The 230686-nt window shown below is 39.1% G+C and carries 237 protein-coding genes, 3 tRNA genes, 2 pseudogenes and 1 riboswitch (1 of these 243 only partly in view); of the genes and pseudogenes, 54 read left to right on the top strand and 188 right to left on the bottom strand.

All coding sequences use genetic code 11. The annotated features are described in order from the left end of the window. The 10 genes from CPRO_RS04490 to CPRO_RS04445 form a co-directional block, all read right to left on the bottom strand. Window positions 1-354 carry the 5' portion of a nicotinate-nicotinamide nucleotide adenylyltransferase gene (locus tag CPRO_RS04490; RefSeq protein WP_066048305.1) on the bottom strand. It extends 4497 nt beyond the left edge of the window, so 354 of the gene's 4851 nt are visible here — the first part of the coding sequence; it begins with the start codon at window positions 352-354; its stop codon lies beyond the left edge, outside the window. Between the two features lie 420 nt (window positions 355-774). Further along, window positions 775-2193 carry a S1C family serine protease gene (locus CPRO_RS04485; protein WP_066048302.1) on the bottom strand — a complete coding sequence of 473 codons (1419 nt, stop codon included), beginning with the start codon at window positions 2191-2193 and terminating at the stop codon, window positions 775-777. A gap of 176 nt (window positions 2194-2369) precedes the next feature. Beyond that, a complete protein-coding gene (gene trpS / locus CPRO_RS04480; RefSeq protein WP_066048299.1) occupies window positions 2370-3374 on the bottom strand; it encodes a tryptophan--tRNA ligase in 1005 nt (334 codons plus the stop codon). Between the two features lie 86 nt (window positions 3375-3460). Next, a complete protein-coding gene (locus CPRO_RS04475) occupies window positions 3461-3685 on the bottom strand; it encodes a PspC domain-containing protein (RefSeq protein ID WP_066048297.1) in 225 nt (74 codons plus the stop codon). Continuing rightward, window positions 3682-4386, bottom strand: coding sequence for a RadC family protein (gene radC / locus CPRO_RS04470; protein WP_066048294.1), 705 nt, complete (start codon window positions 4384-4386; stop codon window positions 3682-3684). The genes CPRO_RS04475 and radC overlap by 4 nt, the downstream gene beginning before the upstream one ends. Before the next feature lie 3 nt (window positions 4387-4389). Next, window positions 4390-4866 (bottom strand): ribonuclease FAU-1 family protein, encoded by a 477-nt coding sequence (locus CPRO_RS04465; protein ID WP_066048290.1) that lies wholly within the window; start codon window positions 4864-4866, stop codon window positions 4390-4392. Between the two features lie 29 nt (window positions 4867-4895). Continuing rightward, on the bottom strand, window positions 4896-5186 hold the full coding sequence (locus CPRO_RS04460) for a putative quinol monooxygenase (protein ID WP_066048288.1): 291 nt from the start codon (window positions 5184-5186) through the stop codon (window positions 4896-4898). 199 nt (window positions 5187-5385) lie between these two features. After that, window positions 5386-5781 (bottom strand): (deoxy)nucleoside triphosphate pyrophosphohydrolase, encoded by a 396-nt coding sequence (locus CPRO_RS04455; RefSeq protein ID WP_066048285.1) that lies wholly within the window; start codon window positions 5779-5781, stop codon window positions 5386-5388. Between the two features lie 11 nt (window positions 5782-5792). Further along, the gene (locus tag CPRO_RS04450; protein ID WP_066048281.1) at window positions 5793-6098 is read right to left on the bottom strand and encodes a hypothetical protein; all 306 of its coding nucleotides are present in this window, start codon (window positions 6096-6098) and stop codon (window positions 5793-5795) included. 384 nt (window positions 6099-6482) lie between these two features. After that, window positions 6483-7718: a DNA polymerase Y family protein gene (locus CPRO_RS04445; protein WP_066048278.1), complete on the bottom strand. Its 1236-nt coding sequence runs from the start codon at window positions 7716-7718 to the stop codon at window positions 6483-6485. A gap of 320 nt (window positions 7719-8038) precedes the next feature. On the opposite strand from CPRO_RS04445, the gene CPRO_RS04440 reads away from it, so the two are divergent. From CPRO_RS04440 to CPRO_RS04420, 5 genes are all read left to right on the top strand, one after another. Continuing rightward, a complete protein-coding gene (locus tag CPRO_RS04440; protein WP_236782384.1) occupies window positions 8039-8860 on the top strand; it encodes a metallophosphoesterase in 822 nt (273 codons plus the stop codon). A gap of 147 nt (window positions 8861-9007) precedes the next feature. After that, window positions 9008-9529 (top strand): peptidylprolyl isomerase, encoded by a 522-nt coding sequence (locus CPRO_RS04435; RefSeq protein WP_066048275.1) that lies wholly within the window; start codon window positions 9008-9010, stop codon window positions 9527-9529. 73 nt (window positions 9530-9602) lie between these two features. Continuing rightward, a tRNA-Leu gene (locus tag CPRO_RS04430) sits at window positions 9603-9686 on the top strand. 213 nt (window positions 9687-9899) lie between these two features. Next, a complete protein-coding gene (locus CPRO_RS15705; RefSeq protein WP_066048272.1) occupies window positions 9900-10337 on the top strand; it encodes a hypothetical protein in 438 nt (145 codons plus the stop codon). Then, complete coding sequence (locus tag CPRO_RS04420; RefSeq protein ID WP_236782415.1) at window positions 10307-11443, top strand: RNA-directed DNA polymerase; 1137 nt, start codon at window positions 10307-10309, stop codon at window positions 11441-11443. The genes CPRO_RS15705 and CPRO_RS04420 overlap by 31 nt, the downstream gene beginning before the upstream one ends. Before the next feature lie 166 nt (window positions 11444-11609). Here the strand turns inward: CPRO_RS04420 and CPRO_RS04415 are convergent, their stop codons facing one another. Next, window positions 11610-12458, bottom strand: a complete 849-nt coding sequence (locus tag CPRO_RS04415) for a helix-turn-helix domain-containing protein (protein WP_066048262.1) — start codon at window positions 12456-12458, stop codon at window positions 11610-11612. 221 nt (window positions 12459-12679) lie between these two features. Between CPRO_RS04415 and CPRO_RS04410 the strand changes: the two genes are divergently transcribed. The 6 genes from CPRO_RS04410 (at window position 12680) to CPRO_RS04390 (ending at window position 16282) form a co-directional block, all read left to right on the top strand. Beyond that, entirely contained in the window at window positions 12680-13015 is a 336-nt protein-coding gene (locus CPRO_RS04410; protein WP_066048260.1) for a hypothetical protein, read from the top strand. Then, window positions 13015-13764 carry a hypothetical protein gene (locus CPRO_RS04405; RefSeq protein ID WP_066048256.1) on the top strand — a complete coding sequence of 250 codons (750 nt, stop codon included), beginning with the start codon at window positions 13015-13017 and terminating at the stop codon, window positions 13762-13764. The genes CPRO_RS04410 and CPRO_RS04405 overlap by 1 nt, the downstream gene beginning before the upstream one ends. A gap of 3 nt (window positions 13765-13767) precedes the next feature. Then, window positions 13768-14481, top strand: a complete 714-nt coding sequence (locus tag CPRO_RS04400; RefSeq protein WP_066048253.1) for an FtsK/SpoIIIE domain-containing protein — start codon at window positions 13768-13770, stop codon at window positions 14479-14481. 338 nt (window positions 14482-14819) lie between these two features. Then, window positions 14820-15698, top strand: coding sequence for a P-loop NTPase family protein (locus CPRO_RS04395; RefSeq protein ID WP_066048250.1), 879 nt, complete (start codon window positions 14820-14822; stop codon window positions 15696-15698). Between the two features lie 14 nt (window positions 15699-15712). Beyond that, entirely contained in the window at window positions 15713-15862 is a 150-nt protein-coding gene (locus CPRO_RS15545; RefSeq protein ID WP_200777655.1) for a hypothetical protein, read from the top strand. Between the two features lie 21 nt (window positions 15863-15883). Then, window positions 15884-16282 (top strand): hypothetical protein, encoded by a 399-nt coding sequence (locus CPRO_RS04390; protein WP_066048246.1) that lies wholly within the window; start codon window positions 15884-15886, stop codon window positions 16280-16282. A gap of 86 nt (window positions 16283-16368) precedes the next feature. Here CPRO_RS04390 and CPRO_RS04385 read toward each other — a convergent pair whose 3' ends face one another. Further along, window positions 16369-17499, bottom strand: a complete 1131-nt coding sequence (locus CPRO_RS04385) for a hypothetical protein (protein WP_066048244.1) — start codon at window positions 17497-17499, stop codon at window positions 16369-16371. A gap of 244 nt (window positions 17500-17743) precedes the next feature. On the opposite strand from CPRO_RS04385, the gene CPRO_RS04380 reads away from it, so the two are divergent. Together CPRO_RS04380 and CPRO_RS04375 are read left to right on the top strand one after the other, a co-directional pair. Continuing rightward, complete coding sequence (locus CPRO_RS04380; RefSeq protein ID WP_066048241.1) at window positions 17744-18112, top strand: helix-turn-helix domain-containing protein; 369 nt, start codon at window positions 17744-17746, stop codon at window positions 18110-18112. Further along, window positions 18109-19584: a recombinase family protein gene (locus tag CPRO_RS04375; protein ID WP_066048237.1), complete on the top strand. Its 1476-nt coding sequence runs from the start codon at window positions 18109-18111 to the stop codon at window positions 19582-19584. Before CPRO_RS04380 ends, CPRO_RS04375 begins: the two co-directional genes overlap by 4 nt. A gap of 1145 nt (window positions 19585-20729) precedes the next feature. Here CPRO_RS04375 and CPRO_RS04370 read toward each other — a convergent pair. The 5 genes from CPRO_RS04370 to polA form a co-directional block, all read right to left on the bottom strand. Then, window positions 20730-21683: a galactose-1-phosphate uridylyltransferase gene (locus CPRO_RS04370; RefSeq protein ID WP_066048232.1), complete on the bottom strand. Its 954-nt coding sequence runs from the start codon at window positions 21681-21683 to the stop codon at window positions 20730-20732. Between the two features lie 10 nt (window positions 21684-21693). Beyond that, complete coding sequence (locus CPRO_RS04365; protein ID WP_066048229.1) at window positions 21694-23295, bottom strand: ABC transporter substrate-binding protein; 1602 nt, start codon at window positions 23293-23295, stop codon at window positions 21694-21696. Window positions 23296-23311: 16 nt separating this feature from the next. Continuing rightward, window positions 23312-23866 carry a lytic transglycosylase domain-containing protein gene (locus tag CPRO_RS04360; protein ID WP_066048227.1) on the bottom strand — a complete coding sequence of 185 codons (555 nt, stop codon included), beginning with the start codon at window positions 23864-23866 and terminating at the stop codon, window positions 23312-23314. Between the two features lie 253 nt (window positions 23867-24119). Continuing rightward, a complete protein-coding gene (gene coaE / locus CPRO_RS04355) occupies window positions 24120-24713 on the bottom strand; it encodes a dephospho-CoA kinase (RefSeq protein WP_066048222.1) in 594 nt (197 codons plus the stop codon). Window positions 24714-24730: 17 nt separating this feature from the next. Then, on the bottom strand, window positions 24731-27385 hold the full coding sequence (polA, locus tag CPRO_RS04350; RefSeq protein WP_066048219.1) for a DNA polymerase I: 2655 nt from the start codon (window positions 27383-27385) through the stop codon (window positions 24731-24733). Between the two features lie 310 nt (window positions 27386-27695). Between polA and CPRO_RS04345 the strand changes: the two genes are divergently transcribed. The 4 genes from CPRO_RS04345 to CPRO_RS04330 all read left to right on the top strand — a co-directional run bounded on the left by CPRO_RS04345 (window position 27696) and on the right by CPRO_RS04330 (window position 33807). Further along, complete coding sequence (locus CPRO_RS04345) at window positions 27696-28703, top strand: ABC transporter substrate-binding protein (RefSeq protein ID WP_066048217.1); 1008 nt, start codon at window positions 27696-27698, stop codon at window positions 28701-28703. 598 nt (window positions 28704-29301) lie between these two features. Continuing rightward, on the top strand, window positions 29302-30690 hold the full coding sequence (locus CPRO_RS04340) for a beta/alpha barrel domain-containing protein (RefSeq protein ID WP_066048214.1): 1389 nt from the start codon (window positions 29302-29304) through the stop codon (window positions 30688-30690). 15 nt (window positions 30691-30705) lie between these two features. Further along, on the top strand, window positions 30706-32634 hold the full coding sequence (locus CPRO_RS04335) for an aconitate hydratase (protein WP_066048211.1): 1929 nt from the start codon (window positions 30706-30708) through the stop codon (window positions 32632-32634). A 174-nt stretch (window positions 32635-32808) separates the two neighbouring features. Continuing rightward, entirely contained in the window at window positions 32809-33807 is a 999-nt protein-coding gene (locus CPRO_RS04330) for an isocitrate/isopropylmalate dehydrogenase family protein (protein ID WP_066048208.1), read from the top strand. A gap of 414 nt (window positions 33808-34221) precedes the next feature. On the opposite strand, the gene CPRO_RS04325 is transcribed toward CPRO_RS04330, so the two are convergent. Genes CPRO_RS04325 through CPRO_RS04275 form a run of 11 tightly spaced genes read right to left on the bottom strand, consistent with a single transcriptional unit; the run spans window position 34222 to window position 43034 of the window. Beyond that, window positions 34222-35598 (bottom strand): nickel-dependent hydrogenase large subunit, encoded by a 1377-nt coding sequence (locus tag CPRO_RS04325; RefSeq protein WP_066048202.1) that lies wholly within the window; start codon window positions 35596-35598, stop codon window positions 34222-34224. Between the two features lie 2 nt (window positions 35599-35600). Continuing rightward, entirely contained in the window at window positions 35601-36497 is an 897-nt protein-coding gene (locus CPRO_RS04320; protein WP_066053701.1) for a hydrogenase small subunit, read from the bottom strand. Window positions 36498-36548: 51 nt separating this feature from the next. Then, window positions 36549-36986 carry a cytochrome b5-like heme/steroid binding domain-containing protein gene (locus tag CPRO_RS14830; protein WP_236782383.1) on the bottom strand — a complete coding sequence of 146 codons (438 nt, stop codon included), beginning with the start codon at window positions 36984-36986 and terminating at the stop codon, window positions 36549-36551. 37 nt (window positions 36987-37023) lie between these two features. Next, complete coding sequence (hypE, locus tag CPRO_RS04310; RefSeq protein WP_066048201.1) at window positions 37024-38025, bottom strand: hydrogenase expression/formation protein HypE; 1002 nt, start codon at window positions 38023-38025, stop codon at window positions 37024-37026. Further along, entirely contained in the window at window positions 38022-39065 is a 1044-nt protein-coding gene (gene hypD, locus CPRO_RS04305) for a hydrogenase formation protein HypD (protein WP_082754220.1), read from the bottom strand. The genes hypE and hypD overlap by 4 nt, the downstream gene beginning before the upstream one ends. Then, window positions 39040-39276, bottom strand: a complete 237-nt coding sequence (locus tag CPRO_RS04300) for a HypC/HybG/HupF family hydrogenase formation chaperone (protein WP_066048198.1) — start codon at window positions 39274-39276, stop codon at window positions 39040-39042. Before CPRO_RS04300 ends, hypD begins: the two co-directional genes overlap by 26 nt. After that, window positions 39239-41539, bottom strand: a complete 2301-nt coding sequence (hypF, locus tag CPRO_RS04295) for a carbamoyltransferase HypF (protein ID WP_066048197.1) — start codon at window positions 41537-41539, stop codon at window positions 39239-39241. The genes CPRO_RS04300 and hypF overlap by 38 nt, the downstream gene beginning before the upstream one ends. Beyond that, window positions 41536-41793, bottom strand: coding sequence for a hypothetical protein (locus CPRO_RS04290; protein WP_066048194.1), 258 nt, complete (start codon window positions 41791-41793; stop codon window positions 41536-41538). Before CPRO_RS04290 ends, hypF begins: the two co-directional genes overlap by 4 nt. Next, window positions 41786-42247: a hydrogenase maturation protease gene (locus tag CPRO_RS04285; RefSeq protein WP_066053695.1), complete on the bottom strand. Its 462-nt coding sequence runs from the start codon at window positions 42245-42247 to the stop codon at window positions 41786-41788. The genes CPRO_RS04290 and CPRO_RS04285 overlap by 8 nt, the downstream gene beginning before the upstream one ends. A 43-nt stretch (window positions 42248-42290) precedes the next feature. After that, entirely contained in the window at window positions 42291-42596 is a 306-nt protein-coding gene (locus CPRO_RS04280) for a hypothetical protein (RefSeq protein WP_066048191.1), read from the bottom strand. Window positions 42597-42608: 12 nt separating this feature from the next. After that, a complete protein-coding gene (locus CPRO_RS04275; protein WP_066048188.1) occupies window positions 42609-43034 on the bottom strand; it encodes a hypothetical protein in 426 nt (141 codons plus the stop codon). Window positions 43035-43672: 638 nt separating this feature from the next. Here CPRO_RS04275 and CPRO_RS04270 point away from each other — a divergent pair. The 3 genes from CPRO_RS04270 to CPRO_RS04260 are packed head-to-tail and all read left to right on the top strand — an operon-like array spanning window position 43673 to window position 45503. Then, on the top strand, window positions 43673-44077 hold the full coding sequence (locus tag CPRO_RS04270; protein ID WP_066048186.1) for a BlaI/MecI/CopY family transcriptional regulator: 405 nt from the start codon (window positions 43673-43675) through the stop codon (window positions 44075-44077). Next, window positions 44074-45222 carry a M56 family metallopeptidase gene (locus CPRO_RS04265; protein ID WP_066048183.1) on the top strand — a complete coding sequence of 383 codons (1149 nt, stop codon included), beginning with the start codon at window positions 44074-44076 and terminating at the stop codon, window positions 45220-45222. Before CPRO_RS04270 ends, CPRO_RS04265 begins: the two co-directional genes overlap by 4 nt. Window positions 45223-45239: 17 nt before the next feature. Next, window positions 45240-45503, top strand: a complete 264-nt coding sequence (locus CPRO_RS04260) for a hypothetical protein (RefSeq protein WP_066048180.1) — start codon at window positions 45240-45242, stop codon at window positions 45501-45503. Between the two features lie 305 nt (window positions 45504-45808). On the opposite strand, the gene mmuM is transcribed toward CPRO_RS04260, so the two are convergent. The 25 genes from mmuM to CPRO_RS04140 form a co-directional block, all read right to left on the bottom strand. Continuing rightward, complete coding sequence (gene mmuM, locus CPRO_RS04255) at window positions 45809-46747, bottom strand: homocysteine S-methyltransferase (RefSeq protein WP_066048177.1); 939 nt, start codon at window positions 46745-46747, stop codon at window positions 45809-45811. A gap of 877 nt (window positions 46748-47624) precedes the next feature. Next, window positions 47625-48032, bottom strand: a complete 408-nt coding sequence (locus tag CPRO_RS04250) for a BlaI/MecI/CopY family transcriptional regulator (RefSeq protein WP_066048174.1) — start codon at window positions 48030-48032, stop codon at window positions 47625-47627. Window positions 48033-48531: 499 nt separating this feature from the next. After that, window positions 48532-48855 (bottom strand): hypothetical protein, encoded by a 324-nt coding sequence (locus CPRO_RS04245; protein WP_066048170.1) that lies wholly within the window; start codon window positions 48853-48855, stop codon window positions 48532-48534. Beyond that, on the bottom strand, window positions 48848-49159 hold the full coding sequence (locus CPRO_RS04240; RefSeq protein WP_236782382.1) for a serine/threonine protein kinase: 312 nt from the start codon (window positions 49157-49159) through the stop codon (window positions 48848-48850). The genes CPRO_RS04245 and CPRO_RS04240 overlap by 8 nt, the downstream gene beginning before the upstream one ends. A 67-nt stretch (window positions 49160-49226) precedes the next feature. After that, window positions 49227-49382 (bottom strand): XkdX family protein, encoded by a 156-nt coding sequence (locus tag CPRO_RS14825; protein ID WP_236782381.1) that lies wholly within the window; start codon window positions 49380-49382, stop codon window positions 49227-49229. Beyond that, the gene (locus CPRO_RS04235; RefSeq protein ID WP_066048168.1) at window positions 49382-49723 is read right to left on the bottom strand and encodes a hypothetical protein; all 342 of its coding nucleotides are present in this window, start codon (window positions 49721-49723) and stop codon (window positions 49382-49384) included. The genes CPRO_RS14825 and CPRO_RS04235 overlap by 1 nt, the downstream gene beginning before the upstream one ends. 13 nt (window positions 49724-49736) lie before the next feature. Beyond that, window positions 49737-50456 carry a hypothetical protein gene (locus CPRO_RS04230; RefSeq protein WP_066048166.1) on the bottom strand — a complete coding sequence of 240 codons (720 nt, stop codon included), beginning with the start codon at window positions 50454-50456 and terminating at the stop codon, window positions 49737-49739. Between the two features lie 3 nt (window positions 50457-50459). Further along, complete coding sequence (locus CPRO_RS04225; RefSeq protein ID WP_066048163.1) at window positions 50460-50651, bottom strand: hypothetical protein; 192 nt, start codon at window positions 50649-50651, stop codon at window positions 50460-50462. After that, complete coding sequence (locus CPRO_RS04220) at window positions 50644-51189, bottom strand: putative phage tail protein (RefSeq protein WP_066048161.1); 546 nt, start codon at window positions 51187-51189, stop codon at window positions 50644-50646. The genes CPRO_RS04225 and CPRO_RS04220 overlap by 8 nt, the downstream gene beginning before the upstream one ends. Further along, window positions 51182-52243, bottom strand: coding sequence for a baseplate J/gp47 family protein (locus CPRO_RS04215; protein WP_066048158.1), 1062 nt, complete (start codon window positions 52241-52243; stop codon window positions 51182-51184). The genes CPRO_RS04220 and CPRO_RS04215 overlap by 8 nt, the downstream gene beginning before the upstream one ends. Next, window positions 52236-52637 carry a DUF2634 domain-containing protein gene (locus CPRO_RS04210; protein ID WP_066048156.1) on the bottom strand — a complete coding sequence of 134 codons (402 nt, stop codon included), beginning with the start codon at window positions 52635-52637 and terminating at the stop codon, window positions 52236-52238. Before CPRO_RS04210 ends, CPRO_RS04215 begins: the two co-directional genes overlap by 8 nt. Then, a complete protein-coding gene (locus tag CPRO_RS04205) occupies window positions 52634-53044 on the bottom strand; it encodes a DUF2577 domain-containing protein (protein WP_072743416.1) in 411 nt (136 codons plus the stop codon). The genes CPRO_RS04210 and CPRO_RS04205 overlap by 4 nt, the downstream gene beginning before the upstream one ends. Further along, a complete protein-coding gene (locus tag CPRO_RS04200; protein ID WP_096348657.1) occupies window positions 53037-53990 on the bottom strand; it encodes an XkdQ/YqbQ family protein in 954 nt (317 codons plus the stop codon). The genes CPRO_RS04205 and CPRO_RS04200 overlap by 8 nt, the downstream gene beginning before the upstream one ends. Then, window positions 53983-54642 carry a LysM peptidoglycan-binding domain-containing protein gene (locus CPRO_RS04195; RefSeq protein WP_330383867.1) on the bottom strand — a complete coding sequence of 220 codons (660 nt, stop codon included), beginning with the start codon at window positions 54640-54642 and terminating at the stop codon, window positions 53983-53985. Before CPRO_RS04195 ends, CPRO_RS04200 begins: the two co-directional genes overlap by 8 nt. Beyond that, on the bottom strand, window positions 54635-56323 hold the full coding sequence (locus tag CPRO_RS04190) for a hypothetical protein (protein WP_066048148.1): 1689 nt from the start codon (window positions 56321-56323) through the stop codon (window positions 54635-54637). The genes CPRO_RS04195 and CPRO_RS04190 overlap by 8 nt, the downstream gene beginning before the upstream one ends. Before the next feature lie 275 nt (window positions 56324-56598). Further along, window positions 56599-57018, bottom strand: a complete 420-nt coding sequence (locus CPRO_RS04185; RefSeq protein ID WP_066048146.1) for a phage tail assembly chaperone — start codon at window positions 57016-57018, stop codon at window positions 56599-56601. Between the two features lie 20 nt (window positions 57019-57038). Beyond that, window positions 57039-57509, bottom strand: a complete 471-nt coding sequence (locus tag CPRO_RS04180; protein WP_066048144.1) for a phage tail tube protein — start codon at window positions 57507-57509, stop codon at window positions 57039-57041. A 16-nt stretch (window positions 57510-57525) separates the two neighbouring features. Continuing rightward, entirely contained in the window at window positions 57526-58824 is a 1299-nt protein-coding gene (locus tag CPRO_RS04175; RefSeq protein ID WP_066048142.1) for a phage tail sheath family protein, read from the bottom strand. Then, window positions 58825-59013 carry a hypothetical protein gene (locus tag CPRO_RS04170; RefSeq protein WP_066048141.1) on the bottom strand — a complete coding sequence of 63 codons (189 nt, stop codon included), beginning with the start codon at window positions 59011-59013 and terminating at the stop codon, window positions 58825-58827. Continuing rightward, window positions 58985-59410: a phage tail terminator family protein gene (locus CPRO_RS04165; protein ID WP_066048140.1), complete on the bottom strand. Its 426-nt coding sequence runs from the start codon at window positions 59408-59410 to the stop codon at window positions 58985-58987. Before CPRO_RS04165 ends, CPRO_RS04170 begins: the two co-directional genes overlap by 29 nt. Next, window positions 59407-59820, bottom strand: coding sequence for an HK97 gp10 family phage protein (locus tag CPRO_RS04160; RefSeq protein ID WP_066048139.1), 414 nt, complete (start codon window positions 59818-59820; stop codon window positions 59407-59409). Before CPRO_RS04160 ends, CPRO_RS04165 begins: the two co-directional genes overlap by 4 nt. A 381-nt stretch (window positions 59821-60201) precedes the next feature. Beyond that, window positions 60202-60855 carry a hypothetical protein gene (locus CPRO_RS04155; RefSeq protein ID WP_066048136.1) on the bottom strand — a complete coding sequence of 218 codons (654 nt, stop codon included), beginning with the start codon at window positions 60853-60855 and terminating at the stop codon, window positions 60202-60204. Between the two features lie 45 nt (window positions 60856-60900). Then, window positions 60901-61467: a hypothetical protein gene (locus CPRO_RS04150; RefSeq protein WP_066048134.1), complete on the bottom strand. Its 567-nt coding sequence runs from the start codon at window positions 61465-61467 to the stop codon at window positions 60901-60903. 2 nt (window positions 61468-61469) lie between these two features. Then, window positions 61470-62174: a hypothetical protein gene (locus tag CPRO_RS04145; RefSeq protein WP_066048133.1), complete on the bottom strand. Its 705-nt coding sequence runs from the start codon at window positions 62172-62174 to the stop codon at window positions 61470-61472. A gap of 14 nt (window positions 62175-62188) precedes the next feature. After that, window positions 62189-63493, bottom strand: coding sequence for an SPFH domain-containing protein (locus CPRO_RS04140; protein WP_066048131.1), 1305 nt, complete (start codon window positions 63491-63493; stop codon window positions 62189-62191). A gap of 875 nt (window positions 63494-64368) precedes the next feature. Between CPRO_RS04140 and CPRO_RS04135 the strand changes: the two genes are divergently transcribed. The 7 genes from CPRO_RS04135 (at window position 64369) to CPRO_RS04115 (ending at window position 73289) form a co-directional block, all read left to right on the top strand. After that, window positions 64369-64716: a 6TM ABC transporter family protein gene (locus CPRO_RS04135; protein WP_066048129.1), complete on the top strand. Its 348-nt coding sequence runs from the start codon at window positions 64369-64371 to the stop codon at window positions 64714-64716. 20 nt (window positions 64717-64736) lie between these two features. Then, window positions 64737-65087: an ATP-binding cassette domain-containing protein gene (locus tag CPRO_RS16185; RefSeq protein WP_143148966.1), complete on the top strand. Its 351-nt coding sequence runs from the start codon at window positions 64737-64739 to the stop codon at window positions 65085-65087. A 296-nt stretch (window positions 65088-65383) separates the two neighbouring features. Then, window positions 65384-65701: a nitrous oxide-stimulated promoter family protein gene (locus CPRO_RS16120; RefSeq protein WP_072743420.1), complete on the top strand. Its 318-nt coding sequence runs from the start codon at window positions 65384-65386 to the stop codon at window positions 65699-65701. After that, window positions 65698-66102: a YbaN family protein gene (locus tag CPRO_RS16115; RefSeq protein ID WP_066048128.1), complete on the top strand. Its 405-nt coding sequence runs from the start codon at window positions 65698-65700 to the stop codon at window positions 66100-66102. The genes CPRO_RS16120 and CPRO_RS16115 overlap by 4 nt, the downstream gene beginning before the upstream one ends. A gap of 650 nt (window positions 66103-66752) precedes the next feature. Next, window positions 66753-68300: an S-layer homology domain-containing protein gene (locus CPRO_RS04125; protein ID WP_066048127.1), complete on the top strand. Its 1548-nt coding sequence runs from the start codon at window positions 66753-66755 to the stop codon at window positions 68298-68300. 479 nt (window positions 68301-68779) lie between these two features. Beyond that, window positions 68780-72202, top strand: a complete 3423-nt coding sequence (locus tag CPRO_RS04120; RefSeq protein WP_066048125.1) for a response regulator — start codon at window positions 68780-68782, stop codon at window positions 72200-72202. Beyond that, complete coding sequence (locus CPRO_RS04115; RefSeq protein ID WP_066048123.1) at window positions 72192-73289, top strand: response regulator; 1098 nt, start codon at window positions 72192-72194, stop codon at window positions 73287-73289. The genes CPRO_RS04120 and CPRO_RS04115 overlap by 11 nt, the downstream gene beginning before the upstream one ends. 250 nt (window positions 73290-73539) lie before the next feature. On the opposite strand, the gene CPRO_RS04110 is transcribed toward CPRO_RS04115, so the two are convergent. The 14 genes from CPRO_RS04110 to CPRO_RS04045 all read right to left on the bottom strand — a co-directional run bounded on the left by CPRO_RS04110 (window position 73540) and on the right by CPRO_RS04045 (window position 91653). After that, window positions 73540-75114 (bottom strand): acyl CoA:acetate/3-ketoacid CoA transferase, encoded by a 1575-nt coding sequence (locus CPRO_RS04110; protein ID WP_066048121.1) that lies wholly within the window; start codon window positions 75112-75114, stop codon window positions 73540-73542. A gap of 109 nt (window positions 75115-75223) precedes the next feature. After that, on the bottom strand, window positions 75224-76348 hold the full coding sequence (gene lcdB, locus CPRO_RS04105; protein ID WP_066048114.1) for a lactoyl-CoA dehydratase subunit beta: 1125 nt from the start codon (window positions 76346-76348) through the stop codon (window positions 75224-75226). A 16-nt stretch (window positions 76349-76364) separates the two neighbouring features. Next, the gene (gene lcdA, locus CPRO_RS04100; protein WP_066048111.1) at window positions 76365-77633 is read right to left on the bottom strand and encodes a 2-hydroxyacyl-CoA dehydratase subunit D; all 1269 of its coding nucleotides are present in this window, start codon (window positions 77631-77633) and stop codon (window positions 76365-76367) included. A 15-nt stretch (window positions 77634-77648) separates the two neighbouring features. Next, on the bottom strand, window positions 77649-78428 hold the full coding sequence (locus CPRO_RS04095) for an acyl-CoA dehydratase activase (protein WP_066048110.1): 780 nt from the start codon (window positions 78426-78428) through the stop codon (window positions 77649-77651). Window positions 78429-79228: 800 nt separating this feature from the next. After that, entirely contained in the window at window positions 79229-80635 is a 1407-nt protein-coding gene (locus CPRO_RS04090) for a peptidoglycan D,D-transpeptidase FtsI family protein (protein ID WP_072743422.1), read from the bottom strand. After that, complete coding sequence (locus tag CPRO_RS04085; RefSeq protein ID WP_066048107.1) at window positions 80628-82007, bottom strand: FtsW/RodA/SpoVE family cell cycle protein; 1380 nt, start codon at window positions 82005-82007, stop codon at window positions 80628-80630. The genes CPRO_RS04090 and CPRO_RS04085 overlap by 8 nt, the downstream gene beginning before the upstream one ends. 4 nt (window positions 82008-82011) lie before the next feature. Further along, window positions 82012-84441 carry a U32 family peptidase gene (locus CPRO_RS04080; protein WP_159430657.1) on the bottom strand — a complete coding sequence of 810 codons (2430 nt, stop codon included), beginning with the start codon at window positions 84439-84441 and terminating at the stop codon, window positions 82012-82014. A 251-nt stretch (window positions 84442-84692) separates the two neighbouring features. Beyond that, entirely contained in the window at window positions 84693-85292 is a 600-nt protein-coding gene (locus CPRO_RS04075; RefSeq protein ID WP_066048103.1) for a cell division protein ZapA, read from the bottom strand. A 403-nt stretch (window positions 85293-85695) separates the two neighbouring features. After that, window positions 85696-86250, bottom strand: a complete 555-nt coding sequence (locus tag CPRO_RS04070) for a 2-oxoacid:acceptor oxidoreductase family protein (protein WP_066048102.1) — start codon at window positions 86248-86250, stop codon at window positions 85696-85698. 1 nt (window position 86251) lies between these two features. Continuing rightward, window positions 86252-87004, bottom strand: a complete 753-nt coding sequence (locus tag CPRO_RS04065) for a thiamine pyrophosphate-dependent enzyme (RefSeq protein ID WP_066048100.1) — start codon at window positions 87002-87004, stop codon at window positions 86252-86254. Then, window positions 87004-88062, bottom strand: a complete 1059-nt coding sequence (locus tag CPRO_RS04060; RefSeq protein WP_066048098.1) for a 3-methyl-2-oxobutanoate dehydrogenase subunit VorB — start codon at window positions 88060-88062, stop codon at window positions 87004-87006. The genes CPRO_RS04065 and CPRO_RS04060 overlap by 1 nt, the downstream gene beginning before the upstream one ends. Window positions 88063-88081: 19 nt before the next feature. After that, entirely contained in the window at window positions 88082-88297 is a 216-nt protein-coding gene (locus CPRO_RS04055; protein ID WP_066048094.1) for a 4Fe-4S dicluster domain-containing protein, read from the bottom strand. Between the two features lie 28 nt (window positions 88298-88325). Then, on the bottom strand, window positions 88326-89060 hold the full coding sequence (locus tag CPRO_RS04050) for a nucleotide-binding protein (protein ID WP_236782380.1): 735 nt from the start codon (window positions 89058-89060) through the stop codon (window positions 88326-88328). 484 nt (window positions 89061-89544) lie between these two features. Further along, complete coding sequence (locus tag CPRO_RS04045) at window positions 89545-91653, bottom strand: glutamine synthetase III family protein (protein WP_066048093.1); 2109 nt, start codon at window positions 91651-91653, stop codon at window positions 89545-89547. Window positions 91654-91952: 299 nt separating this feature from the next. Here CPRO_RS04045 and CPRO_RS04040 point away from each other — a divergent pair, with 299 nt between their 5' ends. Next, window positions 91953-92213 carry a hypothetical protein gene (locus tag CPRO_RS04040; protein WP_066048091.1) on the top strand — a complete coding sequence of 87 codons (261 nt, stop codon included), beginning with the start codon at window positions 91953-91955 and terminating at the stop codon, window positions 92211-92213. 196 nt (window positions 92214-92409) lie between these two features. Here CPRO_RS04040 and nadC read toward each other — a convergent pair whose 3' ends face one another. From nadC to murA, 18 genes are all read right to left on the bottom strand, one after another. Beyond that, window positions 92410-93267, bottom strand: a complete 858-nt coding sequence (nadC, locus tag CPRO_RS04035; RefSeq protein ID WP_066048090.1) for a carboxylating nicotinate-nucleotide diphosphorylase — start codon at window positions 93265-93267, stop codon at window positions 92410-92412. Continuing rightward, window positions 93239-94549 carry an L-aspartate oxidase gene (locus CPRO_RS04030; protein ID WP_066053679.1) on the bottom strand — a complete coding sequence of 437 codons (1311 nt, stop codon included), beginning with the start codon at window positions 94547-94549 and terminating at the stop codon, window positions 93239-93241. The genes nadC and CPRO_RS04030 overlap by 29 nt, the downstream gene beginning before the upstream one ends. A gap of 57 nt (window positions 94550-94606) precedes the next feature. Beyond that, window positions 94607-95512: a quinolinate synthase NadA gene (nadA, locus tag CPRO_RS04025; protein WP_066053676.1), complete on the bottom strand. Its 906-nt coding sequence runs from the start codon at window positions 95510-95512 to the stop codon at window positions 94607-94609. A gap of 596 nt (window positions 95513-96108) precedes the next feature. Beyond that, a complete protein-coding gene (locus CPRO_RS04020) occupies window positions 96109-96624 on the bottom strand; it encodes an ECF transporter S component (protein WP_066048089.1) in 516 nt (171 codons plus the stop codon). 24 nt (window positions 96625-96648) lie between these two features. Further along, complete coding sequence (locus tag CPRO_RS04015; protein WP_066048087.1) at window positions 96649-98130, bottom strand: 4Fe-4S dicluster domain-containing protein; 1482 nt, start codon at window positions 98128-98130, stop codon at window positions 96649-96651. 533 nt (window positions 98131-98663) lie between these two features. Beyond that, entirely contained in the window at window positions 98664-100319 is a 1656-nt protein-coding gene (locus tag CPRO_RS04010) for an ATP-binding protein (RefSeq protein WP_066048085.1), read from the bottom strand. Further along, window positions 100316-100990, bottom strand: a complete 675-nt coding sequence (locus CPRO_RS04005; RefSeq protein WP_066048083.1) for a response regulator transcription factor — start codon at window positions 100988-100990, stop codon at window positions 100316-100318. Before CPRO_RS04005 ends, CPRO_RS04010 begins: the two co-directional genes overlap by 4 nt. A 14-nt stretch (window positions 100991-101004) precedes the next feature. After that, complete coding sequence (locus CPRO_RS04000) at window positions 101005-101664, bottom strand: HD domain-containing protein (protein WP_066048081.1); 660 nt, start codon at window positions 101662-101664, stop codon at window positions 101005-101007. Further along, window positions 101661-102329 carry a phosphate signaling complex protein PhoU gene (gene phoU, locus CPRO_RS03995; RefSeq protein ID WP_066048080.1) on the bottom strand — a complete coding sequence of 223 codons (669 nt, stop codon included), beginning with the start codon at window positions 102327-102329 and terminating at the stop codon, window positions 101661-101663. Before phoU ends, CPRO_RS04000 begins: the two co-directional genes overlap by 4 nt. Before the next feature lie 2 nt (window positions 102330-102331). Further along, window positions 102332-103081 carry a phosphate ABC transporter ATP-binding protein PstB gene (gene pstB / locus CPRO_RS03990; RefSeq protein ID WP_066048077.1) on the bottom strand — a complete coding sequence of 250 codons (750 nt, stop codon included), beginning with the start codon at window positions 103079-103081 and terminating at the stop codon, window positions 102332-102334. Then, complete coding sequence (pstA, locus tag CPRO_RS03985) at window positions 103078-103947, bottom strand: phosphate ABC transporter permease PstA (protein WP_066048076.1); 870 nt, start codon at window positions 103945-103947, stop codon at window positions 103078-103080. The genes pstB and pstA overlap by 4 nt, the downstream gene beginning before the upstream one ends. Further along, entirely contained in the window at window positions 103947-104786 is an 840-nt protein-coding gene (pstC, locus tag CPRO_RS03980) for a phosphate ABC transporter permease subunit PstC (protein WP_066048075.1), read from the bottom strand. The genes pstA and pstC overlap by 1 nt, the downstream gene beginning before the upstream one ends. A 355-nt stretch (window positions 104787-105141) precedes the next feature. Further along, window positions 105142-106047: a substrate-binding domain-containing protein gene (locus tag CPRO_RS03975; protein WP_066048073.1), complete on the bottom strand. Its 906-nt coding sequence runs from the start codon at window positions 106045-106047 to the stop codon at window positions 105142-105144. A 757-nt stretch (window positions 106048-106804) separates the two neighbouring features. Further along, complete coding sequence (gene ftsZ / locus CPRO_RS03970; RefSeq protein WP_066048071.1) at window positions 106805-107923, bottom strand: cell division protein FtsZ; 1119 nt, start codon at window positions 107921-107923, stop codon at window positions 106805-106807. Window positions 107924-108040: 117 nt separating this feature from the next. After that, window positions 108041-108412 (bottom strand): small basic family protein, encoded by a 372-nt coding sequence (locus CPRO_RS03965; RefSeq protein WP_082754216.1) that lies wholly within the window; start codon window positions 108410-108412, stop codon window positions 108041-108043. Continuing rightward, on the bottom strand, window positions 108409-109125 hold the full coding sequence (locus CPRO_RS03960; RefSeq protein WP_066048068.1) for a DUF881 domain-containing protein: 717 nt from the start codon (window positions 109123-109125) through the stop codon (window positions 108409-108411). Before CPRO_RS03960 ends, CPRO_RS03965 begins: the two co-directional genes overlap by 4 nt. A 24-nt stretch (window positions 109126-109149) precedes the next feature. Beyond that, window positions 109150-109938 carry a cell division protein FtsQ/DivIB gene (locus CPRO_RS03955; protein ID WP_066048066.1) on the bottom strand — a complete coding sequence of 263 codons (789 nt, stop codon included), beginning with the start codon at window positions 109936-109938 and terminating at the stop codon, window positions 109150-109152. Window positions 109939-109943: 5 nt separating this feature from the next. Further along, complete coding sequence (gene murA / locus CPRO_RS03950) at window positions 109944-111197, bottom strand: UDP-N-acetylglucosamine 1-carboxyvinyltransferase (RefSeq protein ID WP_066048064.1); 1254 nt, start codon at window positions 111195-111197, stop codon at window positions 109944-109946. Window positions 111198-111332: 135 nt separating this feature from the next. On the opposite strand from murA, the gene CPRO_RS03945 reads away from it, so the two are divergent. After that, window positions 111333-112262: a P1 family peptidase gene (locus tag CPRO_RS03945; RefSeq protein ID WP_066048062.1), complete on the top strand. Its 930-nt coding sequence runs from the start codon at window positions 111333-111335 to the stop codon at window positions 112260-112262. Window positions 112263-112330: 68 nt separating this feature from the next. Here CPRO_RS03945 and CPRO_RS03940 read toward each other — a convergent pair whose 3' ends face one another. The 5 genes from CPRO_RS03940 to CPRO_RS03920 form a co-directional block, all read right to left on the bottom strand. Then, on the bottom strand, window positions 112331-112696 hold the full coding sequence (locus CPRO_RS03940; protein ID WP_330383865.1) for a NifB/NifX family molybdenum-iron cluster-binding protein: 366 nt from the start codon (window positions 112694-112696) through the stop codon (window positions 112331-112333). 78 nt (window positions 112697-112774) lie between these two features. Beyond that, a complete protein-coding gene (locus CPRO_RS03935; protein ID WP_066048058.1) occupies window positions 112775-113635 on the bottom strand; it encodes a nucleotide-binding protein in 861 nt (286 codons plus the stop codon). Next, window positions 113632-114459: a 4Fe-4S binding protein gene (locus CPRO_RS03930; RefSeq protein ID WP_330383864.1), complete on the bottom strand. Its 828-nt coding sequence runs from the start codon at window positions 114457-114459 to the stop codon at window positions 113632-113634. Before CPRO_RS03930 ends, CPRO_RS03935 begins: the two co-directional genes overlap by 4 nt. 8 nt (window positions 114460-114467) lie before the next feature. Continuing rightward, entirely contained in the window at window positions 114468-114797 is a 330-nt protein-coding gene (locus CPRO_RS03925) for a NifB/NifX family molybdenum-iron cluster-binding protein (protein ID WP_330383863.1), read from the bottom strand. A gap of 719 nt (window positions 114798-115516) precedes the next feature. Continuing rightward, a tRNA-Thr gene (locus tag CPRO_RS03920) sits at window positions 115517-115589 on the bottom strand. Window positions 115590-116053: 464 nt separating this feature from the next. Between CPRO_RS03920 and CPRO_RS03915 the strand changes: the two genes are divergently transcribed. Continuing rightward, window positions 116054-116923, top strand: a complete 870-nt coding sequence (locus CPRO_RS03915; protein ID WP_066048052.1) for a DMT family transporter — start codon at window positions 116054-116056, stop codon at window positions 116921-116923. A gap of 86 nt (window positions 116924-117009) precedes the next feature. On the opposite strand, the gene CPRO_RS03910 is transcribed toward CPRO_RS03915, so the two are convergent. The 3 genes from CPRO_RS03910 to CPRO_RS03900 all read right to left on the bottom strand — a co-directional run bounded on the left by CPRO_RS03910 (window position 117010) and on the right by CPRO_RS03900 (window position 119994). Next, window positions 117010-118308, bottom strand: coding sequence for a 5'-nucleotidase C-terminal domain-containing protein (locus tag CPRO_RS03910; RefSeq protein ID WP_066048049.1), 1299 nt, complete (start codon window positions 118306-118308; stop codon window positions 117010-117012). After that, entirely contained in the window at window positions 118236-118940 is a 705-nt protein-coding gene (locus CPRO_RS03905) for a metallophosphoesterase (RefSeq protein ID WP_066048047.1), read from the bottom strand. Before CPRO_RS03905 ends, CPRO_RS03910 begins: the two co-directional genes overlap by 73 nt. Before the next feature lie 574 nt (window positions 118941-119514). After that, window positions 119515-119994: a hypothetical protein gene (locus CPRO_RS03900; protein ID WP_066048045.1), complete on the bottom strand. Its 480-nt coding sequence runs from the start codon at window positions 119992-119994 to the stop codon at window positions 119515-119517. A gap of 185 nt (window positions 119995-120179) precedes the next feature. Here CPRO_RS03900 and CPRO_RS03895 point away from each other — a divergent pair, with 185 nt between their 5' ends. Then, window positions 120180-120713, top strand: coding sequence for a hypothetical protein (locus CPRO_RS03895; protein WP_066048043.1), 534 nt, complete (start codon window positions 120180-120182; stop codon window positions 120711-120713). Between the two features lie 189 nt (window positions 120714-120902). On the opposite strand, the gene CPRO_RS03890 is transcribed toward CPRO_RS03895, so the two are convergent. From CPRO_RS03890 to CPRO_RS15195, 31 genes are all read right to left on the bottom strand, one after another. Continuing rightward, window positions 120903-121523, bottom strand: a complete 621-nt coding sequence (locus tag CPRO_RS03890; protein ID WP_066048041.1) for an NlpC/P60 family protein — start codon at window positions 121521-121523, stop codon at window positions 120903-120905. Then, entirely contained in the window at window positions 121520-121873 is a 354-nt protein-coding gene (locus CPRO_RS03885; RefSeq protein ID WP_066048040.1) for a hypothetical protein, read from the bottom strand. The genes CPRO_RS03890 and CPRO_RS03885 overlap by 4 nt, the downstream gene beginning before the upstream one ends. Then, window positions 121857-122147 carry a hypothetical protein gene (locus tag CPRO_RS03880; protein ID WP_066048038.1) on the bottom strand — a complete coding sequence of 97 codons (291 nt, stop codon included), beginning with the start codon at window positions 122145-122147 and terminating at the stop codon, window positions 121857-121859. Before CPRO_RS03880 ends, CPRO_RS03885 begins: the two co-directional genes overlap by 17 nt. Continuing rightward, window positions 122144-122443, bottom strand: a complete 300-nt coding sequence (locus tag CPRO_RS03875; protein WP_066048035.1) for a hypothetical protein — start codon at window positions 122441-122443, stop codon at window positions 122144-122146. Before CPRO_RS03875 ends, CPRO_RS03880 begins: the two co-directional genes overlap by 4 nt. Window positions 122444-122488: 45 nt before the next feature. After that, the gene (locus CPRO_RS15205; RefSeq protein WP_157881629.1) at window positions 122489-122647 is read right to left on the bottom strand and encodes a CD1375 family protein; all 159 of its coding nucleotides are present in this window, start codon (window positions 122645-122647) and stop codon (window positions 122489-122491) included. Continuing rightward, complete coding sequence (locus tag CPRO_RS03870; protein ID WP_066048034.1) at window positions 122640-122981, bottom strand: hypothetical protein; 342 nt, start codon at window positions 122979-122981, stop codon at window positions 122640-122642. Before CPRO_RS03870 ends, CPRO_RS15205 begins: the two co-directional genes overlap by 8 nt. 17 nt (window positions 122982-122998) lie before the next feature. Next, entirely contained in the window at window positions 122999-124039 is a 1041-nt protein-coding gene (locus CPRO_RS15540; RefSeq protein ID WP_066048032.1) for a glycine-rich domain-containing protein, read from the bottom strand. After that, window positions 124039-124383 (bottom strand): hypothetical protein, encoded by a 345-nt coding sequence (locus CPRO_RS03860; protein ID WP_066048030.1) that lies wholly within the window; start codon window positions 124381-124383, stop codon window positions 124039-124041. Before CPRO_RS03860 ends, CPRO_RS15540 begins: the two co-directional genes overlap by 1 nt. Further along, complete coding sequence (locus tag CPRO_RS03855) at window positions 124380-124841, bottom strand: hypothetical protein (protein ID WP_066048029.1); 462 nt, start codon at window positions 124839-124841, stop codon at window positions 124380-124382. Before CPRO_RS03855 ends, CPRO_RS03860 begins: the two co-directional genes overlap by 4 nt. A gap of 92 nt (window positions 124842-124933) precedes the next feature. After that, a complete protein-coding gene (locus CPRO_RS03850; RefSeq protein ID WP_066048028.1) occupies window positions 124934-125479 on the bottom strand; it encodes a hypothetical protein in 546 nt (181 codons plus the stop codon). A gap of 24 nt (window positions 125480-125503) precedes the next feature. Beyond that, the gene (locus CPRO_RS14810) at window positions 125504-127177 is read right to left on the bottom strand and encodes a hypothetical protein (protein WP_082754215.1); all 1674 of its coding nucleotides are present in this window, start codon (window positions 127175-127177) and stop codon (window positions 125504-125506) included. A gap of 4 nt (window positions 127178-127181) precedes the next feature. Further along, window positions 127182-127562 carry a hypothetical protein gene (locus CPRO_RS03840; RefSeq protein ID WP_066048026.1) on the bottom strand — a complete coding sequence of 127 codons (381 nt, stop codon included), beginning with the start codon at window positions 127560-127562 and terminating at the stop codon, window positions 127182-127184. Continuing rightward, complete coding sequence (locus CPRO_RS03835; RefSeq protein WP_066048024.1) at window positions 127563-129785, bottom strand: hypothetical protein; 2223 nt, start codon at window positions 129783-129785, stop codon at window positions 127563-127565. A 62-nt stretch (window positions 129786-129847) separates the two neighbouring features. Then, window positions 129848-130240 carry a hypothetical protein gene (locus CPRO_RS03830; protein WP_066048022.1) on the bottom strand — a complete coding sequence of 131 codons (393 nt, stop codon included), beginning with the start codon at window positions 130238-130240 and terminating at the stop codon, window positions 129848-129850. 57 nt (window positions 130241-130297) lie between these two features. After that, entirely contained in the window at window positions 130298-130864 is a 567-nt protein-coding gene (locus tag CPRO_RS03825) for a Gp15 family bacteriophage protein (protein WP_066048020.1), read from the bottom strand. After that, on the bottom strand, window positions 130864-131271 hold the full coding sequence (locus tag CPRO_RS03820) for a DUF6673 family protein (RefSeq protein WP_066048018.1): 408 nt from the start codon (window positions 131269-131271) through the stop codon (window positions 130864-130866). Before CPRO_RS03820 ends, CPRO_RS03825 begins: the two co-directional genes overlap by 1 nt. A 75-nt stretch (window positions 131272-131346) precedes the next feature. Beyond that, window positions 131347-131829 carry a phage tail tube protein gene (locus CPRO_RS03815; protein WP_066048015.1) on the bottom strand — a complete coding sequence of 161 codons (483 nt, stop codon included), beginning with the start codon at window positions 131827-131829 and terminating at the stop codon, window positions 131347-131349. Between the two features lie 7 nt (window positions 131830-131836). After that, window positions 131837-132244: a hypothetical protein gene (locus tag CPRO_RS03810; RefSeq protein WP_066048013.1), complete on the bottom strand. Its 408-nt coding sequence runs from the start codon at window positions 132242-132244 to the stop codon at window positions 131837-131839. Continuing rightward, window positions 132244-132672 carry a minor capsid protein gene (locus CPRO_RS03805; protein WP_066048011.1) on the bottom strand — a complete coding sequence of 143 codons (429 nt, stop codon included), beginning with the start codon at window positions 132670-132672 and terminating at the stop codon, window positions 132244-132246. Before CPRO_RS03805 ends, CPRO_RS03810 begins: the two co-directional genes overlap by 1 nt. Before the next feature lie 2 nt (window positions 132673-132674). Beyond that, entirely contained in the window at window positions 132675-132998 is a 324-nt protein-coding gene (locus CPRO_RS03800) for a DUF6751 family protein (RefSeq protein ID WP_066048010.1), read from the bottom strand. A gap of 4 nt (window positions 132999-133002) precedes the next feature. Then, on the bottom strand, window positions 133003-133347 hold the full coding sequence (locus CPRO_RS03795) for a head-tail connector protein (RefSeq protein ID WP_066048008.1): 345 nt from the start codon (window positions 133345-133347) through the stop codon (window positions 133003-133005). A 13-nt stretch (window positions 133348-133360) separates the two neighbouring features. Then, the gene (locus CPRO_RS03790; protein WP_066048006.1) at window positions 133361-134545 is read right to left on the bottom strand and encodes a phage major capsid protein; all 1185 of its coding nucleotides are present in this window, start codon (window positions 134543-134545) and stop codon (window positions 133361-133363) included. A gap of 8 nt (window positions 134546-134553) precedes the next feature. Beyond that, entirely contained in the window at window positions 134554-135069 is a 516-nt protein-coding gene (locus CPRO_RS03785) for a phage scaffolding protein (protein ID WP_066048002.1), read from the bottom strand. A gap of 236 nt (window positions 135070-135305) precedes the next feature. After that, window positions 135306-135584, bottom strand: coding sequence for a hypothetical protein (locus tag CPRO_RS03780; RefSeq protein WP_066048000.1), 279 nt, complete (start codon window positions 135582-135584; stop codon window positions 135306-135308). A 2-nt stretch (window positions 135585-135586) separates the two neighbouring features. After that, window positions 135587-137125, bottom strand: a complete 1539-nt coding sequence (locus CPRO_RS03775) for a phage minor capsid protein (protein WP_066047998.1) — start codon at window positions 137123-137125, stop codon at window positions 135587-135589. After that, entirely contained in the window at window positions 137125-138492 is a 1368-nt protein-coding gene (locus CPRO_RS03770; RefSeq protein ID WP_082754214.1) for a phage portal protein, read from the bottom strand. The genes CPRO_RS03775 and CPRO_RS03770 overlap by 1 nt, the downstream gene beginning before the upstream one ends. A 12-nt stretch (window positions 138493-138504) precedes the next feature. Beyond that, window positions 138505-139719 (bottom strand): PBSX family phage terminase large subunit, encoded by a 1215-nt coding sequence (locus CPRO_RS03765; protein WP_066047997.1) that lies wholly within the window; start codon window positions 139717-139719, stop codon window positions 138505-138507. Next, window positions 139706-140278, bottom strand: coding sequence for a terminase small subunit (locus tag CPRO_RS03760; RefSeq protein WP_236782379.1), 573 nt, complete (start codon window positions 140276-140278; stop codon window positions 139706-139708). The genes CPRO_RS03765 and CPRO_RS03760 overlap by 14 nt, the downstream gene beginning before the upstream one ends. A 56-nt stretch (window positions 140279-140334) precedes the next feature. Then, complete coding sequence (locus CPRO_RS03755) at window positions 140335-141078, bottom strand: copper amine oxidase N-terminal domain-containing protein (protein WP_066047994.1); 744 nt, start codon at window positions 141076-141078, stop codon at window positions 140335-140337. Between the two features lie 474 nt (window positions 141079-141552). Continuing rightward, a complete protein-coding gene (locus CPRO_RS03750; protein WP_066047993.1) occupies window positions 141553-142014 on the bottom strand; it encodes a hypothetical protein in 462 nt (153 codons plus the stop codon). Continuing rightward, complete coding sequence (locus CPRO_RS15195) at window positions 142007-142204, bottom strand: hypothetical protein (protein ID WP_143148964.1); 198 nt, start codon at window positions 142202-142204, stop codon at window positions 142007-142009. The genes CPRO_RS03750 and CPRO_RS15195 overlap by 8 nt, the downstream gene beginning before the upstream one ends. Window positions 142205-142416: 212 nt before the next feature. Here CPRO_RS15195 and CPRO_RS03745 point away from each other — a divergent pair, with 212 nt between their 5' ends. Then, window positions 142417-142629: a cold-shock protein gene (locus CPRO_RS03745; protein WP_066047990.1), complete on the top strand. Its 213-nt coding sequence runs from the start codon at window positions 142417-142419 to the stop codon at window positions 142627-142629. Between the two features lie 72 nt (window positions 142630-142701). Here the strand turns inward: CPRO_RS03745 and CPRO_RS03740 are convergent, their stop codons facing one another. The 14 genes from CPRO_RS03740 to CPRO_RS15535 all read right to left on the bottom strand — a co-directional run bounded on the left by CPRO_RS03740 (window position 142702) and on the right by CPRO_RS15535 (window position 154398). Then, window positions 142702-143187 carry a sigma-70 family RNA polymerase sigma factor gene (locus CPRO_RS03740; RefSeq protein ID WP_066047988.1) on the bottom strand — a complete coding sequence of 162 codons (486 nt, stop codon included), beginning with the start codon at window positions 143185-143187 and terminating at the stop codon, window positions 142702-142704. Between the two features lie 60 nt (window positions 143188-143247). Continuing rightward, window positions 143248-143562 carry a hypothetical protein gene (locus tag CPRO_RS03735; RefSeq protein ID WP_066047986.1) on the bottom strand — a complete coding sequence of 105 codons (315 nt, stop codon included), beginning with the start codon at window positions 143560-143562 and terminating at the stop codon, window positions 143248-143250. Window positions 143563-143575: 13 nt separating this feature from the next. Continuing rightward, window positions 143576-143956, bottom strand: a complete 381-nt coding sequence (locus CPRO_RS03730; RefSeq protein WP_082754212.1) for a hypothetical protein — start codon at window positions 143954-143956, stop codon at window positions 143576-143578. Continuing rightward, window positions 143953-145332 (bottom strand): DEAD/DEAH box helicase, encoded by a 1380-nt coding sequence (locus CPRO_RS03725; protein WP_066047983.1) that lies wholly within the window; start codon window positions 145330-145332, stop codon window positions 143953-143955. The genes CPRO_RS03730 and CPRO_RS03725 overlap by 4 nt, the downstream gene beginning before the upstream one ends. Continuing rightward, a complete protein-coding gene (locus tag CPRO_RS03720; protein WP_066047982.1) occupies window positions 145313-145612 on the bottom strand; it encodes a VRR-NUC domain-containing protein in 300 nt (99 codons plus the stop codon). The genes CPRO_RS03725 and CPRO_RS03720 overlap by 20 nt, the downstream gene beginning before the upstream one ends. Window positions 145613-145850: 238 nt before the next feature. Further along, complete coding sequence (locus CPRO_RS03715) at window positions 145851-148271, bottom strand: virulence-associated E family protein (RefSeq protein ID WP_066047980.1); 2421 nt, start codon at window positions 148269-148271, stop codon at window positions 145851-145853. Window positions 148272-148282: 11 nt separating this feature from the next. Further along, a complete protein-coding gene (locus tag CPRO_RS03710; RefSeq protein ID WP_066047978.1) occupies window positions 148283-150283 on the bottom strand; it encodes a DNA polymerase in 2001 nt (666 codons plus the stop codon). 6 nt (window positions 150284-150289) lie between these two features. Beyond that, window positions 150290-150991: a DUF2815 family protein gene (locus tag CPRO_RS03705; RefSeq protein WP_066047976.1), complete on the bottom strand. Its 702-nt coding sequence runs from the start codon at window positions 150989-150991 to the stop codon at window positions 150290-150292. Between the two features lie 23 nt (window positions 150992-151014). After that, window positions 151015-152169: a DUF2800 domain-containing protein gene (locus tag CPRO_RS03700; protein WP_066047975.1), complete on the bottom strand. Its 1155-nt coding sequence runs from the start codon at window positions 152167-152169 to the stop codon at window positions 151015-151017. Continuing rightward, a complete protein-coding gene (locus CPRO_RS03695) occupies window positions 152166-152642 on the bottom strand; it encodes a hypothetical protein (protein WP_072743435.1) in 477 nt (158 codons plus the stop codon). The genes CPRO_RS03700 and CPRO_RS03695 overlap by 4 nt, the downstream gene beginning before the upstream one ends. A 181-nt stretch (window positions 152643-152823) precedes the next feature. After that, window positions 152824-153039 (bottom strand): YdbC family protein, encoded by a 216-nt coding sequence (locus CPRO_RS03690; protein WP_066047973.1) that lies wholly within the window; start codon window positions 153037-153039, stop codon window positions 152824-152826. Between the two features lie 27 nt (window positions 153040-153066). After that, a complete protein-coding gene (locus tag CPRO_RS03685; RefSeq protein ID WP_157881627.1) occupies window positions 153067-153330 on the bottom strand; it encodes a hypothetical protein in 264 nt (87 codons plus the stop codon). 46 nt (window positions 153331-153376) lie between these two features. Continuing rightward, complete coding sequence (locus CPRO_RS03680) at window positions 153377-153613, bottom strand: helix-turn-helix domain-containing protein (protein WP_066047969.1); 237 nt, start codon at window positions 153611-153613, stop codon at window positions 153377-153379. Between the two features lie 11 nt (window positions 153614-153624). Continuing rightward, window positions 153625-154398, bottom strand: a complete 774-nt coding sequence (locus tag CPRO_RS15535; protein ID WP_066047967.1) for an antA/AntB antirepressor family protein — start codon at window positions 154396-154398, stop codon at window positions 153625-153627. Between the two features lie 97 nt (window positions 154399-154495). Between CPRO_RS15535 and CPRO_RS15185 the strand changes: the two genes are divergently transcribed. Then, window positions 154496-154642, top strand: a complete 147-nt coding sequence (locus CPRO_RS15185) for a hypothetical protein (RefSeq protein WP_157881626.1) — start codon at window positions 154496-154498, stop codon at window positions 154640-154642. 332 nt (window positions 154643-154974) lie between these two features. Here the strand turns inward: CPRO_RS15185 and CPRO_RS03670 are convergent, their stop codons facing one another. Both CPRO_RS03670 and CPRO_RS03665 read right to left on the bottom strand, forming a co-directional pair. Beyond that, a complete protein-coding gene (locus CPRO_RS03670) occupies window positions 154975-155268 on the bottom strand; it encodes a hypothetical protein (RefSeq protein WP_066047965.1) in 294 nt (97 codons plus the stop codon). A gap of 24 nt (window positions 155269-155292) precedes the next feature. Then, on the bottom strand, window positions 155293-155514 hold the full coding sequence (locus tag CPRO_RS03665; RefSeq protein WP_066047963.1) for a helix-turn-helix domain-containing protein: 222 nt from the start codon (window positions 155512-155514) through the stop codon (window positions 155293-155295). A gap of 179 nt (window positions 155515-155693) precedes the next feature. Here CPRO_RS03665 and CPRO_RS03660 point away from each other — a divergent pair, with 179 nt between their 5' ends. From CPRO_RS03660 to CPRO_RS03650, 3 genes are all read left to right on the top strand, one after another. Continuing rightward, the gene (locus tag CPRO_RS03660; protein ID WP_066047961.1) at window positions 155694-156134 is read left to right on the top strand and encodes a helix-turn-helix domain-containing protein; all 441 of its coding nucleotides are present in this window, start codon (window positions 155694-155696) and stop codon (window positions 156132-156134) included. 24 nt (window positions 156135-156158) lie between these two features. Further along, a complete protein-coding gene (locus tag CPRO_RS03655) occupies window positions 156159-156617 on the top strand; it encodes an ImmA/IrrE family metallo-endopeptidase (RefSeq protein ID WP_066047958.1) in 459 nt (152 codons plus the stop codon). A gap of 134 nt (window positions 156618-156751) precedes the next feature. Then, window positions 156752-157954 carry a tyrosine-type recombinase/integrase gene (locus tag CPRO_RS03650; RefSeq protein WP_066047956.1) on the top strand — a complete coding sequence of 401 codons (1203 nt, stop codon included), beginning with the start codon at window positions 156752-156754 and terminating at the stop codon, window positions 157952-157954. 149 nt (window positions 157955-158103) lie between these two features. Here CPRO_RS03650 and CPRO_RS03645 read toward each other — a convergent pair. Further along, window positions 158104-158177, bottom strand: a tRNA-Pro gene (locus CPRO_RS03645). Window positions 158178-158502: 325 nt separating this feature from the next. Beyond that, window positions 158503-160314 (bottom strand): aspartate--tRNA ligase, encoded by a 1812-nt coding sequence (aspS, locus tag CPRO_RS03640; RefSeq protein ID WP_066047954.1) that lies wholly within the window; start codon window positions 160312-160314, stop codon window positions 158503-158505. 284 nt (window positions 160315-160598) lie between these two features. Between aspS and CPRO_RS03635 the strand changes: the two genes are divergently transcribed. Then, window positions 160599-161201 (top strand): cytidylate kinase-like family protein, encoded by a 603-nt coding sequence (locus CPRO_RS03635; RefSeq protein WP_066047953.1) that lies wholly within the window; start codon window positions 160599-160601, stop codon window positions 161199-161201. A gap of 381 nt (window positions 161202-161582) precedes the next feature. On the opposite strand, the gene ilvC is transcribed toward CPRO_RS03635, so the two are convergent. Genes ilvC through ilvB form a run of 3 tightly spaced genes read right to left on the bottom strand, consistent with a single transcriptional unit; the run spans window position 161583 to window position 164786 of the window. Beyond that, the gene (gene ilvC, locus CPRO_RS03630; protein WP_066047951.1) at window positions 161583-162569 is read right to left on the bottom strand and encodes a ketol-acid reductoisomerase; all 987 of its coding nucleotides are present in this window, start codon (window positions 162567-162569) and stop codon (window positions 161583-161585) included. 32 nt (window positions 162570-162601) lie between these two features. Further along, window positions 162602-163117 carry an acetolactate synthase small subunit gene (ilvN, locus tag CPRO_RS03625; RefSeq protein WP_066047949.1) on the bottom strand — a complete coding sequence of 172 codons (516 nt, stop codon included), beginning with the start codon at window positions 163115-163117 and terminating at the stop codon, window positions 162602-162604. 10 nt (window positions 163118-163127) lie between these two features. Then, a complete protein-coding gene (gene ilvB / locus CPRO_RS03620) occupies window positions 163128-164786 on the bottom strand; it encodes a biosynthetic-type acetolactate synthase large subunit (RefSeq protein WP_066047947.1) in 1659 nt (552 codons plus the stop codon). 721 nt (window positions 164787-165507) lie between these two features. Here ilvB and CPRO_RS03615 point away from each other — a divergent pair. Next, window positions 165508-167811 carry a SpoIID/LytB domain-containing protein gene (locus tag CPRO_RS03615; RefSeq protein WP_066047945.1) on the top strand — a complete coding sequence of 768 codons (2304 nt, stop codon included), beginning with the start codon at window positions 165508-165510 and terminating at the stop codon, window positions 167809-167811. 491 nt (window positions 167812-168302) lie between these two features. Here CPRO_RS03615 and CPRO_RS03610 read toward each other — a convergent pair whose 3' ends face one another. Continuing rightward, window positions 168303-170720 carry a M56 family metallopeptidase gene (locus CPRO_RS03610; protein ID WP_066047943.1) on the bottom strand — a complete coding sequence of 806 codons (2418 nt, stop codon included), beginning with the start codon at window positions 170718-170720 and terminating at the stop codon, window positions 168303-168305. Further along, window positions 170720-171115 carry a BlaI/MecI/CopY family transcriptional regulator gene (locus CPRO_RS03605; RefSeq protein ID WP_066047941.1) on the bottom strand — a complete coding sequence of 132 codons (396 nt, stop codon included), beginning with the start codon at window positions 171113-171115 and terminating at the stop codon, window positions 170720-170722. The genes CPRO_RS03610 and CPRO_RS03605 overlap by 1 nt, the downstream gene beginning before the upstream one ends. Window positions 171116-171253: 138 nt before the next feature. Between CPRO_RS03605 and asnA the strand changes: the two genes are divergently transcribed. Together asnA and CPRO_RS03595 are read left to right on the top strand one after the other, a co-directional pair. Beyond that, window positions 171254-172261: an aspartate--ammonia ligase gene (gene asnA / locus CPRO_RS03600; RefSeq protein WP_066047939.1), complete on the top strand. Its 1008-nt coding sequence runs from the start codon at window positions 171254-171256 to the stop codon at window positions 172259-172261. A gap of 295 nt (window positions 172262-172556) precedes the next feature. Next, window positions 172557-173321 carry an alpha/beta hydrolase gene (locus CPRO_RS03595; RefSeq protein ID WP_066047937.1) on the top strand — a complete coding sequence of 255 codons (765 nt, stop codon included), beginning with the start codon at window positions 172557-172559 and terminating at the stop codon, window positions 173319-173321. 77 nt (window positions 173322-173398) lie between these two features. Here the strand turns inward: CPRO_RS03595 and CPRO_RS03590 are convergent, their stop codons facing one another. From CPRO_RS03590 to CPRO_RS03520, 15 genes are all read right to left on the bottom strand, one after another. After that, on the bottom strand, window positions 173399-173875 hold the full coding sequence (locus tag CPRO_RS03590) for a tetratricopeptide repeat protein (RefSeq protein WP_066047935.1): 477 nt from the start codon (window positions 173873-173875) through the stop codon (window positions 173399-173401). 296 nt (window positions 173876-174171) lie between these two features. Then, on the bottom strand, window positions 174172-175371 hold the full coding sequence (locus tag CPRO_RS03585) for a pyridoxal phosphate-dependent aminotransferase (protein WP_066047933.1): 1200 nt from the start codon (window positions 175369-175371) through the stop codon (window positions 174172-174174). Between the two features lie 518 nt (window positions 175372-175889). Further along, window positions 175890-176570 carry a V-type ATP synthase subunit D gene (locus CPRO_RS03580; RefSeq protein WP_066047931.1) on the bottom strand — a complete coding sequence of 227 codons (681 nt, stop codon included), beginning with the start codon at window positions 176568-176570 and terminating at the stop codon, window positions 175890-175892. 6 nt (window positions 176571-176576) lie between these two features. Beyond that, the gene (locus CPRO_RS03575) at window positions 176577-177953 is read right to left on the bottom strand and encodes a V-type ATP synthase subunit B (protein WP_066047927.1); all 1377 of its coding nucleotides are present in this window, start codon (window positions 177951-177953) and stop codon (window positions 176577-176579) included. Next, a complete protein-coding gene (locus CPRO_RS03570) occupies window positions 177950-179725 on the bottom strand; it encodes a V-type ATP synthase subunit A (protein ID WP_066047925.1) in 1776 nt (591 codons plus the stop codon). The genes CPRO_RS03575 and CPRO_RS03570 overlap by 4 nt, the downstream gene beginning before the upstream one ends. A gap of 24 nt (window positions 179726-179749) precedes the next feature. Then, a complete protein-coding gene (locus CPRO_RS03565) occupies window positions 179750-180067 on the bottom strand; it encodes a V-type ATP synthase subunit F (RefSeq protein ID WP_066047923.1) in 318 nt (105 codons plus the stop codon). After that, on the bottom strand, window positions 180060-181037 hold the full coding sequence (locus CPRO_RS03560; RefSeq protein ID WP_066047921.1) for a V-type ATP synthase subunit C: 978 nt from the start codon (window positions 181035-181037) through the stop codon (window positions 180060-180062). The genes CPRO_RS03565 and CPRO_RS03560 overlap by 8 nt, the downstream gene beginning before the upstream one ends. Window positions 181038-181052: 15 nt before the next feature. Continuing rightward, entirely contained in the window at window positions 181053-181613 is a 561-nt protein-coding gene (locus tag CPRO_RS03555) for a V-type ATP synthase subunit E (RefSeq protein ID WP_066047917.1), read from the bottom strand. A 30-nt stretch (window positions 181614-181643) separates the two neighbouring features. Beyond that, window positions 181644-182129: a V-type ATP synthase subunit K gene (locus tag CPRO_RS03550; protein ID WP_066047916.1), complete on the bottom strand. Its 486-nt coding sequence runs from the start codon at window positions 182127-182129 to the stop codon at window positions 181644-181646. Further along, window positions 182122-184116, bottom strand: coding sequence for a V-type ATP synthase subunit I (locus CPRO_RS03545; protein WP_066047915.1), 1995 nt, complete (start codon window positions 184114-184116; stop codon window positions 182122-182124). The genes CPRO_RS03550 and CPRO_RS03545 overlap by 8 nt, the downstream gene beginning before the upstream one ends. Then, a complete protein-coding gene (locus CPRO_RS03540; RefSeq protein WP_066047912.1) occupies window positions 184103-184429 on the bottom strand; it encodes a hypothetical protein in 327 nt (108 codons plus the stop codon). The genes CPRO_RS03545 and CPRO_RS03540 overlap by 14 nt, the downstream gene beginning before the upstream one ends. A gap of 657 nt (window positions 184430-185086) precedes the next feature. Beyond that, window positions 185087-185530: an NUDIX hydrolase gene (locus CPRO_RS03535; protein WP_066047911.1), complete on the bottom strand. Its 444-nt coding sequence runs from the start codon at window positions 185528-185530 to the stop codon at window positions 185087-185089. Between the two features lie 37 nt (window positions 185531-185567). Beyond that, complete coding sequence (gene hslO / locus CPRO_RS03530; RefSeq protein ID WP_066047909.1) at window positions 185568-186446, bottom strand: Hsp33 family molecular chaperone HslO; 879 nt, start codon at window positions 186444-186446, stop codon at window positions 185568-185570. Beyond that, the gene (locus tag CPRO_RS03525) at window positions 186439-187206 is read right to left on the bottom strand and encodes a class I SAM-dependent DNA methyltransferase (RefSeq protein ID WP_066047907.1); all 768 of its coding nucleotides are present in this window, start codon (window positions 187204-187206) and stop codon (window positions 186439-186441) included. The genes hslO and CPRO_RS03525 overlap by 8 nt, the downstream gene beginning before the upstream one ends. A 48-nt stretch (window positions 187207-187254) precedes the next feature. Beyond that, window positions 187255-187476 (bottom strand): alpha/beta-type small acid-soluble spore protein, encoded by a 222-nt coding sequence (locus tag CPRO_RS03520; RefSeq protein WP_066053663.1) that lies wholly within the window; start codon window positions 187474-187476, stop codon window positions 187255-187257. Window positions 187477-187623: 147 nt separating this feature from the next. Further along, a riboswitch (Lysine riboswitch) is annotated at window positions 187624-187801 on the top strand. A gap of 367 nt (window positions 187802-188168) precedes the next feature. On the opposite strand from CPRO_RS03520, the gene CPRO_RS03510 reads away from it, so the two are divergent. From CPRO_RS03510 to dapB, 3 genes are all read left to right on the top strand, one after another. Then, complete coding sequence (locus CPRO_RS03510) at window positions 188169-189167, top strand: aspartate-semialdehyde dehydrogenase (protein WP_066047903.1); 999 nt, start codon at window positions 188169-188171, stop codon at window positions 189165-189167. A gap of 37 nt (window positions 189168-189204) precedes the next feature. Further along, window positions 189205-190089, top strand: coding sequence for a 4-hydroxy-tetrahydrodipicolinate synthase (gene dapA, locus CPRO_RS03505; RefSeq protein WP_066047901.1), 885 nt, complete (start codon window positions 189205-189207; stop codon window positions 190087-190089). 212 nt (window positions 190090-190301) lie between these two features. Continuing rightward, complete coding sequence (gene dapB, locus CPRO_RS03500) at window positions 190302-191054, top strand: 4-hydroxy-tetrahydrodipicolinate reductase (RefSeq protein ID WP_066047899.1); 753 nt, start codon at window positions 190302-190304, stop codon at window positions 191052-191054. Between the two features lie 1192 nt (window positions 191055-192246). On the opposite strand, the gene CPRO_RS03495 is transcribed toward dapB, so the two are convergent. From CPRO_RS03495 to CPRO_RS03465, 7 genes and pseudogenes are all read right to left on the bottom strand, one after another. After that, the gene (locus CPRO_RS03495) at window positions 192247-192732 is read right to left on the bottom strand and encodes a cob(I)yrinic acid a,c-diamide adenosyltransferase (RefSeq protein ID WP_066047897.1); all 486 of its coding nucleotides are present in this window, start codon (window positions 192730-192732) and stop codon (window positions 192247-192249) included. A 17-nt stretch (window positions 192733-192749) separates the two neighbouring features. Next, on the bottom strand, window positions 192750-193415 hold the full coding sequence (locus CPRO_RS03490) for a single-stranded DNA-binding protein (RefSeq protein WP_066047895.1): 666 nt from the start codon (window positions 193413-193415) through the stop codon (window positions 192750-192752). A 151-nt stretch (window positions 193416-193566) separates the two neighbouring features. After that, the gene (locus CPRO_RS03485) at window positions 193567-193872 is read right to left on the bottom strand and encodes a hypothetical protein (RefSeq protein ID WP_066047893.1); all 306 of its coding nucleotides are present in this window, start codon (window positions 193870-193872) and stop codon (window positions 193567-193569) included. A gap of 161 nt (window positions 193873-194033) precedes the next feature. After that, a pseudogene (gene uvrA, locus CPRO_RS03480) lies at window positions 194034-196867 on the bottom strand (excinuclease ABC subunit UvrA). A 30-nt stretch (window positions 196868-196897) separates the two neighbouring features. Further along, entirely contained in the window at window positions 196898-198871 is a 1974-nt protein-coding gene (uvrB, locus tag CPRO_RS03475) for an excinuclease ABC subunit UvrB (RefSeq protein ID WP_066047891.1), read from the bottom strand. A 493-nt stretch (window positions 198872-199364) separates the two neighbouring features. Further along, complete coding sequence (locus tag CPRO_RS03470; protein ID WP_066047889.1) at window positions 199365-200558, bottom strand: cation:proton antiporter; 1194 nt, start codon at window positions 200556-200558, stop codon at window positions 199365-199367. Window positions 200559-201050: 492 nt separating this feature from the next. Then, window positions 201051-201754 (bottom strand): annotated as a pseudogene (locus tag CPRO_RS03465) (ATP-binding protein). Between the two features lie 113 nt (window positions 201755-201867). On the opposite strand from CPRO_RS03465, the gene CPRO_RS03460 reads away from it, so the two are divergent. Continuing rightward, the gene (locus CPRO_RS03460) at window positions 201868-202539 is read left to right on the top strand and encodes a Crp/Fnr family transcriptional regulator (RefSeq protein ID WP_066047888.1); all 672 of its coding nucleotides are present in this window, start codon (window positions 201868-201870) and stop codon (window positions 202537-202539) included. Window positions 202540-202686: 147 nt separating this feature from the next. Further along, window positions 202687-202911: an alpha/beta-type small acid-soluble spore protein gene (locus CPRO_RS03455; protein WP_066047886.1), complete on the top strand. Its 225-nt coding sequence runs from the start codon at window positions 202687-202689 to the stop codon at window positions 202909-202911. 373 nt (window positions 202912-203284) lie between these two features. On the opposite strand, the gene CPRO_RS03450 is transcribed toward CPRO_RS03455, so the two are convergent. After that, window positions 203285-203866, bottom strand: coding sequence for a LysE family transporter (locus CPRO_RS03450; protein WP_066047884.1), 582 nt, complete (start codon window positions 203864-203866; stop codon window positions 203285-203287). 289 nt (window positions 203867-204155) lie between these two features. Between CPRO_RS03450 and CPRO_RS03445 the strand changes: the two genes are divergently transcribed. Continuing rightward, entirely contained in the window at window positions 204156-205313 is a 1158-nt protein-coding gene (locus CPRO_RS03445; protein ID WP_066047882.1) for a GGDEF domain-containing protein, read from the top strand. A gap of 116 nt (window positions 205314-205429) precedes the next feature. Here CPRO_RS03445 and CPRO_RS03440 read toward each other — a convergent pair whose 3' ends face one another. The 7 genes from CPRO_RS03440 to ruvA all read right to left on the bottom strand — a co-directional run bounded on the left by CPRO_RS03440 (window position 205430) and on the right by ruvA (window position 210480). After that, window positions 205430-206593: a D-alanyl-D-alanine carboxypeptidase family protein gene (locus tag CPRO_RS03440; RefSeq protein ID WP_066047880.1), complete on the bottom strand. Its 1164-nt coding sequence runs from the start codon at window positions 206591-206593 to the stop codon at window positions 205430-205432. Window positions 206594-206656: 63 nt separating this feature from the next. Next, window positions 206657-207355 carry a DNA/RNA nuclease SfsA gene (gene sfsA / locus CPRO_RS03435; RefSeq protein ID WP_066053661.1) on the bottom strand — a complete coding sequence of 233 codons (699 nt, stop codon included), beginning with the start codon at window positions 207353-207355 and terminating at the stop codon, window positions 206657-206659. A gap of 188 nt (window positions 207356-207543) precedes the next feature. Beyond that, a complete protein-coding gene (gene rbr / locus CPRO_RS03430; RefSeq protein ID WP_066047878.1) occupies window positions 207544-208077 on the bottom strand; it encodes a rubrerythrin in 534 nt (177 codons plus the stop codon). A gap of 136 nt (window positions 208078-208213) precedes the next feature. Further along, on the bottom strand, window positions 208214-208432 hold the full coding sequence (locus CPRO_RS03425) for a hypothetical protein (protein ID WP_066047876.1): 219 nt from the start codon (window positions 208430-208432) through the stop codon (window positions 208214-208216). A 102-nt stretch (window positions 208433-208534) separates the two neighbouring features. Further along, window positions 208535-208798 (bottom strand): hypothetical protein, encoded by a 264-nt coding sequence (locus CPRO_RS03420; protein WP_066047875.1) that lies wholly within the window; start codon window positions 208796-208798, stop codon window positions 208535-208537. A gap of 58 nt (window positions 208799-208856) precedes the next feature. Beyond that, window positions 208857-209861 (bottom strand): Holliday junction branch migration DNA helicase RuvB, encoded by a 1005-nt coding sequence (gene ruvB / locus CPRO_RS03415; protein WP_066047873.1) that lies wholly within the window; start codon window positions 209859-209861, stop codon window positions 208857-208859. A 19-nt stretch (window positions 209862-209880) separates the two neighbouring features. Next, entirely contained in the window at window positions 209881-210480 is a 600-nt protein-coding gene (gene ruvA, locus CPRO_RS03410) for a Holliday junction branch migration protein RuvA (protein WP_066047871.1), read from the bottom strand. A gap of 145 nt (window positions 210481-210625) precedes the next feature. On the opposite strand from ruvA, the gene CPRO_RS03405 reads away from it, so the two are divergent. Then, window positions 210626-211120 carry a peptide deformylase gene (locus CPRO_RS03405; protein WP_066047869.1) on the top strand — a complete coding sequence of 165 codons (495 nt, stop codon included), beginning with the start codon at window positions 210626-210628 and terminating at the stop codon, window positions 211118-211120. 372 nt (window positions 211121-211492) lie between these two features. Here the strand turns inward: CPRO_RS03405 and CPRO_RS03400 are convergent, their stop codons facing one another. From CPRO_RS03400 to CPRO_RS03370, 7 genes are all read right to left on the bottom strand, one after another. Beyond that, window positions 211493-211948: a deoxycytidylate deaminase gene (locus CPRO_RS03400; protein WP_330383859.1), complete on the bottom strand. Its 456-nt coding sequence runs from the start codon at window positions 211946-211948 to the stop codon at window positions 211493-211495. A gap of 155 nt (window positions 211949-212103) precedes the next feature. After that, entirely contained in the window at window positions 212104-213411 is a 1308-nt protein-coding gene (locus CPRO_RS03395; protein ID WP_066047867.1) for an acetyl-CoA hydrolase/transferase family protein, read from the bottom strand. Window positions 213412-213837: 426 nt separating this feature from the next. Next, on the bottom strand, window positions 213838-214254 hold the full coding sequence (locus CPRO_RS03390; protein ID WP_066047865.1) for an ATP-binding protein: 417 nt from the start codon (window positions 214252-214254) through the stop codon (window positions 213838-213840). Between the two features lie 222 nt (window positions 214255-214476). Beyond that, window positions 214477-215424 (bottom strand): ROK family glucokinase, encoded by a 948-nt coding sequence (locus tag CPRO_RS03385; RefSeq protein ID WP_066047864.1) that lies wholly within the window; start codon window positions 215422-215424, stop codon window positions 214477-214479. A 1-nt stretch (window position 215425) separates the two neighbouring features. Continuing rightward, window positions 215426-215950 carry a GNAT family N-acetyltransferase gene (locus CPRO_RS03380; protein WP_157881624.1) on the bottom strand — a complete coding sequence of 175 codons (525 nt, stop codon included), beginning with the start codon at window positions 215948-215950 and terminating at the stop codon, window positions 215426-215428. 28 nt (window positions 215951-215978) lie between these two features. Next, on the bottom strand, window positions 215979-217898 hold the full coding sequence (gene feoB / locus CPRO_RS03375) for a ferrous iron transport protein B (protein WP_066047862.1): 1920 nt from the start codon (window positions 217896-217898) through the stop codon (window positions 215979-215981). A 1-nt stretch (window position 217899) separates the two neighbouring features. After that, entirely contained in the window at window positions 217900-218136 is a 237-nt protein-coding gene (locus CPRO_RS03370) for a FeoA family protein (protein WP_066047860.1), read from the bottom strand. Window positions 218137-218273: 137 nt separating this feature from the next. Between CPRO_RS03370 and CPRO_RS03365 the strand changes: the two genes are divergently transcribed. Continuing rightward, window positions 218274-219533, top strand: coding sequence for a stalk domain-containing protein (locus CPRO_RS03365; RefSeq protein WP_066047858.1), 1260 nt, complete (start codon window positions 218274-218276; stop codon window positions 219531-219533). A 225-nt stretch (window positions 219534-219758) separates the two neighbouring features. Here the strand turns inward: CPRO_RS03365 and ybaK are convergent, their stop codons facing one another. Genes ybaK through CPRO_RS03345 form a run of 4 tightly spaced genes read right to left on the bottom strand, consistent with a single transcriptional unit; the run spans window position 219759 to window position 222747 of the window. Next, window positions 219759-220238 (bottom strand): Cys-tRNA(Pro) deacylase, encoded by a 480-nt coding sequence (gene ybaK, locus CPRO_RS03360; RefSeq protein ID WP_066047856.1) that lies wholly within the window; start codon window positions 220236-220238, stop codon window positions 219759-219761. A 5-nt stretch (window positions 220239-220243) separates the two neighbouring features. After that, window positions 220244-221083, bottom strand: coding sequence for a DNA-3-methyladenine glycosylase family protein (locus tag CPRO_RS03355; protein WP_066047854.1), 840 nt, complete (start codon window positions 221081-221083; stop codon window positions 220244-220246). A gap of 22 nt (window positions 221084-221105) precedes the next feature. After that, complete coding sequence (locus CPRO_RS03350; protein ID WP_066047852.1) at window positions 221106-222341, bottom strand: hypothetical protein; 1236 nt, start codon at window positions 222339-222341, stop codon at window positions 221106-221108. After that, window positions 222331-222747, bottom strand: a complete 417-nt coding sequence (locus tag CPRO_RS03345) for a DUF6762 family protein (protein WP_066047850.1) — start codon at window positions 222745-222747, stop codon at window positions 222331-222333. Before CPRO_RS03345 ends, CPRO_RS03350 begins: the two co-directional genes overlap by 11 nt. A gap of 499 nt (window positions 222748-223246) precedes the next feature. Here CPRO_RS03345 and nth point away from each other — a divergent pair, with 499 nt between their 5' ends. The 6 genes from nth to CPRO_RS03310 all read left to right on the top strand — a co-directional run bounded on the left by nth (window position 223247) and on the right by CPRO_RS03310 (window position 230468). Further along, complete coding sequence (gene nth, locus CPRO_RS03340) at window positions 223247-223897, top strand: endonuclease III (RefSeq protein ID WP_066047847.1); 651 nt, start codon at window positions 223247-223249, stop codon at window positions 223895-223897. Window positions 223898-223945: 48 nt separating this feature from the next. Beyond that, complete coding sequence (locus CPRO_RS03335) at window positions 223946-224791, top strand: DUF6612 family protein (RefSeq protein WP_066047845.1); 846 nt, start codon at window positions 223946-223948, stop codon at window positions 224789-224791. 574 nt (window positions 224792-225365) lie between these two features. Next, entirely contained in the window at window positions 225366-225800 is a 435-nt protein-coding gene (locus tag CPRO_RS03330; protein ID WP_066047843.1) for a hotdog fold domain-containing protein, read from the top strand. 115 nt (window positions 225801-225915) lie between these two features. Continuing rightward, the gene (locus tag CPRO_RS03325) at window positions 225916-227109 is read left to right on the top strand and encodes a CaiB/BaiF CoA transferase family protein (protein ID WP_066047836.1); all 1194 of its coding nucleotides are present in this window, start codon (window positions 225916-225918) and stop codon (window positions 227107-227109) included. A gap of 115 nt (window positions 227110-227224) precedes the next feature. After that, window positions 227225-228082: a MerR family transcriptional regulator gene (locus CPRO_RS03320; protein WP_066053655.1), complete on the top strand. Its 858-nt coding sequence runs from the start codon at window positions 227225-227227 to the stop codon at window positions 228080-228082. A gap of 946 nt (window positions 228083-229028) precedes the next feature. Further along, window positions 229029-230468 (top strand): APC family permease, encoded by a 1440-nt coding sequence (locus tag CPRO_RS03310; protein WP_066047830.1) that lies wholly within the window; start codon window positions 229029-229031, stop codon window positions 230466-230468. Window positions 230469-230686: the final 218 nt, after the last annotated feature.

Raw genomic sequence — 230686 nt, 5'->3', positions numbered from 1 at the left:
AAAGCGCAATACCTCTAAATAGAACATCACGCTCTGTCGTTCATTGGTGTTTAGAATGATATCGTTGCGATGTGGGTAAATGCCTTTAATTAAATAACGAAATATATACGTCAGCCAGCCATCTTCCGGCACCTGTTTCGCCAAAGAAGATAGAATTTTCTCGCAGTAAAAAAGAACCCTCTGGCAGGATATTTCTTTGCTGTCAATGATATCATCCACTGCCTCCAGCCAATACTCTTTTTCTAGAAATGCTATGACTGTTTTCTTTTTTAAATTAATCCTTCTCAAAAAATCTTTATTCGTAAGGACAGCAAAAAGCCCCCGATAAATGGCAATCCCTCGTTTTTTCTTCATGCATAGCCTCCCTTTTCCCTCTTTTTTCAATTTTAACACCACCTTTTCCCTGTTTCAATAGGGTTTGATGCTTTGTTGGAGTTTACATACACATTTTACATAATTTTCTCCATAAGTAAAAATAACATCCCCGTTTTAGGAAATGTCTATTGATAAACCTGTTCTCAAGTAAAGGAAAAAGATATCCCTTTTGTAGTTCTCGAATTATTTAAAAAATCATAATTGTTTAGCATACAGCCAAATAATTGATGATTTTCGAAAATTTTTGAAGGAGAAACTCACTAAAAAGGGGCTTAATTTTATTCTTTAGTTTAGTAGAAAAATTAACAAAAAAGCCGTAGGACTTAAAATCCTACGGCAAATTTCAAAAATATCGTTATTATCAGGGGTCTTGCTACACCCTTTCATTCTTAATTCTTTTTAACTATTTTTATCGGCAATGGTCATTTTAAGATCGTGTCCGGTCTTACCGTCTCTTACAACATGAACATCTACCGTATCCCCAACCTTTGTTTCACCTACAATTTTTACAAGGGAATCCATATCCATAACTGTGTTTCCATTAAAGCTGGTAATAATATCACCTACCATAATGCCGGCCTTTTCAGCAGGGCCACCCTCTGCAACTTCCATAATCAAAGCACCTACAGGCAGTTTATATAAATCTGCATTTTCAGAAGTAATGCTGGTACCTTTGATACCGATATAAGGTCTAGGCTGTGTTCCGTTCTCCAGCAAGTCTTCCACAATGGGTTTAATCACGTTACTTGGAATTGCATAGCCCATTCCTTCTGCCATAGAAGAATTGTATTTTGCAGTATTAATACCCACTACTTCACCTGCGCTATTTACCAAGGGGCCGCCGCTGTTTCCGCCGTTAATTGCGGCACTTGTCTGTAAAACATTCAGTTGATTACCTTCTACATTAATGGTTTGTTCTGTCATACTAACCATACCATCCGTTGCGGAAAGACCCATCCCCATTGCATTACCAATGGCAATTACGCTATCCCCAACCTCTAAGTGGTCAGAATCGCCAAAGCTTGCAACACTTACATTCTTTACACCTGCACTCTTTAATGCTTCCCATGATACCGTAATAACTGCTAGGTCGGATTCACTTTTCGTCCCCACAACCTTTGCTGGAACGCTGGCATCGCCTTCAAATGTAACAAAAATAGAGTTTGCGCCGTTAACTACATGATTATTTGTTGCAATCGCTACCTTATCATCATCGGAGTAAAAAATCACACCACTACCCATTCCATTCGCTTCATAAGGCACGCTAAAGGAGCCAAAATACTCAGCAGCACCTGAAACCTTCGTGGAAATGCTGACAACTGAGGGTTTTACACCTTTGATAATATCCACTGCCGACAGCCCCGTAGTAGAAGAAACTTTTTGTGCGATAATCGGTGTGTTGCTAACAACAGGTTCATCGGCAAAATAATATTTTACCGCACCATAACCAGCCCCCATACTTGCACCACCAGCCACACTTACAATCAAGCACGCAGCAATAAACTTCGCCCAATTTCTTCTTTTTCTCGGGGTTTTCTTCACCTGCTCCTCATAACGGTATTCCCGAAGGGAAGGGCCTTCACCATTTGGAGCTTTACCGCAGGAACATCCGTCGGTCTCCATGTCCTCTTCTTCAACCTGTTGTTCCTCAGTAAGTTCATCTTCAACCGCAGATCCCTCTATTATCTCCTTTTGGGTTGTCGTTTCAGATTCTTCTGTGATTTCCGGTTCCTTAGACATTTCCTGTTCATTCATTTTAGTATCTTCTGTTTCATTATTTTTTTTATTATTTAGAATCATATCTTCAGGGTCAAACATATCATATTCCTCCGTTCATTTATTTTATGATATGAGTATAGCGCATCCTTTTGAACAAAATATGAACATGAATTAAATAATCGGTTAATATTACCGAGTTTGGAAGCTCATTTTCTCAGTTAACAAACTATTTTTTACTAGAAACAAGTCTTGCAATGGCTGTTTCCTTAAAACGATTAACGGATTTTTGTTGGAAAGCCAACCTTTTTCTGTACTTTAGACAAAGTCTTCTCGGCAATCCTTCCTGCTTTTTCCGCACCGTTTTTAATCACGCTATCCAAATAATCCTTATTTGCTTCCAATTCTTTTACACGCTGTTGAATTGGCTCCAATTTGGCTACAACCGCTTCGCCCACAGCCACTTTAAAGTTACCATAGCCGGTATTGGCAAACTCTCTTTCTGCCTCTTCAGGGGAAACCCCTGTTACAGCGCAGTAAATTCCCAAAAGGTTGGAAATGCCCGGCTTATCTTCTCCAAAGCGCACTTGATTGTCAGAGTCTGTCATTGCACGTTTAAATTTATTCAAAATAACTGACGGCTCATCCATCAATGCAATAGTATTGTTTTTATTTTCATCAGACTTAGACATTTTCTTGGTAGGTTCTTGCAGTGCCATAATTCTTGCCCCAACCTTACCGATATACGCCTCGGGAATTTTAAAAGTATCACTATAAACACCGTTAAAACGTGCCGCAATGTCTCTGGTGATTTCCAGATGCTGACGCTGATCCTCACCAACAGGCACCAAATCCGTCTGATATAACAAAATATCTGCCGCCATCAAAACAGGATAAGTATATAATCCAGCATTGATATTGTCTGAATGCTTCGCAGACTTATCCTTAAACTGGGTCATTCTGTTCAGTTCTCCCATATAAGTATAGCAATTCAAAATCCAACCCAATTCAGCATGCTGAGGCACATGAGACTGATAATAAATAATATTTTTTTCAGGATCTAGACCAACGGCAAGGTATTGTGTTAATAAATCCCTTGCCTGCTTACGAAGCTTTGCAGGATCCTGACGCACAGTAATTGCATGCATGTCTACAATACAGTACAAACAATCATAGTCATCCTGAAGCTTTGTCCAGTTATTCAGTGCGCCCAAATAATTACCCAAAGTAATTAAACCCGAGGGCTGCATTCCACTGAAAATCCTTTTTTTATCCTCTGCCATGTTTCGTTCTCCTCTCACATATCACAATGAAAAAGATGGCCTGCGGAAGCTTCCCAGTGCCACCCTTTATCCCATTTCTTTCGCATTTATTGCTTTTCTTTGTACTCGCCGTCAATATACCCTGTATCAACCGGAACAACACATACACAAATCACATACGCCAAAACACCCAAAAAAACACCTGTAAATAAGCTTACCAAAATCCAAAGCAAACGAATTAACGTAGGGTCAACATCAAAATACTCACCAATGCCGCCACACACACCTGAAATTTTTACATTTGTACTAGAACGATATAATCTTTTTGTCATAATTGTTCCTCCATTACTTCTTTATTTAATAATTTATTCTCCAAAAAACTAAATGTCATACCATCTGCAATAATAATATGGTCAATTAACTGAACTTCTATTGCAAACAAGAGCTTCGCCAGCTTTGCAGTTGTCTCAATATCATCAAAGGTTGGCTTACAATTGCCTCCAGGATGATTGTGGGTGAAAATTACCGCTGAAGCCTGCAATTTTAATGCTGCCTCCATGACAACTCTGGGGTGTATCGCCGCTGAGTTTACTGTACCCTCGGCAATCTGCACTGTATTAATCACCCGCCGCTTATTGTCCAAGCATACTGCATAAAAAAATTCTCGGTTTTTATATGCCATCAAAGATTTGCAATATTCAATGGCAAGACCCAAGGAATTCAGCGTAGGTCTATCACGCCATCGGGCTTGTATGCACCGCTTGCTGATTTCTTTTTGCAAAGAAATCAATATCGCCGTGTTTATTCCCACACCGCAAAGACGAGAAATATCCATAGACTCAGCTTCCATTAGGGTTGGCAAGGAACCAAATTCCTTTACCATTTTATGAGCTAGGGGATTGGTATCTCCCCTGGGTACAGCATAATAAAGGAGCATTTCCAAAAGCTCATGGTCATGAAAACCTTCACCACCCTCTTGTAAAAACCGCTGTCTCATTCGTTCCCGATGCCCACTGTGGATACCCGCTGCCATAAGCTACTCCTCAATTTCCAATAACCGACTCAACTTGGTAAAGCCATTGGTGTATATAATTTGTAAAAGGGAATCCAGCCGTCTTAAGGCATCCTTGACAATTTTTTCAGAAATAATACCACTTTCCAAACAATCTGCAAGCTCTGCCAAATCAACCACCTTTACAAACCCATTTTCATAAATAATTACATCCGCCAATAAATCGCTAAAAATATAGGAATTTTGTTCCTTTTTATATTCAGTATCGATAATATCACAATAGTAATAAACCAACTCATTTTTTTCATTTAAGAATTTACTAACTTTAAAGCCTTGCTTTATATAATAGCAGGATATGCCGTGGTCAAAGTCCTCCTTTGGCCGAAAAACAAACCACTTTGTAATAATGACATCCTCATCACGATGAAGAATGATATCATCTTTTAGAAAAATTGTTTCATTTGGAATAAACCGTTTTCGATAGAGCTTTATTTCATTCAAGTTCTCACCTATCCCTTATATAAAAAAGCTCACTCAAATGATACAATTTCGCAGCGGCTCAAATGGGAATCTTTCCGCAAAGGCTGCAATTGAGGTACATAGGCTTTAAAATAATCAGAACCGGTGTGGGCATCTACCGCAGCTTGGTCAACATATTTTTCCACGAAATAAAATACTTCTGCTTCATTGGTATCCCGAACCAAATCGTAAAAAATACATCCGGGTTCCTTTCTTGTTTCCTCCACCATTTTTTTCGCAAGCTGTAAAAAAGCAGCCTGATTTTTCTCTGCCACAACGCTTTTTGCAATTAAAACAATCATGTTCTCAGTCCTTTGTATTTATAATAATTTCATTATAAGAAATTATACCATAAAATACAAGAACAGAGCTTAAAATGCGGCAAATTATTTAATAATATTTCTTTAATTTTTCATACAAGAAACATTGTTTAAATGTAGCAATATAAATGATGATGAAGTCTATCGGATTAAGTATCCAAAATATTGGGCTGCGTCTTCCTCAGCTTCCCTGCAATCCAAATTCCATCAAACGGGATAATATTTCTTTATCCGCAGGGCAAAAGGTGTATTCAGGAATCTCTTCTACTGTAATCCACCGAAAATCCTTGTGCTCCAGTAATTGAGGCTCACCTTGAATAATTTCACCTTGAAACAAAATCAAATTTATGGTGATATCTGGATATATATGGGTTAATTCCATATATTTTTTTCCTACCTTTATTTCTATGCCCAATTCCTCACGACACTCCCGTATAAGTGCTTCTGCCTGACTCTCTCCGGCTTCCAGTTTGCCCCCCACAAATTCCCAAAGAAGTCCCCTTTTTTTATGAGGGGGACGTTGACAAATCAAAAACCGGTTTTCTCTGCACAGCAGTGCCGCCACAACCTCTGTCATTCTGCCACCTCTTAACCAAAATAATCACATTCACAAAGCAATGCGAAACACTGATTCACCTCATCATCTTCAAACAGCGATCCATATTCACCCTTCACAATCAAAGCTTCCATTGATAGATCTAACCACTTACTTTTCTTGAGGATTTCAAAATTATCCGAACAACCATTTCTGCTTAAAGCTCTGCGAGCTACGGAAACACCTCCATACTGCTGAATTTCCTTTATAAGCTTTGCAGAATTATAACCTTCCAATCCCTTTGCCTGCTCTGCCTTTTTCATCCATTCCTCAGAAAAAATTTTTTCTATATCCGTCATAATTGTTCCTCCTTATTTCATCTTCTACATGTTTCCCATGTATTTGACTTGTTATAGATGCCAATCCTATTGAAAAACTTCGTCTTAATATTTAAACAAAAAAACCGCCAAAAATAATAATCAATCTAAATACTTTTCTTTATCTTTTTATATGCTCTAATGTTATCTTCATAATTCACCCGAATATCCCTTCATATCAGCCTTTTTGGGAAGAAAATTCAGAACACCCAAAGAAACAGAGGAAAGGCCACTTCCTTTCTTATTCGGAACAGACTAAATTCTAACTTACCCGTTGTGCACGCACCATTTGACACTACACGATGCTTCATGAGATATGAAGAAATTTATAATGAAGTAATTTAACATCCCTTTTAAGTGCCAAGATCATTTCTTTAGATGATTTATCTTTAAGCTTCCCCCACCGTAGGCAGGCTCAATGCCGCCAATAAAAGTAGATCTAACCACCGTTTCTCGTCCGTACTTCCCACGAAGAATATCCATGGCGGCATCCGCCTGCTTCTCCTTGCTCCAGTCCTCATCCAAAATGGAAAGCTGAATGCACTCGTCACTGCATAAATGTGCTGCACGAATCCCTAGATGGCGGATGGGTTCCTTCTTCCATGCTTCATCAAAAACCTTTTTAGCTGTTTCATAAACCGCATTGGTACAATCAATGGCATTCAACAGCTTTGTTTGATGGGAGTACACTTGAAAATCAGTGGTTTTAATTACCACGCCAATTTCTCTTGCACAAAACCTACCCTCTCGCAATCGCATAGAAACCGTTTCCGACAAGGAAAGAAGTATTTTGTAAGCCTCTTCCCGCTCCTCCACATCATAAGGGATGGTGGTGCTGTTCCCAACACTTTTCACCTCCTGCACTGTTTCCACATGAGCAACCGAAGTATCATCTATCCCATTGGCATAAGCATTCAGCATTCTGCCATAGCTTTTGAACTCCTTTTCCAAAAGAGCAGCAGGATACTTTGCCAATTCCCCAATGGTTCGGATGCCCATCTTCCTCAGTCGTGGACCAATTCTTCTGCCCACCATAAACATTTCTTCCACAGGCAAAGGCCATAGCTTTTTTTCCAACTCTTCAGGAAAGAGCGTGATGATTTTATCCGGCTTCTCCAATTCTCCAGCCATTTTTGCCAAAAGCTTGTTTACACTAATGCCAATATTTACAGTAAAACCCAATTCTTTTTTAATATGCTCTTTTATTTTTTCAGCCCCCTCCAAGGGTGTACCAAAAAGGTATTCCATTCCCGTATAGTCAAGAAAACCTTCATCAATACTAAAGGGTTCTACACGGTCGGAGTATTGAGAAAGGATGCGAAACATTTCTTCCGAATTTCTGGTATACAAAGAAAAGTCAGGAGGAACACAAATTAATTCCGGGCATTTTTGCAAAGCAAAGCCCTTTGGTTCCCCTGTGGAAATGCCATATTTTTTGGCAGGGGTGCTTTTTGCAAGTATTATGCCTCTGCGGCTTTCACTATCTCCCGCAACAGCTGAGGGAACGGTACGCAAATCTAACATACTGCCCTCTTTTAACATTTTTACCGCACTCCAACTTAAAAACGCACTATTGACGTCAATATGAAAAATTGTTCTCATGCCACCCCTCCTTTTTGCAAATTATACAAATTATCAAAATTTTTATACTCCAGCTCTAAAACTATAATATTATAACCGCTTCACACCAACGGAAAGATAATGTAGAAATGCACAGTCAAATTTTATCGTTTAATTCCATTTACTCAGTATACCACGAATAAAACAAGTCATCAATTGGGATAAGTCTACTTAGACACCTAAGGTAAGTAAAGTTAGAATGAACTTTCTGTCAATTATATACTTCCTAGAGACGCGCTCTTGTTTTCCAACGAAAACCTCTTTATAATGAAAAGAAATGAATAAAAATGGCGGTGAACTATTTGAAATTTTTTAAGAACAAAGCAATTTGCTCCTTGGTCTGTCTCGCAGGCTTTTTATATTGGCAAAATAATGGGCTTACACTGACAGAAACCACATATTCGAAAGAGGTCCCCAAGGGGTTTGATGGCTATAAAATTTTACAGGTTTCTGATTTGCAAAATAAGAGTTTTGGTCAAAACCAAGAAAAAATACTTGAAAAAATTAGAAATGCAGCACCAGATATTATCGTTATCACCGGTGATTTAATTGACCGTAATCGCACCAATCTGGACACAGCTATGACTTTCGTTGAGGGTGCAGTGAATATTGCCCCCGTTTATTATGTCAGTGGCAATCATGAACACCAATCAGGCTATTTTGAGGAGCTTTCTGAGCAATTAACAGAATCAGGTGTTACTGTTTTGGAAAACGGAAAAACCATTCTACAAAAAAACGGAGACACCATTGCCCTCATTGGCCTTGCGGACAAACGGGTGAACCCTTATTACCAAGCCGTACTTTCCACCCTAATAAAAGGGTCCCATGAAGATGTTTTTCAAATTCTTCTTTCTCATCGTCCCGAACTATTTGAGACCTATGTGGAGAGTGGGATAAATTTAGCTTTTACAGGCCATGCCCATGGGGGACAAATTAGACTGCCCTTTCTTGGCGGCATTTTTGCTCCGAATCAAGGCTTTTTCCCCACCTATACTTCTGGCGTTTATGAGAAAAAGGATACTGCAATGATTGTCAGCCGCGGTTTAGGCAACAGCACCTTTCCTTTCCGCATTTTTAACCGCCCTGAGCTGGTGATGGTCACTTTAAGATTTGAAAATATTTAAGGAATATTTGCGTCCGCATAGGCATTATGCTATAATGAGCCAAGCTATCCCCTTACCAAACCTTGGCATTCTTTTGCTTTTTTCTGTATGCCTCGGTTTGCAATGGGCAAATTAAAATAAAATGCTGATCATGAAAGGAAGATACTCATGGCAAAAAATCCTGTTATAACGTTTGAAATGCAAAACGGCAATGTAATCAAAGCAGAGCTGTATCCTGAAATCGCTCCCAATACGGTAAATAATTTTATTTCCTTGGTGAATAAAGGCTATTATAACGGCCTGATTTTCCATCGCGTCATTAATGGCTTTATGATTCAGGGCGGATGCCCCGATGGCACAGGTATGGGCGGACCCGGATATCAGATTCGTGGTGAATTTTCCATGAATGGCGTGAAAAATGACTTGAAGCACGATAAAGGTGTGCTTTCCATGGCTCGCGCAATGAATCCCAACAGTGCAGGCTCTCAGTTCTTTATCATGCATGAAAAATCCCCCCATTTGGATGGACAGTATGCCGCTTTCGGCAAAGTAATAGATGGACAGAATGTGGTGGATACCATTGCAACCGCTCCTACCAGCCGTGGTGACCGCCCCGTTGAGGATCAGGTTATGGTAAAAGTAAGCGTTGATACCTTTGGTGAAACATATCCAGAACCGGAAAAAATGTAAATTTTACAAAAAAATTAAAAAACTGCTTGCATTATATATTTTTTTATGATAATATAAGCAAGCAGTTTTACTTGCGGATGTGGCGGAACTGGCAGACGCACCAGACTCAAAATCTGGCGGTAGTGATATCGTGTGGGTTCGAGTCCCACCATCCGCACTTAACGCACATAACCCGAACATTCACTTTATAGGTGAGTCGTTCGGGTTTTTGCTTTTATTAGAATAAATTGAGAAATGGATATCTATTTTAATTGTTCTTCCTAATATTTTACAGTGAGGGGTATACCTACATAGCATTTCTTGATATAATAAATTAAAACTTTGCTTATTTTTGACGATAAATTGTATATGTTGGTGGGGAGGTTAATATATGAAATTGGATGCTATTTCAATAAAATGGGCAATTAATCATATAAAGCACAAGAGAGATACTGATTTGTTTCCTGTTCTAAAAGAATATAATATTTTATTTGAAGATGAAGAAGCACTAGTAAGAGAGTTATGTAATCTTGATATTGGAGCTTATAAATGGCAACCATATAGACGATTTATAATTCCTAAGGATGAATATTCATATAGAGTCGCAATGCAACTTGATCCAATAGATAATATATTGTTTGTTGCAATTACATATCAATTTGGCGATAAAATAGAAAAGAAACGTATACCTATTGAAAAAAAATGGTTTTTAACTATAGATTTTCTCCGAATGAAAACGGCGATTTATATGATAAGGCAGAAGCATGGTATAATTTTTGGAGTACATCCAAAGAAAATATTGCATGGTACTCACATGCAGTTTATATAGATATAGCAGATTTTTACAATAGAATTTATCACCATACTTTGGAGAATCAACTTATTGCGTGTGGATTTGAGAATCAAGTAATAAAAGCGATTAAGAATTTGCTTCAAAATACTACTCAAACAACATCTCAGGGCATTCCCACTGGACCACATGCATCACATATATATGCAGAAATGTGTTTAATACCTCTGGATGAGGGATTAATTTGTAAAGGGTATGAATTTTGCAGATATGCTGATGATATAATAATATTTACCGATTCAGAAGTCCAAGCAAGAATTGTAATCTATGAAATGGCAAAAATATTAGACAGCTTAAAGTTGAATATGCAACGGAATAAAACTAGAATTTTTAATCAAGAAGAGTTTGAAGCTTATTGCGATGATATGTTAGTCGATAACCCAATTAGCGAATTAGAAAAAGAAATGAATACCGTATTATCAAACCATTTAGACAGATTATATGGAGATACAGATTACGTAAATCTTGATGATATTAATAAGGAATTCTTTTCCGAGGAAACGTTGCAAAAAATATTATTAGAATATTTAGATGGTGATTTGGATTATCAGAGAATTAGATGGTTTTATAAGAGATTAAGCAAAGTGGGTGTTGATACTGCACTTGGTGTAACAGTCAAAGAGTTTGATAGATTAATACCAGCAATTAATGATATAGCGTTATATTTTGCTTCAATAGCCGATAGTAGCGGTGCAGGGCTTAGAGAAGTTGGTAGACAGTTATTAGGATTACTAAAAAATGAAATCATAAAATCAAATGACTTTTTTCAGATAACAATATTAAATTTATTTTCATATACAAACAAGTTTAATCACATTTCTAACCTAATAAATTTGTTTGGTAGCTCTAATGACTATGTAAAAAGAGAAATTATTTTGGCAGCGTATACTTCAGATGCAGTAGCATGGATTAGAGAAATCAAACAAGAATATCTTAATCTTGGCATTTGGACACAAAGGGCGTTATTGATTGCATCTTCATTGCTGCCAGTGGACGAGAGAAAATATTTTATACAAAATGTAACCTCAAATCAACAAGAAAATTTAACAATAAAGTTAATATCAAAAATCATATTGAAAAAATAGTATATAAACCGAACACTCAATTTATAGTCGAGTTGTTCGGCTTTTGCTTTATTGAAACGAAATAAAAAAAGGGATGACCGTATTGGCTATCCCTTTTTGAGACCATAGCCTTTTGTGTGCAATTTTTTAGCTTTAAAAATGATAATATAATATTAGGCTATAAATATTAAGTAGATGCCAATTCGTTAACCAGTTTTATTATTGTTTCCTGCTGTTCAGAGGAAGAATTTATCAACCGCCCCAGTAGCATAAAAGCAATTAATACATCCCAACCTTCTTCATCCACATTATAAATATTATGTTCGAGCTGTGATAAAAACAATTCACAATTTAATTCTGAAGTCTTATTTATTTTTTGGATTAGTTTTCTAATTTGGTTTTTACGGAAATCATTTCTATTTTCATCCTCAAGACCATCATTAAACCGTGTATATTTCTCATTACCAATTCTCTTTATTTTTGAATATAAAGAAATCCTATCAATTAAATTTAGTTGCATTTCAATATTTGTCTTCATTCCGTATAATTCGTTTTTTACTTTTATCTTGTTTTCTTCACTAAGCCGTTGAAATGTGCAAAAAAAATCCCATGAAACTCTTTCGATATCAAGGTAAGCATCGAAATTTTCATTAAGCACAAAAAGAGAACGTGGCTCAAGTCGCCTTAAATCAGTAAATATTTTACATTTAACTTTATATATAGAATGAATGAAATCGTCTTTGTATTCTAGTTGTCCTTCTGGTATCTTCAAAATTTGCTCAATCTGTTGTATAAAAACTGGTGGTATCGAACGCTCACCAATTCTCCATTTTTGCACTGATGACGGGCTTGTTCCAAGTATATTCGCTAGCTCCTCTATGGTTACCTTTTTTGGAATCCTTTCATTTTGCTGTTTAGGAATATCAAAAAGCATTTCATCTCCTATTAAATCATAAATGGGAATTTGATTATCTTTAATTTCCATGTAAGCACATAAAAGCTCTGCTTGTAAGGGATTTAGACGATTTTTTTTCATGTCGATGATTCCTCCATAAATCTTATTTAATATGTTTAAAAACCTCCCCATTTCCAGCTTTGCATTTTTGGGAAGTTACTCGTAGGACATTTTTGTTGTATTGTTTTATTAGAACAGAGATGCATCTTAGTTCTTAAGCGAATCGGAAGGTACAACCGAATCGCATCATTAAATACTATTATAACAATTTTTAATTTTAGATGAAAGGAGTTTGAATTATTATGATTAAAATCAATCAATTTGTCTTAAATTTACAGCAAATTGCCAATGGTGATACTCTGCTTTTAACGGATATTGTTCCTGTGAAAGAATTTGTTGACGGTAAATACACGGATAAAGTTATTGGATTTCGCTATACTTGTGTATGCCCTCAAAATAAATTTGAGCAAATTTCTATCAGGATTGAGGGGGTTAAACCTGTGATTACTCCCGAAGAACTTTCTGTAAAGGGCACAATAAAAGTAAAGCCAAAGAACTTTGAAGGACGGTTTTTTCGGGATCGTAGCGGAGAGTATCGCCTATCTGCAAAAGCAGAGTCTCTAGAGGTGATAAATTAATGAAACAAATTTATGAAAGACTGCGCCAATATTGGGATTATGGAGAATGGGGATATTTTATTCTTCTTCTTTTCATCACCCTTTCTACCGCAATATTCTTTATCGGAATATTATGCTGGGCACTTGAAGCAATATTTAATTTTTTGGTGTTCAAATTTGATTTCCTGATAACTGTAGGTGCGTGTGTAGGTGTTGTTGTTTACCTATGGAACAGTAGTAAAGAAGAAAAGCGAATAAAGCTTCAAGCAATAGAAGAACAGCATGCTGAGCAGTCAGCCGAAATGGATAAAGCAGTTGCTGAAAACAATTATTCTATTATTCGCCAATGCTTATTTACAGTGCTATCTGAACAGGCGGATAATATTGGTCTTGTAAAGCCATCCACATTTTCAGAAATGAACTCACCCAGTCGTATTATCTCTTGTAATGGCTTTTATCTCTGTCAATTTGTAGTTATGAAAAAAGGAACTGCTATTGATCTAAAGTTAATAAAAGAGTGTCTTCAAATGAGAATCGTTCAGAAATTAAATGCAGGGGAGTTCCCAGAACTATCAGTACGTTCGCATATCTATAATGGACGAGCCTATCCAATACTGTATATTCATACCCTAGAAGATACAGGGGGATATATCCAAATAAATACCGCCTTAGTGAATAATAAGTATTGCCAGAGCCTTGAAGCTAGTAGGTATGCTCAACAACAAAATGCACTACCTGCAACTACAATTAGTAGGGATGTTGATTTTTAAAGTATGGTAAATAAAATTTTACTTCGGCATGACTATTTAAAACTTGGCATCAGTCAGTATATTGATTGGCTACCTGAAAAAGCACCGCATATCATTGTATGCGGTGCTACGGGAAGCGGTAAAACATACTTCACTAAACTTTTATTGGGTAAAATTGCTTTATTTGAATCAACGGCACAGATTTATATATGCGACTTCAAGGGTGATAGAGATTTTGAGTTTCTAAATGGTTGTAACCACTTTTACAGATTTATAAAATGCCAAGACGGCTTACAAGATTTTTATAATCGTTTTCAGCAACGGCAAAACGGTGAAGATAAAAGTCAAAATATGATAGTATTGTTTTTTGATGAATGGGCGGCATATTGCAACAGCCTTGATAAAAAGGTCATAGAGATTGAAAAGCAAAAGTTATCAAATCTTCTTATGCTTGGACGATCCTTTAAAGTACATATCATTATCGCCCAACAAAGGGCAGATGCTCAATACTTTGGCACTGCAAGAGATAACTTCAGCCTGTCTATAGGGCTAGGCAATCTAAGCGAAGAAAGCAAAAATATGTTATTTCATGAGTTTAAAAACCAAATGAACCCTGACCGAACACAAGGAACAGGATATATGCTTACAAATGGTGCAGAAATCACCTCTGTGGTTGTCCCAGCTATAACGGACATGAATAAGTTGCACCATGTTATTAAACAGGGCATAGAACGTTAAAAATGCCCCTGTATAGCCTTTGTGTGTCTGCGAAGCAAAGGACACGCAAAGGTCTGTGCAGGGTGCGCCACGCCATGCGTGGCGATGGTTGTTGCCTAGCTTAGTATTACCTAGGCAACCTCTGTCGCAAATACCATCGCAACTAGATAAATACTAGCTTTAGAAGCCTGCGACACCAAAAGTCGCAAGTCGCAAAGTATGAAAGGGGTGATTCCAATTCCTAAGGATACGCAATCCAGAAAATGGCAAATCACTATAAATAATCCTCTTGAAAAGGGAATCACACACGAAAAAATAAGGGAAGAATTGCAAAAATAAAGCCCATAATTTACTATTGCATGAGTGACGAAGTTGGAGGGAAAGAAAGAACACATCACACCCATATCTTTATAGCTTGCTCTTCTGCTATACGTTTTTCAACGATTAAAAACAGATTCCCTCAAGGTCATGCGGAAATCGCAAGAAGTACATCGGCAACTAATAGAGACTATGTGTTTAAAGAAGGCAAGTGGGAAAATGATCAAAAAGCAGGTACAAAAATACCTGATACCCAAGAGGAATGGGGAGAACTTCCTGCTGAACGTCAAGGTATGCGGAATGATTTGGCTGACTTATATGACATGATAAAGGATGGTATGACAAATTTTGAGATTATAGAAGAAGTTCCCGAACACCTGTTGAATTTAGATAAAATTGAAAAAACCAGACAGACCATTAGAGAAGAGCAATTTAATACCACTTTTCGAATACTAGAGGTTATATACATATGGGGTGCAACGAATACAGGCAAGACACGAAGTGTTATGGAACAATTTGGATATGAGAATGTTTTTAGAGTAACTAACTATCAGCATGGGGGCTTTGATGGTTATAAAGGTCAGGATGTGATAATATTTGAAGAATTTCGTTCCAGTCTTAAAATTCAAGATATGCTTTGTTATCTTGATGGCTATCCACTTGAATTACCTTGTCGCTATGTAAATAAGGTTGCTTGTTTCACAAAAGTTTTTATTATAACAAATATAAACCTCACAGAACAATATAGAGCAAATTTTTGCCAAGATAAAGAAACATGGGACGCTTTTATTAGACGAATAAACAAAGTACGAGTTTATAAAAAAATAAATACCTATGATGAATACACAACAGAAGAATATTTAAAATGTAGTTGGTTTTATGATGAAGACTTGTGTAATGATAACCCTTTTGAAGATTAGAAAGAGGAAATAAAATGGTTAACGAGGAGCCTAAAAAAGAAAATATAATTCCTAAAAATGAAATAGAAGTGTTAGCTCGTTGCCTTTTTCCTTATATTCTTGAATATTTCGAAAGTGCAGAAGGACAACGAGAGTTTACACAATGGAGACAGACAAATACTTAATACATATAAGGAGGACTAAAAATGTATGTTGATAACTGTGATTTTTTTACAGATGGAGAAAAATACTATATCGGATTTAACGGAGTTAGAGCAATAGATATAGAAGAGCAGACGCTTGTAGTTATGCCCCCAAATTATACTTTATTATTAGGGCAAGCTAAAGTTAAAGAAATATGTAAAGCGTTGGTTAGAAATAGAAGGTTACCCCAATTAAAAAATATTAAAAAAGGAGATTACGTTGAATTTAACGCTTTCGGAAGGTTTGAGGGTTTTGTTGTGTATCATCTTGATGAGCATTTTGATACGACTGGGGATGATTGGAATACTTCGTTCTCATTCATTCCCCATTGCAAAGGCTATACTTTACTAGCCCATATACCTGGGAAAGAGGTGTTGGATCATTTGTTAAAGCATATATAAACAAGGGCGGATAGCTGTTAAGCTATCCGCAATCTCTGTAGAAGAATCCCCTGTTTCAGAATGAAACAGGGGATTCTTCTACAGATTTATGCGTTTGGACTACCTGCTGGAAATGGTACAACATGGAATGTTACATCGCCAATATATTGACCTTTTTCAGCTCTTTGACTATAAGGAACATCACCATCAACTACGTAACATTGCAAAGTTACATCACCATAGTTATTACCAATAATATTATAATTTTGAAAAGTAACTTTATAATAATCTAATACTTCAGTAACTTTAATCTTATCTTCACCAAATCCAAACCAAAAATCTGTACTATTTAACGATCCATAAATATCAGTATAAGGTTGTTCTTTACTCTCAAAATACAAAGCTTTATTTTCTGCAACAGTATCTGGTAAGTATCCAGCTACTGCATATGCATCTACTGCTTCACCTTTAAACAACCAAACTTCTTTATTTAACTGGATAGGTTTTACACTAATATTTCTCTCAGAATATTTAATTTTCTTACCGTTATATTCTTGATAATAAGATAATGTATAATCACCATATTCTTTAATATTAATAAAGTTTCTTAATTCTCCTTTTGAATTATTTTTAGTTTCACAAGTAATACCAGGCTTATTAGATACACATGTGTATTTAGCTCCTTGAAGTAAACTACTTGCTCTTAAAGTCTCTTCATATAACCCAATAGTATAACAAGTATCTATTGAATAAGTTTTATGAATTTTTCCTATTTTTACATGATCTTCATCATATTCCGTCTTTACTTTATAAATTTCATCGTTTATAAATAAAGAGGATTCAGCTTTATTTACTTTAACAGCTGATCTTCCAATTTCAATAAACTTACCATTACTTTTTTCATATAATCTTATTTTAGTAGTTCCAGCAGAAACACCAATTAATTTAATACTAGGTTCTTCATACTCACTTGTACCTAATTTACAAGTAACAATAGAATTATTATCCGAACCTACTGAGTAAGTATACCCATCTTTGAAGATATAAGGAGATAACATTATCTCTTGATCAATCCATTGATTACCCGCATTCTTCTTATCTCCAATATTAATTGTTATTAATCCATCACTATTAGAAATACCCCAAATTTTATTTTCATAAGCAAAAACTTCGGAAATATTAAAAGCATTTACACATAAGCATAAAGATAATCCTAAAGCAATCTTTTTTATTTTCATAGTTATTACCTCCCCTAAGTAAATCCCCTTCTTATACAAACAATCTCCCTGCTTTAATTCTTAAAACAAGCATAAAAATATTAATTTTAGTTATTTAACGCCTTTTTAATTATACATTAATTTTTCAACTTTTAAAGAGTTTTATGGGATAATTTTCCGAATATACAAAATAAAGGTGATTACACTAAATTTGTGTTGACAAATCAACACGAAAATTGTATATTTTTGTAAAGGAGTGGGAAAAATGAATGAAATATCCTTGAAACTAAAATTTTTAAGAGAAAGTATCGGTATTTCTCAATCAAAAATTGCTGAGTTAATTGGTACGACGCAAGCTAGTATTAATCGTTATGAAAATGCGCAGTCCTCGCCACCACTTAAGACATTGCTTTGGTATGCAGATTTTTTTGATGTATCAATGGACTATATTTTTGGACGAACCGAACAACCGCAGGGAAAGCTTTATACCAACAATCCAAATGTTATTGAAGCAGTAACTGAAAATAATAAAGAGTTGAAGCAGTTTGTTGATATGTGCTTTGATGCATCATCACCAATTAGCAAAAAGCTAAAAAATATGCTTGTTGAAATGTTACAGGAGGGCAAACAATGAAAGCAATCATTTATGCACGTTATTCCTCTGATAACCAACGTGAAGAAAGCATAGAAGGACAGTTAAGAGAGTGCAAAGCTTATGCTGAAAAAAACGAAATTACTCTTTTAGGTACATATATTGACAGGGCTTTATCTGCAAAAACGGATAACCGCCCCGAATTTCAGCGCATGATAAAAGACAGCTCTAAAAATCTATTTGATATGGTGCTTGTTTGGAAGCTTGACCGCTTTGCACGAAACCGCTATGATAGCGCCCATTATAAGTCAATCTTGCGTAAAAATGGAGTTAAGGTAGTATCAGCTACCGAAGCCATTGCTGATGATAGCACAGGTATTTTGCTAGAAAGCCTTTTAGAGGGATATGCTGAATTTTACAGCGCTGAACTTTCTGAAAAAGTTATTAGAGGTCTTACAGAAAATGCTTTAAAATGTAAATATAATGGCGGTGGTTTACCCATTGGTTACACGATAGATAACGAACAATATTTTCAAATTGACCCTTTAACAGCACCTCTTGTACTGGAAACATATAAACGCTATGCCGATGGTGAAACGATAAAACAGCTTGTGGATTATCTAAATAGCAAGGGTATACAAACCTACCGACATAAACCCCTGTGTATTGACTCAGTTAAAAGATTATTGCGGAATCGTCGATATATTGGAGAATATAAGTATCGTGATACAATCATTCCAAATGGAGTTCCTGCAATTATTCCAAATGATCTATTTGAACGTGTAGGAGAACGATTGACAAGGAATAAGACAGCCCCTGCTCGTGCAAAGGCAAAAGACGAAAAATATTTACTTACAACGAAATTATTTTGTGGAAAATGTGGTAAATTTATGGTTGGAGAAAGTGGAACAAGCAAAACAGGACATACCCATAGATATTACCGCTGTGTTAATACCAAAAAGAAAAAAATATGTGATAAGAAACCTGTTAGAAAAGATTGGATTGAGGAAATAGTTATTCAATATACGAAGAAAATTCTTTTTAATGATAAGTTGTTAAATGATATTGCTGATAGTATCCTTACATTACAAAAAAAAGAAAATTTTACCCTTCCGATGCTTAAAAAACAACTTTCTGAAACAAATAAAGGAATTGAGAATATTCTTAATGCAATTCAACAGGGAATCTTAACAAGTTCTACAAAAAATAGATTAGAGGAATTAGAAGAAGCAAAAAATCAGCTTGAAATTAATATTATTCAAGAAGAAATGGAAAAGCCCGCATTAACAAAAGATCAAATTATATTTTGGTTACATCGTTTTAGAAATAGTGATATAAGTAATCCTGATCATAGACAACGATTAGTTGATAGTTTTATAAATTCTGTCTATTTGTATGATGATAGAATTATTTTAACATTTAACTATAAAGAAGGTAGTAAAACGATTTCGCTAAATGATATAGAAAGTTCGGATTTTAGTGCTTCTGGTGCACTGATAAAAAGCCATGTATGAGATTAATCTCACACATGGCTTTTTTGTTTTATCATAAATACTACAACGCAGAATAGACATTGATAAATGAAACGCCAAATCTTTTGTTCGTTATGTTCTTTCCAATTAAAATTATTTTTTAGTAAACCCTCCTCTTAAACAGTTACATTATATGCCCTCCAAAAATCATGCCTCTAAATTCGTAAATCCGAGTCTCCCCCGTAGGTATAAGTTCGGATTCTTTTTAGTTATCAATCTTTTTATGAATAAGACTACGCTAGTTCCATTGTTTAGCCATTGAAGATACCTTTATTACCTCTTTAGTATCTCTCAGGCCGTTGAGCAGTTGACCACTGTGGAATCGTTTCTTCTGTTTTAGGGCTGCATGAAGACAGAACAAGTAGTAAACAAAGATTTCCCAAAAAGATAATTTTTTTAAACATAGACATCTTCCTTTCTATTTTTTTGGTTATAGATCAGCTAGCCCTATAGAGAGTCCGCTGTTTAAATGAAAGAAATATAGATTGCATCAAATACTGAAATCTACGTAACCTTTGGAGGACAATCAATCTGCAAGGGGAAGAAACCAATCAACAAGGGGGAAAATTCGAATGAAACGGTCAAAAAACATAGAGCAAAGGGCAGGAATTTTTATTGGTTACTATTCATAGAAAAAATGTTCTGTACCTTTATACAAAAATCCGTTTCCTATAGACATTGGAAAATATAAGCTTCTGGTTCAATCAAAAGAAGACTATAACTCCATTGATGTATATCAATTGGATAAGTCAATTGTAGTAAATGCAAAGTCAGAATCAGCCTTTTTTGATGTGCTCAGTTTGTAGTGGAAGGCAAAAAGCCAGTTATCTGCCGAGGATATAACAATCACATGGACTACTTTAACCGGAAGCACTGAAAAAACGGAAGGGCACGACCGAATCATTGCCGAAATAAAAATTGAAGATAATGGTACAGTCATTCTTGATAAAAAAATTAATTTTATGAAAAAGGCTATCGGTGGCGTGACAGATATACCGATAGATCGTACGGAGTAAAACACAGCACATCTTTTTCTTTTGAATGATTTATTCAAAATACCAGCATAAAAAAGACCACTTACAAGGCATACCCTTGCATGTGATCTCTTTTTACCAATTTAGTATAAATCATATTTTCTTACGATAATATTCCGCCGCCTGCTCCGGTAAAATAGAATTGATATAGCTACCGGTTGCATACTCAAAACCGGCAAACCCACCTATTCTTGGCAAAATTTCCATATGCCAGTGAAAGTCCCCTCCCACTTCACCGTCAATCATACAAATATTATACCCTACATCTTTACGCAGTGATGAAACCTTAGGCAATATCTCTTTTATTATAACAGATAAAGCTTCCAATTCTCCTGCTGTAACATGGGCAAAGCTTGCAATATGCCTTTTCGGGCAAATCCAAAGCTCATAAGGAAAGCGGGATGCATAAGGTGTGATTACGGCGAAGTCTTGATTCTCCACCACAACACGATTTTGTTGTTCCTTTTCAAAAGCAAGCATTTTACAGAAAAGACAATCTCCATTTTGCATATACCCCTGCATGATGACCTCTCTTTGGGGCAAAACCGGCATCCCTACAATCTGCCAATGAGAATGACGTATACTCATTCCTGCTGAAGGGCCACAGTTTTTAAATATCTGAATATATTTCACTTTTTTCGATACAATCATTTCGTTATACCGCCGTTGTAAAACAACGAAAACCTTACTCAGATGTTCTAAAGAAAATTGGTCAATGGTTTCCTCATGATTTGGGGTGTCCACCAGAACCTCGTGAAGCCCTTGACAGGGAAGCTGTTGATAAAAAGAATTCTCACAAATAGCTTTCTCTTCCTCACACACAGCAGGAAACATGTTGGGAAAAACCCGAATGGTCCAGAGATCATCTGTACCATCCTGATAGAAAGGGGCTGTGGTTTTATCTTCATTTCCACCACAAAAGGGACAATCCTCATTACTATTATTTTTTACTTCGATTTTATGCAAAAATTCATAGGGGCGGTTTTTCCGATTCTCTGCATAATGGGTCCACTCACCTGTAAACGGATTTTTTCTTAATTCCGACATTGTCCTCCCCCTATTCTTTCTTGCTCTCAAAAGTCCACTGATTCACTGAATGGAAAATATTATCCTCCGTAGGTATAATCACACCCCCAACACGGTTAGATACAAACATGGCCTTACTGCGAAAAGCAATACTAATATATGGAAGTTCCTCTGCGATACGTTTTTGAAGGCTGCTATAGGCCAACAACGTTGCCCCTTCTCCTACCGCCTGATTGGCAGCCAACAGCAAATTGTCCATCTGCTCGTCGTGATAACCAATATAATTTAAGCTTCCATTACTGCCGAAAAAGTCATATAAATCTGTAACAGGGGACATCTGCCAACCTCCGACGATTAGGTCATAATCCCCACCTGTAAATTTCTCCTGATATTGGGCAAAGGGCAAAATTTCCAAGGTTACATCAAAGCCCAAAAGGGTAAGCTCATCTCTAAGTTTTGTTGCGGTCTGCCTTCTTGCACTGTTTTCCTGATTTGTCAATATTGAAACATGAAGGGACTCCGGTTCATTTTCTTTTTCCAGCCTGCCATCCCCGTTTTTGTCAGTCCACCCTGCATTCTTCAGCAACGTTGTCGCCATATTTGTATCATAATCAAAGGGCGCAACGTTTTCTTCATACAGCCAAGAACTTGGACTTACAGGAGTGTAGGCAATTTTTGCGTACTGCAGATAAACATTTTCACAAATTGATTTTTTGGGCAATGCGTATGCTACCACCTGTCGCATATTTCGATCTTGAAATAAAGAACGATGAAAATTAAAGCCAATAAAGTCATATTGATTTGAGGTAAATTGGTGTACCCCCGTCACACCCTCATCGGCATAACGCCCCGTTTCAATGGCATCAGTCACCAGAATATCCGTCATTCCCTGATCAAAAGCATATACATCCGTTTCAGCGCCACCAGTCGTGCGAACAGAGATGGTCTCTATTTTCGGCTTGCCCTCAATATAGGTGGGGTTTGCTGTCAATATCATTTCTGATGCAATAGAATAAGACTTCATAGAATAAGGCCCACTACCCATAGGAGACATATTTGCACCGCTTTTCGGGTCTGTTTGACCTTGATAATAAGCCGCAGAAACTACCGGAAAATTTAAGGCTGCCACACTTTTACTAAATGGTTCTCGAAAATGAATATCAATGGAGTACTGACCTGTTTTAGAATAGCTTGAAACGTAGTCCAATACCTTTTTATAAACTGAATCGTCAGCAGAACCCCGAATGGTTTCAATAGAAAATGCCACATCATCCGCCGTCAAAGAAGAGCCATTTTGCCACGTAATATCGTTACGTAACTCCAAGGAAAGTGTTGAGCCATCTTTAGAATAACTCCAACTTTTTGCAATTGAAGGAGAAGGTTTTCCAGCCTCGTCAAAGGCAATCAAAGGCTGATAAATAAGTTTCAGTACAGTATCTACTGTGGCCTCCCTGTTTCGCAGAGGATTCAACGTCTCCGGAACCCGCATGGATAGCGTTAAAACACGGCTCTCCCCTTGGGTTTTTGCCACATTTCCGGAAACATTAAAATTATTTTTTTCTCCACTTCCATTTGTACATCCTGAAAAAAGCAGGATACAAGCAAAAATCAGAGGAATTAATTTCTTTTTCATATGTGCCTCCCAGAAGCTATAAACGATAACAAATTTTATAAAGCTTTTGCATAAACTCAACTTTTTTTACGTAACTATTTGTTTCTGCAAAAGGGATTTCTTTTAAGTGATAGCCATCATCACTATATTTTTCATCAGCAAGCCATTGGCTAACTTTCCCATGCCCAGCATTATAAGCTGCCAAAACAGTTGGCTCCACCTCATCAAATTTATCCTCCAGCCATTGCAGATACCAAGTTCCCACTGCTATGCTGGTTTCAGGGTCTTTTAAATCAATGGTTTCCACATCCAAATAATCTATACGGCTGGCAGCCCACCAACCTGTTTCCGTGGTAACCTGCATCAAGCCCTTTGCCCCCGCTCTGGAATGGGCATCGGGGTCAAAACGGCTTTCACAAAAAATAACTGCGAAAATTAAGGACTCCTCTACATCATACATTTTTGCATACTTTTCAACCTGCTCACGATATTTTAAGGGCAGCACTTGGGGTAGCACAACATAATATCCAAAAACGCCCACACCCAAGAGCAAGAAAACCCAAATGAGTAATTTCTTGATTAAACGAAACATCTCTTCACCTACGAATCATAAGAATTATAATTACTTTCCTTTTAATATTACTATGCTAGCATTCTTCTAATATAAGCTTATGACAAAAGCTTTCTCATTTTAAAGGACTTTACGTTTAGTTTGTAGCATTAGTCTCATAGCATTTCCACTGAAAAAACCTCGAAATTAAACCTATACAGTCTTTGATTAAACTTCCCTTTAATCCTTCAAAGCATTTTATCATTTACCAATTTCTTTATTTTTCAGATTGCTATTATGCATATTTTTTCATCAAGCTTTCTACCTGCTTTTGCACATTTTCCAAGGTATCGCTGTTATCAATCACTTCATGGGCATAGCTTTTATATTCTTCCCATGATTTTTGATTTGCGATACGAGCTTTTGCCGTTTCATATGTAATTCCATCCCTCTGCATGACGCGGCGAGCACGAACTTCCTCATGGGCATAAACAACCCAAATGGCATCACAAATTTCATTTAGCCCAGCTTCAATGAGCAATGGTGCGTCTATGATAATCAGCTTTGACTGATTCTTTTCTTTCGTCTCTTGAATTTGCTCCGCAATCTCCTGGACGATATATTTATGGGTGCAAATATTCAAAAATTCCAGCTTTTCTTTATCCCGAAACACAATTTCCCCAAGCTTACGCCGAAAAATTTCGCCATCTTCCTGTAAAATTTGCTCTCCAAAATAGGCAACCAACTCATCATAAGCAGGTTTCCCCTTTTTTATAATTTGATGGGCAATCAGGTCAGCATCAATAATGGCGGCACCTGCCTCCCGAAGGCATTGGCTTACCACACTTTTTCCACTGCCTGTTCCTCCTGTTAAACCAATCACTTTCATGTCAAATCCCTCATTTTTTATTTCGCCTCAAACCACGAGTGTCCTTCATGAACATCCACATCCAACGGAACGGAAAGTTCTGCCGCCTGTTCCATTTTTTCTTTCAAAATTTTAGCCACTGCTTCCTTTTCCTCTTTAAAAGTCTCAATCAACAACTCATCGTGAACCTGCAAAATTAAGCGAGAACGATAGCCCCCTTCTTTTAATGCGTGATGGACTTGAACCATGGCAATTTTAATAATATCCGCCGCACTTCCCTGAATGGGCATATTCATAGCAACACGCTCACCAAAGGAACGTTGAATAAAATTATTACTCTGCAATTCAGGCATTGCCCTTCTTCTATTCCAAAGGGTGGCAACATAGCCCTCCTTGGTTGCATTTTCAATAGTTTCGTTTAAATATTTTTTGATGTTAGGATATTTTGCAAAATATGCAGCAATATATTGCTCTGCTTCTTTTCTTGTAATTCCCAAATCTTGACTAAGACTAAAGGACCCAATGCCATAAACAATACCAAAATTAACTGCCTTTGCATTGCTTCTTTGCAAAGCCGTTACCTCATCAAAGGGTACGTGGAACACCTGAGATGCCGTCAATCTATGAATATCTTGATCATTGCGAAATGCATTGATTAAGGTTTCATCTCCTGCAATATGGGCAAGAACACGCAACTCAATTTGGGAATAATCTGCATCCAAAAAACAGTATTCTTCACTTTCGGGAATAAATACCTTTCGAAGTTCTCTGCCCAATTCCAAACGAACGGGGATATTCTGCAAATTTGGTTCAGTAGAGCTGATGCGCCCCGTGGCAGTAATCGTCTGATTAAAGGTAGAATAGATTTTCTCAGTTTTTTCATCCATTACAGCCAAAAGCCCATCGGCATAGGTGCTTTTTAGCTTTGCCAATTGACGATAATACAATATTTTTTCTACCATAGGGTGTTCAAATCTTAATTTTTCTAAAACATCGGCGGCAGTGGAATAGCCTGTTTTTGTTTTTTTACCGCCTTTTAAGCCTAATTTCTCAAAAAGAATTACACCCAGCTGTTTTGGTGAGTTCAAGTTAAATTCCTCTCCCGAAAGAGCAAAAATTTCTTTTGTAATCCCTTCAATACTGATTTCCAAATTCTTTTGATACTCCAATAAGGCATTTTTATCCACCTTAATGCCATACTCCTCCATATCTGCAAGAACATAAATTAAAGGCATTTCTATCTCATAAAACAGTTGGTTCTGTCCATTTTTCTCTAACTGCTCAGTCATAATCTTTTTTGTTTCAAAGAAAACCTTTGCTTGGGATACAGCAAAACCCTTTCTCTCTTCCTCGGAAAGGGTAGAAAAAGCCTTTTTGCTTTTCCCCTTACCCATAACTTCCTCTCCGGAAGGCAAAATTAGATTCAAAAAAGTCTTTGCCAAATCATCATAGGCATAAGATGTTCCCGTAGGATTTAAAATATAAGCGGCAATTGCCGTATCAAAGGAAATCTCAGTGGTTTTTCCAAGCTTCTCTCGAAGCATTTTAATATCGTTTTTAATATCGTGGCCAATTTTCACATAATTGTTGTCGCCGAAAAATGTCTCTGCTACTTGAAATAGCTGTTCTACCGATAAATTCTCCCCAACTTCAAGCCAACATCCACCTATTTCCTCTTGATACAAGGCCAGTCCTTGACATTTCCCTTCATCCATCAGAAAATGATAGGCAGTTTCCCTTTTCTCTAAATTTTCAAGAAATATCTTTGCTGTTTCAAAAGAATAAATACCCAGAAAATCTTCGGTTTGTGCTGTTTGAACCTCTTCTTTTTCAAAGCGGTCATACATGCTTTTTAATTCTAAACGTTTCACTAAATCATAAGCCTTTGGATTAAACATATCTCCGATTTTTGTTTGCATTTTTTCGAAGGAAATAGGCATGTCCCGAATAATGGTGGCCAAAAATTTGCTGATTCTCGCCTGCTCTTGAAACTCTGTCAGATTTTCCGAGGCCTTTTTCGGTTTTATCTCCAAGCTATGGGCAATGGCATTTTCCAATTCGTGATAGTCTTGTATAATTTTTACGGCAGTTTTTTCTCCAATCCCCGGTACACCTGGAATATTATCGGAAGCATCTCCCATCAAAGCTTTTACATCTATAAATTCCAAAGGTGTTACACCATATTTTTCTATAACATCCTTTGCATAATAATCCTCTGTTTCCGTGCGTCCGCCCTTTGTTTTTGGAATACGCACCATCACAGTTTCACTAGCAAGCTGCAATAAATCTCTGTCTCCGGAAACAACAATAGGGATAACGCCTGCTTCCTCAGCTTTTGCAGAAAGGGTTCCCAAAATATCATCCGCCTCAAAGCCTTCCATCTCATAGATTTGGACATTCATTGCTTGGAGCATTTCTTTTAAAAGAGGCATTTGCTCTCTTAGTTCGTCGGGCATGCCCTTTCTTGTACCCTTATAACCATCAAACTCTATATGACGAAAGGTTGGTGCATGCAAATCAAAGGCAACCGCCAAATAATCTGGCTTTTCCTCATCCATCAGCTTAAATAGAATATTTAAAAAGCCGTAAACCCCGTTTGTATGCTGACCTTCTCTGTTTGTTAAAAGGGGCACACCATAAAACGCACGATTTACAATGCTGTTTCCATCTATCAACATTATTTTTTCAGTCATAACTGACCTCCTATATTCATCAAACATATTTCATGTAACGGCTGGGCTTTACTGCCCGCCGCACTAGGTGTAGTTTCATTCCAAACAAAACCGCTCCAACAATATACTTCCGAAGCCAGAAGCTTCCATTTGCAAAAAACCTGAGTAAAAATCCATTTCAGAAATAATTACGTATTTTACCATGCTAATTATTATACACCAATTTAATATAAAAACCTATTACAAAAACTGAAATTTTTCCTAAGGACAATTTGAATTTTCCGCCTTTTGTGCATATAGTAGCAATGAAAACATCTGCAGGAGGTTACTCATGAAAAAATTCATATCTCTTTTATTAACAGGCGGGATGACTTTGTCCTTGCTGTCAGGCTGTTCTCCCAAACCTGAGGCACAGGCAGAACTGACCCCTGTCAGACTCAACGAGGTTGTGCATTCTGTTTTTTATGCACCCCAGTATGTTGCTCAAGAATTGGGCTTCTTTGAAGAAGAAGGATTGGATGTCACTGTTGCCATTGGAAATGGCGCAGATAAGTCCATGACAGCACTGCTCTCTGATTCCGCAGATATTGCCCTTTTGGGTACAGAAGCAGGCATCTACGTTTATAACGAGGGCAAAGAAAATTATCCGAAGGCTTTTCTCCAGCTCACCCAAAGAGCAGGGAATTTTCTTGTTTCCCGTACAGATGAGCCTGACTTTAAATGGGACGATTTAAAAGGAAAATCCGTAATTGGTGGTAGACTTGGCGGCATGCCGGAAATGGTTTTGGAGTATGTTTTAAAGGAAAACGGCTTAAAATTAAATGAGGACGTTGAAATTATTAATAACATTGATTTCTCCTCCACAGCAGGGGCTTTTACAGGAAACGTAGGCGATTATACTGTAGAATTCGAGCCTGTAGCAACCACGTTGGAAAGCAGTGGCAGCGGCCATATTGTTGCATCTTTGGGTGCAGCCAGCGGATATGTGCCTTACACCGTTTATATGGCAAGGGATGAATTTATGAATAGCCACCCTGAAACCATTGAAGCTTTCACAAGGGCAATCTATAAAGGACAAATTTGGGTAAAGGAACACACCGCCGAAGAAATTGCCAAAGTAGTTTCCCCTCAATTCCCTGATTCAGATGTGGCAACCCTGACCACTATCATTGAACGTTACAAAGCACAAGATACTTGGAAAGAAGACCCTGTTTTCTCAGAAGAAGGCTTCACTCTCATTCAAGACATTATGGAGCAAGGTGGCCAACTTGCACAAAGAGTACCCTTCACCGATTTAGTTCGCACTGATTTTGCGCAAGATGCAATGAAAAAATCTTAATAAAAACCTTGTTTTTGCATAACACACTTGCTTTGAAAAAGCCCCCCAAATTTTATAAAACCCGCATTTCATGCGGGTTTTATTGGTTTAAGAAGTATATATATTTGTTTGAGCCAAAACGCTCAAAACTTTGTCTTATTGAAGAATGAATTTAATTATATAAAGTAAAGCAAATGTTCGTATGACGAAATTACAAGCATACGAGCTTTTGCTTTTACATCTATTCAAACTTTTCGCAAGGTTGACATTTGCATTATTTTCATCAATGATTATGTTCAGGCAAATTTCATTTTTATGTTTACTATATATGTTTAAAAAAACAGAAATCATGCCCTCTCGCCCTCAAAATCGTTTTATTACTTATTAATTTTTTTCATAATTTTGATATAAAAGAGCCTAAACATTCTTCCTTTCTATTGTTTTTATTCACTACACTTTTCTGATTCATTGAATTTTAGGCATATTTTCATAAATAATCCCTTTTTATATATTTATATTATGAATTATTTTCTATTGACGAAAAAACAATTTATTGATATATTTTATAAATAGAAAAGTATAGCTTACTATCATAAAAACTATACACAGGGGGGATTGCATGATTTCTTTTAATAATAAAAACAATTTATTGGAACTTAGACAGTATAAATACAGTTTACAAAACGTAGAAGAACCAAATCTTTATCGTGATAACTTTAATTATGATGAAATTCCAAAGTGCACCTTCAATCATCGTTTGGTACCTATGAATCCACCTGATGAAATTTGGATGACAGACACTACTTTCCGTGATGGTCAGCAGGCAAGAACACCTTATACCGTAGAGCAAATTACCACCCTTTACGAGATGCTCAGCCGCTTAGGTGGGCCAAAAGGGAAAGTACGCCAATGTGAATTCTTCGTTTACAGCGAAACCGACCGCAAAGCAATTCGTGCTTGTCAGGAAATGGGGTTAAAATTCCCCGAAATTACAGGCTGGATTCGTGCCACCAAAGAAGACTTTAAGTTGGTAAAGGATATGAATCTTCAGGAATGCGGAATTCTGGTAAGCTGCTCTGATTATCATATTTTTCATAAGCTACATAAAACAAGAGAACAAGCCCTACATGATTACTTGGAAATTGTCAAGGCAGCTTTAGACTACGGCATTCGTCCACGATGTCATTTTGAGGACGTTACACGGGCAGACTACTATGGTTTTGTAGTTCCTTTTGCCACTGAATTGAAAAAGCTCATGGATCAGTATCAGATTCCCGTAAAAATCCGATTCTGTGATACAATGGGCTATGGGGTTCCCTTCCCTGGTGCAACCCTTCCCCGAAGTGTTGCAGGTATTATTTACGGTATCAACCACTTTGCTCAGTTCCCTAGTGAGTTAATTGAATGGCATGGTCATAACGACTTCTATAAAGCCGTTGTAAATGCCACAACCGCTTGGCTTTATGGTGCAAGCTCCATCAATTGCTCCCTTTTGGGCATCGGCGAAAGAACAGGGAATACACCTTTAGAGGCCATGGTAATTGAATATGCCCAAATACGTGGAACACTAGATGGCATGGATCCTACAGTAATTACAGAGATTGCTGAATATTATGAATCACATTTGGACTATTCCATTCCTGATAGAACGCCCTTCGTGGGCAGAGATTTTAACGTAACCCGTGCAGGCATTCATGCTGATGGTGTAGCAAAGGACGAAGAAATCTATAACATTTTTAACACATCAAAGATTTTAAATCGCCCTATTGGCGTTGAAATTAATAAAAACTCCGGTTCCGCAGGTATTGCATATTGGCTGAATCAATACCTTGGCTTAAAGAATGATGAAATGATTCATAAAAACTCTCCTGAAGCAACAATTTTATTAAACTGGGTAGATGGCCTTTATGCAGATGGCCGTGTTACCTTTATCAGTAAAGAAGAATTGGTTGAGGCGATGAAAACCCTTACACCTCATCTATTCGCATTAAAAAAGAAAAAGAAATAAGGAGGAACCAACTATATGAACCTAACCGAAAAGCTCATCAGCTCCCATCTGATAAGCGGAAACATGATTTCAGGAAAAGAAATTGCCATTAAAATCGACCAAACTTTAACACAAGACTCCACCGGAACCATGGCATATCTGCAATTTGAAGCCATGGGGATTCCCAGAGTAAAAACAGAACGCTCTGTTGCCTACATTGACCACAACACTTTGCAAACGGGCTTCGAAAATGCCGATGACCACAAGTATATTCAAACCGTAGCAAACAAACATGGTATTTATTTTTCAAAACCAGGCAACGGCATTTGCCATCAGGTGCATTTGGAACGTTTTGGCAAACCCGGTAAAACCCTTTTGGGCTCCGATAGCCATACACCCACAGGCGGCGGCATCGGTATGCTTGCCATTGGTGCAGGCGGCCTAGATGTTGCGGTAGCCATGGGTGGTGGTGCTTATTATTTAGCAATGCCTAAGGTTTGTCGTGTGAATTTAGTTGGTTCCTTACAGCCTTGGGTAACTGCGAAGGATGTAATTTTGGAAGTGCTTCGCCTGCTTTCTGTAAAGGGCGGCATAGGCAAGGTTATGGAATACAGTGGCGAAGGCGTAAAAAGCCTGAGTGTTCCCCAGAGAGCAACCATTACAAACATGGGCGCAGAATTGGGTGCAACCACTTCCGTTTTCCCCAGTGATGAAGTAACAAAAGCTTTCTTAAAAGCACAGGGACGCGAAGAAGATTGGATAGAACTTTCAGCTGACGCTGATGCTACATATGATGAGGAAATCACCGTTGATTTGGACAAAATTGTTCCTTTGGTGGCTTGTCCTCACAGCCCTGATAATATCAAAAGAGTAAAAGAAATTGAAGGTTTGTCGGTAGATCAGGTTGCCATTGGCAGTTGTACCAATTCCTCTTATACAGATATGATGACCGTTGCCGCTTTGTTGAAAGGTAAAACCGTTGACCCTAACGTAAGCTTGGTTATCGCTCCTGGTTCTAAGCAGGTTATGAATATGCTGGCGGCAAATGGCGGCCTCGCAGATATCATTTCTGCCGGCGCCCGTATTTTGGAATGCGGCTGCGGTCCTTGCATCGGTATGGGACAGGCTCCTGCAACCAATGCCGTTTCCTTAAGAACCATCAACCGTAATTTTGAAGGAAGAAGCGGTACAAAATCAGCACAGGTTTATATCGTAAGCCCGGAAACAGCCGTTGCAAGTGCCCTTTCTGGAAAGCTGACCGATCCCAACTCTTTGGGTGAAGCTCCTTTGATTTCCATGCCTGAGCATTTCTTGGTAAACGATAATTTAATTATCCCACCCTCCCCTGAAGGAGAGATGGTCAACGTGGTAAGAGGGCCAAATATTCAACCCTTCCCCAAAAACACAAAGGTTCCCAAGGATATTCGTGGCGGCGCTTTGATTAAGGTAGATGATAATATTACCACTGATCATATCATGCCTTCCAATGCAAAACTGCTCCCTTACCGCTCCAATGTGCCCTTTTTGGCAGATTACTGCTTAACACCCTGTGACCCCAAATTCCCCGCTCGTGCGAAGGCGGCTGGTGGTGGTTTCATCGTAGCAGGTCAAAACTATGGTCAAGGAAGCAGCCGTGAGCATGCCGCACTGGCTCCACTACAATTGGGTGTAAAAGCCGTTCTTGCCAAATCCTTTGCTAGAATTCATATGGCAAACCTGATTAACAACGGCATATTGCCCTTGGTTTTCGCCAACGAGTGGGACTATGATACCATTCAATTGGGAGACGAATTCATCATTAAATATGCGGCAGACCAGATCAAAAGCGCAGTAGACGGTCAGGATGTTATTGTGACTCATGTGCGCAAAGGCGAAGAAATTGCAACCCGTTTGAATATTTCTGCAAGACAAAGAGATATTCTCTTGGCTGGCGGTCTTTTAAACTATACAAAGGAATCAAACTGAGAGAAGAAATTTTTTTAGGTTTTCGAAATAATCTGAATTTTAGTTATTATCATCAGCTAGAATTAGCCAAAAGAAGCAGTACAAAGTCGTAAATTCCTTTAAGACTTTTTCAAGCGGCAAATGCTGTTTAAAAGGCAGTTTCTAAACCCTTATTATTGCAGGAGGAAAGAAAAAATGGCACATCATGTTACTTTAATTCCAGGCGACGGCAGCGGCCCCGAGGTAATTGCTGCGGCAAAAAAAGTTGTGGAAGCAACAGGCGTTGATATTCAGTGGGAAGAAGCCCATGCCGGCGCGGCTATGATTGAAAAATATGGAACGCCCCTTCCCGATGAAACCATTGCGTCCATTCGTAAAACGGGAGTTGCTTTAAAGGGACCTGTTGCAACCCCCGTGGGCACAGGATTCCGCAGTGTAAACGTTGCAATGAGGAAAACCTTTGATTTATACGCAAATGTTCGCCCCGCAAAAACCTATCCCGGTGTTATTACAAAGTTTGAAAACATTGATTTGGTTATCGTGCGGGAAAATACCGAGGATCTTTATGCAGGAATTGAGCGTATGGTGGATGAGGATACCGCAGAAAGCATCAAGCTTTTTACCAGAAAGGGCTGTGAACGTATCATCCGTTATGCCTTCGAGTATGCCGTTAGAGAGGGCAGAAAAAAAGTAACCGCTGTTCACAAAGCCAATATCATGAAATGTACAGATGGTATGTTCCTTGATATTGCCAGAGAAATTGCCAAAGAATACCCTCAGATTCAGTTTAACGACAGTATTGTGGATGCCATGTGCATGCGCTTGGTAATGCACCCTGAAGATTATGATGTGTTGGTTTGCCCCAACCTTTATGGGGACATTGTGTCAGACCTTTGTGCCGGTTTGGTTGGCGGGCTGGGTCTAACCCCTAGCGCAAACATTGGTGTAGATGGTGCAATTTTTGAACCAATTCACGGTTCTGCACCTGACATTGCAGGCCAGCACAAAATCAACCCTACCGCAGCAATTCTTTCTGCATCTCTTATGCTTGCTCATTTGGGCGAGGGCAAAGCGGCGGCAAGCATTGAAAAAGCTGTGGAAAAGGTTATTGACGAGGGCAAGGTTCTCACTGTTGACATGGGGGGAACCGCTTCTACGGAAGAATTTGCAGAAGCAGTGATTTCTGCATTGTAAATATGCAGATCCATTCATAACGAGTTGCCGCATATTAAAAAAAGACTGGATAAAAGCGTATTGCGCTTTACCAGTCTTTTTTATTGGATTATTGCAAAACTGCAAAACGAATGACAAAAGCACTTCTTAATATAAAGAGAACTATTATTAAATGAATGAAGGAAACATTTTTTCTCCACTTAAGCTAATGCAAGTTTTTGTGTTTTAATACCGATATAAACTGTCATTAAGTGAGTTTCTATAAGCACCAACGCAACTTCAATACTAAAAAAGATGTTTTATATCGGCGATTTACCTTATAACGTATACAAATCTCCCATAAACCGTTTTCAAATAACCATTTCTGTAAAACCAAAGTCTGTTCCTTCTCTTTGACAAACCTTCCCCAGTTTCTTTTCCACAGTATGTATAAAATTATACAACCCGAATGATATTCCCAGGCTTTCCTTCCGAAAAAACATGGGTTGCACAGGAGACGCAAGGATCGAAGGAACGTATAATTCTCCCGATTTCAACGGGCGCATCCACCGAACTGACATGGGATCCTATGATAGCCATCTCCCCTGTGCCCTTTATATCTCCCGTTTGCGTAGATAAATTCCATGCGGACGGCGTTATAATCTGATAAAATGCTATTTTTTTATTCTCTATTACAAGCCAATGACCAAGGGCACCTCTGGTTGTATCAAGCAACCCCCTACCCATGGCATTATCCGGAACCCGATACTCCTCCTGCATCGGAACCCCGGGAATTAAATTACCAATCAATTCTTTCATAATCTGAGTAATTTTTTTGGCTTCCAGTACTCTGGCGATGGTTCTATCCATTGCCGATATACCATTTCTGTATTCTCCGCTTAGCCATTGCCTTGCCAAAGGCCCGACTTCAAAGGGCAATTCATTGTATCTTGTTGCTTTAATCCATGAATACGCCTTTTCTTTCTGAAAATCAGGTTGGTCATATTCGTTGTACCAAGAGAAATCATTTGCCTGAGATATCTCATCCGGACGAAAGGGTGTTATAATATTATTTGAATACACAAGAGGGTCTACATATAACGTCCCCAAATCCCTATAATGATCAAAACATCCATAACTCAATAAATTGCCGTACCCTTTACCCATATAATAATACTCTGAATAGTATTCCCCAATTTTATATACATCGGGAATCATTCTATCGCTAATAAATTGCTCAATGCCATCAAGAATGGATGTGAGAGCAAGAATTTTACTAATGGTGACTTGAGAAGTAATACCCCCAATAAAAACGCCATGGTTATGGGGCGCTTTACCTCCCAGTATCGCCAGCATTTGATGGGCATTACGGCTAAATTCAAGAGAAGTAAAATAGTCCTCTACCATACGGTCATTGATTTCTTTTGGAAGACGGTAATCATTGTGATCTGTCTTGAACAATGGGTAATTTTCAGGTAGTTTTACAAAATCAGGAAGAGTATATTGATAGAAATGTCTTAAGTGATTTTGAAGGAACTCGCAGGCATGAACGATATCCCGAAGATACCTCCCCTGCTCAGAGGGCACAAAATTCATAGAACTCTCCAAAGCTAGGGTAGCCGCAACGGAATGAGCTGTGGAGCAGATGCCGCAAATTCGTTGGGTGAAGTAAACAGCATCAAATGGATCTCTGCCTATTAACATTTTTTCAAAACCACGAAACATCAGCCCTTTAGTTTTTGCGTCTACCACCACACTATTTTCAACCTCTGCCTCTATTTCCATAAAACCGCTAATGCGTGTTACGGGGTTTATCGTTATTCTCTCCGCCAAGCTTACTCCCTCCTCGTTGATTTAAAAGTAATAAACGGTTCCATAGCATCGGGGAAACCGAATTGAGCACAACCAATGCAAGGAGAATCATCTTCAACGGGCCAATTCACATGTCCATTCCACTGCCTAATTGGGCAATCAATTTGTGTAACAGGGCCACGACAGCCCATTCTAAACATACAAGTTTTTTCCCCAAGCTTACTTGCAAATATTCCTTGGTCAAAATAAGACCTTCTGGGGCATCTGTCATGAATGGTAGTGCTGTAAAACATCAATGGCCGATTTCTGCTGTCCAAAGGCGGTTCTCCATACAGCATAATATAAGCAAGAGTTCCCATAAACCAATCAGGATGGCATGGACAGCCAGTCAGCTGGATAACCTTCCTTTGTAAAACTTCGTGCACCCCTACGCAGCCACTAGGATTAGGCCTTGCGGCTGACACTCCACCATGGGAGGCACATGCCCCCACAGCAATCACGTACGCTGCATTTTCCCCCAGTTGTCTTACTGCATCCAATCCTGTTATCAATTGTCCATCGTGCCTCCCTATCACGTTATAAATACCTTCGTCTTTTAGGGAGACTGCTCCTTCCACGGCAAGAATATAATCGGAACCAATCGCACCAAACAACTCATCCATTGCCTCACTTCCCTCTGCGGCAAGCAAACTATTGCTATAAACCAAATTTGCCATTTGTGTAAGGAGATACTGAAAATCTGGATTTTGGCCATTCAGCAATGAAATAATATTGCCGGCACACCCATTCAATTCAAGCCATACAAGGTTCGATTTTTTTAAATTATTATTTGAAATCTCATTATTCGCCCTTGCAACCAGCTTCGCTGTGGATTGCAGCTTACTTTCCTGATAAGGGCACTGAAAATTTTCTGTTCCCAATTTATCACCAACTTTACATTTAGGATAAAAAACCAACGATAGGCAGTGATGCTAAAAAATAGGATCTCCGTGGCAGGAATAAAATTCTTGTGTCAAATCCTTTCCCGCCCTAAGACCAAAATGTATTCCTGATGCCCAACCAGCACGACTTGATACATCATATACAAACCCATTGACTGCAACATAGGCAGGATGTCCATCTCTTCCATCATTCAGCGCCAATTCTTCCAACGTGAATTGTCTTGTATTATTCGGTTCGCTTCCCTCCTGTAGATTCACTGGTGAGCCTGGAATAACACTCTCTTCTGCAATTAGTTCGTTTGATGCTTTATATTTTTGTAATTTTCCATTCAAAATCATGGCTTCTCTGTTTAATCGTTCTAAAACCTGATGGACATTCTGATTTTTATTTATATCAAGTTCATCTATATCTGCATTTATTTGCCCCATGCTTTTACGAATAGACGCAATCAACAACTCCAAATCCATGAAAACACCCCTCACATATACCCATTCATACGGCTAATCAGCAAATTCGTGGTACTGTCTGACTCTCTAAACTTGGAAGCACCCGTTTTCCACCAATCTTTGTCTGCATATAAACAAGCTTTTGCCTATCTGCTGTAAAGCAACCAATCATCTGTGCTTCTCTACAGCCGCAAAACTCCTCTAACAGTTGCAAAATCTTGCTACCGTTACCCTTTTTCACTACAAGAAGCATTCTACCTTCACATGCAAGATACAAAGGATCAATACCCAAAATTTCATTGACAGCCTTAACCTGAGGACTAATTGGAATGTTATTCTCTAGAAGCTCCACATTAAAGCCGGCATATTCCGCTATTTCGTTCAAAACTGTGGCAACCCCTCCCCTTGTGGGGTCTTTCATCTGTTTTATGTAGGGCAGCATTATTTCTAAGTCGGAGACAAGGTGACTCAAGGCACAACAGTCGCTCTTAATATTGGTTTCAATGGCAAGATCGTAACGATCAAGCAATATGGCAGTGCCATGTTCTGCAATGGTTCCTGTTATGATAATCTCATCCCCCGGTTCAATTTCACAAGGAGAATACTGCTCAGACACAACACCAATCCCTGAAGTATTGATAAATATGCCATCAGCGCTTCCTTTTTCAACAACCTTGGTATCACCTGTGACAATCTTCACCCCATTCCTTTTACATACCTCACCCATTGAGCGGGCAATTTGACACAAGGCTTCTATATCAAAGCCCTCTTCAATAATGAAACCCGCACTAACGTAAAGGGGTTTTGCCCCCGCTGTTGCAAGGTCATTTAATGTGCCGCAGATTGCCAGCTTACCAATGTCCCCACCACGAAAGAATACAGGTTGAACCACAAAGCTATCAGTAGTATAGGCAAGCTTTGAAGCTTTTGTGGTAAAAACAAAAGAATCACTTAGACAAACCTCGCCTTCTTCTCCATAGCTTTTTAAAAATATCTCTCGTATCAGTTCATTTGTTTTTGTACCACCATCACCATGGTTTAGTTTGATTTTGTTTGTCAAAAGATTACCCTCCCGTATTTATAATGGGCTGAGCAAGCCCCCTCTGAAGAAATCATACAAGGCCCTAAGGGATTTTCAGGCGTACAGCTCAACCCAAACTGAATACATTCATAGGGAGCCTTTCGACCAAGTATAATTTCTCTGCATTGGCAGACAGAAGGTTTTAAAGTCATTTCCTCCGAAATAGAAAACCTACTTCTTGCATCCAAACTTTGGTATTTTTGTTTTAGTACCAATGCAGAATCCGAAACCTTTCCAATACCGCGCCAATATCCATCCTCTGTTTGATAAACCTCATTTATATATTCCTTTGCCAACGGATTGCCTTGGTTACGAACGCAACGAGGATATAAGTTTAAGAAGGAAATGGGACATCTTCCATCAATTTGGTCTAAAAGGCTGTAGACTCCCATTTTCATATCCTCCGCCTCAAAACCACAAACCACAGCAGGAAGATTATATTCCTCTGTTACAAATCGAAAGGCCTCCCCTCCTAAAACTGAGGCAACATGACCAGGGCAAATGAGCCCATCTATCTTAGACTCTTCATCCATCAGAATGAAACGGAGAATCGGTTCCATTCGTTTTAGTGCAGTTAGAAAAAGCAGATTTTCAGGCCCATACTCAAATACATTTTTAATCGTCGCCCCAATAATCGGCGCCGTTGTTTCAAACCCCACCGCCAAAAAAACGACAGTCTTCTTGGGATATTTCCGTGCCAATGTGACTGCATCCTCAGGAGAATACACAGTAAAAACACTATCTTTCCTTTTTATTTCAGATAGACTGAAATTGGTTCCTCTGACCTTCAACATATCACCAAAGGTGGCCAAAATCACATCTTCATGAGCAAGCAATGCTATGGCTCCATCAATATAGCCTTCATGGGTAACACATACCGGACAGCCGGGGCCAGACAAGAGCTTCACATGATTCGGTAAAAGATATCGAATGCCAGATTTTGCGATAGCCTGTGTATGGGTACCACAAACTTCCATAATCCGTACTGTTTTTTTAATTTCCTGTTCCATTTTCATCATCGTTTATCATCTCATTTAATATGGTATTTAAAAATGTATACTCCTCTTGATCAATCTTTTCAATGGCAAAACCAGCATGTAATAACACAAAATCTCCCGCCATAGGACTTTCGATAAGCTGAACATTAATTTTCTGACCCACACCCATGGTTTCAACGTAGGCATACTTTCCATCAACTGAAATAATTTTCGTTGGAACTGCCAGACACATAAGCCCTCTCCTCCAAAATGGAAGCCGCCACAGCTGCCTGACCAAAAGACAAGCCCCCATCATTTCGTGGTACTTTTTGATTGTAATAAACATGAAAACCCAATATCCTCAGTCCAGAAACAACATTTTTTAAGAGGAATGTATTTTCAAAAACGCCTCCCCCTAAAAAAACATTGTCTACTAGATACTTTTCTCTTATTCTGCAAGCACATTCTATGGTTGCTTTAGAAATTGTATTGTGAAATTTTGCAGATATGACAGAAATAGGTTGATGATTTCCGAAATCCTCCAATACACCCTCCAAAATGCTTTGGTAGCCCAATATGAAAACCCCAGCTCTCTCAGTTATGGTAAAGGAGTATGTTTCTGTTATGCTGTCATCCACTAAGCTTTCCAGTTCAATGGCCGCCTGCGCCTCATAGGAAATATGGCTGCATCCCAATAATAGGGCGGCAACACAATCAAATAATCTGCCCATACTAGAGGATTGATAGCAATTCACCTTTTTCTGCAATGCTTTTTCCACAACCTGTAGCTGCACCTTATCTAAGTTAGGAAAAAAAGACTCTATGCTTTCATGTATTGTATCAAGATAGGATAAGGCACATTTCCAAGGTTCTTCTATGGCAGAATCTCCGCCCTGCAATGTAATATACTCCAAATGTCCCACCCTTTTATATTGAGACCTATTGCCTATGAAGAATTCTCCGCCCCATATGGCTCCGTCTGCCCCCATACCGGTGCCATCAAATATAATGCCGATTCCTTTTTCATAAAAATTGTGCTCCGCCATACATGCCGCCATATGGGCATGATGATGCTGTACAGCGATGGTTGTGATTTTCTGTTTCTTTGCGTATTGTGTTGAAAAATAATTTGGATGTAAATCATGGGCAATGGCTTGGGGTGATGCATTTAAAAGTCTGGATAGTCTATCTATCACAGAAGTATATTCCTTGCAAGCATCCAGAAAATGAAGTTCTCCCAGATATTGGCTGATATGCGCAAGCTGATTATGCACAAAGCAAAGGGAAGCTTTTTGATTCCCCCCAACAGCTAAAATTTCATTGAGGGTATTTAACGGCAATGCCAAGGGCGCATACCCTCTGCCACAACGGCTTAATAACGCTTCCTCTTCCATCACTTTTACTACAGAGTCATCGATAGGTGTCATAATTTCACGATTATGTATGAGAAAATAGTCAGCTACATCCTTCAAATGCTCCAATGCATCTTCATCCTTATAACATATGGGCATTCCACTGATATTCCCGCTGGTCATTATCAAATACTTTAAGCTCTCATCAAACAAAAGAAAATGCAGAGGGGTATAGGGAAGCATCACACCGTACTGGCGAAGCTTTGGCGAAATATTATCTGGGAGAAAGGTGCTATCATTTCTCTTAAGTAATACGATGGGGCGCCTATTATTGGAAATCGTTTCTTTCTCCTTCGGATTTAAAGAACAAATTTCCATAACATCCGCTATACTGCACGCCATCATTGCGAACGGCTTATGAGGGCGCCTTTTTCTCATGCGCAAGGTTGCAATGGCAGTTTCATTCTCTGCATTACAAACAAGGTGATACCCGCCAATTCCTTTGATGGCTAAGATTTTTCCTTCTTTTAAAAGCTGTTTCCCCTTTTCAATGGGGTTTTCACATTCAACTTGTTCACCATTTCCAAGGAATAAAATATACTTTGGGCCACAAACAGGGCAAGCATTAGGTTGGGCATGAAATCTCCTATTCTCAGGATTTTTATATTCCTTATTACATTCCTCACACATAGTAAATGACCTCATGGTTGTATTTCCTCGGTCATAAGGTAGTTCTTCTATAATAGAATATCTGGGGCCGCAATTTGTGCAATTTGTAAACGCATAGCCAAATCGCCTATCCTTTTGATTCAGAATGTCTTCCCGACAATCATCACAAATAGCTAAATCAGGCAAAAGACAGCCTTGTATCTTTTCGTCCTCTGCACTATGTAAAATTCTAAAATCCTGAAAATGGAGCTTTGGGTGAGAAGAAATATCTATATGATGAATCACTGCATTGGGTGGGGGATTGTTGGTCAATTCATATAAAAAGCCATCCATTGCCCTTTGCTCCCCCGAAAGCACAATTACCACAGAGGCTCCTTTATTTTTTACAAAACCGGTAAGATGAAAGGCATTGGCTGTTTTATAAAGAAACGGGCGCATACCCACCCCTTGCACAATTCCATGAACTTGAATCATAAGGCTTTGGGGTTCAATCATTCCTTTTTCTCACCATCAATCTGTTCAATGGTTGCAGTCAACGGTTCAATTTCCTTTTTATCCACGACGATATTTGTCCATTCCCCGATAAGCTTGCTTTTTCTATCGGCAAAATGATCACGGATACTTTTTTCGCAAATATGGCTATGAGTATGTACCGTAATAACCAGCTTGGTGATTTTTTCGATTGCGTTTTCTTTGCATAAGCCCCCAATGGATTCATACAAATTTTGATTTAAAAAAGTATCATGCATAATTGATTTCCTCCAATATAATTTTTATAATGTTCTTTTCCACTTCTAAACAGATTTCTTGAAATCTCTCTTGTAAAATAGGACTAAGTCCTTCCCCAAAGCCCACCTCCCCAATTTCAACCCCAATCAAATAACCTTTCCATTTACAATGATAAAGACGCATCATATCAATCATGCTCATATCATGTTGCATGGGCGATCCTGAAGATTTCCCTATGGCTTCCTCAAGGCTAAGCACATGAATGGTTCCCGGCTCCCCTCCCTCGTAAAATGCATCCAGAATGAACACATAATCCTCCTGATGGATGGAATAAAAAGCACTTTGACAATCCGTTTCCCCAATAACAACATCAATTTTTCGCTTTTTCAGGCGCTCCTCCAAATGCTCTGCAACCTCAATGGCAATTCCATCATCCTTCATAAATCGATTCCCAATAGCAACTAATTTTATCATAACCCCAACCCCATTTTCAGACTGTATCTCTTTAACCGAAGCACTATCTTCCATTACGAAGCCATAAATTCTTACGGGGGGCTTCCTTCAAATTTTTTACGACTGCAATCAATATCCATACAAAAAAACCACAAACGACTACGGTGATGCCCAATAAGGTTGCATCCATGGAGATTTCTAAAAACGCTCCCCCCTCCGTGAGATAGGCAACTACATGGTCTACAAACCACATCAGTGTTGCCCCCCAGTATATCAAGCAAAGGATACTTAATTGAAATTTGTCCTCGGATATGCTGCGCCAAACAATTGTGGTTAAAATCGCAGCCAGCGCCGTAATGATAAAATACATAGAATCCCTCCCTTAATTTCTCTCACATTCTTTAGGTGCAGTTTGTTTTATCTTGTTTTCCCCAACATAAACCATAACCCCCCAAACCAACGTTACAAATACCGCCATTGAAGTTCCAATGGTAGCCATTTCGTGAAGCATGATTGGTATTTCACTTGGATTGCTCATGGCTGTTAAAAATGGCGGCCACAGAACAACCTCACCATGCCAAATATGTTCGATAGCCAATAAAAAAACACCACCCCATAATAGCTGATTCAACCAGCTCAACTTTTTCTCCCAGTCAAGTTTTGTTTGATTGAAATCCTTGGATTCTGCATTTAAAGATGCAACATCTTCTGCTCCTACAGAAGCAGTGTTCTCTTTCTTCTTTTTCACAACTTTTTTGACGATTGATACCACGATGGCCTCCGCCATTGGTACAACAAAACATCCCATAATAGACCTCCTTTTGTATAAGCCTTTATTCATTTGAGTATTGGTAAGCTTATCCTAAATACATCCTATGCTTGTTTTGGTTTTTTATTACCCATGATGATAGAAATGCATTTAATAAGCTACCTTATGGATTCTTCTATGATATTGATTCCATGTAAGGATTACCGCATATAAATGCATATATAAAAAACAAGTAATCTAATTCATTATCATTTTATGGACATCACAGCTTTGGAGTATTGTTAATCGTTATTCATTATAAATTGCTGGTTATTTGAAGGGGTTAGAACTGTTCTTACATAATGTGCATACACGAAGAAATGCTTAACTTTTTATTAAGATAAATTGATATGCTGAAAACAGGGATTTTTGTATTAAAGAAATTCATTTAAAAAACTATCAAAAAGGTTTTCTCAGACAAGAAAAATACTTGCCTATAATAAAAAAACAAGTAGAAATAAGCCTTTGAGATAAATTAGCTCAGCCAGAATTATATTCTATTTTTCTATTATATTAATATAAAATTATTTATAATATGACTATATTCTTAAATAAATAAAAATATAATTGACGTATTGACTGTTTTATTGTAAGGAGATATAATTGTATAAAGTCACACTTCGAAGAGGTAATAAATTATGAATAAATCCATCGCACTAACAAAAAATGAGCAAGAGATTATGGATCTTTTATGGAAAGAAAACAAACCCTTATCTCGTTCTGATATCATTAATTTGTCAACAGAACGTTCATGGAAAGCCAGCTCTATTCATATTTTGCTAAATCAGCTTTTGGAAAAAGGAGCAATTTGTGTTAATGGGTTTGTAAAAACCGGTAAAAATTACGGAAGAACCTTTTCCCCTGCTTTTACCGAAGAGGAATATCACGTTATGCAATTTCAGAGCAGCGGCTGTTATCAACAATCAAAAGCAGCTTCTCTGGTTGATTTTGTTTCTGCATTTATTCAAGATGAGGAGATTGATCGCAACACCATTGACCGCTTAGAGGCCTTGTTGGATGAAAAAAGAAAGGGATTGAAATGAGTTTGTCCGTATTTTCATTTCTTATGGCCGTTCTTTGGTGTAATATTTTTATCATTTTTCTAACTATCATGAGAAAACAAACCGGGTTTATTGCCCACTTTAGCGTTGCACCGTTGCTTCTGTTTTTAGGAGTCTGCTTATTTCGCTTGTGCTTTGTTTTTGAGCTTCCCAATGCCATTGTAATTCCTTCCAGTTATATGTTTCCTGCAATTATTGATGGTTTAACAATGGGTATCTTCTCAATCATGGGCTATGAGCTTTCAATGCTTGATATACTTATATTCCTTTGGGTAGCAGGTGCTGTATTCTTTGTTGTAAAATACATGATAGAAGCAAAACGATTGAAAAATATTCTCCGCATGAAAACAGCCCTAAAAAATCAATGTGCGATTAAGATTATGAATGAAATTCTATCTCATTCTAAGAAAAAAACAAAAGTTGAATTGGTTGAACTGGCCGGAATTCCATCGCCAATGGTTTCCGGATATTTTCATCCTACCATTTATTTGCCTGCAATCCCTTTTACTGAGGACGAATTGCGCTGTATTCTCTTGCATGAACTAACACACTTTTTAAATAAAGATGCGTGGATAAAATTATTTATGCATTTTATTTGCGCCATCTTTTGGTGGAATCCCATGGTACATATTTTAAAAGGGAATTTAGTTCATATTCTGGAGTTACGCTGTGATGCAAAGTTGATTTCCCAACTAAATGAGGAAGAAAAACTTAAATATTTGGAATCAATCACTATGGTTTTAAGATATCAGCTTTCCAGCAGACAAGCCCTCCAGCCTACTATGAATGCAGCTACCACATCTGTTTTAGTGAATGCAGGACAAATGAGTAATGTGGAGCAACGCTTTCACCTGATTCTCGAAAAGGACTACGCAAAGAAATATCAACCTATGGTGTACGGAGTTTATGTTGTAATCACCATGCTGTTTCTCGTTTCAAATCTGTTTGTGATTCAACCAGTATATTCCTGTGAAGATCCAAATGTGTACTCCATTTCTCCTAAATCAGCTTATTTGTTGGATAACCATGATGGTACTTATACCCTGATATCAGGAGAGATATCACAATTAATCATTAGTCAAGAACAACAAAACAATGAGCCATTTTCATCATTACCCATTAAATAATAATTAGGAGGGATACTATGCTTAAAAAAATGCTACTTGTATCTTGTTTTAGTTTCACTCTGCTTGCAGGCAATTTAGCTGCACCTTCTTACGTTACATATGGCGCTGATACATCGGTTATTGCATCAGGTGACATGGATGAAATCATAATCCGACCAATGGCTGAACAAACAGAATGGATGTATCGTACTATTGAGCCTAATATGCTTCAAAGGAGATTATGGTCTCTTACATATGGAAAATGGCTTACGGATTGGGAATGGGTAATTGGACCCAATTAAGTAAATAGGTACGATTAATGAAAATATTTTAAACTAGATACCAAACTATATTCCAGTAGAAATTTTCTTTCCATAGGTTGATATCGTTTCGAAAGTTCCATGTAGACTATATAGACTTAAGATATATAAGTTCTCTATCTGGGTTTCAAACTGTAATATCCATATGTTGAACCAGTGAATAAAAAATTCAAAAAAGGCATCTAAGAATCACCACTACTTGATTCTTAAATGCCTTTTTATGAACAATGTTATACCCTTCATAGATAAATAAATCTATTTAAATCTTGAAATTTACATTTATCCTCTTATAATTCTCTTCCCCAAAGTGCAATCTGACGAATATCATCAGGCGTTGTTCTGCAACAACCACCAATCAGTTTAGCACCCTTTTCGAACCACTGCTTGGCAATATCACCGTAACACATTCCTGTTGAACTGCCATGCCAAGTTTTTGTTACTGCATCATATTGCTCTCCCGAATTTGGATAAACAATGATGGGCTTATTTGAACCCTTACGGATTTCTAAAATAAGTGACTCCACAAATTCAGGTGCCGTGCAGTTTATACCAATAGCCGCCACTTGGGGATATCCATCCAGCCAACGGGCACAGTCCTCTATCCGCTCTCCACTATTAATGCAAGTGCCGTCCTTGGCACTAAAGCTTATCCATGCCGATATATCAGGATGTTCTTTTAAAACATTCACAATTGCCTGCGCCTCAATCAAGCAAGGAATCGTTTCACAGGCCAATATATCCGGCTTCGCTTCAATCAATGTTGCCATTCTTTCTCGGTGAAAATCTTCCAATCCCTCTCTGGTCAGTCCATAATTTCCTCGATACTCAGAACCATCAGCAACAAAAGCACCGTATGGGCCCACAGAAGCCGCAACTAACGGTTTAGGTCGATTTGTCCTATTTACAGGGTCAGCCCAAAAGCTATCCCTCACTTTCGTTGCAATGCTCACGGAAAGTTGAATGAGCTCCTTTGCCTCCTGCTTCGTCAGCCCTCTCCTCATAAAGCCTGCGAACGTCGCTTGATAACTGGCAGTGATAGCACAATCAGCTCCCGCTTTAAAGTAATCCTCATGTACAGATCCAATCATATCAGGATTTTCCATGAGAACCTTGGCCGACCAAAGGGGATCATTCAGGTCACAGCCCCGCCGTTCCAGTTCAGTGGAAAAGGCTCCATCTAATATCATCAATGGATATTCAGCCAAAATTCGTTCAATAGGGTTCATAAAGGGCCTCCTTGTTAATTGAAATTCTTTAAAATTTGCTTATGTAACTACTGGTTCTTCAATAATTTCAAATCTATGCTGATTAATATAAAAATAACGGAGTCACATCTTCTTTCGGCAGTTGGCTTGTCCAAAAAATCTCATTCTATAGAACCAACAAACAGCCCCGATAAGAGTAATTATTCATGTTCATTTTCTTAGCCGTGAATAACTTTCAAAACGAAAAAACTCTTTCAAAAAGATGAAAGAGCAAAATACAATCGAGTAATGAAAGACCTTCTCATCTCCCTGTGTAAATCACTGCTGATTTTAGCACTTTAATTTCTGTTAATTGCGGACTTCTTTGTAACAATCCCTCCGCCACTCTCGATAAGCATTTCGTAGTAATTTCATAAAGTTTACCATACAAAACTAAATAACGTCAATCGTTTGAAAGTGGCATGCATATTCTTCTTATTTAAACGTTTTGAAAAAAATTGTATCTGGGCATTCTTTCTGAATCCAAAAAATTTTAAAAAAAGACATTATTAATTTTGAAAAGAACCATGAAAGAATAGTTTCACTACAAAAAAATATAGGTTTTCCTATTATCTATCTGGGTTATTTGATTTCAGAGTTGTATTATGTAAAAGTTAATTAAAAATTGGTAAATGTAACAATTTAGATTCTCTGATTTAAATCCATCCAATTGAGAAACTGCGGACAGAATGAAGAATAGATAGGATACTGAAAGTAAATGTGGTTTTATAAAAACACAAACAAAACCCTTTTTAAAGACATATAACTTTGCAACACTTATGTGTATAAACAAAGTATCAGACTTTTTATGAGCAAATTTTAACATGATATTTGCAAAAAATTAAAAACGATGAAAAATTTATTTTAATTCTTTTCTTTTTTTATTTAATAACTCTTCTAAACTGTCAATGATATCACTATCAATTTCCTCGCTTTGAATAAATGCAGAAACAAAATCAACTAAGGATGCACCCTTTGATTGTTGATAACAGCGACTACTTTGAAATTGCATTACAAAATATTCTTCTTCGGAAAACGAAGGCGAAAAAGTTCTACCATAATTTTTCCCTGTTTTAATAAATCCATATACCTGAATGGCACCTTTTTCCAAAAGTTGATTTAATAGAATGTGAATTGAACTGGCTTTCCACGAACGGTCTGTTGAAAGATTTATAATGTCGGAACGAGATAAAGGCCTATTCTCTTTCCATAAAAGATTCATTATTTCCTGTTCATTCTTCGTCAGGACTTGTGATTTTCCTTGCATATTCTTTCCCCTTTCTCCCTAGTCTAAGAATTTAAACATTCCTAATATTTTAATATATTACCTATAATAAGTCAACGATAATCCAAAACATTTATTTATTAATAATTATTTTTAGATAAATTATGATTAAGTTATATTTTATATTACATTTAATAGTTTTATTTTGCAAAATAAAACATAATTTTCCATTTATTAGATTTATAGATGATTTGAGTCATATACAAATATTTTTTTAATATTTTCCTCTGTATTCTTTATACTCAGTTAAATATAAGACATTCATATATTTAATCTATGATTCAAAGAGACTTCATCTTGCATGTTCGCTATATGGAATTTTTCTTTCTACAGGAAAGCAATAACAAATCCCAACCTTAAGTAGGGTTAAAAACTGCTCGGAACTCAGGTAGTGATTACCAAAAATATGCAAATATCACGGCGGAACATGGCTCCACATTTTCTTATCAGCAATTTTAACAGCAACCATTGTGCTGGCACTTTATTTTCCTAAAAAATCCCCTACGATTTGTTGGTTTTCTCTTTGTTCATTTTCTCTTTTCTCTCTGTTTTCTAGCCTCTTCTGCGCAAGTTTATCCTGCCTGTCCGCCCAACGGTTAAATATTGTCATCACACCACAAATGCCCAATTCTGTGCCGAAAACCGTAAGTGCATTCCCAACAATCGTAGAAACATCAACCCCCAAATATGCCAAAACCATACCCGCAATTACCACCCCAACGCAAAAAAACAATGATGATACCACAATGGTTGTCATGGTATCATCATTAATCCGAAAACGTCTCCGTTTCTTTCGTTCAAACAATTTTCTCCACCGCCTTCCGATGTAGAAAGTTCTTTAAATCATGCTTCACAGTCGTGGTGTAACATAAAGCCTCTGTCATATCCCCGTTGCAATGGGCATCAGGAATCCGTTGTACTGCCTTTGCTGTAGCTTCCCCCAAAGCAATGGAGGCATTTACTGCCGTCAAAAGCTTGTACTCCATCTCCTCCCGCTCTTGCTCCCGCCTTTGAGCGGCTTTCTCGCGCTTGGATAAACTCTGTTGTAAAAACCAAATCCCCATGGCAGTTACTAACGCTTGTATCATACCAATTGCTATTACGTCCACACACTTCCCCCCTTTCAGTAAGAAAAGCCCAGATTTAGTCTGGGCTTTTGGTTACTTTATGTATTTGCTATTCCGGCAAATCCTCCCCGGTGATTTGTTCGTATTCTTTAGCGGTAATCTTGCCAAATGCAACATATTTTTGAAGCTGGTCTTTTCTTACAAAGTTCTTTTCATATCTCGTTTTTAAAATACCAAACATTAGACTTTTTGTCTCTGTACTCATTAAGTATTCCCCCCTAGCATTGCTAATTCTATATTCGCAATTTGTTGTGCTAATAATTCTTGTCTTTGCTGAATTTCTAAATTACGCAATTCTACGTCCGTGAATGCCTGCATGATTTGTTGTGTATCCATTTGTTGTGTATCCATTTGTTCTAGTTCAGATGGGGAAGCTGCATTTGGCTCAAGTTGGGCCAACTTCTCCCATATACCATTATTGTATTGCATCCCTAAAACTTCGGCATCTTCATTAATTAATATCATATTCTCTGCATCCACTTTTCCTGAAAGTTGGGAAATACCAACACATATTTTTTCTTGGTTTAACTGTGCATATTGAAACATTTATAAACCCTCCTTAATAAAACTCGATGACTTGCCATGAAAAGTATCCGTTGCCATTAACATTCAAACTTGTTGATGTTATACTAATAAGATACGTTCCGGTAACTTCAGAAACAAAAGAAACACGATATCCTGGACTTGCCATTTCAGTTGAAGAACTACTATAAATGCCGTTCAGTAAAACTATACATTTAGCAGGATTTACGTTAGCAATAGAAACGTTTGCTGAATATGATACTCCTCGTTGAATGCTTTTTATAAATATACCGTTCATCAAACTATTTAGCTTGCTATTAACGGTACTAATTGATGAATATATAGAAGACAAGTATGTACTCACCTGAGAAATAAGATAATTTAGCTTTCCCATTACAGATCCCGATGTAGTATTACCTTGACTATCATTCGTATTACCTATACCTAAAACGTATTTATAGACATCAGTTAAATTGTTACTTCCATGAGTAACCAGATAATTCAACTTCCCCATTACCGTTCCCGTGGTTGCAGTTCCTTCGCTATCATTCGAATTACCAATCTTACCCGTGAGTGTATTAACCCACGAGTAAATCGAAGCTAAATAACTACTCACCTGTGAAACCAAATAATTGATTTTTCCAAAAACACTTCCGGCGGTACTGCTCCCCCCTGTATCAGCGGTACTTCCTATTTTCCCTTTCACCTCATCTAGCGTTTCCTTATCCGCCAAATAAAACTTATCACCACTTGCCATAACTTACACCTCCTCTAAAAACAAACCATCTGTATCCATTCCCCATTTGTACTTCTCTCCCGAAGGGGAGATTATATATTTCGCTCCTGCCAAAGCTGTGTCAATTTTATCCATGTTTTTATTCTGCACTTCAACATTATAAAAATCACTCTGGGCAGGCTTTTCCAGATTGTAATTTGCCGTAAAATCAGCCATTTCCAAATACCTCCTCTCTTAAACCATCATGGGTGTATGCCCTCATCGCCCCATGAGTCAACTGCCATAGTTCTTGATGTTGGTTATACAGCAATTCCAAGGTCAACAGCATATTCACGGGCACAATCCGCTCCATCATTTCCTCAACGGCTTCCACATTCTTTTTGTTTGTCAGTTCCAGCTTTGCTTTTAGGCTGAAAGCACCATAATTGGTTTCCAGCCGATACCCCTTTTCCCCACAAAGAATAGAAAGCTGACTATGTAGCGTCCGTAATGTATAGGGCAAATTCTCGTTATACCTTGCCAATAAGCGAAATTTTCGCTCCTCTAGGGTGTCCGTGGCTTTGGGGGTGATTTTTAGCATCCGCTCTCGCCTTGCCACCCCCGTCTTGGTCGCCGTATCAATAAATTGATTATCTAAAGCCTGCTTCAGCTCATCCCATAAAAAAAGAAGCTCCGGATTCTCTGCTTCTGCCAGCTTTTGAAACTCCTTCACTTCTTTCAACAGGTCGGGAAAATAACTCTGAATTTCAGCCATAGAAATCACCCCTTATGGGAATGCAATTTTCATCCAGCATCAAATTTTTTGCCTCCCCGTTAATGGTTGTATTCCCAATATCTAAAATGCCATCCATGTCTAACAATCTGGATTCAATCTGAGAAATTCGTACAACAAGATTACCACTATCTGCCCAGCCTTTGCTTAATTCCATAAAATATCGGTCTAAAATCTCCTCAATATATGGTTCACACTCACCAAAGCTCCACCCACTTTCATAAGTTATGGTGCTTGCAATAGCAATAGGAGTTTCCGTCACCCCTTCGATGGTCACCACATGGTCAATTGGGGCGATGCCTAAGCCGTCCCCTGCATTTTGGGTAGGGTCAACGGTAGTCTGCACATCCTCAATCAAACTCTTACTAGGCTTCTGATACTGAGAATTTAGCACCACACATTTCACAGTTCCCCCGCCATTCCATGCACGGTACACCTTACATCCCCCTACTCCGGATATGGCATTGATTTTCTCCATATAATCTGCCCGATTTCCTCCAAATGCCTGCCTATCAAAGCTATTTAAATATCGCTTTCTCAGGCTTTGTGTGCTTTCTGCATCCTCCCCTGGGGTCAATACCTCCACCAATTCCGCCTTGGTCAACCCTTGGATATACTGTATGGGAATCATCGTACCCAAGTTATGATTTGCATCACTTCCAACCGTTTCGCAGATAACTTTATAAGTAAAATCCTGAGAAGAAATTACCTCAGTCACTTGATAGTTAAAATCTTCTAGATTAAACCGACTGCCTATAGGAACCGAGCAATTAAAAACTGCCTTTCCAATGGCTTTTGTGGCTTCATAGGGTGTTATCCCTCTTTCCTTTGCTCTAAGAATTAAATAATCTCTGCTTGCCGTATCTGCAAAAGTTTCGTTCAGAACAATATCAAGATCAATATACATCTGACAAAGCTCCGCCGCTGCAGGGGCAAGGGCATCATAAATAATACTCCCTTCCCGCTTATCTATATCAGAGGAAACCCGACTCAGCATACGATCTAGTACCGTCTCAAATGTCATTTCTTCATACATTTAAGTTCACCTCACTTTCAAAAACCCCCACTGTAGACTCCACTGTAAAAGTCACATGTAGGGTATTCCTTGTTTTCTCAAAAGAAAAATCCCCAACCTTTTTAATGCGGTCATCCTGTAACAAAGCCTCTTCAATTCTTCTTTTCACCTCAGGATAGATAGTGGTCATTTGTTTTCCAAACAGCCCGTTAAGCTCTGAGCCATAGTTCCATGAATAAATTACCCAAGCATACCGTTCCGTAAGCAGTGCTTTATACACAGCCTGCTTCACTGCCTCCACCCCGTCACAGAATCCATAGATTCGATTTTTTTCTCTGTCCAAACGATAGGTTTTTGAGGGTAATGACAGCCTTACAAAGGTATTTGCCAATTCTTCGTTTACTTTGGGTGTCATAATGTGCCACCTCCTACTATATCAAGTACAATAAATTTTTGTCCCCCATGAGCCCGTAACAAAATAACATAATCCCCAACCTTTAACTTATTGTGGATGGTAAAGTTTTTTGATCCCACATAGGCATGGTTATGGGTATTGGGTTGGGTTGTTCTAGTGGTGCTGTCATCCTGATAGGTGTGGCTGTGAGTATGGGTTTCCGTAGTATGATTCACTGTCATATTGACCGAATAATCTACCACCGCTTTTGTTAAAATCAAAAAGGACTCCGTTAAAGTAATCTTGGAGTCCAATTTAATCTTAAGAGGTGCCGCAGAAACCACCTCTCCAATGATAATATCCATAGGCTTAGAGGAATCCATCTGATCCTTTGCCGCCTTTTTAATCAATTGTGCCAACTCAGACAAGAATATCTCCCCCTCTCAATGTAAGATCCATCAGATGCATATCTTCTCGAAAGGTATGGGTCACCTTTTCGCAGACAAAGTAATGATTCACATTAATATCCCCCAACTTTAAAGCCACCCGTAGGCTGCATCCTGCACGGACATTGGGTGAGCCAAAGGCATTTTTGATGCTGAGTGTTCGTGTTTTACGGTTGTAAAGATCCAAAAGGGCATTTGCCTTCTCCTTTACTCCCACTTCTGTTTTTGATTTTTCGTAATACTGCAAAACACCCCATTTTTTAATATTTTCCTCGTCCTGAACCATGACTCCATCTTGAAGCCCCTTTTTTTTCTTGCTATCAAAAGCAATCTTTATTTGGTTATAGGTTTCCCCATCAATACTGCTGACATAGTCAAAATTCTCAGCTGTTTTCTCATCCAGTAAAATATCCAGCTTCATATCCTCAATATTTTTTAGAGCTAACTTGCCAAAATCGTCATACAAAACATAGAGCTTTTTCGTATTCATTAATGTGGTATCCAGCACTTCTTGAATCATATCGAATAAGGTTTTATTATCTAGCACACCTTTTTCAATGATATATTGCGTATCTGCAATTTCGCCCCTTTCCAGTGAAAAATACTTGGCTACTCTGTGTATAAATTCCGTTGCGGTCAACTTCTCAAAGATAAAGCTGTCCTTATTTTTCAGATACCTCAGCTGGTCATAAGCAGTAACGCTAATTATTTCGCCTTTGCTTCTTTTTTTCTGAAAAACATAGCCCAAAAAAACAGGAGTTTTGTCAACACAAAGCTTTACTAAATTCCCTTCATGAAAATTTAGCTCCCCATTCTTTACCACATCAAAAGTTAAGCTTCCCGGTACACCCGCTCGCTCTGTTGACCATTTGATGTCCCCTGCCACAATAGGGGTATATTCCTTATCTACATTTACTATATTAAGCATTACCAATCTGAATCACCTGCCCCGGATATATGAGATTGGGATTAGAAATGCCATTTAGCTTTGCGATTTCCTTAAAATTTGCACCATCCCCCAATTGCGCCTTGCAAATTTTCCACAGGCTATCCCCTTTTTTTACAGTATATACATTACTTGTCTTCTTGTCACTCTTACGCTCTGTTACTTCTTTTACTACAACACCATCCTCTGTCGTCTGCACAGGCTCAACGTGGGTGATTTTATGCTCGTTATATTGCTTTAGTGTTACATTAGCAATAAAATCTAGACCGTTTCCCGTATCCTCTGTAATGGTATAGTCCTCCAATGTTACTGTCTCACTAGTTTCAAATTCTGTTTTCCCATTGGGTAGTTGTCGTTGGATATCAAATTGAAACCACTTTTTTTCTATTTTCATCAATTTTAGTGCGTCAATATACACCTGTGCAGTTTGAAAGCCGTCAGGATAATAAGCAAAGGGATACTTCACATGGGGAATCAAAAACTCAAAGCTGAATTCCTTTAGTCCCGGCGTTCTAATAAAATTGATTTCACTTCCATCAATCAATTCCATTGTCTTGTTGTTGTTTTTTATTTTCATGGTTATTTTACTTGGGGCCACAGGTAAAGCAACCTGTCCAATACTAACCTTATACAATGGCATGCACCTCCTCTGCCTGGGTAAAGATTGCCTCACGGAGCACATCTGTGAATTTATTCATCACGCCGTCAATATCCATATCAGAATTGATTGTTGCTTCATTTTTAAAATCCACACTGACCTGAGCCGTGGTAAAACGATTGATGGCATCTCGTTCTGAAATATCTCGAAGATACCTTATATCCTCTTGTGAAATTTCCATGTTATCTGTCATAGCCCCTGTATTTGCGGCAGTATTAGCTGTGTTTTGCAAAAGCTGATCCATGCCGCCATCCCCTGCCGAACTGCCGCTGAAAATTCCGCCATATGTGTTTTGTAATTGTTCTCCTTTGTAATACCCACTATTGAATGCATTACTATAATCCTTATAGTCAAGGGTCTGCATTACATCTTCAAAACCAGCTTTGTCTTTCACATCTTGAGATTTTTTCTCTAGCTCACTTAAAAGACCGTCTAAGTTACTGGTAATATCTATTTCCAATCCAGGGATTTTATTTAATAGAGCTTCAATTCCTTCTGCAATTTTACGAATAAAACCAATTACATTAATAGCTAAATCGTAAAATAACGTTTTTATTGCCGCAATTGGATCTTGAAAAACATTAAATAAAAAGTTTACAAAAATTGCGACAATATTCCAGATAAATGCAAAAATATTAAATATACCTGCCCCCAGAACCGCAAAAGCACCAGCAATAATTCCAACAGCCGAAATACTCGTTTCTTTTGTTTTGTTTATCCATGCTACCACAGCAAATATTATAGCTATCAAAGCAATAATACTTGCAATAATCCATGTAATGGGGCAAGTTAAGATTGCCGAGTTAAGCCCAGCTTGCGCTGCCGTCTGCTCCTCCACAGAAGTTGTCCACAGCTTATTAAATGCAGCACCGATTACTGTGGCGGCAGCTTGTAAAACTTGAATCACCTTACCTGCATCCATAGCAAGATTATATAAATTCATTGCTGCTGCCGCTCCCGTCACAACAGGTGCAAAGCTGCCCCAGCTATTAGCCAAAAGGTCGGTAACCTTTATAGCCTCCACTTGTTCCCCTGTCACACCAGACCAGACAGAACCTAGAACTTGAGAAAGCCCGCTGAATTTTGTATCTATTTCATCCGCCGCGGCAAACATTGAATTTTTCATCTCATCAGTAGAAGTATAGCCTTGCGGTATCACACTGCTTAATGTATCAACAGCCGCGTTAACTTTATCGTTCTTTGTCTGCTTTGCCTTTTCCTCAGGAAATTCTTCTCCTGTACCAAGACTTAAATTCCCTCCACTGCCCACCACCCCAGATGAAATATTGGAGCTTCCAAGTGCTTTCTGTCCCATTTCGGAAAGATCAGCCCCACTGTTGCTATCTACTATGCCGCTTGCCTTTTCCTGATTTGAAAAGATACCTTCTGATATTTCCGCACCCGTACTTATTGTTTTGTTGAATTTTTTCTGTTGTTCCCCCGCCGCTTTGATAGAATCTTGTATTTGTTGAAATGATGACTTTGTCATATTCAATTCTTCTCTGCCTTCTCTCAAAGAATTGGTATCAATGCAATTGGATGATGCCCGTTCCAGGGCTTCAAAACCAAGAACTGCTCTATTTAAAGCATTGGCAATGTCTAATAGCCCTGGTGTAGCCCCGTCAAATAATTGAATCGAGGTTTTAATCGTTCCCATTTTCTCACCTTCTTTCCAAACAATAGAAAAGCATTCAACAAATGCCGAATGCTTTTCTATTTAACTTATCTTATTTCCCAATAAATTTTTTATCTAATCTAACTACCTTTTCTTCATTTTTTTGGATTCTCTTTTTTCTTTCTCCGCCTTTAACTGAATAGAAGCAATCAGAAAAGCCTTTTCTTCTCTTGGAAGTTTTAAAAATTGTGAGGGCAATAGGTGCAGCTGATGCAGGCAGTAATATGCATAGTTGCTCTCTCCATCGCCCCCATCAATTAGTTTTTTGCCTCTTCCACCAATTCATCCATGGAGGAATCATATCCATTTAACTCTTGAACCTTGGAAACATATTGGGTATACTCCCCTGCATGAAGCATAGTTTTCAACAAATTGTCCGCCCCCATCACACCATACCCATTTTGCAGCTCTACGTCATTCAAGTTGGGATATACAGTGCAGGAAACCGCCAATAAACCCAAATATTTGTTTAAATCCGTTTCTTGGCTAAACTGGCCTTTTCTTCCAGGAATGGGCATCCTTTTGGTGCAGGCCTTGCGGATTGCCTCATCCTCATCTGCAGTAATAGTTCTCAACTCCCATTCCACGGGCTTTCCGTCCTCATCAATAAAACGCTTGCTAGCTACAACCTTGCAGGTTTCTTCCTTTACAGGATTCAAAAATGCTGATAAACTCATATATTATTCCTCCTCTTTTTTTACATTCCGCTTAGCATCTGAAATGTTTCGGGCATTTCAAAGCTTTCATATGTAAACTCCATTTCCTCATCTAAATATTCGCCATCGGCGTCGAACTTGGCAATCACCATACTGTCTATGTTGCAATCACGAAGAATGATTGTCTGTCGGCCCACGTTAGAGGTAGGGTCTTCATTGGTAATCTGCATATCAAAGTAAACATCCTCACCCGTATCTTGATAACGCTTCATCAATTCACGAAAAATAGATGTGTTATAGTGAAAGGTGGCACTACCAGTACCATTTGCCCCCACTGCCTTATGACCTTTGTTCATTCTACCTAAAATAGGAACTTCCGCCTTTGTTTTCTCCATTTTTGCCTCTACGGAAATGGCACTCATAAAGTTGTAACGGTTCCCTTCAATGGTAATGAAGCACTCTGCTTTTTTCGCAGAAATAGCATCTTTGCTCAGCATTGTAATATTACTCATCTCTCTGCCCCCTCTCTTATTCAACAACAACGGTCATATACAGCTTTGTCATGGCGCAAACTGGTGTCACAGGATTCACCACAACTACGGATTTTTTATCATTGCCTTTTTTTACAATCAATTCATCAGAAACAAAGTTTTCAATTGCCTGAATTTGTTCCATCTGCTTATTGTAGGAAACCAAGTCGTTCCAAAAAGCGATTCTGCCCGATTCATTGTTCTGTACTTTCCCCATATATCGTGTGTTAAAAAGCACAGCAATATCGTTGCCGATCTGGTCAATGACTCTGATAACCTGATTACTTGCAAAATCTTCATTTTTGTCTGTGTTAACGGAAACAAAGCTGTTAATATCGTCTAATACCCTTACCTCGTCACCGATTTTATGGAATACAAATTCACCCGCATCCAATGCCGCTGCATATTGACTCTGTTTATAGGCTGTATCTACCAAAAACTCGCCGTCATATTCCTTATTGGCAATAGATTTGTTTACGGCACAACCTGCGGTCGCACCTGTCAGCCAATAAACAAGACTTGTTTCTTCACCATCTGTCACCTTGTTTTTTAAATTGATGATTCCTTCGTAATCTGCCGCCTTGTTAAACATAACGGTCTGAAATTTGATGCCCATTTCATCTCTTAAACGCTTGGTAAAGGCAACAAAAAGGCCCTTGATGCTCTCTTCCTTTGAAAGACAACCCAATGTATTAAAGCTGTAGGCTTCCGCCTTATCCAAAAACGCCTGATAAGATGCACCTGTTGTTTGACCGTTTGTACCGCCTGCCAAAGGAGTTGCCGCTGTTTCTTGTAAAACCCCATCCTTTTTAAACACAACGAAGTTATTATCCTTTAATTCTGCTGCCTCAGCTACAGTCTGAATATCTACTTTTGTGTTTTCCATTAACGTAACAACATCAAATTTTGTGGGCTCGTCCACATTGGCAGAAATCATAATTTTAATATCATTCCCGCGAATACCGCTATAACGTGCTGTTGCAAAGGGGTTTACCGCCTTATTGCCGCTGTTTAAGCGATAAGCGTATAATGTTTTTGCATTGCAAAATAAATCACGCAGACCCTTAAGCTTTTCATGGCTGTAATCGTAGCCGAGGATTTTTAGGGAATCTTTTTGGAAATCTCCGTTTTCAATGGTGAACATTTCACCATCTACACCCCAGTCCAATTCTAACGCCATTGCTGCATATCCTCTGTCTGATAGTGTCGCAGAAGCTCTTGCTGCCGAAATAAAGTTAATATATGCCCCTGGAAGGGTCTTGTTTTGTACCAAATATGTACCGCCGCCTAATCCCATTTATCTCACCTTTCCTTTTTGAAATTCATCAATCGTGTTGTCAATTTCCATAGAAGTAAATACCTTGTCGTCTGCCAATATTGCAAAAAGCAAATCACCATTAGCTCCATATTTCTGACTTTGCAAAATTGCCTCCTTGGAAAAATATCGTTCCTCTTTTTTATTTTCCTGATTCCCTTGCTTTGCCATACACAGTCACCTCTTCCATTAAATCCACTGCATCCTGCTCTCGCATCATAGGTAGGTTATAATCCATCACAAAATGCAGCACACCGCTGTCAACCCTGTAATTGCCGTTGCGCCCCTGCACCAAATCCTCCCCAAGAGAGATTACATCTAAAAGCTCCCTCAGCTTTTCTGCCACTTCCCAGCATTCGTTATTGCCCCTGCCTGAGAAATACTGTACCTCAAAGGAAGTGTTAAGCATAAATCTCTCTCCAAGCTTTGCATTTCGGCTTTGACTTATACAACGTATAAAGAAACAGGGCGAATCATACTCCGTTGTCTCAGTATAAATTTTGTAGGTAGTTTCAGGGAATTCCTTTCGTATTGCATGTTCAATCCCTGTCATCAATTTAGATATCATGGGAAACCCCTCCTTAAAACTTCCATCAGCTTTTCTTCTATTACCTTGTCAGCATCTTGGCGTAGCTCCTCTTCCGAAAGATGCAGCATAAAACGTCCGGGTATTAAAGTCCTCCCATCCTTCGCCAAATATCCCCATTCAACGGAGTTGGCATAAATGCAGCTATTGTATACCTCAATGCTGTAAGAGCCACCTTCGTAACGCACGTCGCCAATGCTCCAACCTGCTCTTATCCCAGGGGAATCCTTAGGATCCGTGGGGGTACGCTTCAACGCCTTAAGCACCAGTCTGGTGGCCATCTCTCTTTCCATTTTCTCTTGGAACTTGGGAAATTCCTCTCCATGGAACTTGTTTACTTCATCTCGCAGTTTGGTTAACTGTTTAAAGTCTACCTTAGCCCATCTTGCCATTTCGTCCACCTAACCTTTGAAACATTTCTTCCCTCCACCTTCTGTTCTTCATTTCCTTGATAAATCCCCTCCTTTATACAATTTTTGGAACAAGTATCTGTGCGGAGCTGTCCACAGATACAAGATATCAATAAACAATGCCCTCTTTTGCTTTATATTTTTACAATAAGACATCAACGGTATTCCATTGCCTCTATGAGCTTGTTTACAAATATCTATGGTAGAATAATATCATTAAAGTATGTCCCCTTAGTTACCCTTTTTACTAATATTTGTAAAGTATATTGAACATATTAAGTAAAAAAATAGACCATTTGCATATTTCGCAAACAGTCTAATGTAATGAGGTTGCTTTTCCTTTTATTATAACTTAACTTTGAACTACATACATTGATAAGCAAGAGGTGAACCACAGTATTCACACTCATTGTCATTTCCCGTGATACTATTCATACCACCACAATTGGGACATTTCACTGTCCTCGATGTGAATTTTTTAGGTTCTTCTTTCAACTCTATTTTGTTTTTATAATCATAAACCCTTTTTTTGATATATGGTGATACAACACAATTTGTTGACTCATCAATATAGCTGTCAGGCAAAGCGCCACATTGGATTAAGTCTACAATATCCCTATAGGTATTCTCATAGGTAAACCCTAGGGATGCTGCAATGTCCCCTATTGACCCATCACTGCTATTCATTATGCATGTGATATATCTAGAAACTAATAATCCTCTTTGTTTGTACTTTCTGCCGTGACGAACCAGCGCAAAGCCACCTCCACAGCAAAAAGCCACCCCACTGAGTAGTGGTGCCACATCGCTGTTTGTAGCACTGTCAGATAGGTAGATGATCAAGTAAAAAATACCGAACACAAATAAAATCCAACCAACAATCATTGTACCATTACCGTTAGATGTATAGTGAAACGGATCTTTATGTAGCTTAACTAACATAACAATAATCCCCGCTGGAAAAAAAAGAAATAAAAGTACTATAATCATTGCCCATGGGGCTCCTTTATTTTGCATTACTGTGCCTCACTTTCATTGTTGCTTCATTATTTATTAAAGTATTTACCCCTGAAGCAAAGAGCCACAGTATTCGCACTCTGCCGATTGTCCTTTGGAAATCGCATTTACACCGCCGCAACCTTTACAATGTACCGTTACCATTCCTTGAGAGACTCCCGTGAAGGAACTCACATTTCCTGCAGTGGATGCCACACCCATTGTCTCTCCTTGGTTAGATAAAACAATACAATTTTTCCTTTTGTCTATATATGCATATGCAAAATATTTTTTTTCTATCATCTTATTCAAATTCTTTGAAACCAAATCTTCTGAAGTCCCCATGGCATTTGCTAAGTTTAAAATAGACCCGGTGGGATCACCTGATAGAGCGGATACATATTTCTTAAAATCAGTGTTTAATTTATGTCTTTTTCTGCTAAAATATATTAACAAAATACATAATCCGTCCACGACAAGGCAAAAAACAAGAAAACCATCAGAAGCTAGTTCTGCATCTGCCAGCGACACCACGGTGCACAACCCAAACACTAATAGAAATATAATTCCAACAATGAATTGTATCTTTTCAATAACTATACTCATAACGATTGCCGACTTCGAATTTTCCATATCTAAATGATTCCTTCCTTAATGGCTTTAGATTGTATCTTTCTTTTTTCAATCAATTTTGCTAATTTCGTGCATCTTTCCTGAATTAATTTTGTTGACCTAAATATGGTTTCTTTTTCAAACTCTAACTCTAATTCAGAAATGATATGATCTATCTCCTCATCCACAGGAACCATAGCAGATATATCAGTAAACCGTAAGGCTTCAGAAATTGTTTTCAAGTCAAAGCCATAACCCTCTTCTTCACCAGCAGTTACTGCAAGGGTATTGATTCTACTGATATATGAATTTATCTGTATAATATCATGCATTGTATTCTGGTTGGTAACACGGATGGCTTTACTGGCTGAATAAAGCGCAATCAACAAAGTTGAAATGATTCCTGCTAATATCAGTTGAATGCTGACAAAATATTTCCATTCACTTTTAAATCTTATTAAAAAAAGAACTGACAATACCCCACAAATAAAGGAATAAATTGTGAGTAGTGGGATAAAGGAAGCCTGCAGCACCAGCTGCTCTGTCTGTGTTCTGATTTTTTGTTGAAAAATTAAACCTCCGAAAAATACAATTTGTGCCCAAATAATAAACACTGCTGCAAGAGGCGTAAGACCGCTCCAGTCATAGATACACAGTAACAAAACAATTACAGAAATAACGACGGTGATGATACCCGAAATCAGCAAAGCTTTACTGTATCTGTTCATACATTTTCCCTCCTCTATAGCTTCTCGCCACATTCAGGGCAGAATTTTGGAGTACCTTCAATGGCCACATCGCACTTCGGACATTTCTTCAAAAGTACCTGCCCACACTCAGGACAAAATTTCGCCTTGGGAGAGATAGATGAACCACATTCCGGACAAGCAATAGGTATTTCATATCCACATTCTGAGCACACTTTGGCACCATCAGTCAAATCTATTCCGCAGTTGGGACAAGGGTTTATTTTTCTGCCACACTCAGTGCAAAATTTGATGCTGTCTGAAAGAGGATATCCACAATCAGAACAACATAATTGGGGCTGTTCTTGCTTTTGGCTTCCCGCTGCGTTCGTATCAAAACCACAAACACCGCAAAATCGTTGTTGTGCTGGCATCTTTCCATGACACGCAGGGCATTCTTTTTCACTGGCATGATTTGTAATTTGAATTTCCTCGACCATTCCCCCAAATCCTGTACCTACGGTTTTTCCCATGCTCAGTCCCATTCCTAAGCCCATTCCCGCCCCCATAAGAGGAGCAGCTGTGGAATGCTGGTTTTTGGCTGCACCTTCTAGTGTGTTAAAAGAACGCTCCTGCTGATAGCTGTAGCCTATAATGTTCATTTCTGCTCTCTTTGATAGCGCATCTTTCAGCTTTCTCACTGCAGAATCCTCTTCTGGAACACTAATTTCATTGACATAGAAATTCACCAGCTGAATGCCGAATTCTTCCATGGTTGGCTGTATGTTTTCTTTCATAAATTCTGAAAGCTCATCAATATATGCATTGATTTCCAGTATGCTAATCTTATTATGTATCAGGTAAGTGGAAATTGCGTCCTTTACTTTTGCCACATAAATCCCTCTGAAATATTTTGTTACTGACATTTTATCGAATACCTGCATAGTACCAACCAATTTAACCAAGAATTTTTTCGAATCCACGATTTGAATGCCAAAAGTACCATTAGAGCGAACAGGTGCAAAAATTCCATATTTGGGGTCTTGAATTTGAATTGGTGTAGGCGTACCCCACTTGATATCTAAATTGAATGCTTTATTGATATACCAAACCTCGGCAGTAAAAGGAGAACGTCCCCCGAAAGGCAGATTAATGATGTTATTCAACAAAGGGATATTGGCTGTATCTAAAGTATGTCTTCCACTCACAAAAATGTCCAAAACCTTCCCGCTTTTAACAAAAATAGCCTCTTGCGATTCATTAACAATCAACTGCGTCCATGTTCCTAACTCTTCACTGGGATATTTCCACGCAAAAACGTCTGGTCCACCATTATATTTTATAACCTCTACAATTGCCATTTATTTTTCTCACCTTTCCAATATTTAAAATTTACCGACTGTTTTATAAAAAATCCCAAGTTTGTTTAATGTAATTATACTACGTTGCATATTTTATTTTTTAAATACACCTCATTTAACCGCTTTCACATGCTATTTTCAATACTATTAAAACAACTGTCTTGTTGTTATTCCTGTGTTCAATTGAACATTCTAATAAATAATTATACAATTTTTGTCAATATTTTTCAACTCTTCTTTATGCATTCATACAAATAATAGCAAAATTACTTAATCTAACATCAAAATCTGTATCTCTCTTTTTTAAATATATTGTGTAATCTAAAACTGACCCAGATTCTGCTTTAGGCATTTTAATAGTTTATTTTTTGTGGTGAAAATACTTATTCTGAAATAACAAAAAAGATTTCCATAAATCATTACGAGAATTTTTAAATTATCCGTTTGTAGAATTAGAACGTGTTCTGGATTTTAATCCAATATATCATATGTAAGAATAAAAATAATTCATTTTAAATCTGATTATACCAATTGTTTCTTTTGTCAACACTTCATAAACAAAATCTTCCTTTTTAAATTGACATCAAACTTTGAATATGCTATAGTTTTGCCATAAACCTCGCCCGTTTAAATTTAAAGAAGTGCGCACAAACAAGCGTATCTACTTTTTATTTAGTAGGGCTTTTTTATGTTTCACAAACGTCTTTTGGAACTTGCGCCCAATATAAAAATATATATTGTTGCAACGGTTGTTTTATAATGGTTAAGTCTGCTTTCAATATTTTTATCATGCTATCCTTATGCATTATGATAGATTCAACCTATCTTCATAAACTTTGGATATGGCTTTGGCGCAAAAAATAGGGGTTATACTGATGCTTTTTGGCATCCTTCATTTTTTTCAACTTGTTTTCATCAAAAACTGCTTTTGGATCTTCAAAAAAATCGAAAAACTTTTGAGAGAAAAGATATATACAAAACTTACACATATCGGCACTAGCTATAAGGATAAAATATCTATAGCAGAAGTTGTGCAAATTATTACCCTAGGGGTAAATCAACTTGAAATTTATTTCTTCCAATATTTACCTCAACTTTTTAATATTCTTATTGCTCTAATTGTACCCGTGGTTATTTTAAGTAATCTCTCCTATAATCTGGTCCATACCCAAGCAAGTGGAGGGCGTGTTTTTTCCCTACTGGAGGAACCCATGAAGTTGTAGAAAAAACGGATGGAAAAGATATTGATTTTTATGGCGCTCAATGCGAAAGTCTGACCTTTGGCTACAGCGAAGATAAAATATTAGAAAACCTCTCCATTGATATACCAAATGGACATATTATTAGAATATATGGAAAAAGTGGCTGTGGAAAATCCACCTTACTAGATTTGCTCCCTTGCAAAACCAATTCAACCGTGGAAGAAATGATTAAGGCGGCAAAAAGGCCTCCCTTCATAACTTTGTGGAAACACTTCCAAAAGGCTATGATACTTTCAACGGAGAACTTGGTGACAAACTTGCCGTTGAGGAATTACAATGAATTGGTGTGGCAAGAACATTTCTCTAGGTGCACCTTTTATGCTTTTGGATGAACCTACAAGTAATCTTGATAGTTTAAATGAGGGAATCAATCCCTTTTTGAAGCCGAAATTGTCACAATTCTTTTGGTTTCTCATAGAAAATTGACTTTAGGTATTGCTTTAAAAATTATTCAGCAAAAAGGGGGCGACTTAGCTAGGCATTGCAGATTACTAAATTAAAATCTTTTGAAATTTTATTGAAAGAAATATTAGATTTTGTGGAGGCTTGGGTATAGACAACACAAAATGAAATGGAATTTCCGTTTTTTTATAATCAAAAAAAGCAAATCTGCATTCCCTAGGGTTTTATGAATGATCTAAAAATTAAAAAAGAAAAAGATATGGTTCTCTTTATGATTACATTGTTTTGTTATAAAAAGCATAAAACATCAACAAGCTTATGCGAAAATTGTAATGGTCTTCTATCCTATGCCTATGAAAGAATTGAACACTGTCCTTTCATGAAAACTAAAACCTTTTGCAGTAATTGCAAAACACATTGCTACAACACTTCCATGCGGGAGAAAATAAAGGAAGTAATGGCTTTTTCCGGCCCGAGGATGCTTCTCTATCATCCTCTAACCGCCCTAAGCCATTTGATTCATTCTAAAATTTTAAGGAGATGATCAAACTGAAATACATATATATAGGGTTGGGGTTTTTATTTTTCTTCATTGGCACGGTTGGTATAGTTATTCCCCTTCTGCCCACAACTCCTTTTTTGCTTTTGGCCTCTTTTTGCTTTGCCAAAGGCTCAGAACGTTTCAACAATTGGTTTAAATCAACAAAGATTTATAAAAATAACTTGGAAAGCTTTGAAAAAAACCGCTCTATGACATTAAAATCAAAGCTTTGTATCTTGATTCCTGTGTCCTGTATGCTTTTATTCGCTTTTTTTATGATGAACAACACCTATGGTAGGGGTTTTATCGTACTTTTAATTCTATTTAAATATTACTATTTTATTTTCAAGATTAAAACTATTCCCACAGGGGCTATGGAACAAAAGAGCCCTTCTCTTGATTAAAATAACGAATCTCTTCTTACATAAAATTTTTTCGTCATTTCATTAACATTGCATTTCTCTTGAAAATAAGGATGGGTAAAAACTCCCCATCCTTATTTGTTTTAGAACCCTCTTATTCGCTATTGAGATTCCAGTACTACCGGCAATTCCAGAAAATTTTGAAACAGACTTTCAATAGGCACTAGGTTAGACTTACCATTCTTACATAGGAAAAAGTTACCATTTATTTTTTTTGCGTTTTTTGGATAATATGGTATAATATTCATAGATTTTGACGATTTTTTTGTTATAAAGTGATTTAGAGGCATATATAACCTTGCAAAATGAAACAAGAAAGGGCTAAATTGGGAAAGAACCAGTACCTACAAGGGTTCATTTATTCTACCATAGGGGAAATGATATGTACGCTATTACTACAAGACCCTATATAACAATATAATCAAATATCATACAGAAATATTCGCATTTTCATCATAATTATACCGTTTTTTTGTATTTGAGGAATATTTTTCTAGAGTTCAGATAAGAATATGACCAATCCTTCTTTGCAAAAAAATTTGCTTTGTAGGGCCTATTGAAAGAATAAAGTACTTCTTTCAATTTATATAGCTCATAAAAGATTTGAAATTAAAAACAGAAAGGATGATAGCATGAAGCGGTTTGTCGCAGTAATCATGATGTTGCTTATGGCAATGAGTGGCACCATGCCCGTCTTTGGGGCAATCGTGACAAATGCTGATCCATGGGCAAAAGCCTCCATGGAGTTTGCATATAATCAAGGATTGATTACAGAAGAGAACCTTCTGGATGCCAAAAGAGAAATTACAAGACTTGAGTTTTGTAAAATCGTAGTGCTTCTCTATGAAAAAAGCAAAGGAGAAAAATTGGTTCCGAAAAGCGAAAGTCCCTTTACAGATTGTAATAATCCATCAGTTATTGCAGCCTATGAAGCAGGAATCATCAGCGGAACAGAACCGACAAAGTTTAAGCCCAATGATAACTTAACACGTGAGCAGCTAGCTATACTGCTCAATCGAATTTTAAAAGTATGGGGTATCACATTAACCTCAGGAACAGAAAAATACGCTTTTTCTGATATTTCCATATTAGAGAAGCCTTCGATTGAAGTCATTGGCAAAATCAAGAATGCAGGCATCTTAGTGGGAGACGATGACGGAAAATTTTATCCTATGAGAGGCTTAACCTTTCAGGAAGCAGTCATCGGTTTGGTAAAGATATGCCATTATGCAGAACAGAAAGCAGAGCCAACGGATGGCAAAAATGAAACAACTGATGAAAATAAACAGCCTTCAAAAGAAGTTGTAGAGAAGACACCGGAAAAAACAAATCCTTCCTCAGAAGTTGATCAAAAGAACCTAAATATTTATGAAACAGTCTATATTAATGACAAAGCTGTTTTTCTGGGCGAAACCACCAACCAACTGAAAGAAAGTTGGGGGGAACCCAATAGAATTGATACAACCGTTTATGCTTTAAAAAGATATGTTTATATAAACGACTATGAGAGTTATTTTTTCGTAACACTAAAGGAAGATAAGGTTGTAGAAATTTTTGTCCCCACAAAATATTTTTCTTATCTGGGCACCAATGGCGAGGGTACTTCTGCAAACATAAAACAACTGAATTATATCAGTCTGGTTGAGCATAGCGGCATCGTTGAAACAGACACAACCTATGCCAGCATTCCTTTGGATTATGAGGGTTCCATTCGAGGTATTTTGTTGCAAGAAAGAGCATTTACTTTAGGCAACAATGAGAAAAGTGGCTTAACAATTTCAGAGAGAGAAACTCTAGAAACCCAGCTGCTAGATTTAATTCAGGTAAAACGTAAAGAGCAAGGGTTGCCACTTTTGACAAAAGCTCCAAAGCTTTCAAGTGTTGCATTGGTGCATAGTAAGGATATGGTAGATAATAATTATCTTGGCTATACAGGAACCGATGGCAGCACTCCATTTACAAGAATTCTGAATGAAAAAGTCTCCTTTACCAGTGCATCAGAGGTCATTGCCAAACAAAGAGGCGATATTACCAATGTTTATCGCCAATGGATTAGAACAGCGGCACAATTTCAGAGTTTGCTTGACCCTACTATGGATTCTGTAGGTGTTGGTGTTAGTCAAAAAGGGAAAGACCTTTATGTTACTGTGGATTTTTGCGGTGGATATAAAGACAAATAAAAAAATCTAGATGTTACTAAGTAGGCAGGGCATTTTCCCTTGCCTACTTTTTTATATGTAAATAGGTATGTTGCTTCGAAAGATGCTTAAGCATATAATTTGAAACGATCAAAGCAATAAATCGTTCATATGCTGTAAAAAGCCCAATGTGTTCCTTGGCTATCAGTTTTTTATTTGATTTGATATGACACTTTATTTTAACTAATAAATTAATTTATTTTTATCAAAATGATTTGCATAATAAATAGACAAGAACAATAGGTATTTGGTAAAATTAATCTACAAGACCAAATCATACCAAATGACTATATATTTGTTTTGCCTAGTGCCCACATGGCAAAGCTCAAAACTTCCACAAACCTATGAGAAACCCTCAATTGATGACTTTTGAGGTGCTGTCGTTTCAAAATAATACATAAAATTTAGAAGTTAAATAGGTTTTACAAAAGTCTAGTGCGATAGAAGGGAGTCAGAACACTATGAATGAAAGTGACATTACAAAAGAAAGAAAAGAGAAAAAATTCTCTAAAAAAATTGTAACAGGTATTTATCTATCCTTTTATTTTATTTCTTTTTTATTGATGGCCTATGTTTTATTTCAGAAGACTATCACCATAGGAAAAACTCAGATAAACACAGTAATATTCAACGGAGTGCTTGTTCAAATACAATTTTTAGCGATGGTTGGATTCGTAACATGTGAAGCTACCAGAAAAAGATTTCTCATTGCTTATTTGGGAAATATATTTCTTATTATCTTGACTGCTTTTTCCGTCTTCGTGAGGCATCAAGAGGATGGAATATTAGGCTTTTCAGTTGCCTTAAGCATTCATTTCATTCTTTGGATGATGGAGAAACATACAAAAAGAATGAAACAACTAAACATCTCCGAACTAAAACTTCATTTAAAAAAAGAAGAGAATGAACAGCTTCGTTTATATTCCAGTGTGATTGAACAATCTCCCCTATCTATTGTAATAACTGATGATCATGGAAATATAAAGTACGTAAACCCTTATTTTACAGAAGTAACAGGATATACGTTGGATGAAGTGATTGGTAAGCATACTCGTATTTTGAAATCAAATAAAAATCAGCCGGAAACATACAAATCACTGTGGAAAAATATTACCCAAGGTGAAAAATGGATCGGAGAATTCACAAATATAGATAAAAATGGAAATGAGTTTTATGAGCGTGCAGTAATTTCTCCCATTGTTGGAGAGAATGGAGAAACGGCCTACTATGTGAGTATCAAAGAAAATATCACTGAAGCACTGCTTTTAAAAAATACCCTTGATGATCAAAGCAAGTTCATCAGCCAGTTGATTGATGTAATTCCAAGCTCCATTTTTTATGTGGACAAAGAAGACATCTTCCTTGGGGCAAATTCAGAATTTACACGGGTATATCAAACAGATACCAATCCACATCAAGGAACAAATTTCAAGGATACTCCCTGGATGGATACGTTTAAATACCAGAGGTTTACTGAGATGCGTCAAGAGTCCGTAGAAACCGGAAAACCTGCTATTCGGCAAATTGTTTCAACGATAAATGGAAAAGAAACTGCGCTGTTATATTGTGTTAATGCCTATTATACTTCTACCGGTGATATTGGTGGCTACATCGGCATTTTGACTGATATCTCAGAGCTGAAAGAGAAGGAAATTGAATTACAGAACGCATTCATTCAGGCTAATGCCGCTACGGAAGCAAAATCTATGTTTCTAGCAAACATGAGCCATGAAATAAGAACACCTATGAATGCGGTAATTGGGATGTCCTATTTGGCATTGCAAACCCAGTTAACAGATAAACAAAGAGACTATCTTTCCAAGATAAACAACGCGGCAACTTCCCTACTTCGCATCGTCAATGATATTCTGGATTTTTCTAAGATAGAGGCTGGAAAGTTAAAAATGGAAAAGCTGGAATTTAATTTGGATGAAGTGCTCACAAAATCCATTGAACTTTTGATACCCAAGGCTAGAGAGAAAAATTTAGAAGTTATTTATCACCTTCCTTGTGATATACCTGTACAAATTATTGGCGACCCCTTACGCCTTGGGCAAATAATTACGAATCTCTTGAGCAACGCTGTTAAGTTCACTCATACCGGAGAAATCCGTATTGATGTGATTAGAGAAGAACAAAAAGAACAAAAACTTTGTTTGAAGTTTCGTGTATCAGATAGCGGCATAGGAATATCCAAAGAAAATCAGGAAAAATTATTTGAGGCATTTACTCAATCTGATAACACCATTACTAGACAATATGGCGGAACTGGGCTTGGTCTTACAATTAGTAAAACTTTGGCAGAAATGATGAATGGAAGGCTGTGGCTAGAAAGTGAAGAAAATGTAGGAAGCACATTTTCTTTTACAGCATGGTTCGATATTGGGGAAACACTATCCTCTAAAAAATGTATTACTCTTCATGATATCAAAAAAATTAAAACATTAGTTGTTGATGATAATCCCATGGCAGGCGAAATTATGAAAGAGTACATGGAGAATATGGGTGCTACAGTGGAATTAGCTGCATCTGGGGGTCAGGCATTAGAATTGATACAAAAGAATAGTTTTGAATCACCCTATCAACTGCTCTTGATTGATTGGAATATGCCGGACTTGGATGGAATGGAGACGGTAAAACATATAAATGCATTATCTGAAATCAAAATTAAGCCTTTGGTAATATTGGTTACAGCTTATGATTTGGAGGAAATGAAAAAAAACGCACAAGATTTGGGCATAGCTGCTTTTTTAACAAAGCCGATATCACAATCAAGTTTATATGATGCAATTGTAAACATTTTTGCCAAAGACCTCTCCATATCCCAAAAAGAAGATCCCCAATACGAAATAGCCTCATCTTTTCATGGAATCAATATTCTTCTGGTGGAAGACAACGAGGTGAATCAGCAAATTGCCTGCGAACTCTTGCAAAGTCAAGGATGCAAAGTGGCAATTTCAAATAACGGATTGCAAGCAGTGCAATGTTTTAAAAGTAGAATAGAAACGTATGACTTAATTTTCATGGATATTCAAATGCCTGAAATGGATGGCTTTGAAGCCACAAAACAGATTCGTGAAATAGATACCGAAATACCTATCATTGCAATGACTGCCAGAAATATGCAAGAAGAAAAGGAAAAGTGCTATCAAGCTGGAATGAATGACCATATTGCCAAACCCATTGATCCAGAGCTGCTGATGGAAATGGTTTCAAAATGGGCAAAGAATAAGTCATATTTCAAGGACTATCCAAAAACGTATTCTGATAAATCAGCAGAAAACATGGAAAGATCCTTTCCTTCTATTTATGGGATAGATGCTCAAATGGGAATACACCGTCTGTCAGGCAATAAAGAGCTTTATGAAAAACTTCTTTATAAATTTGCTACGGAACAGAAAGACATCATAGAAAAAATTAAAAATAATTCAGAAGATTATGGACTGTTGCAAAACCAAGCTCATATTTTAAAAGGAGTTGCTGGTAATATTGGCGCCACAAAGGTATTTCAGCTTGCTAATGAGCTTGAAAGAATGGCAGAATTAAATTCTCCTCTTAATGAATTGAAAGTAGCAGCAGAAGCAGTGGTTCAAGAATTTGACAAAGTTTCGGCGGAAATCGTATCGGCGGCTATAAATAAAGAACAATCCATATCTGCCGAAAGGGTAAATAACGAGGATGCCGATAAGATGATTGTTAAGCTAACAGGAATGCTGAAAATGGGAGATGTAGAAGGCATAGCCTATTTTAACAAAATTAGTCCTACCCTAAAAAATATATTAGGAGAAGGTTTATTTCAAGCAATAGATTCTAATATCGCAAGATATGAATTTGATGAAGCTGAGGTTGTACTTCGGAAATGGAGGGAGACAAATGAATACTAGGGATGGTGATGCAAAATATACCGTTATGGTTGTTGATGACGTACCGGATAATATCACTTTATTCTCGGAATTATTAAAGGATCAATATCATGTGCGAATTGCTTTAAATGGAGATCGAGCGTTAAAGCTGATTAAAGAAGAGCCCCCAGATATAATATTATTGGACGTCATGATGCCAGTTATGGATGGCTATGAAACGTGTCGTAGGTTAAAAGAGACTGAATCTTTGAAAGACATACCCGTCATTTTTCTTACCGCAAAAAGCGAACCTAAAGATGAGAATATAGGCTTGAATCTTGGTGCTGTTGATTACATAACAAAGCCAGTTAATCCTCAAATTTTTTTATCTAGAATCAGAGCTCATTTATCGGCTAAACTGGCGAATGATATTCTAAAAAATAGGAATCAATACCTTGAAGATGAAGTCAAACGTAGAACCAAAGAAGTAACGGCTTTACAGGAAATAACCATCATGGCCATGTCCAGCCTTGCGGAAATTCGGGATAATGAAACAGGGAATCATCTGCAAAGGACAAAATTGTATGCCAGAGAATTATGCCTCTTTCTGGCTAAAGAATCAAAATATGCACAAAGTTTGGATGAAAAAACAATCGAAAAACTTGTGAATGCCGTGCCCCTTCATGATATTGGAAAGGTTGGCATTCCGGATGCCATTTTATTAAAACCTGGCAAATTAACCTTCGAAGAATTCGAAATTATGAAAACCCATACTATATTAGGGAAAGAGGCAATTGAAAAGGCAGAAAAATTGGTGGAATGCTCTGATGATTTTCTTCAAATTCCAAAAGAAATAGCATATAGCCATCACGAAAAATGGGATGGCAGCGGATATCCTAATGGTCTTACAGGTGAAAATATCCCTCTGTCAGCCAGAATTGTGGCCTTAGTAGATGTGTACGATGCCTTAACCAGCAAAAGAGTTTATAAACCGGCTTTTTCCCATGATGAAGCCATCAAAATCATATGTCGAGACTCAGGAAAACATTTTGACGAAGAGCTTGTGAAAGCATTTTTAATTCTTGCCGATGATTTTAAGGTAATCAGTGAAAAATACAAGGATGATTAACTACCAGCTTAAGCTGGTAATTTCTCATCCCCTTTAGGCTGTTTCTTGCAACATCAAAAGTTTTTGAATCCATATTCGACATCCATACGATTTCAATTTCTAAAATCCATGGTTCTATTTGTCAAAAAGCCAAAGCTAACATTACCACCTGCAGAACAGGTAGTTTTTCTTTAAACTAAAGTGAAAAAAATCCCCCTGTCTTTTCTAGAAAACAGGGGGTAATATTATATATATATTTTTCAAACAGAAATCAGGACTTCATTTCCTTCAGACCCATTAAGCCTTCTGCAAACAAAGCAGCGTCCATCAATTTGATTTGGCCGTTTGCATCTCTGTCAATAATAGGTGCAAAATCCATAACGTCAAGAATCTGTGTCTGCAAATCAATACCAGGTGCAATTTCAGATAAGTGCAAACCATCTTCCTTCAAAAGGAATACGCATCTTTCTGTAATATAAGTTACTTGTTGCTTATTAGCAAGTGCAACGTCACCATTGAATGTAATCTGCTCAACAGCTTTCAAGAATTTTTTCTGCTTGCCTTCTTGAACAATAATAACCTTGCCATCTTCAATTTTAACCTTTAAGCCACCTGCTGTGAAAGTACCACAGAAGAATACCTTAGGTGTATTCTGTGTAATGTTGATGAAACCACCACAACCAGCGATACGAGGGCCAAATCTTGAAACGTTGATATTGCCTTTTTCATCGCATTCAGCTAAGCCTAAATAGCAAAGGTCTAAGCCGCCGCCATCATAGTAATCGAATTGATAACCTTGATCGATCAATGCATCCGCATTATAAGAAGCACCAAAGCGAACGCCACCAGCAGGAACACCACCAATAGCACCACTTTCAGCAGTTAAAGTCATAAAATCAACGATACCTTCTTCATCAGCAACACTTGCTACATATTCAGGCGCACCAACACCTAAATTTACAGCAACATCTTTTTCTAATTCAATGGCACCACGACGACCAATAACTTTCTTTGCACTCAAAGGAAGTGGTTCTCCAACAACTTCAGGTCTTCTATGCTCGCCTGATAATGCAGGATCATATTCACAATCTAAAGATTGCTGATGATCTTCTGGGTCAGCAACAACAACATAGTCAACATAAATTCCTGGAACTTTTACATGACGAGGGTCAAGAGTACCAGCTTTTACTACTCTTTCAACCTGAACTACAACGATACCGCCACTGTTTTTAACAGCCTGGCATACTGAAGTTCCTTCCAGAGGAGCAACTTCTTTCTCAAATGTGATATTTCCGCTTTCATCAGCGTAAGTACCACGAATAAGAGCTACATGAATAGGAAAAGCAGGGTAGAATAAATATTCCTGACCCTTAATCTCTACCAATTCAACAATATCTTCTTTGGTAATATCATTTACTTTACCGCCGCCATTTCTGGGGTCAATGAAAGTACCGATACCTACCTTTGTAAATACGCCTGGCTTATGAGAAGCTATATCACGGAACAAATGACACAATGCACCCTGAGATACATTATATGCTTCCATTTTATTTTCCATAGCCATTTTACCCAAAGCAGGAACTGTAGCCCAGTGACCAGCGATGTAACGTTTTAAAAGGCCTTCATGAGCAAAGTGCTCAGCACCTCTTCCGTCTCTGTTACCTTGAGAACCACAATAAACATATGTAATGTTTTTGGGTTCGCCTGTTTCTAAGAATCTTTTTTCTACAGCTCTATCAAGAGCCTCAGGGATTGCATTTCCAACGAAACCACTTGTTGTAACTGTATCACCGTCTTTAATAAGCTTTGCAGCCTCATCTGCGGTAATAATGGGAACCTTTCTCATTGTCGAAAATCCTCCTAAATCTTATCGATTTTTGCTTATTTGCTTATTACAATACACTGGAGCAGTCACCCACCCCAGTGTACAGTTTTTCAGCAAACGATTGTTCAAATTACAGCATTTCTACGAAAGACTGCAGTCTTGTCTTGATCTGTTCGAAGGAAGAAACTTCCTGATCAACTTCGATCATCAGACTCTTAACGCCTTTTTCTTCAAATTCTCTGTACATTACAGGGTAATCCCATTCTTCAGGATCACAGAATTTCATCATCGCAACAACGATAGCATCTGCACCTGTCTGAATTGTCTTGTTGATCAGCATTCTGCCGCGGCCTTTCTTTGTATCAGTTGCAAGAGAGCAACCGTACATTTGCTGCCAAGCTTTTGCCATTCTATAAAGAGGGCCACCTTCGCCATCCAGAACGTCAACACGAATCTGTCTGGATTCCTGAGCCAAATCGTCATCAACGATAGCAATTTTGAATTCATTGAAGATATCAAGCAATTCGTTGGGCTCAAGTAAGATACCTGTAACAACAACTTTCTTGCCATCCCAAGGCTGAACAGGTGTAGCCTTAATTTCAGCAATGAGCTCTTTTACAAGTGCTGTGTGTTTTTCTTTTAACATGAACTGTCTTGCTTTGAAAACAGCATGACGGCTAACTGCATCAATTACCTGAGGGTAATCAGCTGCAACCTTTACAAATTCACGCATAACTGCTCTGTTTTCATTGTAAATTGCAATGGAATTCTCCAAAGCAGCGTTTGAAATTTTTACACCCAAAACTGATTCAAGCTGAGCCTTTACCAATTCATACTCTGTTACTAAGAACTGATTTGCAGCTTCCAAGCCTCTGTTCTGAGGATGTGTAAATACAATTACAGGGGATGTGCCTTTCCATTTCTGGCTTAAGCACTTTAATGTATCACAAGGTACAGAGAAAATTACAGCAGAAAGGTCATCATAAGCGCCTTCACACTGCAGTTCCATAACCTGCTGCATAACTGAACAAGCAAATGCAGGAAGATATGTACGAGCCTTGGAAATTGTTTTACCTTGTGCACCCCAGATACCCATAGGCAAATAACCAGCTGCGTGTACCATTTCTTCAGGGGAGTAAATAGGCATAATACCTACTGCACCCTTACCTGTTTCCGCCTTATAATCATCCATTGCCTTTTTAGGATTTGCGGCAACGTCTTTTAATTGGGATAAAATAGCTTCTACTCTACTCATCGTTTTCTCCTCCTTCTTATTCTGCTGCAGCCATGTTGGCTTCCATCATTTCAACCAGTGCCTGAACACGTGTATCAAACTGTGCGGGAGAGAATACGCGAGGATCTGTCTGGTCACCATCGATGCTTACATAAGGCAAACCATTCTTTTCTTTGATAATTTCAGCTGTTTCAACGTTCAGGAAGCTCATCAACTTACAGCTTCTGTTCAAGTGATAAACTGTACCGTCAACCTGGCCTTTTTCCATGATGCCCAACAAAACTTCAACTTTGTTCTGTAAGCATGTGTTAATATAAATTCTTGTATAAGCTTCTGCCATAGAGTGCATAGATTCATCGTTTGCATCATAGTGCAAATCCCAAAGTGCAGGGTAAGCTGTACCTGTCATGATAGAATTGAGGTTCTTCATGGACTTGAATGTGTGACCCAAGTGAGGCCATACAGCAATACCTTCCCATTGGAAACGAGTCTTTTCAGCGCCCTTGAATGCATAGATACCAGCCTTCAAGTTTTCTTCTAATTCATCAGCAAATGCTTTGAATGTAATTTCAGCATAATCCAAAGAACGGCAAGCAACGATCAATGCCATGTAATTAAACAAGTCGAAGCCATTCAAAGGTGATGGTTTATATTTAGCCATTTCTGCAATTCTGTTCCAGTGGTATACAGAACGCTGTGTCTGATCTTTAACTTCTTTAAACTTCTTCCAGTCAAAAGGTCTACCACAGATTACTTCCAGCTGAGAAATTGCATTTCTAAACTGATCTGCAATGTAAGCTTTTGCATATTCAGGAATAGGCATTGTGTGGTTGAAAGGAACGTCGATAACGATGCAAGGAATGTCTAATTCTGCCGCAAGGTTTTCATACCATTTCAACAATGTATTACAAATGTTATTACATGTGATTACCAAGTCAGGCAGAGGAACGTCTGCTGCAGGAGAGTTGACCAAAACCTCAGGTTTTACACCTGTAATTGCAGCTTCCTTCAGGCATTCCATGTAACCCATGTTTACTCTGCCGTAAGAACAGCAGTCAACATTGTAGCCTTTTCTATCAGCAACTTCCAACATGTCCATTGCGCCTTTTCTTGCGCCAATACCTGCTGCGTGGGTCTCAGGATAAATCATTGCGATACCCATTGTCACGCAGAATTCAGGGGGAGCTACGGAAGCAGACCAACAAACAAGTTCGCCTCTTGCTTTTGCTTCTCTTGCATCTTGATCAGCCTTTCCCTGAAAGTAGGCTAACAACTGTTTTGCTTTCATGCCTTGTGTTAAACTCATTCTAATCCCTCTTTCTTATTTTTTTTGTGCCGCTTCATATGCGTACAATGCCGCACCCAGCGCGCCTGTCGTTTGTGGATTTGGTGCCACAATTACGTCTGTTTTCAATACACCAGCCACCGCTCTAACTACGCCTGCGTTTTTTGCAACACCGCCTGTCATTACGACGTCTTTTTCCAAGCCGCCTCTGTAAGCCAAGCCGCAAGCTCTGCTGGCAACTGAAAGGTGAACACCTTTAATGATGTTATTTCTACTTACGCCATTGGATAACTGAGAGATAACCTCAGATTCTGCAAATACTGTACAAGTGCTGCTGATCGGTGCAGTATCTGTAGCTTGTTCATCCAATTCGGCCATTTCATCCAGGGTAGTTTCCAATACTCTTGCCATTACTTCCAGGAAACGCCCTGTACCTGCCGCACATTTATCATTCATAAAAAACTGCTTGATACCACCCTTGTCATCTAGACGGATTGCCTTCGCATCCTGCCCGCCAATGTCAATGATGGTGCGTGCAGTGGGTACCAAAAAATAAATTCCTTTGGCATGACAGCTGATTTCACTGATTTGCTTATCTGCATCAGAAAAATTAAATCTGCCATAGCCGGTTGCGACTGTATAAGAGATATCCTCTTTTTTCAGTCCGCTTACCTCAAAGGCCTTATCAAGTGCCCTCTGAGGACCGGAAGATCCTGTTCCTACCTGAACAACCTCCGCAGCCACAATGTCTTTTCCGTCCTTCAAAATTACAGCCTTTGAAGAAGCGGAACCCACATCAATACCTAATGTGTACATTCTCTTTTGTCCTCCTCCATATTTATCTCATACGAATAAAACAACTCGCTATTTTCGATTTTTTCGGCTATCAAAAAGCCACAATATGGTTCATAAAAAACTTTATCCTACAATGACAACAGAAAAAACCTATATCCAATATTATTACAGAATATAAGCTAATTTATTTATGCTGCAACCAAAAAATCTTGTTGCATGAACCCTCCTGTTATCGTCTTGATTATAACACTATTCATTTTTTATTGCAACCTAAATTGTTAAAAAATTATTATTATTTGAAAAATTTTGGACATTTTCAATTCAAAAAAATTTTTCACAATTGAAGCTCTTTTATTTTTACAAAATGTTGAGGTAAAAAACGTTATTTTTTGTCAATAAAAACTTTTTTTTAACCAAAATCATTTCTTTTTTAGCTATTTTGACTTTGTTAATAAAAAATTTACCGTTATAAAATAGCTTATTGACTCTCTATATCAGAATTAAAAATGAAGTATAAACACTTGCTACTTTTCGTTGCAGTGTTCTTTCTATCCGTTTTTTTGTTAAAAATTATGCAAAAATGCCTTTCACACTTTGCATAATTTGTGTTCATATTTAACGGTTTTAATCAAAAATATACATAAACTGAGCGGTCTTTCTTTAGGAAAAACCGCTTTGTCTGAGAAACGGTTCAAATAAGTAATTTTTGTTTCTTTTTCAATACAAAATTTTATTTCATCTTCTATTTGTGTAGGAAAAGTCACCATACTAACTTGCTTTTTCGCTGCTAATTATGGTATAAATCCCAACAAACTGAAAATTTATTCATTCTCTAGTTGATTCAGAGCCTCTTTTATCACTTTCCCGGCAATCGGTGTTGCACTGCCGTATGCTTTAGAATTTTCGATTACTACCGCCACTGCTACCTTTGGATCTTCCGCCGGTGCAAAGCCAACAAACCATGAATGGTCATTTCCCGTGGCATTTTCAGCTGTACCGGTTTTTCCTGCCACTGTGATCCCTTTCACAGATGCAGCAGTACCCGTACCTTTTTCCACAACAGAGACCATCATATCTCGAAGAGCGGTGGCTTCCTCTGTTGTACAAATTTCTGCCAACTTTTTCGGAACCGTTTGCTTTCCCACCTTACCATTGCTGTATTGAATATGGTCTATTATATAAGGTTGCATCATAATGCCTTCGTTTGCAATAGCTGATGCCAGCATTGCCATGTACAATGGCGTTACAGCTGTTTTACCCTGACCAATTGCTGTTTCAACCAGTTCACTTTCCGAAGTATTTGCATCCAACCCAATTTTATTTTGGCTATAAGCCAAGTCAAATAAAGAAGGCGTTTCCATACCCACCCGCTCCATTACACCTTTTAGCTTAGATGCCCCGATTTCTGTGGCCAATTGTGCAAAATAGCAGTTGCAGGAAACTGTCAAGGCCTGTTTCAAATCTACAGTTCCGTGTGCCTTATTATTATAACAATGAATCACCTTATTTTCAAATTCAGCTTCTCCGGTGCATTCATAGGTTCTTGTTTTCCAGTCCTTTTTATTTTCCATTACGGCCAGAGAACTCACTAGTTTGAAAGTGGATCCGGGGGGATATAGGCCTTGAGTTGCTCGGTTCACCAAGGGACTATTCTCATTATCCTTTAAGTTGTCCCAATTGGCAGCAACGGTATTGGGATCAAAATCGGGATATGCCTGTAATGCCAATATTCGCCCTGTTGATGGTTCCATCACCACCACTGCCCCCCTGGCATTCCCCAAAAGATTACCTGCAGTTGTCTGAATATCCATGTCAACCGTTACTACAACACTGTTACCCACCAATTCTTTTCCTGTGGAAACAGATAGTACTCTTTGAAAAAATTCGTTATGCAATGTCATCATCTGAAAATTTTCAGCAGCCTCAACCCCTGTTTTCCCAACACTGCTATAACCTGTAATGTGGGCCGCCATACGGGATCGGAGATATTTTCTCTCATATGTGCCATCACTTTGCAATACGCTGGTAGCCAGAACCTCTCCATTCCTATCAATGATATCTCCACGACGAATGGTGTTATCCACATAACGCAAACGGGCATTATAGGAATTGGCGGAAATCCCATCACGATCCATTAAAACCAGTTTACCCATGTACCCCAGTAAAAGAAAAAAACAAAGAACCAGAAGCCAAAAAATTCGTCTAATACTTCTTTTCATATTATTCATAATCTTCCCCTCCCTCAACTTCAAAAATCGGAGGAGCTTCCTCGTCAACGCCATGTTGTTCACAATAAACACAAACCCACTGCAAAAGCCCTATCATCATAAGGCTAACCAAAACAGAGGTGCCACCATAGCTAACAAAAGGAAGAGTAACCCCTGTTAAAGGGATGAGCTTAATCACACCGCCAATGATAATAAAAGCTTGGAAACAAAGCATTGTTGTAACTCCAATGGCCAAAATACTATAATATCTTCGTTTGGAATCCAAAGCAATACGCACACCCCTGTATAGCAGCATGATAAAGATGCAAATAACCCCTGCGCCAAACAGTGCACCAAATTCCTCGCAAATTGCAGCAAAAATAAAATCACTTTCCACTACAGGTATACTTTTCGGCATTCCCTTAGTCAATCCGCTGCCTAAAAGCCCCCATGTAGTAATTGCAAATAAGGAGTTTACAATTTGATATCCACCACGGTCAATATCCGCCCAAGGGTTTTGCCAAGCGGCAACACGCACCCGAACATGGGAGAAAATTTTGAAGGCCAACGTAGCGGCAAAGGATGCCGCCCCCATACCCAACAAAAATAAAAACTCATTTGCGGTGGCAATATAGAGCATAACCATATAAGTCATAAAGAAGATTAACGCACTTCCTAAGTCCTTTTGCAAAACCAAAAGCATAACCACCCCTGCACTTAGCACACCAGTAATAATGAATTCTTTCCATTCAATCCTTTTACGAAATACACTTGCAAGGTAAAAAATAAATAAAAACTTTACCAATTCGGAAGGCTGAAAGGTGATTCCGCTAATACTCAGCCAGTTTGTGGAACCATGACGTTCTACACCAAAAATTTTTGTGCACAATAATAAACCGAAACAAAAAATAATATATGCCCATTCAAAAACTTCAAAGCGTGGTATCAAACGGAAAAAGAATGGGAGCATTAACATACCCGCCAGTCCTATAACCATCCACATCAATTGCTTATAGGCTAAGCTTGGATCGATTCTTTGAAGCATAATTAAGCTTAAGTCCATCAAAAAAAGCGTACCTGTCCAAATCAAAGGACACCCTTCATAATAAAATCGGTCTAAAAAATGTATTGATGCCAGCAGAAAAACACATCCTGCCGCCCCAAACACAACAGTTTTCCAATCATATATACCTGAATCCCGATTAAAAGCCAAGATCAAAAAAGCTGTAATGTGCATTAAAATAATAAGGCGTCGTTGGATAGAAACCGCATGATAAGGGCTGCCCAAAAAGCCGCCCTGTTCATACGCAATATAAACAATGCCCTGCCATAAAAAGAATCCAATATAAAAGATAAATAGATATCTGCTCAACATGATCAACAGATCAAACATATCCTCACTCCACTCCGCGGAAGAAATGTCCTTTCGTATTCCCTTTTTCTCTCATTTCTTCCAATAGGCTTCTTGTTTCTGAGCTAATTTTATTAGGGTCTTGGGTCATTTCAGCATATGCCTTGGTTATTCTTGCTGCACGGCCGATCCCCTCCTTTGTAAATTCCAAGCGCACACTTCCTGTTACACTTTCTAAAATTTCGTCATAAAATTTCAGCGTAAATAACGGCTTACTGTTTAATACCGTACAAACGCAACGCTCACAATCTGTCATTAAAGGAAACTTTAGACCCTTTCTATCCTTCAAGAAATACAACTCCGTATTATTCTTTTCAGAACAATAAAAATGCCCTTCTTTCTCGCCTGTAAAGTTGCCGATGGGACATTGTTGCGTTTTCATAAGAGGAAGATACCCATAAACCACCATTTCACAGTCCTTATCTCCCATGGCATTGATCTCCTTTAGATTCGCTTCCACAGATAGACATACACTGTCGGCGCCCTGCTGTTTCCAAAAAGCAACGCCTTCTTCATTCATTACATTTAACGTATAATCCACCGTGATTTTCTTCCCACTGTCCTTTACTAAACCAAACTGACCCGCAGAACGCACCAAAAATCCATCAATCTCCGTTTTTTTCAAGCATTCCACCATGGCATCCTCAATATCCTTGCGCCATTGTCTACTGATTTTGGGCAATGCGGCATATAGACTAACATCAAAACTATTGCAAAGCTTTAATGCTTGAGGTAACATTCTCTCCATTTCCGCAGAAGCTTCAAAATAAATCACCTTAAGCCCCTTTGTACCCACAATGGCCTCTAACTGTGAAAACTCCGTAACCAAAGCATGGAGTTTTTTCTGAAGAATATAAGAGCTTTTTTCTTTTTCCTCTTTTATGCCCTTTTGGATCTCTTGTCTTTTTGACTTTTTCAAAATAGCTTCTTCCAAAGCCTCAACAGCCATTCTTCTCAATTGATTCAATGCACCAACACTCACATAGATGTCGTCATCCCCATCAATCTCCAATGCCTCAAGCACAAAAGAGGTTGCCCCCATTTTTTCTATTTGCTGCTTTAGCTTTTCCAAAGAAGTAGGCTGATTTGCAGCTGATTCCACCATATCTCCTGTTACATAAATATTACTGCCACTCATGTCCCATAACTGTAACGCCAATGGCTGGCCTTTCTTAACTTTCAGCAGTCCCCAAATGGATTTTTTACGACTGTCCCTCTCCCAAGTTTTGCGCAATGCGTCATTTAATGCCTTTCCGTACGTACGATAAACCACATCGTTTTTTTGAATATCCCCTTCTATAGCCAAAGAAATGACCTCGCCGGCTTTAGAGGCTTTAGATATATTGGTGCCTACATGAGGTTCCTTCGCTGTCCAAATCTCAATACCATCCCCTGGTACCAAGGCTTCTCTGGTACGAATGGTTACACGGTTATGCTTAGGAATGTAGCTATCCACAATACCAACTTTTAATCCCCAAGTTTTGGGTCTTTCAATGCTCATCATATCCTTACCGCCGGCAGAGGTATAATAACCCTCAGTGAAACCTCCACGGTTAAATAGCTGAGTCAAAGCCTTTATATCCTCAGATGAAACCTGATAATGGTCAGGGTCATCAAAATACAAATCGATATATTTACGGTAAATTCCAGTAACTCCCGCCACATATTCGGGATTTTTCATGCGCCCCTCAATTTTCAAAGAAGCAATGCCAGCCTCTATCAGTTGGGGCAAAATCGTCACTGTCTGAATATCCTTTGGAGAAAGCAGGTAGCCCTCTTGCAATTTGTCCGCACCTTTGTAAAGAGTATAGGGCAAACGACAGGTTTGAGCACACCGTCCACGGTTGCCGCTCCTTCCTCCCAAAATACTGCTCATGAGGCACTGCCCGGAATAACAAACACACAACGCTCCATGAATAAAGGTTTCAATTTCTGCCTCTGCTTGTTGTGTAATTTCACTGATTTCTTCTAAGGAAAGCTCACGGCTTAACACAATTTTAGAAAATCCCAAGCTCTCCAAATATCTAACATCCTCCAATGAGTTTGCTGTCATTTGTGTACTGGCATGCAATGGTAAATCTGGATAGTTTTCACGAATTAATTTTGCCGCCCCACTATCTTGGATAATAAGAGCATCAACGCCCATCTTGAATAGTTTCCCAACAAAACCAAGCAATTCTTTTAATTCTTCATCCTTATATAATGTATTTATCGTCACATATACCTTTACCCCTCTTAAGTGACAGTAATCACATGCCTCTTCCAATTCCTCCAATGAGAAATTCCCCGCAAACTGTCTGGCACTAAAGAGCTTTCCTCCTAAATAAACGGCATCACAACCATTGTTTACTGCCGCCTTCAAACTCTCCATAGAGCCTGCTGGAGCCAATAATTCAGGCTTATTCCTTGCAGACATTTTCATTCTCCTCTCTAAAAAAGCAGTCCATTTTGTTTACTTACTCTTAAAGTTTCTATAAAATGAACGCTTTTGCCTTCAATATCTAGTTTATTATTACCAAAAAAGCAAATCACCTTTCGTTTTATAATAACGAAAGGTCTGACGCTCTTATTCTTTATTATTCTAAAATAATTTAATGATTTGTCTGAACAATCTATCTCAATAGTTTTTCGCTTAACCTTTTTCTAGAATACTTTACAAAGTATAACCTATTTTCTACGACGTTTCCCTCTTTTTGCTTTTTGGGTCATAATCCGCTCTGCCTGTCCCCCCTTTAATCCCATAGGATAAAAATGGGGTTTTTCCTCCGTTTGTAAATGAGGTTCAACTTTCGGTTCTTCGCTGGTTTCAGGTTTTTCCTCCTTGCTTTCTTCAAGCGCCTCTTCCTTCTTATCATCAAGCTTTTCTTCAAAATCTATTTCAAATACTTTTCCAAACTCTTCAAGCGATGGATTGTCAATTACCTGAATCTCTTTCTCCGCCTGATTAAAATTCTCTTTTAATTCAGCAATCTCCAGCCTCGCTTCATCCAACTGAAAAACCAGCTCCTCAAGCCTGGTGCTCAAACCTAAATTACGACCCTCAAGCTCGGCCACTTTTTCTTTTTCTTTAAAATAATCATCTGCAACGTTTAAAGCCGCCAAAACATAAGCAAGGCTGGTATCCATCTTCACAGCCGCAGCATTTTTACGAATTTCCACTATTTTATCATCTATGTATGAGGCAACTGCCTGCATATGCATTTCCGTCTCTTCCCCCACAAGCGTAAAGGACTTTCCATCTACAATAATTTTAATTCTGTTCTTCAAAAAACTGCACTCCTCTCCCTCGCCCTTTACAAAATATGCAAAACTTGCACAAGTTTTTAAAATACCCTACAAAGACTTGTTCCAAGCGTACTCGTTATTATCTCGAAATAAAAATGCAATGCAATCTTGCATTTTTATAGAATGCCGTTTATAACTATACATTTTTAATAAATATCTCAAGTAAAAAATATGCTCAATAAACTCTATACTATAGGCATTTCAGAAGGTACCTCTCACAGCTCTTTATTGCTGCTTCTTACTCTTCAGATTTACTTTTATGAAACATTTATTTTTATAATTATATCATATCTGCCATCAGTACGGAATGCTTTTTTACAATAAAAAAACCTTTTGGCAGGGTTTCCCCTGCCAAAAGGCCGTCAATATTTAGGATCAAATAGTGTTATTTGTAATTTTTCGCAAATTCGAAGCCAATTTCAAATGCCTTCTTGTTATCAGGGATAAATTTTGCCTTCGCGCCCCCGAAAACATGAGCAAATGCATCATCAATGCTTTCCACTTTTACAGAACCGGTTGCCTGAATAACAGCGCCCAAAAGAATAATGTTTGCCAATTTTGCACTGCCAAATTCCTGTGTAGCCATGGAGTTTGCAGGAACATTCATCACTTGGATATTGCTTCTGTCTTCCTTCAAAACAGCCAAATCAGCATTTGCAATCAGAACGCCGCCATCACCAAGGATGTCAACAAATTTATCTAAAGAAGGCTGATTCATTGCAATCACGCAATTTGCATCACTGGTGATTACTGGAGAGCCAATTGGTTCATCAGATACAATAACATGGCAGTTCGCTGTACCACCACGCATTTCAGGACCATAGGAGGGGCACCATGAAACCTCATGACCCTCTAACATGCCTGCGTAAGCCAAGATTTTACCCATGGAAAGTGTACCCTGACCGCCGAAACCTGCACAACAAATTCTCTGTGTATTCATATTATTTGCCCTCCTCTGCAGTGATGTCCTTGTAAACGCCAAGAGGATAGTAAGGGATCATTTTTTCTCTTACAAATTCCATAGATTTTACAGGTGTAAGACCCCAGTTTGTAGGACAAGTAGAAACAACCTCTACAAATGTAAAGCCAAGACCTTGTTTCTGAATTTCAAAAGCTTTTCTAATTGCCTTTTTTGCCTGAGTAACCTGAGCAGGTGTGGAGATACTTACTCTTTCGATGTAAGCAGGACCATCTAAAGTTGCAAGCATTTCGGAAACACGGATGGGGTTACCGTTGATTTTAGGATCACGGCCAGCCTTTGCAGTTGTTGCCTTCATGCCTGGCAATGTAGTAGGCGCCATCTGACCGCCTGTCATACCATAAATACCATTGTTGATGAAAACGGTGGTGATTTTTTCCCCTCTTGCAGCTGCATGAACGATTTCTGCAGTACCGATGGAAGCCAAGTCACCGTCACCCTGATATGTCATAACCAATTTATCGGGATGTACTCTTTTGATACCAGTTGCAGTTGCGGGAGCACGACCATGTGCACACTGAATTGCATCAAAATTGAAATATTTGTTTGCAAATACAGCACAACCAACAGGAACTGCTGCAATTGCGTTTTTGTCTTCGCCCATTTCTTCTAAAACTTCTGCTACAAGTCTGTGAACGATACCATGTGCACAACCAGGACAATAATGCAATTTTACATCAGTTAAAGCTTTGGGTTTTTGAAATATAACTGCCATTATTTGTCACCTCCCATAACTTTCTTACCAAACTCAACAATTTCATCTACTGCAGGAACGATACCACCTGTTCTGCCATAGAACTCAATTTTATTTTTGTCGTTACAAGCATAAGCAACATCCTGAACCATCTGTCCCATGCTCATTTCCACGTCAAGATATTTTTTAATGTTCTTGTCCCATTTATCAAAAGCATTTACAGGGAAAGGCCATAATGTTTTTGGTCTAATCATACCAACCTTGAAGCCTTCTTCTCTTAAATAGCTGATTGCAGTTCTTACGATTCTGGAGGATGTACCATAGGATACAAATGCGTATTCTGCATCATCCATCATGTATTCTTCCCAAGCCTGCTCATTAGCTTCAATCTTCGCATATTTCTCAAAATGTCTCTTGTTCCAAGCTTCACAATCAGCAGCTTCGATAACCAAGTTTTCTACCATATGCTTCTCGCCATCGCCCTTGCCAGTCAATGCCCAGTCTTTAGGAGGCAATTCTTTTTTGCAAACATAATTAAATTCAACGGGCTCCATCATCTGACCAATCAAGCCGTCAGCCAAAATGATAACTGGTGTACCGTAGTAATCAGCCAAATCAAAAGCTTCCATAACCATATCAACAGCTTCCTGTACGGATGCAGGTGCCAAAACGATATCATGATAGTCACCGTTGGAACCGCCTTTTACAGTCATGTTATAGTCAGCCTGACCGGGTTGAATTGTACCCAAACCAGGGCCGCCACGCATCATATTAATAATAACTGCAGGTAAACCAGCATTAGAAATATAGCCAATGCCTTCCTGCTTCAAAGCAATACCGGGGGAAGAAGAACTCGTTAAAACACGAGCGCCTGCACCTGCAGCACCATAAACCATGTTGATTGCCGCAACTTCAGACTCAGCCTGAACAAACACGCCACCAACCTTGGGTAATTCGCTGGATAAGTATTCTGGAACTTCACTCTGAGGAGTTATCGGATAGCCAAAAAAGTATCTGCAACCCGCCTCAATCGCTGCCTTACCAACTGCTTCATTGCCTTTCATTAAAACCTTTGCCATTGAAATTTCCTCCTCTCTGTTAGTCAAGTTTTTCTACTGTAATTGCACAGTCTGGACACATTTTTGCACAGCTTGTGCAAGCGATACAATCGTCATTTACTGATTCCGCAGGGTTATAGCCTGCAGCATTAATTTTGGTTTCGGAAAGCTTCAGCACATGCTTTGGACAAACAGAAACACAAAGTTCACAGCCCTTACAGAGCGTTTCGTTAATGATTACTCTACCTTTTGCCATTCAAATACACCTCCATAAATATTTAAATTTACATCCAGGTTTTTCTCATATAAAACTTCATAGGGAACAACTCACCGGAAAGCCCTTGGGGTATCTCTTCCGTCATTAATTCCTCAACATAAGAAACATACCTTACAGGAATTCCTGTTTGCTTTGTTACCTCTCTCAAAACCCTATCCCCGTCCAAAAGACACTGTGGAGTGGTCTCTCGAATCAGGTTTGTATTGTTAATGAAACCTGTCACCTTCAAACCCGATGAAAACTCAAGCTTCTCCATTTGCTCGATAATCCCCTCTGGTGTGGACGTATCAGGACGATACGCATTGACAACCATAAAAAAATCTACTTCCGCATGGTCCAAAATAGGTTTTAAACGACCAAGCACCTTTGTCCCCACATCGTTTCCCCCCAAGTCAACAATGTAATCAAAGCTGTGATCCCTCGCAGGCATTGTCATAGCCGCAGAAACTGCAGGTACATCCAGCCCGTCCCCCTCAATTGAAGAGGATATCACCAAAATACCTGCCTTTTCTAATTCCTTCTTTTTTTCCCTAGAGCGAAAATAAACATTTACGATATCTAAATCGGCAATGGCAACCTTTCGGTTATTTCCTGCGAGTTTCATAGCATAGTTCACTGCGAACTCAGTCTTGCCACTACCGTAGTGACCGGTAATAATACGAATTCTTTTATCATCAATTATCCTTTTATTTTCATTGATTCTTTGTATTCTTTCTTTTTCAATGAGCATCGTGTTGAGCATTGGATTCACCTCATTTTTTAAACAAACTCCATTAAATGTACTAAAAAATGTGCAATTTGTATATAATAGTCATTTTAATGTTTATATGTACCAAAAAAAATAAATTTAACTTCTTATTTTTAATGATAAATAAATAATAACTTGTTTCAATCCACTATTCTGTGTATACATTATAGCGCATTCATTTATGGTTTGCAAGAAAATAAAGTGTATTTTCCACAGGTATCTAAAAAAAACATTTTTTAATATTTATTTATTTTTCAAAAAAAATACATGTCTGCAAAACTTTTAGCAATTTTTTATATTTATTATTGATTTATATGCATATTTTTTATAATTATTTTTATTTGTCAAACAACGAAATTCATTTCGTCATGCATTGAGTTATGCTTTAGTTTTCGCAAAAAAACCCCCATTATTCTCAAAATTTATGAGAAAAAAATGGGGGTTTTTCTAAAAATCCTACTGTTGTCCTACAAGATTATCATACGTTATATAGCAACTCACCATAGGTAGGGAAAGGCCACGCTTTTTCATCTACCAAAAACTCTAGTCTATCCGCTGGCTTACGCAATTCTTCCATTACCTTAAATACTTGATCACGATAGAAAATCGCTTGCAATTTGCTATTATTCTTAAGCTTAGCCGCCTCTTGGGTAACTTCAGACAGATGTTTCAATGCCTCTTGGAAAGCTTTCATATTATCATTGATTTCCATCAGCAGTTCTTCCTCTACAGACGCATCAAAACCTGCTGCTTTCATGGCAGCCAGAGAGGTTGCAACTTCGCCTGCATATTTTACGATGGCAGGGCGAATTTGCTTAGAAGCAATATCAATCATCGCTCTTGCCTCTATGTTGATTTGTTTAATATAAGTTTCATACAAAATTTCAGAGCGGGAATGCAATTCCACACGGTTCAATACCTTATGACGTTCAAATAGCGCGATGGCTTTTTCATCTACCAAATAAGGAATGGAATCCACCATATTTGTAATATTGCTAAGTCCTCTGCTCTCTGCCTCTTGCAACCACTCTTCAGCATAGCCATTTCCATCAAAAATAATGCGCTTATGGTCTGCATAGGTTTTTCTGATTAATTCATGTACCGCCGTATTGAAATCCTCCGCCTTCTCCAATTCATCGGCAAACTCCGCCAAAACATCGGCAACAATGGTATTCAATACAAAATTAGGACCTGAAATAGAACCGGAGGATGGAGGCATACGGAACTCAAACTTATTTCCAGTAAACGCAAACGGAGAAGTTCTGTTTCGGTCAGTTGCATCTCTCTTCAAATACGGAAGGGTATTTACACCAACACGCATTTTTCCACCCTGAATGCTGCTGGTCGCTCCACCATGCTCAATCTGATCAAAAATATCTAAAAGCTGATCTCCCAGAAAAATAGAAATAATAGCCGGAGGGGCTTCCTGCTTACCCAAGCGATGGTCATTGCCGGGGTTAGCTGCTGCCAATCGCAACAGCTCAGAATATTTATCCACACCCTTGATAATTGCAGTTAAAAACACTAAAAATTGAGCATTTTCATGAGGTGTTTTACCGGGATCCAAAAGATTCTGCCCGTCATCCGTTCCCAAAGACCAGTTATTATGCTTGCCACTGCCATTCACACCTGCAAAGGGCTTTTCGTGAAGTAAACAAGTCAGATTATGATGTCCCGCAATACGCTTCATTGCCTCCATTACCAATTGGTTATGGTCAGCGGCACGGTTGCAATCATCATAAATAGGTGCAAGTTCGTGCTGTGCAGGAGCTACTTCATTATGCTGTGTTTTTGCAGTCACACCAAGTTTCCAAAGCTCTATGTTTAGCTCTCGCATAAAGCACGCAACTCTTTCTTTAATACTGCCAAAATAATGGTCATCCAATTCCTGACCCTTTGGTGGCGCCGCGCCAAAAAGAGTTCTTCCTGTAAAAATCAAATCTTTTCTCTGCTGATACAACGTGCGGTCAATCAAGAAGTACTCCTGTTCTGCTCCTGAATATACATTAATTCTCTTTGCAGTTGTGTTCCCAAACAAATGCAAAATACGAATAGCCTGTTTGGAAACAGCCTCAACAGAACGGAGCAACGGAGTTTTTTTATCCAATGCTTCCCCTGTATAGGAGCAAAAAGCTGTTGGAATATATAGAGTAATTCCTGCCGCATCCTCTCTTAAAAATGCAGGTGATGTACAGTCCCACGCCGTATAGCCTCTTGCCTCAAAGGTTGCACGCAAACCGCCGGAAGGAAAGGATGATGCATCAGATTCCCCTTTGATTAACTCCTTGCCTGAAAACTCCATAATTGCCTTTCCATTTATGGGCGCTGTCAAAAAGGAATCATGCTTTTCTGCGGTAATTCCTGTCATAGGTTGAAACCAATGGGTATAATGGGTTGCCCCTCTTTCCACAGCCCAGTCCTTCATGGCATTTGCAATAATATCTGCGATAGAGGAATTCAACATTTCTCCTCTTTCAATGGTGTTCTTTAATTCCTTGTAGACTTGCTTTGGCAAATGTTCGCGCATCATTGCGTCATTGAATACATTCATTCCAAAGATTTCGGGTATAGAAATTTTTTCGTACATACACTTGTCCTTTCTGGGTAACTTTTCTTCTTCTCCGTTATACCATACGCTTTATTATACAGACACAAGAAAGGTTTTGCAACGATTTTGCGCCTTGCACTTTGGAGAATTCCCGCCCCCATTTGCAATTTTTTTTGTATATCATATTAGTATTTTTTATGCAAATCCATTCCTATTTATACAATTTTCTCTTATTGTAACCAAAAAACATTTATTCGCATATTGGTATAAATTTACCATTGATAAAGAACGTAAGTTCTGTTATAGTCATATTAAGTTCTATCAAGGAGGTTCTCTGCATGAAGCTTTTGAATAAAAATATTGATATGATTTCCTGGACAGCAAAAGACGGAACCGTTACTCCCGTGCGATTTCGCATGGAGGATAACGGCGAAACCACCACAGTAAAGGTGGATCGTATCCTACAAACAGAAAAAAATAGATTTGGCGGCAGTCAAACCCTCTGTTTTCTCTGTAGTAGCATCATAAATGGCATAGAAAAAATATATGAACTAACCTGTAATTGCGATAACCAAAAATGGTTATTACGAAAAATATAAGTAGAGCCTGCTCAGAAAGTCATACAAATATTTTTTCCTCCACCAATATGGTCTTTCAGTTATGAAAATAGCTTTCAATAACTATAGTGATATAAATAAACCTAAAAACAAAAACCTTATTACAAGGCAAATTTTTGCAATGCAATAAGGTCTTTTTAATACCCTAACCCCAATTCATGAAGATTTTTTATTCTCATCAATCTAAGTTTTTCAAATTTTTAAGAGAAAAATCTAAAATAGGTGCAGAGTGGGTGAGCGCACCACAAGAAATATAATCCACCCCAATTTCACAAAGCTCTTTCAGTCGCTCCTTGGTCACATTTCCCGAACATTCGGTTTTTGCTTTGCCACCAATGCGCTCAACAGATTTTCTCAATGTGTCGTTATCCATATTATCCAGCATAATAATATCTGCGCCAGCTCCTAGCGCTTCTTTCACCATTTCAAAGCTTTCTGCCTCAACCTCAATTTTGCGCACAAATGGTGCATATTCCTTGGTCAGCCTGACTGCCTCAGCAATGCCTCCTGCTGCTGCAATGTGGTTATCTTTAATCAAAATCCCATCTGATAAGTTGTATCTGTGATTGCTTCCGCCCCCAACTTTTACCGCATATTTCTCAAAAATACGCATATTAGGCGTTGTCTTTCTCGTATCCAATAATTTTGTTTTATAAGTCTTCATAACCTCAACACATTCCCTTGTATAGGTTGCAATACCACTCATTCTCTGCAAAAAATTCAAAGCAGTTCGCTCACAGGTTAATAATGTTCTGACACTGCCATAAACAGTTCCTACTAAGGTTCCGTTTTCTACCAAATCCCCATCCTTAAACTCCGTTTCAAAGCGCGCTGAAGGGTCAAGAAGTTCAAAAACCAAACGAAAAACCTCAAGCCCGGCAATAACGCCCGCCTGTTTACATATCAGTTGGGCACAGCCTTGTGTTTTTGGGTCTACAATTGCATTTGTTGTGATATCTTCACTGGTGATATCCTCTTTCAACGCAGCCTTAATATAATATTCTACATTAACCTTCATGCTTACACAGTCCAGCATATTCAACACTTCCTTTGCTTATTTCATTCCAAACCAATAAGTGATATTCCTTTTCCAAGGCTTCTGTATTTTTATATTGCGTATAGTCGATTATTTCTGCTCCATTCTCTAATGCCCCACTTTTAAGACCTTCGCCAATCATAAAAGCCGCTCTTTTTGAGAAAACCAATGCCTCCAAAAGAGAATTGCTAGCCAAGCGGTTAGCACCGTGAACACCGTTACAGCTTGTCTCCCCAACTGCGAATAAATTCTTCATTGAGGTCTTGCCATCCTCATTAATTTGAACGCCACCCATAAAATAATGCTGCGCAGGAGTAACCGGAAGAAGATCCGTCTCTAAATGATACCCTTCTTCCAAACACTTTTCATAAATATTAGGAAATCTTTCTCTGATCTTTTCCCCAGTCATATGTTGCATAGATAGATAAACGTAATCCGTTCCATCCTTTTTCATTTGTTCATAAATTGCCGCACTTACAACATCTCTAGGCAATAATTCATCCACAAAACGTTGTCCATCCTTGTTCAAAAGTATGGCACCCTCGCCTCTAACAGCCTCAGAAATCAAAAAGCTTCTGCCTTCTCCTTTGGAAAATAGGGTTGTGGGATGAATTTGCACATAATTCATATCAATTAATTTCACATTGTGTTTTACCGCAATGGCGATAGCATCTCCCGTAATATGGTTCATATTGGTAGAGTGCTCAAATAAACCGCCAATCCCCCCTGTTGCCCAAACTACCGCTCGGGCGGATATGGTAGAAATGGTATTTGCTTGGTCCTTTAAAACCACACCTGTACATGTATGATTCTTCTCCAAAATATCAATCATCGTTACAAAAGGAACGATTGTAATGTTGCTTTTGTGTCTCACCTGCTCCAGTAGTTTCTCAGTAATTTCCTTACCGGTAACATCCTTATGGTGCAAAATTCTATTGACGGAGTGAGCCCCCTCTCTTGTATAAGAAAAATCACTGCCATCTTGGTCAAAATTTACGCCCAGCCTGACCAAATCTTCTATGACACTGCGAGATGAGCGAATGAGAATCTCAACTGAATCTTTGTTGTTTTTATATCTTCCGGCCTTTAACGTATCTTCAAAATATGCATCATAATCATCATTATCCCTTAGGACAGAAATGCCTCCTTGGGCTAAAAACGAATCGCTATCCTCCGGCTGCTTCTTTGTAATCACTATAATTTTATAATGATCCGGAATATTCAAAGCACAATACAATCCTGCTGCACCGCTTCCAACAATAACAACATCAGCTTCCTTTATCACAACGATACCTTCTTTCAAAATACCCCTTGCCAACAGTCACATGGTGCGTTTTTATCATTGAGCCAATTCATGCATTTTTGTTAAAGGAACTTTTGCTTTTTGCCTTAAATCTTCATCTAATAATATTTCATTTTCCATGGAATTCAAAATCCCATAAACCTTAGAAAGTGTATTCAGCTTCATACCAAAGCACTGCTGATTTTCATTCACAAGATAAAAAGTCTTATTGGGATTTTTGTTGCCAAGCTGATGTAAAATCCCATCCTCCGTAGCTATAATAAAACTTTCATCACTGCTTTTTGTAGCATAATCAATAATCTCAGATGTGCTTCCTATAAAATCCGCTAAGTTTAGTACCTCAATTCTGCATTCTGGGTGAGCTAAAACTTTAACCTTTGGGTGCTCTTCTTTCGCCCTTATCACATCTTCCATATGTATATCTTGATGAACAGGACAGTAACCTTGATGAAAAATAAAATTTTTCTCTTTGATCTTTGTAGATAAGTATGTCCCCAGATTATTATCCGGAATAAACAAAATGTTTTTCTCTGGTAAACTCGATACAATTTTAAATGCATTGGATGAAGTTACGCATACATCCGAGAGAGCTTTAATCGCAGCACTGGAATTAATATAACAAACAACAGCAATATCATCATGCTTTGCTTTTATACTCTGTATTGTTTCTTCATCAATCATATGCGCCATAGGACAATCCGCTGACTCATCCACCATTACAACACGCTTTTCCGGATTTAAAATTTTTGCGCTTTCTCCCATAAATTTGACACCGCAGAATAATATGGTTTTTTGTGAAACCTCAGTTGCAACCTTGCTTAAATAGTAAGAATCGCCCACATAATCTGCAATATCCTGTACGTCTCCGCTTACGTAATAATGCGCCAAAATCGTCACATCATTCTTTTCCTTCAGCTTTTTAATTTCTTCGTTCAACTTCATCTTTTTCACCTCAAGTAAGATTAAAAACTCTGATTTTTGATGACGTGCATTTAAACCGCTGCAAAAAAAGCATAAATATAATTCCAAATTTATATGAATGCATTTTTTCGAATACATATTGACTATCATTATATATCTTTTTTTAGGTTTGTCAATAAATGTCCCACCTAAATTTCATTGTATCGTCAGTCATTGTATGGCATTCTTACCAAATAAATCCTCAAGAAGGCCTATGAATTCAAACTTATGATAAGCGTATTCACAATGTATATATGTTGCATCTTAATTCATTGAATACTGTAAACAAAGAATATCCTATGGAATAAAAATTATTTGTATCTCTATTCGAAAGGACATGCTCAAAAATTTAATTCTCTTATATTTGTTTTTGGAATTCCTTGCTGTACCACATCCATTAATCTTCACGTTCGCAAGCTTGATGGGAATTATGTGTAAATATGCCTTGCTGAAATCAAAAAAGAGGGTACAACTTTATGTACCCTCCGCTATCAATAATATTATATATATGTTAAACGCCATGCTTTTTTAAAGAGGTGCGTATTTCACATACACACCTCTTTAAATATTAAATGATTCTATTCTGTCACATATAAATGCTTTACTCTGGTATGGATCACAAAGGCAATGGCACATCCAATAGCCGCTGTTATAAACTGAGTCATTGAGAACGTTGTCTTCACAACTCCCACCATCTTCTCAGGTATAGCCCCACCAAAGAAGGGAAGCACTGCATACCAAACCAAAAGCCACAATACAGCAGCCTTTAAAATAGCGCCAAGGGCAAGCCAAGCAGGAAGCTTCTCTTTTCTTCCTCTTCCAGCCAGTAAAACCAAAGTTAAATTACCAATCATAACTACAAATATCATGAGGGGAACCAATTGCATAATGGGTGTAAAACCCATGAAATAAGCAATTATGGGACTCATTACCGCAATAAAAATGCCGCTTGAAGTTCCAACTGCCAAAGTTGCCATAACCAATATTGTATTCACCGCAGAGCCAGTCAGATAAACAGAAATTCCTTTCATACTTTGGAAAACAATGCACATTGCCAATAATACTGCGGTTAGAACCAATTGTTTTGTTTTCATTTTACCTCCCTGTGAGTGTCCCTCTTATTTCTCTTTCAAATGAAATTCTCTTTCCATATTAACTACACTCAAATCATAACCGTTCATACCCTCGAAAGGACTTTCTGTGGTTGCTTCCTTGCCATAGCGATTCAAAAGCTCAATACCCTTTTGATCGTGGGTTAAGGATGCAGAACCCCCGGTACAGCCATTCTTACACGCCATACCCTCCAATAGATTGGCATTCAGCTTACCGAAGGAAGCCAGCTTCATATTTTTAATACATTCATCAATACCGTTACAATGAATTGGTTTGATTTCTTTTTCAATCCCTTCCATCGCTGCAACCTTTACAACGCTTTCGGCAACGCCTCCCGTTCTCCCGAAAATACGTCCAAAGTATGATGGTTCACCGGCATTTCTTTCTTCGAACTCTTTCAAATCAAAGCCTTTTGCATCAAAGGTTGCCATTAACTCTTCAAAGGTAATAACATAATCAACAGCACCCACCAAGTCCTCTTGTTTAATTTCAACCTTTTTCGCAATACAAGGACCAATAAACACAACCTTCGCTTTATTATCCTTTTCCCGGATTGCTCTAGCAAGGGCAATCATAGGAGATACTGTTGTGGAAACGTGATCCATAAATTGCGGATAATTTCTACGAACATAATCCACAAAGGCAGGGCAGCAAGAGGTTGTTTTCCATCCCTTTTCATCAATGGTTTCTTCAAACTCCTTGGCTTCTGCAACAGCTACCATGTCACCGCCGATTGCTGCTTCGATGACATCGTAAAAACCTAATTCCTTTATGGCTGCAAAAACCTGGCCCAGCTTCACCGCAGGAAACTGACTGGCAATGGCAGGTGCCACAATTGCATACACATGATAGTTTGTATTGTTCCAAGAGTGTTGAATTAAATCCAAAACATTTAAAACAAAGGGTTTATCCACAATTGCTCCAAAGGGACACTGATACACACAGGCACCGCAGGAAATACATTTCTCGTGGTCAATAAACGCTTTTTTCTCTTCATTGATTTGCACTGCCCCCACTGCACAGGAACGAATGCAAGGCCTTTTAACCTCACTGATGGCATTAAAGGGGCAAGCCTGCTTACAGCGTCCACATTCAATGCAAAGAGCTTGATTAATATAAGAACGATGATTTACGATGGTGATGGCATTCCTTGGACAGACCTCTTGACATTTATGCCCCAAACAGCCTCGACATGCTTCTGTTACAACAAAGCGGTCAATAGGACATTCGTCACAAGCTGAGCTCAATACGTTAATAACCCGATTATCCTTAGAAGGCTCCAAAACCAATCGCACACGTTCTTCTATAATATGTCTTTCTTTATAAATGCAACAGCGAAACATTGCCTTGGGACCGGGAATTATGGCCTCTGCAATTTCTCTGTATGAATTGATTGATTTATCCAGCGTACCATGAAAAAAGCGTTGCGCTACTTCTTTGTTTACTAAGTATTTGATATATTGAACATTGCTTTCAAAACCCTTCATTATTTACTCCCCTTTTCATAATTTCAATTAGCAAAATACTCTTCTTTTTATATTCGCAAAAATCATTTTCAAAAAATATGACAAACGACTTAAGGGTTTTCATCCCTTTGTTTAACAAAAAAGCAACGTTTTTTCATATCTATTTCACCCCGACAAAAAAGCAACGAAGTATTTTGAATACAGTATACCACGTTACTTTTTTTTAAAAAATGAAAATAGCGTATATTTTGTCTTTTTTACTAAACCCCTACTTATGGGGTAATTCTAACACATATTTATTTCGCATGCAAGCTAATTGTCACTCAAATACTCGATAATAATGAACAAAATTTTAGTCTGTTTTTAATGCTTTCTGCTATTTCATGAAAACGCATCTTCAATAAAACTACTTTTCAACAAAAAAGTCAAGTGTTATTTTACTTTTTTATTGAGTAACTACTTTTTGCATTGCAATAAAAACAAAAATGAAAAATAAGAGCACCCTAAAAGTTAATATTAACTTAAGGATACTCCCCTTTTTCAAAGAAAATGCTTCATTTGGGTAAAACAAGTGTAATTGTCGTGCCCTTTTTTAGCTCACTTTTTAGATTGATTTTTCCATTATGCAAAATTGCACCATGTTTCACAATAGAAAGTCCTAATCCTGTTCCTTCAGTTTCCTTGGAACGGCTTTCATTCACCCGATAGAAACGCTCAAACACTCGAGATTGATTAACCGTAGCAATCCCCATACCCGTATCGGCAACAGTAATCGCAACTTCTTTCTCATTATCTTCCAGAGAAATAGAAACCTTTCCATTTTCATAGTTATATTGAATTGCATTATCGCAAAGATTATAAATCATTTCCTGCAATACCTGTTTCACTCCGTTAAAAATGACAGGTACAGTGGATACAGAGAATATTACGCCTTTATTCTCAGCAACTGGCTCCAATCGCTTTACAACCTGTTGTATTAAATCCGCTAAATCCACAGTCTCCTTTTCCATTCCATTTTGTTTCTCGTCCAATTTAGAAAGCTTTATAATGTCTTGAACTAACTGAATCAACCTTTGGGCCTCATCGTAAATTTTTTCCGCAAATCTAGGCACATCTTCCCCTTGTACCATCCCGTTTTTCATAATTTCTGCAAAACCAGATATTGAGGTCAGCGGTGTTTTTAACTCATGAGAAACATTTGCTGTAAATTCTCTGCGAATTTTTTCCCCCTCTTCCCGCTCAGTCACATCAAAAAAAAGTAAAATTGCTCCTGCAAGGTCATCTTCCTGTACCACTGGATTGGCAAACAGTTGACAGCACCTGCCGCCTATCTGGATTTTCTCTTCCCAGTGATTGCCTGATAGTGCTGATTCAACAGAACGACGAAAACCTTCACTGCGGTTTAGCTGAAACACACTTATATGTCCTCTGGGCGCATTTATCCCCATAAGGTGGAGTGCACCCATATTATAGGATAATACATCTCCTTGGGCATCCAAAACCAAAAGTCCTTCCTGCATATTTGAGGTTATTGTATCAAACTCCTGTTTTTGGCACTTTAACTCCCGCATCTGCCGATGAATTTGCTTATTTTGTACAGCAATTCGCCTCAGTAGCGGCGTCAATTCATCATAAACAACTGCCAGCTCAGGCTGCTCCAAATCAACATCATTGATTGGTTTCGTAATTTTTTTTGCAGTTTGGAAAGCCAATAATACAGAAAGTACAATTGCAGCAACTAAAATGAGAAGTAATGGCTGTGTCATGGTGAAAAATAAGGCAAGAGGTGTAGTTGTTAAAGTAGAGATGCGAATAACGGTTCCATCCTGCAAACGCAGAGCAAAATATACCGTTTTCTCAGAAAGGGTTCTTGAATATCGTTGACTGAATCCCTCTCCATTTGTAAGTGCAGAGGATACTTCGTAGCGTTCCTTATGATTTTCCATATCGTTTGGGTTTGCCTTAGAGTCAAACAGAACAACGCCATTCCCATCAATCCATGTGATTCGATCAGTAGGATTTTGCATCTGCTCAAGATATGCCAATCCACCCTTTTGAACTCCTGCACCAATGTATACTGCCTGATTGCGCAAATCTTCCTGCTGCTGTACTGAAAAATAAGAATACATCATGCCCAATACCAGCACAACAACAGACAACATCATAACCATAGCTACTCCAAATATAGCTCGAAAAATGCGTTTTGTCACAGACTGCCTCCAATCTTATATCCAACGCCCCGCACCGTTTCAATATTTTGTCCCCAATCGCCTAATTTTTGGCGAAGGGTCCGTATATGCACATCAATCGTTCGGTTTTCTCCATCAAATCCATATCCCCAAATACTGTTCAACAATTGATCTCGTGTCAGTACCTTCCCTTTGTTTTCTATCAGCAAGCTCAGAAGCTCAAATTCCTTAAGTGTTAAGATTACCTCTTTTCCATCTACCGTTACTTCGTGGCGGGCTTGGCTGACAGATAACCCTCCCAGGGTATGCTCTGAAGATTCCTCTTCCCCCTCTGCACGACGTAAAAGAGCTTTCACTCGGGCAAGAAGCTCCATCATGCCAAAAGGCTTGGCAACGTAATCATCTGCACCGTTGTCAAGTCCAATTACCTTATCAAATTCGCTTCCTTTTGCTGTCAACAATATAATTGGTACTTTTTTTGTCTTTGAAGAAGCCCGGAGCTTTTTCAAAATACTGATTCCATCTTCCTCTGGCAACATCAAATCCAGTAAGATGAGAGAGGGTATTTCCTTTTCTATTGCAGCCCAAAAAGCGGAGGGTTTCTCAAAGCCTTCCGCAACAAAGCCCGCACTGTGTAAAGTATAAGCCACAAGTTCTCGTATACTGTTGTCATCCTCAACCAAATAAATCAAAGCGCAACACCCTTTCAGACCAAAGACTGCTCATTTATCATCAACTTAAAGTTCAAGCCTAACATTTCCGCTGCCTTTCGGCATAAAATCATACGCCCTAAAAAGATTTCAAAGTAATCCATAACAGAGCCATAATGGGTATCTACCGTCAGCTTCAGTTTAATAATTGAGTGTTCCTCATTGATTTTCAAAACTGCTTTTCTAACCGAATAATTTACTCTGTCATGAATATCAAAGGAGGTTTTATCCTCATTTCTTACACGACTTCTGCGTACATCGGATTTATCCGCCAGAATCAGCGCTGCTGCAATGGCATTCACGGGAATTCCCGTGCCTTCGTCATGATTTCCGATGGCAGTGACCACAGTGGCAATATCCTCCGGCTCCATATCTAAATTATCCAGAATTCGAAAAGCCATAACCGCTCCACTTTGGGAGTGATCCACCCTATTTACCAAATTTCCGATATCGTGCAAATATCCCGCAATTTGCCCTAACTCAACTTCATGGGGCGTATAGCCCAAAGTTTCCAAAATGTACTTTACCGACTCAGCGACCTTGGTTACATGAGCAAATGAATGCTCCGTATAACCCAATGCCGCCAAAGATTCATCAGCCTTTCTGATATATGTGCGAATTCCTTCATCTTTTCTAATTTCTTCGTATGTTATCATTTATTCCCTTCTTCCATTCCCATTTTTACATGACATCCGGTTATGGAGTATTCAACCCATTCAGCAATATTTGTTGCATGGTCACCAATACGTTCCAGATATTTTGCAATCATAATTAAATCAATGCATAATTCACCATTGGCCTTATCCTTGCCAATTAAGTCAATCAATTCTTGTTTTACTTCAACAAATAGATTATCTAAAACATCATCATATTCCATAACGCTTTTGGCAAGCTTTAAATCCTTGTTTACAAAGGAATCAACACTTTCCGTTACCATTTTTATAGCTGCTGCCGCCATATCCCGAATGTGCAATTTGCTTTTCGTGTCATTATTTTTTAAGAAAGCAGTAATTTCTGCAATATCCGCCGCCTGATCACCAATACGCTCCATATCAGAAATCATTTTCAGTGCGGAAGAAATCAATCGCAAATCCCTTGCAACAGGCTGCTGCTGAAGCAAAAGACGCATACATAAAGCTTCAATGTCTCTTTCTTTACGGTCAATATCGCTTTCCTTCTCCGTTGCCACCTTGGCAGCAGCTTCGTCATTTTCCAAAAAAGCTTTCATTGATGCGTTAATTGCCTCTTCGCATAATGCACCCATTTTTATCATCTCTACATCAAGTTGTTCTAACTGTGAATCAAAACGACTTCTAACCATAATCAGCCAAACCTCCCTGTAATATAATCCTCTGTGCGTTTATCCTTTGGCATGGAGAACAGCTCCTCCGTCTTGCCAAATTCCACAACTTCGCCCAAAAGGAAAAACGCCGTATTGTCAGAAATTCGTGCCGCCTGCTGCATGTTATGCGTTACCATAACAATAGTGTACTCCTTTTTCAACTCTAAGGCAAGGTCTTCAATACGAGATGTAGAGATGGGATCCAAGGCACTTGTAGGTTCATCCATAAGCAATACCTCAGGTTGTACTGCTAAAGCTCGGGCAATACAAAGTCTTTGCTGCTGACCGCCGCTCATGCCCAATGCATTCTTTTTTAATCGATCCTTTACTTCATCCCAGATAGCTGCATCCCGCAGAGCCTTCTCAACAATCTCGTCCAGCTTTACTTTGGAACGCACACCATGGGTTCGTGGACCAAAGGCAACATTATCATAAATACTCATAGGGAATGGATTGGGCTTTTGAAATACCATACCTACCCGCTTACGCAGAAGGTTAATATCCATTCCTTTATAGATATCTTCTCCATCCAGCAAAACCTGTCCTGTTATCCTGCATCCTTCAATCAAATCGTTCATGCGGTTTAGGGATTTCAATAATGTAGACTTTCCACAACCGGAAGGTCCGATGAAAGCTGTGATCTCATTTTCAGGCACTTCTAAATAAATATCTTTTAATGCTTTAAAATTGCCGTAATATAATTCCAAATCGGAAATGGATATTTTACTCATTCCTTCACTCCTACTCTCTTAGCAATAAACGCAGAAAGCGCATTAATACCAATTACCAATATCAATAAAATGACTGCCGTTGCATAGGCCTGATCCATGTAAAGCCCTTCATTTAACAGCGCATACATATGTACCGCCAAGGTTCTGCCTGATTCCATAACACTGCCGGGTACAACTGGAGCCGTGCCCGCGGGGTACAATAACGCAGCCGTTTCACCAACGATTCGGCCAATCGCCAGAATTACGCCGGATAAGATCCCGGGAACAGCAGAAGGCAGAACAATACGAAATACCGTACGCAACTTTCCGGCTCCAAGTCCAAAGCTTCCTTCTCGAAAAGCGTCAGAAACAGAAAGCAGGGCTTCTTCTGTGGTACGCATAATCAAAGGTAAAATCATAATTGCTAAGGTCAGCGCACCACCTAAGATACTATAACCCCAGCCCAAATGAATATTAAACAAAAGATAACCAAATAAGCCGTATACGATGGAGGGAATACCTGCCAATGTTTCTGTTGTCAACCGAACCACAGGGATAAACCGATTTCCTCTTTTTGCATACTCAGCCAAATAGATTGCGGAAAAAATACCGATAGGTACGGCGAACAGCAGAGAAAGCAATGTAATGGTAATTGTGTTAATAATCGCAGGCATCATGGAAACATTTTCGGTGCTGTATTTCCAAGCAAACAGCTCCGAAGTGATGTTGGGGACACCCTTTATCACGATATAAACAACCAGAGAAACCAACACACCCACGGTAACAAGTGCCGCCAAAATAACCAACAGTAGTAGCAATACGGAAAATGGGTCTTTCCTGTACCCTTTTAATTTCTCTCTCCATGTAATTTTATTGATTGCATCCATCAAAAGTCCCTCCTCTTTAAGAGGGAGAAACTAAGATTAATCAACAGAATAAACACAAACAGAACAACCGCTGTTCCTAAAAGCGCCTCTCTGTGCAAATCTGCCGCATAGCCCATCTCCATTACAATATTTGCCGTCAAGGTTCTCACACCGCTAAACAATCCCTTGGGCACAATCGCCTGATTGCCTGCAACCATAATAACCGCCATCGTTTCCCCAATGGCACGGCCAATTCCTAAAACAACCCCTGCAAGAATACCCTGCTTTGCCGCAGGTAAAACAGTAAAAAATACACTTCTCTCATGGGAAATTCCCAGTGCCAGCGCACCTTCATAATAATACTTAGGCACAGCCCGAATTGCCGCCTCTGAAACACCGATTACGGTAGGCAAAATCATGATTCCCAAAAGAATAGAAGCTGTCAAAACACCTTTACCGCTTCCTCCAAACAACTCTTGCATCATAGGCACAATTACCACCAAACCAAAAAACCCATATACAATAGAGGGGATGCCCGCCAAAAGTTCAATCGCTGGCTTAATCATTTTATAAAGACCTTTGGGACAAAAATGTGCTAAAAAAGCGGCACAAAGAATTCCCATCGGCACACCAATGATAATTGCTCCCGCCGTTACATAGATACTGCCTAAAATCATTGGGAAAATGCCGAAAATATTATTGGTAGGTTTCCATTTCATTCCCGTGAGAAATTGAACCACGCCGATTTCATGAATTGCGGGTACGCCATTTGCAAACAAGAAAATACAGATTAATGCCACTGCAAATATGGAGATACTGGCAGCAGCCAAGAAAACCCATTGCATTGCTTTTTCTTTCATATAAGTCCTCCTCGACCTCAAAAGGAATAGAACCTTTTTTGTATCACATCGAATCCTTAATAACAGAGTAACTGCTTTTAACAATTTTTTAACATGATTCTCTATTTAAGCAAAATGACGGTTCCCTCTTCGAGGTCCGTCTTATAAAAAACAATAATCTAAAAGCTTTTTAAGATATAGAGCAATTTGGAAATGAATTGATTTCCATATATTTGCAATGCTTTAAGGGAAAAAGAGTAAGGTTTTTATATGTTTCCGTTTACTTCCATTCTCTAAAAGCTTTTAGATTTTGTAATCCGTTTGCTTTTTATTTACTATTTAAGCTTGGAGCACATCTTTTATTAAGCCCTCCTACTTATTTAGCGATACTCCAATCAGTTGCATTTCCTGTGTAAATATCCTTCACATCTGCTGAAGATAAGCTGTTTACAGCATTCTCTTTATTTACAATCACGGCAATACCATCCATTGCTATCACTGTAGGTGTAAGTCCTGCGGATAATTCACTTTCTTTTAATTCTCTGGAAGCCATACCGATGTCACAAATACCTTCAATTGCAGATGTCATACCCGTTGTAGAGTCACTCTGCTGAACTTCAACGGTAATTTTAGGGTTTACTGAAGCATAAGCCTCTTTCAGCTTCTCCATTACAGGAGTTACAGAAGAAGAACCAGCAACTGTTACTTTGCCCTCTACACCTGCTGCTGCATATGCGCCAGTGTTGCCTTGACTGATGTACCCACTCTTCTCCACAACTGCCTGACCTTCTTCACTCATGATAAAAGCCATAAAATCCTGAGCTGCGGGAGAAATTTCATCTTTTGTAGCAATATTAAATGGTCTGGAAATTTTATATGTTCCGTTTTTGATATCTTCTACCGTTGCTTTCGCACCGTCAATTTCCAATGCCTTTACTGAATCATTCAAAGATCCTAATGAAATGTACCCAATAGCATCTTTGTTGCCTGCAATTGTCTGCATCATAACAGCAGTACTATTTGTGATTTCAGCTGTTTCAACTGTGTGGTCAACCTTCTTGCCATCTGCGTCTTTTTCTTCAATACCAAATAATTCGATAAACGCGCCTCTAGTACCGGAACCATCCTCTCTTGAAACAACGGTAATTGCAGCTGTATTTGCCGCCGCTTCAGCATTTGCATCCCCACTGCCTTCTGCAGCTTTGTCTGTGGAACCGCCACATCCTGCAAGGGCACCAGTTAACATCAACATTATCAAACCTAAGCCTATTTTCTTTTTCATTATTTACCTCTCCTTTTTGTATTCATCAATTAGATACAAGCAAAGTATACATAGATATTGTTAAATGAAAAATCATTCGTATGTTAAATCTATGTAAAATCGTAATTGCGGCGTATATTTTACGAATTTTTGAGCAAGAAATACTGTTTTACAGATATTCATTTTATTTCCATTTGCATAGTGAATACCCTTTTTATCACTTGAGATGAATATCTTCTATATCCATTTCATTTAGGAAAAACCTATATCTAGTTTTGACAGTTTTAAAAATTTTAGTATTTTTTTAAATTTTATTAGAAACTACCAAATGAGTCACACCTTATAAGAAAAATTATAAAAAATGGTTTAAATACAACAAAATTTATAAATGAGATAGATTAACCTCAATTTAAATTGTTCATTTCTGCCTCTCATGGTTCTCATAAATAGTAAGAATTTTAGTATTTCTAATTGATGGAACTTTGTAGAAGGTCGTCTATTTGAAAGTGTAAGAAGAGAAAAATTTAGATTCACAAGAAAAATACATCCTTTACAATGTTAATAGTTTTGACAAATTGTTCATTGGATTTAAACACAAACTGAAAATGCATTTGTTGAACTCAATTTTACATAATAGCATAAAGCAGTTCGAAAACTTATAGGAACGGTAATTTAACACAAAGTCAATCTAACATATTGTTCAAATAAAAGTGTCCTTCAAAAATTTAAGGCAACAAAAAGGCAGGTGGAATCATCCATCTGCCTAAATTTGTATGTATCAAAATTTCTTTCTTGTAAGGAAATCAGGAATCTTAATTTCAGATTCAAAATCATCCAAATCAGAAAATCTTCTAGGACGTACTTCTTCGTCTGCTTTTTCATCTTTTGCCTGCTCTTCTGCTGCAACAATCTCAGGCTTTTTCACTTCAACAATAGTAGGCATTTCACCATCAAGCCCTGTTGCAATTACAGTAACAACAACCTCATTATTGAGATCTTCGTTAATGGTTGTACCAAAGATGATTTCTGCATCAGGATCAATAGCCTCTCTGATTAAATCAGCCGCTTCCTCTGTTTCCATCAAACCAAGGTTCATATCACCGCTGAAATTAATCAATACGCTCTTAGCTCCCTCAATGGTAGTTTCCAAAAGAGGGCTCTGAATTGCCATTTTCGCTGCAATTTCAGCTTTATTTTCGCCACTGGCACGACCGATACCCATATGGGCAATACCTTTATTTGCCATTACTGTACGTACATCGGCAAAGTCCAAGTTAATTACGCCGGGCTTGGAAATCAAATCAGCAATACCCTGAACACCTTGGCGTAAAATTTCGTCCGCCTTTTTGAAAGCTTCGGTGAGTGTCGTCTTTTTATCAATAATGCTCAATAATCTTTGGTTTGGAATAATAACCAAAGTATCAACGTTCTTCTTTAATTCCATAATACCTTTTTCGGCATTACTCATTCTTTTCTTTCCCTCAAAGTTAAAGGGCTTTGTCACAACACCTACCGTTAAGATGCCTAGTTCTTTGGAAATTGCGGCAATTCTGGGAGCCGCACCTGTACCGGTGCCACCACCCATTCCGGCAGTAATAAATACCATGTCAGAACCATGCAAAGCCTGTGCAATTTCGTCTTGGGTTTCATCAACGGATTTTTCCCCAATTTCAGGATTACCCCCTGCCCCAAGACCCTTTGTCAGCTTTTCACCAATCTGAATTTTTGTGCTGGATCTAGCCTTGGAAAGGGCTTGTCCATCTGTATTTATTGAAATAAAATCAACGCCGTCCAGGCCGTCTTCAATCATTCTGTCAACAGCGTTGTTGCCGCCGCCACCAACGCCGATTACTTTTATCTGCGCCATACTGCTCAATGGGATATCAAATTCGAGCAAAAAAATCCCCTCCTAATAATCAAGAAATACATAATATTATATAATTATACACGAAAAAAATCATACTTTCCATAGTAAAAGAAAACAATTCAGAAAAATTTTGGTTTTTTTATTGCATTATTCTCCTTTTTCCGTTACTACTATAATCTGTTTTTCAGGTTTATTCAATAAAAATCTGCGAATCTGACTAAAATTGTTAAAAATGCGAGAACCGTAAACAACCACCGCAGCAATTGAAAGGTTGATATTCAGTTGATTCCCAAGCCAAACCAAGCCAACAGCAAGAATTCCATTACAGAAAAACCCACTGGAAAAAATTTTCAAATCAAATTGCTTTTGTGAAATGGCATAAATACCACCTAAAACCGAATCAAGGCATGCTAAAATTGCAATTGCCACATAGCTGGCATAACCATAAGGAATTACCACACCGCTAGTTATTCCAATAATAACGCCCAAAACCAAACCAATAACAGGCACACTCATCATCCCGCTACCTCCTGTTCCGAAGCAGTTGCTTTCCAAAGAATTGTTTGTGTATAGGGTGGAACAATGATATTTGCTTCCTTGTGTATATTAATTTCAATTCCCCATGGTGCCAAATTGTCCACTACACCCCCAGGAAATTTCAAAGCAGATTGCAAAATATCTCCGTCGCCCACAGCCTTAATTTCAAAAGGCGCCGCTACTCTTTCCCCATTTACCATTACAATAGATCCGGCACAGCTTACACTGCTTTTTCCCACAATACGCTGTCCATTAATGGAAATTGCTTCAGCGCCGCCTACGTTTAATTCATTGATTACAGAAAGGATGTCCTCCGCATGTACCAAATAGGCATTGCTGTCGCCACCTTTTTTTGTGCTGCTATCATTCATGGTTACCAAAATTCCCGCACCATGAACCTCAGTCAGCCCCGCAAATAAACGAAGCTTTTCTAATTCATTTTGTAAATTATCAATGGTGGCACCATAGTCCAAACCGCTTTCATAATCAGCAATGATTTGTTCCTTTTCCTTTAAATGCCCTTGGAGGGCTTCATTTTCCTCCTGTACCTTTTTTAAGGTAGCAGTCAATTCCGTCAAACGCTGATTTTCCGTTAAACCATTTTGCTTTTTCACCGTATTGTACTGAATGCCAATAATCGTTCCCAACAACACACAAATTAACGTAAGTCCATATAAATAATGGTTTTTTCCCATAGCTTGTCCCCTTTTTCCTAACGATTATGTGAGATATTGAAAAATAATAGGTTTATTCAAATCCCTTAAATCCAAGGTCCCTCTATCCTCCTTAGGAATTGTTTTCATAATTTCACCCATGATTCGAACCTTTTGATCCGCATCCTTCATGTCCCCCAAATGAATCAAAACTTTATTAACATTAGCATATACATCCTTGGGGTCAGTCACATCAATTTCAACCACAATATCCAAAAGATTATATTTTTTCATCAATTGAGACATCTGTAAAACTACCTGCAATGAGTCTTTATTTTCCACTGGCAACACTTCTCCCAAAAGAAAGCTGTCAAATTTAAGTCCTGTTACGATTGGCAAAGCCTCATGATACGTATTCTGTGTTTCTAAAACGCGGCCTTCTTCATCTATGTAAAGGTATGCACCCATATAAGATACATAACCTCTTGCCTTTCGCTCCTTCACCTGAATCACCATGGTGTTGGGCAATTGGGCTTTTAATTTCACTTCTGCAATGTAAGGATCCTGTTTTAAGATTTTTTCAGCTTTTCCCTTTCCGAATAAAATCAAATTGTCTCCATGGGTAAGGGAAATCATCTCTGCCAGCTCAGTTGTTGTAAAATGCTCTGCACCCTCCGCTCGAATTTCCTTCACTGCAAAAAGAGGAGAAAATAAAATCCCCGCAATTACAATGATAAGCATTAAAAAACCGATGACAAATTTTAAGTTTATTTTTCGCCCTGGGGGTCTTTCATAATAATCAAGTTCCTCTAATATTTCTACGTTGTCAATGCGTTTCTTTTTTTTCAATGCCATTTTTTTCACTCCATCAGCCGTACATTGCCGCCCAACAAAGATAAGGCGTCCTCAATTTTTTCGTACCCTCGTTCTACATATTCAGATCCGTATACAGTGCTTTTCCCTTCTGCCGCCAAAGCTGCAATCAAAAGCGCCGCACCACCTCGTAAATCCCGGCCAAAAACCTCAGCACCGTGAAGCCCGCCGCAACCCTTAATTTGTGCAACTCTGTCCTCAATTACAATATCGGCACCCATTCGACACAGTTCGTCAGCATGACGGAAACGAGCCTCAAATACTGTTTCACTAATCATACAAGTTCCCTTTGCTAATGTCAATAGACTCATCATGAGGGGTTGCATATCAGTAGGAAAACCCGGAAATGGACCAGTAACCAACGAAAACCCGGATTTCAGTTCCTTGGGCGGTTTCATCCAAATACGTTCTGCCTCTATATTAAATTGACATCCTGTTTTTACCAATGCCTCAAGGGTAGTTTCAATATCATTTTTTTCAATACCTGTCAGGTAAAGCTCTCCACCCGTCATGGCAGAGGCACATAAGAAAGTTCCTGCCTCAATTCGATCAAAAGGTATAGAGAAATATGCTCCGTGGAGCTTTTTCACTCCCTCTATCATAATAGACGGTGTGCCTTCTCCATAAATTTCAGCCCCACAGGCACGTAAAAAACGAACCAGAGCTACAATTTCCGGCTCTCTCGCCGCATTATGAATAACCGTAACCCCTTCTGCCTTTACCGCTAGAAGCAAAATATTCTCCGTCGCACCCACACTGGGATAGTTCAAATAAATATGATACCCTAAAATATGAGGTGCTTCACAATAAAAAAGTCCGTCCTCCTCTATAATTTCTACACCCATTTTTTCAAAAGCCTTCAAATGAATATCAATAGGGCGCTCTCCAATGGCACAACCACCGGGATGCCCTAGAATGGCTTTTCGCTCCCTTCCCAAAAGAGCACCTAAAAAAAGGATGGAGGAACGCATTTTTTGCACCGTTTCCTCCCGAATCTTTACATCTTGGATTTGTCTTGTGTCAATGACCGCTGTTCTGCCGGTGAGCTCAACCCTGCACCCCAGCTCCCTTAAAATATCCAGCGTTAGATAAAAGTCTCGAATCAGCGGGCAATTTTCCAGCACCACTTCATCCTCCGCAAGAAGCGTTGCCGCCAAAATGGGTAATGCCGCATTTTTACTCCCTCTTACCGCAAACTCTCCGCTTATGGGTTTTCCGCCCTCAATCAAGTAGTACCCCATGCTGTTCCCTCCAAAAAGCATCTTACCCACATTGTATAGGGGGACATTTTTTTTGGTGCATATCCAATTTGCATATGTTTACAAAAAAAACAAAACCTAGTAATATGTAAGAAAAAAACCACGGAGGACAAACCGATGAATCATAATCTTTTAGATATTAAGGGTATCAAAGTAGGCCATGCCGAAAATACCCATGGCAAAACGGGAGTAACCGTTATTATTGCCGAAAACGGAGCCGTTTGCGGTGTCGACGTAAGGGGTGCAGCCCCGGGCACACGAGAAACAGACCTTTTAAATCCCATTAATTCCATGGAAAAAGTAAATGCCGTTGTTCTTTCCGGCGGCTCTGCCTTTGGGTTGGAAGCCTCCTGCGGTGTCATGCAGTATTTGGAAGAAAAAGGAATAGGCTTTGATGTTGGGGTAACGAAAGTCCCCATTATTCCTGCCGCCGTCCTTTATGACTTGGAAAATGGCGATGTCTTTTGCCGTCCTAATCAGGAGATGGGCAGGAAAGCCTGTGAAAACGCCACAGACAAAATTCTACTTGAGGGAGATGTGGGAGCAGGCTGTGGTGCAACGGTAGGTAAACTCAGGGGCACCTTAGGCTGGTGCAACAGTGGCATCGGCTCATGGGCAGAAACGACAGAAAACGGCATAACCGTTGGATCCCTGATTGCCGTAAATGCCTTTGGAGATATATTGGAAAAGGGAACAATCATTGCAGGAACAAAAGATGAAGATGGGAACTTTCTGGATACTGCAAAGGGGATTATCCGGTATGCCTCTACCCTTTCCTTCAGTGGAAAAAACACCACAATCGGTGTCATTGCAACCAATGTCAAGCTCACAAAAGCCCAAGCAGCGAAGGTGGCGGGAATGGCTCACGATGGATTGGCAAGGTGTATTTCTCCTGTTCACACCACCATGGATGGAGATACTCTGTTCTGCCTTTCAACGGGAGAAATCGAACTACCTACAGCCCCCGTGGATTTGGTGGGAATTATGGCGGCAAAGGTTACGGAAGAAGCTGTACTTCGTGGTGTAAAGGCGGCAAAACCTTTCTAAGAATAATTTCTCATAAAAAAGCAGGGTATCTTTTTTAAGGTTACCCTGCAATGTATTTTAACGACTAATTAATGATTTCCACATTCGTGGGCATGTTTGTGTTCATGACAAATGGACCCTGTTGATTTTAATTCACCCTTCAAATAGCTTTCAACCGCATTTTTGGCGCTGCCCTCTGCGCCCAAAATCACTTCAATTTTTCTTTCATTGAAAATTTCAATGGCTCCGCCACCCATTCCGCCTGAAATCATTACTTCAATACCCATATCGCCTAAAAAATTAGGTAAGAATCCTGGTTTATGTCCGGGATTTGCAACTGCTTTTTCTCCAACTATTTGGCCATGCTCTGTTTCAAATATAGAAAAACCTTCACAATGCCCAAAATGTTGTGCAACCAATTCTCCCATACATGCTACTGCAATTTTCATATTCATTCTCCTTTTCTAATACAAAATTATCGTGCAACATTGTTTGTGTACTTTTAATACTAATGGGAAATTTTCCATTTAAATCTATATAAAATATACCTTGATATTTTCGTAAACTTGATATAGTGCATCCCTTGCTGGGCAGTTAATTTTGGATATACTATGCCCTTCATTGACTGCGACAGAAACCTTTTCATCATAGGGAATGCATCCTACAAATGGAATTCCCTCCCTCTGGCACAATCTCTTGATTTCCTCCGTGTTTTCAATGCAAGTATCATATTTATTGACACAAACAGCCATCCTCACCTGAAAAATTTCAGCTGTTCTTAAAATACGCTTCATATCACTGATACCGGATAGCGAAGGCTCCGCAACAATCAAAACCATATCCACACCACTGATTGAGGCTATTACAGGACACACTATTCCAGGGGAACCATCAATGATGGCGAGTTCCTCATTATCATGGCCTTGCTCCAGCTGCTTTTTCACCGCTGTAACTAACTTACCCGAGTTACCTCGTCCCATTTTAAGCTTGGCAGTGGAAAATAACCGTTCCTCCCAATAAAGTGCCAGCTCCCCGGCAATGTCTTCCTCCATGGTTACCGCTCCTACGGGACAGGTATACATGCATACGCCACAACCCTCACAAGCGTAAGGATTCACAGAATATCTTCCGTCTGCCCTAATAATACCTTGAAATCTACAGTTTTGATTACAAACACCACAGTCTACACACTTTTTATCATCAATGATTGCTTTTTCTGAACCATAATAATGCGTCTTTTGGGGACTCCCCTTCATTCCTGCAATCAGATGTAAATTGGGAGCGTCCACATCACAATCGGCAAAAGCATCAGCCTTAGAAAAATCAATGAACGCAGCGGTTGTTGTGGTCTTTCCTGTCCCACCCTTGCCGCTTAAAATCAGGAGTTTCTTCATTCCCTCACCTCCATTCGGATTTTATCTAGGAGCGTGGAAAATATCATCCTGGTTTCATCATCTTTCTCACTAGCCACTTCACCATTTGCCCCAATTTGAGCTAACTTTTCCTGATAAGGTATACAGCAAAGGATAGTAATGTTGTTTTCTTTACAAAAATTAATCAATGGATAATAGGTGTAATCCCCTTTATTTATCACTACACCGCAAGGCTTCTGTAAAAGTGACACAAGCTCGTACACCATTTTGAAATTGTGAAATCCAAAGATGGTGGCCTCTACCACCAAAAGACAGTAATCCGCTGTTTGCACACTTTCCATAACTGAGCAAGCGCTCCCTGGAGGACAATCAATGATCATTATACTTTTTTCAGTAATTTTTGTATCCAAAGCATTTTGAATAACAGGTATACCACTTGCTTCACCGATATTTAAAATGCCTGTAATTACCTGTACCTCTTTATTTCTACCTCTCTCCACAATACCAATGGGACGTTTTAACTCATAAATTGCCCCAGTGGGACAGAGAAGAGAACAAGCACCACAGGAATGACAAACCTCAGGAAAAACAAGTGGGCTATTTTTGATAAATCCCATAGCATTAAATCTGCATGAATCTACACACTTACGACAGCCGATGCATTTTTCCTCTAGAACCTGTGGCAATTTTGTATAAACTTCCTCCGTAACACTTTCCTCAGGCTTTAAAAACAGTCTTCCATTTGGTTCTTCCACATCACAATCTATACAGATTGCATTTTTTGCTGTAACGGCAAGGTTTACCGAAACGAAGGTTTTTCCGGTTCCTCCCTTTCCACTTAACACCGCGATTCTCATATTTTTCCGTGAAACCCTCCATGGAAATGAGTCAAAGGTGCAAGTTCTCCTTTCTGAAAAGCTTCGATATTTTCCTTTGCGGATACCTTCGTTGTTTTATATACCTTGATTCCTGCCCCTTGAAAAACCTCCGCGGAATTTTCACCACAGCGAACCGTAAGTAAAGTCTCTGCCATTGCATCAACAATAGCCTGAGCCGCTTTTATGCCTGCGCCACCTTGTGACGCCGCCCCTGGGTTCTCAAAAAAGTTAGAAACGTCACTCTGCGTATCATAAACTAAAAAATAAGGTGCTCTGCCAAATGAAACACATACCTCAGATTCCATACGCATTTAATTTATGGGTATCGCAATTCTCTTAGCTAAAAACTCCCTCCTCGTAATTCAATTGAAAATAATAAAACTATTCATAAACGGCACATTCATTTAATTTGATTTTTGATACCCAAAATCATTTCCGTCATATGCCATTAATTTATTGTACGGCAATTTATGTCATATGTCAATAATTTGCTCCATTAGAAAACCAATTCTTTTCTCACATTGAAAGAAGGGCTCTTTATTTATCTTAAATTTTCACGGTGTTCTAAATCCAAAACCACATGCCTTTGATTCTTTTAAACATCTTTTCACCAAAAACAAACGTAGTTTCTTCCTAATATAAAAATAATCCTGATACAAGGAATCTCTTTCTTGCATCAGGATTATTTGTTAAGTATTGCAGATTTTTTCACATCTGATTCAGGCATACCTTGCTTTTCCAATCTTGCAATCCTAATCTCTTCTCACTCACAGTTAGCTTCCTCAGAATCCTCCTATTGATTTTTTCATTAAAACATCTCTTTTTTCGGGTGCAAATACTATAATATAAACTATTTATGTAAATGAACCTATATTAAAACCACTTTTGTATTTTGCAGTTAATGATAACGAAACCAGTTTCTTTTTTCGCCTCATTTCCGTAGGCTTTTATAAACCATACATCCAATGCATTTTTCTTTTTTACAATAAAAAAGACCCTGAGTGTATATTATCAGGGTTCCATAAGCTACTGAGGGGACTCGAACCCCTGACCTGCTGATTACGAATCAGCTGCTCTACCAACTGAGCCACAGTAGCATATTAATTTTATTTTATAATAATTTGATTTTGAAAATAACATAAAAGGTTGAAAAACGCATCTTTACCATTGTATCATATGAGAATGAAAAATGCAACAATTCATCACTCCTCTTTGCATATTTCAATAAAGCCCTCTGTATAATCTGAGAAGACATTATAGGTGAAATCCGTATAGTTCTACAAATATTTTCACCCTTTAAATAACCATAAAATAATCTTAATACAGCAGTTTACAACAAAACCCTATAACTACTTAAGCACCTAAAACTATATCATCTTTTACAAAATAATGTTATAATTCTATTTGCAAATTAGGAACGCTTGTTGCAACAAATTCCACGATTTTCACAGTAGATAAAATGTTCCATTCTTTAAGGCATTACACCAATAAATTCTGGCGGATGTCTTCTTATAAAAGATTTGGCCATTGCGTTAAGAAGATTTTTTTAGGAGGAATCACTATGACAAACAAACAAAAAGTATGGGGGCTTGGATTTTTGAGTGTGTTTTTATGGGCATCAGCCTTCCCCCTTACAAAGGTTGTTCAAGAGCAATTCACCTCATACCCTTTAGGCTTTCTACGATGCAGTATTGCAGCAATTTTATTACTGATTATTGGCAAATGCTCTCACATACATATGCCAAAAAAAGAGGATATCCCGTGGTTTTTCCTTTCCGGCGCTATGGGTTTTACGCTTTACATGATTGCCTTTAATACAGGTATTCAATCATTAACTTCAGCCACATCCAGTATTGTCATTGCCATTACCCCCATTCTTACGGCAATATTAGCTGCAAAGCTTTATGATGAAAAGATACGCCCCGTAGGTTGGTTGTCAATCATAATGGCATTTATCGGTGTTTTGATTCTACTCCTTTGGGAGGGCGTTTTCTCAATAAATATTGGATTAGTTTGGACAATTTGTGCTGCTATTGTTTTTTGCGGGTATAACATACTAAGCAGAAGACTTTCACAAAAAGGGTACTCTTCTTTGGAAATCGTTACATATAGTATGCTCTGCGGCGCAATTTTGCTGGGCTTTTGGTCTGTTGAAAGCTTCCGGCAAATGACGAATGCCAGCGCCAAACACATTTTTTCTCTAATTTATTTAGGTGCTTTACCCAGCGCAGGTGCATACTTTTTTTGGGGCAAAGCAATGTCCTTAGCGGAACGTACCAGCGAAGTAACCAATTTTATGTTCATCACCCCCCTCCTTTCCACAATTATGGGATTTATTATTTTAAAAGAAGTACCAAATATGGGCACTTTCATCGGTGGTGCAGTAATCATTGTCAGTATTGTTGTATTTAATCTGAAAGGAAAGGGATAAAAAATAAATTAGATCTATCTTACTTAACTAATAAAAGGCGGTAATTCCAAAATGGATTACCGCCTTTCATATCTTTGTCAACACAATTACTTTTTAATAACCAATTCCTGACCAATATAAATTTTAGCTGGGTCTTTAATTTGTTCTCTATTGTACTCGTAAATAGTTCTCCATTGATTACCATCCCCCATAAGGTTCTTAGCAATTTTCCACAGGCTATCCCCTTTGGCAACTTTATACACATCTGAAAAAATTTGGGTAGGTGCCTTTTCAGGTGCTGCTTCTGGAGCATTTGCAACTGGAGCCTTTGTTTCCGGCTCTGCTACAGGTTTCTCAACAACTTCCTTCTCGGGTTTCACTTCGGGCATAGCAGATGGTTTAGAAACCATTGTAATTCTACCCTGAGGCTTAGCATATTCCTTACCAATGACACCCTTCATAGAATTCACATACTGAATCAAAGCATCTGCGTCAACAATACCGGTATTCTGCTTGAATGACCCTTGTGTCAAAGCATAGTAGGTGTCACCGCCTTCTGCCTGAAAGCTATTTACTACCACGGTATAGTTGGCCTTAGGATCGAATGCCTTGCCTCCTACACTGGTTATTGTAACACGACTGCCCGGAGCAGCAGGTGCGTAATATGTAGAATTCGGATATTGCGATCCGTTTTTATATTCCACAGCTGTGTTTATGGTGTATTCCGCCCCCGCAATCTGAGGGAAGCCACCTAAGGCTGTAGGCGTACAGAACGTAGAAGCCTCCAGAATTTCAAGAAGCTGTGCTCCTGTAACTGTTACTAGCTCAACTGTATTACCATAAGGGAATACGGTATACAAAGTGTTCAGAGAGATGTCCCCCGCAGGAATGCTGGCACGAATGCCACCACCATTAGAGATTGCCACATCCACATTTATGCCTAATTTTTGTTCTTCAGCATATTTTCTGCCTGCATACAAGAATGCATCCGATGCAAAATCCCCTAAGTTGGTTTCCTCTGTACGAACGCCTGGCTCTCGCTCCCCATTCAAACTAACCTCTGATTTTGCAAAGAGACCTGCATAATATGTATCAACCTCAGTCTTATCCGCTGCAACCATATTTACTAAAGACTCATCATATTTGCCAATGCTTGTCTTGTAATCAGCGGCACTCATCAGCTTTGCAACAGCTTCCTTTGAAGACTCATTGATGACAATTGTTCCCACGTTTTCCAAATAAGAACCTGTGCTCACAATTAATGTATCATTCACCTTTTGACCACCATCCATTACTGTATGGCTATGTCCATCAATGATTAAATCAATACCCTTTACTGCATTTGCAACATCAATTGAGCGTCTGCCAATACTTTCATCATCAACTCCCAAATGTACCAGTGCCACAATATAATTACATCCTTTTTCTTTAATGCATCTACTTGTGCTTGGGCAGCGGCAGTCATCTCTTTTCCATCCAAAAAGGTTACATCCTTCACACTGCTAGGGCTTGATTTTGTTTGTGTCTCCGCCGTATCTAAGCCGAACACACCAATCTTCATACCTCCCTTTTCCAACACAATATTATCCCCGAAATAGGGCTCATTCGTGCCCTTTTTCAAAATATTAGCATCCAGAACAGGCACTTTACCAGCCTTTAATACAGCAACTATGTCCAAAAGAGAGTCAAATCCAAAATCAAATTCATGATTGCCTAGAGAAACGCCGTCATATCCTGCTGAAACAAGGTATTCAGCCGCCTTTAGTCCCTTGGAATGATTTACCAGGGTAGTTCCCTGTGAAAAATCTCCTGCATCCAAGAGAATAACATCTGCACCTTGGGCAGTATAATAATCCTTAAGACCCTTCACACCAGCAATACCAATGCTTTTTTCCCCCGTCTGGTAATATCCATGCATGTCATTAGTATGGATAATTACCAACTTTCCATCCATTGTACCCGCAAGCACTGGAACAGTTAACCCCACCATCATGGATAAGGACAGCAGTAAAGATAAAACCTTTTTCCCATGTTTCATAGTACTCCTCCTTTTTATTTGGTAATATATTACTCTCTAATCATATCACTTTTTGAAATAAAAAGGAACATAGTTGACATTTTTTTCATACAAACAATACACAAATTTGACACAATCTTTTTTTACCTTGATCATTAACACAGAAACTTTCTGATTATTCAATCGATATAACTATTAACACCAAACTAATGGATGGATGATTTTGATTTAGATTTCTCTTGCACTATACGAAAAATAACAAAAACGACACTATATAATACGTGGTTTTCGAGCAATAAAAAAGAAAGTGCCAAAACCCTTTAAAATCAAGGTTTTCAGCACCTTCTTATACCCATCGATGCGACAGGATTTGAACCTGCGACCTCGGCGTCCCGAACGCCAAATCAGCACCCCCGCAAACCCTTGATTTTACTGGATTTGTGAGAGAACTGACTTGCATCTGACTTGCATCTGATTTGCATAAATTTCAAAACCGTTTTTGTGGTCTCGTGATACGATTAGAAATGTGGTTTAGATACCCACAAAAAGAGTCAGGCCTAAGCCTGACTCTTAAATATATGTTTATTTAAATCTTTTAAGGAAAATCGCTTTTCTTCTTTTCGCTTGCGTATTCTTTTACATAATCGGCAAAGCTACCAACCCATGATTTGCTTGGGGTTTCGCTGATTTTTGTAAAATTCCAAGTGAAATCATCCAATATTAATTTAAAGGATAAATTTTCACAAATAACAGTCTGTTCTTCCAAAACCGTATCAGACAGATACACCTTTTTACATTGAAGCAAATAAACATTGTCTTCCTTATTCTCGAAAGTACCCTCCAAAAAAATATCGTTTTGATAATCTTGCAGATAGAATACTTTTCCTGGACCTGCTGTTAATGAGCAGAGAGTGTTTTCATCACAGGTGTAAGTACCTATTAATTGATTAGAGAGTTTTGGTTGGGAAAGTGTACTGATAAAATTGACACCATAACGTTCATAAGAGTAAATAAAAGCAATAAGCAGCAAAACACAGCAAAAAAAACTTACGACTATGTGTATATTTTTCTTCATAAAATTACCTCCATAAATATGATAACATAATAAAATAAAAAATAATATGTATATATTATATAAAATAATATAAGAAAATATAACATTTTATATAATTATATTTGACATTAATAAAAAAATAGTATATATTGGAAATTACATTACTAATACTAAATTTAACTGTATCATAAGGAGGAGATTGAATCATGAAAAAGTTAGCTATTACTGGTTTGTGCTTTATTTTAACGACAAGTATTTCAGCGCCGGTTTTTGCGAATACCGGTGAGACACAAGCAGTCGTATCAAATGTAATTGAAAATGCATCGGATAATTCTACGAAACGCGCTCAAGATTGGGAGTATAAACGAGAAAGTGGAAGCTCACTTATAAAGGCAGATCAATATATAGGTGTGGCTCCAGGACAAGGGGCAGACTGGACAGTTTTCTACGATGAGCCTGCTGGTTTTAATTGGACCCCCAGTGGAAGTCCTGTGACAGTTACTGTATCTGCTCCAATGGGCGTGTTTAGTATTTCTGCTAATTTAGGCAGTTGCGGCAGCTCTGGTAAGTTCTATGGTGCAAAAAAGAATAAACCATGTAGACTTGAGGTATATAAGGATATTGAGATTAAAGAATATCAAGTCTATAGAAGACCTATTGGTACAACTAAGTGGGTTTTCTATAAAACTGAATATCAAACATCAATAAGCACTGACCGTACAAGGGTTGTCTACCGTTAATTTTCAGTATTTGGATAAGTGTGTTACATAAAGTCCTTAGGAAAATTACATTATGAACATAGTGTCATACTCTTATCACCTACAGTGGTATTAAGTATGACACTAGCATTATGAACGAAAACAATAAAAGTGAAAAAATTTTTACGAAATTCAATTGCTTTCTCTGTTTGCTACCAATGTGTCTGTAAATTATTTCATCTCAAGCATTGGCACACTGCCCTTACTCCCAACCTTTAACCCCAACAACTCCGCAATATCTCTAGTCTTAATATATGTAACCCCATCCTCCCGAATCATATCCACTTCACACTCTTTACCATTTACAATAATCTTTTCTCTAGTTACCACTTCATCATCCCTTTCTGCATAATTAATATAATCCATCAACAGCCAATGGGTAAATTTGTTCTTACTTAGCGGTACCTCTCGTACCCCATACGCCGAACCATCTGCAGCTATGTAATATGGCACACCATTTTTCATACCGGTATAAATACCCACATGCCCTTTCATCCAGACCAAAGCACCCACAGGAGCCTGTTTAATTGTGCTAATAGCCTCCTTTTTGATTGCACTATCAAATAGTTGGGCAGAGCCAAGCACAACCCCAGTAGCCCAAGAAATCAGCCCGGAGCAGTCCACACAAACCTTGCCTACCTTCTTTTCATCAGAATCCCATACACACTTTTTTCCGTATTGCCCCTGCAGATAATTGAAGTTGGCCTGTGTCAATACAGCGCCCTTCATACCGTATACATATGCCGTTCCTAACTTAGAACGTGCAAAAGCTACTAATTCATGTCCTGTCATGCCACATCCCCCTTTACCACTTCTCGAATTGCCTTGTTCTGTGTCAACATGATACGCATTTCTTCTAGTGCTGCATCTACCCAGCCAGAAAAAACGGTAAATGAAATCATCTTGGCAACCGCTGGAAAACGTGTAATGAATAAATCATAAACATATCTAAGCTTTAACTGACCTGTACCATTGCCAAGGGCTTTCTCAGCTTCGATGCAGGCGTACAACAGCCACTCATTGATTGTTTCTATCTGCTTCGCTGAGGGAAGTCCGTAGAAACGATAAATGGCTATAGCAACCACCAATGCTACCGCCAGTATTGCAACTACAATAAACCAATTTTCAACCAGCCACATCATTATAATTCTCCTCTCTGGATACAACGGAATCATAAACAACCCCGCCTGCTGTATTCTCTCTCATACTTTTCATGGTATAGCCTGTCTTGCTCACGCCCCATGCCGCCCATGGAAGCGATACCATTGCTGTAAGCCAAGGGAAAGCTGAATCAGACCCCCTAAAAACGCTGTAATAAGCAAGCCCGATTACGCCAACTGTATTCACCCACAGCAGAGCCATTTCCATGACCATGATACGCTTTGAAAACTCACCGTTTACATTTCTTCGTCTCACGGCAACCGCCCCCCTGAAAGGAGATACCCGACCACCGCACCCACTACAACAGTAATCGCTCGTTCCACAATACTTTCCCACCGTTTCGCTGGTTTTTCCGCCAGAGTTTTCACATCCGCTTTAATCTCTCCCACGTCCTCTTTTATGTACTCCTGCTCTTTCTGCATCACAGAAAAAGAATTGGTGAGCTGTTCCAAATTGTCCTGGCGTTTCTCCATGGAATCTAACCGGTGCTTATTGCTCTTACTCCGCTGGTCAACCTCAATCAGCTTTTCTGAAATTTCATCTTGATTCATAATCCACCCCCTCATCACCCAATAAAAAAAGACCTCTCGGTCCTATCATTTCTCTAATGGAAAGCCATTTGTATCATAGCCTCTTACATTTAACAAAGCCTCAACCTCAGACCTCCAGTTCGAAGGTACAATTTTCATCTCTGTATTTGTTACATCGCACGTCCTTTTTTGGTTTATCACCAACATAAAATAAGTTTCAGCCATTGGCGTTACCTCCCATCAATAAAATAGCCTCGTAAATTTCTGCCGTTGCCTCCGCAGATGCAAGCCTACTTGCATTGAGTTCTTCATAAATAGTTGCCTGTGTTTCCATAATTGCAAGCTCCACCGTGGTAGGTCTGTATGGTTGAACAGGCTTGGGCTGCGGGATATCCTGTTCATGGAATTCACCATTAATGTAAAGCATTCCTATATACACCGAAGAATCACACTCCACAGCAGTTACCTTAAAGCCTTCTGGGCTGGGTGGCCACTGTGGTGCCGCTTCACTAGTTAAAACATCAATAACGCTTTCAGACATAATCATTGCATACGTCATAGCAATATCCCCTCCTCTTAACTTACTACGATACCCTTGGAAATACGAACAAAGCCGTCTGCACCTTTTCCACCTGAACCTGATACCTGGTAACGATAGCCGGCTCCGCCACCTCCGCCACCTCCAGCTCCCGGATAAGTACCATCTCTACCGCTTTCAGCAGGGGTATATCTGTCACCATTGCCACCGGCTCCACCGTATCCACCGCCGCCTATAGCGCCCGTTAGCGATATGCCACCAGCACCGCCGCCACCTCCGCCGCCTCTTGAACCTGCACCGCCTGAGCCTCCGCCTGTACCCCCACTGCTGCCACTCGAACCTGTACCGTAGGATTCCAAGCCCCCGTCGCCACCTCGACCTCCGACACCACCGCCTGCGCCGCCCTGACATCTATTTTCGTAGCTGCTACCACCACTCTGGCCGTTGCTGCCTGCGGCACCACCGCTTAGAGTTACCAGGCCACCCACCACCGTACTAGTTCCTGATGTGTACGGCGCTCCGCCTTTACCAACGGTTATAGCAATTGATGAACCAGCTGTAATAGTATACGCTTTCTGCAAAATGTAGGAACCAGCACCGCCACCTCCACCTCCACCTCCATTCGCATCGTCACCAGTACCGCCACCATAACCACCGCCACCTCCACCGCCAACCGCTGTTACATAGATGGTTGTAACGCCTGCAGGTACTGTAAATGTACTATTGGAGTAGAAAGTACCTATAACCTCATATGAAGAGTAGCTTAATGTATATAGTGTACCCATAGTCGCCAAGTTAGCTGTTGCATTGACAATTGTACCCCCCACGTCTACTTTAACCGTATAAGCACCTAACGGAAGCGGTACTAAAACAGCCTTGTATTGACCAATTGTAAGATCATTATTTGTAAGCTGAAGAAGCACTGGAGGATATGCACCTGAGGTATGTGTTATCGTAAACGTATTGCCCGTGAAACCTCTGCACAGAAGTTTCGCTGAAACTAAAGTGTCTAAGGGCATTAGATACGACTTACCTATAGCGTCACTAATTACCTTTTTACCAAATCCCCATAATCCCATTAACTAATCACCTCACTAATACTTCCATCTGAATTGAATTTTGTTGTTTTGGTAATAGTCTGACCGCTACCATCCGCAAAGGTTTCGACCACATCACCATTGGAGCGAAAAGTAGTTAAAAGTACTCCCGTGCTGTACTTTTCTATAATATTTCCATCAGCGTCAAAAGCAGTATTAGAAGCCTCCATGCCCTGCAATGCCATAAATGCCTCTCTGTTTAAAGCTGTTCCTACTACGCTGGCATTATCTTCTCTTTCAATGGTGGCATAGCTTATACCCCCACTTTCATTTGTAATCTTATAACGATTTGGATTCACTGGAACCCTATCGATAAAATTCTTCAAAGTACATCACCTCCGCAATCCAACGTGCCGCAATACCTGTATGCCTCTATCATCTTCCTTCGCATTCCATCTAAATCAAGTATTATCTGTTCAATGTTATTTGCTTCCGCATAGCTAATCCATTTCATAGAAGCTGGCGTTTGCACCTCTGAGGGGTAAAACCTATTTTGTAGTAGCCGGATATTGTATAGAAACCTCTGCATCTCATTTTCCGTAGGAAAATCTGTTTTTGACCAATTTGTTTTCGTTTGTACTGTAACAGGATATCCTGCTTCAGATAGTAATTTTGCTATGTATTCTACTGCAATTTCAACCCTGTTTAGATCATATGAGTTATAAAATCCTTTTGCATTTTGGGCTAAAACATCCTCTTTGGTGCGATCTACTACCATATCTGGTAAATACACACCCTCCCAATAAGAAAACCCCCAGCGGAAATTACCCCATGTTAGGCTCATCTTCAATCACTTCCTCTTGCATTGTCAGCAACTCGGCCTCTTCCTCAGGCGTTGCGTCTCTGTAAACTCCGTTTTCGTATACTCTCATATGATTACCCTCTTTCCCACCATTCTACAACTGTGCCAGCCGAGAATGTACCAGTGGATAAAAATAGTTTAATGGCAGTTACTGCGGTCTGGGGCGTAGTCAAGCCACCGCCATACATTTTCATTGCACCTCCTAATTCGTAACGTGCAGTACTCTGAACCTTAACAATAACATTTTTGTTTAACACTCTTATGCTACCAAACACTTCGGTACTTACATTTCCCCAATACCCAAAAGAGAAAGCGCCCGCTGGTTGTGCTACAGTCCCCCAGTAATCTGGTGCAGTTATCCCATTAATCTGTAGATAACCCAAAGCGGTTGTTATGTTTGCATTCTCCCCGCTGTAACACAGCAACTCTCCGCCCAGCTCACTATGCAGCGGACTTCCGTCGGTGTATTTGTCTATTTCGATAGTTGGTTGCACTGAACCATCGGGGACAATTACTTGTGCGGCAAGGCGCAGTCCCTTGTATTTAGCCACTTGATTCCCTATTTTATTAATTTGCTTAGGGTCGGCTTTCTGACCCGCAACAACATTTTCCCATTCCATAAAATGTTCCTCCTTCGTGCTCAATCAAACACCAACGACCACTGCCTTTGTTACATAGCCGCCAGTTAAATCAATATCCAACTTTTCTACCACTGCCCCACGGTATACACCATATTCCGTTTCAATATCCGCTAAATCACCAACGCTTTCCCGATCTAGGATAAAAGAAAGAGATTGCTCGATACGATATTGGTAAATATCAAGCAACCTCTGGGCAATTTCATTACTATTCATAGAATGTATTAGTCTGCAATCCACTTTTTCAATGAGTTCCTTTTCTCCGGCGGGAATATTAGGAAGTCTTTTTTGTATGGTCTTTTGGCTGTAATCATACTTCTTACCTGAAACCGTACATTCTCCCGCCGCAGTGCTATTTACAATACAGTAATTTACGCCAAATTGTATAATTGTTCCACGACTGACCGAAATATTTGAAGCTGGCTCACTAAATATGATTGTATTACTACCCACTTCAAGATTCACTTTGCAAATTTCCTCTGACATTGATTTCAAAGTAAAATTGTGCTCCACAACATCCACACCAGTTACTAAGTTTCTCAACTTTACTTTCGTACCTATGTGCTTTCGGTTCATCCCAATTTGTGAAGTTGGTACACTGGTTATCTCGGGGATTTTCTTAATATTTACCGTTCCGCCTCGAGAAGTTGATACAAACCCGCCGATTGAAAAAACCACCATTTGTAAGGCCTCACGGTGAGAGCAGATAGGTATATGACCTGTCACCGTCTTATTTCGCAAGGCGTTATCCAGTGCATAACCAAACCCTGCGCCCTCCATAATTTCCCCAACCACATCAGCTGCAATCGCATTTTTATACAACGCTCCCATAAAGGTTGTTCCGTCCATAATACCGATTGGGTCTACTGCAGAAATGGATAAAATCTTATTTGTCTGGCTTTCCATTTCATCCACAAAAAATGTACCCATATGCATCTTTTCTTCATTTTTCGTTCCGGAAACAATTAACTGCTGTTTTCTCTGCAACAACGTGTAAACCCCGGAAGGATTAAAAATATTGAAAGCATCATCCCTGCTGAACATGCTGAAATCCAAGGTGTTTACTGATAAGGTAAGCCCTGTCAAATCGATTTCCTCTAATACCTTGGCAGTTTTTAATTCTGTACTGCCAAACTCCTTGATTACACCGTGCATGATATTCTGCACCTTTAAAAATCGGTATGGCTTGTTCATACTCCGAAAGGTAATGATAATTTTATTGTAATTCTCGACCTTTTGCATGCATGCATAACGCCAACTATCAGGCGAAAAATCCAAGTTATATAATAGTGTTGTCCCTTGATACCACTTAATGTTTAGATCATTGCAATAGCTGTTGTCGTATGGATTAAACTCAAAGGTAAGGCCTAAGCTTTCATGCAGATTCTGAAAAGAAAGGGTTAATACAATAGGCACTACAAAGTGCCCATCCTCTCCCGCCATAGTAGAGGACCATATGCCCCAGGAAATATCCTGAGGATTATCCGGGAAGGTGTTAAACGTACCATCAAGCTTCCAGTAATTCTGTTCTAATGTAGCTGCTTTGGGCGGGTATACCCCCTCAAGCTTGAGGTCGTTTAAGTTGATAAATGGCTGCTTATCCACTGCGGAGGTTGTAGTATCCATTTTTGCAGTCACATCCACCAGACCAAATGAAATATCAACGCTTGTTTTTGCCATGAAATCACTTCCTTGCTGGCTCTTTGGCGATTAACTTAATGCTTAACCCACCCCAATAGTTTTTGTTATTGTGTACCCGTCTTAGTGCATCACCAGCCGTGGTAATATACCCACGGAAAGAAAAAGTACCGGTTGTCCCTGGTACAACAAAATCATGAAACTCTACTGGCTCTGTTACCTTGTTCCACAACTTTTCATATTCCGTTATATTTAATGCTAAGTTAGGAAAAGTCAATGTGTAGTTAAAATACACACCAATGATTTCACGCTCTAAATCTCCACCCTCAGTTCGGGTGGCGTATTTATCCAGAACAGGGGCTTCCCGCTTGATTTCAACCACAGGAATATTAAATGTAACACCATCTATAGAAAACAAAGCTGCCAACTATAAAACACCTCCCACACGCAAAGATACACCTACACGGCTTTCCTCTTTCTTAATGATTGGTAGAAAGGTTCTACCTATTTCCCTTTTATCCAGCTCCAAAATCACTGTTGTACCACTACCACCATCCGTTGCCCCCAAACCAGCCAATTCTTCTCTCATGATCTGACGAATCAAACCTTCGGGCGCTTCCAGGTTTCGACCGCTTTTCTGGTCACCCAGGACAGCAAGGAATTCTTGATTAGGTGGAATTACTGCCCCCGTGGCAAGCATTGGTACCGCCATAGCAGCACCCGCAGCCAATGGTGCAGCCAGTGTGCCACCCGATAAAACCAACCCCGCTCCTACAGCAACGGCCGCTCCTATTACCAGTGTAGGTACTAACCAGCTCTTGTTCTCTTGCCACTTTGTACTGATACTTTCACCAATACCACTCATTAATTCTTTAAAGTTTTCCCAAATAGTTCTAAAGCCGCTTAACATATTGTTTGCCATTCCACTCGCTGCATCCCAAGAAGCTTTAAGCATTCCCTCTCCCCATTTGACAAAATTTTGAGACATTGAATTTATCCATGCTGCTGAGTTAATACTGGTTGTTTCAAGTGCAGCGTTCCAGTTATCAATAGCATTTCTTGCCGTATCATATACTGCTGTAGATATGTTCTGTTTCCATCGCTGGAAGCCAGTTGAAGTTTCTGAAATCCACGCATTTGCATTTGCGATCATTGCATCTTTAGTTAAACCAAAATTTATTCTTGCATTTGCAAAAGCCATAGCTGCATTACTAATCGCAGTATCGAATACAATCTGAGAGTTTCCTAAAGCGTATTCCAGCGCATACTGCAGTTGAAAAGCGAACTCTGTTAATTCTCCATAAACCAAACCCAATTCTTGTTGTAAAGTTGGTACCAATCCCCATTCTGGTTCATAAATAGGCAACGGTAGCGGAGGGAACTCTGGCACAGGTATTCCCGGTGGAACCAGACCCCACTCAGGTCTATAAACAGGAACTGGTAATTTTGGAATTACTGGCTGAGCTATTACAGGTTGTATTACGAAATCTTCAACGTCATTTTTTAGTCCCACCAACAACTTTTTTATATCGTCCGTAAAATCCTTAACTCTGCTTTTCGTATTTTCAAGAGTTCCTTTATCAAAAGCAAAATCTGGAATATCAAAATTTCCGATACCGCTCAAACCGCCACCTAAATTATTTTGCAGCACGTCTAAATCATCAAAGTTGGCCAGTGCATTTTTTGCAGCAGCACTCGCACTTTTAATTCCGTCCGCTAAACCCTCTTGCCCCTCTGCAGCATCTAAAGACGTTTCTGCTAAATTCCCTACTGCCCCTGATATATCCTCAGTAGAATCATTAATTGATTCTCCAGCCAACATATGATAGACAGCTGCAACTGCCTTTGCAATACCTACTAATGCCTTTACTACCTCGTTTAAGAACTGAACTACAGGGATAAGAACTTTAATAAGACCACTGCCAAGGATACCTAAAAACTCCTTCCAGTTTTCGCTTAAAATACGAGTCTGATTTGCCCAACTATCACTTGTTCTTAAAAAGTCTCCTTGAGCTAACGATGTTTGCTGCATAACATATGCATATCTAAGTTGTATCATCTCCGCTTGGCTCATTGTAGCAATTTTCTTTTTAATACCTTGGGTATATGCAAATTGCTGTAGATTTGACTGTGTCATAACGACACCGATTTGCTTTAGACTTTCCGTTTCACCCGTCCAAATCGATTTCATCATTGTATCCACTTCTTCAAAAGATTTATTGTAAAAGGACGCAACGTCGCCAATTCGTTCTGTGGCACCAATAGCCATATCTGCTGCTCTTTTCATAGCAATTCCAGAACCTCTTCCCATTGCCATATATGTAGAAGCGAATTGTTTTGCTGCCAATTGACTCATACCTAAGCTCTCAATGGCATTCTCTGCGAATTCATTACATCGATCTGACATACTACCAAATGCTGTATTAACGACATTCTGTACTTCTTGTAAATCTGATGCTAAAGAAATAGCTTGTCTCCCAACTTCAACTATCTTCTTCACAGTAAAGGCCGCTGCAAATACCGTACCAAGTGCTCCCGCTGCAATCTTTAGCTTGGATAATTTACTAGGAATTAGTGATATCTCCTTGTTAAAATTTGATGTTTCAAGTCTGGTATCAATTCTTATATAACCATCATAACTAGTCGTCATAAATACACCCCCTTTCTGTTTTTTACATAAAAAAAGCACTCACTATTGAGTGCTAAAATTAATTAATTTATACATATTAATCCGTATAATAAAAATGCAATAAACAAAATTGCTAGAGATAATAACGCATGTATTAAGTAAAGCCTATTTCTTCTTTTCTTAAAAAAGCACAGTATCATATTTATTAAATTACCAAAAAAACAAACACTAGCGGCAATCATAGCAGAAAGGAATAAACTTGCTAAATTTGTACCTCCTGCAATAAAGCATAAGCTAAAAATTACAATAGACATTGTTATTACTATTGTCGCTGCAGTACTAAAATACTTAGCATGACGTTTATATGGTACTCCACACTCAGAGCAAAACTTTCCAGTACCCATCTTGCCACAAGCAACACATTTTTTTTCGATCTGATCATAAGGATATAAATCCGGTGAACCAAATAGGCCCATAATAATTGCCCCTTTCGGAAAACTCTAATAATATCATACTGCAATTTCCAATATTTTTCAATATCTTCCGTAAAGGCGATTCATAAACTCATTTCTGGAATTAACATCTTCATTACTTTCTTTAATGTCTAACAAAAACAGCTTTCTATTTTTTCTCCAAATCTCATTTTCCTCTTTTGTTAATTTTCCTGCGGCATATCGCATTCGATAATAAATAATTTTACTCATGACACAGTCATCAGGCATCTCCATAAATGCAGAAACAAATTCCCACCAATGAACGGCCTCTCCCAGCGATAGTCTTCCTTGTAAAACTTGATCCACTGCAGAAAAAATATATTTATCGTCCTGACAAAAAGAATATACTTTCATACCTGAGCCTTGCATTTCTTCCACTCCGCAGTTAAGGAACAAAAGAACTTTCTGAATAGCCATCTCAATGTTAGCCGGGACTTGCCGATACATAATTTGCAACAAAATAGATTGTTTCTCAAAATTAGTTAAATCATCATCATCTAAAGCTAATAAAACTTTAATACAATCTCTATAATTTGTTGTAATTTCAAACAACTCTTCACCTACTTTAACCTTCGTAGGGTATCCAGAAGTTAGATAGTTACTCATTAAAGCACCCCGTTCGTGTTTTGCAAATACGGCCTAACTTTATTTTCACGTGCCTTTTTCACATACGGAACTATCCCAACCAAAAACTGCTCAAACATATCCAAACGTAAAGAGTCCTCAAAAACTGCTTGGCTTGTTCCATTACCAAATACATAATCAATTTGATTCTTTATATCCTCGCACATTGTTTTGTAAAGCTTTAAACCATCCTTATCTTTCATATCACTGCTTTTATCTATTTCTTCCGCTTTTTGAACATACTCCATTTGCTTTCCTTCAATGAAATCCACAAGCTCATAATACCGGCTAACAAAGCCAACATCATCTGGAGCAAATGTAATTACTCGATCAGGATCATCATTTATCATTAGACGAATTTTACCATCGTTATACTTAATACTTTCCATACCTTACCCCCTTATTTGCATATAAAGAAATCAGGGCACCTTTACACAATTGATGCCCTGAAAACAAACACAGCCTCACGCATCCTCAGTAAATGCTTTTGTACTTGGATTAAACGTACCAGGTACGGGATCACCCACAAAATTAATGGTAAAATTAATGACGTTCGAACCGCCACCCTCTCCGCCAAAATCGTCAATCTGAATGGAGCAGGTATTCTTTTCAGCTGGATAAGCCCCACCCGTTGCGGTTTCGTACAAATAAACAAGGCACACCTCGCTTCTTGCTTCATCCAATACAGCTCTTTTCTTCCTTAAGCCATCTACAAAGTCGAATACAGGATCACCTTGAACCGCAGTCATAGGAACGCTGGATGTTGGTTTGTAGCTTTCCACGTCTGTGGTACCGCTATCCTGATGGATATATGTTTCATCACTGGTCTGGGGGTTATAGCTTACCGTCATACCGGTAACACCTTCCCCAACCAAAGACCATGAGCCCCCTGAGCCACTGCCCGTTTTTAAAAACGTAGCAAATTTACTCCTTTTAATTTTTCCCATATATGAATCACCCTTTCTGTAATTTTAATTGTATTTGAATTTGATACGTCCCCTTGCCATCTTCCCCAACATCGAAAAGAAGTACATTTGTGGCGCTCATTTCTTCTACTTGATAACCTTTAATAACAGGGAATACCTCATTTTCATTGTTATCTTCTATCCACTCAAAAAAGTCATCAAGGAATTCATAATTATCCTGCCGATCCGCTTCACTTCCAACGTATTCCTTTGCATAAAACACGTAATTGTTTATGTAGGTGCGCTTACCCAAAATATCGGTAATAGTTTTGCTGTTTCCCGATGGTGCCAAGGCATAGCTTTTTACCTCAGTATCCGTCCCGTCGGTCATGATAGGCTGCAACTCCATCCCTTCAAATTGTTCCAAATATTCCTGTACTGATTTTAAGATGCTCATTAAGAATTACCTCCTGCCCTTCTTCTTGCGCCAATGATGATACTTTCTTTATGGTCAGCCTTCATCCGTTCAAACCAAAGCTTTCCTCGTTTCGGTGCCCCTTTATATGTAATCGGAATGTCTGTGAGCTGCTTTGGAGCTCTGCCAGCCATTACATATCCATAATACTGATACTTTGCATAGGGGGCATTATAGACCACAAGCCCGCTGCCAATTACTGTTCCAAGCTGGCCGCTCAATTTCAGCATGCCGCTTTGAAATGGAACATATGGATCAGACAGCCTTAAAACTTCGTCGTCAACATATATTTGGGCGGCGTTATATCTACCGTTCCATTTAGGCTGAAACTCTGGATTCCATATGAGCTGAGCCTTACCTCTGGAAGTTTGAATGATTCTGCCTCTGGGCGTTTCAATGTACTTCCCCATGACTATCTCCCCCCTACCTCATAGTGTTTCAGTCCACCAAAGTCAAATCTATCAACTGTTGTGATTGTTCGCACATCCCCCAGAGGATACAGCTCTGACGGCTTTGATTGCACTTGATAATCAACAATGCCTTTCAGTACCATATCCTTTTTTAAAGGTTCAAAATTGCAGGAATGAGGAATAAACAGCCTTAAAGAATTTGCATCCTTAAGGCCGCTTTTTATAGTATTAAACGCCTCTGAATCCTGCCAGAGTACGCCATAGACATAATATCTTTTCCATATGCCATTTTCATTTCTATAAACTGTGATAGTATGTGGAAACATAAAATCACCTCATTCCTTGATACAGCAGTCCTGTGTGGAGCAAATACTGCTTTGCAATATTATACTTTTGGATATTTAGGTCTTTTTTCGAGGTGTAGCTTACGGACCATGCTCCAACACTTTCACTATTTTTACCCTGGCAGCTTTCCTCTGATACGATAATCTCAGCAATAGCGCAACAGGCCCTTTTTAATTCATTCCCACTGTCACGAAAAGACTTAGCGTTCCGCATTGTAATTGAATCAAGATATTCACTTGCTCTTTCTGCCAAGCGGTCAAACTCTTCAATCGAAGGAATTAACCTACCGAAAAACTCTTGGGTATAATACTCATAAGAGGCGTAAGCCATTGCTTACACCCCCTTAGTCATTTGCAATAAGCGTAATCTCTTTGGAAACTGCTGCACCGGAAACAACAACCGTTTCTGTTACAGTGGAGAAACCTTTTTTCTTAATCTTGGCGGTATATGTACCAGCTCTCAGATTAAATACTGCAATACCACTTGCATTGGTCTTAAGTCTTGCACCGTTCATTTCAACAACGACCCCACCGATTGCTTTTGGCATTTCTGCATTGTCTGTCACAGTAAAAGTAACCGCCCGTGTTGTAACCGCTGTTGCTGGTTCTAAGTAAGCAAAAGGACAACCCACTCTATCCTCGTCAATCCTTGTTGCAGGGTTTGGTAAAGCCCAACCCATTCTAAATACAACTCTGAGGGCAATCATATCCTGCTGTGCAAGGTTGTACACAATTTCCTTTGTGGTAGGATTTTGAATCACACCCTGATCCAGAATTTTCACCGTAATGTCCTGTCTGATTGCATAAACAGCACGCTTAAAATCACCAACAATCATTTGGCACACACTGTTGTCAAAGGAACCATTGTCAGGGAAATACATAGGCGCACCGTCCAGGGCATACTGTGTGGATCCCTGCATATCCGTCTTGAAAATTGGTTGGCCGTATTCCGTTTTCAGGCCCCTCAATTTGGCTCTCATTCCCATTCCGGAAATAACGCCTGTTGCCATATAGCCGTCCTCTTCTACCTTGGAGATTACCCCGTTTTCGCCCATGATTAAATCATAATAGTCAGGATTAGAAGCAACAGAAACATTGTTTCCTGCTTGTCTTGCTCTCGAGATAATATCTAAGTCCCAATCACTAGGGCGATTGATACCGAAAATAACTGCACTGTCTACTCTCTGGCCAATTGCTTCAACAACCCTTGGCTGTACCTCCCCAAGAATATCAAAGGATGCATCATCCAATACCGCCTCAGGAATGGGTACAATTACCGCAAGCTCTGCCGCAGTGAGATACACATTGTCCCATGCTTGTTCACTGGTCTGCTTAAAGCCCATATCACCGTTAACCCAGTATGCCATAGGCAGCATATCCAGTACCGGCATTCTGGTTTGTTTGCTGGTCATGTTGGGAAGCTTTCTGGCCATCCCCATAAATACAGAGGACTTTGGTGTGTCCTGCTGAATGGTGTTAATCAATTGCTCCTGAATTAAAGCCTCGGCCTGTTCTCTTGAAATTGGCATAAATTATTTCACTCTCCTTTTCCAAATGCAGCTCTTAATGCTGCGTTCGCTTCTTCTTTTTTATCATTTCCACCGTCTGTGCCTGACTGTTTGATACCTGTTTTAAAGGCAGGCTTTATATCCTCCTCAAACAGAAAACCTTTTGTTTCTTTTACGCTCTTTAACTGCTCCTCGAATCCCAAAAGCTTGTCACCATCCAGTTTAATCAGCTCCATGTTTAAGAATGGCTTTACAGCTTTTGCATCCCTTACCTTTGCACCAACCAAAGCAGTTTCCAGTGCAGAATTGAGTTTTAATGCATGAATATCATCGTTGTATTTCTTTTCCCAAGTGGCAGCATCACCCTTAAGCTTTTCAATATCAACCCCATCAAACTTGGCCACAGTGTTTTTCAGGGTTGTAATTGTTGTGTTTGCAGTAGTGAGCTCGTCTTGTACTGCTTTGATGTCTTTCCCATTTTCGGCCATGATACTATCCACATTTTCCTTTGAAAGCCCCATGCCCTCTAAAAAATCACGTTTCATATTTTCTCCTTCCTAGGCTACGCTTTTCTACGAGGTTGCGTTTCTCGTGCCTCGCCTGTATATCGCTCAGGCAAGCGAAGTCTCTGCATCAAAAAAGAGCCTGTTTAACGTCTGTACTCAAAGACGAGATAAAAGGGATCACCTCCACGCTACAAGCCCATTGGTAACTTTTTCATTTTGGTATCACCCCCTAATTTATTATATGAAAAAACCACTCAAACGTTTGTTTAAGTGGTTTAATGTAACAGCTTTTCCAAAAAATCAAGCACATAACTATTTTTACTTTTAATTTCACAGCCATCGTTCAGATCTAAAGAAACAAAGAAATCTCCTTTTTCGCAATGTCCATCTACAATATCACAATAAGGCAACGACCTTACTTTTTCCAGAGTGATTCCTTGATGATCTCCTAAGCTTTTTAAAATATTATGAAATAGAACCCGTTCATCTTCTCTGTTGAAGTTACAAGGTCCTAGTATAAACAGTTCACCTTGAATATCTCTATAGGTTTTCATAATCAAACACCCGCCTTTTCATCAAAGTCCTTATTTGTGGTTTGACTGCTTCTCAAAATGTCCTGATAAGCTTCTTCATCAGATAACCCATACTTCTTTTTCTTATGCGCAACCAATTGTTCAAATGTTCTGCTTGGAAATTTCTCCTGAAGCTCTTTCCTTGCAACCTCATCACGCATTAATTGTCTGGCCTGCTCACGATATTGAATTCTTAAACTACAAGCTTTACGTGCACGTTCTTCCAAAGGCAACTGCTGGTCAATAGAACTCAAAATGCTTTCATCATGGTGTTTATACCACTTTCGAACCGCTCTATTGCTAAGCTTTCCCTTGTACCTATCCATTTGCGAAAAATCAAGGGTTTTAAGATATTCTTCAGCATCTTTATTTAATCTTATTATACTATCTTTTCCTGACTTTACAACACCATTCGTGTAAATTTGTTCCCTGTTATACTGTCGTTTTAGTCCCGTCTGGTCAATGAAATCTCTTTGAGCCGCCTGCCACTTAGATATTTTTGCACTTGCCTCCTCTGTGGGTAGCCCAGCGGCTTCCATGGCTTTTTTCTCACGCTTCCAACGCCGTATATTTCGTTCAATGCTTCGTTGTTGCAGTGAAGCTTCATACTCCGTCATTTTCTTCCTATTATACTCCACGTTCTTTGAATTGTAGCCCTTTAATTCATCATTCGTGTATGCTCTTGGAGAACCCTCTAAGTACGGATAGAAGCTATGTCGGCAGTTCCATCCTCCAAGACCTGCGCCTGTTCCATAACCCGTGGAGCTTTTAAAATCAGGATACTTTTTACTCTTGCCGCTTAAGCTGAATACTTTTCCCTGCCATTCCGCATGAGAAGGTCTGGCACCGGCGTGGGCGGTGGTCTCCACAAGGTCACTGCCCATTTGCTCCGCTCTTGCCTCTTGCAGTTTTAACGCCGTCTGATTCACTCCGGTAACAACAGCTCGTCTTACTGCTGTTTCCAAGCTGTCTATCTTACCTGTGGGATATGTAATGGATCCAACACCATAACGAGCCAAGTCCTTTATAGCATTTCTAACACTGGTTTCCTTGTCGAATGCACCGCTTATAATCTGCATATACGCCCGATCCAAGGCATTTTCTAATTGCTTTGTTGCAGTACCGGCAGTTGTATTGGTCAAATTCTCAAACAGTCCGTTTGTTTTTCTTATCCCAGTGTTAATCACATCCAGCAAAGCAGGGGAGGCAGAAATGGGAGGAACGTTAAGCCCTGCAGCTTTATAAATTCTATCATCAAACTTTAGGGCTTTCATGCCCGCTTCTTCCATTAGGGCTTTTATTTCTTCCTGAGTCATGCCCGTTCTGCTGGCTAAGGCTTTTATGATCCAGTCCTCAAAATTACCCAATTCAATTAGCTTATCTCGCTGCCATTGTGCCGCAGGTATGTAATAATCATAAGTACTTAAGCGCCTTGCCATATCGGCAAGAATATCTTGCTCCAACTGACTGTACAGCTCAATTAGATTTTCGGGAAGCTGTTCAATATACTTTGGTTTCAGCATTATTCATCACCAAACCCCATCAGCATATTGTTGCTCTGTGAATCTGTAACATTTACCTTTGCCTCTTCCTCCGTTTCACCAAAGAACCGTACTCGATATTCCCACCTTTGCCGAATCCCATCCCTTATTTCCTGTAGAAACTGCTGTTTCTCCGCAGCCGTATCCTCAATAATGCTATCGTCAAAGTTAATCGTTACTTGTATTTCATTCCGATACCCAAGCATGGTTGCAATGGCCTTAACTAAATGAATCAAAGCCCCTTCAAGAATAAGTTCATGCTTCCTGAGATTTTGATATAACTCAGATTTTTCGCTAACCACTTCCGTTGCTGTTTTCAAACCGCTATTCTCAAATTTATATCGGTCTTCACCTAGTCCGCACTTATCCGATAATAAGCTCAATGCTCTGCTGATTGCCTTTTCGTGCGCATCAGCTCTGATTTCCATGTTGATTTCCTGTATCTTTTGATTCTCTTCTCCCTCGATACCCAGTGAATAAAACTCTGTGTCATTATCATCGAAGAGAGGGCCCACAGTGCCGCTGTCCTCAATCATCATTCTAGCCATGGTATTGGGCACGATAATACGCTTTTTCCCTAAGCGGAATTCATTTAAGTAACTGTCATACACCAAATCCACGCCTTCAAGCTGATCTATTGCATTGGCGTAAACAGAAACACCCATAGGACAATCTAAATCCACATTGTTCACAATGTTTGGAGTAATCACCTGAAACCAAGGGACGCTACTCCCCGTGTTGTATTCCTCCACTAACCCTTCGGGGAGCTCCACGGCGGTTAGATTGTTTCCGTTCCTCTCAAACATACGATTCTTGATAATATAGAATCCATTTTCCTGCCTTTCATGAATGTTCAGGTATACCAGTTTCTTTTTGCCATTGACTCGCTCACTAGCGAAAGCACAGCTTAATATCTCGCCGTTGTCCCATTGTAGAGGATAAATCATGCTTGCACGAATATAGTCAATGCAAATCTTTTCACCATCCAGGTATTCCACAAATGCCCCTGTACCTAGGGCATAGGCTATTTCAAGTAGCTGATTTCCTTTTATACGAAAGTTATTGGCTTCCAGTACATCGTGAACGGCATTGTTGATACTCTGATTATCGATTACAATACTGACTTTTTCGTTTAGCTCAAGGTTCGCCCAGTCCTCGCATACCTTTTTGGCCATACCCAAGGTTTTTCTGGTTCTGTTTATTTTCTTCATGCCGTTGTACTGCCTGTAGTTGTGAAACTGTACAACCTTGCCTTTGTACCAGCTAAGCCATAAAGCAATCTTTGCATAATAGCTGTTGTCAACAGAGTCATATCCTTCTCTACTTAAATACTGTAAAATTGCTTGCACCCTATCACCCCCTTATATACTCATAATTGCTTTCATATATGGCTCTGTGCTGTACTCCTGGGCGTCAAGGCTGTCAATATTTGTTGTGCCATCGTCCAGCCTTTTGTCCTTTGTTATATATTTACTATCCCACAAAGCAGTCCGAAAAGCCTCTATGGTGTAGATGCAGTTTTTAGATATTTTGTAACGATCCGAGGACATCAGCCTGCAATAAAATCTAACTCTGTCATTTACTTCTTTTTTCATTGCCGACTTTATTGAGATTGCTATTCCTTTCTTGGCACAAGCATTTCTAAGCCCTTGGATCAGCGTTGTTTCGGCACTGTCGCAGTAAGCTTCTGCAACCTTGTACTTTGATTTGCACATTTCCACAAAATCAACAAAGTCCTGCTCAAGCTGAGTAGGACTGATAATTTCTTTTCTGTAGTATTCTTCTAATGTCACAACTTCTTTCATGGACTGTGTAAAGCCGGTGCAACTAAAAGCATGGGCAGATCCATTCCCACCAAAGTCAACGCCGATTGTTGCAAATGCTACCTTAGGCTTTTCTTTTAGGATGAACCTTTCCGTATCATCGGCAAATAAGCGATAAATTGCACCCTCTGCCGCAACCCATAGCCCAAGTATGTATCTGTCGTAAAAAATGGTACCCTTGTACTCCTTTTTCAGGTTTTCCACAAACTCTTTTGAATTGAAAGGGTTATCATCAATCGTGTACTGTTGCAAATATAAATCCGCATCACTTTGCAGGAACTTGTGAAACCAATGATTGGGTCCCTCAGGGTTGCACGTACCATCAAACTTGCTATAACTTTTATCCAAACGAGACTTAAGCATATTGAAAACATCCGGATGCCAGGTCACTACCTCGTCACCGTAGCAATACTTTATGCTGGATCCTCGTATGCGGTTTACTTGATTTATTTTATCAGCGCCTAGACAGTAACACTTTTCCCCAAATAGCATCGCCGTATTGTCAGAACGAATATCAGAGACAAGCTGCATTCCCCAAATGTTCTGAAGGGGTTCAATGATATTGCGCTGTAACGTACCCTTTGTGTTGCCCAGGATAACCACAAGCCCGTCCTTGCCTACCACAGCCCGAATGCGTTTCGGTATCACATAATAATCCATGTACGTCTTGCCGCTTCGTGTAGCCCCTGATTTTACATTCCAGCGGGATTCAGCATTGTTCCAAAATTCCTTTTGTTTATCACTTAGCTGCATGATTAATTCCCTCCAGAATAACATCTAACTTTTCAAGAGCTTCTTGGTAATTATCACTCTTTTCAAACATTCCTAAATGCTTTCCAAGGAGCTCAAGAGCTTTTACTTTGTCACAAGTCTCCACAACCACTCCATACTTACCGTGTTTTATACCGGCAAGTGCCCTCTTCTTTTCCTCTGGCAGCTCATCAGTAAGGGTTAAATCCACCGTTTTGTATTTCAAAGGGTTGCCCGTTTCTGGATCAATGATGGTGTTACCAAATTCATCTTTTGCTATCTTTTCAATAACCTTAGCAAAGTCGGAACCGTTAGCAAATCCAATAGAAGCTAACTCACGAAGGACCATATCCTGCGTAATTTCAGTACGTTTTTCCCGTTCCTTTATGCGTTTTTCGATATACGCCGATACCTTGACATTTCTCAACAATCTACTACCTGCCTGAGCTGCTACATCATCCTTTTTCACATTGGGATAAGCCACTTTGTACGCTCTGGTGGCATTAAGGTCGATCAAATATTCATCTGCAAATCGTTTCTGTTTTTCGGTCAATAATACCACCTCACTTTCTTCGCATTAAAAAAGCACCTATCAGATAATAAGTGCTTTCTGTTCAACTATTTTTGCTTGAACGATGCTATCATATTTTCTAATTGTTTATCTGATTCACTACTATCTTTTGTACTGCAATACATTACAAAAACAATGTTTGCTCCAGACTCAATAAAATAACCAGATTTTACTTTCACATTAACTCCGTTGTATTGTTTTTCAACATTTATATCAACTTTTTTGCCCTTAATATCACCAATTGTAAAATTCTTTTTATTATACTTATTACTATTACTATCAATAGCTTTATCAGATTTTAGAAATCCAGTTAAAAAACCATCAATTTCTCCATTCTCAAGTTCGTCATACTCTGAATCACGCCAACTTTCCATTAAGATAACTCCATCATTAAGATAATAGGTAAATGACTCATCAGCTTTCTCTTCTTTCCATGTTTCTGGAACTGCAAAAGATAGGTTACCAATAGTTCTACTTACTGTTTTCGTCTCTGATTTATTTGCAATTTGGCTTGCCTCACCTAAAATTACCGTCTGCGTTTTACTATCCCATTTTACATCCTTGCCAACAGCCTCAGCTACCGCTCTAACAGGCAAATAAGTTGTCCCCTCATATGTGAAAGGCTCTTTGTCAGTTTTTAGCTCCTTACCATCAATAACAACTTTAATGTTATTGAAACTGACTGGAATGTTCATTTTGCTCTCCTTTGCGAAAGCAGTGGGTGCAGTTCCAACTATTAATGTTGCAACCATAGCTCCCAAAATCATGTTTTTCAATCTTTGATATTTCATCATAACCCCTCCTGTTTTTTCTTTACTCTATAGTTTTCGACGCAAAACAGTAAATTCCTACCATTTGTCGAAAAGTTTAGGGCACCAGCTTCCGCCAATGCCCATAAGGGGAGTTGTTAAATTTTCACGTTATTATAATATCATGAAAAAACCGACACGGTTAGATGTCGGTTTATCTGTTATTCATACGTTTTTTTCTTTTTCTTTCCACCTTGTTTTACAGTGCTGCCAGTGTTGTCTACAGTTTCCTTTTTCTTCTTTGCCTCTTTATTTTTCGGACTTTTGTCACCCATATTAAACACCGCCTTTATTTTTAGTATAACACAAAATTTTCCAGAAGTATATCTTTCAGATAAAGTTATCTCCACAGAAAAAGACACCTTTCGATGCCCTTTCCCGAGGAGGGTTTATCAAATCATACACTTCTTACTAGTACCATTGTACTATATTGAAAACGAACATACCGAACAACTTTTACTTTTTTTCAAAAAATCTAGAAACAGCCATCCTCATTCCATCCTCTGTGTTGTTCCCACCCATCTTATCTGCTACAGCATTCCATGAAAGCTTATCTATAAACCTGTATCTGATAATCCTTCTCATGCGACAATCCTCAATAGAATTTATGTATTTCTCGATTTCACTTACTAACTCTGCAGCTCGCTTTTCAGAATTACGCAGCTGGGTTTTGTAACGATATAGCCGTTCTAATTTTTCGTCCTGGCTAACCACAGGGAATCCTTCGATACGGATATTTCCAATGGTGCCATCTTTCCTTGTCCCTTTTACAGAATCCAACACGGTACCACCAGCCTGTATTCGTTCAATCTGGCATTCGGTTTTTCTGATTCTCCGTTGCAAATCCTCAATTTCCGCTTGAAGATCAGCATACTGCGTTAATAATTCTTTCCCCAACAACATCACCTCACTATTCAAATGAAATCCCATTCATAAAAAGCTTATAAATTGCAAAAGTAACAATTATTCCTACAACCGTATCTTCATAGCTTGAGATTGCTTGTCCATAAATCATGTATTCTAATGCCTGCCATAAGCCTCCTAATGCGCTATAAATTCCGCACCACACCATCGTCTTTAGTATTATTTTTTTATTCTTCCAACTCACTTAATCACCTCTCAAAACACATTAATCAATAAATCCATTTCATTTCTGTAAAATATTTCTTGACAATCCTTTTTTATTGGTGTATACTAAGTTTAATTTCGTATATATGATTATTCGTTCTTAAGTCCTAGTCGATAATTATTATCTGACTAATGCTTGAGAACTTTTTTTATTTATATGCCCGAGATAATATTTTTTAGGAGGTACTGATTATGAATAACGGTACAGTAAAATGGTTTAATGCAGATAAGGGTTTTGGTTTTATCACACCCGCTAACGGCGGAGAAGATGTATTTGTACATTTCTCTTCCATCCAGACAAATGGTTTCAAATCTTTAAATGAAGGCCAGGCAGTAACTTTCGATACAGAAGCAGATCCCAGAGATAGCCGTAAAACACGTGCTGTCAATGTTTGTGCTAACTAAGCCTTCTACATGGCCACCCTTTTGGGTGGCTTTTTTCATTTTCCTGGATTGTTGTTCATAACAAATAACCCTCTACAACTTACTTACAATGCGCTTCAAACATCTAGATACCGTTACCTGTGATAAATTCAACCTATTCCCAATTTCCGTCTGGTTATACCCTTTGATCTTCAATTGCAAAACTTGTGTTTCCCTCTCATTTAACTTTTCCGACAGCTCTTTAAAGCAAAACCCCAAAGAAACCTCCCCCTCATACTTATCCGGGATTGTTTCTAAAACGTCGAACTGTTCACCCTCAAAATACGCAATATTATCAACATACTTGATTTTATTTCTCTTCCTTTGGTCCCTAAGAAACATGCGCATTTGATTCATGATTACCCTTGCAGCAAAAGTTGAAAACTCAAATCCTTTATCCGGATTGAATTTTTCACTTGCTTTCCAAAGCCCGATCAAGCAAATTTGCTTTGCATCTTCATCATTGCCATACCACGGAAAATACCTTCTCAAGATAAAATAAGCAAGATCCATATTGGCATTAAATAATTCTTGTCCCATATCATCACAGGAGTAAATCCGGATTTATAGCGGCCGCAAACCTCTTACCCCTTTCTGGTATTATCTTTTACCGGTACTGAGTAAATACTTCTCACACATTGCCGCAACCTGAATAAATTCAGCTGCTGCCTTTATTGCATGCTGCTTTATGTAACTCACGGATTCCAATCCTGCACCATTCTCACGAATTACGCTCCACAGGATTTCTAAATTGTCAACCGTCAAATTGCACTCTTCAACAGCCTCCTCAATTTCCTCTTTGATTACGGCATAACCCTCATGGTTAGATGCAAACAACGGAAACTTGCGGTTAGCCGCATTCATTTCATCCCCGACTAAAAAGATAACACCGTACAACAATTCTTTTCTAAGCAATCCATTCAGCTCCTTACTCGTTATGTGGTATTGCAATCACCATCTTTGTTTTCTCCTGAATATCTTTCACAATGTCACCCCAAGTCACCATGTCATCAAGGAGACAGTCTACTTTGCTATTGAATCTGTCCCTGAAACGATTTAGCCGAACCGTACGAAAGTCAAATTCATCGTATAAAACATGAATGGACATTGCCAACATTGTTGCAATCGTGTGCTCCTTGATAGGGGCAAGTGCTTTTTCCAAATCCTTTTGTGCTAACGGTGTATGTATATTACTAACGCCCCGAAACTTTATTTCCTTCTCCAGCGCTTCAATGCCGTCCTCTTTTACAATTTTCAATGCAAGGGCAAGGCCGTCATTCCTGCCCCTGCTGTAATCCGCCATTTTCAAAATGAAGCCCCCTTATATTTTTCAATTCTCGCTTTCAATGCTCCAAGTAACGCCTCTTGGGTGCCACTCTTATTATCCAAAGCCTTGATAACATCCTCGTCCACCGTTTCCTCTGCAATCAAATGGTGAATGATAACCGGCTTTTTCTGCCCTTGTCGATGCAGTCTTTTATTTGCCTGCTGATACTGCTCCAAGCTCCATGTTGGCCCATACCAGATTACGTGGTGTCCTCCATCCTGAAGATTAAGTCCGTATGCGGTACTCATGGGATGGGCTAACAAAACATCAATCTCACCGTTATTCCAATCCGTTTCATCATCTGCCCCACCAAAAACTCTCACCCGAAGTTTTGTTTTAGAAAGTTCTTTCAACAGCCTGTCCTTCTCATGCTGATACCCATAAAATACAAGTGCATGCTCTCCGGAAAGCCCGTCTATCAGTTCCATGAAAGCTGTTATCTTGCAGTCATGGATTAACTGGGCGTTATGGTTGCCATCATAAACAGCACCGCCGGCAAGCTGTAGCAACTTCCCTGTAAGGACTGCTGCCATATCGGCAGTAATTTCTTCATCGTTAATTTCAAGAAGCATTGTCTTTTCTAATGTCTCGTAGGCTTTTCTTGCTTTGCTATCCAACGCCACGGGGGTATTTACTGTTACACAGTCAGGCAACTCCAAATAATCCTCAGCCTTCATGGAGATACAAATATCACCGATCAAAGTTTCAATTTTTTCCTCTGCACCGTACTTTGGTTTGTATGTAAACACTCTTTCTGCAGAACGCTTATCAGGGGCGAAATACCTTTCACGGAAACCGCCAATGGTTCGGCCAAGTCTTGCACCTTCATCCAGCAAATAAAGCTGTGCCCACAAGTCAATCAAGTTATTGGGCGCCGGTGTACCTGTCAGCAAAACGATTCTTTTTATTCTTGGCCGAATTCGTTTTAAGGCCTTCCATCGTTTTGTACTCTGATCTTTAAAGCTGCTGCTTTCATCAACCACAATCATGTCGAACGGCCAATCGTTCCGGTAATAATCCACCAACCATTCTACGTTTTCACGATTTATCACATACAAATCCGCAGTGGCGGCCAACGCTGCAACACGCTTATTCTTACTGCCAAGCACTGTGGAGATTCTTAGATTTTGCAAGTGTTCCCACTTTGCAGCCTCCTTGCTCCAGGTTGCTTCGGCCACCTTTTTTGGGGCAATAACCAAAACCTTATGTATTGCAAAACGGTAATATTTTAATTCCTTTACTGCCGAAAGCGTGGTAACAGTTTTCCCCAATCCCATATCTAGGAATAACCCCAAAGCCGGCTCTACTAAAAGTCTATCGATGCAATACTGCTGGTAATTATGGGGTACAAACTTCATACATACCACCCTCTACTTTCCCCATAAATTCATCTACACTTTCCTTGCTGTCTAATACTACAACCTTCTGTCCCAGTCTTTCCAATTCCTTATGTTTTGCTATCTGTAATGGGGTAGGCTTTTTCCCAGGGGCCTTTAATTCCACCAAAACAGTCATCCCTTGGAAGAAAACTATCCTATCGGGCACCCCATCATTTCCCGGGCTGACCCACTTATAAGCCTTACCACCCATTTCCTTCACTCGTTTTACGAGGTACTTCTCTATTTCCTTTTCTTGCAAAAAATCGCCTCCATTTGCGCTAACTACAATCTATTTCCCTATATATACGCGTATATGGGCGCAGGCGGGTATATTTATATATTCTCTTTATTATATTATTTATTAAAAAAGATTGTAGTTTTGTAGTTTTATATACTTAAACCCCTGAAATATCAGCATTTTCGCCGACTACAAACCCAACTACAAACTAAAATTTAATTGTAGTTTTGTAGTTTCGACTTTTGTAAAAACTACAATCTTAAAACGGACTTTGTAGTTGGTCGTTTTTAAACCCTCTTTGATTTTTACAATACCCAAACGGCTGTGGATTTTGTAATCTACTCCATCCTTTTACGCTTGAAATAATGCTATTGATTTCTGCTGTATCACTGTTCTTTATCATCCTTTGATCACAGCCCAACGCCTCGCACCACACTTCTAAAGCACAAACTTTCTTCCTGGGAACCAGCTCTCCATCAAAGGCAGCATTCCCTTCCCAGAACATCCTGCGTTGTTCCAGCTTCCAACTAAGCCAATCCGCAGGTACCTTTTGTTCTAAGAAATCTGAAATAATACCTTCTCTGGTGGAAGTCTTTCTATGGCTCTCCTGCTGCTCTTTCGCAGCCTTTTCTACCTCCCCGGATAAATACAATGGTTCACCTATTTTAAAACGCATGGCCGCCTCTGCCCACAGCTGGTCTAAGTCATTATCTAAATCAGCCCACACGCTTTTTTTGGCTTTTCTAGCACCTACCACAAGGGGCCAAAAGCGACGGTTCCCCGTTCTGTCCGTTAAAAATTCCGCATCATTAGTGGTGCCAAAGAAAACGCACCGACGAGGCATTTCTTTTACATGCCTGCCATAAGCCGCACGAAAACGGTCTGCCTGCTGACTCAAAAACTGCTTAATGCGGCCAACATCACTACGGTTAAATGCATCCAATTCACCAACCTCTACCAGCCATACGCCTTGTAGAAGCTCGCTGGCTTCTTTTCCTTCAAAAGTTCTTATGGAGTCGTTGAACCAGCCTTTTGACATTTTTGCAAGCAGGGTACTTTTGCCGATACCCTGTGGCCCTGTAAAAATGGTCATATAGTCAAATTTAAAACCTGGTATGTAGGCTCTGGCCACTGCCGCCGTAAATGCCTTACGTGTAACCGCTCTTGTATAAATACTGTCTTCTGCTCCCAAATAATCTATCAAAAGAGTATCCAACCTAGGGACTCCATCCCACTTCAATTCCTTCAAATACTTTGTTACATCATTGAATGAATTTTTATTGCTGTGTAGGGATAGAGCACCGTCTATCTTTGCAGCGCCGGATATTCTATAGCTTTTTTCAAGGTACCAATAAAGCCCTTGGTTATCGTTATCATCCCAAAATCGCCGTTTTATTCCTGTATTCCATGGCAGTGCGCCAAGAATCTCACCTCTGCCGGCAAACTCATTAATGGCAAACTTGCCTTTCAAATTTCTGTCGTTTTCGAGAATAATCCAAACATTATCTATGGTGCTTTCCGGAAGTCCTGTCTTTGGGTGTACCCTAAGCCGGCGCATCCATTCAAGGGTATCCTCGGTTTCTGCAAAGCCTTCTTGTATATCTTTAAATTCTGTTTCCGCTTGCTCCATACGTTCTTTTTGGAGCAGCGCAAGAACGTCCTTATCCTCTATTGCCTTACGGCACATCAGGTCATAGCTGGGCAATTTATTAGTAGGGGTACCTTCTTTTGCTTCATCATCCTGTTCACCAAACAAATGCAGTCGAACCAAGTCAAAGGCATTTACCAACTGTCCACTGCATGGATCTGAGGCATGATGGGAAAAAAGAAATTTTTCATCGTCATAAATGATGGCACCGCCTGTGGTAGAACCACCTACGAATGTGTATCTGTCAGACTGCTCCGTAGGCGCATAAACACCGGGTAGAAAGGTGTCCATTGCCTGCACGACACTGTAAATCCTACAAAATGCACCTACGGTACCTTTCTTTTCTGTTGGATCTCCCTGCTTTGCCGCTGACCTCTCTCGTAGTTTCTGTTCTCCCGGCACTTGTGGCCAAGAGGCAACATTTAACCAATTTTCATAGGTGCCAAGCATTCCGTCGGCAGACAATAACGGCTTATCTTCATAAGTAAATATGTACTCACTATCTACACAGCAACTGGGCCAATACATTAAACGTTCCACTTGAAAAGTCGTGGGATCAAACCAATGCATTTCCGGCTGTACCAGTGCCGCCAATTTACGGGCGATGGGTTCGTATTCTTCCGGAAGCATCTTTCTATCAGTCGGCACCACAACACGAAGTCTAGGCGCTGCGGGGCTATGCTTTCTTGTAGAATAAACAGCATACATCATGCCTAAGCTGGAAAGGCGTTGCAGGATTGCTTTTGTGCTTTCAGGGGGGCAATTATCCATATCCAGTGTAATTACATCACGATTTAATACCGCACCCTTTTTACGACGTCCTGTCAGGTTGCCACCAATAAAGCCCCCCACATCCTTCAGCTCATCCTGTTGGTGCTTTTTCATGCTCATATAAGCCGAAAGAGTTTCTTTTCCCCGCAAAGGAGTGCGAAGCTTTTCAAATAATTCTGCTATACGCATGGTCTGAGGCTGCCAGTTCGTGGCCTTTCTGCTACCTGCAGTAGATATGGTTATTTGTCTGTCATTTTGCAAAACTTGTCACCTCAGTCTTTCGTAAAATAGTCCCCCACCCAGCCATCTGCAGCCATGGGCAATCCCGGTGCAAAGGGTATGGGTTGGCTCATAATCTGGCAAACCTTATCAAGGTCAGCTTTCTCCTTTTCTATTTCGATAATAACTTCATCGTGAACATGGAAAACAATTTTGTACCCTTGGGCTTCCAAAACAGTTAGGGTATGCGCCAAACAATCCCTTGCAATGGCCTGCACCACATTCTCCGTTAATTTACCTCCATAGGTTTCTGTAGGTTCCCAGTTCTTAGAAGTCTGGTTCATTCCATAATATCCAATGGATTCATTTCCCCACTGGTTTAAAGTTAAATGAGGTTTTGCATAAAAAAGCTTTCTCCCTGAAGGAAGCAATATTGTAAGGAAGTCTTGCCCCTTTGTAATGTCTGCCTCTCTAGCAAACACCAGACAATGGGTACCAACAGCTCTGCCAGTTTTAATTGCTTGTATGGCTGCATGTTCCAGGGCTTTCCAGCATCGAACGATTGCTTGATTTGCACCTCGCCATTTATACACAATTTCCTGTAATTCTTCCTCAGGTATCCCCATTTTCAACGCACCCATGTTGATAAGTGCCCCTGGTCCACCATTATATCCAAGGGCAAGGGTGGCAACCTTCCCCTTTTGTCTTAATGCATATTCGGGTGTTCCTTTTACAATCTTTTCAATAGGTACCCCAAACATTTGCGCCGCTGTGGCCTCGTAAATCTTTCCATGGGTACGGAATACCTCCAGAACCCAGTTTTCCCCCGCAAGCCAAGCAACCACCCTTGCCTCAATGGCAGAGAAATCAGCATCCACAAAAACTTTGCCTTTCTCGGGTATAAATGCCGTTCTTACTAGCTGGGAAAGGGTATCCTGCACGCTACCAAAGGTCAGCTGTATGGCATTGGGATTTTTCAATTTCACAAACTTTCTTGCTAAGTCCAACTCTGCACCATGGAGGTACGTTCTTGGAAGATTCTGCACCTGGGCCAATCGTCCCGCCCATCTTCCTGTGCGGTTCGCACCGTAGAATTGGAGAGATCCACGCAATCTTCCATCAGTGCATTCAGCCCGTGTCATAGCCTTATACTTTGATACACTTGTTTTTCCCAATTGCTGCCGCAACTCCAAAACTCTCCGAACCGAAACGGGAATTTCCGCATCCAGCATATCACCCACAGTTTCCTTATTTAAACTAGAGATTTTTATTCCCGTTCTTTCTCCAATCCATTTTTTTAGCTGTGCCAGGCTGTTAGGGTTTTCAAGGTTTGTAATTGCCCTAGAAATATTTGTTGCCTTTTCCGTTGCCACACTGTCGCAATATAACGCCCCATCTATCAGATCAAGATCTATGGCAACGCCTCTCTCATTCTGTATCTGATCTAAAACCCATTGCTCCTGCACCAAATCAGGTACCGGAAAATGAGACAGCCTATTTTCAATTTCCATCTCTGTAACAACATCCTGCTTACAATATTCTTTGAAAAGGTTCCACCGTTCCGGCTCATGTTCCGGTAGAATTCTCGTTCTGTTTCCATTGGATCTTGAAGGTTTACAGGGTGAGCAGAAAGTTTTGATTAAAGCTTTCCCTGTTGCTAATTTCTGTTTTTCCTGCGGCAATCCTATTGCTTTGCCCGCATCCTCCAGTTTAGCCACGTAACCACAGTAAAGACTATGCATCATCGTACAACGCCATTGTTTCAACCACTCTGTTCTTTCCTCTTCCTTTAGACCAAAATACTTCGACAAGCAGTACCACTCAAAGGCAGCATTATAAGCATGTTTTATGTGACCAGAATGTAAAAGCCAATGTTTAATAACAATTGGTAACTCCGTTTTCGTAAGGTCGATAATTTCCACCGCCCCGCCGTCAATACTATAAGCTAACAGTAAGATTGAAAAATCCGGGCTTTGAACATATTTGTAAAGCCCGGACTTGTTAATATCAACGGAGGAGAAGGTTTCAATATCGACGGATATGTGCCCCCTCATACCCGATTACATAGGTAAGCCGGTGATTGGGTTAATATTGCCTGTAGGTGCTGCCGGGGCATATCTGGGGGCAGGATTATAAGCAGCGGGCATTGCAGCGTTTCCCATAGGAGTTGCCGCATATCCAGGCATTCCGGGGCCGCCCATTGGCATTGCAGCTGCAGGCGTTCCTGCACCGGCAAAGTCATTCTCTGCATTTGCTCTGCCACTTAAGGGCTCACCGTCTCTTGTTTTCATGACGTTTCCCAGTCCACAGCCTACTCCCCTATTTCCACTGCTTTCGTAAGGGAAGAAATTTACTGTAACACGGGCGTACATACCGCTGTAAATATCCGTCTCGGCCAACTGCACAGAAACATTTGATTGATGTACCACCTGGGGCTGTTGCTTACTGGATGCAGTTACAACCCAGTGACCCTTGCACTCCACACCAAAGGCTTCCCCTGAAGGTCTAACGCCGTCGCCATCGTAAATTACAGGGTATCTCAACTGAGGACGGGAGCCTTTCCACTTATCATTTACCCCCTGCTCATAAGCAGTCTGCAAAGCCGAAAGAAGGTCGTTATATGTAGCGGTATCTGTCTTTGGAATTAAAATCGTGCAGCTGTACTTTGGCTCACCGCCGTTATTGCTGTAAGGTCTTGCAAGGTGCTCAAAAGAAATTCTTACCTCACCTGTGAGGCATTTTGTTGCGATATTCTGATACATAAAATCATCCTTTCAATATGTAATTATTTATTAGATTCAAGTCCTGCAAAATCTGCCATTGCAGGGTTATAGTTCTTTCTTGGATCACTCTCCGGAGCAATAGTGGGTTTGCCAGGAGGTTTTACAACGTAATCCGCCAGCATTTCAGAGAAACCTTTTTTCCCTAGCATAATTTCGCAATCTGTAAGAGTGATGGGCACTCGCTTGTACAGCAAAGATTCGTCTATCCCTGATACAGATAAGGCTTTGTATGCCTGGTCAATGTCATTGAACGCCCTGTTGCTGCGCCCTTCTACTACTTTCCAACCGGCAATGTTTTTGCCTTCCAGCAGCGCAGTCATTGCGTATTTTTCTAAAAGGGAATACCATTTTTTAATGTCAGCTGCTAAGGTAAGGCACTGCCCCACTTCATCATCCGTAAGTACGGGTGGAAGCTTGTCCATGAATTGTGTTACACGTTGCATACGTTCCATATACGCCCTGCAGGTAGCACGGCATTTGCAGAAATGACTATCACACCAGCCGCCCACAACGCATTCACCTGAACCATCGAATGCCATTTGACTTACGGGCTTAATGCTTTCACCCCAAGTATTTAGGTTCTCACAATTAATCGTCCAAGAAGAAATATTGCTCATTCTAGGCTGTACAATATGTAAGGTAATGTCCTTAATGTCGTATAAAAGATCATACTTTTTCAAAGCGCCCAAAGCATACAGCTTCATTTGTGGGTTATCTACGCAATCCACTTGAACGGTTTTCCCATACTTAAAGTCCACGATATGAAGATGTCCTCCACCAATCATAATACTATCGGCGGTTCCAAACCCTTCAGGAGCAATATGGGAATAGTCCACTTTCGTTTCAAACACCGCATAGGGTTTTGAAGAAAACATCATTTCAACATCTTTTAAGTATTCTACGTATGTGTCCGTATCGTGATCCATATCCACAATATACAATTCGTTGCTCTTTATTTTGTTAAACTTACGGGTAAAGGCGCCCTTATCCATTCCATGAAAATGTCGTCTTGCTTTTAACTCGGCCAGCTCATGGGCAAGAGATCCCTCCTGGGCAGACTCCCCTGCAGTGTCTGGCAAAACTGACTCCATTCTAGCTGAGGGGGTGCAGTGCAGCCACTTATCGGCCGCACTTGCAGATAATAAAGCATGGCTCATATCTGCGCCCCCATCCCTCTGATGGCCACTGCGAAATCATTGTATCTTTCCTGTGGCAGCTGTTGCAGTGTTTGTACACCGAAGGACTGCATCAACGCCACCAGCACATCCGTTTTACCTGCATCCATTAAAGGAGCTGCTGCCAACGAAAGCTGTTCTAAGGTATATACTGCCGGCTGTGCTGTCGGCGCCGTAGTAGAAATAGGATTCTGCATCACCGGCGCTTGCATTTGCTGCATTGGTACTGGGTTTTGCATTACGGGTGGTGTTATTGCCTGGGCTGTTGGTACTGGGTTCTGCATTACTGCCGGTGTCATTGTTTGGTTTACTGGAGCTGCACTCTGAATTACTGGTGCAGATGATGCGACAGGCGAACCGTTTTTAGATATCTCTACTGCCAGCACCTTTACAACATCTATAATTGCCGGACTGTTTACTAAGTCCTTTTCACTAATTTTGATTACTAATTCCATATTAATTTCCTCCTAATTTTAAAATCTTTGTTTGTTTAGATTTCGGTAAAGTCATGAACCCCTCTAGGTCCATGAGAATAAAACCTTTTTCATGCTCCACCTTAATAGTCCCATGCTTAGGGTTAAGATCTGCTTTTGCCTCGGCGATTTCTTTGTCCCATCTGCCCGTATGTATTCCTCCTTATAATTCCATCTTGTTTAAAATATCTCTCAGTGATTTCAGCTCCGTTTTGTTTAAGGTAATCCCTTTGGAGCATTTTGCATGGTCGTCAGCCCATCCCCGTATATCATAGAGCTCTTTCCTACCATTCCAGCTGACAAGATTTAACTCCCTTGTCCATTCACCTTGGGAAATCACCCCAAAATGTTGTACAATCTCATTCTTAATTTCCGCCATTGACAAATCCCATCCTTTCTGTTATTTTCAAAGTGAGTTTTTTAGCTTGTCCCTTTCGGAATTGCCGTTCCTTGGGGACTTTTTTATTTTCTTTTCCATTTTATAAACTCCGGGTGCTGATACCCCAAAGAAGGAAAAAATAATAATCCATTTCAGTACAATCCTGTGCGGCAAAGCACATTCAACCGCTGCTATAAAACCAAAAGCAATCACTGCATAAAGTAGCCATAGGGCAACTACCTTAATGTTTGTAACAAAAATGACATTTCCTTTCCGTTTTTCTTGCTTCATACGGCGTTCATTCTTGCGTCTGTCAGCATTGCGGTATATCGGGTCATTATGTATATTTCGCATGCTTGTCCACCCCCTGTATCTTCTTGCTTTCCCACCAGCTGACGAACTCGTCTTTATCTATTCTCCACACTGCATGATTGCCTATACCGATTTTCCTTGCTGGGAACTCACCTGCTCGGCTCAATTGCCGCAAGCGTTCACTACTAAATCCTGTTAAGGTAGCTGCAAAAGCAAGATCGAATATTACCGGGACATCGTCCCATCTTTTAGTTGTTTTCAAAGAACCCCCTCCTAGTTTGAATTCGCATCTATTCCATATCTGATGCACATTTCTTTGATAATGGAGATATATCCCTCAATTAGCTTTTTATCATCTGCAATCGCATCCAATTTATTAAGCTTGTCCACCTTAGATTTGCAAACACCATTTAGCGCCATAGTTTTCTTTTTGTTAGTAAGCCGGATGGAAAGCGATACTCCAAACCTTTCATCTAGGAGTTTATAGCTTTCCTCCCTGATGTTGCGAAGGTGTTCATATCCACCTATAGCAACCGCCATTTTATTAAGCAGCCTTGCTGTATCTTTTCGCCAGTCATTAGGGTTTAAAGAAACTATATCCTTAATCCCATCAATACGTTTGTTGGTATCCTCAATGGCTTTTTCATTCTCACGCTGCTTGCGTTCCATATTTACAAGTATTTGAGCCTGCCCAAGAAGAATTTCGGCTTGAGACTTTGGGGTTTTGTATTTTTTCTCAACAGCGATAAAATACTTCCGTACCTTTTTCCCTATTTCGTTACGCTCCAGCATTGCCATTTCCTTGGCAGTGTCAAGCTGAATTATGTACTCTTTTGTTCTACCTCCGTTTTCTAAATTTTTAGAAAGCGTTTCAAAGTCCTCATTTTCTGTAGCTTCGCAGTCAGCAAATCTGTTTTTAATCCAGTCGGCAAATTTACTTTTACTTTGCAACCCTTCCCAAAGCTCTCTACCATTTACAACCTTTTCTCCTGTACTTGTTTCATAAACAGGTACTAATTCCTTTTCAATTACTGTTAGTTGGTTCATTTGCTCACCCTTTCTATATGGTATATTTTATATTTTTGTGCTATCCTTTCCTTACAGGTATGCCAGTACCAAGTTTGTGAAGAAAGGAGCTTGTCTTATGCCTATTGAACAACGAGCTCATGAATTGGCGCTTTTGTATATGGAGCGCTACATGGTAATGCGTGACATACAAGAACCCGAGCAGCTTGTTATTGTATATAAACAAGTTTACTCAGATTATCTTGAACAATTAAGTCGCAACTAGTATCTCTTTGAAACAGTGAAGGCTTTAGATAACCAAAAGCTTTTACTGTTTTTTTTAAGCGCCTTTTTCAGAAATAATGGCAGTGAATTCATTACTTCCATACTAATTTTTTTTATCTTCTGCCAGATTGAAAATACCCTTGATAAATTGTTTCATTTCTAACTCACCTTCAATCGTCAGCTTTTTATAAACTTCCGTTCTTTTAGCTAGATCAACTTTCATTCTTTTCACCTCCTCCTTAGCTTGCAGTTTTTATAGTATATTTTGTATTTTTGTGCTATCCTTTCCTTACAGGTATGCCAGTACCAGGTTTGTGAAGAAAGGAGACATATTTAAATGAAGTTAAATCCTGATTGCATACATTGGCCTACCAATTCCCCTAATCGGTAACCGCATTCTTCGCAACGCAACTCTCCCATTCTACGGGTCAAAAGATTTCCGTCTAGCATCACTTGGGAATCCATTGTCATTTTTACGACAGGAAGGGCGCATCCATCCCAAGTGATATCCAGCTTAGATAACGTATTACTTATCTCGGCACCATTAAGTTTTATGCTTTTTGTGTGAGTATTAATTAAAAGTGTGTTGATTGAATTTCTATCTATTGGTGTTCCTCTAATTTCCATATGTACCCCCCTAATTAGTAGCATTTATGCGACTGTATTGTCAAAAAAAATGGCCATTGCTTCTTCCATAGTTAATGGAATTGCTGCTACTATCTTATGAGCTTCAGCTATAGAAAAACTCATTCCGTTAGTTTTCAGTTTTCTATAGAATGTACTTCTATCAATGCCTACAGCGTCAGCAACAGCTTCTTGCGTTGTTTGTCTCTCTACAATTTTTCCTTTTAATAATTGCATATTTGTATTCATATTACACGCTCCTTCCTTAAATTATGTCAATAGTTTTAGTAGCATTATTGCTACTTTATGATTTAATAGTAGCACGTAAATATTTAAAAGTCAATCAATATGTCGCACTCTCGCTTAAAAAAATGTTGCAATTATGCAACTCTTGTGCTAGTATAGTTCTAAACAGGGGGTAGATCATAATGAAGGTTGGAGAAAGAATTCGATTGCAAAGAAAGAAAATTGGAATGTCAGCGGATCAACTTGCTGATATAATAGGTACTTCTAGATCAACAATATTCAGATATGAAAATGGAGCAATAGAAAAAATGCCCACTTCTGCTCTTGAACCAATTGCTGAAGCTTTACGTACAACACCAGCTTACCTTATGGGTTGGGTAAATTCAGAAGATAATGAACGATTCGCACTATCTATTGATGCAGATAACATCATAGTAGAGCTAGAAAAATTAAACGAATTAGGCAGAAAAGAGGCTATTAAAAGGGTAGAAGAATTAACACATATCAATAAATATTCCGCTAAAAGTAAAATTAACCATCTAACTCCTATTGCCGCTCACAACGACAACGCTGACGACGAAGATCAGCAGAACTTAATGAAGAAAGATATTGACGAATTATAATTTGTTTTTGCAAGGGGGTAATGTATGAACAAATATGATTATCTGCTTGATATTGCAGAAAGAAATGGTGTTATGGTTTGCGAAAAACAGTTTAAATCAGATGCAAAAGGATTATGTAAGGGAAGCAAAATCGGAATAAGCAAAGATTTAGCCAATGCAGAAAAGGCATGTGTGTTAGCAGAGGAACTTGGACATTATTTTACAACAGTTGGGAATATCCTTGACCAGTCAATCGAAAATAATAGAAAACAAGAGAAAGTAGCCAGAGTTTGGGGGTATAACCACCTAATAAGAATTGACGATTTAATCCAACCAATCCTCGATGGATGCAGCAATATTTTTGAAGTTGCTGAGTTTTTAGAAGTTACAGCAGAGTGCCTATTAGAGATAATTGGAGCTTTCAAAGAAAAATATGGAGCTGTATACATAGCCGGTGAATATAAAATTATTTTTAATGATTACGGATATTGCGTTTTAAATTAAAAATCCCCCACTCCGCTACCAACGAAGTGAGGGACAAGCGGTCATACCGAGGTACAACAGCCCTACACAAGCTAATTGTATCACAAGACCGCTTTATTTACCATACCAAAATAAATAAAGGAGGTCTTATTTCTATGGCCAAAAAGAAAAACACCGTCCGTGCTGACGGTAGAATCGCCGTCCAAGTATATCTTGGCGAATTTGACGGAAAACGAAAATACAAAACCGTCTACGGAAAAAATCAAAAGGAGGCAGAAGCAAAAGCACAGGAATTAAAATCGTCTATGTACAGGGGAATTGATATTACCGCAGACAGAGACACATTCGAATTCTGGATGGAAGCATGGTGCGCACTTAAAAGCACGGAAGTTACCCACGGGCGCATGGAAAGTTATAAGCGCAGCTTAAAAAAGTATGAGCCGCTATATAGCCTCCCTATCACACGCCTTAAGACTGCTGATTTTCAACAAATCATCTTAACCCTTGCCAAAGAAAACCCGAACACCGGGGAGCCATCGGCAAAATCATCTCTTAAGCAGATACGATCCGTTGGACTACAGGTATGCCAATTGGCCATTGATAATAGGGTCATGGACTATAACCCTGTTGGTCCAGTCAAAATCCCCCGTGTGCCACAAGGCAATATAAGACGAGCATTAACCCAAGAAGAACAACAATGGATCATTGATACTCCTCACAGAGCCCAAACAGCAGCCATGATCATGATGTTTGCAGGCTTACGCAGAGGTGAACTACTGGCACTCACATGGTCCGATATTAGTTTTAAAGATGCTACAATTGATATTAATAAAACCGTTGAATTTATTAACGGCCAACCAGTTCTAAAAAACACGGCCAAATCAAAAAACAGTATCCGAACTATCAATATACCCGACATTCTTGTGGATTTTTTGCATGAAAAGAAGAAGATCTGCACAGATTCCGTAATCGTCTGCCCTTCTGCAAAGGGCCAGCTTATGAGCGAGATTAGTTGGCGTAGGCTATGGGACAGTTACTTAACAGATTTAAATATAAAATACGGAAACTTTAGAAATCAAATTTCAGGTCAGCCAAAAAGTAAATTTCAACCCCAAGGTGTCCCTTGTGTCATTCCTCGGTTCACTGCTCATTGGTTAAGACATACATATGCTACAATGCTTTACTTTGCGGAAGTAGATGTGCTAACTGCAAAAGAGCAGCTGGGTCACTCAGACGTGCAAACCACCTTAAATATTTACACGCATTTAGATGGGAAGCACAAACGAAAATCAATGGATAAATTAAATTCTTACCTCGCAGGTGGTACAAATAATAACTCACCTATCGCTAAAATTTGACTTGCATTTTGACTTGCATTGACTTGCATTTGACTTGCAAAATGATAATAAACGACAAAAAACGACACTAAATAATACGTCGTTTTCAGGCAATAAAAAAAGTGCCAAAACCCTTTAAAATCAAGGTTTTCAGCACCTTTTTACACCCATCGATGCGACAGGATTTGAACCTGCGACCTCGGCGTCCCGAACGCCGCGCTCTACCAAACTGAGCCACGCATCGAGATAAACAGCAATTTTATTTTGCGCTTTTTTCAAATAAATGTCAAGAATGATATTATATTTTTCTACAACAAATAAAGCCCATTTAAATCAAGATTACCCTTGCTGAGAGTTTTTTATTTTACGTCTATAAAAACCTATAAGCCATTCTAAAACAATTTTTGATTAATTCTCCTTTATCATTTGTAAAAGCTAGAGCAAAAACTTTTAACTAACATAGAACAAAACTCCTTGTATTATCAACTAAGCTGAACAACAAATAAAGACAGAGGTAACCCTCTGCCTTCATTTTGTATCATATTTCATTTCCTATAGTTTTCGAAAAATTATTCAGCTTCTTCCGACACTAATATTTCTTTTTTTATACTTATTGCCAATTCATCCAACTGCTTTTCATCCACAACAGTAGGAGCATCGGTCATAGGGCATGATGCATCCTTCACCTTAGGGAAAGCGATGACATCACGAATACTGCTTGCACCGCACATAAGCATGATGATTCTATCCAATCCAAAAGCAAGACCACCATGAGGAGGTGCTCCATATTTAAACGCATCTAGGAAATAGCCAAAACGCTGCTGTGCATCTTCCATTGTAAAGCCCAAAAGTCCAAACATTTTCTGTTGAACATCTCTGCGATGAATTCTGATGGAACCGCCGCCCAATTCATAACCATTTAATACAATATCATAGGCTTTGGCACGAACCTTGCCTGGGTCTGTCTCCAGCAAATCAATGTCCTCATCCATAGGAGCTGTGAATGGATGGTGTACCGCCACAAATCTGCCTGCTTCCTCATCCCACTCTAACATAGGGAATTCGGTAATCCAAAGGAAGTTGAAATCATCCGCCTTCGTTAACTCCAGCATTTTGGAAAGCTCCAACCGCAAGGCTCCTAAAGAATCAAATACAACCTTGTCCTGATCTGCACAAATCAAGATCAAATCTCCCGGTTTGCCGTCCATTCTTTCCACAATTTCTGCTAATTTTTCTTCAGTAAAGAATTTTGCAATCTGGGTTTTCAAACTGCCATCCTCATTGATAGCAATCCATGCCAGACCCTTTGCACGATAAGTTTTTACGAATTCAACTAAGCTGTCAATTTTCTTTCTTGGGAAAGCACCACAGCCCTTTGCATTAATAGCACGCACACTGCCCCCTGCTTCCAATGCAGTTTTAAATACAACAAAATCTGTATCCCCAACCACCTCAGAAATATTTACAAGCTCCATTCCAAAGCGTACATCAGGCTTATCAGAACCAAAGCGTTCCATTGCCTCTTTGTATGTCATTCTTTTCAAAGGTAAGGGAATTTCTACATTTAAAATATCCCGAAATACCTTTTGCATCATTCTTTCGTTGATGTCCAAAATATCCTCAACATCAATGAAGGAAAGTTCCATATCCACTTGGGTGAACTCAGGCTGACGGTCAGCTCTCAAATCTTCGTCACGGAAGCATTTTGCAATCTGATAGTAACGGTCCATACCTGAAACCATTAACAACTGCTTGTATTGCTGAGGGGACTGGGGTAATCCATAAAAGCTGCCAGGATGCACACGGCTGGGCACCAAGTAGTCTCTTGCACCTTCCGGTGTGCTGATTCCTAAAATAGGTGTCTCAATTTCCAAAAAGTTTTCCTGATCTAAGAAGTTCCTCATCACTTGAACAACCTTATGTCTTAATACAAGATTGTTTAGCTGACTAGGACGGCGCAAATCCAGATAACGATACTTGAATCTTAAGTCATCCTTAACTGAAATATTATCCTCAATCTGAAATGGTGTTGTTTCAGCTTCAGAAAGAATACGAAGCTCAGTGGCAATAATTTCGATGGTTCCTGTTTTCATGTTGGGGTTAATATTTCCCTCAGTTCTAGGGGCAACTTGTCCACGAACAGCCAATACAAATTCGCTTCTTACACTTTCTGCCTTCTCAAACAGTTCTTTTTCCGCTACATTTCCATCAATAGCAATCTGAACCAAACCGGTTTTATCTCTTAACGCAATAAAGATCAGCTGTCCAAGGTCACGACGACGCTGAACCCAGCCCATTACTGTAACCTCTTTGCCAATCATGGTTTCATTTACATCACAACACATACAGCTTCTCTTCAAGCCTGCTAATGCTTCACCCATTTTAAATTCTCCTTCAAATACAAAATTTTCTTTCTCTATCATACCATTTTTCTAAAAAAAGTAAAGTTTTCCCGAAAAAGTTTCATTCTTAGTCTGCAAAATATTGTGAAATGAACAAACCTGCAATTTCGGGTTATTTCCTTTTTTATGTAATTGTGATATACTAAATATATAGGAGGAGTATTGCCTCTTAAGCTATTTATATATCCCTACAATATTCTTGGTTTTTGTACTTTTGATATTTTAACATTAAATTTAAAAATTGACAAATAGGAGTGATTCATATGGATAAGCATAAAATTATAACAATCAGCCGCCAGTATGGCAGTGGCGGGCGTATCGTAGGTAAACTATTGGCTGAACGCTTAGGGATTCCTTTTTATGATAATGAAATCATTTCTCTTGCCGCAGAAAAAACAGGGCTGTCAAAGGAATGCTTTGTCAATGCGGAAGAAACCTCTACAGGAAATCTTTTGCTCTCCCTGACAACCTTAACCCCCAGTGTAGAATCCTTTGGTCTTCCTTTGAACGAGAAAATATTTCTTGTGCAATCTCAAGTAATAAAAGAGGTGGCTGAAAAAGGAAGCTGTGTCATTGTTGGTCGTTCCGCAGATTATATCCTTTCTGAAACAGAAAATTGTATTAATGTTTTTTTACAAGCAGACTTAAAAGACCGTATCAACAGAGCAGTAGCTCAATACGACCTGCCAGAAAAAAATGCAGAAGCATCTGTGATCAAAACAGATAAACGCCGCGCCAACTACTATAACTATTTTACAGGATTAAAATGGGGTGCAGCTGAAAATTATGACTTAATTTTGAACACCTCTCGTATGGATTTAGAAAAAATCGTTGATGTTATTGAAAAATATGTGTCTTTAATCTAAGCAATGTTACAATAAAGAGTATCCCAAACTACAACATAGCTAAGGGATACTCTTTTTTTGCCTCTTTTATCACCCTTAGCCAAATAATTTTAATCTAAATGGAACAGCCTGTGCTTTCAGACTCTTGCCGTTCAATAAAAAAAGTGCTGTAAATAAATGATCTCATCTATTTACAGCACCCAATTTAACTCCCTAAAGGAAAATCCCATAGGGAAGCCCCCCACATTTTAAAAGCATCCATATCATTAAAAAATATAGAACGGATTGCATTACCATTTAATAGGAATTTTACTTGCAAATTCCCACTGCCAAAGGACAGTGGGCCTGCAAATATTCGTCATGCTTTATTTAAAATATAGCATTGTATATAATAGGTAAAGATTAGTGTTGTCTCATGTGACTTCTCAATTCAGCACCAACAGATTCGCTCAAATGTGCCTTCTGCATTCTTCTCATAGCATTGAAATGAGGACGGTTTGCCTGATTTTCCAGAATCCATTCTCTTGCAAAGGAACCATCCTGAATATCTTTCAAGATACCACGCATTGCTTCTCTTGTCTGTTCTGTGATAATTTTAGGGCCTGCTGTATAATCGCCATATTCAGCAGTATCACTGCAAGAATAGCGCATAAAGGAAAGGCCTTCTTTTACAACCAAGTCGATAATCAGCTTCATTTCATGGATACATTCAAAGTAAGCATTTTCAGGCTGATATCCCGCTTCAACCAAAGTATCAAAACCAGCTTTCATCAATGCGGAAACACCGCCGCAAAGAACTGCCTGCTCACCGAAAAGATCTGTCTCTGTTTCTTCTCTAAAGGTGGTTTCCAAAACGCCTGCTCTTGTTGCGCCCAAGCCATCAGCATAAGCCAATGCTACATCCTTTGCATTGCCGCTTGCATCCTGGAATACAGCAATCAGAGCGGGAACGCCGAAGCCTTCTTTATATGTACTTCTTACAACGTGTCCGGGACCCTTAGGAGCGATCATGATAACGTCTACATCGTTAGGAGGCACAATCTGTCCATAGTGGATATTGAAACCATGGGCAAAAGCCAGTGTAGAACCGGATTTCAGATATGGCTTAATGTCAGCCTGATACATTTTTGCCTGTGTTTCGTCATTTACCAGAATCATGATGATATCAGCAGCCTTAACTGCTTCTGGAGTAGTCATTACTGTCAGGCCGTCAGCCTCTGCACGAGCCTTGCTCTTAGAACCTTCGTAAAGAGCAACAACCACATCAGCGCCACTATCTTTGAGGTTCAGTGCATGTGCATGCCCCTGAGAACCATAACCAACAACTGCAACCTTTTTTCCTGCCAACATTTCTTTTTTTGCGTCCTGTTCGTAATACATTTTAGCCATTTTACATTCTCCTTTGTAATTATATTTTGATATTACTCTACACCATATAAGCATTTGCTGCCGCGTTCAACAGCGATGAGTCCGGTACGACAGTATTCAAGTATGCCGTAAGGGGCTACATAAGTAAGAAAAGCATTAAGCTTACTACTTTCTCCTGTTATTTCAATGCATACAGAGCCGGGAGACATATCCACAACCTTTGAGCGAAATACATTTGCTGCTTCCAGTATGGTTTGAAGGTTTTCACCCGTTGCATTGACCTTTGCGATTAAAAGCTCTCGCAAAATTGTGTTATCTGTGGTCATCAGCTCAACCTTTTTCACGTCATAAAGCTTGGAAATTTGTTTGAGCAGCTGATCCTTTTTATTGGCATCACCTGTAGCGGTTATGGTCATCCTTGAAACCTCTGGATTGATTGTTTCACCGCAGGTGAAGCTATCGATATTAAAATTTCTTTGACTAAAGAGTGACGATATTCTGGTAAGGGTCCCCGATTGATTTGATACAATAATGGAAACCGCAAATTGTTGATTATTGGCATTACTCATTCAAATCACCTCATTTCAAAATAATGTCGTCCATGGAACCGTTTGGCGGTACCATGGGGAATACATTTTCTTCGTCGGGAATCAAGCAATCAATTAATACTGGGTTGTTTAAGGCAAAGGCTTTGTCCATGGCTTTGTCTAATTCCTCTAGGTTTGCGGCACGTAAGCCTGTTGCACCAAAGGCCTCCGCCAGCTTTACAAAATCAGTCTTACGCTCTAAGTTACTGGACATAAAATGATTTTCGAAGAAAAGATTCTGCCATTGTCGTATCATTCCCAGCACCCCGTTGTTTAGAACAACAATGATAAGGGGAAGTTCTTGAGAAACAGCCGTTGCCAATTCATTTAAGTTCATGCCAAAGCTTCCATCCCCGGTAAAAAGTACTGTTTTATTTCCTGTTGCCATTGCAGCTCCGATGGCAGCGCCCATTCCGTAACCCATTGTGCCTAAACCACCACTGGTTTGTAAGGTTCTCGGTTTTTTAAAGTTATAGTATTGGGCAACCCACATTTGATGTTGACCAACATCGGTAGCGATATTTGTTTCAGGTGTAGCTCTGCAATTCACAGCACCAATCACCTGTCCTGGTAATAAATAGCCTTTTGGCAGAGAAACTTCTTTTGTTTTGTTTTTATAGCCCCTTACTTCTTCTTCCCACTCTGGGTGCTTTTGAGGCTCCAGCTTTGAGTTTATGTAGCACAGTGCAAAATATAAGTCTCCGGAAATTTGAAGTGTAGCGTCAATATTTTTGCCATGCTCAGCCGAGTCAACGTCCAAATGTATAATTTTAGCCTTTGGAGCAAACTTGCTTCTGTTTCCCGTGGCTCTGTCTGTAAAGCGAACCCCTGCCGCAATAACCAAATCACATTCGCTGATGGCTTTCGTTGCAGCAAACCTGCCGTGCATCCCACTCATTCCTAGATACTTGGGATGACAGTTATCCATTGCCGTCAAGCCCATCATACTGCAAACCATAAAGGCATCAGTTTTTTCAATCAGCTTCGTTATAATTTCCGAGCAGTTTGCGTTTATTACACCGCCACCGCAATATATTACAGGGCTTTTACTTTCGTTTATCATCTTCACCGCCTGATCTAATAAAGCTGTATCAGGCTTAGAGTCTGTTAATTTTTCCGCAATACCTTTAGGTGCATACTCGGTTTTATCTAACTGTATATTTTTCGGGATATCCACCAGTACAGGACCGGGACGCCCGCTTTTAGCAAGTCGAAATGCTTCTCTAACTGTTTCTGCAAGGGTTTCTACGTTATCAACGCGAAAGCTATGCTTTGTTACAGGAATAGATAAGCCAAAAGTATCTACCTCTTGGAAACTATCGGAACCAATTAGCTCCATTGGCACATTTCCTGTAATTGCAACCATGGGAATGGAATCCGCTTTTGCTGTAGCAAGCCCTGTCATCAGGTTTGTGGCTCCTGGCCCTGAGGTTGCGACACAAACGCCAACCTGACCGCTAGCACGACTATAACCGTCTGCTGCATGGGCTGCACCTTGCTCATGGGCTGTCAGTACATGATTGATACGATGTCTGTTTTTGTAGAGCTCATCGTAAATGCTGAGCACTGTCCCTCCCGGGTAACCGAATAGCGTAGTAACACCCTGTTCAATAAGGGTTTCTATTAATATCTGGCAGCCGCTTAGCTCCATTCTTATTCCTCCTTACATAGATTTTTTATAAACAAATTTTTATCAAGCAAAAAGGCTGTACAGTGGATGCACTGTACAGCCTTTGATTTAGGATTTCATCTCATGCAATCTTAATCAAATGAACTTTATCAGCAGTCAACCACTTTTTACCAGCACAAATAACCTCACCGAGAATGACAAGGACGAGGTTAATGAGGCTAATAATAATGTAGTTAACAGACTGACTAAAGTTATGCATACGATGATCTCCTTTCCGTTTAAATTTGTTATTGGAAGTTTAAAGCTTAATTGTATTTTTGTCAATACAAATTTTTGATCTTTTTTTCACGAGAAAGAATTTTTGTTAATGTGCTGTATGTTTTTATTTTCATACATTTTTCTTTGTGCACTAATTCCTATACATTTTGCAAAAATAAATTCAATTTTTTTATTTTTTAACTCAGAATATAACATTTTTTACATTTTTTTATTTTTTAAAATTATAGATTTTTTGAGATTTTAATTAGAAAAATATAATCTATCATACTCAAAAGGTTATATGGCTCAATTTTATTTTTAAAAAAAGATCTGAAAAATCAATTAATTTCTCAGAAATAGAAAGAAAAACCATTCTTTCTGCATAACGTTTGTTACGAAAATGAAATCATATGTAAAAACAGCCTGTTCTTTTTTTGTTTTAAAAGCATAAACTTGTACAAAGTCTGACGGGAGCGTGATACCAATGAAACGGTTATTGATATGGATACTAGCAATAGGTCTTTTATTAGGAGGATGCAGCGGAGCACCCCCTACTGAGCCGAAAGGCCAAGCGGCACAAGGAGCCATCGGGGATGATATCCCCATCACTAGGGGGCAGGCAGCAAAAATGCTGGCTTTGGCTTTTTACACACCCCAAGAGATTAAAAATTTACCTCAAGATACTTCTTTTCCCGATGTGGCAAAGGATGATTGGGCATATCCCTATATTAATGCCGCTGTGGAACTTAATTTCTTTTCCGGCGACGGAGAAGGGTTCCGCCCCAATGATGATTTATTGCTTTGGGAAGCTCAAATTCTAATGGATCGTGTGGCTCCTGATTATGAAAAACGAATGGTCTTAACGGATGACAATAAAGAGATGGCAGTTGCCTATAGCCTCTGGACACAGCTTTTCGAAAAGGCCTTGATGTCAAGGCGAGGTGAAGATAGCATATTTTCCTATGGAATCAAAAAAGAAACCCAGGTTCTATTTACAAATGGTGAAGAAAATCTTTTTGATGGGGGGATTTATGGGTCAGATGGGTACAACCTGACAGCTTATATCGACGAAAAAATTTCATTTTGGCAAAAAGACGGTGAAATCATTGGATTACTCTCCGTAGATGAGGTTACCCCTACCATCCAAAATATTTATTGCAGGAAAGAAGGCAATCAAATTATTGTAACCGGTGCTGGCGAAAAAGCTTATAATTTTGAAGGAACAGATTTTGAACCGGGACTTTGCAATGTGACCATTGAAAATGGTAAAGCATCCGTTAGAGAAGGCACAAAACTTAGCGGCGAAGTGATAAAAAGAGTAGATAATAAAGAAATATACTTAAGTAGCAAAGGAAAGATGCAGTGGTCAGAAAACTTCCGTGTTTATGGACAGGATTTATCATGCCTTAATCAAAATGCCCTAATCTGTGGTACCGATTTGGCAGATTTTTATGTTTTGGATGATACAATTATGGGAGCTGTGATTCAGAAAGATGTTGTTCCCGAAAAGATTCGCGTGCTACTAGGCGGCGGATTGCAAGAATCGGTTACCATAAAAGGTGCAGAAGGCTTCTCCCTATCTAACGGTGTAGGAGAAAAAGACTTCAGTTCTGGAACAGCCACCCTTACAGCAGATCTGGCTTGGTTTGACCACGGCATTGTGACTGTCTCAGGGAAGGTTCGTATGACCTTCAATGGCGGAGAAGAAAGAGCCTATTCCGGTCTAATCGAAATGGAACGCATTGGAGATAAAATTGCAATTATAAATGAATTGCCTATGGAAGAGTATCTCTTGGGTGTAGTTCCTTATGAAATGCCGGTAAGATTCGGTCAGGCTGCTTTAGAAGCACAAGCTATTTGTGCCAGAAGCTATGCCTATAATCAGTTCTATGCCAATGCATATGGTCACTATGGTGCCCATGTAACAGATACAGTTGCCAGTCAGGTTTTCATGGGCTCGGATACTGCACCTGAAGCTGAAAAAGCAGTATCGGCAACAGCAGGTATGTGTGTTGTCGCTGGTGATCGGGTGGCACAAACGTACTTCTACTCTACCTCATGCGGATACGGAGCCAAGGACACTGATGTATGGTCAGCAGATGCTACCTTCAGTGGAAATAGCAAAACCTATTTGCAAGGGCAAGCCTACGGAGTAACCCAGGAAGTGCCAAAAACGGAAGAGGAATGGCTTGCTTTTTGGCAAAATTGGCAAATGGATGGGTATGATAAATCCTCTGCTTGGTATCGATGGAAAGTATATTATAGCGCTGGACAGCTTGGCGAAATAACAGAAAAAACTTTTGCAAATATTTCCGCTTCCAATGGAGCATTGATTAAGGTAAAGCAAAACGATGGCAGTTGGAAAGCAGAACCTCCAAAAGGGTTAGGAAAATTAATTGGAATATCTGTTGCAGAACGAGGAGATGGCGGTATTATTAAAGTGTTGGAAATGAATTTTGAAAACGGTGCTGTGCAAGTATTTACGGAAAATGCCATTCGTAAAGTCCTTTCTCCAACAAAACTGACCATCGGAGAAACCATTAATCTTCAAAGAATCAGTGGTGGAACACTGACAGGACAAATTATGCTTCCCAGTGCATTTTTTGCAATAAAAGAAATGAAAAATAGCGAGGGAGTGCTGACGGGAATTGCCCTGTATGGCGGTGGTTGTGGTCACGGCGTAGGTTTAAGCCAATATGGTGCCAAGGAACTGGCTGCCCAGGGGCTAAAGGGAGAAGAAATCATACAAAAATATTTCCCCGGTACGACTGTAGAAAAGGTAATGTAAACACTGTATAAACCTGCCTTTAATAAATACTAGGGCTGAAGGATTCTTGAGAACCTTCAGCCCTTGATGTCTATTATTCCTATCTTCTGGTTTAACTCTGCTCGTCTTTCGCATCTTTTTCTCAAACTTAGTTCCAGTTTTTTAGATAACTCTTTTATGGGCTTTATTAACTTTATTAAATAGACAATGCCCAAAACGAAGTTGTGAATAACAACTATAGCATATAAATACAAGCGTCATACTTCCTTTTTTTAGTTCACACTTTTTCCATTCTACACAGTATCTTTTGGAATGTTAGGGCACCCCCACTCCCCTTCTGCATACCATTATACAATCTATCCATTTATTAGCATATTTGCCCTAAAAAAACTGACTTCCCCTAGGTTGGAATTTATTTATAACCTAGGGGAAGTCAGTGATAGTGACTAGTCTATGTATCATAAAGAACATAAATACAAATTTATTTAATTAGAGAAAGAAAGATTAGTTTTTTAACCCTGTACATATGGAATATATTTTTGAACCTCTTGTACATCCTTTTGGTCCATATATGTAACGTTATATACTGTAATATCCTTTTTACCATTCAAATAAAATATAAGGTTTTGCATCTGCAGCATCTGCATCTCCCGCTGGTCATAAGAAATCAAATCTTTTGCAACACCATCGACGCCTTTGCACATTTCTTCAATAGATGGAACATAATAAGAGCCATCCTTTGCCTCTATCCATTCCACCAAAGCCCAGCCATTACTCTTCCATTGAAAATCCAATCGAGAAGGGATACAGCTTCCACCACTCTCAATAAGCTGACTCCCTAAGTTTGGTGTCCGTAGGAAAGAATATCGACTGGAACCAATAACTGCATAAACAGAGAGTTTATCCTTCTCTTGAGAGATATGGCTAATCAAAGGAGCAACTATTTGCACCTGTCGATTGTCTATATCTTCAGAATAACGTGCTATCATTGCAGTATACACAGCTTTCATTACATCACTATGTCTCGTAATCAAGCCCTGCTGTGTCTTACTCTTCATAGATACCATTCCGCGCTTTTCTAGATCTTCTCCATAGCGTTCTTCATCGTAAACAAAGGGTTCTAACGCAACGGAGTCCAATGCGCAATATGCCTCAAACCACTGACCCGGTTTCATTTCTTTCAGTAAATTGGGAATTGTAGCATCTGGGGTATTTAAAAGCTTCAAACAAGCCGCCATCATGATATATCCCCTGGTATCTGCAGGCTGATCCTTACTGAATCGAGTCAGTAGTTCCGCCAAAGCACCATCTCCAAGCTTTAGCAATTCTTCATATTTCATATTCTCGCGTAATGCTTCGTAGGAAAAGGTGTCACCCATTTCATTCACAATTTCTTCTAGCAATGAACTGCATCGAATTTTGTTTAAAAAATAATCTTCATCCCCTGCTAAGAACAGTTGATCCAATTCTTTCATAAAATTACGGAACGTGTCTATATCAATGACCATACTGCGTAAATCTGTCTCACCGAAATATTTTGCACCATCTTCTCGGTCAAAATGGAGAATTTGCTCCTCTCCATTTGCATCAGTAATGGCATACTCAAAGAAAGATGCATTCTCTACCAAAGCCAAAAAAATCATAGCATCCCGCTCAAACCAACCATCTTTAGAAATTTCCTTACCTTTCTCCAAAATCAAATACTGTCTTGCTCCATAAGGTTCTTCTTTGGTGAACAACTCAATTCCCTCATTACTGGGACGGATGCCTTCCGGTAACGTTAATTTGCTAAGAATTGCCCCAACTCCCACATGATTGCCAATATAGTCAAGCTTGCATTCATACAGCATTGCCACTGAGTCAACTATTTCTTCTTCCCCTTGATTCTCCTGAATCTTTCCACAACCCACAAACGCTGTTCCAAACCAAACAATGAAAAGCAAAGATATAAAAAGCGGTATTCCCCTTTTCTTTTTTCCCATATCAAAAATATAGTCAATGCGCACTTTTAAAGCTTCCTTCCCCCCGTTAAATGCTGTTGAAAATGGATTTGTTTGTCCTCCCCTTCGGATGCTGCTTAAAATAGTCAATCCATAATCCTGACGTTGTGTCAAAGAACACTTTTCCAAAACCAAGGTATCACAAGAATATTCTAAATCCTGTTCCGCTAACCGCCCCATCCAATACACAAAAGGATTAAAAAAATGTATCCCTTTTCCAATCACCAACACACTTTTATACCAAATATCTTGTCTTTTACAATGTACCAGTTCATGCTTTAAGATATATCGCAACTGGTTTTTATCATACTCTTCATGGTTTAAATATATTCTCTTACGAAAAAAACCTGTGCAAAGAGGACTGGGTAATACACCACAATAAAAAATTTCTGGTCTTTGTTTCATACACATCTCTTGGCAAGCATCATAATATACTTCCAGTACCTGTGCATCTCTAATACTACGGCTGTTTCTATTTAGATCTCTTAGAAATCTTTCATATTTAACGCTCTGATATAGAAAATAAATAAACATGCCAAAAATCCAGAAAATCCAAATCTTATCCAGTATGCCTCTCATGCCCATTGAAACGTCCGTCGTTTCAATGGGCTGAATTTCTTTGTTCTCAGCACTTTGCCCCTGAATACTATCTACAGTAAAGGAGGAACCACTTATTTTATTCATTTCCAGTGGAATAGTCTTTAATGGGTATGTAGTCTCTGCTTTTGTCTGTATCCCGGGTATTTCCACAACTGGTCTAGGTAAAGTGATATCAATGGGCACAATCAGTCTCAATCCAATGATAAGCCAAACAAAATATCTCCATTTCACCCCATATTGCTTCCCAATAAAACGTGTCAGAACGCCTAAAGCAATGATTGCAATAGAAGAAAACATAGAAATTTTTATAACACTTTGGAACAAAAACATTAAGTCTCGCCCCCTGTTTTGTTACGAATATACGCAGCCAGCTCATCTAAATCATTTTCAGAAATAGCACGACTGTCATATAACGAGGCAACTAATTTTGTAAGAGAATTGTTATTCACCTTATTTAGGAATAGCTTGTTTTCCAGTGCCAAATAGGTTGTCTCTTCAACACTAGCAATATAAAAACGGTTTTTCCCTTCTTTATAAGATTGCAAAAATCCTCGTTCAATCAGACGATTCAGCAAAGTTTGTAAAGCAGAAATATTCCATGAGCGCCTTACCTCTAATCGCTCCTTAATTTCTGCTGTTGAAAGAATTTTTTCACCGTTCCATATGACTTTCATAATTTCTAGTTCCGTATCTGGTAAGCGAGAAATTTCTTCTGTTTTTTTCATGCTATCAACTCCTACATTTGTATGTTGTTTATATAATACAATTGTAGGAGTTCCTTGTCAAGTATCATTTTACTTGAATTTACAATGCCACTGTGTTATTCTTAAACAAGTAAAAATACTATGAAATGAGGATTATTTATGGGTAAAACTTTTATTCCTAAGGGCTATGCGTCCGCGCTTACTTTATATGAAACACAAAACGCAATCGGTATGATCCATAATACCTTTGAAGAAAATCTTTCTCAAAATTTAAATCTGAAAAGAGTGTCCGCACCCTTGTTTGTGGATGCACAAACAGGCTTGAATGATAACTTAAATGGCGTGGAACGTCCCGTTAGCTTTGAAGTTCCTGCAACAGGCGTTACGGCTGAGGTGGTTCATTCCTTAGCAAAATGGAAAAGAATGGCTTTGCATCGTTATGATTTCCATCCGGGCAAAGGTATCTACACAAATATGAATGCAATCCGCCGCGATGAGGTTCTGGACAATTTGCACTCTATTTATGTTGATCAGTGGGATTGGGAAAAGGTAATTACCGCCGAAAAGAGAAACGTGCAAGAATTGAAATATACCGTGCAGGGCATCGTAATCAGCATTTGTGATACCTTAGATGTAATAAAGCAAAAATACCCTCGTATCACCACAGAGCTTTGCAGAGAAGTAACCTTCATCACTTCTCAAGAATTAGAAGATAAATATCCCGATCTTACACCAAAGGAAAGAGAGAATGCTATTGCAAAAGAGCATAAAACTGTCTTTATCATGCAGATTGGGGATGTTTTAAAGTCCGGTAAGCCCCATGATGGTCGTGCACCAGACTATGATGATTGGAAATTAAACGGAGATATCCTGTTTTACAATCCTGTTTTAGATTGTGCTTTTGAAATTTCCTCCATGGGCATTCGTGTTGACCCAGAAGCTATGGATGAACAATTGCGTAAAGCAAACTGCGACGACCGTCGTGAACTTCCTTTTCATAAAATGTTGCTGGAGGGCAAGCTTCCCTCTACCATCGGCGGCGGTATCGGACAATCTCGCTTATGCATGCTGCTTTTAGGTAAAGCTCATATTGGCGAGGTACAATCCTCCATTTGGGATCAGGAAACCATTGATGCTTGCAAAGAAGCAGGAATTGTACTTTTGTAATTAAATAGACAAATGAAACTGAGCGGAAACTAATTAAAAGTTTCCGCTTTATTTGTAAGAAATACGCTGGGAGGTGAAAACATGTGGATAAAAGTAAATAACTAAGCAAGGCAACAATTTCATTGCCTTGCTAATTATTTTTAGATAATGAAAAATCAATATCTATCACAGTTGTTATTCTCCCGCCTTTCTGTTCAGTCCAAATTTCTCCTGTGACTGAACACATTTCTTGAGTTTCACTCTCAAAAATAGGGGCGTTTAACATCAGTTAAAATAAATATTAGGAGGCACACACATGTCATATTTTACTTTTGAAAATAAGCAGGTTTACTATCAGGAACTGGGCCATGGAGAACCATTATTACTGCTCCACGGAAATACTGCATCCTCTGCAATGTTTGAGGAAGCTGCAATAAAATTTATGGAAAACCATACAGTAATTCTAATTGATTTTTTAGGCCATGGAAAATCCGAAAGAATTCTTGAATTCCCCGCAGACTTATGGTTCTACGAAGCACAGCAGGTTATTGCTTTTCTTGAGGAAAAAAACTATAACAATGTAAGTCTCATTGGTAGTAGCGGTGGGGCTTTAGTGGCCATCAACGTAGCCTTAGAGCGCCCCAAACTTATTCATAAAGTCATAGCTGATAGCTTTGAAGGAGAAAATCCACTTCAAGCATTTACAGAAACCATCGGTGAACAACGGGAGCTTTCCAAGAAAGCTAATGAAATAAGGGGTTTTTATATCTCCATGCATGGTGATGACTGGGAAAAGGTTGTGGATTGCGATACGCAAGCCATAGAAAAACATTCTCGAGAAATTGGTAAGTTTTTTCATAAATCTCTAGAGGATTTTGTCCCTCCTATTCTTTTAACGGGGAGTAAAGAGGATGAATTTGTATTAGAACTGAATGTAAATTACTTTGAAAAGACCTATTCCAACTTGATTAAAAAAATCGGTCACGGCGAAATGTTCCTCTTCGAAAAAGGCGGTCAACCTGCCATGCTTTCGAATCTGGATACCTTTGTTAGAATCAGCGAAAATTTCTTGCATAAATAATGCACTGTCACAAAAAGCCACCTGAAATCAATAATGGTGGCTTTTTCATTCTGGTTCTATTCCATTTTAATCCTGAATTATTCATCAGTAGTGCTATCTGCCAGTACCGCCTCTGCACCAGCGTTTTCAAATATCTCTGCTAGTTTCATATACTTAGCAGCACTTTCCCATTGACCAAGCTCGCCATAACAAGTCCCTAGACGTAGACATACAAAACTGATTTCTCCACCATCCAGTCGGAGCGTATTCTCAAACCAAAAAATTGCCTGCTTCCAAACATGCTTTTTATAGAAGTATTCCCCTAAACTTATACATACTTCCAATGATGGCGCATCCTCTTGGGCGCAGGTTAATAACAATTGAAATCCTTCGTCTTCAATCTCCTTTCCACGCAAACGAGCCATGAGCTCTCTGGCACGCTGTGCACGCTGCTCCATTTCCTCTCCCCTTTGGTCTAAAAGTATGATTGCATCCGCCAAAGGACTGATACGCTCCAAACACTGAGAAAGCCCTTCTTCATTTTCTATTGTCAAATAAACACCGATGGAACTCAATCCCATCACCCCCTGCTCTTAAAGTATATGCAGGGACAAAATTCGTCGTTCTAAAAACATTGAAAAAATACAATAAAGATAGGCGTTTGGATGTAGATAAAAGCATAATTTTTGAAAGAATCACAAGCTTCGAAATATGCAGTAGACAAACATGTTATTAGATGCCACCACCTTCTTATCTCTACCTATGCTAATCTTTACCTAGGGATTCCGATTGTAATTACCCTTTCATGGGAAAATAGAATATAAAAAAACACCCCATTAAGGGGTGTTTTAAGATTTCGTAAAAGTATATCTTATTTGTGGCCTGCAGCCTTATAAGCTTCGATACCTTTGCCTAACAGCTCGATACCTCTTGCCATATCTTCTGCATTCAAGATATAAGCGATACGCAGTTCGTTTTTACCCAAGCCAGGTGTAGCATAGAAACCTTCAGCAGGAGCATACATAACTGTTTCGTTGTTTTCTCTGAATTCTTTCAATAAGAATACTAACAAGTCTTCTGTATTTTCAACAGGCATCTTGCAAGTGATATAGAAAGCACCACCAGGCTGTTCGCAAACAACGCCGGGGATTTTCTTGAGTGCTTCGTAAGAAACGTTTCTTCTTTTTTCGTATTCAGCTCTAACTTCAGAGAAGAAAGCAGGATCTAATTTATAAAGAGCAGTTGCGCCAACCATTTCCAATGTAGGGCAGCAAAGTCTACCCATAGCAATCTTCATAACGTTAGCCATAAGATCTGCATTCTTGGAGATTAAGCAACCAATACGAGCACCACAAGCGGAGAATCTCTTGGAGATGGAGTCAATGATGATAACTCTGTCAGCTACATCTTCGTACTGACCAAAGGATGTCATTTCTCTGCCGTCATATGCAAATTCTCTGTAAACTTCGTCAGCCAAAATCCAAAGGTCATGCTTCTTTGCGAAGTCACAAATAACTCTCATGTCTTCTCTGGAAAGAATGCAACCTGTAGGGTTACCAGGGTTAACGATAGAAATCATTTTTGTTTTTTCTGTTACAGCTGCTTCCAATCTATCCATGTAAGCATATTTGTAACCATCTTCAGCGTAGGTTGTAACAGGTTTAATTACACCATCAGCAGCCTGAATGAATGTCAAATAGTTTGTGTAGTAAGGTTCAGCAACAATTACTTCATCGCCAGGATTAATCAAAGACAAGAATACCAAAGTCAAAGCTTCGGAACCACCACTAGTGATTAAGATGTCTTTTCTGTCTAAACTCATATCAAAGGTTTTAAAGTAATCAATGATAGAATCCTGTAATTCAGGAAGTCCGGGAGATTCAGCGTAAGCGAGAACCTTTTGGTCAAATCCTTTGATTGATTCCATAAATACAGAAGGTGTTACGATATCAGGCTGTCCGATATTCAGATGATAAATCTTTGTTCCCTGTGCCTTAGCTTCTGCAGCCATAGGATTAAATTTTCTGATAGGGGAATTCTGCATCGCTTGTACTCTGTCAGATAATTTCATTGTTTTTCACTTCTCCTTCATCATTTTCATCATTATAATATGATATTATGTGTTATTTTTTAGGCAGTATACATTAGCAATTATTTTATTCGAACTAAAATAATGAAATAAAATTCATTTATTGTTCAATAATCCCACAATGCCCGCTAATTACCTACCTAATTGCATTTTCAGTATACCACTTTTCGCAATAAAAACAATAGTTATAGTGAATTTTTCTACAATATTTAGAATTTTTGGTTGTTTTTAGTACGGATTTTCTATTACCGGGAATAAAATTATTGATAAAAATACTGTATTTTTCTTTTTTCTATTATTATTTTTCATTTTAACAAGCTTACTACCTTAGAATGAAGGTTTAATCGTCTTTTTTAACAAATTATGAAGAAAACTCTTCAATTAAACTTTCACAAAAAAAATTGTTTTATTTTTTTCCATGGAGACTTCTGCATAAATTTGAAAAAATGTCTTTTTCTCTGCAAAAAAGCCCCATGCAATTTATACATGGAGCTCCCCTTTTATGAAATAATTTCGCCTTTGTTCTCAAGCTTTTTCTTTTCTTCCAAGGCTTTTTTCAATACCATATCTTTCACTTTCATTAATCGTGTTGTACCTGCACGTTCGTTTTCTTCCAGCTTCATGGTAATATATTTAATTGTCTCCTGATAGTTTGGAATCATAACGTTTTCTAAGGCATTTACACGACGACGGGTGCGTTCAATTTCCTGGGCCAAAAGCTGAGCAGTTTTTTCACTTTCCGCCAAACGCAATAAAGGCTCCATTGCATTAGAAAAAGAAAGCATTGCACTGTCTAATTCTCCTGATGAAAAAGCAAGTCCATAGGGATAAATATCCCCACTGCTCTCTTCTGCTTGGAAATCAAAAACAGGTACATTAACACTCATAATATTCTTTTTTGTAACCTTTACAGCAACGGATTGCTGAGGAATCATTAAAGATTCTCCCAAAACACTTTCGCTTAAAACTGCTCTGGCTATAATAAAGTCTTTATAAGCATTTTCCAAAGCCGCCTCTGCTTCTTCACGAAGGCGCTTATTTTCCCGTACGATATTCAAGAACTGCTTCATCAGCTCATCCAGTTTATCCTTCAGCAGCTTATGACCTCTAGTCGCTGTCTTCAGCAATTGCTTTAATCTGGACATTTCCATACGGGTAGGATTGACATTCAATCTAGCCACGACTCATCACTCCCCGTCTGCTAAATATTTTTCCAGATATTCGTCACGAATACGCTTCAATTCACTCTTTGGCAGCATACGAAGCAAGTTCCATCCGGTTTCCAATGTCTGTTCTATGGTTCTATCAGTTCTAAAACCTTGAGATACATATGTTTTTTCAAATTCATCTGCAAACTTAGCATAAATCAAGTCTGTATCGGACAATGCAGATTCACCCAAAATTGCCATCAGTTCTTTTGCATCCTTACCACGAGAGTAAGCCGCAAACAACTGGTTCATGGTATCGGCATGATCCTCTCTTGTTTTGCCTTTACCAATACCCTTATCCTTCAAACGAGAAAGGGATGGCAAAACGTTGATTGGAGGCTGAATGCCTTTTTTATAAAGATCACGGCTTAAGATAATCTGACCTTCCGTAATATATCCTGTTAAGTCAGGGATAGGATGGGTCTTATCATCTTCAGGCATGGTCAAAATAGGGATCATTGTAATAGATCCTTCTTTTCCCTTCATACGCCCAGCACGTTCATACATGGTTGCAAGGTCAGTATATAGGTAGCCCGGGTAACCACGACGACCGGGAACTTCCTTCTTTGCCGCAGATACTTCACGAAGAGCCTCTGCATAGTTTGTAATATCCGTTAAGATAACCAAAACGTGCATCCCTTGTTCAAAAGCCAAATATTCCGCAGCAGTTAATGCCATACGAGGGGTACAAACACGTTCAACCGCAGGGTCATTTGCAAGGTTTACAAATACAACAGAACGATCAATTGCACCAGTTGCCTTAAAGTCATTGATAAAGAATTCTGCATCCTCAAAGGTAATACCAATAGCCGCAAATACTACGGCGAACTTGGAATCTGTACCACGAACCTTTGCCTGACGAGCAATTTGAACCGCCAAGTTGGCATGTGGCAAGCCTGAACCGGAGAAAATGGGAAGCTTTTGACCACGAACCAAAGTGTTCAAACCGTCAATAGCAGAAACACCAGTTTGAATAAATTCCGCTGGATACTCTCTTGCTGCAGGATTAATAGGTGCACCGTTAATATCCAAACGTTTTTCTGGGATAATTTGAGGGCCGCCATCAATAGGTTTACCCATACCGCTGAATACGCGCCCTAAGATATCGGGGGATACGCCAAAATCCAAACTTTTGCCTAAGAAACGCACCTTGCTTTCCGCAAGATTAATTCCCGTAGCACTCTCGAATAACTGTACCAGCGCTGTATCACCGTTTACTTCCAGAACCTTACATCTTCTAACTTCACCGCTTGATAATTCGATTTCGCCTAACTCATCATATTTTACGCCATCAACACCTGTTACGAGCATAAGGGGACCGGCAACTTCTTGAATCGATCTATATTCCTTTATCATAATTCATCTGCCCCCTTACTGATTAAATCATTGATTTCGGCTTTAATATCATTTTCGATTTCATCGTAGCTCTTATCTACGTTTACTTCTTCCGTATACTTTGCACGGCCGATACGCTCAATTACATTCAGCTTTGTGATTTTCTGAATATGAACACCCGCCTTAATTGCAGCCTGTGCTTCGTGATAGAAGGTCAAAATCAATTTTAACATTCTATACTGCTTATGCAAAGATGTATAGGTATCTACCTCATGGAAAGAGTTTTGATGCAAGAAGTCCTCGCGGATAGAACGAGCTGTTTCCAGAATCAATCTATCACCGTGAGACAAGGAGTCAACGCCAACCAGCTGAACGATTTCCTGTAATTCAGCCTCTGTTTGCAAAAGTCTCATCGCTTCGGTGCGATGCTCAGAAAAATCGGGATGTACATTGATATCTGCCCATTCGTCCACTCTGTCCTGATACAAGGAGTAGCTTGATAACCAGTTAATTGCAGGGAAATGGCGCTTATAGGCCAAGGATGCATCAAGACCCCAGAACACCTTAACAATACGTAAGGTAGCCTGAGATACAGGTTCGGAAGTATCACCACCGGGAGGGGATACTGCACCGATTGCTGTCAGTGTACCAATTCTTTCTTCCTTACCCAAGGATACAACGCGGCCCGCTCTTTCATAGAACTGCGCCAAACGAGAACCCAAGTAAGCAGGGTAGCCTTCTTCACCTGGCATTTCTTCCAAACGACCGCTCATTTCACGCAGTGCTTCCGCCCAACGAGAAGTGGAGTCCGCCATCAGTGCAACGTTATAACCCATATCGCGGAAGAATTCCGCAATGGTAATTCCTGTATAAATGGAAGCCTCACGAGCCGCAACAGGCATATCGGAGGTATTCGCAATCAAAACGGTTCTTTGCATCAAGGATTCACCCGTACGGGGATCTTTCAGCTCAGGAAACTCACATAAAACGTCAGTCATTTCGTTACCACGCTCGCCGCAGCCGATATAAACAACGATGTCTGCATCCGCCCATTTTGCCAGCTGATGCTGTGTAACTGTTTTACCGCTGCCGAAAGGCCCGGGAATTGCAGCAACTCCACCCTTTGTGATAGGGAAAAATGTATCTACAACACGCTGTCCTGTTACCAACAAGGAATCAGGAGATTTTTTCACTTTATATGGTCTTTCACGACGAACGGGCCATTTTTGCATCATGCTTACGGAAACATCCTTACCTTTTTCATCGGTAATAATGCAAACGGTCTCTTCCACCGTAAATTCGCCTACATAAATTTCTTTAATTGTTCCCTTCAAACCAAAAGGAACCATAATTTTACAAACTACAACCGCTGTTTCATTCACAATACCAATCACATCGCCAGCTTCAACTGCTTCGCCGTTTTGCGCTGTTGGCTCAAACTTCCATTTTTTATCGCGATCTAAGGACTTAACTTCAATGCCCTTTTGAATGTTTGTTCCGCTGGCTTCAAACAGCTTTTCCAGAGGACGCTGAATTCCGTCATAAATGGTGGAAATCAAGCCGGGGCCCAATTCAACGCTCATTGGCATCCCTGTAGATACAACTTCCTCGCCAGGTCCAAGACCTGATGTTTCCTCGTAAACCTGTATGGATGCTTTATCTCCGTGCATTTCGATAATTTCACCAATAAGGTGTTTCTCTGATACACGCACCACGTCAAACATATTGGCGTCTCTCATGCCCTCCGCTATTACCAACGGACCCGACACCTTTACTATCGTGCCTGTTTTCATATGCTCATTCACCTACAATCGTATTTATTCACTAAACAATATATCCGCACCAATCGCACGTTTTGCCGATTCTCTTACTTCGTTCATACCCAGACCCATGCTTCCACCAACACCCGGAATCACAATTATGGCGGGTAATTCAAAATCCTTGTACTTTGCAATGCTTTCCTTCGCCATTAAACTAGCCTGCTCTGTGATATAAATAATCGCATAGTCCTTTTCTGCCAGTTTATGAATTGTCTTTTTTACCTCCTCTGCATTGTAAGCAGGGAAAATGTCAATTCCAAGAGCGAGAAAGCCCAAAATGCTGTCCTTATCGCCAATAATTCCAACTTTAGACATAAGTCTCTCTCACCCTTTCTTTAATAATGGCCGGATCAATGCTATGCATCTTACAAGTCATGATGATACGAATACATTTCGCTTCGGTTTCTTTCGCCAATATAAACGCCATAACCGGTTCAGGAGTCAAGGTCTTATATTTTGCATCCTTAATATACTCCATCAGGTAATCATCACAAGCTTTTTCAAAAGCCGTAAACCCTTGATCCATATACTTCTCACAGAGCAAGCCATACGGCGTCTCCTTTAAAACTGCCACCAAAGAATCACTACGGAATGCTCTGGAAATCAGCTCTAAGCTTATACTCCCCCCGGGTACAAAGCTTTCCTCTAAAACTTGAAACTCTCTATCCATTTTTTTCACCCGATAAAGGGTTTTCAAATTTGTGATATCTGCCAGCATCTGAACATATTTGGAAACATAGATATTACCAAGTTTCGCTGCTGCTTTTTCCATAGTAGAAAAGCAAGCCCTATCCAGAATGGTGTCAATATATCTTCCGTTACGGGTTTTGGCATACATACTAATAGCCTCTTCTACAGCCTCCCCGTTTATGTTGGGCAGCTCCGTATAGTTTCTTTCCCGCAAATTCTTACGCAGTGTTTCTATAGGGATCGTTCCGCCCAAAATTAAAAACTTCTTGCCACTTACCTTGGAAACCTCTTCCTTCAAAAGAACCTTGATATTATGGTAGTCATTTTTATAAAGGAAAATATCAATCAATGTTTCCTGAGGAATTAAACCGGCTACAGCCTGATAGGTTTCCTCTAGATGATTTCCAATCATTTTTTCAAATTCGTAAACGCCTTTAATCTGCGTTTTTCCGTAAGCGCTGTCAGACAATATGCGAAGGGCCTCTTCGGCAGTTTTTGCATCTGCCATCTGCATTAGCTTTTGCTTTGTCATCAAGGAGTTTTCCATAGAACGGACACTAGCCACAGCGAAAGGGTAAATCTTATTTTTTGACATCAAGAATCCCCCTCCTTAAAACAAAATTTTTGCTGCTATTTGTCTAATCTCTTCTTGCTCCACCGTGATAATGGACTCAAAAGAATAATTATATTCAATATCTCCATTTCTCACAATAAACCCACCGTCAAGTTCCCTGCTTTGTTCAGAAAGGACAAATCCTTTTTCCTCAATAACAGAGGCTAAGCGCTCTCTATCCCCTTTCGAAACAATAATTTCTTTACCGATTTCCTTATCTAATTTGGCAAGCATATTGCCTACTGTTTCTGCGTACTGGGCATCTGGTAAAGTTTCCAACCTCTTCTTGGCTTCAGCAATAATGTCCTCAATAATACCTTGCTTTTCCTGCAAAACTGTAATTTTCCCTTGCAGCTCTGCACCCGAAATAGCCTTTGCCTTTATCTTTTCTGCCTCAGTCTCTGCATTTTTTTTCAAAATATCGCTTTCACGCTTTGCTTTTTCTTCTGCTGCCTTTAAAATTGCTTCCACTTCCAAATTGGCTTTCTCTTTGATTGCCGTTGCTTCCGCTTCTGCCTTCTCTATGATTTTATCGATGATAATTTTACCGTCATTCATAGGAGTGCGCCTCCTTTTCTTTCAAGTTTATCATACCTGGATGCTGTTGAGCATCAGGAAGGAAACGAGCAAAGCCAAAACTGCATATGTTTCTACCATCGCTGCGAAAAGCATACCTTTTGCTAACTCACTTGGCTTTTTACCAACCAGCATAATGCCAGCTGCAGCCGCTTTACCCTGAGCAATACCGGAGAAAATACCTACAAGGCCAATTGGCAAGGATGCCGCAAAAATACCTGCGCCTTGAATCATTGTTAATTCAACCATGCCGCTGCCACCCAAAAGACCTACCTTAACCATTACCAAGAAAGCAATGAGCAAGCCGTAAATACCCTGTGTACCGGGTAAAGCCTGTAATAACAAAACCTGACCAAATTTATTAGGATCTTCGGAAACAACGCCTGCTGCTGCTTCACCAGCAACACCAACACCAATTGCACTTCCTATACCCGCAAGAGCAGCAATTGCTGCACCTGACAACGCTAAAAATTCACCGCTGAATAAACTCTCAACCATTATTCTTCTCCTCCTTGAGTATCTTGATATATTTTGTTCTTCTTTCAAAAGGTGCAAACGGTCTGCCGCCGCCTGTATAAAATTTTCCAAAGAATTCCACATACTGCAATCTACAAGAATGCACAAATGCGCCCAGAGCATTGATTGCAATATTGAATATGGTTCCAAATACAAACGCTATCAGCAAAATAATTGCGCCCTTTATTCCGCCGCCTGCCAAGGAGCCTAAGGTGTTAATTACCTTCGCAACAACACCCGTCGCCAAACCTAACGCAAGAAGTCTGGAGTAGGAAAGAACATCAGATAAATAACTGGTAATTCCGTAAAGGCTGCCAAGACCGCCTGTAATTTTACCGAAAATACCTTTTTTGCTTCTCCCGCCGGTTAACAGGATTCCTACCGCACCCACAATAGCCATTCCCTCACCGATTGTGACTGTTACAGGGGAAATACTATCACCAATCCCAAACAGTACCAAACCGATTAATAATACGTACCAAAAACCAATGTCAAATAATGCATCAAAGGGATGACCATCCCGAATCAGCATATAAGCCTGTATTCCCATCCCCACGAACAAATGAATTGCGCCAAGGATAAGGGAGAAAATTAATAATTTCATGGGTTCTGTCAATGGATCAAACCATATTGGCTTAATTACGAAATCTGCATCAAATAGCGTTTTTGCCGCCACCGTGAAGAAATCACCAAACCACCCTCCAAAAAGAGCACCCCACATGAAAGTAGAAATGCCACAGTAGAAGAACATTTTTATCATTCGATAAGTCATGCCTTCCAATTTGTACTTCTTTAATATAATCCAACACCCTACTGCCATAATAATGCCATAAGCCGCATCGCTCAGCATCATACCAAAAAATATAAAATAAAATGGTGCCAATAACGCTGTAGGGTCAATATCATGTCTTGTGGGCAAGCTATACATATTTGTAACTGCCTCAAAAGGAGTTGAAAATCCCCCGTTATTTAGACAGACAGGAACCTCATCTTCTGGTTCAGGCTCACTCATATTATAATAAAATTCATATTTTTGTAAAAGCGCCTCAACCTCTGCCTGTGCCTTTTTAGGTACCCAACCGTCAAAGTAAAATACCATTTCAGTACTAAGCATATCCCCAACGATTTTTGCTCGATCACGGCGCATATTCAAGCTATCATAAAGGAATTCAATATTGCTTCTTGACACAGATAATTCACTTAAAATAGCCTCTTTGGCAAAAATTCTCTGTCGATTTTCTTCCACTTGTGTTTCATATTGCTTCATCGCTTCCCTCGGCGTTCCCTTATGCTCTGCAAAAGAAACTGGGTTAAAAGCAAACTCTCTAAGAGCTTCATAGACTTGCTCCCGCTCCTCTTTCAAACAGATAATAGAAATGTAAATCTGCTGTGTATCCGCACTTACCTGTTGTACTACTGCTGAGGATACTTTCTCCAATACGGTCTGCAATAAGCTTTCATACTTTGTTTTAACGCCAACTGTTCCATAAATTACTGCAGAATATTTTGTTTCCTTCATTTCTAAAGGGATATCCATGCCTTCCCAAGGTTTCAGCCCAGCAATCATGCCCTTTAAACGATTGACTTCATTTTGCCCATCCGCAATTTGTTTATAACACATAACCGCCGTATCCACGTTCATTTCTGTTTCTGTTTTGATTCGGTTCATGTGATTGACAAACTCTCCTCGGTCAATTTCCTCTCGAACCTGAAACAAAGGCTTTTTTCGTGGATCATAGCGGTTAATGGCCTCTAATGCGGTGCTGACACGGGCAATATCAGCCTCCAAACGGGAAACATCCGCACTGTTACTGGTTCTAAAAATATCAGGCATCCACTCTTCATCATTTACCGTGCCTTCCTGAGAGTTGATTTCAACAACACCCAAATGCATCAGCTCATGAATAAAGGGGGTTCGGCCACTATTTAAACCAATGACAGTAAGCTTTCGCATCTCAACGACTGCCATACACTCCCACAACCCTTCCAATTACCGCTTGAACAGCTTCTTCTTTCTTTTGTGCTGCCTGCTCTTTAATTTGCAAACAAACTGTTTCCGTATTCTTTTGAATGTTCTGGATTTCGACGCGACTTTCATCCTCTGCTTGTTTCGCAACAAGCTGCATCAGTTCTTTTCCTTGCTGCTGAACCTGCTGCAATAGCACTTCTCTTTGTTTCTGCGCATCCTTTTTCAAAGCTTCCGCGTCTTCTGTGGCCTGCGTTACGATCTGACCAGCTCGTTCTTCAGCCTCTACGATGCTCCTCAGGATCTCATGAGCCATTACCATCACCTCTCTTGTTTACAATTCGCCATGCAAATTGTATAGTATGCATTTCTGTTAGGAAGCGAACCTCTTTTGTTAAAGTTATAACACTACTTAATACAAAAAAAGAAGAAGTTCTACCTAAAATTTCAGACCTATTTTTCATAAAAATATGAAAAACAGACCTTTTCATGAGCGGAAACACACCAAATTACAAAGTTTTTATGGTTTCACTTAGTATGTATTAAATCTAAAACATACCTCAGTGTAAATAATAAATTATTTGCCTTGTATTGTCAATAACCCATTACATCTCGACAATACAGTAATATTTTATCGTGGCTTTTAATAATTGTTAAATTAAAATCAGTATCTTTTTTCATTTTATACCCTCGTGTTGAGTTTTACAGGCTTTGCGAACGGTAGTTTGCATGCAATTTATTAGTACCCAAAGTTTTTAATTGGCATTTTTAACACTGGTAAATTCAGGGTATTGTGACTTTTTAACATACAAATCGAACTTTTTTTGTGCAAAAATCTATATTTTTTTATTTTTTTTCGTCTTTTTGACAGTCAGACAATGAAATATATTTCATTCAATTCTAAAGAATCTTAAATTTTCATCATTGAACTTGTCTAGCTGTAAAAAAATAAGCCCAGACACCCCCGCTAAGCCTACTCAATCTCTCCCTTTTGTACATTTTTATCTCTATCCAAAGCCCGAAGCAAATCTCTTTTCATCCAATTAGGTAGTGCGCTTAAAGTCACTTCCTCCTTAGTCATCCAAACAAAAGCATCATGCTCTTCACTTAATGCAACACTACCCCCTTTCCAGCGACAGGCATATGTAAAAATGCATAAATGGATATGATTTTTAATCACATCAAAAAGAGAAACAGGCTCCCCCACAAAAACCTCTAAGTTGGTTTCCTCTTTAATTTCTCGGCACAGACCATCTTGAGCATGCTCGTAGAAGTGCAGTCCGCCCCCAGGTAAATCCCATTTTTGCTTGTTATTCATGTAACTGCAATTCATCTCGTCCTGAGATCTGGATAAAACTAAAACTTTCTCATCTTTCACAATAACTGCTTTTACAGCAATTGCAAAGTCTCTTTTCATAGGGTCACCTCCTTCCTCTCTTCTTAAATAGCAGTCATTATTTTGCTGATTCCAAAATCTTTAAAATCTCTTCCTCTGAGAAATCGTATTCTTTACCACAAAAATGGCAATGTAGATTGGCTTTTTTGTCCTCTCTCGCAATTTTCTCCAGTTCTTCCTTGCCGATACTAATCAAAGCTTTTTCTACCCGCTCCTTGGTACAATTACAATAAAACTCTGTCGGCACTTTATCAAGAATCTTCATATCCATCCCTTGAAGAATGATTTCCAAAATCCCCTCGGGAGTTTGTCCCATATCCAACAAGTCAGTAATGTATGGAATGGTATTCAATCTGGTCTCCAGTTGAGAGATCACCTCTTCGGATGCATCTGGCATGAGCTGAATCATAAATCCGCCTGCACAACGAATAGAGGTATCTGTATCGACCAAAACACCCAAGCCGATTGCCGATGGTGTTTGTTCGGATTGAGCATAGTAATAAGTTAAGTCCTCAGCAATTTCTCCTGAGACCAATTGAATGCGCCCTGCATAAGGCTCTTTTAATCCAATGTCTTTTATTACACTCATATACCCTTGGCCAATTGCTGCACTTACATCCAGCTTCCCGGGATATTTAGAAGGAACCTCTATATTAGGATGAAAAACATAGCCTTTTACTCTGCATTGACTATCTGAGGTTACAACTGCTCCTTTAAGTGGCCCTAAGCCTCTGATCTGAAGGGTAACCAAATCCTTTTCCCCTTTTAACATACTTCCCATCATTGCTGCTGCTGTCATCATTCTGCCCAGAGCTGCCGAGGCCACAGGTGAGGTATGGTGCACTTGCCTTGCATGCTGAACCATTTCTCCTGTAGTTGCCGCAAAGGCACGTATACTGCCGCCTCCTGCTGTTGCTCTAACAATATAATCACCCATTAAATTTTTCCTCCTTTAGCTGCGCCACAAAAAAATAGCGTTGGCTATCTCCTTTTGCTCGCTCAAAACTATATCCATCATACACATTTAAAAGTACAAAGCCATTTTCTTCAAGACAGCTCTCTACTTCCTCTATGCTGAAAGCCTTTTCATAATGGTACTCTTCAATACGCTCATAGGTATCCTTATTTTTCTGCTTCTTAAAAAAGCTCACATAATATTCATTGATTCCTTCCTCTTCATCAAAGGAATTCTCCCAAAAATAAGCGGCATCCTCTGTCATAGCTGCGTAGGTCTTGTCCCCCAAAGCCTCTTTAAACTTATACTCCGTATTCATATCAAAAAGAAACAACCCCTGGGGGTTCAAGTGTTTATTAATGGCAGAAAAGGCAGCTGAAAGCTCACCCTCCTCTGTTAAATAATTCAAAGAATCACAAAGGCTTAAAACGCAATCTACCTGATATGGTAACTCCAGTTCCACCATATCCTGACAAAAAAAAGGTATGGAAACCCCTTCAGAAATTGCTTTTCTTTGTGCCTCAGCCAGCATTTCCTGGGAAATATCCACCCCTATAATGGTGCATCCCGTCTTTGCCAAAGGAATCGTGATGTTCCCCGTTCCACAGCCTAAATCAATCACATTTTCTGGATTTTTACCAAGCTTCTTCCATGATTCAATAATATATTTCACCCAAGCAGGATAATCAATTTCTTCCATAAATACATCATATAAAGAGGCAAAGCCCTCATAAGCTTCCATTCTCGTTTCTCCCATACCATTATCATTCAAAATCCAACAATTTATATATTATAGCTTTTCCTCTGATGTATTGCAAGAATTTTTCCCTTTAGCCGCAGCATCTCTTTTCTTCTTTCCCATAATGCCACCTATACGACCACTTTCTCTGGCGGTAAGCCCTTTCCAGCCCACCTTCTCCACCTTTTCCATGAGCCCCAGTTCTTCTGCTATTTCATACTTCATGGCAATGTCTCGTTTTTGTTCTTCTGTCAATTCTTTCTTCTGTCCCATTTTATAAAACTCCCTTCTTTTTTTCAGTATTGCCCATTTTTTATTTTTTTTACAACCTATGTCCCTGTGAAAAAAAATATTGTCCATGAACGAAAATCATTTGACAGATTCCCTTTCTGATGGTAGACTATGGATTAAGTAAATAGTTCTAAAAGTAGAGGTGCGTTTTTCATGAGTACACGGGCGAATATCATAAGGGATAAAGGCCGTCCGCCGAAAGGGGTAAACGCCGAAGAGAGAAGATGCCTTATCTTTTTTTCTCTGGTTGTCCGGTTAATAGCCGTCCAACTGTCATTGGTATCACCAGTGGAGCGCTACGAAACTTTCTTTTTTGCATTATCATTTTTTTGTTGTATGCAAAATTTAAAAGTCGGCGCTTGCCGGCTCTTTTTGTTTTTCCGGCAAAACTTGACTTTAGAACAAATACCGCAAAAGCGAAGAATTTGGGCATAACACTTTAAAATAGTGATACTGATCAAAAGGCACTCCAATCAACCTTCATATTCCATTGCATACTGCTTTATTGCAATTGCATGGAAAATACATACCTTATCTCTAGAAGAATAAGAATTTTTGCTAACATGATTGGATGATTTGTCAAAGCTATTAGGTATTCTATTTGAAAGTTTTCGTTTCTTCGCACATACTCACATATTTTACATTATTATAATAAAGAAAGAAGGAAGTTTGAAATGAAAAAAATTAATCTAGCAGTTGTTGGCGCGACAGGAATGGTCGGTCGAACATTTTTAAAAGTTTTGGAGGAAAGACAGCTTCCCATTGAAAATTTCTATGTTATGGCCTCCAGCCGTTCCGCAGGAAAAACAATAACTTTCAATGGAAAAGATTATATTGTTGAGGAGTTAACGGAAAATTCCTTTGATAAACCCATTGACATTGCGCTGTTTTCCGCAGGTGGCAGTACCAGCGAAAAATTTGCACCCATTGCTGCGGCTCATGGTTGTATTGTAATTGATAACAGCTCTCAGTGGCGAATGGATCCGGAAGTTCCTCTTATTGTACCTGAGGTGAATGCTGAGGATATCTCTTGGCACAAAAATATAATTGCAAATCCAAACTGTTCTACCATTCAAGCAGTGGTTGCATTAAAGCCCTTAGATGAAAAATATAAAATTAAGCGTGTTGTATACTCAACCTATCAGGCAGTTAGCGGTGCAGGGCTTGCAGGTTGGATGGATCTTGAAAATGGCATAAAGGGAGAAGCACCACAGAAATTCCCCCATCCTATTGCAAACAACTGCTTACCCCATATTGATGTATTCTTAGATAATGGATATACAAAAGAAGAAATGAAAATGGTAAACGAAACCAGAAAAATGCTTCATAATGACAACCTGAAAGTAACAGCTACAACAGTACGTGTACCAGTTTTCAATTCACACAGCGAATCTATAAATGTAGAATTGGAAAATCCTTTCGATTTAGCTGAACTGATTGAAACATTAAAAAATGCTCCCGGCATCGTTATGATGAATGATTCTATGAATAATGAATATCCTTTAGCACAAAGTGCAACGGGACATGATGAAGTTTTTATCGGTCGTGTTCGTCGTGACGACAGTGTAGAAAACGGAGTAAACCTCTGGGTGGTTGCAGATAATATCCGCAAGGGTGCGGCTACAAATGCAGTTCAAATTGCAGAGGAAATTATTAAAAACATGAACGCTTAACTAATATCCTATTTAAAATTTTGGAGGTGCTTGCATTATGTCAATTTTTACAGGCGCAGGTGTTGCTTTGGTTACGCCTACATTTCCCGACGGTACTGTTAATTTCGAAAAAATGAAAGAATTAATTGAGTTCCAGCTTGCCAACGACACCGATGCCTTGATTATTTGCGGAACAACAGGTGAAGCATCCACTCTTTCCGATGAAGTACAAATTGAATGCGTACGCTACGCAGTTGAGGTTGTAAAAGGCAGAGTCCCTGTTATTGCAGGTGCAGGCAGTAACGACACAGCACACTGCATCGAATTGGCAAAAGGTTGCGAAACTGCAGGGGCTGATGCGGTTTTATTGGTAACCCCTTATTACAATAAGGCTACCCAGAAAGGTCTGATTCTCCATTATACTGCTGTTGCGGAAAGTTTATCTATCCCCATCATTCTGTATAATGTTCCCGGGCGTACAGGTTGCAATATCACTCCTAAAACAGTGTTAGAACTGTCCAAGGTAAAAAATATTGTGGCAGTAAAAGAAGCAAGCGGCAACCTGTCTCAAGTAGCTGAAATTGCAGCTCTTGTTGGTCCTGACTTTGATATTTACAGCGGTAATGATGATCAAATCCTCCCTATCCTCTCTTTAGGCGGTAAAGGTGTCATTTCTGTTTTGTCTAACATTGCTCCAAAAGAAACCCATGATATGGTTGTTAAATTCTTCGAGGGTGATCTAAAGGGTTCCATCGCATTGCAATTGGGTGCAATCGAGCTGATTTCTGCCCTGTTCTGTGAGGTAAATCCTATTCCTGTAAAAACAGCATTGGATTTAATGGGTTACGAGGTAGGCCCTTGCCGTATGCCTCTTTGTGCTATGGAAGACAAAAATCTGGAAACATTAAAAAAAGCAATGAAAAACTACGGTTTGATTTCATAATGACGTTTGCGGCAAAGATATCTCTTTGCCGCATTTTAACAGATTTCCTTGTGCATAAGATGCTGACAAGACGTAGGTTTGGAAATTGTTATATTACAATGGACGCTGACATTAGTCAGTGAAAAAGACAAGCTTTAGAATGATTCATTTCCTTAATAAAAGGATATCATTCAAAAAGCAGGATAAGGTTTGATTTTAAAGGAGTGTACTATATGATTAATATTATCATGCATGGCTGTGGTGGTAAAATGGGACAGGTTGTGGCAGAAATCGTAGCAAATGATGCCAACTGCCAAATTGTTGCAGGTATTGACCCCAGAGTGCCTGAGGCTGATTTTCCTGTTTTCCCAACGCCTGCTGACTGTAATATTGAAGCCGACGTAATCATTGACTTTTCTACAGCAGTGGCTGTACCAGCACTACTGGAGTTTGCAAAAGCAAAAAAAATACCTGTTGTCGCCTGCACCACTGCTCTCAGTGACGAAACTATGGAATTGCTAAAGGAAACTTCAAAAAGCGTTGCCGTGTTAAAATCAGCAAATATGTCCATCGGTATAAACTTGCTTATAGGGTTAGTTCAAAAGGCTGCAAAAGCTTTGTATGACGCAAATTTCGATATTGAAATCGTTGAAAAGCATCATAACCAAAAAATTGATGCTCCCAGTGGAACTGCCATGGCTTTGGCTGATGCAATAAACGAGGCAATGGAGCAACAATTCCATTATGTTTATGATCGTTCTCAAACAAATGAAAAAAGAGACCGTAAAGAAATCGGAATTCACGCTGTGCGAGGTGGAAATATTGTGGGTGACCACGACGTTATTTTCGCGGGCAGAGACGAAGTAATTGAATTAACCCATAAAGCCACCTCCCGGGAGGTTTTTGCAGTTGGTGCCGTAAAAGCCGCAAAATTTTTGGCTTCACAATGCCCCGGACTTTATTCTATGAAAGATGTCTTAGCTTAATATAAACAAAAAGCCCCTATTAAGATAACAAAAGGGCTTTTTTTAATTGGCTATGCATCCAATTCAATAAACATCAATACATTAAAGTCCATATATTTCAAATTCTATATTACATACCTGAAATAGCAGAAACAGATTGAAATATCTCAGTTGATTATTACTATAAATAAAAACAGTGTCAGTCACATCATCCCAAAGCACTGGCACTGTCCCTATTTTTCCCCTGATATCGTGCAGCTGTTGGCACTCAATCTTCATTCTTTTGTTGTTGCATCATAAAATCATACTTAAGTTACTGTTGCCACTCCAAATGAATCATCTCACTTGTTATTTCTTCGCGTTTTAAGCAACTTTCTTAATTTAGTTGATTTAAGCACATTGGTTATGTATCGTTTAGCAATATAGAGAAATCAGGATATATCAATCATTTTGAATAATGATCTACTGTCTATATCTGTTTAAAATAATGCCAATCTAAAAGATTATGTGAAATTTTGGCAAAAAAATATTAAAACAGATAAGGACAAAATAAATTGCTTTCTAATATCATCCGTACTTTCATTTGTCCTATCCCTATGCCTCTCAGCTAACCTTCTGCATTTCCTTTTTATAAATTGAAGAATTCGACATAGAATGGCAGCATCAAATCCATTTCTTCTTACTAAACCCCATTTCTTTCTCCGTCAATTTATTTTTTTCACATCACCACCTACTGGTTCCGACTGCAAGAGACATGCGCACATCGATAAATAGTTATACTAAATATAACTATTTAATATATTATTATATATATTTTCATATGTCAACACACAAATAAATTTTATATTCCTGTATTGATTCTCCAATGTTCATGATGTCAAACCTTATACACAGGTTTCTCATAGATTTCACTACATATGTTTAAAAATCACCATCATTTTGAATTACAAATATCTCATATAATAGTTAGGATTAATAAACTTAAGAAAATCGCAGTTACTCTATATCTCTTAGTTTGCTACAGATAAACCACAATATAAGAATTTCTTTCCTTCTTATCCGAAACAACATAAAAAAACCACCAAAAGTATACACATTTTGATGGTGATTTTACTGCCAAAAATTTAAATTTAAACACAGAACATCTTTTAAAAGTGATTTTTCTATTGAGTCTATCCTGACCCATACAAAAGATAAAGCCCTAGAGGAAGTCTTACTGTTTCTCAGTCTTCAGCTGATAAATGCAATCTACTCGCTCCGCTATGGTTGGCGGCAAAGCGTCCCCGGTCAAAATAATATCCATGTAATCAGGGCGTCGATTCAACAATTCGTCCAATTGCTCAGCAGACAAAAAACCCTCTCTTATGCACTCCAAAATGCCATCCAGCAGAAGCATCTCGCATTCCCCTGTATCTACAATTTTTCTTGCAAAATTGAAAGCATTTTTTATTTCCCCGCTAATTTCCTTGCGAACGGTTTCATCAAACTCCTGCTCTTCACGATTTTTCTCAAATCGAAAAATACGAAAATCAGGCTCAAGCTTTTTCAGCAACTCTATTTCCTTGCTATTATGATAATCCATAAATTGTATCATCACAACACGCAAATCGTCCCCAATCGCTCTTAGCCCTCTGCCAACAGCCACACAGGTTTTTCCTTTGCCCGCGCCATAATAAACGCAAATCTGTCCACGTCTCACTTAATATTCAACTCCTGCTATTCTTCGGTAGTATCTTCAACTGTTTTTGTTTTCTCATCCGTATGGGGAATCTCAATTTTTGAAACTGAAACTTCATAGGCAACTCTCTCTTCAATCAAATCGCCCGTTTTTTTCTGATAACTTCTGCTTTGCACTCTACCCCAAACCTTGATATTTTCTCCTACCTTTAAATTTGCCATATATCTTGCATTACGCCCCCAAACAATGCAGGGAATATAGTCAGACTTATTGTATGCACGGTTTACAGCAACCAAAATATCTGAAATTTCCCGACCAAAAGGTGTCTTTCTATAAATTGGCTCTTTACAGATAAAACCATTCAAAAAAATTTGATTTTCATTCTTTTTTTCTTCCTCAGACATCAGACGAATTTCTCTGGCAAAAATAGTAAGCACAAGCCTGTTCTTTTTGCTGTTATAATTATTATAGCTGCGAAGTTGTCCCATCACATCTACGCAAGTGCCTGCTTTCAGCTGTTCTTTATCTATCAACCTTTCCGAGACGGTGATCGGAAGGATGTCAGCCTGATCACTAAGACGCTCAGATGCTATCTTAAACGTATAGAAGCCCTCTCCATAAACCTCGTGGCTAAAGACACATTCCTCCACGATTTTACCGGCAATGGCAACACTGTTGTTTTCCGGCAATCCATCCATATGCATCGCTTTCTCCCCTTTTCTATGCCGATTTTTGCATCGACATTGCTTCCTTCTGTATTTCAGTTTACGCAAAAAAACAAACCTTTAGAAGTCCATATAAAAAAAAACTCTTCAAGGCCTCCTTCAGGTACGTTCGCTGATATCCTAGCCATTATTATTGGGAAATGTTTTTATCATTACTAAAAACAAACCCAATTTTAACACAATCAATCGCTACGACCATAGAGTAATCTTTCGTTTTATATATCAACGGCTCCCCGTTTTTCTTCACGATTACCGCTTCAACCTTTTTGCCGTTTTCTAACCAATAACAGAGGAAGTAAAAATCATCATCTCGACGCACCGTCCACTCAATATCTAAAAGAGGCTTTAAAAAGAAATCGCCCTCGCAGCCAAATAAATCTGTTACTCTTTTACTTGCCTGTACAAAACCCTGTACCGGTTCTTTTCCCTTAGCCATATCTTCCTCCACTCACCCAAAAATCTTATAATCTTATGGTAATGATTTCTAAACAACTTGTCAATATAAACATTTCTTTTGTACATAAACCTTTTTTCCGAATTATAACAAAAAAGGCAGGAAAAATCAAATAATCTGATTTTCCTACCGATTTATGCTCTTTAACCCTTCTCTATAAAACTCTTCAAATACTTTCCTGTATAAGATTTGGCAACCTTGCATATATCCTCAGGGGTACCCTTGGCAATCACCATTCCGCCTTTATCGCCACCCTCTGGCCCCAAGTCAATAATGTAATCCGCCGTTTTAATCACATCAAGGTTGTGCTCAATGACTACAACTGTGTTACCGCCTTCGGCTAACTGTTGAAGAATTTGTACTAATTTGTGCACATCCGCAGTATGCAGGCCTGTTGTAGGTTCATCTAAAATATACATGGTACGCCCGGTGCTTTTCTTGCTTAGCTCCGTGGCAAGCTTTACCCTTTGGGCTTCACCACCGGAAAGGGTTGTGGAAGACTGCCCCAACCGAACATAGGATAAGCCAACATCATTAAGGGTCTGAAGCTTCGATTTAATGCGAGGGATGTTTTCAAAAAATGCCAAAGCTTCTTCCACTGTCATTTCCAGCACATCGGAAATGCTTTTTCCTTTATACTTTACCTCTAAAGTTTCACGGTTATATCGCTTTCCTTGGCAAACCTCGCAAGGCACATAAATATCGGGTAAAAAATGCATTTCTATTTTAATAATTCCATCTCCGGCGCACGCCTCGCAACGTCCACCCTTCACATTAAAACTGAATCGACCCTTTTGATACCCTCTCATTTTTGCCTCAGTGGTTTGGGTAAATACATCACGGATTAAATCGAAAACGCCTGTATAAGTTGCAGGATTGCTTCTTGGCGTACGCCCAATGGGTGATTGGTCAATGTCTATTACTTTATCCAGCACCTCATGACCAATCATTTCTTCATGGACACCGGGACGAAGCTTAGCGCGGTTTAAATCTCTCGCCAAACGCTTATATAATATTTCATTGACCAATGAGCTTTTCCCTGAACCGCTGACTCCTGTTACACAGGTGAATATGCCCAATGGAATGTCAACATCAATATTTTTCAAATTGTTTTCCCCAGCACCTCTAATTTGAATCACATGCTCTGATTCGAATTTTCTTCGTGTTTTTGGCACTTCGATTCTTCTCCTGCCGCTGAGATAGTCCCCCGTAACCGAACGCTCACACGCCTTAATTTCTTCAACACTGCCTACACAAATTACCTCTCCGCCATCTTTACCGGCACCGGGGCCAATGTCCACAATGCAATCTGCCGCATACATAGTATCCTCATCATGCTCAACAACAATTAAAGAATTTCCAATATCCCGAAGGTGTTGTAGAGATTTTAAGAGTTTATCGTTGTCCCTTTGATGTAATCCAATGCTTGGCTCGTCCAAAATATATACAACACCAACCAAGCCCGAACCAATTTGGGTAGCAAGACGAATCCTCTGTGCTTCACCGCCGGAGAGGGTACCTGCCGCCCGGGAAAGGGTAAGATACTCCAGACCTACGTCCATCAAAAATCCAATTCTGGCATTGACTTCCTTTAAAATACGCTGGCCGATCATTTCTTCTCGTCCACTTAAAACAAGCTCTCTGAAAAACGTTTGTATCTCTGCTACAGAAAGCTTTGTCAATTGAGAAATATTCTTTCCCCCTACAGTGATGGCAAGAACCTCGGGACGCAAACGTTGCCCATGGCAATCTGGGCACTGAATATTGGTCATATATTCCTCATATTCTCCCCGCATCCCCTCTGAGGTCTCGTTATATCTGCGCTGTAAATTGTTAATCAGACCGTCGTATTCGTAATCATAAGTACCTGTTCCCCGATAGTTTGTATAGGTAATGCGAAGCTTTTCACCGCCAGTACCATAAAAATTATTTTTTTAATCTTTTCTGGAAGGTCTTTAAAGGGTGTTTCCAGAGAGAAGTTATAACGCTCTGCCAAAGCTTCAAACAAAACACGACTCATGCTGTCCTTTGCAGAAATAGAATTATATCCTGGGGCAACAATGGCTCCTTTTAAGATACTAAGGCTGTCATTGGGCACAATCAGGTTTTCATCAAATTTCATTTGCATGCCTAAGCCGGTACAAGTGGGGCATGCACCACTGGGATTATTAAAGGAAAATAATCGTGGTTCAATCTCCATTAAATCTATGCCGCAGTCAGGGCATGAAAAGTTTTGGCTAAACACCAATTCCTCTTCTCCTTGATTTACGTCCACGACCAAAAGTCCCCCTGTCAAACTGGTTACTGTCTCAATGGATTCTGTCAAACGCTTCTGTATACCTTCTTTTACCACTAAACGGTCAACCACAATTTCTATGGTATGTTTTTTATTTTTCTCAAGCTCAAGTTTTTCCGAAAGGTCATATAGGTTGCCATCCACACGCACACGCACATATCCACTTTTTTTAGCATCCTCTAAAAGCTTTACGTGCTCCCCCTTGCGTCCACGCACAACAGGGGCAAGAAGCTGTAGCTTCGACCGTTCCGGCAATTCTAAAATACGGTCTACGATCTGGTCAATGGTCTGCTTTTTAACCTCTTTTCCACACTTCGGGCAATGAGGTATACCAATTCTTGCATAAAGCAAACGCAAATAATCATAAATCTCAGTTACGGTCCCCACAGTAGAACGGGGGTTATGACTCGTGGTCTTTTGGTCTATTGAAATGGCAGGAGAAAGCCCTTCAATCAAATCAACATCAGGTTTTTCCATCTGCCCTAAAAATTGCCGTGCATAAGAGGACAGAGACTCAACATACCGTCTCTGCCCTTCTGCATAAAGGGTATCAAAGGCCAAGGAGCTTTTTCCCGAACCGCTGACCCCAGTGAAAACAACAAGTTTATCTCTTGGGATAGTAAGGTCCACATTTTTTAAATTGTGCTCCCTCGCTCCCCGAATTACAATTTTATCCTTCATAGTTCCTCCTTACAGTGGAAATAATTGCTTTTATAACATCTTTTTTAGCTCTAAAATCTTATCTCTCAGCTCTGCAGCACGTTCAAATTGCAACTCCAATGCCGCCTGCTTCATTTCTTTATCCATCTTCTGAATCAACTTTTTCAATTCATCCTTACTCATAGATTCAGGATCCTTATCTAAGCCAAATTTCTGCTTTTCCGTAGCCGTTTTACTAATCTGTATAATATCATGAACCTTCTTTTGAATGGTCTGAGGCGTAATTCCATGCAACTCATTATAGGCTTCCTGAATGCCTCGACGGCGGTTGGTTTCTCGAATGGCCTTATTCATGCTTTCTGTCATCACATTTGCATACATGATAACCCGACCATCCTTGTTTCTCGCCGCACGCCCCACAGTCTGTATCAGAGAGGTTTCCGAACGTAAAAAGCCTTCCTTATCAGCATCTAAAATCGCAACCAGACTTACTTCAGGAATATCCAAACCTTCACGCAGAAGATTGATTCCAACTAATACATCAAAAACATCCATACGTAAATCACGAATAATTTCCAACCGCTCTAATGTATCAATATCTGAATGGAGATAACGTACCCGAACCCCAGCTTCACGCATATAATCCGTCAGTCGTTCCGCCATTTTTTTGGTCAGTGTTGTTACCAAAACCTTTTGCCCAACAGAGGTTGTTTTCTTCACTTCCGATAATAAATCATCAATCTGCCCTTCAATAGGTCGAACAGAAATTTCAGGGTCTAATAGCCCGGTAGGTCGAATAATCTGCTCAGCAATTTCCTCAGCATGCTCTTTTTCATAAACAGAAGGGGTTGCAGAAACAAACAAAAGCTGATTAATTTTTTCTTCAAACTCCACAAATTTTAACGGACGGTTATCTAAAGCGGAAGGTAATCGGAAACCAAAATCCACCAACGTGGTTTTTCTGGATCTGTCACCCTCATACATCCCTCGGATTTGGGGTATAGAGACATGGGATTCATCGGCTATCATCAAAAAGTCGTCAGGGAAGAAGTCAATCAGTGTAAAAGGTGTACTCCCGGGTTCCCTTAAAGATAGGTGACGAGAATAGTTTTCAATTCCCGTGCAAAAACCCATTTCCCGCATCATTTCAATATCATAATTAGTTCTCTGTTCCAATCGCTGAGCCTCTAAAAGCTTGTCCTCTCTGCGCAGCTGGTCTAAACGCTCCTTGAGCTCTGCTTCAATGTGCTCAACGGATACCCGAAGCTTTTCTGGGGATGTCACATAATGAGAAGCAGGAAAAATGGAAATATGAGCCCTTGTTCCCAAAATTTCTCCGGTGAGAACATCAATTTCCGTGATTCTCTCCACTTCATCACCAAAAAACTCTACCCTTACCGCATGCTCCGAGGAGCCAACGGGAAAAATTTCAACTACATCCCCCCGCACACGGAAGGAGCCTCTCTCAAAATTCATATCATTACGGTCATACTGCATTTCCAATAAGCTTCGCAGTACCTCATCCCGATCCTTTTCCATTCCCGGGCGCAAAGAAAGCATCATCCCATAGTATTCCTCAGGGTCACCCAATCCGTAAATGCAAGAAACACTGGCAACGACAATAACGTCTTCCCGCTCTACCAAGGCCGCCGTTGCTGAATGGCGCAACTTATCAATTTCATCATTCACAGAAGAATCCTTTTCGATATAGGTATCTGTACTGGGTACATACGCCTCAGGCTGATAATAATCGTAATAAGAAACAAAATACTCCACTGCATTTTCGGGAAAAAACTCCCGCAGCTCATTATAAAGCTGGGCAGCAAGGGTCTTATTATGGGCAATTACCAAAGTAGGCTTTTGCAGTTTTTCAATAATATTTGCCATAGTAAAGGTTTTGCCGCTACCTGTAACCCCTAAAAGCGTTTGAAATTTTTTCCCTTCTTGAAATCCTCTGGCAAGCTTTTCAATTGCCTCCGGCTGATCCCCGGTGGGCTTATATTGAGAATGAACCTTAAATTCCATTTCCTCACCTCCGTAAAACCCGAAAAAAGGTTCGCTTATATAAATACGAAGAAGATTCATCTTATGAATGAATCTAACTATCGTTCCTTTTAAATACAACTTGTAAATTAGTATCTCATGGTAAAAACAAATATCTTTTCGTGCAAATCTCAACAAATTATAGCACATATACTCTAAAAAGTACAGCTCAAAACACAAACATTAGTTCTAAAATTTTTCCAATTATAGAAAGTAAATTCTACTTTTTAAATCTATAAATCTACTCCAATGCTCTTTCTTGGCATTTCAAAGAGCCCAAAAACCATAGTACCTTTCGTCGTTACTTTCCAACGAACATAACAATTAAAGGAAAATCCGGTAAACTCTTATATTCCTAAATATTCCTCCTGTTGCTTCATTTTTTACAGGTTTCAGTATACCCATGAAAAGGGGTACCTGCATACGGCAATCACAGATACCCAAACACATTGTCTATTTATCACATCTTAACACCCTAAACTGACACTTGTTTTGATTCACTGTAATTTTTCATAACCATGTTTAATAAAATCGGAGTAATAAAAACCGTAGCAACAATGGCTAAGACTAGAGCCGGAAAAATTTTGGCATCAACCATATGCAATAATAACCCCTTTTGCGCCACCATCAGTGCTACCTCTCCCCTGGAAATCATCCCAATGCCTATTCCCAAGGATTGTTGCTTTGTCATTTTAAAGAGTCTTGCACCACCGCCACATCCGATGACTTTTGTCAGGACAGCGATTAAAAAAAGAAGTAGTGCAAATAACAGAGTATTCGAATCTAGCCCAGTAATGTTTGTGTTGATTCCGATGCTGGCAAAAAAAACAGGAGAGAAGAAAATATAGGATACAATAGAAATTTTGTCCCCCACAAAACTACGGGTTTTTGTAATATTACAAAGTGTCAAACCTGCAAAATACGCACCTGTAATATCTGCAATGCCAAAATACTTCTCTGCAATATATGCCATTAAAAAGCAAAATGCAAGGGACCACACAACAACACGCTTACTTTTCCCATGGTGTCTATCTAGTTTTTTAAATAAATTATTTACCACAAATCCCACTACTGCTACAAAACCAAAAAAGCTAATGATCTTTCCCATTACCATAATAGGGCTTCCTGTTGCACCTTCGCTTAAGCCTGATATAACAGATAATACAATAATGCCTATGATGTCATCAATAATTGCTGCTCCAATAATAATTGTGCCCACCTTCGTTTTGATTTTTCCCATCTCACTTAAAGTTTCAACGGTAATGCTAACGGAAGTTGCCGAGAAAACCACTCCAACAAAAACTGATTTTAAAAAGTTCATATAGGTAAAACTATCCGAAAAAAAGAAATAGTACAGTCCACCGCAAAAAAGGATCGGTAATATAACCCCCAGTGCTGCCACAAAACACGCCGGCCCTCCTGCTCTTTTCAGCTCTTTCATATCTGTTTCCAAACCCGCACTAAACATTAACATGATTACGCCAATTTCTGATGCAGTCATTAAAAAATCCGTTTCCTCTATGATACCAAGAGCACTTGGACCTAAGACAACTCCTGCAACCAACGCCCCCAGAACCTGAGGCAGGTTTATCTTTTCCGTCATTAATCCGCATATTTTTGTAAAAAATAGTATTAATGAAAGCACTAACAAAAATTCATAGGACTCCATATCATCTCATCTCCCCTCTATATTCTTTTGCATATCATTTTCATATATTCTATTTCTCACCAATTATGGGAAATTATATGCTTCAAATTTTTATGTTTCAAGTTAAGGATTCTTAGATGAATTAGAAAAAAATTGGCTTTAATTTAAAAACTTTCGTTACTTTTTTAAAATTTCTAATCTCTTTTTAATTCTTAAAGATAAATTGTTCAACTGTTTTTTTCAAGCACGAAGCTATTGTTTTTTATCCGTATATTTACGCCTTTTTCCGACCGGCTAAACACCTTAATTATTTGTCAATATGCAATTGTACTAAACAGTACTGTTAAGATAAAGCTTAACACACCCAATGACAAACGAAGATAGCTCTCTGGGAAAGAAGTTTTATTTTATTATTGCAAATAAAAAAGCCCTATGGCGTAGATTACAAAATATCTTGCAACCGCAATAGAGCCTTTTTTAATTATCTGTTATTTTCTTAAAATATGAAAAACATTACTCTAAGATTTCCCCCTGATTGGAAATGGTAACTACCTGCCAAGGAAGAAATTTCCCGCTATTTTGCAATGCAGTCTTAACAGCCATTTCGATTCCGCCACAGCAGGGCACCTGCATTCTTACAACAGTTACACTTTTGATATCGTTATGCATGATAATCTGCTGTAATTTTTGAGAATACTCCACTGCATCCAGCTTGGGACAACCAATTAAAGTCACCTTATTTTTATAAATTTATTATGAAAATCTCCATAAGCATAAGCTGAACAATCCGCGGCAATCAATAGGTTTGCACCGTCAAAATAAGGTGCCTGAATGGGTGCCAGCTGAATTTGAACTGGCCACTGACGAAGCTGAGATTTTACCGTTCCAGTTACAGTCTGTTCTGTTTCATCAGTAACATTATGAGTACTTGGTTGGAACATCTGTGGGCGACTTCCCGGGCATCTAAATGCATGGGCTTTTTCTGCCATTTTTTTCTTAACCGCCTCTTCATCATAAGCTAGTGCTTCCCTTTCAACAAATTGAATGGCTCCCGTCGGACAGGTTGGCAAGCAATCACCAAGCCCGTCACAATAATCATCACGAATCAGCTTTGCTTTTCCATCTACCATGGCAATTGCGCCCTCATGACAAGCAGATGCGCATAATCCACAACCATTACATTTTTGTTCATCTATTTCAATAATTCTTCTAATCATTATTTTTCCCTCCAATATATTATCAAAAATTTAATTTTTCTTGTCTTTATGGGTAGAGTATACTATAATGATCTTATAAATTCCGTTGTAATTACAACAAAGAGGTGACTTAAATGAAATATATTTCTGTTTTGAAAAATTCACCCCTTTTCTTTGGAATAAAGACAGAGGAAATACAAACTATGCTTGGCTGTCTGACTTCCAACGAAAAAAAATTTAATAAAAATGAATTGGTTTTTCGGCAGGGAGAAACAGTAAATGCCATGGGCCTTGTTTTATCAGGACGCATTCATATTTTAAAAGAAGATTTTTGGGGCAATCGCATCATACTAAGTGATATCTCACCTTCCCAAATGTTTGGAGAATCATTTGCTTGTGCACACACCCAAAGCATCACTGTTAGTGCCCTTGCTGTAGAACCAACCATCGTTTTATTTTTGGATATAAAACAAATTCTAAATTCCTGTTCTACTTCCTGCATATATCATTCCCGTATAATTCGAAATTTGCTTTCCGTTTTGGCGGATAAAAATATCATGCTCACAGGTAAAATTGAGCATATTACAAAAAGAACAACCAGAGAAAAGCTTTTATCTTATCTTTCTGCGGAATCAATTAAGGCAGGTTCGCCTGTATTCCAAATTCCATTTAACCGACAACAGCTTGCTGAATATTTGGCAGTAGACCGCAGTGCTATGTCTCTTGAGCTTTCTAAACTGCAACAAGAGAATTACTTAACATATTATAAAAATTCATTTCATTTAAAAGACAACCCAACAAATTAAAAATGTTTATATGAAAAAGATCCCAAATAAACTCACCGCTGTGTTATTCCAAATTCGTTCCAAAATGTTCCTACATAATAATAAATGACTGTGTAATAATATCAGTGTAACACAAAAACACAGTTACTTTTTAAGGAGGTAATCAAAATGAGTGGAACAAATAACAGCACAAGCAATAAGATGAACGTACCCGAGGCTAGAGCAGCTATGGAACAGTTCAAATACGAAGTAGCAAATGAAATTGGCGTACCTTTGAAAAAGGGCTACAACGGAGACTTAACATCCGCACAGAACGGCTATGTTGGTGGCTATATGGTAAAGAAAATGATCGAAGCTCAGGAAAGAGCAATGGCCGGCAAAACTCAGGGCTAATCTCTGATAAAGTATTTCGCTGATTATAAATAATTAGCAAGTAACAGCTTTGATATTGTCTCTTTAGACTTTGTCTGAGGCAAAAAAAGAGTCTGAAGTAAATTTACTTCAGACTCTTTTTCATATTTTCATTCAATCTCCAATTTCCATCTTGCGGTCATTTTAAAAATCCGACTATCCTTCATTCACAATCATGCTTAACAGTTCCGTAGCCTCTGCATATAATAAAGTACATTTATATGGTAAAGCATTCTGTTTTTATTCATATCCTCATGCTCAAAAATACCTAGGAATTAAAAAAGCAGCCTTATCTAAGGAAAAGAAGGAATATAAATGCTTCATTATAAAATAAACTTTACAAAAACAAAGTTCTCTATAAAAATAAAGCAATTGCACAGTAAACCAAAAGCAATGCCATTACCGTATTGGTCACTCTTGCATGATGAGAAAATAAAATTCTGAATACAGAGCCAAAAGCCGCCCAACACAGATTAAAAAAACATCCTATTGTGGCTAATAATATTGCAAAGCCCAAAAGCTTTACTGGGCTGTCATGAAAATAAGGTAATATGTAAGATTCCATGGAAACCATACCATAAATATAGATTTTAGGATTGATAAATTGCAGAAACAAGCCGGAAAGAAACCCGTTTTTCACCTGCTTTTCTGAAATTTCTCCCGTTCTTTTTAATGTTTTATATGCCAAATACAGCATATATGCCGCTCCCGCAATGAGCATAGGTGTTTTTATTATGGGCATCACCGCATTTAAAACACTGCTTAATACTGTACATATAATCATAACTGCCATAAATCCAACCCAAATCCCCATATTAAAGGGATATGACTTCTTTAGTCCTACCCGTCCTGCATTAGACATAGACATGATATTATTGGGACCCGGCGTTGCTGTTGTTATTACCGCATACGTTAAAAAATTTAGCCAATGAAACACTTTAAAAACCCCCATAACGTTATCTTTTGTATTGTTGTAAAATCCAAAAATTTATTCACAAATGATTTTTCCTTTTAATCAATTGCATTCAAATTTAATTTATTGTACTTGTTTTAATACAAAAAGTCAATCATTTTTCTTCTGCAACCTAGTCATTTAAGTAGTACAAAGAAAACTTTTGCTACATCAAATACTATTTAAGACTAATCGCTTATAATAATCCCTTCCTGTCCAATAACCATTACATATTATTCTGAAACTCCAAACGTACGTATTGAGGGGGAGAACCATGAAAATCGGTGCAGATATTAACATATTCGTAATCATTCTGCTTGCGTTAATTATTCTCATCGGCAAAACCGCGGTACAAGGACAAAAAAATTTCAAACTCTTTTATAGAGTCATAGTTTTCTTTATTTTGACCTTGACAGCAGGCAGTTTTTATTATTTCACGGAAGGCGCAACGTTAAAAGGATTTGTTCTTTTCAGCCATTTTATGATGATAGCGTTCCATGTTTTTGGAGCAATTAGTGCTTATTCATGGTTTATTTTTGTTCTTCATGAGACAGAAGATAATTTACACTGCAATCCTTCTCTGAAAAATTTTTATATCCTTCCACTGATTTTTCAATGTACTTTGCTTATTAGCTGTGGGATATTTTATTATGATGAAAAAAATCAGTACCTACAAGGGTACTTATGCATTTTTCAATATCTTCTGATTTTCGGATACCTTTTTGCTGGGGCATCTATCTCCTTTATAAAATATATAAAAGAAAAAAGATATGCACAACAAAAAAACTGCTTTTTTCTATGTCTGTTTTCCTTGCTGCCTCTGTTGGGAATGGGAATTGACGTCGTCTTTCCAAATCTCAATTCCATACTTCCTTTCCTTGTGATTTCTATTGTAATGCAATATCTTAATCTTATGAAAAAGGAAATTTTTCAAGATCCCTTAACAAAGCTGAATAATCGCAGAGAGTTTCAACGCCATTTAGTAACAGTGACGAAAACGATAAGAAAAGAAGATGTTTTCCTAATTTTCTTTGATATCAATGACTTTAAAAGTATTAATGATACCTTCGGACATGTGGAAGGAGATCGGGCTTTAGTTATGATTGCCCAGATATTAAATGCGGCATTTTCAAATACAAAAGCTTTTATTGCTAGGTATGGTGGAGATGAATTTGCAGTCATTCTAAAAAAAGAAGAACCAGAAATTTTATCCTATCTAAAAAAAGTGGATGCCTCTTTGGTTACTCTTTCCGCATCTTTGCCATACAACATTTCCTTAAGCGTGGGATATTCCGTCTATGGGGAAGAGAACGCAAACACCATAGAAAGCCTGATACAATCTGCAGATAAAAAGATGTATTGGAATAAAGAGGAGCAGAAGAAAACAATATGTGAAAATGAGTCTATGGCAAGCTTTCACTCAATCCCATGATTTCCACTCTTTCTTCTCTACCAAATAAAAGGCACCCAATGATAATCTATCAAAAAGGGTGCCCCTTGTTTGTAACTTTAATTTTGTTGATCCCAAGAAAAATTCAGATTCTTTCCCTAGCACCACTGTTTCATCATCCGCTGAAGCATCATATGTATGCTGGCCTTTTCTACTGCCTCTGCAGCAATTAAATCTGTTTTACCTACTTCCTTACCATCTAGCGTATAAACCATTTCGCCAACCTTGGAGCCTTGGGCTATGGGTGCCTTAACATTGGGCATAAGTTCCGTTTTCGTTTCCCATTGTCCTTTGCTGCCTTTACTCATCAGCACAGAAATTTCATCCTTTACCACCGCATTAATGCCTTCCTTCATACCCTTTTCCACAGGAATCATTCCCATATCCTGACCAACGGGATATCCCTTTTCTATTGTATAATTTGCAAAACCAAAATCCAGAAGCTTCATAACTTCTTGAAAACGAACCTTGAAATCAGGAGCCGCCATAACAACGCCAACCAATGCGAAACCATTTCGTTCAGCTGTACCCGATAAACAATAGAGAGCCTTACCTGTTGAACCTGTTTTCAAACCTGTTGCGCCCTCGTACCATTTAATCAGCTTATTGGTATTGGTTAGCCCAAACTCTGTTTCTCCTTTTCTGGTTTTGTGGGTGATGGTGTCCATCCAAGTGGTTGTATATTCCTTGATTTCTGGGAATTTTCTCATTAACTCCCGACTCATTAACGCAATATCATATGCACTGGAAACGTGACCGTCTGCATCCAACCCACAGGCATTTACAAAAACGGTATCTTTCATACCCAATTCTTTCGCCCTTTGGTTCATTTTTTCAACAAATGCTTCCTCGCTCCCTGCTACAAACTCAGCCATTGCCACAGCGGCATCATTTGCAGATGCAATGGCAATGCATTTTGTCATATCTGCCGCCGTCTGGGTTTCTCCCGGTTCTAAAAACACCTGAGACCCCCCCATCGCCGCCGCATGGTCACTTACCTGTACCGTATCAGTCCATGCAAACTTTCCGTCTGCCTGGGCCTCATAAATCAGCAGTAATGTCATAACTTTTGTTACACTGGCAAGGGGCATCGCCTCATGGCTATTTTTTTCATATACCACCGTACCCGTCGCCTGATCCATCAAAACAGCGCTTTTTGACTGCAGTTGCAAACTGCTGTTGTCGCCTTCTTCCGCACAAACAGAAAAGGGCGCCAGAAAACAGAAAAATGCTGTCACTGCCGCCAATATCTTTTTTTTCATGCACGTTCCTCCCCAAAGACTATATTCTTTATCAGTCTATGTCCTAAAGAGAATAGATATGCCCTATCTCCGCTGTTCTAAAGAAGAGAAAACTTTTTGTGAGAGTTCTAATGCATCTATGCTTACTTTACAATCATAGGCCAAAACTTTTACACCGGCTTGCTCTGCCTCAACCAACGCCTTGGAAAATGCAGCATCTCGCTCCCAATGGGGAAAAAAGGCCTTTGTACCTTCCATTTGGATTACAAACAAAATATATGCCTCAAATCCATCCTGAACCGCCTGAATTAATTCTAAAATATGTTTTCTGCCTCGACTAGTGGGTGCGTCAGGAAATTTACAAATCCCATCTTCCTCTAAGGTAGCACCCTTAACCTCAATGTATCCACGGCGATCTCCTACTTCAAAATATAAGTCAAAACGAGAATTTCCATAAACAACTTCTCTGCGCAAAACAGAAACTTCACCAATTTCCGGAATTCTACCTTCCAATAACGCCTCTGCTACAACCTGATTTGGCGCTTGAGAATCCATATTTACCAAGGTGTCTCCTTTATAAACGGAAATCAGAGAATATTTTGTTTTTCTCAAAGGATTCTCTGCGGGCTCCAAAAATACCCTAGCACCTTCTTGCAGCAACTCCTTGCATCGACCTGTGTTTTTTACATGAACCGGCGTTTCCACTCCGTCTATGCTTACAAAAGCAAAAAAGCGATTGGTTCGCTTTATAAAAACGGCTTCCTTCATGTTCTTATAAATCATTCTTTTAACCCCATCTATTATAAAATACATTTCTAAATAAAACATTTATGTATCAGGAGGGAGTCCTCCTTTTATTCTGTATACAAAGTCAAAACTTTATAAAATCAGTTATTCAATCAGTCATTTCAACAGATAAGCATACTACCTCTTCGTATACACTGGGGACGAAGGAAACCTCCCTATTTTATTTAATAATTGTTTGCCTTTCTTTCATAATATGCCTGTGGATACTGACATACAGGGCATTTTTGAGGTGGCTGTTTTCCTACATGAACATAGCCGCAGTTTTTGCACACCCAAACAGTGCTTTCATCTCCCTGAAAAACCTTTTGCTCTTCCAATAATTTCAGCAAAGATTGATAACGCTCTTCATGTTCCTTTTCCACAGAAGCAACATGCTTAAAGAAATTTGCAATTTCAACAAAGTTTTCCTCTCTGGCAGTTGCTTCCATTTCTTTATAAATATCTGACCATTCCTCATGCTCGCCATAGGCACCTGCCTTCAGATTCGCTTCGGTATTGCCAATGCCCTTGGAAAAATCCAAAATACGCTTTGCATGCTGAATCTCATTATCCGAGGTTTCATCAAAAATACCTTTTATCTGCTCATAACCTTCTTCATGAGCCTTTTCTGCATACAACTTATACCGAACCGCTGCCATCGCCTCTCCCATAAAAGCGGAAAGGAGATTCTTTTCCGTCTTACTGCCCTTTAATTCCATTTAAAATCCCTCCTAAGATAATATTTTACTCTCAGTTTTCCCCAACCGAAGAAAAAAATACCTTAGAATAGGCCTTTTCAACCAATATTACCACAATTATAATGTCTTACCATATCTGTGCATTATTAGCCGAACCTTAATGCATCACAACGTTTCCGAAGAATGCTATAATACCAAAAATTACTGCAACCAGTAAAACCGCCGCTAAAGCAACAAACAGCCAAAGTACAACTTTTGCCCACTGAGGCAAGGTATCTTTTTTTGTTGCCAGAGCCCAAATAGCAAACCCCGCTAAAATCATACCACCAAATAAAAAAAATAGCACAAAAATGCCCAATAACATTACAACGTTCATTCTCATCAACTCCCTCAACCCCTTTTTGTTAACTGTAATTGGCAGTTTTGCCTTTAAAGCAGATTAGCAGGAAAGATTTCCAATTTTCATAAAATCTCAAAATTAAAACTTCTCCCAATATTGCTTTATGCTTCCTTCATCAATGGCATCCATATAGGAGTTTGCAATTTCAAAAATTTCTTCCTCATCCTTTATTTTAAAAAATACTTGATTTTGTTCTACCAAAATATCTTTGTTTTTCCCTTTGTTTTTATCAATCCAAAGACGAAACTCCTTTTCCCATTTCTGGGTAGCCTGCTCCATATCCTCATAGCAAAGCAGTTCATCCTTTACATTTTCAATCAATTCCTCAATCCCTAATTTCATAGATATCTCCTTCTCAATTCGATTCTTTCTTTCATATAATGAAAAACTGCCTACTTCTTCAAACCTCTTTCGCTTTTAGCCCAAAATGAGCATATCCGGCTCCCGTCACGACTCTTCCTCTGGGGGTACGTTGTATATAGCCCAACTGTAGCAGATATGGCTCATACACATCCTCAATGGTCTCCGATTCTTCTCCAATAGAAGCTGCTAGGGTATCAAGCCCTACAGGCTTACCATCAAACTTCTCTATCATCATCAATAGCATTTTACGGTCAATCAAATCCAGCCCCATTTTATCAACCTCTAATAAATCCAAAGCAAAACGAGCGACCTCACCATTGATTGCTCCTTCATAGCGCACCTGGGCAAAATCTCTTACTCTTTTTAAAAGACGATTAGCAATTCGGGGAGTTCCCCTTGAACGACGGGCAATTTCCTCTGCACCGTCTTCATCTATTTCAACCTGCAAAACATCAGCAGAACGACAAATAATCGTCTTCAGGCTATGGATATCGTAAGGTTCTAGGCGTTGCACAACACCAAATCGATCCCTTAAGGGCGCCGTAAGAAGGCCAATTCTGGTGGTAGCCCCAATCAGCGTAAACTTAGGCAAATCCAATCTAACAGATCTTGCCCCCGGCCCCTTGCCAATCATGATATCTATGACATAATCCTCCATAGCAGGATACAGTATTTCCTCAATCATACGGTTTAATCGATGGATTTCGTCAATAAAAAGAATATCCCCTTCGCTTAAGCTGTTTAAAACAGCCGCCATATCCCCCGCACGCTCAATGGCAGGGCCTGATGTGGTTTTGATATGAACCCCCATCTCTTTGGCAATAATATTGGATAAAGTAGTCTTTCCCAATCCGGGAGGACCATATAGCAAAACATGATCCAAGGCTTCTCCCCTTTGCTGAGCCGCTTGAATAAACACCTTTAAATTTTCTTTTACACTTTCCTGTCCAATATAGCTGTCTAACTGCTGGGGTCTGAGCTTGGGTTCAAATTCTTTATCCTCCTCACCAAACGCCGCTGTTAGTATTCGCCGATTTTCCAATAGTAACACCTGCTTTTATTTAATATGTAATCATCTTTTTTAATGCCGCTTTTAAAATATCTTCCGTAGTCATGCCTTCGGCAGCCACCAATCCCACCGCCTTAGCGGCCTCACTGCGGCTGTATCCCAACGCCGTCATGGCTTCGATTGCTTCAAATTTTGCACCACCAACAGAGTCTCCGTCCACCATCTCCATGGGGATTGCAATAGCATCCTCCGTTGTGCATTTATCCTTTAATTCCAAAATAACCCGTTGCGCTGTCTTTTTTCCCACACCGGGGGCTTTTGAAAGGGTTTTCGCATCCGCGGATAAAATCGCCATGACAATTTCCTGAGGCGTCAGCTGTGATAAAAATCCCAATGCCCCCTTAGGCCCAACGCCACCGACGGTTAATAATTTCAGAAACATTTCTTGCTCTTCTTTTGATGAAAAACCAAAGAGAGAGATTCCGTCCTCTTTCACACTCATATATGTGAAAACCTTTATATCCTTGCCCACCTCAGGCATTCTGGAGAGGAATCCGGCAGAAACAAAAATCTGATATCCCATTCCACCATTTTCCAAAATGATAAAGCTTTCGCCTCGATGCGCCAAGGTACCCTTAATATAAGAGATCATACCCTTCCCCTCTCTTTCTCTATGGAATTATTATACTGGACAAACATCGAAAGAGCAACCCAAACCACACAAAAAAAAGAAACTATGTTCGCCATTGTTCCTACAAAAAAAGGGGTGTATACTAATAAAAAAAGGAGTGACGTAAATGGAGCAAAAAATTTTACTCTTAGGCAATCCCGCACTGTATCAAGTTTCTACTCCCGTAACAAAAGAAGACTATCCCAATCTCCCCAAAATCGTAGAGGATTTACATGATACACTCATGGCATTTCGCAAAAAATATGGCGCCGGACGTGCCATCGCCGCACCTCAAATTGGAGTACCAAAAAGAATTTTATATATGCATATCGATCACCCTGTGGTATTTCTCAATCCCCGTTTAGAATTTCCCGATGAGGAGCAGATGGAAGTGTTAGACGACTGCATGTCCTTCCCAAATCTCTTGGTTAAGGTAATGCGCTATCGACACTGCATCATTCACTATACTGATATGGAACAACGTCCATGCAAAATGGAGTTAAGTGGTGACCTAGCCGAGTTATTACAGCACGAATTTGACCATCTAGATGGTATTTTGGCAGTCATGCGCAGTATTAATAATCAGTCCTTTTTCTGGAAAGAAACACTCCAGAAATCTTAAACGACAAATAAAAATATAATTTAATCCATCCTTTATCAAACAAAATAAAATAGTTTCTCCGAATTTTATTTAAAAGCAAAGGATTCGAAAAAACACGTTGCCTACTCTTAAGCAGAAGCAAGTTTCTTCAACCTTTAAATATTCTAGGTTCAAAAGCTACACGAAACCTGCCTCAAACCAAACCCTAAATGCTGATTTTCCATACATAACAGTGAAGTAAAAAAGCATTGGTGCCTTTATCACTCCATGAGACCAATGCTTTTTTTGTATTCCGCCCATCTGTTTCCATGCTTCGATAAAATATTGTAACATATTGTATGTAAATTCGAACAAAATACCACAAAAAACTAATCATCTTGAACGTAATCTTTTTTATTCCGCCATAATGGTAATTTCTATCTTTGCCTCTTCCAAAATTCTTCTGGATAGCTCATCAGGATACTCCCCCTTATGAACAATGCGCTTAATCCCCGCATTAATCAGCATCTTGGCACAAATAACACAAGGTTGCAAGGTAATATAAATGGTTCCATCATCCGTGGAAATTCCTAGATTTGCCGCCTGAATAATTGCATTTTGCTCTGCATGCAACGCACGACACAGCTCATGACGCTGACCAGATGGAATCCCTAATCGTTCTCTTTCGCAACCGCCAAGCTCTGTACAGTGCATCAAACCTGATGGTGCACCATTATACCCAGTGGTGATAATTCTGTTATCTTTTACAATTACAGCTCCAACTTGTCGGCGTAAACAGGTTGATCTGGTTTTTACAATTTCTGCAATCTGCATAAAGTACTCATCCCAACTAGCTCTCAATGCTTCCATCCCCCTACTTGTTTTTTCAAAAATAGCACAACTTTTAGAATTTGTCAAAATTTGAATTCTAAAAAAACCTTTTCCCAAAACAACTTTCATTTCAGGAAAAGGTTTTATCATTCTTAAATATTCCTACCCTTCAAGGGCAAATAATTCACAGATTCTTAAACAATCAGGTTCATTTTTCTTGCTTCAAATTCCAATTCTTCTTGGAACTGAGGTGCAGCAAGAGAAATAATCATTTTCGCTCTGTCGCTTGCTGTCTGACCTTTCAGACGTACTATGTTATTTTCCGTTACCAAAAAGTCCACTTCGTTTTTGGAGGTAGTTACAATAGAACCAGGTGTCAAAGTTGGCTTAATTTTAGAAATTGTGCCACCCTTAGTGGTAGAGGTCATTGCGATAAAGCCTTTACCGCCCTTAGATAAATTTGCACCACGAACAAAATCCACCTGACCGCCGGAACCGCTGTAATGCTTTGTTCCAAGGCTTTCAGCACAAACCTGTCCAAATAAGTCAATTTCAACGCAAGCATTTACAGAAACAAAATTATCATGCTGACCAATGATATAAGGATTGTTTGTGTAGTCAACAGGATGCATTTCAAAAGCAGGGTTGTTGTCCATAAAATCATACATCTTCTGGGAACCCCATGCCAATGTGGCAACTGTTTTACCCACATTAATTGGCTTATTCATATTTGTTACTGCGCCGCATTCAATTAAGTCCACCATGCTGTCAGTAAACATTTCTGTATGAATACCCAAGTCAGTTTTGTCCTTCAATAGGACACCAACAGCATTGGGAATACCTCCAATGCCCAGCTGCAATGTGGATCCATTGATTACTTCATCAGCGATCATCTGTCCAATTTTTCTATCTACATCGGTCAAAGGCGCATTAGGTAAAATAGAAAGCGCTCTTGAGGATTCACAAAGAGCTGTAACCTGAGAAATATGAATCTGGTTATTACCCAAAACACGTGGCATTTTATCATTTACATCCAAAAGAATAATTTTGGCTTTGTCACGCATTGCTACAACTTCTGCACCTGCCATGCCACAGCTAAAATAACCATGGTCATCCATTGGTGAAACCTCTGCATAAAAAACATCCAGTCTAGGCTGAACATTTTTCCAGTAGCCGGGAATCGTGCTGTAGTTATTGGGAATATAAGTGTAGTAACCATCCTGAATTCCTTTTCTGCCGGCTGCACCGGTAAACCAAGAAACATAGTCATATTTTCCCTTTAAGTCATAGTTTAAATAAGCACCTGATTCCGCACATAAAGTTTGATGATGGGTTACACCTGTCAATTCACCGTTTGCCGCTCTTTTTCCTATCGCCTCACAAATTGCTGTTGGCGCCTCTAACCCTGTTGGTGCGGCACAAACGTCTCCTGATTTTACAAATTTAGCTACTCCTTCTGGAGTCATTTTTTTCGCCAGATACATTTCACGAAATTTATTCATACTATCTCACCTTTCCCCTTAACTCTCTCTGTTTTGCTAAGCAATCTGCACAATTATAAAGGTAAAATTCCCACATTTGAATACAAAATACTTTTCTTCCCCTGTATTTTAGCATATGCCGTAGCCCTCGTAAAGGCAAAACAGATAATGTTCTTTAAATTGTACAAAAAATAATGACATATGCACTAATATTTTTACAATTATTTGGTTTTTTTCATATATCACTGGGAAAAGATTTTATTTTTTTGTAAACCGATTACACAAAAAATCAATGAAATCCAATATTATTTTAACTTATAAAAATATTATGGAAACCAAAATCTTGTCATACAACAATCCTTCAAAATACTAAAACGAATTATTGCGCAATCAAAAAACGGCCAACACATTCCTTTTGGAAATGGCTGACCGCTCAATATTCTTATTTTATTTTACCAGATACGGTTGAACTTCCTTTGGAAGTTCCTCCTCTTTTCGGCTTATAATCATTGTAAAATCCGTTTCAGATTCCTTTGAAATGGACTCCAAATGATTAATGAATGTAATAAAATCCTTATCGTCCACTTTTTCCATAATATGGTTTAATCCATCAATATAAATTTTTTCTATATCACTGTTTTGAGAGAGGATACCGTACACAAAACCCCGGAAAACCTGCGTATTTTCCATGATGAATTTTGGCGTATCTACAAACCGTACACTATAATGAAGATCATACATGCGGCTGTTGTCATCATCTACAAACACAACGCAACCGTTTGCTTCCTTGCTTGCCTCATTAGCCATCGCGATGAGTCGTTTCGTTTTACCTACACCTTTTTCGCCTGCAAGAATCTGAACCATTGCAATCTCCCCCTTTATACTGGTGATATACCTCTGGATTTGTAAATTATTAAGTTTTAAATTCCAAATAGAAAAATCTATTTGTTTGCTATTAGTATTCTCCAAATTCCTAAGAAATCCTCTTAATTTTCAATGATTTTCCTATAAATCAATATAATCAGCTATTTTCACAATAACTTCATCTATTTAACATATATTTTATAAATATTTTGTGCCTATTTACTAATTTACAGACTGAAAGACCAATGCCGCAGCCCCAAAAATCCCCGCATCGTTACGGAGTTTTGCCAAGGCAAACTTTTTATCTCTGCAATGGGGAAACACGTTTTCTGCGTAGGCCCTCTGAACCATATCCAACAAAAATTCTCCTGCTTGTGATACACCGCCGCCAAGAACAACCATTTCAGGGTCGACAATATAGCATGCATTGGCAATGGCCATCCCTAGCATTCTGCTTATATATTCCGTCAGCTCCAGTGCCAACGCATCACCAATTTTTCCAGCATCCCACAATTTCTTAGCAGTAAGAACATCCATCTCTCTGAGAACAGATGGTTTATCTGTATTCACAAGAACCTTGCGTGCAACCCGAACCATGCCTTGTGCAGAGGCATACTGCTCCAAACACCCTTTTTTCCCACAGTTGCATTGCTCTTCCTCATAAGGATTCATGGTCATATGACCAATTTCTCCTGCCGTTCCCGAAACACCCGCAAGAATTTTTCCATTTAGAATAACTCCACCGCCAACCCCGGTTCCCAATGTTACCATAAGGAGACTGTTTACCTCTTTGCCGGCGCCAAAGGTATATTCTCCCAAAGCGGCAACCCTTGCATCATTTCCAATGAAAATAGGAGAAACGCTAATCAAGTCCTCCGCCTCATTGCCAAGAAATACATCTCCCCAACCGATGTTAACCGTACCTCGCAAGCATCCATCCTCCGTCACCGGGCCCGGTGCCGCCATACCAATTCCAGCTAGATGCTCTTTCTTTAGATCATTTCTATTTAAGCATTCTTCAATTTCATATTTAATGTCTTTTAACAATGGCGTTGGCTCTGTGCCTTTTCTGGTGGGAATTTCCCATTTCTCCAACAGACCTTTCTTGCGTGAAAATAAACCGATTTTCACTGTGGTTCCACCAATATCCACCCCAAAGCAATACTCCATGTTATTCCTCCTCGAAGTTATAAACAATTCTGTGGATCATTCTTTTGTATCTTTCATAAACATCCTTTGATATTTTTTCCGGCATGGTCATAAATCGTAATGGTAACATTTTTTGTCCCATTCTCATAGGTGGCTGTAAATAGGGATAATCGTTGAAGAAAAACCCGTGTCTTTCATAAAACCCTATCCGCCTTTTTGTCATCTCATCTTTGGGAACCTCCACCTCCAAAACAACAGGTCTGCCTGCCCATGCCATAATCTCCTTCAGCTTTTTTCCACCAAAACCCCCATTGCGATAAGCAGGTTTTATAGCAAAATGCTCAATATAAATAAAATCCTTAAAATCCCACATCGCCATTGCTCCTTGCAGGATTCCCCATTCATTTCTAATTCCGTATAGTTGGTACTGAGGTCTATCCAAAAGAGCCTTTTGTCTTTCCTTTTCTCGCAACTCCTCAACAGGAAAAGCCTCCTCAAAAATTGGGTATATTTCGTCAAATGTATCCTTTGTAATTCTTTCTAGCATCCTTTTCATCTCCCTGCTCCAAAGGATACTATAAACGACTAAAAAAAGCAAATACCAAGCTTCCAATTTGATATACAAAAAAAGAAGTAATCCAAGCAGTTGATAACCAAAGTAAAAGTGCAAATACTAATTTTCTCCAACCTTTCTCTTCATACCAATAAGCAGAGACCGCCGCTACACATGGTATGCTCAAAAGATGAAACACCATAAAAGATATCGCCGATATTGGGGTAAATAACCCCTCCACGCCACCTAAAACACCTAAGGATGATACCACTGCCTCCTTAGCCGCCACACCGGATAATATTGCCGCCGAAGCCTTCCAGCCATCTTCCCCTCCCCCAAAACCGAGGGGTATAAAAAAGGGATTCAATCCTTTCCCAAGAAAAGCCAAAATACTTGTAGACGAGTCTAGTGTCATATGTAAATGCGGCGTAACGTGGGCGGACAACCAAATGATGATGCTTGCCCCAAGAATCACCGTTGCCGCCTTTGTCAGATATTCTTTTCCTCTTCTGTAAAGTGTTCTTGATAAATTATTCCATCTGGGCAAATGATAAGATGGCATTTCCATTATAAAAGGAGCCTCCTCCTTGCAATATTTTTTTTTTAAAAAAATAGCCCAAAGAAAAGCAATGAGAATTCCACCCACATACAAAGAAAAAATAACCAATCCTCCGTTTTTGGGAAACAATAACCCAACCAAAAGGATGTAAAGGGGAAGCTTCGCCCCACACGAGAAAAAGGGAAGAATCAATCTTGTAATGCGTCTGCTATCCTCACGCTCTAAAGTTCTCACACTGAGCATGGCAGGTACAGAGCATCCAAAGCCTGTAAGAAGGGGTAAAAAAGCTCTGCCGGATACTCCCAACTCCCCCATGGGCTTATTTAATAAAAAAGCAACTCTCGCCATATATCCACTATCCTCTAAAAAAGTAAGCCAGAAAAACAAACATAAAATTTGAGGCAAAAATGATACCGCCTTGCCCACTCCGCCAAATATCCCTTCCATAAGAAATGCCCTCCCCCAATAGGGCATTTGCGGAAAAAAATGAGCTACCACATCTCTCAACGCTTCTATACCATAGGTTGCACCATCCTTTAAAAAAACACCAAGGGATGGAAGGCCTGTCCCTAAAAAAGAAAGAGAAAAGGTCACATGGAAAATAAAAGCCATGCATAGTAAAAAAATAGGAATCCCAAAGAAGTGATGCAGAAAAATTTTGTCCAATTTTTCAGTAAAATCCCTTTTTTTCTGTCTCTGTGTTATCACTTGTTGGCAGTAAAAAACAGAAAATGCATAGCGGCCAGCGGCGATTTCTCCTTCCCAATCAAGCTCCTCCTGTTGCTCCAGCCAGCGCATTCCCAAAAAAAGACCTTGTTTGCGTTTCAAAAAAGGTTGCAACAAGGGTTCAATCCTTTGCCATAGCTTGTCCCTTTGAAGTACAGTTTCTCCTTTTCGCCCCTTTTCCATGGCCATATTTAGACATTTTGCCATATCTTCCTGACCCGCTCCGGTAATTGCAGAAATTTCAACAATAGGGACTTCCAGCAGTTTTGAAAGCTTTGAAATATCAATGTCTATTCCTTGTTCCCTAGCCTTATCCATCATATTAAATGCCAATACCAGCGGGATATCCAACTCCAACAGCTGTGTGGTTAAAAATAAGCTCCGCTCAAGCACAGTGCTGTCAACCACTTGTAAAATAATATCCGGCTTTTCCTCCAGAATAAACTGAACGGCAACCCGCTCTTCCGGAGTATACGGCGAAAGAGCGTAAACTCCCGGCAAATCAATGCAAAGAAAATCCTCTTTTTTCCATATCCCCTCTTTGCGTTCCACCGTTACACCGGGCCAATTCCCCACTCGGGCATCACTTCCTGTTAAGGTATTAAACAATGCACTTTTTCCGCAATTTGGGTTTCCAACCAGACCCAGCTTCTTCACTTTATCCTCCTTCTTTCTCTATTAAAATTGATGCGGCGTCGTTGTATCCTACAGCCAATAGATACCCCCGAATTTTCACCTCTATTGCCCCATGCATCGGCGCCCATCGGATACAATATATACGAGTATTTGGCGTTACTCCTAATTCCAAAAGCCTTCGAGCTGTTGCCTTTTGGCAGGTTAAAGCAATCACCCTCCCACACTCGCCTTTTTCCAAATGATTCAAACTTGTCTTCATTCTTATTCCCTTTCATATCTATGCAAATGATTCCCAAATAATGCAAAAATCCTTAATATTTCCAAAGAGTACCATATATTTTGGGTAGCTATTTATGGAAAACTATGCTATACTCAGTCTGAAAAGGAAGTGAAAGAATGAACCGAAAGTTAAGAGGATTTTTTCTCTTTTTTATAATTTGTTTATGCACAGTGGTGCCGGCTTCGGCAAAAAATATTATAGTAAACCTTGATGGATACCCGCTCCCCCTTTCTGCACCGGCGGTCGTACAAAACGATCGAGTTTTGGTTCCTATGCGAAGCGTTATGGAATCTCTGGGCTATACCGTAATATGGCATTCAGATAGCCATAGTGTTGAGGCAAAAAAAGAGGAGACACACCTATTTCTTACCATCGATGACCCTGTTGCAATCGTAAATCAAAAGTCTGTTGTTTTAGATGCGGCTGCCACCCTATCAAAGAACACCACTATGGTTCCTTTACGTTTTGTTGCTGAACATAGCGGTGCCACCGTTGAATGGGATCCAGCTACCTATACAATTTATATCACCACAACCCAAGTAAAGAAGGGCCAATTGACCGATTCTGTGGTCTATATCCAAACAAATAAAATTCAGGGCAGTGGAATTGTGCTCTCCTCTGACGGTTTGATTGTGACTAACTATCATGTGGTAGAAAATGCATCCATGCTTCAAATGGTATTTCCAGATGAATCCATTTATCAAGGAAACGCAACCATTGTGGGATTAGACCAGCAAAAAGATATTGCAATCATTCAAATTGATAAGAAAAACTTAATTCCTGCACCTATTGAAACTCTACTCACCAAAGGGGAAGCCGTAGTAGCAGTGGGGGCACCTAACGGAAATCGGAATACTTTATCAGAAGGACAGATAAAAGACTTTAACCAAGATATTATCTCCAGCAGTGCCTTTATTGATCACGGCAGCAGCGGCGGGGCATTGTTTAACAGCAAAGGAAAAGTCATTGGTATGACTTCCTCTTACAGCGAGAATCAATATTTTGCTATCCCAATGGGAGAAATCACGAAGGTACCTAAAACCCTGTCTATTCCCCTTCGGCAAATGAAAAATTATACCTATACACCAACTGCACCAAAAAATCTGCGCTACTGGATTGAAGACGGCTATGCCAATGTAACCTGGTCACCGGTTTATGATGCTGATTATTACTATGTATACATTGCATACTCTAAAAACGCCAAATATACGAAATTGCAAAATAAAGCGTTGGGCGGTGACATTTGGTATTGGGGATTTCCACAATGCTTCGGTATTTCTACAGCCAACAATTCCACTGTTTACATTAAGGTTTCAACCGTAAGAAACGGCGTTGAAACCGAAACAACAATACCTATGGAAATATCTATGTATTAGTTGAAAAAACAAAGTGCATCATCCCTTACAAGGGATGATGCACTTCTTTTTAACTCATTAAATTCTTCATGCAATCATCATTTATCATATTCTCACTGAAAAAACATTCTTCCATTCTTTATAATATACTATGGGCACCAATTAATGAAACATGCCATTACGTATCTAAAGCATAGAACCCATAGGAGAAAAAGCAAACAAATTGTATATGAATAAAGCTTAGCCCTAGCTCAGTTCCTTGGTGATATCTGCTTCAATCCCTTCCACAAATGCAATGAGATCATCAGGCTTCAGGATAACCTGTTCCCCACGAACTCCTGCGCTTACCGCAATTTCATCAAACAATATTGCCGTTTCATCTATATAAGTGGGATACTTTTTTTTCATCCCCACAGGAGAGCATCCCCCACGAATATAACCCGTTAGAGCTAAAAGCTCCTTTACATGGGTCATCTCTAATTTTTTGTTTCCTGAAACCGCTGCAGCTTTTTTTAAATCCAGCTCCATATTTACAGGGACACAAAAAACTAATATTCCGGTTTTATCCCCTCTGGTTACCAATGTTTTAAAAACCTGTTCTGCGGGAATCCCTATCTTCTCTGCGGCATTCAATCCTGAAAGATTATTTTCATCATATTCATACTCTGCGGTGCGGTAAGAAATTCCTGCCGTTTCTAAAAGCCGCATTACGTTGGTTTTTACCATTTTTCTTACCCCTTTCCAATTTTCCGTTCCCTACCATAATAAAACAAATACTGCTGAGCGAAGCCCGCATTGTTGCCGAATTTTTCTGCGGCAGACACTTGCAATTCCTTTGCCAGTAGCTTTTTCCCTTCAAAGTAAGCATGGCTATAAACACGATTAATCCACACATCTGTTGGAAATACCTCATATCTGCCAAAAGAAAATAACAAGATACAATCTGCTACCTTTTGCCCGACACCGCAAATTGACATTAACCTCTGTCGAAGCTCCTCCGTAGGCAGCATTTCCAATTTCTCCACTTCAAAATTCCCTGAAAGCACATTCTTCACTGCATCCTCCAAATATCTTCCCCGAAATCCACAGCCTAGGCTACGATAGGCTTCTTCAGTAACATCTGACAGCTGTTGTGGAGTAGGAAAGCTGTAAAAGCCTCCCTCCAAAGGCATCCCGTATTCTTGAGAGAGTCTCTGAATTAACCCTCTTATCCTAGGGATATGATTATTTTGAGATATGATAAAGGACATCAGCATTTCAAAAAACTCTTGTTTTAATATTCGAATACCCGGAGCAAAAGAAATTGCTTCCGCCATGATGGGGTCATTCTCTTTTAGCCGCTGTTTAATTTCATTATAATCTCTTTCTCCATCAAAAAAACCTTTCCAAAAAGGAATATCATTGTCACCATAAAAAACAATACTGTCACCCACCTGCCCAAGGGTAATCACCTTTTGGCCGGAGATGACAGTATAGCAATCATCCTCTTTTTTTTCATAACGGAAGCATTGTCCGCATTCTAAGGTTTGTGACAGAGAAAAGTCGGGACAATCCCAAAAAACTTTCTCCATTTACATTCACACCCTATTCCCATTAATCATCCAAAATTAAGAACCCATAATTGATTCCCGTTTTTTTCAAAAGGAAGTTTTTCGCCGCAATATCTGATGTCACAAATTCAGCCTTCCAAATACCACCTTCACTGTAGCAAACATAACGATTTCCATTCGTTAAAATGGCATAAGCACAAGCAGAGGTGCCACATTGATATGCAATTTCGCTGGAACTTGTAATTGCATTGGCACTAAAGAGTGCCGCTTCAACACCGCCTTGAGTAGATACAATACTTCCTCTCCAAGAGGCAAGTGTATATGCTGGCAATAACTCCAGATTAAAATTAGGCAGAAAACGGTTGATTGACGTTATCGGATAATATTCAGTCTGGGCATTTGGCAAGACAACCTCCCAGAAATTATTCTCATTCTCCAGAATATATTCCTTAATATCAGCAGTATTTCTTCGGTTTGAAAAAACAACTACAGCATATCTTTCATCTAAACGAATTTCTCGTACATAATACTCATCAAAACGGCCTTCAAAAAGGCTGATATAATTCAATATACGCTCATACTCCGCAGATGCAGAAGAGAGTCTTAAGACCTTTCCGTTATTTTGATTATATTTCACCAAAAGGTTATGAAAACTATCCTCACTGATTGTTCCAACTTTTCCGTCAGAAGAGGCAATCATATATTTTCCTGATTGCTTCACAGCAGCAAATACTTGAAACTCCATACTGCTAGATGGAACAGAAGTCCCCTCCAAGGCTGCCAAATCACTCCCATTGATTAGCAGAATTTTATATGCAGAGGCTGTTAGACCGCTCTCCAAATATCCATCCGCCACCAACGTATCTGTTGTTATGTATTTCCTTTCATAATAATTGTAAAGTTCGCCGTTTTTGCTCATCCAGCCCTTTTGGGAACCGTTTGCCTTATAATCAGCCTGTCCTGCTGTAGCAATGGCAATGATGTTATTTGTCAGTCTGGTTGTTTCACTCACCCAAAATGGTTTCGTGCTAGCAGGCTGTGTCTTTTCCGGCTCAATTTTTACGTTATTTTCCTCTTTGGCGGGGGGTTTTTCCGGCTCTATAGAAGGCTCTTCTGTATTTTCCTTCGCAGGAGGTACCTCAAGAGGATCCTTCTCATTGTTCTGCTCCGCTCCCGGCAAGGAGGTTTCCACCTCAACTTTTCTCAATGCACAAGCACAACATAAGAAAAGCAAAATACCTATCAAAATAAAGGCATTTTTCCACTTTTTATTCTTCACTATAATCATCCTTTTTGTCCGCTATAGCATCGTAAACCGAAAGCAGTTCCTTTTTATGAATCTCTAATATATTAGTAATTGCGTTCTCCATTTCTTCATGTACATCAGAATAGGGAAATTGAACAACCCATATTGGATTAAAATGTCCGTCTTCTTCTGCTACATGGGTAGTAACCCCAGCCAAAGCTTCCGTTTCATAATAATCAAAAATCGCATCGTATTCCCAATCTTCAACTTCCTTGTCACAGGTTAGACGCAAAACTACCCTTCTGCCGTCCTCCGTGTCTTCTCCATAAATATTGTAAATCATTCCTGCATTTTCCGAAAGAGAATAGCTTCCTAACTCTTTTTCCAAAAATCCCGTATTATTATCTTTAAGCATTATCACAATTACGGTTTCGTCCATATTCTTCTCCTTCAATAAGCAAAGCTAGTCTATTATTATTAAAATTATACTACAATTTATAATATGATGCAAGGAAAGGGCGGCTCCAATACCCTTCCAATCTATGGCTAAAACCCCTAAATTACGCCATTTTTAATATATGACGTAATTTTTAAGAATTTGTTCCTATGTTTTTGAAGAATTTTTTTCTAAAAAATATGCAAAAAGTATCCCATTTTTACAACGGATATTATTTTCCCAAAAAAATAATACTGTTATTTTAATCTAAGCATACACAGTACTTTTGCATTTCCACGCAGCTTGTTATATGATATAGTAATAAAATCTCAAACAAATAATTCTGTTTAAAAATATCAACTATCTACCCATAAAATAAAAACAATGAAAAAACTACGGCAAAACTATTTGTTTTACAGTTTAAAAGAAAAAGGGAAATATTTCTCGGGAAATCTTCGGTATTTTCGGGAAATACCCTTCTTTCGGGAGGGAGTATAGAAAAATGACAAAAAAAGAAAAGATAGATCAAATTTTACTACTATTAAGGGAACAATATGGTCCTACAAGATGCTATTTGGATCATGAAACACCTTGGCAACTGCTCGTCGCCACAATTTTATCAGCACAATGCACAGATGATCGGGTAAATATTGTCACGAAGGATTTATTTCAAAAATATAAATCCGTAAAGGATTTTGCCGAAGCGGATTTAAAGGAGCTGGAAAAAGATATTCACTCAACAGGTTTTTACCATAACAAAGCAAAAAATATCATCGCCTGCTGTCAAAAATTATTGGCCGAGCACAATGGTGAGGTACCGTCCGATTTGGAGGCATTGACATCCTTGGCAGGAGTCGGCCGAAAAACTGCCAACGTGGTGCGGGGAAATTGGTATGGTATCCCAAGCATCGTGGTAGATACCCATGTAAAAAGACTTTCCAACTTACTTGGCCTCACAAAAAATCAGGATCCTGTTAAAATAGAATTTGATTTAATGAAAATTATCCCCGAAGATAAATGGATTGACATTAATACTCAGCTCATCGCCCATGGCAGGAAAATCTGTATTGCAAGAAGGCCAAAATGCAACGAGTGCTTTTTACTCACATACTGCACCGGTGGTCAAAAATTACAAAAAGGTAAAATAATTTAAAATTTTGGATACAATACATTGATAGACAATGAATTGGAGGATTCTAGAATGAAACATAGACTGCAATATTTCCTATTTGCCCTCACCCTATTAGTTGCCATAACGGGCTGCAGCAGTAAACAGCAAAACACAGGGACCTTGATAGAAACAGCACAGACGAACATGTCCCAAATCACCAGCCTTCAGGCTAAAATGAATATGGTCGTAAACATGACCATGGGCACTGAAAAAGTAGCAACTGCAACAACAGCGGATATCACCGCTTTCATAAAGCCTTTGAAAATGAAGATAGAGATTGCTTCACGCATGGAAAGCAGTACCGCAAAGGATACTGTCATGGAAATGTATCTTCAAGAAAACAATAGTACCATTGATTTATATACCAATGCAGGAACCGGTTGGTTTCACACTCAAGGTGATAAAGAGAAGCTTGGACAATTTGAAGTCTACGATAATATCTTAAGCTATCTTTCTGCAATAGAAAATCCTGTGAACAAGGGGACAGAGAAAATAGGTAACATTTCAACCCAACGGTTAGAAGGCACGCTCAAGGGTGAAGTTGTGAAAAAAATCGTAGAAGAATCTGGAATCCTATCCTCTGCCACCAGCATGGGCATCTCCGAAGAGGATTTGCAAAAAATCTATGATGAAACAGGCGGCCTGCCCATTACACTATGGATTGGCGAAGATGGTCTGGTTTATCAATATAAAACCGATATTTCTAAGCTGATGCAGGTAATTATGGAAAAAACCCTTGCATTAATGGGTATAGATAGCACAAAAAATGGTAACAGTTTATCCGTTGAAGACGCAACCATCACCATGACGTGCAGCGAATTTAATTCCGTAAAAGATTTTGATATTCCTAAGGAAATCCTAGAAACAAAAAAATAAAAAAAGCTTTATGAATGTATGCATTATTAAAAATATCCCTCATTTCAATACCTGAAAATGGGGGATATCGCATTTCATAAATAAGCGTTCTCACAAAAACTCTCCCTTTCTTTTTTCTTTTCCAATGATTTCAGGAAAAAAGGCGAAACATTCTCACACAAAAAACATTATACTGCTAACACCATTGATTTCTTTTTTCATTGCCAATGGCGAAAAGCCAAAAAGCTACTATATCCACGAAGAATTACTGTTCTTCTTCAAGAGAAATTTCAAGTTTTTTTCAAAAAAACTCTCCACCTCATTTTCATCTATTTCCCAAGGAAAAAAGTTTAATCATCATTTTTAAGTCTCAAAACCCTTGAAAAACAGCCATTTCCAGAGGATTGATAAATCTGTTAAAAACTATCCTCCAAGTAGACTCTTTTCATAATTTGCTTTTTTATTCTTCAAATTTTTTTTTGATAACCTGTTGACTTTCCATTGGCTGTACCAGCTAAACTTAAGTCAAGGTTAAGGAAACCGCTTAACGAACTCAATATCAAATCATTATAAAAGATTAAAGGAGGAATTCTCAATGGTAGGTAAAAAGGTTGTACATCATTTAATGATGAGCGCAAAAGACGCTCACTATACTGGTAACTTAGTAAACGGCGCTAGAATCGTGAATCAGTGGGGCGACGTAGGTACAGAATTAATGGTTTATGTTGATGGTGACATCAGCTTATTCTTGGGCTACAAAGATATCGAATTCACAGCTCCTGTATATGTTGGTGATTTTATGGAATACCACGGCTGGATTGAAAAAGTTGGCAACCAGTCCTATACATGTAAATTTGAAGCATGGAAAGTAGCAAAGATGGTTGATATCACAAATCCACAGGATACACGTGCAACAGCTTGTGAACCTCCGGTACTTTGTGGTACTGCAACAGGCAGCCTTTTCATCGCAAAGGATAATCAGAGAGGTCCTCAGGAATCTTCCTTCAAGGATGCAAAGCACCCTCAATAATTTTTGGTGACATTTTCGAAGGAGCGGATATATCAATCCGCTCTTTCTTTTTCACCAAAATTGACGATTTATGTAAGAGAAACGTTAATCTTGTAAACAGAGAGGATGAATTATCATGAAAAGACCCTTGGAAGGTATTCGTGTACTTGATTTAACACAGGCTTACAGTGGCCCCTTTTGTACAATGAATCTTGCTGATCATGGTGCTGAGGTTATTAAAATTGAGCGCCCCGGCAGTGGAGATCAAACAAGAGGTTGGGGGCCTATGGAAAATGACTACAGTGGCTACTATGCTTACATTAACCGTAATAAAAAAGGAATCACCTTAAATCTTGCTTCCGAAGAAGGAAAGAAAGTTTTTGCCGAATTGGTTAAATCTGCCGATGTGATTTGCGAAAACTATAAGGTTGGTGTTTTAGAAAAATTAGGCTTTTCCTATGAGGTCTTAAAAGAACTCAACCCCCGCATCATTTATGGCTCCATCAGCGGTTTTGGATTAACAGGTGAATTGTCCTCCCGCCCCTGCTATGATATCGTCGCTCAAGCAATGAGCGGAATGATGAGTGTAACCGGCTTTGCAGACGGTCCTCCCTGCAAAATCGGCCCTTCTGTAGGAGATAGCTATACTGGTGCATATTTGTGCATGGGTGTTTTGATGGCATTATACGAAAGAGAAAAAACAGGCGTTGGCCGCCGTATCGATGTGGGAATGGTAGATACCCTGTTCTCTACAATGGAAAACTTTGTTGTTGAATACACCATTGCTGGTAAGCATCCCCACCGTGCAGGCAATCAAGATCCAAGTATTGCCCCTTTTGACTCCTTTAGGGCAAAAGATTCGGATTTTGTAATGGGGTGTGGCACAAACAAAATGTTTGCAGGACTATGTAAAGCAATGGGCAGAGAGGATTTGATTGATGATCCTCGTTTCAATACAAACCTGAATCGTTGTGATAACTATTTAAATGACTTAAAGCCAATCATCGAAGAATGGACCCAAACAAAGACCGTTGCAGAGTTAGAGGAAATCATCTGCGGACTTTCCATTCCCTTCGGCCCAATCCTCACGATTCCCGAGATTTCTGAGCATTCCTTAACAAAAGAAAGAAATATGCTTTGGGAAGTTTATCAGCCTGGCATGGATAGAACAATTCGCATTCCCGGCTCCCCTATTAAAATCCACGGTGAAGAAGATAAGGCTCAGAAAGGTGCCCCTATTCTGGGAGAAGACAATTTTGCTGTCTACGCAGAAATTTTAGGTCTCTCAGTAGAAGAAATTAAATCACTGGAAGAGAAAAATGTCATCTAAGGCTGCAAAAAAAGTAAATACTGAACCCTCTTTTTCGGTTGAGTCCTCTTTTGGGTTGTGGTATACTGATTGGGACAGTATATATCATGACACAGATGCAAGGAGGGGCGATCATATGTCCGATGGAAAAAACTACTATTCGATCGGCAAAGTCTCAACACTCTGTAATGTTCCCATTAAAACATTACGGTATTATGATAAAATCGGTCTATTGGTTCCGGAGTATCGAAAATGTGACAGCAACTATCGCTATTATACCCAGGATCAAATTTTGACTTTATTCATTATCCGTAAGTTAAAGCATTTGGGGATTCCTTTAAAAGATATCAGTCAAATTGTTTGCAAAAAAAACGCATCTGCCATGGGTGCTTGCATCCGAGAGAGATTGTATGAAATCAGCAATGCAATAGATTCTCTGAACAACCAGTATGCGGAGGGGCAGCTTTTACTTGAACGTCTTGAAAAAGGGCATAATATTCTCGAAACCGAGCAATCCAACTGGGCTACGGAAGGTATACGAGTTGAGGATATTCCCCCAGGCAACGTATTGTTTACAAGGCGTATTAAAAAGAATTATAAAAATAGTGACGTCTCTGTGGATCGATGGTTTGAATTATTTGAAATGGTTTCCCAACAGAAACTGCGGATGGTAGGCTCTGTCATTCTAACTTATCATAACAATCCTTTGGAGCAATTTTTTAAAACAGACTGCGACTTGGAAATCTGTATTCCAATTAATGAATTCCGTCCTGACCTGCCAGAGTTTAAGCAGTTTGGCGGCTACAAGGCCGTTACCGCGCTACATATTGGGCGTAATGATGAGATAATACAGACACACATCAAAGCAATAAAATGGTTAAACCAACAAGGATATACTGTTGCCGGCCCTATTTCGGAAGAATACATTATCTCTCCTGTTGATATAAATAATGAGGAAAACCATATTACAAAGGTAATGATACCCATAAGCTGATATTTCAAGTATAAAAGAAAAGGCCAAAGCGGAATAATAATTCGCAGTGGTCTTTTTTTGTTGCACATTTCCACATCATAATAAATTTCATGGTATCGTTGATATATTATTTGTGATCTTTAAATTTAGTACCAACGTTGTCCGCCAAAACATGCTGTAACGTTGTTAATCAAAATCCACTTATCTTTATTAGTTCGTACATTTCCCTTTTCAATTTGGCATTGAAAGAAACATTTCTACTTAAAAAAGATCTTAGCGTTAATACAGACTTAATGGAAATTTTTTACTAATCCCTTATTTTTCTACTCGAAAAGCTTCAAATTCCTTATGAAATAGATGGTTTTTCTGTTAAAAAAAAATAAAATTCGATCTAAGTAAAAAAATTTAGGAGTATTAAATTTACCAATTTAGGGACAACATTTTTATGCGAAAACACAAAAAAACTATATTGAAGTGTATAAAAAAGATTATTTTGCATGTATTTCTGCAAAAAACCACCAAATGACTGCCATAATATTATTTTTTGCAGTTTCAAAAACACTCTTCCTAGTGGATACTTTTTTCTAAAAAAAAGAGAAAGAAGCATATATTTTCCTAAAAAAAAGATTGACTATACCTTTACTGAATAGACTATATTATAATTAGATTATAGGATATCACCAAAAAATCAAATGTCAAATTGCAATTTTTATATAATATTTTTAATATTTGATAATATAATGTATATTCGCGGATACATTATAGTGAAATTCTATAAATAAGTCCTGATAAAGGCTGATTTGAAAAAGCTAGGTAAAATGAAACCTCTTTCTCAAAAAGCCGTTGTCTGGCAACCTGATTCTCGAATTCGCATGCGGCTTCATTTCACTTTAAAAATCACCGTAAAAGCAATTATTTGTAGTATTTATGCGTAGTACAATTTATTACATTTAAGGAGGTTAGGTATATGTCAAAAAACCAACAGCAAGAAGGTGCATTTAAAAAAGATTTGCGTAAAATTGACATTTGGTCATTGGCTTTGGGGGCAATTATCGGATGGGGATGTTTCGTAATGCCTGGAACGTCCTTCCTACCTAAGGCGGGACCCATTGGCTCTATTTTAGGTTTAATGCTAGGCGCAGTTATCATGTGTATTATTTGTTTCAGTTATGGTTATATGATTCGAAAATTCCCCCTCTCTGGAGGAGAATTCGTGTATGCCGATACCGCTTTCGGTAAAAAACATGCTTTTATATGCGGCTGGTTCATTGTTCTGGCCTACTGGTCACTGATTCCTTTGAACTCTACTGCATTGGCAATGATTTCTCGTTATATTTTACCAGGTTCCCCCTTGCAGATCGGCTATCTTTATACCATTGCAGGCTGGGACGTGTATCTTGGAGAAATCGCCTTGGCATATGCATTTATAATTGGGTTAGGCATTGTAAATATGCGTGGTGTCAAAAGTGCTGGCTGGTTCCAGACTCTAGTGGCAGTTGCCCTGTTCGCATCTGTAATGTTTGCATTAATTGGCGTATTGCTCACAAAACCCGATTTTAATAATCTGAAACCTTTCTTTTTGGAAGGACAATCGAAATTTTCTTCTGTACTGGCAGTTTTAGCCTTCGCACCCTATTGTTTTGTTGGCTTTGACTGTATCCCTCAGGCGGCCGAAGAATATAGCTTTTCTCATAAAGCTGCATTGGGTTTAATGGTTGGGGCAATTTTGGTTGGTGGTATTATTTATTCAGCTGTTGTTTTCATTACCTCAGTTGTAAATCCTTGGGCTCCCATGCTGGCATCCAATCCCGATTGGGCAACCGGTGAAATGGTTATGAAGGCAATTGGCTACATCGGTGTATTCTTCATCGGTATTGCAATGTTTTGTGCTGTAGTATCTGGTATGAACGGATTTTATATTGCTTCCAGCCGTCTTTTATACTCCATGGCTTATGCAGATGCACTTCCCAAGAGATTTGCCCACCTGACACCTCAGGGCACACCGAAAAACAGTATTCTTTTCATGATGCTTCTGGCGCTGATTGCACCTTGGTTCGGCCGTCAGGTATTGGCTTGGATTGTTGATATGACCTGTGTGGGCGCTGCAATGGGCTTTACATATACTTGCGCTTCTGCCGCTAAGGTTGCAAAAAGAGATGGTGATAAAGCACAAATGTGGATTAGCATATTAGGCGTTGCTGTTTCTTCCATCTTTTTAATCATTACTTTCGTTCCAGGTATGCCTGGTTTCTTATCCATTCCATCCTTTATCATCTTAGGAATTTGGGCTGCAATCGGAATCGTTTTCTATCTCTCCATCAGAAAACGCTATATTTATGGACAGTGGCAAGGTATTTCCGTAGAACAAATTTTGTACACAAAAATGAAGGAAGATGGAAAGATGTAGTCTAGCTCCTTCTCAAATTATAATTTAAAATCCCTCTAAAGACGTCACCGATTTCCGGTGGCGTTTTTATTTTACACTGTGGAATTGTAATTGGATGTAGAATGTGGACGGTCTGGAAAATACGCCTCTGTTAAGATACTACATAGCAATAGTACCTCAGTCCAAGGGCTTTCATGTAAAAATTTCACCTCTGGATTTGAATCATTTGAACTGCATTT

The organism is Anaerotignum propionicum DSM 1682 (genome assembly GCF_001561955.1).
In the GTDB taxonomy this organism is placed as follows: Bacteria; Bacillota; Clostridia; order Lachnospirales; family Anaerotignaceae; genus Chakrabartyella; species Chakrabartyella propionicum.
Note: the sequence above shows the minus strand (reverse complement) of the source record. Positions and strands in the feature narration are given on the sequence as shown.

Excerpts from the sequence above, each read along its gene's own strand:
- CPRO_RS04485 (WP_066048302.1), bottom strand. The coding sequence starts at position 2,193 with ATGTTTGACCCTGAAGATATGATTCTAAATAATAAAAAAAATAATGAA.
- trpS (WP_066048299.1), bottom strand. The coding sequence starts at position 3,374 with ATGGCAGAGGATAAAAAAAGGATTTTCAGTGGAATGCAGCCCTCGGGT.
- CPRO_RS04475 (WP_066048297.1), bottom strand. The coding sequence starts at position 3,685 with ATGACAAAAAGATTATATCGTTCTAGTACAAATGTAAAAATTTCAGGT.
- radC (WP_066048294.1), bottom strand. The coding sequence starts at position 4,386 with ATGGCAGCGGGTATCCACAGTGGGCATCGGGAACGAATGAGACAGCGG.
- CPRO_RS04460 (WP_066048288.1), bottom strand. The coding sequence starts at position 5,186 with ATGATTGTTTTAATTGCAAAAAGCGTTGTGGCAGAGAAAAATCAGGCT.
- CPRO_RS04455 (WP_066048285.1), bottom strand. The coding sequence starts at position 5,781 with ATGACAGAGGTTGTGGCGGCACTGCTGTGCAGAGAAAACCGGTTTTTG.
- CPRO_RS04450 (WP_066048281.1), bottom strand. The coding sequence starts at position 6,098 with ATGACGGATATAGAAAAAATTTTTTCTGAGGAATGGATGAAAAAGGCA.
- CPRO_RS04445 (WP_066048278.1), bottom strand. The coding sequence starts at position 7,718 with ATGAGAACAATTTTTCATATTGACGTCAATAGTGCGTTTTTAAGTTGG.
- CPRO_RS04435 (WP_066048275.1), top strand. The coding sequence starts at position 9,008 with ATGGCAAAAAATCCTGTTATAACGTTTGAAATGCAAAACGGCAATGTA.
- CPRO_RS15705 (WP_066048272.1), top strand. The coding sequence starts at position 9,900 with ATGAAATTGGATGCTATTTCAATAAAATGGGCAATTAATCATATAAAG.
- CPRO_RS04415 (WP_066048262.1), bottom strand. The coding sequence starts at position 12,458 with ATGAAAAAAAATCGTCTAAATCCCTTACAAGCAGAGCTTTTATGTGCT.
- CPRO_RS04410 (WP_066048260.1), top strand. The coding sequence starts at position 12,680 with ATGATTAAAATCAATCAATTTGTCTTAAATTTACAGCAAATTGCCAAT.
- CPRO_RS04405 (WP_066048256.1), top strand. The coding sequence starts at position 13,015 with ATGAAACAAATTTATGAAAGACTGCGCCAATATTGGGATTATGGAGAA.
- CPRO_RS04400 (WP_066048253.1), top strand. The coding sequence starts at position 13,768 with ATGGTAAATAAAATTTTACTTCGGCATGACTATTTAAAACTTGGCATC.
- CPRO_RS04395 (WP_066048250.1), top strand. The coding sequence starts at position 14,820 with ATGAGTGACGAAGTTGGAGGGAAAGAAAGAACACATCACACCCATATC.
- CPRO_RS15545 (WP_200777655.1), top strand. The coding sequence starts at position 15,713 with ATGGTTAACGAGGAGCCTAAAAAAGAAAATATAATTCCTAAAAATGAA.
- CPRO_RS04390 (WP_066048246.1), top strand. The coding sequence starts at position 15,884 with ATGTATGTTGATAACTGTGATTTTTTTACAGATGGAGAAAAATACTAT.
- CPRO_RS04385 (WP_066048244.1), bottom strand. The coding sequence starts at position 17,499 with ATGAAAATAAAAAAGATTGCTTTAGGATTATCTTTATGCTTATGTGTA.
- CPRO_RS04380 (WP_066048241.1), top strand. The coding sequence starts at position 17,744 with ATGAATGAAATATCCTTGAAACTAAAATTTTTAAGAGAAAGTATCGGT.
- CPRO_RS04375 (WP_066048237.1), top strand. The coding sequence starts at position 18,109 with ATGAAAGCAATCATTTATGCACGTTATTCCTCTGATAACCAACGTGAA.
- CPRO_RS04370 (WP_066048232.1), bottom strand. The coding sequence starts at position 21,683 with ATGTCGGAATTAAGAAAAAATCCGTTTACAGGTGAGTGGACCCATTAT.
- CPRO_RS04365 (WP_066048229.1), bottom strand. The coding sequence starts at position 23,295 with ATGAAAAAGAAATTAATTCCTCTGATTTTTGCTTGTATCCTGCTTTTT.
- CPRO_RS04360 (WP_066048227.1), bottom strand. The coding sequence starts at position 23,866 with ATGTTTCGTTTAATCAAGAAATTACTCATTTGGGTTTTCTTGCTCTTG.
- coaE (WP_066048222.1), bottom strand. The coding sequence starts at position 24,713 with ATGAAAGTGATTGGTTTAACAGGAGGAACAGGCAGTGGAAAAAGTGTG.
- polA (WP_066048219.1), bottom strand. The coding sequence starts at position 27,385 with ATGACTGAAAAAATAATGTTGATAGATGGAAACAGCATTGTAAATCGT.
- CPRO_RS04345 (WP_066048217.1), top strand. The coding sequence starts at position 27,696 with ATGAAAAAATTCATATCTCTTTTATTAACAGGCGGGATGACTTTGTCC.
- CPRO_RS04340 (WP_066048214.1), top strand. The coding sequence starts at position 29,302 with ATGATTTCTTTTAATAATAAAAACAATTTATTGGAACTTAGACAGTAT.
- CPRO_RS04335 (WP_066048211.1), top strand. The coding sequence starts at position 30,706 with ATGAACCTAACCGAAAAGCTCATCAGCTCCCATCTGATAAGCGGAAAC.
- CPRO_RS04330 (WP_066048208.1), top strand. The coding sequence starts at position 32,809 with ATGGCACATCATGTTACTTTAATTCCAGGCGACGGCAGCGGCCCCGAG.
- CPRO_RS14830 (WP_236782383.1), bottom strand. The coding sequence starts at position 36,986 with ATGGATTTGGAGTTGTTGATTGCGTCTATTCGTAAAAGCATGGGGCAA.
- hypD (WP_082754220.1), bottom strand. The coding sequence starts at position 39,065 with ATGATGAAAATGGAACAGGAAATTAAAAAAACAGTACGGATTATGGAA.
- CPRO_RS04300 (WP_066048198.1), bottom strand. The coding sequence starts at position 39,276 with ATGTGTCTGGCAGTTCCAACGAAAATTATTTCAGTTGATGGAAAGTAT.
- hypF (WP_066048197.1), bottom strand. The coding sequence starts at position 41,539 with ATGATTGAACCCCAAAGCCTTATGATTCAAGTTCATGGAATTGTGCAA.
- CPRO_RS04290 (WP_066048194.1), bottom strand. The coding sequence starts at position 41,793 with ATGCATGATACTTTTTTAAATCAAAATTTGTATGAATCCATTGGGGGC.
- CPRO_RS04285 (WP_066053695.1), bottom strand. The coding sequence starts at position 42,247 with ATGATAAAATTAGTTGCTATTGGGAATCGATTTATGAAGGATGATGGA.
- CPRO_RS04280 (WP_066048191.1), bottom strand. The coding sequence starts at position 42,596 with ATGTATTTTATCATTACGGCGCTGGCTGCGATTTTAACCACAATTGTT.
- CPRO_RS04275 (WP_066048188.1), bottom strand. The coding sequence starts at position 43,034 with ATGGGATGTTTTGTTGTACCAATGGCGGAGGCCATCGTGGTATCAATC.
- CPRO_RS04270 (WP_066048186.1), top strand. The coding sequence starts at position 43,673 with ATGAATAAATCCATCGCACTAACAAAAAATGAGCAAGAGATTATGGAT.
- CPRO_RS04265 (WP_066048183.1), top strand. The coding sequence starts at position 44,074 with ATGAGTTTGTCCGTATTTTCATTTCTTATGGCCGTTCTTTGGTGTAAT.
- CPRO_RS04260 (WP_066048180.1), top strand. The coding sequence starts at position 45,240 with ATGCTTAAAAAAATGCTACTTGTATCTTGTTTTAGTTTCACTCTGCTT.
- mmuM (WP_066048177.1), bottom strand. The coding sequence starts at position 46,747 with ATGAACCCTATTGAACGAATTTTGGCTGAATATCCATTGATGATATTA.
- CPRO_RS04250 (WP_066048174.1), bottom strand. The coding sequence starts at position 48,032 with ATGCAAGGAAAATCACAAGTCCTGACGAAGAATGAACAGGAAATAATG.
- CPRO_RS14825 (WP_236782381.1), bottom strand. The coding sequence starts at position 49,382 with ATGAGTACAGAGACAAAAAGTCTAATGTTTGGTATTTTAAAAACGAGA.
- CPRO_RS04235 (WP_066048168.1), bottom strand. The coding sequence starts at position 49,723 with ATGTTTCAATATGCACAGTTAAACCAAGAAAAAATATGTGTTGGTATT.
- CPRO_RS04230 (WP_066048166.1), bottom strand. The coding sequence starts at position 50,456 with ATGGCAAGTGGTGATAAGTTTTATTTGGCGGATAAGGAAACGCTAGAT.
- CPRO_RS04225 (WP_066048163.1), bottom strand. The coding sequence starts at position 50,651 with ATGGCTGATTTTACGGCAAATTACAATCTGGAAAAGCCTGCCCAGAGT.
- CPRO_RS04220 (WP_066048161.1), bottom strand. The coding sequence starts at position 51,189 with ATGGCTGAAATTCAGAGTTATTTTCCCGACCTGTTGAAAGAAGTGAAG.
- CPRO_RS04215 (WP_066048158.1), bottom strand. The coding sequence starts at position 52,243 with ATGTATGAAGAAATGACATTTGAGACGGTACTAGATCGTATGCTGAGT.
- CPRO_RS04210 (WP_066048156.1), bottom strand. The coding sequence starts at position 52,637 with ATGACACCCAAAGTAAACGAAGAATTGGCAAATACCTTTGTAAGGCTG.
- CPRO_RS04200 (WP_096348657.1), bottom strand. The coding sequence starts at position 53,990 with ATGCTTAATATAGTAAATGTAGATAAGGAATATACCCCTATTGTGGCA.
- CPRO_RS04190 (WP_066048148.1), bottom strand. The coding sequence starts at position 56,323 with ATGGGAACGATTAAAACCTCGATTCAATTATTTGACGGGGCTACACCA.
- CPRO_RS04185 (WP_066048146.1), bottom strand. The coding sequence starts at position 57,018 with ATGAGTTTATCAGCATTTTTGAATCCTGTAAAGGAAGAAACCTGCAAG.
- CPRO_RS04180 (WP_066048144.1), bottom strand. The coding sequence starts at position 57,509 with ATGAGTAATATTACAATGCTGAGCAAAGATGCTATTTCTGCGAAAAAA.
- CPRO_RS04175 (WP_066048142.1), bottom strand. The coding sequence starts at position 58,824 with ATGGGATTAGGCGGCGGTACATATTTGGTACAAAACAAGACCCTTCCA.
- CPRO_RS04170 (WP_066048141.1), bottom strand. The coding sequence starts at position 59,013 with ATGGCAAAGCAAGGGAATCAGGAAAATAAAAAAGAGGAACGATATTTT.
- CPRO_RS04165 (WP_066048140.1), bottom strand. The coding sequence starts at position 59,410 with ATGATATCTAAATTGATGACAGGGATTGAACATGCAATACGAAAGGAA.
- CPRO_RS04160 (WP_066048139.1), bottom strand. The coding sequence starts at position 59,820 with ATGGCAAGATGGGCTAAGGTAGACTTTAAACAGTTAACCAAACTGCGA.
- CPRO_RS04155 (WP_066048136.1), bottom strand. The coding sequence starts at position 60,855 with ATGCAAAATAAAGGAGCCCCATGGGCAATGATTATAGTACTTTTATTT.
- CPRO_RS04150 (WP_066048134.1), bottom strand. The coding sequence starts at position 61,467 with ATGGAAAATTCGAAGTCGGCAATCGTTATGAGTATAGTTATTGAAAAG.
- CPRO_RS04145 (WP_066048133.1), bottom strand. The coding sequence starts at position 62,174 with ATGAACAGATACAGTAAAGCTTTGCTGATTTCGGGTATCATCACCGTC.
- CPRO_RS04140 (WP_066048131.1), bottom strand. The coding sequence starts at position 63,493 with ATGGCAATTGTAGAGGTTATAAAATATAATGGTGGACCAGACGTTTTT.
- CPRO_RS04135 (WP_066048129.1), top strand. The coding sequence starts at position 64,369 with ATGCTTTTTGGCATCCTTCATTTTTTTCAACTTGTTTTCATCAAAAAC.
- CPRO_RS16120 (WP_072743420.1), top strand. The coding sequence starts at position 65,384 with ATGAATGATCTAAAAATTAAAAAAGAAAAAGATATGGTTCTCTTTATG.
- CPRO_RS16115 (WP_066048128.1), top strand. The coding sequence starts at position 65,698 with ATGATCAAACTGAAATACATATATATAGGGTTGGGGTTTTTATTTTTC.
- CPRO_RS04125 (WP_066048127.1), top strand. The coding sequence starts at position 66,753 with ATGAAGCGGTTTGTCGCAGTAATCATGATGTTGCTTATGGCAATGAGT.
- CPRO_RS04120 (WP_066048125.1), top strand. The coding sequence starts at position 68,780 with ATGAATGAAAGTGACATTACAAAAGAAAGAAAAGAGAAAAAATTCTCT.
- CPRO_RS04115 (WP_066048123.1), top strand. The coding sequence starts at position 72,192 with ATGAATACTAGGGATGGTGATGCAAAATATACCGTTATGGTTGTTGAT.
- CPRO_RS04110 (WP_066048121.1), bottom strand. The coding sequence starts at position 75,114 with ATGAGAAAGGTTCCCATTATTACCGCAGATGAGGCTGCAAAGCTTATT.
- lcdB (WP_066048114.1), bottom strand. The coding sequence starts at position 76,348 with ATGAGTAGAGTAGAAGCTATTTTATCCCAATTAAAAGACGTTGCCGCA.
- lcdA (WP_066048111.1), bottom strand. The coding sequence starts at position 77,633 with ATGAGTTTAACACAAGGCATGAAAGCAAAACAGTTGTTAGCCTACTTT.
- CPRO_RS04095 (WP_066048110.1), bottom strand. The coding sequence starts at position 78,428 with ATGTACACATTAGGTATTGATGTGGGTTCCGCTTCTTCAAAGGCTGTA.
- CPRO_RS04090 (WP_072743422.1), bottom strand. The coding sequence starts at position 80,635 with ATGAATAATATGAAAAGAAGTATTAGACGAATTTTTTGGCTTCTGGTT.
- CPRO_RS04085 (WP_066048107.1), bottom strand. The coding sequence starts at position 82,007 with ATGTTTGATCTGTTGATCATGTTGAGCAGATATCTATTTATCTTTTAT.
- CPRO_RS04080 (WP_159430657.1), bottom strand. The coding sequence starts at position 84,441 with ATGTCTGCAAGGAATAAGCCTGAATTATTGGCTCCAGCAGGCTCTATG.
- CPRO_RS04070 (WP_066048102.1), bottom strand. The coding sequence starts at position 86,250 with ATGAATACACAGAGAATTTGTTGTGCAGGTTTCGGCGGTCAGGGTACA.
- CPRO_RS04065 (WP_066048100.1), bottom strand. The coding sequence starts at position 87,004 with ATGGCAGTTATATTTCAAAAACCCAAAGCTTTAACTGATGTAAAATTG.
- CPRO_RS04060 (WP_066048098.1), bottom strand. The coding sequence starts at position 88,062 with ATGGCAAAGGTTTTAATGAAAGGCAATGAAGCAGTTGGTAAGGCAGCG.
- CPRO_RS04055 (WP_066048094.1), bottom strand. The coding sequence starts at position 88,297 with ATGGCAAAAGGTAGAGTAATCATTAACGAAACGCTCTGTAAGGGCTGT.
- CPRO_RS04050 (WP_236782380.1), bottom strand. The coding sequence starts at position 89,060 with ATGCTCAACACGATGCTCATTGAAAAAGAAAGAATACAAAGAATCAAT.
- CPRO_RS04045 (WP_066048093.1), bottom strand. The coding sequence starts at position 91,653 with ATGTACGAAAAAATTTCTATACCCGAAATCTTTGGAATGAATGTATTC.
- CPRO_RS04040 (WP_066048091.1), top strand. The coding sequence starts at position 91,953 with ATGAAGCTTTTGAATAAAAATATTGATATGATTTCCTGGACAGCAAAA.
- nadC (WP_066048090.1), bottom strand. The coding sequence starts at position 93,267 with ATGCTGGACTGTGTAAGCATGAAGGTTAATGTAGAATATTATATTAAG.
- nadA (WP_066053676.1), bottom strand. The coding sequence starts at position 95,512 with ATGAAGTTGAACGAAGAAATTAAAAAGCTGAAGGAAAAGAATGATGTG.
- CPRO_RS04020 (WP_066048089.1), bottom strand. The coding sequence starts at position 96,624 with ATGAAAACAAAACAATTGGTTCTAACCGCAGTATTATTGGCAATGTGC.
- CPRO_RS04015 (WP_066048087.1), bottom strand. The coding sequence starts at position 98,130 with ATGAAGGGTTTTGAAAGCAATGTTCAATATATCAAATACTTAGTAAAC.
- CPRO_RS04000 (WP_066048081.1), bottom strand. The coding sequence starts at position 101,664 with ATGATAACATACGAAGAAATTAGAAAAGATGAAGGAATTCGCACATAT.
- phoU (WP_066048080.1), bottom strand. The coding sequence starts at position 102,329 with ATGGTTAGAAGTCGTTTTGATTCACAGTTAGAACAACTTGATGTAGAG.
- pstB (WP_066048077.1), bottom strand. The coding sequence starts at position 103,081 with ATGAGTAAAATATCCATTTCCGATTTGGAATTATATTACGGCAATTTT.
- pstA (WP_066048076.1), bottom strand. The coding sequence starts at position 103,947 with ATGGATGCAATCAATAAAATTACATGGAGAGAGAAATTAAAAGGGTAC.
- pstC (WP_066048075.1), bottom strand. The coding sequence starts at position 104,786 with ATGAAAGAAAAAGCAATGCAATGGGTTTTCTTGGCTGCTGCCAGTATC.
- CPRO_RS03975 (WP_066048073.1), bottom strand. The coding sequence starts at position 106,047 with ATGAAAAAGAAAATAGGCTTAGGTTTGATAATGTTGATGTTAACTGGT.
- CPRO_RS03965 (WP_082754216.1), bottom strand. The coding sequence starts at position 108,412 with ATGATGAGTGTGCCTGTTATTGGTTTGGTTTTGGGCGTTATTATTGGA.
- CPRO_RS03960 (WP_066048068.1), bottom strand. The coding sequence starts at position 109,125 with ATGGGAAAAAACCATTATTTATATGGACTTACGTTAATTTGTGTGTTG.
- CPRO_RS03955 (WP_066048066.1), bottom strand. The coding sequence starts at position 109,938 with ATGGCATTGAAAAAAAAGAAACGCATTGACAACGTAGAAATATTAGAG.
- murA (WP_066048064.1), bottom strand. The coding sequence starts at position 111,197 with ATGGGGTACTACTTGATTGAGGGCGGAAAACCCATAAGCGGAGAGTTT.
- CPRO_RS03945 (WP_066048062.1), top strand. The coding sequence starts at position 111,333 with ATGAATCATAATCTTTTAGATATTAAGGGTATCAAAGTAGGCCATGCC.
- CPRO_RS03940 (WP_330383865.1), bottom strand. The coding sequence starts at position 112,696 with ATGAATATGAAAATTGCAGTAGCATGTATGGGAGAATTGGTTGCACAA.
- CPRO_RS03935 (WP_066048058.1), bottom strand. The coding sequence starts at position 113,635 with ATGAAGAAACTCCTGATTTTAAGCGGCAAGGGTGGGACAGGAAAGACC.
- CPRO_RS03925 (WP_330383863.1), bottom strand. The coding sequence starts at position 114,797 with ATGGAATCTGAGGTATGTGTTTCATTTGGCAGAGCACCTTATTTTTTA.
- CPRO_RS03915 (WP_066048052.1), top strand. The coding sequence starts at position 116,054 with ATGACAAACAAACAAAAAGTATGGGGGCTTGGATTTTTGAGTGTGTTT.
- CPRO_RS03905 (WP_066048047.1), bottom strand. The coding sequence starts at position 118,940 with ATGAAACATGGGAAAAAGGTTTTATCTTTACTGCTGTCCTTATCCATG.
- CPRO_RS03900 (WP_066048045.1), bottom strand. The coding sequence starts at position 119,994 with ATGAAGAAAAATATACACATAGTCGTAAGTTTTTTTTGCTGTGTTTTG.
- CPRO_RS03895 (WP_066048043.1), top strand. The coding sequence starts at position 120,180 with ATGAAAAAGTTAGCTATTACTGGTTTGTGCTTTATTTTAACGACAAGT.
- CPRO_RS03890 (WP_066048041.1), bottom strand. The coding sequence starts at position 121,523 with ATGACAGGACATGAATTAGTAGCTTTTGCACGTTCTAAGTTAGGAACG.
- CPRO_RS03885 (WP_066048040.1), bottom strand. The coding sequence starts at position 121,873 with ATGATGTGGCTGGTTGAAAATTGGTTTATTGTAGTTGCAATACTGGCG.
- CPRO_RS03875 (WP_066048035.1), bottom strand. The coding sequence starts at position 122,443 with ATGAATCAAGATGAAATTTCAGAAAAGCTGATTGAGGTTGACCAGCGG.
- CPRO_RS15205 (WP_157881629.1), bottom strand. The coding sequence starts at position 122,647 with ATGGCTGAAACTTATTTTATGTTGGTGATAAACCAAAAAAGGACGTGC.
- CPRO_RS03870 (WP_066048034.1), bottom strand. The coding sequence starts at position 122,981 with ATGACGTATGCAATGATTATGTCTGAAAGCGTTATTGATGTTTTAACT.
- CPRO_RS15540 (WP_066048032.1), bottom strand. The coding sequence starts at position 124,039 with ATGGGATTATGGGGATTTGGTAAAAAGGTAATTAGTGACGCTATAGGT.
- CPRO_RS03855 (WP_066048029.1), bottom strand. The coding sequence starts at position 124,841 with ATGAGCCTAACATGGGGTAATTTCCGCTGGGGGTTTTCTTATTGGGAG.
- CPRO_RS03850 (WP_066048028.1), bottom strand. The coding sequence starts at position 125,479 with ATGGAATGGGAAAATGTTGTTGCGGGTCAGAAAGCCGACCCTAAGCAA.
- CPRO_RS14810 (WP_082754215.1), bottom strand. The coding sequence starts at position 127,177 with ATGGCAAAAACAAGCGTTGATATTTCATTTGGTCTGGTGGATGTGACT.
- CPRO_RS03835 (WP_066048024.1), bottom strand. The coding sequence starts at position 129,785 with ATGACGACTAGTTATGATGGTTATATAAGAATTGATACCAGACTTGAA.
- CPRO_RS03830 (WP_066048022.1), bottom strand. The coding sequence starts at position 130,240 with ATGGGCCTATTTGGTTCACCGGATTTATATCCTTATGATCAGATCGAA.
- CPRO_RS03825 (WP_066048020.1), bottom strand. The coding sequence starts at position 130,864 with ATGAGTAACTATCTAACTTCTGGATACCCTACGAAGGTTAAAGTAGGT.
- CPRO_RS03820 (WP_066048018.1), bottom strand. The coding sequence starts at position 131,271 with ATGGAAAGTATTAAGTATAACGATGGTAAAATTCGTCTAATGATAAAT.
- CPRO_RS03815 (WP_066048015.1), bottom strand. The coding sequence starts at position 131,829 with ATGGGAAAAATTAAAAGGAGTAAATTTGCTACGTTTTTAAAAACGGGC.
- CPRO_RS03810 (WP_066048013.1), bottom strand. The coding sequence starts at position 132,244 with ATGAGCATCTTAAAATCAGTACAGGAATATTTGGAACAATTTGAAGGG.
- CPRO_RS03805 (WP_066048011.1), bottom strand. The coding sequence starts at position 132,672 with ATGGGGAAGTACATTGAAACGCCCAGAGGCAGAATCATTCAAACTTCC.
- CPRO_RS03800 (WP_066048010.1), bottom strand. The coding sequence starts at position 132,998 with ATGTTTCCACATACTATCACAGTTTATAGAAATGAAAATGGCATATGG.
- CPRO_RS03795 (WP_066048008.1), bottom strand. The coding sequence starts at position 133,347 with ATGGCTTACGCCTCTTATGAGTATTATACCCAAGAGTTTTTCGGTAGG.
- CPRO_RS03790 (WP_066048006.1), bottom strand. The coding sequence starts at position 134,545 with ATGCCAATTTCAAGAGAACAGGCCGAGGCTTTAATTCAGGAGCAATTG.
- CPRO_RS03785 (WP_066048002.1), bottom strand. The coding sequence starts at position 135,069 with ATGAAACGTGATTTTTTAGAGGGCATGGGGCTTTCAAAGGAAAATGTG.
- CPRO_RS03780 (WP_066048000.1), bottom strand. The coding sequence starts at position 135,584 with ATGAAAACCTATAGAGATATTCAAGGTGAACTGTTTATACTAGGACCT.
- CPRO_RS03775 (WP_066047998.1), bottom strand. The coding sequence starts at position 137,125 with ATGCTGAAACCAAAGTATATTGAACAGCTTCCCGAAAATCTAATTGAG.
- CPRO_RS03765 (WP_066047997.1), bottom strand. The coding sequence starts at position 139,719 with ATGCAGCTAAGTGATAAACAAAAGGAATTTTGGAACAATGCTGAATCC.
- CPRO_RS03755 (WP_066047994.1), bottom strand. The coding sequence starts at position 141,078 with ATGAAATATCAAAGATTGAAAAACATGATTTTGGGAGCTATGGTTGCA.
- CPRO_RS03745 (WP_066047990.1), top strand. The coding sequence starts at position 142,417 with ATGAATAACGGTACAGTAAAATGGTTTAATGCAGATAAGGGTTTTGGT.
- CPRO_RS03740 (WP_066047988.1), bottom strand. The coding sequence starts at position 143,187 with ATGGGACAAGAATTATTTAATGCCAATATGGATCTTGCTTATTTTATC.
- CPRO_RS03725 (WP_066047983.1), bottom strand. The coding sequence starts at position 145,332 with ATGAAGTTTGTACCCCATAATTACCAGCAGTATTGCATCGATAGACTT.
- CPRO_RS03710 (WP_066047978.1), bottom strand. The coding sequence starts at position 150,283 with ATGAGGGGGCACATATCCGTCGATATTGAAACCTTCTCCTCCGTTGAT.
- CPRO_RS03705 (WP_066047976.1), bottom strand. The coding sequence starts at position 150,991 with ATGTATCAGAATATCGCAACAAAATGCCTCACAGGTGAGGTAAGAATT.
- CPRO_RS03700 (WP_066047975.1), bottom strand. The coding sequence starts at position 152,169 with ATGAGCCATGCTTTATTATCTGCAAGTGCGGCCGATAAGTGGCTGCAC.
- CPRO_RS03695 (WP_072743435.1), bottom strand. The coding sequence starts at position 152,642 with ATGGAATTAGTAATCAAAATTAGTGAAAAGGACTTAGTAAACAGTCCG.
- CPRO_RS03690 (WP_066047973.1), bottom strand. The coding sequence starts at position 153,039 with ATGGCGGAAATTAAGAATGAGATTGTACAACATTTTGGGGTGATTTCC.
- CPRO_RS03685 (WP_157881627.1), bottom strand. The coding sequence starts at position 153,330 with ATGAAGCAAGAAAAACGGAAAGGAAATGTCATTTTTGTTACAAACATT.
- CPRO_RS15535 (WP_066047967.1), bottom strand. The coding sequence starts at position 154,398 with ATGAACCAACTAACAGTAATTGAAAAGGAATTAGTACCTGTTTATGAA.
- CPRO_RS15185 (WP_157881626.1), top strand. The coding sequence starts at position 154,496 with ATGCCTATTGAACAACGAGCTCATGAATTGGCGCTTTTGTATATGGAG.
- CPRO_RS03670 (WP_066047965.1), bottom strand. The coding sequence starts at position 155,268 with ATGGAAATTAGAGGAACACCAATAGATAGAAATTCAATCAACACACTT.
- CPRO_RS03665 (WP_066047963.1), bottom strand. The coding sequence starts at position 155,514 with ATGAATACAAATATGCAATTATTAAAAGGAAAAATTGTAGAGAGACAA.
- CPRO_RS03660 (WP_066047961.1), top strand. The coding sequence starts at position 155,694 with ATGAAGGTTGGAGAAAGAATTCGATTGCAAAGAAAGAAAATTGGAATG.
- CPRO_RS03655 (WP_066047958.1), top strand. The coding sequence starts at position 156,159 with ATGAACAAATATGATTATCTGCTTGATATTGCAGAAAGAAATGGTGTT.
- CPRO_RS03650 (WP_066047956.1), top strand. The coding sequence starts at position 156,752 with ATGGCCAAAAAGAAAAACACCGTCCGTGCTGACGGTAGAATCGCCGTC.
- aspS (WP_066047954.1), bottom strand. The coding sequence starts at position 160,314 with ATGGGTGAAGCATTAGCAGGCTTGAAGAGAAGCTGTATGTGTTGTGAT.
- CPRO_RS03635 (WP_066047953.1), top strand. The coding sequence starts at position 160,599 with ATGGATAAGCATAAAATTATAACAATCAGCCGCCAGTATGGCAGTGGC.
- ilvC (WP_066047951.1), bottom strand. The coding sequence starts at position 162,569 with ATGGCTAAAATGTATTACGAACAGGACGCAAAAAAAGAAATGTTGGCA.
- ilvN (WP_066047949.1), bottom strand. The coding sequence starts at position 163,117 with ATGAGTAATGCCAATAATCAACAATTTGCGGTTTCCATTATTGTATCA.
- ilvB (WP_066047947.1), bottom strand. The coding sequence starts at position 164,786 with ATGGAGCTAAGCGGCTGCCAGATATTAATAGAAACCCTTATTGAACAG.
- CPRO_RS03615 (WP_066047945.1), top strand. The coding sequence starts at position 165,508 with ATGAAACGGTTATTGATATGGATACTAGCAATAGGTCTTTTATTAGGA.
- CPRO_RS03610 (WP_066047943.1), bottom strand. The coding sequence starts at position 170,720 with ATGTTTTTGTTCCAAAGTGTTATAAAAATTTCTATGTTTTCTTCTATT.
- CPRO_RS03605 (WP_066047941.1), bottom strand. The coding sequence starts at position 171,115 with ATGAAAAAAACAGAAGAAATTTCTCGCTTACCAGATACGGAACTAGAA.
- asnA (WP_066047939.1), top strand. The coding sequence starts at position 171,254 with ATGGGTAAAACTTTTATTCCTAAGGGCTATGCGTCCGCGCTTACTTTA.
- CPRO_RS03595 (WP_066047937.1), top strand. The coding sequence starts at position 172,557 with ATGTCATATTTTACTTTTGAAAATAAGCAGGTTTACTATCAGGAACTG.
- CPRO_RS03585 (WP_066047933.1), bottom strand. The coding sequence starts at position 175,371 with ATGAAATTATCTGACAGAGTACAAGCGATGCAGAATTCCCCTATCAGA.
- CPRO_RS03575 (WP_066047927.1), bottom strand. The coding sequence starts at position 177,953 with ATGATAAAGGAATATAGATCGATTCAAGAAGTTGCCGGTCCCCTTATG.
- CPRO_RS03570 (WP_066047925.1), bottom strand. The coding sequence starts at position 179,725 with ATGAAAACAGGCACGATAGTAAAGGTGTCGGGTCCGTTGGTAATAGCG.
- CPRO_RS03565 (WP_066047923.1), bottom strand. The coding sequence starts at position 180,067 with ATGTCTAAAGTTGGAATTATTGGCGATAAGGACAGCATTTTGGGCTTT.
- CPRO_RS03560 (WP_066047921.1), bottom strand. The coding sequence starts at position 181,037 with ATGTCAAAAAATAAGATTTACCCTTTCGCTGTGGCTAGTGTCCGTTCT.
- CPRO_RS03555 (WP_066047917.1), bottom strand. The coding sequence starts at position 181,613 with ATGAATGACGGTAAAATTATCATCGATAAAATCATAGAGAAGGCAGAA.
- CPRO_RS03550 (WP_066047916.1), bottom strand. The coding sequence starts at position 182,129 with ATGGTTGAGAGTTTATTCAGCGGTGAATTTTTAGCGTTGTCAGGTGCA.
- CPRO_RS03545 (WP_066047915.1), bottom strand. The coding sequence starts at position 184,116 with ATGGCAGTCGTTGAGATGCGAAAGCTTACTGTCATTGGTTTAAATAGT.
- CPRO_RS03540 (WP_066047912.1), bottom strand. The coding sequence starts at position 184,429 with ATGGCTCATGAGATCCTGAGGAGCATCGTAGAGGCTGAAGAACGAGCT.
- CPRO_RS03535 (WP_066047911.1), bottom strand. The coding sequence starts at position 185,530 with ATGAAAAGAGACTTTGCAATTGCTGTAAAAGCAGTTATTGTGAAAGAT.
- hslO (WP_066047909.1), bottom strand. The coding sequence starts at position 186,446 with ATGGGTGATTATATTGTTAGAGCAACAGCAGGAGGCGGCAGTATACGT.
- CPRO_RS03525 (WP_066047907.1), bottom strand. The coding sequence starts at position 187,206 with ATGGAAGCTTATGAGGGCTTTGCCTCTTTATATGATGTATTTATGGAA.
- CPRO_RS03520 (WP_066053663.1), bottom strand. The coding sequence starts at position 187,476 with ATGGGACAGAAGAAAGAATTGACAGAAGAACAAAAACGAGACATTGCC.
- CPRO_RS03510 (WP_066047903.1), top strand. The coding sequence starts at position 188,169 with ATGAAAAAAATTAATCTAGCAGTTGTTGGCGCGACAGGAATGGTCGGT.
- dapA (WP_066047901.1), top strand. The coding sequence starts at position 189,205 with ATGTCAATTTTTACAGGCGCAGGTGTTGCTTTGGTTACGCCTACATTT.
- dapB (WP_066047899.1), top strand. The coding sequence starts at position 190,302 with ATGATTAATATTATCATGCATGGCTGTGGTGGTAAAATGGGACAGGTT.
- CPRO_RS03490 (WP_066047895.1), bottom strand. The coding sequence starts at position 193,415 with ATGCATATGGATGGATTGCCGGAAAACAACAGTGTTGCCATTGCCGGT.
- CPRO_RS03485 (WP_066047893.1), bottom strand. The coding sequence starts at position 193,872 with ATGGCTAAGGGAAAAGAACCGGTACAGGGTTTTGTACAGGCAAGTAAA.
- uvrB (WP_066047891.1), bottom strand. The coding sequence starts at position 198,871 with ATGGAATTTAAGGTTCATTCTCAATATAAGCCCACCGGGGATCAGCCG.
- CPRO_RS03470 (WP_066047889.1), bottom strand. The coding sequence starts at position 200,558 with ATGGAGTCCTATGAATTTTTGTTAGTGCTTTCATTAATACTATTTTTT.
- CPRO_RS03460 (WP_066047888.1), top strand. The coding sequence starts at position 201,868 with ATGAAATATATTTCTGTTTTGAAAAATTCACCCCTTTTCTTTGGAATA.
- CPRO_RS03455 (WP_066047886.1), top strand. The coding sequence starts at position 202,687 with ATGAGTGGAACAAATAACAGCACAAGCAATAAGATGAACGTACCCGAG.
- CPRO_RS03445 (WP_066047882.1), top strand. The coding sequence starts at position 204,156 with ATGAAAATCGGTGCAGATATTAACATATTCGTAATCATTCTGCTTGCG.
- CPRO_RS03440 (WP_066047880.1), bottom strand. The coding sequence starts at position 206,593 with ATGAAAAAAAAGATATTGGCGGCAGTGACAGCATTTTTCTGTTTTCTG.
- sfsA (WP_066053661.1), bottom strand. The coding sequence starts at position 207,355 with ATGATTTATAAGAACATGAAGGAAGCCGTTTTTATAAAGCGAACCAAT.
- rbr (WP_066047878.1), bottom strand. The coding sequence starts at position 208,077 with ATGGAATTAAAGGGCAGTAAGACGGAAAAGAATCTCCTTTCCGCTTTT.
- CPRO_RS03425 (WP_066047876.1), bottom strand. The coding sequence starts at position 208,432 with ATGAACGTTGTAATGTTATTGGGCATTTTTGTGCTATTTTTTTTATTT.
- CPRO_RS03420 (WP_066047875.1), bottom strand. The coding sequence starts at position 208,798 with ATGAAATTAGGGATTGAGGAATTGATTGAAAATGTAAAGGATGAACTG.
- ruvA (WP_066047871.1), bottom strand. The coding sequence starts at position 210,480 with ATGATCTCTTATATTAAGGGTACCTTGGCGCATCGAGGCGAAAGCTTT.
- CPRO_RS03405 (WP_066047869.1), top strand. The coding sequence starts at position 210,626 with ATGGAGCAAAAAATTTTACTCTTAGGCAATCCCGCACTGTATCAAGTT.
- CPRO_RS03400 (WP_330383859.1), bottom strand. The coding sequence starts at position 211,948 with ATGGAAGCATTGAGAGCTAGTTGGGATGAGTACTTTATGCAGATTGCA.
- CPRO_RS03395 (WP_066047867.1), bottom strand. The coding sequence starts at position 213,411 with ATGAATAAATTTCGTGAAATGTATCTGGCGAAAAAAATGACTCCAGAA.
- CPRO_RS03390 (WP_066047865.1), bottom strand. The coding sequence starts at position 214,254 with ATGGTTCAGATTCTTGCAGGCGAAAAAGGTGTAGGTAAAACGAAACGA.
- CPRO_RS03385 (WP_066047864.1), bottom strand. The coding sequence starts at position 215,424 with ATGGAGTATTGCTTTGGGGTGGATATTGGTGGAACCACAGTGAAAATC.
- CPRO_RS03380 (WP_157881624.1), bottom strand. The coding sequence starts at position 215,950 with ATGCTAGAAAGAATTACAAAGGATACATTTGACGAAATATACCCAATT.
- CPRO_RS03370 (WP_066047860.1), bottom strand. The coding sequence starts at position 218,136 with ATGAAGACAAGTTTGAATCATTTGGAAAAAGGCGAGTGTGGGAGGGTG.
- CPRO_RS03365 (WP_066047858.1), top strand. The coding sequence starts at position 218,274 with ATGAACCGAAAGTTAAGAGGATTTTTTCTCTTTTTTATAATTTGTTTA.
- ybaK (WP_066047856.1), bottom strand. The coding sequence starts at position 220,238 with ATGGTAAAAACCAACGTAATGCGGCTTTTAGAAACGGCAGGAATTTCT.
- CPRO_RS03355 (WP_066047854.1), bottom strand. The coding sequence starts at position 221,083 with ATGGAGAAAGTTTTTTGGGATTGTCCCGACTTTTCTCTGTCACAAACC.
- CPRO_RS03345 (WP_066047850.1), bottom strand. The coding sequence starts at position 222,747 with ATGGACGAAACCGTAATTGTGATAATGCTTAAAGATAATAATACGGGA.
- nth (WP_066047847.1), top strand. The coding sequence starts at position 223,247 with ATGACAAAAAAAGAAAAGATAGATCAAATTTTACTACTATTAAGGGAA.
- CPRO_RS03335 (WP_066047845.1), top strand. The coding sequence starts at position 223,946 with ATGAAACATAGACTGCAATATTTCCTATTTGCCCTCACCCTATTAGTT.
- CPRO_RS03330 (WP_066047843.1), top strand. The coding sequence starts at position 225,366 with ATGGTAGGTAAAAAGGTTGTACATCATTTAATGATGAGCGCAAAAGAC.
- CPRO_RS03325 (WP_066047836.1), top strand. The coding sequence starts at position 225,916 with ATGAAAAGACCCTTGGAAGGTATTCGTGTACTTGATTTAACACAGGCT.
- CPRO_RS03320 (WP_066053655.1), top strand. The coding sequence starts at position 227,225 with ATGTCCGATGGAAAAAACTACTATTCGATCGGCAAAGTCTCAACACTC.
- CPRO_RS03310 (WP_066047830.1), top strand. The coding sequence starts at position 229,029 with ATGTCAAAAAACCAACAGCAAGAAGGTGCATTTAAAAAAGATTTGCGT.